The sequence below is a fragment of the Sediminicoccus sp. BL-A-41-H5 genome (assembly GCF_050632405.1).
Classification (GTDB): domain Bacteria; phylum Pseudomonadota; class Alphaproteobacteria; order Acetobacterales; family Acetobacteraceae; genus Roseococcus.
This window is the reverse complement of sequence record NZ_CP192601.1, coordinates 3,056,227-3,278,361: the sequence shown is the minus strand read 5'-3', so window position 1 is coordinate 3,278,361 and position 222,135 is coordinate 3,056,227. Positions and strand designations below refer to the sequence as shown.

General features: G+C 70.3%; 210 protein-coding genes, 1 tRNA gene and 2 riboswitches (2 of these 213 cut by a window edge). Of the genes, 103 read left to right on the top strand and 108 right to left on the bottom strand.

All coding sequences use genetic code 11. From position 1 onward, the window contains the following. The 3 genes from ACQ860_RS16060 to ACQ860_RS16050 all read left to right on the top strand — a co-directional run. On the top strand, positions 1 to 156 hold the 3' end of the coding sequence (locus ACQ860_RS16060) for a hydantoinase/oxoprolinase family protein (RefSeq protein WP_431304342.1). Its footprint begins 1,770 nt before the window's first position; 156 of the gene's 1,926 nt are visible here — the last part of the coding sequence; its start codon lies off the left edge, out of view; it ends in the stop codon at positions 154 to 156. Further along, complete coding sequence (locus ACQ860_RS16055; RefSeq protein WP_431304341.1) at positions 153 to 1,787, top strand: hydantoinase B/oxoprolinase family protein; 1,635 nt, start codon at positions 153 to 155, stop codon at positions 1,785 to 1,787. The genes ACQ860_RS16060 and ACQ860_RS16055 overlap by 4 nt, the downstream gene beginning before the upstream one ends. Before the next feature lie 67 nt (positions 1,788 to 1,854). Then, positions 1,855 to 3,060 (top strand): MFS transporter, encoded by a 1,206-nt coding sequence (locus ACQ860_RS16050; protein ID WP_431304340.1) that lies wholly within the window; start codon positions 1,855 to 1,857, stop codon positions 3,058 to 3,060. Here the strand turns inward: ACQ860_RS16050 and ACQ860_RS16045 are convergent. After that, entirely contained in the window at positions 3,020 to 3,583 is a 564-nt protein-coding gene (locus ACQ860_RS16045) for a TetR family transcriptional regulator (protein ID WP_431304339.1), read from the bottom strand. The genes ACQ860_RS16050 and ACQ860_RS16045 overlap by 41 nt on opposite strands. A gap of 67 nt (positions 3,584 to 3,650) precedes the next feature. Here ACQ860_RS16045 and ACQ860_RS16040 point away from each other — a divergent pair, with 67 nt between their 5' ends. Next, complete coding sequence (locus ACQ860_RS16040) at positions 3,651 to 4,049, top strand: hypothetical protein (RefSeq protein WP_431304338.1); 399 nt, start codon at positions 3,651 to 3,653, stop codon at positions 4,047 to 4,049. On the opposite strand, the gene ACQ860_RS16035 is transcribed toward ACQ860_RS16040, so the two are convergent. Both ACQ860_RS16035 and ACQ860_RS16030 read right to left on the bottom strand, forming a co-directional pair. After that, entirely contained in the window at positions 4,030 to 5,220 is a 1,191-nt protein-coding gene (locus tag ACQ860_RS16035; RefSeq protein WP_431304337.1) for an MFS transporter, read from the bottom strand. The genes ACQ860_RS16040 and ACQ860_RS16035 overlap by 20 nt on opposite strands. Positions 5,221 to 5,322: 102 nt before the next feature. After that, positions 5,323 to 5,955 carry a glutathione S-transferase family protein gene (locus tag ACQ860_RS16030; protein ID WP_431304336.1) on the bottom strand — a complete coding sequence of 211 codons (633 nt, stop codon included), beginning with the start codon at positions 5,953 to 5,955 and terminating at the stop codon, positions 5,323 to 5,325. A 64-nt stretch (positions 5,956 to 6,019) separates the two neighbouring features. On the opposite strand from ACQ860_RS16030, the gene ACQ860_RS16025 reads away from it, so the two are divergent. Both ACQ860_RS16025 and ACQ860_RS16020 read left to right on the top strand, forming a co-directional pair. Beyond that, complete coding sequence (locus ACQ860_RS16025; protein ID WP_431304335.1) at positions 6,020 to 7,249, top strand: Hsp70 family protein; 1,230 nt, start codon at positions 6,020 to 6,022, stop codon at positions 7,247 to 7,249. Between the two features lie 66 nt (positions 7,250 to 7,315). Continuing rightward, positions 7,316 to 8,290 carry a Bug family tripartite tricarboxylate transporter substrate binding protein gene (locus tag ACQ860_RS16020; RefSeq protein ID WP_431304334.1) on the top strand — a complete coding sequence of 325 codons (975 nt, stop codon included), beginning with the start codon at positions 7,316 to 7,318 and terminating at the stop codon, positions 8,288 to 8,290. Positions 8,291 to 8,309: 19 nt separating this feature from the next. Here ACQ860_RS16020 and ACQ860_RS16015 read toward each other — a convergent pair whose 3' ends face one another. Both ACQ860_RS16015 and ACQ860_RS16010 read right to left on the bottom strand, forming a co-directional pair. After that, positions 8,310 to 9,635 carry an ABC1 kinase family protein gene (locus tag ACQ860_RS16015; protein ID WP_431305771.1) on the bottom strand — a complete coding sequence of 442 codons (1,326 nt, stop codon included), beginning with the start codon at positions 9,633 to 9,635 and terminating at the stop codon, positions 8,310 to 8,312. A 38-nt stretch (positions 9,636 to 9,673) separates the two neighbouring features. Next, entirely contained in the window at positions 9,674 to 11,473 is a 1,800-nt protein-coding gene (locus ACQ860_RS16010; RefSeq protein WP_431304333.1) for a M3 family oligoendopeptidase, read from the bottom strand. Positions 11,474 to 11,569: 96 nt separating this feature from the next. On the opposite strand from ACQ860_RS16010, the gene ACQ860_RS16005 reads away from it, so the two are divergent. The 4 genes from ACQ860_RS16005 to ACQ860_RS15990 all read left to right on the top strand — a co-directional run bounded on the left by ACQ860_RS16005 (position 11,570) and on the right by ACQ860_RS15990 (position 15,759). After that, positions 11,570 to 13,285, top strand: a complete 1,716-nt coding sequence (locus tag ACQ860_RS16005) for an AMP-dependent synthetase/ligase (RefSeq protein ID WP_431304332.1) — start codon at positions 11,570 to 11,572, stop codon at positions 13,283 to 13,285. Positions 13,286 to 13,464: 179 nt separating this feature from the next. Further along, on the top strand, positions 13,465 to 13,812 hold the full coding sequence (locus tag ACQ860_RS16000) for a hypothetical protein (protein WP_431304331.1): 348 nt from the start codon (positions 13,465 to 13,467) through the stop codon (positions 13,810 to 13,812). Positions 13,813 to 13,930: 118 nt separating this feature from the next. Further along, positions 13,931 to 14,866 (top strand): MlaD family protein, encoded by a 936-nt coding sequence (locus ACQ860_RS15995; protein WP_431304330.1) that lies wholly within the window; start codon positions 13,931 to 13,933, stop codon positions 14,864 to 14,866. Beyond that, on the top strand, positions 14,863 to 15,759 hold the full coding sequence (locus tag ACQ860_RS15990; protein ID WP_431304329.1) for a hypothetical protein: 897 nt from the start codon (positions 14,863 to 14,865) through the stop codon (positions 15,757 to 15,759). Before ACQ860_RS15995 ends, ACQ860_RS15990 begins: the two co-directional genes overlap by 4 nt. On the opposite strand, the gene ACQ860_RS15985 is transcribed toward ACQ860_RS15990, so the two are convergent. Together ACQ860_RS15985 and ACQ860_RS15980 are read right to left on the bottom strand one after the other, a co-directional pair. Next, complete coding sequence (locus ACQ860_RS15985; protein ID WP_431304328.1) at positions 15,756 to 16,526, bottom strand: sterol desaturase family protein; 771 nt, start codon at positions 16,524 to 16,526, stop codon at positions 15,756 to 15,758. The genes ACQ860_RS15990 and ACQ860_RS15985 overlap by 4 nt on opposite strands. Before the next feature lie 17 nt (positions 16,527 to 16,543). Beyond that, entirely contained in the window at positions 16,544 to 17,545 is a 1,002-nt protein-coding gene (locus ACQ860_RS15980) for an NAD(P)H-dependent flavin oxidoreductase (protein ID WP_431304327.1), read from the bottom strand. Between the two features lie 123 nt (positions 17,546 to 17,668). Here ACQ860_RS15980 and ACQ860_RS15975 point away from each other — a divergent pair, with 123 nt between their 5' ends. Beyond that, entirely contained in the window at positions 17,669 to 18,859 is a 1,191-nt protein-coding gene (locus tag ACQ860_RS15975) for an FAD-dependent oxidoreductase (RefSeq protein ID WP_431304326.1), read from the top strand. Positions 18,860 to 18,862: 3 nt separating this feature from the next. Here ACQ860_RS15975 and ACQ860_RS15970 read toward each other — a convergent pair whose 3' ends face one another. The 13 genes from ACQ860_RS15970 to ACQ860_RS15910 form a co-directional block, all read right to left on the bottom strand. Then, the gene (locus ACQ860_RS15970) at positions 18,863 to 19,945 is read right to left on the bottom strand and encodes a sulfite oxidase (protein ID WP_431304325.1); all 1,083 of its coding nucleotides are present in this window, start codon (positions 19,943 to 19,945) and stop codon (positions 18,863 to 18,865) included. A gap of 83 nt (positions 19,946 to 20,028) precedes the next feature. Further along, the gene (locus ACQ860_RS15965) at positions 20,029 to 20,562 is read right to left on the bottom strand and encodes a cytochrome b (protein WP_431304324.1); all 534 of its coding nucleotides are present in this window, start codon (positions 20,560 to 20,562) and stop codon (positions 20,029 to 20,031) included. Next, positions 20,559 to 21,113, bottom strand: a complete 555-nt coding sequence (locus tag ACQ860_RS15960) for a YceI family protein (protein ID WP_431304323.1) — start codon at positions 21,111 to 21,113, stop codon at positions 20,559 to 20,561. Before ACQ860_RS15960 ends, ACQ860_RS15965 begins: the two co-directional genes overlap by 4 nt. A gap of 65 nt (positions 21,114 to 21,178) precedes the next feature. After that, positions 21,179 to 21,448: a 30S ribosomal protein S15 gene (gene rpsO, locus ACQ860_RS15955; protein WP_213612931.1), complete on the bottom strand. Its 270-nt coding sequence runs from the start codon at positions 21,446 to 21,448 to the stop codon at positions 21,179 to 21,181. A gap of 57 nt (positions 21,449 to 21,505) precedes the next feature. Then, a complete protein-coding gene (gene truB, locus ACQ860_RS15950) occupies positions 21,506 to 22,447 on the bottom strand; it encodes a tRNA pseudouridine(55) synthase TruB (RefSeq protein WP_431304322.1) in 942 nt (313 codons plus the stop codon). Positions 22,448 to 22,532: 85 nt separating this feature from the next. Next, on the bottom strand, positions 22,533 to 22,946 hold the full coding sequence (gene rbfA / locus ACQ860_RS15945) for a 30S ribosome-binding factor RbfA (protein WP_431304321.1): 414 nt from the start codon (positions 22,944 to 22,946) through the stop codon (positions 22,533 to 22,535). Positions 22,947 to 23,155: 209 nt separating this feature from the next. After that, on the bottom strand, positions 23,156 to 25,951 hold the full coding sequence (gene infB / locus ACQ860_RS15940; RefSeq protein ID WP_431304320.1) for a translation initiation factor IF-2: 2,796 nt from the start codon (positions 25,949 to 25,951) through the stop codon (positions 23,156 to 23,158). A gap of 22 nt (positions 25,952 to 25,973) precedes the next feature. Next, entirely contained in the window at positions 25,974 to 26,615 is a 642-nt protein-coding gene (locus tag ACQ860_RS15935; RefSeq protein ID WP_431305770.1) for an RNA-binding protein, read from the bottom strand. Continuing rightward, entirely contained in the window at positions 26,605 to 28,134 is a 1,530-nt protein-coding gene (nusA, locus tag ACQ860_RS15930) for a transcription termination factor NusA (RefSeq protein WP_431305769.1), read from the bottom strand. Before nusA ends, ACQ860_RS15935 begins: the two co-directional genes overlap by 11 nt. 9 nt (positions 28,135 to 28,143) lie before the next feature. Then, positions 28,144 to 28,686, bottom strand: a complete 543-nt coding sequence (gene rimP, locus ACQ860_RS15925; RefSeq protein ID WP_431304319.1) for a ribosome maturation factor RimP — start codon at positions 28,684 to 28,686, stop codon at positions 28,144 to 28,146. Positions 28,687 to 28,782: 96 nt separating this feature from the next. After that, complete coding sequence (locus tag ACQ860_RS15920; protein ID WP_431304318.1) at positions 28,783 to 29,763, bottom strand: Bug family tripartite tricarboxylate transporter substrate binding protein; 981 nt, start codon at positions 29,761 to 29,763, stop codon at positions 28,783 to 28,785. Continuing rightward, positions 29,760 to 30,716 (bottom strand): hypothetical protein, encoded by a 957-nt coding sequence (locus ACQ860_RS15915; RefSeq protein WP_431304317.1) that lies wholly within the window; start codon positions 30,714 to 30,716, stop codon positions 29,760 to 29,762. The genes ACQ860_RS15920 and ACQ860_RS15915 overlap by 4 nt, the downstream gene beginning before the upstream one ends. After that, positions 30,713 to 31,909, bottom strand: coding sequence for a CaiB/BaiF CoA transferase family protein (locus tag ACQ860_RS15910; protein WP_431304316.1), 1,197 nt, complete (start codon positions 31,907 to 31,909; stop codon positions 30,713 to 30,715). Before ACQ860_RS15910 ends, ACQ860_RS15915 begins: the two co-directional genes overlap by 4 nt. A gap of 248 nt (positions 31,910 to 32,157) precedes the next feature. Between ACQ860_RS15910 and ACQ860_RS15905 the strand changes: the two genes are divergently transcribed. Both ACQ860_RS15905 and ACQ860_RS15900 read left to right on the top strand, forming a co-directional pair. Next, a complete protein-coding gene (locus ACQ860_RS15905; protein ID WP_431304315.1) occupies positions 32,158 to 33,852 on the top strand; it encodes a DEAD/DEAH box helicase in 1,695 nt (564 codons plus the stop codon). A 76-nt stretch (positions 33,853 to 33,928) separates the two neighbouring features. Beyond that, positions 33,929 to 35,515, top strand: coding sequence for a mechanosensitive ion channel family protein (locus ACQ860_RS15900; protein WP_431304314.1), 1,587 nt, complete (start codon positions 33,929 to 33,931; stop codon positions 35,513 to 35,515). Positions 35,516 to 35,683: 168 nt separating this feature from the next. Here ACQ860_RS15900 and ACQ860_RS15895 read toward each other — a convergent pair whose 3' ends face one another. Beyond that, positions 35,684 to 36,475, bottom strand: a complete 792-nt coding sequence (locus ACQ860_RS15895) for an aldolase (protein WP_431304313.1) — start codon at positions 36,473 to 36,475, stop codon at positions 35,684 to 35,686. Between the two features lie 82 nt (positions 36,476 to 36,557). Between ACQ860_RS15895 and ACQ860_RS15890 the strand changes: the two genes are divergently transcribed. Beyond that, positions 36,558 to 37,796: a Zn-dependent hydrolase gene (locus ACQ860_RS15890; protein WP_431305768.1), complete on the top strand. Its 1,239-nt coding sequence runs from the start codon at positions 36,558 to 36,560 to the stop codon at positions 37,794 to 37,796. 16 nt (positions 37,797 to 37,812) lie between these two features. Here ACQ860_RS15890 and ACQ860_RS15885 read toward each other — a convergent pair whose 3' ends face one another. From ACQ860_RS15885 to fsa, 5 genes are all read right to left on the bottom strand, one after another. Further along, a complete protein-coding gene (locus tag ACQ860_RS15885) occupies positions 37,813 to 38,262 on the bottom strand; it encodes a hypothetical protein (protein ID WP_431304312.1) in 450 nt (149 codons plus the stop codon). Between the two features lie 62 nt (positions 38,263 to 38,324). After that, positions 38,325 to 38,792 (bottom strand): nuclear transport factor 2 family protein, encoded by a 468-nt coding sequence (locus tag ACQ860_RS15880; RefSeq protein WP_431304311.1) that lies wholly within the window; start codon positions 38,790 to 38,792, stop codon positions 38,325 to 38,327. A 52-nt stretch (positions 38,793 to 38,844) separates the two neighbouring features. Beyond that, the gene (locus tag ACQ860_RS15875; RefSeq protein WP_431304310.1) at positions 38,845 to 39,768 is read right to left on the bottom strand and encodes a tyrosine recombinase XerC; all 924 of its coding nucleotides are present in this window, start codon (positions 39,766 to 39,768) and stop codon (positions 38,845 to 38,847) included. Beyond that, positions 39,765 to 40,274 (bottom strand): hypothetical protein, encoded by a 510-nt coding sequence (locus ACQ860_RS15870; protein WP_431304309.1) that lies wholly within the window; start codon positions 40,272 to 40,274, stop codon positions 39,765 to 39,767. The genes ACQ860_RS15875 and ACQ860_RS15870 overlap by 4 nt, the downstream gene beginning before the upstream one ends. Before the next feature lie 172 nt (positions 40,275 to 40,446). Next, positions 40,447 to 41,100: a fructose-6-phosphate aldolase gene (gene fsa / locus ACQ860_RS15865; RefSeq protein ID WP_431304308.1), complete on the bottom strand. Its 654-nt coding sequence runs from the start codon at positions 41,098 to 41,100 to the stop codon at positions 40,447 to 40,449. Between the two features lie 91 nt (positions 41,101 to 41,191). Between fsa and ACQ860_RS15860 the strand changes: the two genes are divergently transcribed. Next, positions 41,192 to 43,393 carry a primosomal protein N' gene (locus ACQ860_RS15860; RefSeq protein WP_431304307.1) on the top strand — a complete coding sequence of 734 codons (2,202 nt, stop codon included), beginning with the start codon at positions 41,192 to 41,194 and terminating at the stop codon, positions 43,391 to 43,393. A gap of 219 nt (positions 43,394 to 43,612) precedes the next feature. Here the strand turns inward: ACQ860_RS15860 and ACQ860_RS15855 are convergent, their stop codons facing one another. From ACQ860_RS15855 to ACQ860_RS15835, 5 genes are all read right to left on the bottom strand, one after another. Beyond that, the gene (locus ACQ860_RS15855) at positions 43,613 to 45,601 is read right to left on the bottom strand and encodes a TonB-dependent receptor plug domain-containing protein (protein ID WP_431304306.1); all 1,989 of its coding nucleotides are present in this window, start codon (positions 45,599 to 45,601) and stop codon (positions 43,613 to 43,615) included. A 123-nt stretch (positions 45,602 to 45,724) separates the two neighbouring features. After that, positions 45,725 to 45,933: riboswitch (cobalamin riboswitch) on the bottom strand. 8 nt (positions 45,934 to 45,941) lie between these two features. Next, positions 45,942 to 46,580: an exopolysaccharide biosynthesis protein gene (locus tag ACQ860_RS15850; RefSeq protein ID WP_431304305.1), complete on the bottom strand. Its 639-nt coding sequence runs from the start codon at positions 46,578 to 46,580 to the stop codon at positions 45,942 to 45,944. A 136-nt stretch (positions 46,581 to 46,716) separates the two neighbouring features. After that, the gene (locus ACQ860_RS15845; RefSeq protein WP_431305767.1) at positions 46,717 to 47,511 is read right to left on the bottom strand and encodes an enoyl-CoA hydratase; all 795 of its coding nucleotides are present in this window, start codon (positions 47,509 to 47,511) and stop codon (positions 46,717 to 46,719) included. A gap of 5 nt (positions 47,512 to 47,516) precedes the next feature. Next, positions 47,517 to 48,728 carry a CaiB/BaiF CoA transferase family protein gene (locus ACQ860_RS15840; protein ID WP_431304304.1) on the bottom strand — a complete coding sequence of 404 codons (1,212 nt, stop codon included), beginning with the start codon at positions 48,726 to 48,728 and terminating at the stop codon, positions 47,517 to 47,519. Between the two features lie 22 nt (positions 48,729 to 48,750). Beyond that, positions 48,751 to 49,824 (bottom strand): AbrB family transcriptional regulator, encoded by a 1,074-nt coding sequence (locus ACQ860_RS15835; protein WP_431304303.1) that lies wholly within the window; start codon positions 49,822 to 49,824, stop codon positions 48,751 to 48,753. A gap of 119 nt (positions 49,825 to 49,943) precedes the next feature. On the opposite strand from ACQ860_RS15835, the gene ACQ860_RS15830 reads away from it, so the two are divergent. Then, complete coding sequence (locus tag ACQ860_RS15830) at positions 49,944 to 50,192, top strand: hypothetical protein (protein WP_431304302.1); 249 nt, start codon at positions 49,944 to 49,946, stop codon at positions 50,190 to 50,192. A gap of 21 nt (positions 50,193 to 50,213) precedes the next feature. Here the strand turns inward: ACQ860_RS15830 and ACQ860_RS15825 are convergent, their stop codons facing one another. The 5 genes from ACQ860_RS15825 to flgE all read right to left on the bottom strand — a co-directional run bounded on the left by ACQ860_RS15825 (position 50,214) and on the right by flgE (position 55,557). Further along, positions 50,214 to 50,969, bottom strand: coding sequence for a DUF1217 domain-containing protein (locus ACQ860_RS15825; RefSeq protein WP_431304301.1), 756 nt, complete (start codon positions 50,967 to 50,969; stop codon positions 50,214 to 50,216). Continuing rightward, positions 50,962 to 51,402 carry a flagellar biosynthesis repressor FlbT gene (locus tag ACQ860_RS15820; protein ID WP_431304300.1) on the bottom strand — a complete coding sequence of 147 codons (441 nt, stop codon included), beginning with the start codon at positions 51,400 to 51,402 and terminating at the stop codon, positions 50,962 to 50,964. The genes ACQ860_RS15825 and ACQ860_RS15820 overlap by 8 nt, the downstream gene beginning before the upstream one ends. Before the next feature lie 170 nt (positions 51,403 to 51,572). Then, positions 51,573 to 52,640 carry a flagellin gene (locus ACQ860_RS15815; RefSeq protein ID WP_431304299.1) on the bottom strand — a complete coding sequence of 356 codons (1,068 nt, stop codon included), beginning with the start codon at positions 52,638 to 52,640 and terminating at the stop codon, positions 51,573 to 51,575. A 26-nt stretch (positions 52,641 to 52,666) separates the two neighbouring features. After that, positions 52,667 to 54,202, bottom strand: a complete 1,536-nt coding sequence (locus ACQ860_RS15810) for a flagellar hook-associated protein FlgK (RefSeq protein ID WP_431304298.1) — start codon at positions 54,200 to 54,202, stop codon at positions 52,667 to 52,669. 77 nt (positions 54,203 to 54,279) lie between these two features. Beyond that, complete coding sequence (gene flgE, locus ACQ860_RS15805) at positions 54,280 to 55,557, bottom strand: flagellar hook protein FlgE (RefSeq protein ID WP_431304297.1); 1,278 nt, start codon at positions 55,555 to 55,557, stop codon at positions 54,280 to 54,282. A 236-nt stretch (positions 55,558 to 55,793) separates the two neighbouring features. On the opposite strand from flgE, the gene ACQ860_RS15800 reads away from it, so the two are divergent. The 10 genes from ACQ860_RS15800 (at position 55,794) to ACQ860_RS15755 (ending at position 67,197) form a co-directional block, all read left to right on the top strand. Further along, the gene (locus ACQ860_RS15800; protein ID WP_431304296.1) at positions 55,794 to 57,437 is read left to right on the top strand and encodes a flagellar hook-length control protein FliK; all 1,644 of its coding nucleotides are present in this window, start codon (positions 55,794 to 55,796) and stop codon (positions 57,435 to 57,437) included. Positions 57,438 to 57,455: 18 nt separating this feature from the next. After that, positions 57,456 to 58,121, top strand: a complete 666-nt coding sequence (locus tag ACQ860_RS15795; protein WP_431304295.1) for a flagellar hook assembly protein FlgD — start codon at positions 57,456 to 57,458, stop codon at positions 58,119 to 58,121. A 106-nt stretch (positions 58,122 to 58,227) separates the two neighbouring features. Beyond that, positions 58,228 to 59,928: a flagellar basal-body MS-ring/collar protein FliF gene (fliF, locus tag ACQ860_RS15790; protein ID WP_431304294.1), complete on the top strand. Its 1,701-nt coding sequence runs from the start codon at positions 58,228 to 58,230 to the stop codon at positions 59,926 to 59,928. Next, positions 59,925 to 60,929, top strand: coding sequence for a flagellar motor switch protein FliG (fliG, locus tag ACQ860_RS15785; RefSeq protein ID WP_431304293.1), 1,005 nt, complete (start codon positions 59,925 to 59,927; stop codon positions 60,927 to 60,929). Before fliF ends, fliG begins: the two co-directional genes overlap by 4 nt. 24 nt (positions 60,930 to 60,953) lie before the next feature. Then, the gene (fliN, locus tag ACQ860_RS15780) at positions 60,954 to 61,280 is read left to right on the top strand and encodes a flagellar motor switch protein FliN (protein WP_431304292.1); all 327 of its coding nucleotides are present in this window, start codon (positions 60,954 to 60,956) and stop codon (positions 61,278 to 61,280) included. Then, the gene (locus ACQ860_RS15775) at positions 61,277 to 62,644 is read left to right on the top strand and encodes a sigma 54-interacting transcriptional regulator (RefSeq protein WP_431304291.1); all 1,368 of its coding nucleotides are present in this window, start codon (positions 61,277 to 61,279) and stop codon (positions 62,642 to 62,644) included. Before fliN ends, ACQ860_RS15775 begins: the two co-directional genes overlap by 4 nt. Beyond that, positions 62,641 to 64,701 carry a flagellar biosynthesis protein FlhA gene (gene flhA / locus ACQ860_RS15770; RefSeq protein WP_431304290.1) on the top strand — a complete coding sequence of 687 codons (2,061 nt, stop codon included), beginning with the start codon at positions 62,641 to 62,643 and terminating at the stop codon, positions 64,699 to 64,701. The genes ACQ860_RS15775 and flhA overlap by 4 nt, the downstream gene beginning before the upstream one ends. Positions 64,702 to 64,704: 3 nt before the next feature. Continuing rightward, positions 64,705 to 65,586: a GTP-binding protein gene (locus tag ACQ860_RS15765; RefSeq protein WP_431304289.1), complete on the top strand. Its 882-nt coding sequence runs from the start codon at positions 64,705 to 64,707 to the stop codon at positions 65,584 to 65,586. Then, positions 65,583 to 66,323: a P-loop NTPase gene (locus ACQ860_RS15760; RefSeq protein WP_431304288.1), complete on the top strand. Its 741-nt coding sequence runs from the start codon at positions 65,583 to 65,585 to the stop codon at positions 66,321 to 66,323. Before ACQ860_RS15765 ends, ACQ860_RS15760 begins: the two co-directional genes overlap by 4 nt. Before the next feature lie 19 nt (positions 66,324 to 66,342). Further along, positions 66,343 to 67,197 (top strand): SAM-dependent methyltransferase, encoded by an 855-nt coding sequence (locus tag ACQ860_RS15755; RefSeq protein ID WP_431304287.1) that lies wholly within the window; start codon positions 66,343 to 66,345, stop codon positions 67,195 to 67,197. Positions 67,198 to 67,215: 18 nt separating this feature from the next. Here the strand turns inward: ACQ860_RS15755 and ACQ860_RS15750 are convergent, their stop codons facing one another. The 5 genes from ACQ860_RS15750 to ACQ860_RS15730 form a co-directional block, all read right to left on the bottom strand. Then, the gene (locus ACQ860_RS15750) at positions 67,216 to 67,611 is read right to left on the bottom strand and encodes a SufE family protein (RefSeq protein WP_431304286.1); all 396 of its coding nucleotides are present in this window, start codon (positions 67,609 to 67,611) and stop codon (positions 67,216 to 67,218) included. Between the two features lie 29 nt (positions 67,612 to 67,640). After that, on the bottom strand, positions 67,641 to 68,798 hold the full coding sequence (locus ACQ860_RS15745) for a CarD family transcriptional regulator (protein ID WP_431304285.1): 1,158 nt from the start codon (positions 68,796 to 68,798) through the stop codon (positions 67,641 to 67,643). A gap of 159 nt (positions 68,799 to 68,957) precedes the next feature. Continuing rightward, a complete protein-coding gene (fdxA, locus tag ACQ860_RS15740) occupies positions 68,958 to 69,290 on the bottom strand; it encodes a ferredoxin FdxA (RefSeq protein ID WP_213616361.1) in 333 nt (110 codons plus the stop codon). A 75-nt stretch (positions 69,291 to 69,365) separates the two neighbouring features. Next, positions 69,366 to 69,644 (bottom strand): S4 domain-containing protein, encoded by a 279-nt coding sequence (locus tag ACQ860_RS15735; RefSeq protein WP_431304284.1) that lies wholly within the window; start codon positions 69,642 to 69,644, stop codon positions 69,366 to 69,368. A gap of 3 nt (positions 69,645 to 69,647) precedes the next feature. Beyond that, positions 69,648 to 72,581 carry a helicase-related protein gene (locus ACQ860_RS15730; RefSeq protein WP_431304283.1) on the bottom strand — a complete coding sequence of 978 codons (2,934 nt, stop codon included), beginning with the start codon at positions 72,579 to 72,581 and terminating at the stop codon, positions 69,648 to 69,650. Positions 72,582 to 72,677: 96 nt separating this feature from the next. Here ACQ860_RS15730 and ACQ860_RS15725 point away from each other — a divergent pair, with 96 nt between their 5' ends. Next, on the top strand, positions 72,678 to 73,853 hold the full coding sequence (locus ACQ860_RS15725) for an MFS transporter (RefSeq protein WP_431304282.1): 1,176 nt from the start codon (positions 72,678 to 72,680) through the stop codon (positions 73,851 to 73,853). On the opposite strand, the gene lpxK is transcribed toward ACQ860_RS15725, so the two are convergent. The 5 genes from lpxK to ACQ860_RS15700 all read right to left on the bottom strand — a co-directional run bounded on the left by lpxK (position 73,780) and on the right by ACQ860_RS15700 (position 78,561). Then, positions 73,780 to 74,754 (bottom strand): tetraacyldisaccharide 4'-kinase, encoded by a 975-nt coding sequence (gene lpxK / locus ACQ860_RS15720; protein WP_431305766.1) that lies wholly within the window; start codon positions 74,752 to 74,754, stop codon positions 73,780 to 73,782. The two genes, ACQ860_RS15725 and lpxK, sit on opposite strands and share 74 nt — an antisense overlap. Positions 74,755 to 74,775: 21 nt before the next feature. After that, positions 74,776 to 76,032 (bottom strand): 3-deoxy-D-manno-octulosonic acid transferase, encoded by a 1,257-nt coding sequence (locus tag ACQ860_RS15715; protein WP_431304281.1) that lies wholly within the window; start codon positions 76,030 to 76,032, stop codon positions 74,776 to 74,778. Continuing rightward, entirely contained in the window at positions 76,029 to 76,712 is a 684-nt protein-coding gene (locus tag ACQ860_RS15710) for a lysophospholipid acyltransferase family protein (protein ID WP_431304280.1), read from the bottom strand. Before ACQ860_RS15710 ends, ACQ860_RS15715 begins: the two co-directional genes overlap by 4 nt. A gap of 65 nt (positions 76,713 to 76,777) precedes the next feature. Continuing rightward, the gene (locus ACQ860_RS15705; RefSeq protein WP_431304279.1) at positions 76,778 to 77,770 is read right to left on the bottom strand and encodes a glycosyltransferase family 4 protein; all 993 of its coding nucleotides are present in this window, start codon (positions 77,768 to 77,770) and stop codon (positions 76,778 to 76,780) included. Beyond that, complete coding sequence (locus ACQ860_RS15700; RefSeq protein ID WP_431304278.1) at positions 77,770 to 78,561, bottom strand: UDP-2,3-diacylglucosamine diphosphatase; 792 nt, start codon at positions 78,559 to 78,561, stop codon at positions 77,770 to 77,772. The genes ACQ860_RS15705 and ACQ860_RS15700 overlap by 1 nt, the downstream gene beginning before the upstream one ends. Positions 78,562 to 78,764: 203 nt before the next feature. On the opposite strand from ACQ860_RS15700, the gene ACQ860_RS15695 reads away from it, so the two are divergent. Continuing rightward, a complete protein-coding gene (locus tag ACQ860_RS15695; protein ID WP_431304277.1) occupies positions 78,765 to 79,439 on the top strand; it encodes an RraA family protein in 675 nt (224 codons plus the stop codon). Between the two features lie 12 nt (positions 79,440 to 79,451). On the opposite strand, the gene yddG is transcribed toward ACQ860_RS15695, so the two are convergent. The 3 genes from yddG to ACQ860_RS15680 are packed head-to-tail and all read right to left on the bottom strand — an operon-like array spanning position 79,452 to position 81,303. Further along, a complete protein-coding gene (gene yddG, locus ACQ860_RS15690; RefSeq protein ID WP_431304276.1) occupies positions 79,452 to 80,288 on the bottom strand; it encodes an aromatic amino acid exporter YddG in 837 nt (278 codons plus the stop codon). Then, positions 80,285 to 80,671 carry a carboxymuconolactone decarboxylase family protein gene (locus ACQ860_RS15685; protein WP_431304275.1) on the bottom strand — a complete coding sequence of 129 codons (387 nt, stop codon included), beginning with the start codon at positions 80,669 to 80,671 and terminating at the stop codon, positions 80,285 to 80,287. Before ACQ860_RS15685 ends, yddG begins: the two co-directional genes overlap by 4 nt. Further along, positions 80,668 to 81,303 (bottom strand): YciI family protein, encoded by a 636-nt coding sequence (locus ACQ860_RS15680; protein WP_431304274.1) that lies wholly within the window; start codon positions 81,301 to 81,303, stop codon positions 80,668 to 80,670. The genes ACQ860_RS15685 and ACQ860_RS15680 overlap by 4 nt, the downstream gene beginning before the upstream one ends. A 141-nt stretch (positions 81,304 to 81,444) precedes the next feature. On the opposite strand from ACQ860_RS15680, the gene ACQ860_RS15675 reads away from it, so the two are divergent. Next, on the top strand, positions 81,445 to 81,744 hold the full coding sequence (locus tag ACQ860_RS15675) for an AzlD family protein (RefSeq protein WP_431304273.1): 300 nt from the start codon (positions 81,445 to 81,447) through the stop codon (positions 81,742 to 81,744). On the opposite strand, the gene ACQ860_RS15670 is transcribed toward ACQ860_RS15675, so the two are convergent. Continuing rightward, positions 81,719 to 84,031 (bottom strand): mechanosensitive ion channel domain-containing protein, encoded by a 2,313-nt coding sequence (locus ACQ860_RS15670; protein ID WP_431304272.1) that lies wholly within the window; start codon positions 84,029 to 84,031, stop codon positions 81,719 to 81,721. The genes ACQ860_RS15675 and ACQ860_RS15670 overlap by 26 nt on opposite strands. Before the next feature lie 76 nt (positions 84,032 to 84,107). Here ACQ860_RS15670 and ACQ860_RS15665 point away from each other — a divergent pair, with 76 nt between their 5' ends. The 4 genes from ACQ860_RS15665 to ACQ860_RS15650 all read left to right on the top strand — a co-directional run bounded on the left by ACQ860_RS15665 (position 84,108) and on the right by ACQ860_RS15650 (position 88,760). Then, complete coding sequence (locus tag ACQ860_RS15665; protein WP_431304271.1) at positions 84,108 to 85,313, top strand: MFS transporter; 1,206 nt, start codon at positions 84,108 to 84,110, stop codon at positions 85,311 to 85,313. 7 nt (positions 85,314 to 85,320) lie between these two features. Continuing rightward, positions 85,321 to 85,512, top strand: coding sequence for a twin transmembrane helix small protein (locus ACQ860_RS15660; RefSeq protein ID WP_431304270.1), 192 nt, complete (start codon positions 85,321 to 85,323; stop codon positions 85,510 to 85,512). Between the two features lie 108 nt (positions 85,513 to 85,620). Then, positions 85,621 to 87,186, top strand: a complete 1,566-nt coding sequence (locus ACQ860_RS15655) for an ABC transporter substrate-binding protein (RefSeq protein ID WP_431304269.1) — start codon at positions 85,621 to 85,623, stop codon at positions 87,184 to 87,186. Between the two features lie 5 nt (positions 87,187 to 87,191). Beyond that, entirely contained in the window at positions 87,192 to 88,760 is a 1,569-nt protein-coding gene (locus ACQ860_RS15650) for a GMC family oxidoreductase (RefSeq protein ID WP_431304268.1), read from the top strand. On the opposite strand, the gene ACQ860_RS15645 is transcribed toward ACQ860_RS15650, so the two are convergent. Next, positions 88,757 to 89,140 carry a hypothetical protein gene (locus ACQ860_RS15645; RefSeq protein ID WP_431304267.1) on the bottom strand — a complete coding sequence of 128 codons (384 nt, stop codon included), beginning with the start codon at positions 89,138 to 89,140 and terminating at the stop codon, positions 88,757 to 88,759. The genes ACQ860_RS15650 and ACQ860_RS15645 overlap by 4 nt on opposite strands. A gap of 307 nt (positions 89,141 to 89,447) precedes the next feature. Here ACQ860_RS15645 and ACQ860_RS15640 point away from each other — a divergent pair, with 307 nt between their 5' ends. Next, positions 89,448 to 90,785 carry a transglycosylase SLT domain-containing protein gene (locus ACQ860_RS15640; RefSeq protein ID WP_431304266.1) on the top strand — a complete coding sequence of 446 codons (1,338 nt, stop codon included), beginning with the start codon at positions 89,448 to 89,450 and terminating at the stop codon, positions 90,783 to 90,785. Positions 90,786 to 90,806: 21 nt separating this feature from the next. Here the strand turns inward: ACQ860_RS15640 and ACQ860_RS15635 are convergent, their stop codons facing one another. Next, the gene (locus ACQ860_RS15635; RefSeq protein ID WP_431304265.1) at positions 90,807 to 91,658 is read right to left on the bottom strand and encodes a prephenate dehydratase; all 852 of its coding nucleotides are present in this window, start codon (positions 91,656 to 91,658) and stop codon (positions 90,807 to 90,809) included. Continuing rightward, positions 91,655 to 92,389: a 3-deoxy-manno-octulosonate cytidylyltransferase gene (locus tag ACQ860_RS15630; RefSeq protein WP_431304264.1), complete on the bottom strand. Its 735-nt coding sequence runs from the start codon at positions 92,387 to 92,389 to the stop codon at positions 91,655 to 91,657. The genes ACQ860_RS15635 and ACQ860_RS15630 overlap by 4 nt, the downstream gene beginning before the upstream one ends. Positions 92,390 to 92,532: 143 nt before the next feature. Here ACQ860_RS15630 and ACQ860_RS15625 point away from each other — a divergent pair, with 143 nt between their 5' ends. The 9 genes from ACQ860_RS15625 (at position 92,533) to ACQ860_RS15585 (ending at position 101,912) form a co-directional block, all read left to right on the top strand. Continuing rightward, positions 92,533 to 93,072, top strand: coding sequence for a c-type cytochrome (locus ACQ860_RS15625; protein WP_431304263.1), 540 nt, complete (start codon positions 92,533 to 92,535; stop codon positions 93,070 to 93,072). 14 nt (positions 93,073 to 93,086) lie between these two features. After that, complete coding sequence (hisN, locus tag ACQ860_RS15620) at positions 93,087 to 93,881, top strand: histidinol-phosphatase (protein WP_431304262.1); 795 nt, start codon at positions 93,087 to 93,089, stop codon at positions 93,879 to 93,881. A 44-nt stretch (positions 93,882 to 93,925) separates the two neighbouring features. After that, the gene (locus tag ACQ860_RS15615; RefSeq protein WP_431304261.1) at positions 93,926 to 95,755 is read left to right on the top strand and encodes an extracellular solute-binding protein; all 1,830 of its coding nucleotides are present in this window, start codon (positions 93,926 to 93,928) and stop codon (positions 95,753 to 95,755) included. A 193-nt stretch (positions 95,756 to 95,948) separates the two neighbouring features. Further along, on the top strand, positions 95,949 to 97,046 hold the full coding sequence (locus tag ACQ860_RS15610) for a microcin C ABC transporter permease YejB (RefSeq protein WP_431304260.1): 1,098 nt from the start codon (positions 95,949 to 95,951) through the stop codon (positions 97,044 to 97,046). Continuing rightward, positions 97,043 to 97,771, top strand: a complete 729-nt coding sequence (locus ACQ860_RS15605; protein ID WP_431304259.1) for a DUF3891 family protein — start codon at positions 97,043 to 97,045, stop codon at positions 97,769 to 97,771. Before ACQ860_RS15610 ends, ACQ860_RS15605 begins: the two co-directional genes overlap by 4 nt. 67 nt (positions 97,772 to 97,838) lie before the next feature. Further along, a complete protein-coding gene (locus tag ACQ860_RS15600) occupies positions 97,839 to 98,879 on the top strand; it encodes an ABC transporter permease (RefSeq protein WP_431304258.1) in 1,041 nt (346 codons plus the stop codon). Further along, complete coding sequence (locus tag ACQ860_RS15595) at positions 98,879 to 100,492, top strand: ABC transporter ATP-binding protein (protein WP_431304257.1); 1,614 nt, start codon at positions 98,879 to 98,881, stop codon at positions 100,490 to 100,492. Before ACQ860_RS15600 ends, ACQ860_RS15595 begins: the two co-directional genes overlap by 1 nt. Further along, on the top strand, positions 100,489 to 100,980 hold the full coding sequence (locus ACQ860_RS15590) for a hypothetical protein (protein WP_431304256.1): 492 nt from the start codon (positions 100,489 to 100,491) through the stop codon (positions 100,978 to 100,980). Before ACQ860_RS15595 ends, ACQ860_RS15590 begins: the two co-directional genes overlap by 4 nt. Further along, a complete protein-coding gene (locus ACQ860_RS15585; protein ID WP_431304255.1) occupies positions 100,980 to 101,912 on the top strand; it encodes a 2-hydroxyacid dehydrogenase in 933 nt (310 codons plus the stop codon). Before ACQ860_RS15590 ends, ACQ860_RS15585 begins: the two co-directional genes overlap by 1 nt. Positions 101,913 to 101,925: 13 nt before the next feature. Here ACQ860_RS15585 and ACQ860_RS15580 read toward each other — a convergent pair whose 3' ends face one another. Together ACQ860_RS15580 and ACQ860_RS15575 are read right to left on the bottom strand one after the other, a co-directional pair. After that, positions 101,926 to 102,303 (bottom strand): MarR family transcriptional regulator, encoded by a 378-nt coding sequence (locus tag ACQ860_RS15580; protein WP_431304254.1) that lies wholly within the window; start codon positions 102,301 to 102,303, stop codon positions 101,926 to 101,928. A gap of 183 nt (positions 102,304 to 102,486) precedes the next feature. Beyond that, on the bottom strand, positions 102,487 to 103,827 hold the full coding sequence (locus ACQ860_RS15575; RefSeq protein ID WP_431304253.1) for a leucyl aminopeptidase family protein: 1,341 nt from the start codon (positions 103,825 to 103,827) through the stop codon (positions 102,487 to 102,489). Between the two features lie 91 nt (positions 103,828 to 103,918). On the opposite strand from ACQ860_RS15575, the gene hslV reads away from it, so the two are divergent. The 7 genes from hslV (at position 103,919) to ACQ860_RS15540 (ending at position 108,926) form a co-directional block, all read left to right on the top strand. Further along, the gene (gene hslV, locus ACQ860_RS15570) at positions 103,919 to 104,479 is read left to right on the top strand and encodes an ATP-dependent protease subunit HslV (protein ID WP_431304252.1); all 561 of its coding nucleotides are present in this window, start codon (positions 103,919 to 103,921) and stop codon (positions 104,477 to 104,479) included. Next, entirely contained in the window at positions 104,476 to 105,810 is a 1,335-nt protein-coding gene (gene hslU, locus ACQ860_RS15565; RefSeq protein WP_431304251.1) for an ATP-dependent protease ATPase subunit HslU, read from the top strand. Before hslV ends, hslU begins: the two co-directional genes overlap by 4 nt. A 96-nt stretch (positions 105,811 to 105,906) precedes the next feature. Beyond that, entirely contained in the window at positions 105,907 to 106,989 is a 1,083-nt protein-coding gene (locus ACQ860_RS15560; RefSeq protein WP_431304250.1) for a TRAP transporter substrate-binding protein, read from the top strand. 21 nt (positions 106,990 to 107,010) lie between these two features. Then, positions 107,011 to 107,529, top strand: coding sequence for an NUDIX domain-containing protein (locus tag ACQ860_RS15555; RefSeq protein WP_431304249.1), 519 nt, complete (start codon positions 107,011 to 107,013; stop codon positions 107,527 to 107,529). Beyond that, positions 107,526 to 107,960: a hypothetical protein gene (locus tag ACQ860_RS15550; RefSeq protein WP_431304248.1), complete on the top strand. Its 435-nt coding sequence runs from the start codon at positions 107,526 to 107,528 to the stop codon at positions 107,958 to 107,960. Before ACQ860_RS15555 ends, ACQ860_RS15550 begins: the two co-directional genes overlap by 4 nt. 47 nt (positions 107,961 to 108,007) lie before the next feature. Then, positions 108,008 to 108,295 (top strand): hypothetical protein, encoded by a 288-nt coding sequence (locus ACQ860_RS15545; protein WP_431304247.1) that lies wholly within the window; start codon positions 108,008 to 108,010, stop codon positions 108,293 to 108,295. Position 108,296: 1 nt separating this feature from the next. Beyond that, the gene (locus ACQ860_RS15540) at positions 108,297 to 108,926 is read left to right on the top strand and encodes a hypothetical protein (RefSeq protein ID WP_431304246.1); all 630 of its coding nucleotides are present in this window, start codon (positions 108,297 to 108,299) and stop codon (positions 108,924 to 108,926) included. 8 nt (positions 108,927 to 108,934) lie between these two features. Here ACQ860_RS15540 and ACQ860_RS15535 read toward each other — a convergent pair whose 3' ends face one another. The 5 genes from ACQ860_RS15535 to ACQ860_RS15515 all read right to left on the bottom strand — a co-directional run bounded on the left by ACQ860_RS15535 (position 108,935) and on the right by ACQ860_RS15515 (position 111,975). After that, positions 108,935 to 109,561: a glutathione S-transferase family protein gene (locus tag ACQ860_RS15535; RefSeq protein WP_431304245.1), complete on the bottom strand. Its 627-nt coding sequence runs from the start codon at positions 109,559 to 109,561 to the stop codon at positions 108,935 to 108,937. Between the two features lie 25 nt (positions 109,562 to 109,586). After that, positions 109,587 to 110,555 carry a Bug family tripartite tricarboxylate transporter substrate binding protein gene (locus ACQ860_RS15530; protein WP_431304244.1) on the bottom strand — a complete coding sequence of 323 codons (969 nt, stop codon included), beginning with the start codon at positions 110,553 to 110,555 and terminating at the stop codon, positions 109,587 to 109,589. Positions 110,556 to 110,639: 84 nt separating this feature from the next. Beyond that, on the bottom strand, positions 110,640 to 110,996 hold the full coding sequence (locus ACQ860_RS15525) for a Rieske (2Fe-2S) protein (protein ID WP_431304243.1): 357 nt from the start codon (positions 110,994 to 110,996) through the stop codon (positions 110,640 to 110,642). After that, positions 110,993 to 111,550: an HXXEE domain-containing protein gene (locus ACQ860_RS15520; protein WP_431304242.1), complete on the bottom strand. Its 558-nt coding sequence runs from the start codon at positions 111,548 to 111,550 to the stop codon at positions 110,993 to 110,995. Before ACQ860_RS15520 ends, ACQ860_RS15525 begins: the two co-directional genes overlap by 4 nt. Continuing rightward, positions 111,547 to 111,975: an EVE domain-containing protein gene (locus ACQ860_RS15515; protein ID WP_431304241.1), complete on the bottom strand. Its 429-nt coding sequence runs from the start codon at positions 111,973 to 111,975 to the stop codon at positions 111,547 to 111,549. The genes ACQ860_RS15520 and ACQ860_RS15515 overlap by 4 nt, the downstream gene beginning before the upstream one ends. 161 nt (positions 111,976 to 112,136) lie before the next feature. Between ACQ860_RS15515 and ACQ860_RS15510 the strand changes: the two genes are divergently transcribed. The 7 genes from ACQ860_RS15510 to ccmI all read left to right on the top strand — a co-directional run bounded on the left by ACQ860_RS15510 (position 112,137) and on the right by ccmI (position 117,622). Further along, positions 112,137 to 112,931, top strand: coding sequence for a heme ABC transporter permease (locus tag ACQ860_RS15510; protein ID WP_431304240.1), 795 nt, complete (start codon positions 112,137 to 112,139; stop codon positions 112,929 to 112,931). Between the two features lie 160 nt (positions 112,932 to 113,091). Continuing rightward, entirely contained in the window at positions 113,092 to 113,226 is a 135-nt protein-coding gene (gene ccmD / locus ACQ860_RS15505; RefSeq protein ID WP_431304239.1) for a heme exporter protein CcmD, read from the top strand. Then, positions 113,223 to 113,753 (top strand): cytochrome c maturation protein CcmE, encoded by a 531-nt coding sequence (ccmE, locus tag ACQ860_RS15500; RefSeq protein WP_431304238.1) that lies wholly within the window; start codon positions 113,223 to 113,225, stop codon positions 113,751 to 113,753. The genes ccmD and ccmE overlap by 4 nt, the downstream gene beginning before the upstream one ends. Further along, positions 113,750 to 115,720: a heme lyase CcmF/NrfE family subunit gene (locus ACQ860_RS15495; RefSeq protein WP_431304237.1), complete on the top strand. Its 1,971-nt coding sequence runs from the start codon at positions 113,750 to 113,752 to the stop codon at positions 115,718 to 115,720. The genes ccmE and ACQ860_RS15495 overlap by 4 nt, the downstream gene beginning before the upstream one ends. Then, the gene (locus ACQ860_RS15490) at positions 115,717 to 116,307 is read left to right on the top strand and encodes a DsbE family thiol:disulfide interchange protein (protein ID WP_431304236.1); all 591 of its coding nucleotides are present in this window, start codon (positions 115,717 to 115,719) and stop codon (positions 116,305 to 116,307) included. Before ACQ860_RS15495 ends, ACQ860_RS15490 begins: the two co-directional genes overlap by 4 nt. Before the next feature lie 74 nt (positions 116,308 to 116,381). Beyond that, positions 116,382 to 116,831, top strand: a complete 450-nt coding sequence (locus ACQ860_RS15485) for a cytochrome c-type biogenesis protein (RefSeq protein WP_431304235.1) — start codon at positions 116,382 to 116,384, stop codon at positions 116,829 to 116,831. Further along, positions 116,831 to 117,622 (top strand): c-type cytochrome biogenesis protein CcmI, encoded by a 792-nt coding sequence (gene ccmI / locus ACQ860_RS15480; protein ID WP_431304234.1) that lies wholly within the window; start codon positions 116,831 to 116,833, stop codon positions 117,620 to 117,622. Before ACQ860_RS15485 ends, ccmI begins: the two co-directional genes overlap by 1 nt. Before the next feature lie 8 nt (positions 117,623 to 117,630). Here ccmI and ACQ860_RS15475 read toward each other — a convergent pair whose 3' ends face one another. The 4 genes from ACQ860_RS15475 to ACQ860_RS15460 form a co-directional block, all read right to left on the bottom strand. Further along, positions 117,631 to 119,820 carry a hypothetical protein gene (locus tag ACQ860_RS15475; RefSeq protein WP_431304233.1) on the bottom strand — a complete coding sequence of 730 codons (2,190 nt, stop codon included), beginning with the start codon at positions 119,818 to 119,820 and terminating at the stop codon, positions 117,631 to 117,633. A gap of 25 nt (positions 119,821 to 119,845) precedes the next feature. Further along, positions 119,846 to 120,910 carry a GDP-mannose 4,6-dehydratase gene (locus ACQ860_RS15470; protein WP_431304232.1) on the bottom strand — a complete coding sequence of 355 codons (1,065 nt, stop codon included), beginning with the start codon at positions 120,908 to 120,910 and terminating at the stop codon, positions 119,846 to 119,848. A gap of 128 nt (positions 120,911 to 121,038) precedes the next feature. Further along, positions 121,039 to 121,872, bottom strand: a complete 834-nt coding sequence (locus tag ACQ860_RS15465; protein WP_431304231.1) for a cytochrome c oxidase subunit 3 — start codon at positions 121,870 to 121,872, stop codon at positions 121,039 to 121,041. Positions 121,873 to 121,999: 127 nt separating this feature from the next. Then, entirely contained in the window at positions 122,000 to 122,599 is a 600-nt protein-coding gene (locus ACQ860_RS15460) for a cytochrome c oxidase assembly protein (RefSeq protein WP_431304230.1), read from the bottom strand. Positions 122,600 to 122,669: 70 nt separating this feature from the next. After that, positions 122,670 to 122,779, top strand: a riboswitch (SAM-I-IV-variant riboswitch). A gap of 38 nt (positions 122,780 to 122,817) precedes the next feature. Here ACQ860_RS15460 and ACQ860_RS15455 point away from each other — a divergent pair. Further along, entirely contained in the window at positions 122,818 to 123,105 is a 288-nt protein-coding gene (locus ACQ860_RS15455; RefSeq protein ID WP_431304229.1) for a hypothetical protein, read from the top strand. Here ACQ860_RS15455 and ACQ860_RS15450 read toward each other — a convergent pair. The 5 genes from ACQ860_RS15450 to ACQ860_RS15430 form a co-directional block, all read right to left on the bottom strand. Continuing rightward, positions 123,069 to 123,197, bottom strand: coding sequence for a hypothetical protein (locus ACQ860_RS15450; RefSeq protein WP_256437659.1), 129 nt, complete (start codon positions 123,195 to 123,197; stop codon positions 123,069 to 123,071). The two genes, ACQ860_RS15455 and ACQ860_RS15450, sit on opposite strands and share 37 nt — an antisense overlap. Continuing rightward, positions 123,194 to 124,114: a heme o synthase gene (locus ACQ860_RS15445; protein ID WP_431304228.1), complete on the bottom strand. Its 921-nt coding sequence runs from the start codon at positions 124,112 to 124,114 to the stop codon at positions 123,194 to 123,196. The genes ACQ860_RS15450 and ACQ860_RS15445 overlap by 4 nt, the downstream gene beginning before the upstream one ends. Positions 124,115 to 124,244: 130 nt before the next feature. After that, a complete protein-coding gene (gene ctaD / locus ACQ860_RS15440) occupies positions 124,245 to 125,831 on the bottom strand; it encodes a cytochrome c oxidase subunit I (RefSeq protein WP_431304227.1) in 1,587 nt (528 codons plus the stop codon). 36 nt (positions 125,832 to 125,867) lie between these two features. Next, positions 125,868 to 126,719, bottom strand: a complete 852-nt coding sequence (gene coxB, locus ACQ860_RS15435; RefSeq protein WP_431304226.1) for a cytochrome c oxidase subunit II — start codon at positions 126,717 to 126,719, stop codon at positions 125,868 to 125,870. Positions 126,720 to 126,947: 228 nt separating this feature from the next. Continuing rightward, positions 126,948 to 127,277, bottom strand: a complete 330-nt coding sequence (locus tag ACQ860_RS15430) for an ArsR/SmtB family transcription factor (RefSeq protein ID WP_213612337.1) — start codon at positions 127,275 to 127,277, stop codon at positions 126,948 to 126,950. Positions 127,278 to 127,403: 126 nt separating this feature from the next. Here ACQ860_RS15430 and ACQ860_RS15425 point away from each other — a divergent pair, with 126 nt between their 5' ends. The 5 genes from ACQ860_RS15425 (at position 127,404) to ACQ860_RS15405 (ending at position 133,196) form a co-directional block, all read left to right on the top strand. Then, a complete protein-coding gene (locus ACQ860_RS15425) occupies positions 127,404 to 128,351 on the top strand; it encodes a metal ABC transporter solute-binding protein, Zn/Mn family (protein WP_431304225.1) in 948 nt (315 codons plus the stop codon). Further along, positions 128,348 to 129,073 carry a metal ABC transporter ATP-binding protein gene (locus ACQ860_RS15420; RefSeq protein ID WP_431304224.1) on the top strand — a complete coding sequence of 242 codons (726 nt, stop codon included), beginning with the start codon at positions 128,348 to 128,350 and terminating at the stop codon, positions 129,071 to 129,073. Before ACQ860_RS15425 ends, ACQ860_RS15420 begins: the two co-directional genes overlap by 4 nt. After that, positions 129,070 to 129,900 carry a metal ABC transporter permease gene (locus tag ACQ860_RS15415; RefSeq protein ID WP_431304223.1) on the top strand — a complete coding sequence of 277 codons (831 nt, stop codon included), beginning with the start codon at positions 129,070 to 129,072 and terminating at the stop codon, positions 129,898 to 129,900. Before ACQ860_RS15420 ends, ACQ860_RS15415 begins: the two co-directional genes overlap by 4 nt. Then, on the top strand, positions 129,897 to 130,796 hold the full coding sequence (locus ACQ860_RS15410; protein WP_431304222.1) for a metal ABC transporter permease: 900 nt from the start codon (positions 129,897 to 129,899) through the stop codon (positions 130,794 to 130,796). The genes ACQ860_RS15415 and ACQ860_RS15410 overlap by 4 nt, the downstream gene beginning before the upstream one ends. 75 nt (positions 130,797 to 130,871) lie before the next feature. After that, positions 130,872 to 133,196 carry a xanthine dehydrogenase family protein molybdopterin-binding subunit gene (locus ACQ860_RS15405; RefSeq protein ID WP_431304221.1) on the top strand — a complete coding sequence of 775 codons (2,325 nt, stop codon included), beginning with the start codon at positions 130,872 to 130,874 and terminating at the stop codon, positions 133,194 to 133,196. Positions 133,197 to 133,206: 10 nt separating this feature from the next. Here the strand turns inward: ACQ860_RS15405 and ACQ860_RS15400 are convergent, their stop codons facing one another. Both ACQ860_RS15400 and ACQ860_RS15395 read right to left on the bottom strand, forming a co-directional pair. Continuing rightward, positions 133,207 to 135,846: a tetratricopeptide repeat protein gene (locus tag ACQ860_RS15400; protein WP_431304220.1), complete on the bottom strand. Its 2,640-nt coding sequence runs from the start codon at positions 135,844 to 135,846 to the stop codon at positions 133,207 to 133,209. 99 nt (positions 135,847 to 135,945) lie between these two features. Then, positions 135,946 to 136,746, bottom strand: a complete 801-nt coding sequence (locus ACQ860_RS15395) for a Hint domain-containing protein (RefSeq protein ID WP_431304219.1) — start codon at positions 136,744 to 136,746, stop codon at positions 135,946 to 135,948. Positions 136,747 to 137,303: 557 nt separating this feature from the next. Between ACQ860_RS15395 and ACQ860_RS15390 the strand changes: the two genes are divergently transcribed. The 4 genes from ACQ860_RS15390 (at position 137,304) to ACQ860_RS15375 (ending at position 143,462) form a co-directional block, all read left to right on the top strand. Next, entirely contained in the window at positions 137,304 to 138,911 is a 1,608-nt protein-coding gene (locus ACQ860_RS15390) for an ABC transporter substrate-binding protein (RefSeq protein WP_431304218.1), read from the top strand. A 100-nt stretch (positions 138,912 to 139,011) separates the two neighbouring features. Then, complete coding sequence (locus tag ACQ860_RS15385) at positions 139,012 to 141,096, top strand: 3-hydroxyacyl-CoA dehydrogenase NAD-binding domain-containing protein (protein WP_431304217.1); 2,085 nt, start codon at positions 139,012 to 139,014, stop codon at positions 141,094 to 141,096. Between the two features lie 11 nt (positions 141,097 to 141,107). Beyond that, positions 141,108 to 142,310, top strand: coding sequence for an acyl-CoA dehydrogenase family protein (locus tag ACQ860_RS15380; protein WP_431304216.1), 1,203 nt, complete (start codon positions 141,108 to 141,110; stop codon positions 142,308 to 142,310). Positions 142,311 to 142,316: 6 nt separating this feature from the next. Beyond that, positions 142,317 to 143,462, top strand: a complete 1,146-nt coding sequence (locus tag ACQ860_RS15375) for an acyl-CoA dehydrogenase family protein (RefSeq protein ID WP_431304215.1) — start codon at positions 142,317 to 142,319, stop codon at positions 143,460 to 143,462. An 18-nt stretch (positions 143,463 to 143,480) separates the two neighbouring features. Here the strand turns inward: ACQ860_RS15375 and ACQ860_RS15370 are convergent, their stop codons facing one another. From ACQ860_RS15370 to ACQ860_RS15360, 3 genes are all read right to left on the bottom strand, one after another. Continuing rightward, positions 143,481 to 143,816: a hypothetical protein gene (locus ACQ860_RS15370; protein ID WP_431304214.1), complete on the bottom strand. Its 336-nt coding sequence runs from the start codon at positions 143,814 to 143,816 to the stop codon at positions 143,481 to 143,483. Between the two features lie 62 nt (positions 143,817 to 143,878). Further along, positions 143,879 to 145,015 carry an acyl-CoA dehydrogenase family protein gene (locus ACQ860_RS15365; RefSeq protein ID WP_431304213.1) on the bottom strand — a complete coding sequence of 379 codons (1,137 nt, stop codon included), beginning with the start codon at positions 145,013 to 145,015 and terminating at the stop codon, positions 143,879 to 143,881. Next, positions 145,008 to 148,361 (bottom strand): indolepyruvate ferredoxin oxidoreductase family protein, encoded by a 3,354-nt coding sequence (locus ACQ860_RS15360; RefSeq protein WP_431304212.1) that lies wholly within the window; start codon positions 148,359 to 148,361, stop codon positions 145,008 to 145,010. The genes ACQ860_RS15365 and ACQ860_RS15360 overlap by 8 nt, the downstream gene beginning before the upstream one ends. A gap of 112 nt (positions 148,362 to 148,473) precedes the next feature. On the opposite strand from ACQ860_RS15360, the gene ACQ860_RS15355 reads away from it, so the two are divergent. Next, a complete protein-coding gene (locus ACQ860_RS15355; protein WP_318649245.1) occupies positions 148,474 to 148,929 on the top strand; it encodes an Lrp/AsnC family transcriptional regulator in 456 nt (151 codons plus the stop codon). Between the two features lie 3 nt (positions 148,930 to 148,932). Here ACQ860_RS15355 and ACQ860_RS15350 read toward each other — a convergent pair whose 3' ends face one another. From ACQ860_RS15350 to ACQ860_RS15320, 7 genes are all read right to left on the bottom strand, one after another. Beyond that, complete coding sequence (locus ACQ860_RS15350; RefSeq protein ID WP_431304211.1) at positions 148,933 to 149,607, bottom strand: hypothetical protein; 675 nt, start codon at positions 149,605 to 149,607, stop codon at positions 148,933 to 148,935. A gap of 7 nt (positions 149,608 to 149,614) precedes the next feature. Then, entirely contained in the window at positions 149,615 to 150,709 is a 1,095-nt protein-coding gene (locus tag ACQ860_RS15345; RefSeq protein WP_431304210.1) for a malate/lactate/ureidoglycolate dehydrogenase, read from the bottom strand. A 67-nt stretch (positions 150,710 to 150,776) separates the two neighbouring features. Beyond that, the gene (locus ACQ860_RS15340) at positions 150,777 to 151,154 is read right to left on the bottom strand and encodes a hypothetical protein (protein ID WP_431304209.1); all 378 of its coding nucleotides are present in this window, start codon (positions 151,152 to 151,154) and stop codon (positions 150,777 to 150,779) included. 17 nt (positions 151,155 to 151,171) lie between these two features. Continuing rightward, a complete protein-coding gene (locus ACQ860_RS15335; protein ID WP_431304208.1) occupies positions 151,172 to 152,260 on the bottom strand; it encodes an ABC transporter ATP-binding protein in 1,089 nt (362 codons plus the stop codon). Between the two features lie 143 nt (positions 152,261 to 152,403). Beyond that, positions 152,404 to 153,297 carry a carbohydrate ABC transporter permease gene (locus ACQ860_RS15330; RefSeq protein ID WP_431304207.1) on the bottom strand — a complete coding sequence of 298 codons (894 nt, stop codon included), beginning with the start codon at positions 153,295 to 153,297 and terminating at the stop codon, positions 152,404 to 152,406. Beyond that, positions 153,297 to 154,235 (bottom strand): carbohydrate ABC transporter permease, encoded by a 939-nt coding sequence (locus tag ACQ860_RS15325; protein ID WP_431304206.1) that lies wholly within the window; start codon positions 154,233 to 154,235, stop codon positions 153,297 to 153,299. The genes ACQ860_RS15330 and ACQ860_RS15325 overlap by 1 nt, the downstream gene beginning before the upstream one ends. 61 nt (positions 154,236 to 154,296) lie before the next feature. Further along, positions 154,297 to 155,655, bottom strand: coding sequence for an ABC transporter substrate-binding protein (locus ACQ860_RS15320; protein ID WP_431304205.1), 1,359 nt, complete (start codon positions 155,653 to 155,655; stop codon positions 154,297 to 154,299). 119 nt (positions 155,656 to 155,774) lie between these two features. Between ACQ860_RS15320 and ACQ860_RS15315 the strand changes: the two genes are divergently transcribed. From ACQ860_RS15315 to ACQ860_RS15305, 3 genes are read left to right on the top strand one after another with little or no spacing between them, the layout of a single operon-like run. Next, on the top strand, positions 155,775 to 156,881 hold the full coding sequence (locus tag ACQ860_RS15315; protein ID WP_431304204.1) for an NAD(P)/FAD-dependent oxidoreductase: 1,107 nt from the start codon (positions 155,775 to 155,777) through the stop codon (positions 156,879 to 156,881). Next, positions 156,878 to 157,849, top strand: a complete 972-nt coding sequence (locus ACQ860_RS15310) for a threonine ammonia-lyase (RefSeq protein WP_431304203.1) — start codon at positions 156,878 to 156,880, stop codon at positions 157,847 to 157,849. Before ACQ860_RS15315 ends, ACQ860_RS15310 begins: the two co-directional genes overlap by 4 nt. A gap of 5 nt (positions 157,850 to 157,854) precedes the next feature. Then, positions 157,855 to 158,466 carry a DUF1345 domain-containing protein gene (locus ACQ860_RS15305; protein WP_431304202.1) on the top strand — a complete coding sequence of 204 codons (612 nt, stop codon included), beginning with the start codon at positions 157,855 to 157,857 and terminating at the stop codon, positions 158,464 to 158,466. Positions 158,467 to 158,473: 7 nt separating this feature from the next. Here ACQ860_RS15305 and ACQ860_RS15300 read toward each other — a convergent pair whose 3' ends face one another. Then, positions 158,474 to 159,457 carry a Bug family tripartite tricarboxylate transporter substrate binding protein gene (locus ACQ860_RS15300; RefSeq protein ID WP_431304201.1) on the bottom strand — a complete coding sequence of 328 codons (984 nt, stop codon included), beginning with the start codon at positions 159,455 to 159,457 and terminating at the stop codon, positions 158,474 to 158,476. A gap of 225 nt (positions 159,458 to 159,682) precedes the next feature. Between ACQ860_RS15300 and ACQ860_RS15295 the strand changes: the two genes are divergently transcribed. From ACQ860_RS15295 to ACQ860_RS15285, 3 genes are all read left to right on the top strand, one after another. Then, positions 159,683 to 160,228 carry a hypothetical protein gene (locus ACQ860_RS15295; protein WP_431304200.1) on the top strand — a complete coding sequence of 182 codons (546 nt, stop codon included), beginning with the start codon at positions 159,683 to 159,685 and terminating at the stop codon, positions 160,226 to 160,228. Positions 160,229 to 160,242: 14 nt separating this feature from the next. Continuing rightward, a complete protein-coding gene (locus tag ACQ860_RS15290) occupies positions 160,243 to 160,824 on the top strand; it encodes a hypothetical protein (RefSeq protein WP_431304199.1) in 582 nt (193 codons plus the stop codon). A gap of 204 nt (positions 160,825 to 161,028) precedes the next feature. Continuing rightward, a complete protein-coding gene (locus ACQ860_RS15285; RefSeq protein ID WP_431304198.1) occupies positions 161,029 to 161,838 on the top strand; it encodes a hypothetical protein in 810 nt (269 codons plus the stop codon). 495 nt (positions 161,839 to 162,333) lie between these two features. Here the strand turns inward: ACQ860_RS15285 and ACQ860_RS15280 are convergent, their stop codons facing one another. Further along, positions 162,334 to 163,449 carry an alginate O-acetyltransferase AlgX-related protein gene (locus tag ACQ860_RS15280; RefSeq protein ID WP_431304197.1) on the bottom strand — a complete coding sequence of 372 codons (1,116 nt, stop codon included), beginning with the start codon at positions 163,447 to 163,449 and terminating at the stop codon, positions 162,334 to 162,336. Between the two features lie 10 nt (positions 163,450 to 163,459). After that, a complete protein-coding gene (locus ACQ860_RS15275; protein WP_431304196.1) occupies positions 163,460 to 164,881 on the bottom strand; it encodes an MBOAT family O-acyltransferase in 1,422 nt (473 codons plus the stop codon). 247 nt (positions 164,882 to 165,128) lie between these two features. Here ACQ860_RS15275 and bcsD point away from each other — a divergent pair, with 247 nt between their 5' ends. Further along, a complete protein-coding gene (gene bcsD, locus ACQ860_RS15270) occupies positions 165,129 to 165,605 on the top strand; it encodes a cellulose biosynthesis protein BcsD (RefSeq protein WP_431304195.1) in 477 nt (158 codons plus the stop codon). Between the two features lies 1 nt (position 165,606). Here the strand turns inward: bcsD and ACQ860_RS15265 are convergent, their stop codons facing one another. From ACQ860_RS15265 to ACQ860_RS15255, 3 genes are all read right to left on the bottom strand, one after another. Continuing rightward, positions 165,607 to 166,914: an NtaA/DmoA family FMN-dependent monooxygenase gene (locus tag ACQ860_RS15265; RefSeq protein WP_431304194.1), complete on the bottom strand. Its 1,308-nt coding sequence runs from the start codon at positions 166,912 to 166,914 to the stop codon at positions 165,607 to 165,609. A gap of 67 nt (positions 166,915 to 166,981) precedes the next feature. Continuing rightward, positions 166,982 to 167,743, bottom strand: coding sequence for a 2-amino-5-chloromuconate deaminase CnbZ (gene cnbZ / locus ACQ860_RS15260; protein ID WP_431304193.1), 762 nt, complete (start codon positions 167,741 to 167,743; stop codon positions 166,982 to 166,984). 41 nt (positions 167,744 to 167,784) lie between these two features. Beyond that, positions 167,785 to 170,562 carry an ATP-dependent DNA helicase gene (locus tag ACQ860_RS15255; RefSeq protein WP_431304192.1) on the bottom strand — a complete coding sequence of 926 codons (2,778 nt, stop codon included), beginning with the start codon at positions 170,560 to 170,562 and terminating at the stop codon, positions 167,785 to 167,787. Between the two features lie 109 nt (positions 170,563 to 170,671). Between ACQ860_RS15255 and ACQ860_RS15250 the strand changes: the two genes are divergently transcribed. Both ACQ860_RS15250 and ACQ860_RS15245 read left to right on the top strand, forming a co-directional pair. Continuing rightward, a complete protein-coding gene (locus ACQ860_RS15250; RefSeq protein WP_431304191.1) occupies positions 170,672 to 171,181 on the top strand; it encodes a ferritin-like domain-containing protein in 510 nt (169 codons plus the stop codon). 41 nt (positions 171,182 to 171,222) lie between these two features. After that, positions 171,223 to 171,296: transfer RNA gene (locus ACQ860_RS15245), tRNA-Arg, on the top strand. A 63-nt stretch (positions 171,297 to 171,359) separates the two neighbouring features. On the opposite strand, the gene ACQ860_RS15240 is transcribed toward ACQ860_RS15245, so the two are convergent. Further along, positions 171,360 to 172,247 (bottom strand): LysR family transcriptional regulator, encoded by an 888-nt coding sequence (locus ACQ860_RS15240; protein ID WP_431304190.1) that lies wholly within the window; start codon positions 172,245 to 172,247, stop codon positions 171,360 to 171,362. A 124-nt stretch (positions 172,248 to 172,371) separates the two neighbouring features. On the opposite strand from ACQ860_RS15240, the gene ACQ860_RS15235 reads away from it, so the two are divergent. Continuing rightward, on the top strand, positions 172,372 to 173,265 hold the full coding sequence (locus ACQ860_RS15235; RefSeq protein ID WP_431304189.1) for an NmrA family NAD(P)-binding protein: 894 nt from the start codon (positions 172,372 to 172,374) through the stop codon (positions 173,263 to 173,265). 46 nt (positions 173,266 to 173,311) lie between these two features. Here the strand turns inward: ACQ860_RS15235 and ACQ860_RS15230 are convergent, their stop codons facing one another. Further along, on the bottom strand, positions 173,312 to 174,082 hold the full coding sequence (locus ACQ860_RS15230) for a sensor histidine kinase (RefSeq protein ID WP_431304188.1): 771 nt from the start codon (positions 174,080 to 174,082) through the stop codon (positions 173,312 to 173,314). A gap of 215 nt (positions 174,083 to 174,297) precedes the next feature. After that, positions 174,298 to 175,782, bottom strand: a complete 1,485-nt coding sequence (locus tag ACQ860_RS15225; protein ID WP_431304187.1) for an ABC transporter substrate-binding protein — start codon at positions 175,780 to 175,782, stop codon at positions 174,298 to 174,300. Between the two features lie 507 nt (positions 175,783 to 176,289). Here ACQ860_RS15225 and ACQ860_RS15220 point away from each other — a divergent pair. The 3 genes from ACQ860_RS15220 (at position 176,290) to ACQ860_RS15210 (ending at position 179,464) form a co-directional block, all read left to right on the top strand. Next, positions 176,290 to 177,276 carry an MBL fold metallo-hydrolase gene (locus ACQ860_RS15220; protein ID WP_431304186.1) on the top strand — a complete coding sequence of 329 codons (987 nt, stop codon included), beginning with the start codon at positions 176,290 to 176,292 and terminating at the stop codon, positions 177,274 to 177,276. Positions 177,277 to 177,359: 83 nt separating this feature from the next. Beyond that, the gene (locus ACQ860_RS15215; protein WP_431304185.1) at positions 177,360 to 177,911 is read left to right on the top strand and encodes a TRAP transporter small permease; all 552 of its coding nucleotides are present in this window, start codon (positions 177,360 to 177,362) and stop codon (positions 177,909 to 177,911) included. A gap of 272 nt (positions 177,912 to 178,183) precedes the next feature. Beyond that, positions 178,184 to 179,464 carry a TRAP transporter large permease gene (locus ACQ860_RS15210; RefSeq protein ID WP_431304184.1) on the top strand — a complete coding sequence of 427 codons (1,281 nt, stop codon included), beginning with the start codon at positions 178,184 to 178,186 and terminating at the stop codon, positions 179,462 to 179,464. Between the two features lie 10 nt (positions 179,465 to 179,474). Here the strand turns inward: ACQ860_RS15210 and phaR are convergent, their stop codons facing one another. Then, positions 179,475 to 180,014, bottom strand: coding sequence for a polyhydroxyalkanoate synthesis repressor PhaR (phaR, locus tag ACQ860_RS15205; protein WP_431304183.1), 540 nt, complete (start codon positions 180,012 to 180,014; stop codon positions 179,475 to 179,477). Positions 180,015 to 180,147: 133 nt separating this feature from the next. Between phaR and ACQ860_RS15200 the strand changes: the two genes are divergently transcribed. The 5 genes from ACQ860_RS15200 (at position 180,148) to ACQ860_RS15180 (ending at position 186,100) form a co-directional block, all read left to right on the top strand. Continuing rightward, on the top strand, positions 180,148 to 180,564 hold the full coding sequence (locus tag ACQ860_RS15200; RefSeq protein WP_431304182.1) for a hypothetical protein: 417 nt from the start codon (positions 180,148 to 180,150) through the stop codon (positions 180,562 to 180,564). Between the two features lie 16 nt (positions 180,565 to 180,580). Beyond that, positions 180,581 to 181,570: an alpha/beta fold hydrolase gene (locus ACQ860_RS15195; RefSeq protein ID WP_431304181.1), complete on the top strand. Its 990-nt coding sequence runs from the start codon at positions 180,581 to 180,583 to the stop codon at positions 181,568 to 181,570. A gap of 100 nt (positions 181,571 to 181,670) precedes the next feature. Beyond that, complete coding sequence (gene tkt / locus ACQ860_RS15190; protein WP_431305765.1) at positions 181,671 to 183,692, top strand: transketolase; 2,022 nt, start codon at positions 181,671 to 181,673, stop codon at positions 183,690 to 183,692. 11 nt (positions 183,693 to 183,703) lie between these two features. Further along, the gene (gene gap, locus ACQ860_RS15185; protein ID WP_431304180.1) at positions 183,704 to 184,726 is read left to right on the top strand and encodes a type I glyceraldehyde-3-phosphate dehydrogenase; all 1,023 of its coding nucleotides are present in this window, start codon (positions 183,704 to 183,706) and stop codon (positions 184,724 to 184,726) included. 183 nt (positions 184,727 to 184,909) lie between these two features. Further along, the gene (locus ACQ860_RS15180; RefSeq protein WP_431304179.1) at positions 184,910 to 186,100 is read left to right on the top strand and encodes a phosphoglycerate kinase; all 1,191 of its coding nucleotides are present in this window, start codon (positions 184,910 to 184,912) and stop codon (positions 186,098 to 186,100) included. Positions 186,101 to 186,155: 55 nt separating this feature from the next. Here ACQ860_RS15180 and ACQ860_RS15175 read toward each other — a convergent pair whose 3' ends face one another. Then, complete coding sequence (locus tag ACQ860_RS15175; RefSeq protein WP_431304178.1) at positions 186,156 to 187,070, bottom strand: SMP-30/gluconolactonase/LRE family protein; 915 nt, start codon at positions 187,068 to 187,070, stop codon at positions 186,156 to 186,158. 73 nt (positions 187,071 to 187,143) lie between these two features. On the opposite strand from ACQ860_RS15175, the gene ACQ860_RS15170 reads away from it, so the two are divergent. Together ACQ860_RS15170 and ACQ860_RS15165 are read left to right on the top strand one after the other, a co-directional pair. Next, on the top strand, positions 187,144 to 188,778 hold the full coding sequence (locus ACQ860_RS15170) for a hydantoinase B/oxoprolinase family protein (RefSeq protein ID WP_431304177.1): 1,635 nt from the start codon (positions 187,144 to 187,146) through the stop codon (positions 188,776 to 188,778). Next, on the top strand, positions 188,778 to 190,805 hold the full coding sequence (locus tag ACQ860_RS15165; protein WP_431304176.1) for a hydantoinase/oxoprolinase family protein: 2,028 nt from the start codon (positions 188,778 to 188,780) through the stop codon (positions 190,803 to 190,805). The genes ACQ860_RS15170 and ACQ860_RS15165 overlap by 1 nt, the downstream gene beginning before the upstream one ends. Here the strand turns inward: ACQ860_RS15165 and ACQ860_RS15160 are convergent, their stop codons facing one another. The 3 genes from ACQ860_RS15160 to ACQ860_RS15150 all read right to left on the bottom strand — a co-directional run bounded on the left by ACQ860_RS15160 (position 190,806) and on the right by ACQ860_RS15150 (position 192,568). Next, complete coding sequence (locus ACQ860_RS15160; RefSeq protein ID WP_431304175.1) at positions 190,806 to 191,624, bottom strand: GNAT family N-acetyltransferase; 819 nt, start codon at positions 191,622 to 191,624, stop codon at positions 190,806 to 190,808. Continuing rightward, positions 191,621 to 192,067, bottom strand: a complete 447-nt coding sequence (locus ACQ860_RS15155; RefSeq protein ID WP_431304174.1) for a Fur family transcriptional regulator — start codon at positions 192,065 to 192,067, stop codon at positions 191,621 to 191,623. The genes ACQ860_RS15160 and ACQ860_RS15155 overlap by 4 nt, the downstream gene beginning before the upstream one ends. A gap of 81 nt (positions 192,068 to 192,148) precedes the next feature. Continuing rightward, positions 192,149 to 192,568: a MucR family transcriptional regulator gene (locus ACQ860_RS15150; RefSeq protein WP_431304173.1), complete on the bottom strand. Its 420-nt coding sequence runs from the start codon at positions 192,566 to 192,568 to the stop codon at positions 192,149 to 192,151. A gap of 106 nt (positions 192,569 to 192,674) precedes the next feature. Between ACQ860_RS15150 and ACQ860_RS15145 the strand changes: the two genes are divergently transcribed. After that, the gene (locus tag ACQ860_RS15145; RefSeq protein WP_431304172.1) at positions 192,675 to 192,905 is read left to right on the top strand and encodes a sulfurtransferase TusA family protein; all 231 of its coding nucleotides are present in this window, start codon (positions 192,675 to 192,677) and stop codon (positions 192,903 to 192,905) included. 195 nt (positions 192,906 to 193,100) lie between these two features. Here ACQ860_RS15145 and ACQ860_RS15140 read toward each other — a convergent pair whose 3' ends face one another. Further along, positions 193,101 to 194,501: an NAD(P)H-dependent flavin oxidoreductase gene (locus ACQ860_RS15140; protein WP_431304171.1), complete on the bottom strand. Its 1,401-nt coding sequence runs from the start codon at positions 194,499 to 194,501 to the stop codon at positions 193,101 to 193,103. Between the two features lie 111 nt (positions 194,502 to 194,612). Further along, positions 194,613 to 196,817 carry a polyribonucleotide nucleotidyltransferase gene (gene pnp / locus ACQ860_RS15135; protein ID WP_431304170.1) on the bottom strand — a complete coding sequence of 735 codons (2,205 nt, stop codon included), beginning with the start codon at positions 196,815 to 196,817 and terminating at the stop codon, positions 194,613 to 194,615. A gap of 455 nt (positions 196,818 to 197,272) precedes the next feature. Between pnp and ACQ860_RS15130 the strand changes: the two genes are divergently transcribed. Continuing rightward, a complete protein-coding gene (locus ACQ860_RS15130; protein ID WP_431304169.1) occupies positions 197,273 to 198,229 on the top strand; it encodes a Bug family tripartite tricarboxylate transporter substrate binding protein in 957 nt (318 codons plus the stop codon). A gap of 60 nt (positions 198,230 to 198,289) precedes the next feature. Here the strand turns inward: ACQ860_RS15130 and ACQ860_RS15125 are convergent, their stop codons facing one another. The 3 genes from ACQ860_RS15125 to ACQ860_RS15115 are packed head-to-tail and all read right to left on the bottom strand — an operon-like array spanning position 198,290 to position 200,014. After that, the gene (locus ACQ860_RS15125) at positions 198,290 to 198,592 is read right to left on the bottom strand and encodes a DUF2312 domain-containing protein (protein WP_431304168.1); all 303 of its coding nucleotides are present in this window, start codon (positions 198,590 to 198,592) and stop codon (positions 198,290 to 198,292) included. 43 nt (positions 198,593 to 198,635) lie between these two features. Then, on the bottom strand, positions 198,636 to 198,974 hold the full coding sequence (locus ACQ860_RS15120) for a DUF1244 domain-containing protein (protein ID WP_431304167.1): 339 nt from the start codon (positions 198,972 to 198,974) through the stop codon (positions 198,636 to 198,638). A gap of 59 nt (positions 198,975 to 199,033) precedes the next feature. Further along, positions 199,034 to 200,014 carry a Bug family tripartite tricarboxylate transporter substrate binding protein gene (locus tag ACQ860_RS15115; protein ID WP_431304166.1) on the bottom strand — a complete coding sequence of 327 codons (981 nt, stop codon included), beginning with the start codon at positions 200,012 to 200,014 and terminating at the stop codon, positions 199,034 to 199,036. 85 nt (positions 200,015 to 200,099) lie between these two features. Between ACQ860_RS15115 and ACQ860_RS15110 the strand changes: the two genes are divergently transcribed. Together ACQ860_RS15110 and ACQ860_RS15105 are read left to right on the top strand one after the other, a co-directional pair. Next, positions 200,100 to 200,798 carry a cysteine hydrolase family protein gene (locus tag ACQ860_RS15110; RefSeq protein WP_431304165.1) on the top strand — a complete coding sequence of 233 codons (699 nt, stop codon included), beginning with the start codon at positions 200,100 to 200,102 and terminating at the stop codon, positions 200,796 to 200,798. A 14-nt stretch (positions 200,799 to 200,812) separates the two neighbouring features. Next, positions 200,813 to 201,208 carry a hypothetical protein gene (locus ACQ860_RS15105; RefSeq protein WP_431304164.1) on the top strand — a complete coding sequence of 132 codons (396 nt, stop codon included), beginning with the start codon at positions 200,813 to 200,815 and terminating at the stop codon, positions 201,206 to 201,208. Here the strand turns inward: ACQ860_RS15105 and ACQ860_RS15100 are convergent. The 3 genes from ACQ860_RS15100 to ACQ860_RS15090 are packed head-to-tail and all read right to left on the bottom strand — an operon-like array spanning position 201,195 to position 204,098. Beyond that, a complete protein-coding gene (locus ACQ860_RS15100; protein ID WP_431304163.1) occupies positions 201,195 to 201,830 on the bottom strand; it encodes a DNA-3-methyladenine glycosylase family protein in 636 nt (211 codons plus the stop codon). The genes ACQ860_RS15105 and ACQ860_RS15100 overlap by 14 nt on opposite strands. A gap of 4 nt (positions 201,831 to 201,834) precedes the next feature. Beyond that, complete coding sequence (locus ACQ860_RS15095; RefSeq protein ID WP_431304162.1) at positions 201,835 to 203,226, bottom strand: L-lactate permease; 1,392 nt, start codon at positions 203,224 to 203,226, stop codon at positions 201,835 to 201,837. Further along, the gene (locus ACQ860_RS15090) at positions 203,223 to 204,098 is read right to left on the bottom strand and encodes a DMT family transporter (RefSeq protein WP_431304161.1); all 876 of its coding nucleotides are present in this window, start codon (positions 204,096 to 204,098) and stop codon (positions 203,223 to 203,225) included. The genes ACQ860_RS15095 and ACQ860_RS15090 overlap by 4 nt, the downstream gene beginning before the upstream one ends. A 77-nt stretch (positions 204,099 to 204,175) precedes the next feature. Here ACQ860_RS15090 and ACQ860_RS15085 point away from each other — a divergent pair, with 77 nt between their 5' ends. From ACQ860_RS15085 to ACQ860_RS15075, 3 genes are read left to right on the top strand one after another with little or no spacing between them, the layout of a single operon-like run. After that, a complete protein-coding gene (locus ACQ860_RS15085) occupies positions 204,176 to 206,053 on the top strand; it encodes a propionyl-CoA synthetase (protein ID WP_431304160.1) in 1,878 nt (625 codons plus the stop codon). After that, positions 206,050 to 206,820: an enoyl-CoA hydratase gene (locus tag ACQ860_RS15080; protein ID WP_431304159.1), complete on the top strand. Its 771-nt coding sequence runs from the start codon at positions 206,050 to 206,052 to the stop codon at positions 206,818 to 206,820. Before ACQ860_RS15085 ends, ACQ860_RS15080 begins: the two co-directional genes overlap by 4 nt. A 4-nt stretch (positions 206,821 to 206,824) precedes the next feature. Then, complete coding sequence (locus ACQ860_RS15075) at positions 206,825 to 208,444, top strand: acyl-CoA synthetase (RefSeq protein ID WP_431304158.1); 1,620 nt, start codon at positions 206,825 to 206,827, stop codon at positions 208,442 to 208,444. Between the two features lie 211 nt (positions 208,445 to 208,655). Here ACQ860_RS15075 and ACQ860_RS15070 read toward each other — a convergent pair whose 3' ends face one another. Further along, positions 208,656 to 209,411 (bottom strand): hypothetical protein, encoded by a 756-nt coding sequence (locus ACQ860_RS15070; protein ID WP_431304157.1) that lies wholly within the window; start codon positions 209,409 to 209,411, stop codon positions 208,656 to 208,658. Further along, positions 209,408 to 209,818, bottom strand: a complete 411-nt coding sequence (locus ACQ860_RS15065; RefSeq protein ID WP_431304156.1) for an ABA4-like family protein — start codon at positions 209,816 to 209,818, stop codon at positions 209,408 to 209,410. Before ACQ860_RS15065 ends, ACQ860_RS15070 begins: the two co-directional genes overlap by 4 nt. A gap of 84 nt (positions 209,819 to 209,902) precedes the next feature. On the opposite strand from ACQ860_RS15065, the gene ACQ860_RS15060 reads away from it, so the two are divergent. Continuing rightward, complete coding sequence (locus ACQ860_RS15060; protein WP_431304155.1) at positions 209,903 to 210,517, top strand: TetR/AcrR family transcriptional regulator; 615 nt, start codon at positions 209,903 to 209,905, stop codon at positions 210,515 to 210,517. On the opposite strand, the gene ACQ860_RS15055 is transcribed toward ACQ860_RS15060, so the two are convergent. From ACQ860_RS15055 to ACQ860_RS15045, 3 genes are all read right to left on the bottom strand, one after another. Further along, positions 210,507 to 211,247, bottom strand: a complete 741-nt coding sequence (locus ACQ860_RS15055; protein ID WP_431304154.1) for a metallophosphoesterase family protein — start codon at positions 211,245 to 211,247, stop codon at positions 210,507 to 210,509. The two genes, ACQ860_RS15060 and ACQ860_RS15055, sit on opposite strands and share 11 nt — an antisense overlap. Before the next feature lie 42 nt (positions 211,248 to 211,289). Beyond that, positions 211,290 to 212,421, bottom strand: a protein-coding gene (gene prfB / locus ACQ860_RS15050) for a peptide chain release factor 2 (protein WP_431304153.1) whose coding sequence is annotated in 2 segments (ribosomal slippage) — positions 211,290 to 212,351 and positions 212,353 to 212,421 — 1,131 coding nt in all. Because the reading frame shifts where the segments join, the coding sequence is not laid out codon by codon here. A gap of 6 nt (positions 212,422 to 212,427) precedes the next feature. After that, complete coding sequence (locus tag ACQ860_RS15045; RefSeq protein ID WP_431304152.1) at positions 212,428 to 214,989, bottom strand: penicillin-binding protein 1A; 2,562 nt, start codon at positions 214,987 to 214,989, stop codon at positions 212,428 to 212,430. Between the two features lie 164 nt (positions 214,990 to 215,153). Between ACQ860_RS15045 and ACQ860_RS15040 the strand changes: the two genes are divergently transcribed. From ACQ860_RS15040 to ACQ860_RS15010, 7 genes are all read left to right on the top strand, one after another. Further along, positions 215,154 to 216,734, top strand: a complete 1,581-nt coding sequence (locus ACQ860_RS15040) for an ABC transporter substrate-binding protein (protein ID WP_431304151.1) — start codon at positions 215,154 to 215,156, stop codon at positions 216,732 to 216,734. Beyond that, positions 216,731 to 217,705: an ABC transporter permease gene (locus ACQ860_RS15035; protein WP_431304150.1), complete on the top strand. Its 975-nt coding sequence runs from the start codon at positions 216,731 to 216,733 to the stop codon at positions 217,703 to 217,705. The genes ACQ860_RS15040 and ACQ860_RS15035 overlap by 4 nt, the downstream gene beginning before the upstream one ends. Then, positions 217,702 to 218,613 carry an ABC transporter permease gene (locus ACQ860_RS15030; RefSeq protein ID WP_431304149.1) on the top strand — a complete coding sequence of 304 codons (912 nt, stop codon included), beginning with the start codon at positions 217,702 to 217,704 and terminating at the stop codon, positions 218,611 to 218,613. Before ACQ860_RS15035 ends, ACQ860_RS15030 begins: the two co-directional genes overlap by 4 nt. Before the next feature lie 139 nt (positions 218,614 to 218,752). After that, positions 218,753 to 219,733: an ABC transporter ATP-binding protein gene (locus ACQ860_RS15025; protein WP_431304148.1), complete on the top strand. Its 981-nt coding sequence runs from the start codon at positions 218,753 to 218,755 to the stop codon at positions 219,731 to 219,733. Beyond that, on the top strand, positions 219,733 to 220,725 hold the full coding sequence (locus ACQ860_RS15020; protein ID WP_431304147.1) for an ABC transporter ATP-binding protein: 993 nt from the start codon (positions 219,733 to 219,735) through the stop codon (positions 220,723 to 220,725). The genes ACQ860_RS15025 and ACQ860_RS15020 overlap by 1 nt, the downstream gene beginning before the upstream one ends. A gap of 1 nt (position 220,726) precedes the next feature. After that, the gene (locus ACQ860_RS15015) at positions 220,727 to 221,386 is read left to right on the top strand and encodes a hypothetical protein (RefSeq protein WP_431304146.1); all 660 of its coding nucleotides are present in this window, start codon (positions 220,727 to 220,729) and stop codon (positions 221,384 to 221,386) included. Next, positions 221,383 to 222,135, top strand: the 5' portion of a protein-coding gene (locus tag ACQ860_RS15010) for an MFS transporter (protein WP_431304145.1). It continues 417 nt past the right edge of the window; 753 of the gene's 1,170 nt are visible here — the first part of the coding sequence; it begins with the start codon at positions 221,383 to 221,385; its stop codon lies off the right edge, out of view. Before ACQ860_RS15015 ends, ACQ860_RS15010 begins: the two co-directional genes overlap by 4 nt.

The following is a 222,135-nucleotide window of genomic DNA, read 5'->3' as shown; positions in this document are numbered from 1 at the left end:
GAGGAACTCCCGGGCCTCGCCGGCCCGCCGCGCCTCGCCGCACCCGTGCAGGGGCCGCTCCTGATCGAGGACAGCACGGCCAGCCTCTGGGTGCCGCCCGGCTGGCGCGCGGAGGAAGACGCGGCCGGCAACCTGCTGCTGACGAGGACGGCATGATCAGCCCCGCAGACCAGGCCGTCATCGGCCAGGCGCTGATGTCCACGGCGCGCGAGATGGGGGCGAAGCTCTATCGCTCCGCCTTCTCGCCCATCGTGCGCGACGGCAAGGACGCCTCCACCGGCATCATGGATGCGAGCGGCGCCGCCGTGGCGCAGAGTGACGAGCTGATTCCCGTCCTCGTCGGCTCGCTCTCCATCACGCTGCGCCACTGCATGGCCGCCTGCCCGCCCGAGCGGCTGGAGGAAGGCGACTTCTACATCACCAACCACCCCTATCGCGGCGCGCACCACCTGCAGGACATCCTGATCTTCATGCCTATCTTCGTGGAGGGAAGGATCATCGGCTATGCGGCGGCGGTCGCACACCACCTCGACATCGGCGGCGGCGCGCCGGGCCTCAACTCCTCCGCGACCGATCTCTATGGCGAGGGCCTGATCATCCCACCCGCGCGCTGGCACCACCGGCGCGACTGGCTGGAGGGCAACCTCCGCGGGATGATCGCGGCCAATATCCGCGTGCCCGAGCAGACGATCGGCGACATCGAAAGCCAGTTCGCCGCCTGCTTCACCGGCATCGCCCGCGTCCGCGAGCTCTGCGCGCGGCACGGCACGGCCACGGTCGAGGGTGCCATGGCCGGCCAGATCGCCTATGTGGAGCGCCGCCTCCGCGCCGCCATCCGCGACCTGCCGGACGGCACCTACACCGGCGAGGATTACGTGGATGATGACGGAATCGGCGCCGAGCCGCTGCTTGTCCGCGCCACCGTCACCATTGCGGGTGATTCGCTGGCCGTGGATTTCGCCGGCACGGCGCCGCAGGTGCGCACGCATCTGAACGCGCCCTATGCCTCCGTCGTCTCCGGCACCCTGGCCGCGCTGAAATCCTTCCTGAGCGGCGATGACGTCCCTTTCAACGAGGGCGCGGCCCGCGCCGTCACCATCACCGTGCCCGAGGGCACGCTGCTCAACCCGCGTTTCCCCGCCCCCGTCCGCGCGCGCATGGAAGCGACCTATCGCGCCTATGACGCGGTGCTGAAGGCGCTGGGCCATGCCGTCCCCGAACGCGCGGTGGCGACGGGCTTCGACAGCACCACCAGCTTCTGCCTGACCCAGCTGAAGGAAGGCCGCTACCGCGTCTTCATCGAGCTCCGTGATGGCGGCTATGGCGCATCCTCGGAGAATGACGGCTGCGATGCGGTGGCGGGCCCGCTGTCCAACTGCACCAATGTGCCGGTGGAAGCCGCCGATGCCGACTATCCCTTCTTCCGCATCGAGGAATATCGCCTGCTGCCCGGCACGGGTGGGGCGGGGCGGCATCGCGGCGGCAACGGCTCCATGCGACGCTACCGCATCCTGGAGGAGGGCGTGCGGCTCGCGATCTACTGCGACCGCTTCCGCGTGCCGGCGGCGGGCCTCGCCGGCGGCGAGGATGGCGCGTGCGCCGGCTGCCGCGTGCTGCGCGGGGACGCGGTGATCGAGGTCCGCTCCAAGGATGACCTGGTGCTGCGCGCGGGCGATGTGATCGAGATGTGGACCGGCGGCGGCGGCGGCCATGGGCCGAAGTCCGACCGCGCCGCCGCGCTGCGCGAGGCGGATGCGCGCCTCGCGGGCCTTCCCACCACGGCCTGAAGGCCGCAACATCATCATCGAGACTCAGGGCGGAAACGCGAACCAATGACGATCATGACCGAGGCCCATGGCCCGGCCTGATACCGCGACCCTGCTGCGCCTGGTGCGCACGCCGGATTACCGGCGGCTCTGGATGCTGGGCGGCATCGCCAACGCCATGCGCTGGCTGGAACTGCTCGCCGCCACGCTCTGGACCTTCGAGATGACTGGCTCGGCGCTGGCCGTCTCCATCGTCGCCATGGTGCGCGCCCTGCCCATGATGCTGCTCGGCGCCGTCGCCGGCGCATTGGCCGAACGCTTGGACCGCCGCCGCCTGCTCATCGCGCTGCAGACCAGCTCCGCGCTCGGGGCGGGCGGCGTCGCGCTGCTGGCCTTCTTCGGCGAGCTGGCACCCTGGCACCTCATGGTGCAGGGGCTGCTCGCCGGCCTCGCCTGGGCGGGCGAGATGGCGACGCGCCGCCGCATGGCGGCCGATGCCGCACCGCAAGGCGACCTGGTGCAGGCCGTGGCGCTCGACACGCTGACCGGCAGCACCACGCGCGCCGTGGGCCCGCTGCTGGGCGGCGTGATCTACCAGTTCGCCGGCATCGCGGTGGCGGCGGTCATCGCCTGCGCGCTGCATCTGGTGGCGCTGCGCCTCGCCACGCGCGTCACCGCGCCGCCGCGCCGCGTGGCCACCGGCAACCCCTTCGCCGGCATCGGCGAGGCGGTGCGCCTCGTGCTCAGCCTCTCCGCGCTCCGCATCGTGCTCGGCGTGACCTTCGTGATGAACGTCTTCGCCTTCAGCTACAACTCGATCCTTCCGGCGTTCGGCACGCTCGCCTTCGGCGCCTCTTCCGCCGCCATCGGCCTGCTGGCCGCGGCCGAGCCCTTCGGCGCGCTGCTGGGCGGGCTCTGGCTGGCACTGGGCCGGCGCAACCCGCCCGGGACCGCGCCGCTCGTCGTGGGCTCCTTCCTCTTCATGGTGCTGCTGGTCGTGGTCGCCTTCACCGGCAGCTATGCGCTGGCCTGGCTGCTGCTCGCGATCGGCGGCCTTGGCACCGCGCGCTTCGCCGCCATGCAGACCTCGGTGGTGATGACGGCGGCCCCCCCCGAGATCCGTTCCCGCGTGCTGGGCCTCGTCACCACCTGCATCGGCATGGGGCCGCTCGGCGTGCTGGCGATGGGCGCGCTGGGCGATTCCGTGGGGCCGCGGCTCGCCATCGCCACCATGTCCGGCATCGGCCTCGCCCTCATGGCGCTGCTTCTGCTGAACGAGGCACGGCGGCGGTGAGCGCCCGCCCGGCCGCCGCGCCGCGCCCCACCGCCTGCAGCAGCGCCAGCCCATCCACCGTCGCCAGCAGCAGCGCCGCCTGCGCCTCCCGCTCGCCCGGATCGGCCGTGTCCAATCGCGCGGCGGCCCAGGCGAGGAAGCCATCGGCGATGCGCCCGGCCATCGCGCGGTGCGGCTCCTGCCCCCGCGCAGCCGCGGCGGCGAGTTCGAGCCAGAGCCACATGAAGGGCTGGAAATCGGCCTGGCGGAACGCGGCGGCGCATTCGTCCAGAAGCACGGGATAAGGGCGCGGGCCGGCGCCAGAGCCCGCGGCATCCAGCAAGGCGGCCAGGTGCGCGGCGACATGTTCCAGCGTCGCCGTCACGATCTCATCCTTGTCGGCGAAATAGTAGAGCAGCATCCGGTCGCTGGTGCCCGCCGCCTTTGCCAGGGCGCGCAGGCTGGCGCCGGCCAGGCCCTCGCGCAGCAGGTGCTCGCCCATCCGGGCCAGGGCGGCGGCGCGGCGTTCCTCACGGATGCTCATCGGATTTGCGTAGCATCGCGCCGCATGGGGTGCTATGAATGTAGCGACCGCTACATGATATTTCACCATGTCCCACGGCAGCCAGATGCTCAGCCCCGCGCAGGTGCTGCGCGTCTCCGTCTTGGCCCTGCTGCTCTGGATTTCGGGCGCGATCCTGATCCGCCTGCTCACCCCTCTCGGCGTCTTCTCGGGCGGCGCGCTGACGGTGCTGGCCTTCGCCGGCGGCGTCGCCTTCAACTGGCCCACCCTTTGGCTGGTCGAGCGGCTGGGCGGGCTGCGGCGGCAACAGATCGTCGCCGGCATGGCGTTGGGCTCGGGCGTGGCGGTGATGTGCGACGGGTTGGCCATCACATGGGCGCCCTGGCTCTACGGCGGCATCTCGGAGGATTTGAGCCGTGCCGCGGCCTGGCTGCTCTGGACGGTGGGCTTCGGGCTGGTGCTGGCCTTCATCTTCGAGCGGCGCTGACCCGCCGCAGCAGCAAGAGGCCGGCCAGCGTGATCAGCGCGAGATGCCCGAAGGCCAGCGCCCAGGCCGCCGGATTGTCCGGGCCGAGCAGGTCCAGCGCCAACCCCACGCCCACCGGGCCGACGAAGCCGCCCGCATAGCCGCACATGCTGTGCAGCCCCATGGTGGCGCCACGCAATTCCGGCCCGGCCGCCTGGACGGTGCCCGCGGTGAGCGCCGAGGAATCCAGGTAGATCGCCGCATTCCACAAGACGACGCTCAGCGCCGCGAGCGGCGCCGAGACCCAGGCGGAAAGCCCCGTCGCCACCGACATCAGCGCCCCACCCGCCATCGCCCAGGCCACCACGCGCGCACGCCCGAAGCGCTGCGCCGTCTCATTGCCCGTCACCGAGATCGCGATGCCGGCCAGCCCCGCCGCCGTGAAGAGCGCGGTCGGCCCGGGCAGCCAGTCCGGCGCGCCGGCGCGTGCGATGGTGAGCGTCAGGAACGTCACCGCCCAGGCGCGCAGCGCCGCCAATTCCCAGGTATGCACCGTGTATCCGATGATCCAGCCCGTCGCCGCGCGGTTGCGCAGCACGGGACGGAAATCCAGCAGCCGGCGCGGCACGGCGGGCGAGCGCGGCGCCGTGCGCGGCATCACCACGGCGCCGATGATGAAAGCCACCAGCGCCGCGCCACCGCTGAACAGGAAGGCCGCCTCCGCGCCGCCCAGCGACGCCCAGAACCCCGCCACCGCGAAGGAGATCGCGCCCGCGATCCCCACCCCGGCCGCATGCCAGGAGACGGCGCGCGATTGCGCGTTGCCCTCCAGCCGCTCGGCGATGACCTTCAGCCCCGGCATGTAGCAGCCCGCCCAGCCCATGCCGGCCATGGCGCGCAGGATCAGCCCGCTCCAGAACCCATCCGCGACAAGCGCGAAGCCCAGATGCGAGGCCGCGGTCAGCCCCGTGCCGAGCAGGTAGATCCGCCGCGCCGGCAGCCGATCGGTCAGCGAGACCAGCACCGGGACCACCACCACATAGGCGGCGAAGAACGCACCGATCAGCCAGCCCGCCTCGGTGGCGGAGAGGTTCCAGCGGCGCAGATATTCCGGCAGCAGCGCGGGCAGGGTGAAGGCGCCTATCTGCGTCAGCACCTGCGCGGTGATGACGGCGATGGCGAAGCCGCGCATGCGGCTAGATTTCTCCATCACGGGCTTGAGCCCTCATGCCCGCTGCAAGGCCGGCTGCTTGCTCGCGGGTGGGTGCGCTGTCGGGCATGAAGCCACAAGCCCTCAGGGCAGCCCGTTGCGGATATGCGCGCGATAGGCCGGACGCTCCGAGAGCCGCTCGTAATAGGCCGCCAGCGCCGGCAGCGGCGTGCGCTCCACGCTCTTCATCGAGAACCAGCGATGCACCACGAAGCCGGCCGGAATGTCGGCCAGCGTGAAGGCCTCGCCCGCGAGATAGGGCGCATCCCGCAGCGCCTCATCCAGCTGCCCCATGCGCCGCGCATATTCCGCGCGCCCCATCTGCACGAAGGAGGCGCGGTTCCACGGCGATAGCCCCAACTCGCCCCCCAGATAGGCGCCGCGCATGGGCATGGACATCTCATAGGCCACCCAGTCCATCCAGGCCTCGACCTTCGCGCGCGCCGCGAGCGGCGTGGGATAGAGCGCCTCCGCCCCCGCCCGCGCCGCGAGGTAGCGCAGGATGACGTGCGACTCACGGATCACCGCCTCGCCATCCACCAGCACCGGCACGGTGCCGAGCGGGTTGAGCGCCAGGAATTCCGGATCATCCGTCGAGCGGAAGCCGCGCCCCCAATCCTCCTGTGCGAAGGGCAGCCCCAGCTCATCCAGGAGCCAGAGCACCTTGCGGACATTGAAGGCGTTGTGGCGGCCAAGCAGCCGAAGCATGGGTTCCATGCGGATCAGCGTCACGGCAAAGCCGCGCCTTGCCAAGAGGGCGCCAGGGCGGTTCAAGCGCGCGATGCAACGCGTCATCGGCATCGACTTCGGCACCACGAACTCCGTGGTGACCGCCCTCTCCCCCGAGGGCGAGGTGCGCGTGCTGCGCCGCGCCACGGAGGAGGTGTTCCGCTCCATCCTCTGCTTCTGGCGCGACGGCGCCGGGCGGCTGCTGCACGCCGCCGGCCCGGCCGGCATCAGCGCCTATCTGGAGGACCCGCTGGAGGCGCGGCTCATCCTCTCCATGAAGAGCTACCTGGCGCAAAGGAGCTTCCAGGAAACCCGTATCCTCGGCCGCCCCTATGGGCTGGAAGCGCTGGTCGGCCTTTTCCTGCGCGAACTCCTCGCCCCCTTCGCCGCCGAGCTGGAGGGGGCCCGCATCATCGCAGGACGCCCGGTGCGCTTCGTGGGCGAGACGGCGGATGACGCGTTGGGCGAGGCGCGGCTGCGCGCCGGCTTCGCCGCCGCCGGGCTGCCGGCCGTGCAGGTGGAGCTGGAGCCCGCCGCCGCCGGCCATCGCTTCGCCACCACGCTCGACCACCCCGCAACCGTGCTCGTCGCGGATTTCGGCGGCGGCACGAGCGATTTTTCGCTGCTGCGCTTCGAGCCCGGGCGCGTGACACCCCTCGGCCATGCGGGCGTGGGCGTGGCGGGCGATGCCTTCGACTTCCGCATCATTGATCACGTCGTCTCGCCCTTGCTCGGCAAGGGCGGCAGCTACAACGTCATGGGCACCGACCTGCCCATCCCGCCCGGCTGGTACACCAGCTTCGCGCGCTGGCACCTGCTCTCGCTGATGCGCGCGCCGCGCATGCTGCGCGACATCGCCGATGTGGCCCGCAACGCGGCCGAGCCCGAGCGCCTGCACCAGCTCATCCAGCTCATCGAGGAGGAGGTCGGCTACGAGCTGTATCGCGCCATCTCCGGCGTGAAGGCCGCGCTGTCCGCCAAGCCGCACGCGCGCCTGCAATTCCGCCACGCGGATTTCACGGTCGACGAAGAGATCACGCGCCGCGATTTCGAATCCTGGATCGCGCCGGAACTGAAGCAGATCGGCGCCGCGGTTGAGGCGGCACTCGCCGACGCATCGCTGAGCGCGCCAGAGGTGGACCGCGTCTTCCTGACCGGCGGCACATCCCTGGTGCCCGCCGTGCGCCGCCTCTTCGAGAAGCGCTTCGGCAAGGAGCGTGTCATGGCCGGCGGCGAATTCGTCTCGGTGGCGGAGGGGCTGGCCCTGATGGGCCGGGCTTGACGCGCAACCCTTGGGAAAGCCGGGTTTCGCGGTATCGTAACCTCCTCTGAACGGGAGGAACCAAGAATGACCATCCGCATCCCGCGCCGCGCGGCGCTCCTGCTGCCGCTCGCCACCCCCGCGCTGGCCCAGGCCAACTGGCCCGACCGGCCGATCAACATGATCGTCCCCTTCCCGCCCGGCGGCACGCCCGATATCGGCGCGCGGCTCATGGCACCGAAGCTGAGCGAGTTCCTGGGTCAGCCCGTCACCGTCGAGAATCGCGGCGGCGCGGGCGCCACCATCGGCACGCGCGCCGTGGTGCAGGCGCGGCCCGATGGGCACACCGTGCTGATGGGCTCCATCTCCTTCCTCACCTCGCCGCTCACCATGCGGCCCATGCCCTATGACCCCGTGGCGGATCTGCGCGTCATCAGCCTCGTTTCCACGTCGCCCTATATCCTGGTCGTCCGCGCCGATGCGCCGCCGCGCGACATCGCGGGCTTCCACGCCTGGACGCGGGCCCAGGGCGGGCGGCTCAACTATGGCTCGGCCGGGATGGGCACACCGCTGCACCTGGGGGCCGAGCTCTACAAGATGATGATGGGCGTGGAGCTGACGCATGTGCCCTATCGCGGCAGCGGCCCGGCGCTGACAGCGCTGCTGGCGGGCGAGGTGAACATGGTCTTCGCCGATGTGCCGGGTGCCGCCGCACATATCCGCGCCGGCACGGTCCGCGCCCTGGCCGCGATGACCGAGACGCGCATCAGCCAATTCCCGGAGGTGCCGACCATGGCGGAAAGCGACCCACGCCTCAGGGGCTATGACGTCTACACCTGGGCCATGCTGGCCGCGCCCAAGGCGACGCCCGACGGCCCGGTCAACCGCATCCATGAGGCCGCAATCCGCGCCGCCCGCGCGGAGGATGTGTCCCGCCGCTTCGCGGAGCTCGGTTTCGACTATGTCGGCAGCACACCCGCCGCCGGTGACGCACGCCTGCTGCGCGAGCGGGACAAGTGGCGCGAGGTGATCGAGCGCGGGAACATCCGCGCGGAAGGGTGATCCGAAGGGGAGGCCGGGCTCAGATCGGGCCCGGCACCCGCGCCTCGGCCAGCGCCGCCGTCTGGCGCTGCGCCAGCTTTTCCTCGCTGTAGTCGGCGATGAGCTCGTTGAACATGCGGTGCCAGTTGCGCTGCGCCTTGAGGCGGAAGAAGACGCTGCCCAGGCCGATCGCCGCGCGATCCATCAGCGGGAATTCGCGCGGGATCTTCACGCCGCCGGTACGCTTCAGCCCCTCATGCACCGCCTGCGCGACCTTGCGGCCATGTGTCGGGTCTTCCGATTGCTGGATGAAGCGGACCTTGTCCTCCAGCAGCGGCTCGTAGAGGAAATCCGCCCAGGATTTCAGGACCAGCATCGTCTCGCGCGAGAGGTTGCGGAAGCCCCAGGATTCGAAGGCGAAATGCGCCTTCTCGTCATCGCCGTCCCGCACCGCCTCATAGAGGGTGATGACGCCGGTGATGAAGCTCGGCGGGAAGATCCGCACCACGCCGAAATCGAGCAGGCTGATCCCGCCCGTCTCGTCATGCAGGCCCGGCTGGCGCACCTGGTAATTGCCCAGATGCGGGTCGCCATGGATCACGCCGTAGCGATAGACCGGCTTGTACCAGGCCTGGAACAGCGCCTCGGCATAGAGGTTGCGCTCCTCCAGCGAGGGCTCCTCGTCCAGCCGCTTGAGGATGGAGCCGCCCTTCAGCCAGGTCATCGTCAGCAGGCGGCGCGTGGTGAGGTGGTCGATCGGCGTCGGCACATGCACGCGCGGCTCATCGGCCAGGATCAGGCCATAGAGGCGCTGATGCGCGGCCTCGCGCGTGTAGTCCAGCTCCTCCCGAAGCCGCTCGGCGATCTCGGCATAGGCGTCCTCGTTGTCGAGCGCGCTGTCCATCTTGCGATAGAGCTGCATGCCGAGCTTGAGCTGCTTGAGATCCGCCTCCACCACGGAGTTCATGTCCGGGTATTGCAGCTTGCAGGCGACTTCGGTGCCGTCCTTCAGCTTCGCGCGATGCACCTGGCCGAGCGAGGCGGCGGCCGCGGCCTCACGCCCGAATTCGGCGAAGTTGGATTGCCAATTGGCGCCCAGCTCCGTGCCCATGCGGCGGTTCACGAAGGCCCAGCCCATGGGGGGCGCGTTGGATTGCAGCGTGGCGAGTTCACGCGCGTATTCCTCGGGCAGCGCGTCGGGGATGGTGGCGAGGAACTGGGCCACCTTCATCATCGGCCCCTTCAGCCCGCCCAGGATCGCCTTGAGGTCCCCCGCATGGGCGTCCTTGTTGGTCTTGATGCCGAGGAATCGCTCGCCCGCCACCCGCGCCGCAATGCCGGTGACCGCGCCCGAGGTGCGCGCCATGCGCTTCACCTCGCCGAAGAAGGAGCTTTCGCGGTCGCTCAAGACGCGGCCTCCAATTCATCAATGAAGCCAGAGATGACGTCGAGCCCGCGCTTCCAGAAATCCGGCCGCGAGGCATCGAGGCCGAAGGGCGCCAGCAATTCCTTGTGCCGCAGCGTGCCGCCCGCGCGCAGCATGTCGAGGTACTTGCGCTCGAAATCCGGGACGCCGCCATCGCGATACACGCCATAGAGCGCGTTCACCAGGCAATCCCCGAAGGCATAGGCATAGACATAGAAGGGCGAGTGCACGAAATGCGGGATATAGGCCCAGTAGCAGCTGTAGTCCGGCGTGAAGTCGAAGATCGGCCCCAGGCTCTCGGTCTGCACCTGCATCCAGATCTCGCCGATGCGCTCGGCCGAGAGCTCGCCCTGGCGGCGCTCGTCATGCACCAGCGTCTCGAAGCGATAGAAGGCGATCTGCCGCACCACCGTGTTGAGCATGTCCTCCACCTTGCCGGCCAGCAGCAGGCGGCGCTTGGCGGGGTCCGCCTCGGCATCCAGCAGCGCGCGGAAGGTCAGCATCTCGCCGAAGACGCTGGCGGTCTCGGCCAGGGTCAGCGGCGTGCTGGACATGAGGTAGCCCTGTTCGGCCGCCAGGCGCTGATGCACGCCGTGGCCGAGTTCATGCGCCAGCGTCATCACGTCCCGCGCCTTGCCGTGGTAGTTCAGCAGCAGATAGGGGTGCGCGCTCGGCACCGTCGGGTGGGCGAAGGCGCCGCCCGACTTGCCGGGGCGGAGTGCCGCATCGATCCAGGGCTTGTCGAAGAAGGGCGCGGCCAGCTTCTCCATCTCGGGCGAGAAGCCGGCATAGGCCGCGCGCACCTGTTGCACGGCCTGCGGCCAGGGGATGGTGCTGTCCGCATCGCGCGGCAGCGGCGCGTTGCGGTCCCAGTGCATGAGCTTCTCCAGGCCCAGCCACTTCGCCTTCATCGTATAGTAGCGGTGCGACAGGCGCGGAAAACTCTCGCGCACCGCGGTCACCAGCGCGTCCACCACCTCGTCTTCCACCATGTTGGCGCGGTTGCGGGAGGAGCCGGGGCGCGGGTGGTTGCGCCACTTGTCCATCACCTCCTTGTCCTTCACCAACGTGTTGGTGATGAGGGAGAAGAGGCGGATGCGCGAACCGAAGGCCTCGGAGACGCCCTTCGCCGCCGCCGCGCGCACGTCACGATCCGCGTCGGAGAGCTTGTTCAGCGCGGCGCTGACCGAGAGTTCCTCGCCACTCACGGTGACGGTCATGTTCGCCATGGTCTCGTCGAAGAGGCGGTTCCAGGCGGCGCGGCCCGTCACCTCCTTCTCGTGCAGCAGGCGTTCCATCTCGTCCGAAAGCTGGTGCGGCAGCCAGACGCGCAGGTCGCGCAGCCAGGGGCGATAGCGGGCCAGTGCGGGGCTCGCCTTCAGCTTCTCCTCCAGCGTGGCTTCCGCGATGTGGTTGAGCTCCAGCGTGAAGAACACGAGATGCGAGGAGATGCCCGTCACCCGCTCCTGCATGGTCTGGTAGAAGCGGCCGTTCTCGGCATTCTGCGCATCGCCCGAGAAGAGCAGCTGGGCATAGCTCATCACCCGGCCCAGCACCTCCTCGATCGCCTCGTACTCGCGCAGCGCCGCGGCCAGGGCATCCCCCGACAGCTTGGCCAGCTTGCCGGAGAGCCGCTCCTGGAAGGCGCGGGCCTGCTCCTCGGCGCGGGCCAGGTCGGCCGTCAGCGCGGCATCGTCGGGCGCCTTGTAGAGGTCCGACAGGTCCCATGAGGGGAGGGCGGCGTCGCCACCGGCGGCGTCGAGGGGGGAGCGCAACATTTCAGGGGCGCGGCCTGGGATCATTCGCATCCTTCTCATATATGCGGGTGAGCGCCGCGTCCAAGCGGCCCCACGTCCAAGTTCCGGAACCATCGCATGCCGCACACCGTCGAACAGGCGACGAGCCTGCCCGGCCTGATCTTCACCCTCGCCGTCCAGGCGCCGGACTGGCCCATGCTGGGCTATTGGCGGGATGGCGCCTGGCGGAGCATGAGCCGCGGTGAATTCTGCCAGCAAGTCGCGAATCTCGCCGCCGGGCTGCGCGCCCAGGGCATCATGCCCGGGGACCGCGTGCTGCTGGTGAGCGAGAATCGCCCAGAATTCATGATCGCCGACAACGCCATCATGGCGATCGGCGCCGTTACCGTCCCCACCTACGTCACGAACACCACGGCGGACCACGCCCATGTGCTGCGCGACAGCGGGGCACGCACGGCCATCGTCTCCACCCGGGCCCTGGCCGAGCGCGTCCTGGCCGCCGCCCCGCTCGAGCTTCTGGTGGCCATGGAGGAGCCGCCCCCCGCCCCGGCCGAGACCCGCGCCATGAGCTGGGCCGAGATCACCGCGATCGAGGGCGACCTCGCCATGCTGATCGCGGAGGTGGAGCACATCCCGGCCGGGCGGCTGGCCTGCCTGATCTACACCTCGGGAACGGGCGGCAACCCCAAGGGCGTCATGCTGCCGCACCGCGCCATGCTGACCAACTGCGCCGGCGCCAAGGGGCTGATCGACCAGATCGGCGTGCGGAACGGGCGCTACCTCTCCTTCCTGCCGCTCTCGCACAGCTACGAGCACACGGTGGGCGGATTCCTCATGCCGGCCTGCGGCTACCAGGTGATCTTCTCGCGCGGCGCGGACAAGCTGCTGGCCGATTTCGCCGAGCACCGCCCGCATCTCGTCACCACCGTCCCGCGCCTCTTCGAGGTGATCCGCGAGCGCATCATGGGCGCGCTGGAGAAGGAGGGCGGGCTGCGCCTCAAGCTCTTCCAGCGCGCCATCGCGCTCGGGCTGCGCAAGCTGGACGGCCCTCCGCTCGGCCTGCTGGAGCGCGTGCAGGACGCGGTGCTGGACCGGCTGGTGCGCCAGAAGGTCCGCGCCCGCTTCGGCGGCGCGCTGGAGGCCCTGGTCTCGGGCGGCGCGCGGCTCGACCCGGAACTCTCCGGCTTCTTCCTGGCGCTCGGCGTCACCATCATCCAGGGCTATGGCCAGAGCGAGGCCGGCCCCGTCATCAGCGTGAACCTCCCCTGGGACAATGACCGCCTCAGCGTCGGGAAGCCGTTGCCTGGTGTGCAGGTGCGCCTCGCCGAGGATGGCGAATTGCTGGTCAAGGGCGGCCTGGTCATGGATGGCTACTGGAACAACCCCGAGGCCACCGCCCAGGCCCTGCGCATCCCCGCGGGCGAAAGGGAACCATGGCTGCACACGGGCGACGTGGCCGAGCTGCGCGATGGCCGGATCCACATCACCGACCGCAAGCGGGACTTCATCAAGCTGAAGGGCGGCGACATGGTCGCCCCCTCCAAGATCGAGGCCATGCTGGCGGGTGAGCCGGAAGTGGCCCAGGCGGTGGTTGGTGGCGAGGGCATGGCCGGCGTGGTGGCGCTGATCGTCCCCGCGGACGGCCAGGCGGAGCGCGTGGGCGAGGCGGTGAAGCGCGTGAATGCCCGCCTTTCCAACATCGAGCGCATCCGCCGCTTCCACCCCCTGCCCGAGCCCTTCACGGTGGAGAACGGGCTGCTGACACCCACCATGAAGATCAAGCGCCGCCCGGTGCTGGAGCGGTACCGCGCCGAGGTGGACGCGCTGGGCTAAGGCGCTGTCCCGATGTCGTCGGATTGAGGTCGCATAAGCCGCCGCTTGGACCCGGCTCGGACGACGCGACGTGTCCAAGTCTCTGCTCCAGGCAAATAAAAATATGTCTGGGATTATTTTTCATGCGCGTGTAACATCGCTCTGTTGAGTGCAGTGGAAACGCCCAAAAAATGAAAAATATGTCCCTGGTCATCGCTTGCGTGGTCGGCTTGAGCGCTTGTGCAGGAAGAGCCCCCGCACCTGTCGCGGTGGTTCAGCCCATCGACAACACGATGGATTGCCAAGCCATCCAGGCGGAAATTGCAGCAAATACCGCACGCATCTCTGACCTTGGCTCGGAGAGTGGCGCAAAAGTAGCCCAAAACGTCGCGGCTGGGGTGGCCGGCGCCTTCTTCATCCTGCCTCTGTTCCTGATGGATTTCCAAGGCGCAGCAGGGATCGACCAACGAGCCCTCGAATCGCGGAATCAATACCTCGGCACGCTGGCCGCAACGCGTTGCGCACCGCCGCCGCAGGTTCGGTCCTGATCGCTGCGAGCGCAGGCCATCCGTGTTCGGATCTTCTTGCGCGCACATAGTTGCCTTGCCGCACCGTGAATCCCGCCGCTAGCCTAACCAGGGCCAAGCGGCCGGGAGAGAGGCAGGGATGATGCATTTGCGAAGCTGGCTGCCCAGTGCCATGGCGGCCCTGCTGCTGTGGCCGCTCTTCGCTCTCGCCCAGGGCGAGACGCGGCTGCGCGTCCTCCTCCCACCCGAGGGCACCGCCGGGCTGGAAGCGGGCGCCGATGTGCAGGTTCTGGGGCTGAAGGCCGGCACCGTCCAGCGCATCGCCTTCGCGCCCGGACGCCGCCTCGTCGCGGAAATCGTCCTGACCGAGCCCGCCGCGCGCGACTTCATCCGGCGCGATTCCCCCATCACCATCCGCAGCCGCATGGGCGGCGTGGGCCCCGGCTTCCTCTTCATCGGCCGCGGCGATGGCGCGGCACTGGACTGGAGCGCCGCCACGCTGGAGGCCAGCGCCGAGCCCTCGCAGCTCCAAGTGCTGGAACAGTTGCGCGACCGTGCCCTGCCCGTGCTGGAGGATCTGGGCCGCGTCTCCCGCTTCGCCGTGCGCTTCGTGGATGGCGTCGAGCGCGGCGAGGGCTCGCTCGGCCGACTCATGGCCGATGACCAGTTCGCCCGCAATGCCGAGGCGGCGGCGCAGGAGCTCACAACCCTGCTGCGCGGCGGCGCCCAACTGGTGCAACGCTTCGATGGCCTGGCCGCCCAGGCTGAGCGGCTGATGGCGGAAAGCGGTCCCAACGCCACGCTGCCCGCCCTCATGCGTCGCCTGGACCAGGCGCTGGCCAATCTCCAGCAGGCGACGCGCGACGTCTCCCGCGCCACGCAGCGCCTGCCGCAGACGGTGCGCAACGTGGAAGAAAGCACGGGCAATGTCCCGGGGCTCCTGCTCCAGACGCAGCAGACCACGCGCGAGCTGGAGCTGCTGCTGACGCAGCTGCGCGGCATGTGGCTGCTGGGCGGCAGCGGTCCGCCCGCGCCCGAGCCCCGCCGACCGGCGGCCGAAAGGCTGCGCCCATGAAGCGCGCCCTTTGGCTTGCCCTGCCCCTGCTCGCCGCCTGCGGCAGCACACCGCCGCCCGCGCCCCCGCCACCCGATGAGACGCTGGGCCGCGCCGCCCGCGCCGGGCGCCTGGCGCTGGAACTCGACCGCCCGGCCGAGGCCGCGCGGCTCTATGCCACGGCGCTCAACCGCGCGCGGGAGCGCGACGATACCGCCGCGATTGGCGATGCCGGTATCGGCCTCGCCGCCGCCCAGCTCGTCCGCCCGAGCCCTGCCGCCGCGCTGACGACCTCGCGCGAGGTGCAGGCCGAGCTGCTGCGCCGCAACGCGGCCATCCCCGACGCGCTCCGCCTGGTGGAGGCGCTGGCCCTCTATCGCGGCGGCGACCTCGCCGGGGCGCAGCAGGTCGCGGCCGGGATCGGCACCGAGGACCCGGATGTGGCGCTGCGGGCCTGGTTCCTGCGCGGGTTGATCGCGGCGGCACGCACCGACCAGGCCGCGCTGGCCGAGGCCCGGGCCGCGCTCGGCACACCCGAACGCCGCGCCTTCCGCGCCGATGCCGAGGAACTCGCCGCCGCGGCAGCCCTGGCGCAAGGCGATCTGCCCGAGGCCCGCCGCCTTGCCACCGCCGCCGCCACGCTGCGGCGCGAAGGGCTCGACTACCGCGGCCTGGCCCGCGCCCTCGCGTTGGAAGCGGAGGCCGCGCGCCGCCAGGGCGAGATCCATACCGCCGCAGACCTGCTTCTGCGCGCCGGCCGCAGTGCTGCCTCCCGCAACGAATTCCCCGAGGCACGGCGCTGGCTGCAGCAGGCCGAGACGCTGGCGCGCGAGGCGCGCGCGCCCGAGATCGCGAACGCTGCGCGGCGCGCCCTGCGCGACATGGCGGAACGCGAGCGCGACGCGCGCGCTTAACGGAAGGGCTGCGTCAGCAAGGGCAGCACGCGCTGCTCAGTCGCCGCGCGATAGCCCCGCACACCCAGCACCAACTCGCCCGCCCAGCGCCCGCGCCAGGAGCCGAAGATCCGGTCCCAGACGGAGAGGCAGAAGCCGTAATGGCTGTTCGTCTCCTCCTCGCGCTCCGAGTGATGGATGCGATGCAGGCCGGGCGTGACGATCACCCAGCCCAGCACGGCCTCCAGCCGCGGCGGAATGCGGATCGCCGCATGCTCGAAGAGGCTCGCGGCATTCAGGATGATCTCGAAGGCCACCACGCCCTCGGGCGGCGCGCCAAGGGCGATGGCGGCCGCGATCTTCACCCACATGGAGAGCCAGATCTCGATGGGATGGAAGCGCAGCCCGGTGCTGGCATCCATCTCGGGGTCGGCGTGGTGCACGCGATGCAGCCGCCAGAGCACCGGCACCACATGGAAGATCCGGTGCTGCCAGTAGATCAGCAGGTCGAAGAGCACGACCGTGAGCGGGATGGCGAGCCAGCCCGGCGCCTCCAGCCAGTTGAACAGGCCGATGCCGTTGGTCTGCGCCCAGAGCGCCGCCCCCACCGCCGCCAGCGGCATCAGGAAGCGCACGGCGACGGCACCCAGCGCCACCAGCCCGAAATTGGGCACCCAGCGCCGCCACCCCAGCGGGCGCGGCACCTGCCAGGGGATCAGCCGCTCGGCGGCCAGCAGCAGGGCCAGCACGCCGAGGAAGGCCGCGAGGCGGATCGTGGCTTCGCTCATGCCCCGGATATGGGGCGTCAGGCGGCCTCCGCCAGTCGCGCCCAGTTCGGGTTCACCAGCGGCGAGGCGCCGCCCAGCTTGCGCCGCGCCTCCAGGTATTCCCGGTGCAGCCGCGCCACCAGATCCGCCGCCGGCACCACCTCATGAATGCCCGAGACGCTCTGCCCCGCGCCCCAGATGTCCTTCCACTTCTTGTTGCGCCCCTGCGCGAAGCTCATCGCCGACTTGTCGGAGGTCTCGAGGTTGTCCGGGTCGAGCCCCGCATTGCGCACGGAGGGCTTCAGATAATTGCCATGCACGCCGGTGATGAGGTTGGTGTAGACGATGTCGTCGGCGCCGGATTCCACCAGCATGCGCTTGTAGTCGTCCACCGCGCGCGCCTCCTCCGTCGCGATGAAGGCGGAGCCCATATAGGCGAAATCCGCGCCCATCGCCTCGGCCGCCAGGATGCTGCGGCCATGTGCGATGCTGCCCGAGAGCGCGATGGGCCCGTCGAACCAGGCGCGCGTCTCCTGCATCAGCGCGAAGGGGCTCTGCGCGCCGGCATGCCCGCCCGCGCCGGCGGCCACCAGCACGAGTCCATCCGCGCCCTTCTCGATCGCCTTGTGGGCGAAGGTCTGGTTGATCACGTCATGGATCACATGGCCGCCATAGGAATGGATGGCCTCATTCACCTCCGGCCGCGCGCCGAGCGAGGTGATGATGAGCGGCACCTTGTGCTTGACGACGAGCTTGAGATCCTCCTCCAGCCGGTCGTTCGAGCGGTGCACGATGAGGTTCATCGCAAATGGCGCCGAAGGCCGGTCGGGGTTCGCGCGGTCATGTTCGGCGAGCCGCCCGGTGATCTCGAACAGCCAGTCATCCAGCTGCTCTAGCGGCCGCGCGTTCAGCGTGGGCATGGAGCCGATGACGCCCGAGGTGCATTGCGCGACGACGAGGTCCGGCACGGAGATGATGAAAAGCGGCGAGCCGATGAGCGGCAGGCGCAGCCGGCCCTGAAGCTTCTGGCGCAGATCCATGAGGGGACGTTCCTTTCCTGTCCCGCGACGCTAGAGCAGGAAACGCCGGCATGGAATTCCACCCCTTCACAGCCCGGGATTTCGCGCCAATTGTAACGAGATCAGTGGGGGATTTCGCACCGCATGGCACCGTCCAAGCCTGTCCTGATCGCCGGCGCCGGCCCGGTCGGCCTCGTCGCCGCGGCCTCGCTGGTCCGTGCCGGAATCCCGGTGCAGGTGCTGGAGGCCGGCCCCGGCATCTCGGAGGAGATGCGCGCCTCCACCTTCCACGCCCCCACGCTCGACATGCTGGATGAGCTGGGCGCCGCGAAGGACATGATCCGCCAGGGCATCATCGGCCCGCGCGTGCAGTACCGGCGGCGCGACCACAGCCTGATCGCGGAATTCGATTTCGGCCTGCTGGCCGACGTCACGCGCCACCCCTACCGGCTGCAATGCGAGCAGTTCAAGCTGACGCGCATCCTGCACGGGCTGCTGGAGGGCAACCCGCTCTACCAGGTGCGCTTCAACAGCGCGGTGGCCGAGGTGCATGATGAGGGCAGCCATGTCACGGCGACGCTCGAGGATGGCACGTGCCTCACCGGCAGCTGGATCATCGGCGCCGATGGCGCGCGCAGCGCGGTGCGCAAATCTGCCGGCATCGCCTTCAACGGCTTCACCTGGCCCGAGCGCTTCCTCGTCCTCTCCACCGAATTCGACTTCGCGAGCGCCATCCCCGGCCTGGCGGACGTTTCCTACTATGCGGACCCCGAGGAGTGGTTCTTCCTGCTGCGCGTCCCCAGCGTCTGGCGCGCCATGTTCCCGGTGAAGCCCGAGGTCTCGGATGAGGAGGTGATGACGCCCGCATTCGCCCGCGCCCGCTTCGCCCGGGTGCTCGAAGGCGGTGGCGACTACCCGATCAGGCACACCACGCTCTACCGCGTGCACCAGCGCGTGGCCGAGACCTTCCGCAAGGGGCGCGTCCTGCTGGCGGGTGATGCCGCGCACATCAACAACCCGCTGGGCGGCATGGGCCTGAATGGCGGCGTGCATGACGCGGTGAACCTCGTGGAGAAGCTCGTCCAGGTCATGCGCGGCGAGGCCGAGGAGAGCTTGCTCGACCGCTATGACCGGCAGCGGCGCGGCATCACGGAGGAGGTGGTCCAGCGCACCACCATCCAGAACAAGAAGAACCTGGAGGCCGCCACACCCGAGGACCAGGCGGATTTCCAGAACCGGATGGCGGAGGCCGCGAGCGACCCGGCCAAGGCGCATGCCCATCTGCTGGGGATGTCCATGATCAACAGCCTGCGCCGCGCGGCCGAGATCGCCTGAGGTTCAGCCGATGCGGCCGCGGATGCGGTGGACGGCGTTGTTGCAATAGCCGCGCGGGTTCCAGGGGGGCTCCATCGGCTGCGTGTTGCCCGCCGCATCCGTGGCCCGCGCGATCAGCTCCACCTCCCCCGGCGGCAGGGCGAGCCGCGCCTCGAAGCCGCGCCAGGCCCAGCGGCCCTCGCCCGGCTCCAGCGGCGCCTCCTGCCAGGTGGCGCCACCATCGGCCGAGAGTGCCACGCGCGTGACGGGAATGGCGCCGCTCCAGGCGAAGCCGCTGATCGTCAGCGGGCCCGTGGCGGAAAAGCCCTCGGCTGGCGCGGTGATCAGGCTCTTCACCGGCATGTCGGTGATGACGTCGAAAATCGCCGGATCGGGCGCTTCCCCCGGCGCCACGGGCCGGCGCGGCAGGCGGTAGTCGAGGCCGGTCATCTTGGCGCCGTCATGCTCGCAATCCCGCACCACGATGCGGCTCAGCCATTTCTGCCAGGCCGAACCCGGATAGCCGGGTGCGACCACACGCAGCGGGAAGCCATGCAGCGGGTCGAGCGGCGCGCCATTCATGGCGAAGGCCAGCAGCGTCTCCTGCGCCATCGCCTTGGCGAGCGGAAGTCCACGCGAGAGCGCCAGCCGGCCCGGCGCGCCGATCACATGGTCCGGGCTTTCATGCGCGACATAGACGGCATCCTCGACGACGCCGGCCGCCGCGAGCACATCGGCGAGCCGCACGCCCGTCCAGCGCGCGCATCCCACCGCGCCGGGGCCCCAGGCCAGGCCCGGCACGGGCGGGGCGAAGCCGCTCCGCCCATTGCCCGCGCATTCCAGCACGGCGGTGAGCTCGACCACGGGGAAGCGGGCACGGAGTTCCTCCAGCCGCAGCACCAACGGGCGATGCACGCGGCCCGTGACCTCCAGCCGCCAGTCCTCGGGCGCGACCTCCGGCAGGGTGCCGTTGTTGCGGACGAAGAAGAGCGCGGTAGGGGTGATGGGGTGGCCCAGCGCATGGGGCGGCGATTCCTGGTTCAGCGCCGGGTCAGCGAGGCTGATCAGGCCGGGCTTCGGGGTTCCGAGGGACGCCTGTCGCGCCATGATCGCCTCCTTGATCGGTTCAGGATGGGCCTCGCCGCTTTGGCTTGCCGCGCCGGCCGCTGCGTTTCAAGGGAATTCGGGACCTACCCCCACATCCGCCTCAGCACCGGAATGCCCTGCCGGTGATGCCACAGCGCCATCGCCGCATGCGCCGCGGCGAGCGCGATCAGGCTCCAGGCGGCGATCTGGTGGGTGGGCCGCAGCCAGGCATAGAGCACCGGGTCGGGGTCCAGCAGGTGCGGGACCGGAATGACAAGGAAGAGCGTGGTGGGCACCGGCCCGGCCGCGGCCTGGGCCGTCAGGTAGCCGAGCAGCGGCACCACCAGCAGCAGCGCATAGAGCACGGCCTGCCCCCAACGCGCCGCGCGCTGCCGGGCGGGCGTGAGCCCGTCCAGCGCCGGCGCCGGGCGGGCCAGCCGGAAGCCGAGCCGCGTGAGGGTGAGGATCAGCACCAGCAGGCCGAAGGTCTTGTGCAGCTGATAAGCCAGGAATTTCGCCAGCAGCTGCGACATGGGCAACGCCACCATGAGGAGCGACAGCGCCAGCGTCAGCACCACCAGCACCGCCCCCCAGGCATGCAGGCGCCGCTGCGGGCGGGACCAGCCTTCGGCGCTCACACCGCGATCCGCACATCCACGCTGAGCCGGATCACGTCCGAGATCAGCGTGCGGTCCGCCACCATGCCGAATTCGCCCCGGCGCATCTCGCCCTCCGCCTGGAAGCGCGCGACGCCGGCCTGGCGCTCGACCAGCCGGGCGGTCATGCGAAAGGGGCGGGTGACGCCGCGCACGGCCAGCTCCCCGGCGATGGGGAAGCCGGCCGCCTCGGTCAGGCCATTGGCCTCGCCGGCGAAGCGCGCCGTGGGGTGGCGGGTGACGTCGAAATAGGCCTCGGAGCGCAGCAGGTCGGTGGCGCCGGGAAAGGGGATGCTGACCTCGGCCGTCTCGACCACACATTCCACCGAGGCGTTCTGCGGGTTGTTCGGGTCGATCAGCAGCGTCGCCTGGAAGCGGTCGAACTGGCCCTGCGAGGTGAAGAGGCCGAGATGCCGGGCGGAAAAGCCGATGCGGCCGACGCTCTGGTCGAAGACGTAGCGCGTGCGCGCGTCGCCGCGCGCGGGCAGCGCTGGCAGGGCGGCCAAGGCCAGGAGGGCGCGGCGGTCGAGCACGCCATTCATGTGGGGCGATGGCCCGGAACGAAAAGGGCCGCCCCGAGGGGCGGCCCAGCTTCAGCTCAGCGACGCAGGCCGAGCTTGGCGATCAGCGCGTCATAACGCGCCTTGTCCTTGCGCTTCAGGTAGTCCAGCAGGCCACGGCGCTGGCCGACCATCACCAGCAGGCCGCGGCGCGAGTGGAAATCCTTCGCGTGGGTCTTCAGGTGCTCGGTCAGGTTGGAGATGCGCTCGGAGAGGATGGCCACCTGCACTTCGGGGCTGCCCGTGTCACCGGGCTTGGTCGCATGTTCCTGGATGAGCGCGGCGCGGCGCTCGGCGGTGATCGACATCGGCGAATTCCTTCAAGGTTGGAGAGAGAAACCGGCTCTGGGCGTCCGGCCCCGGGCTCAGCCGGGCGCCATCAGCCGTTCGGGCCGCATCATCCCCTCTTCGAGACGACACAGGCCCACGAACCGCTCCGCCGCCATCGCGCGCACCAGGCCCCCATCGGGGCTGGCCTCGGACGGAACCCGGCCCATCAAATCAACGAGGCTGAGGGCCTGGCCGAAATTGAGGCGGGCGGCCTCCGCCTCCGAGACGGCCAGTGCCGGGATGTCGGCCAGCGCGGTCGTCAGGGGGAGCAGAAGGTCCAGCGAAGGAGGCGGGGTATCGCCCGTCACGACGATCTTGTCCAGGGCCACGGCATGCGCCTCGGTGAAAGGGCCCACGCGCAAACGCCGCAGCGCGGCGATATGGCCGACGGTGCCGACGGCGCGCGCGAGGTCCCGCGCCAGCGAGCGCATGTAGACGCCCTTGCCCGACTGCACCTCGAAGATGGCGGTGTCGGCATCCGGGCGGGCGATCAGCTCGAAGCGATCGACGCGCGCGGGGCGTGCTTCCAGCTGCACCGCCTGGCCGTCCCGCGCCAGGTCATAGGCGCGCTCGCCATTCACCTTGATGGCGGAATAGACAGGCGGGATCTGCATGATGTCGCCGATGAAGGCCGGCAACGCGGCGCGGATCGCCTCGTCGGTGGGGCGGGCGTCGCTCGTTTCGATCACCGCGCCGTCGGAATCATCGCTGTCCCGCGCTTCGCCAAAGGCCAGCGTGAAGTGATAGACCTTGGTGCCGTCCATCACATAGGGGACGGTCTTGGTGGCATGGCCGAAGGCGATGGGCAGCAGGCCGGTCGCCAGCGGATCGAGCGTGCCGCCATGGCCAGCCTTCTGCGCGTCATAGGCGCGCTTCACCTTGTTCACGACATCGGTGCTGCCGAGGCCCGTGGGCTTGTCGATGATGAGCCAGCCATCAATGGGGCGGCCCTTGGGTTTTCTGTGGTGACGGGGCATCAGGTCCTGCGGTCGGGAAAACGAGGGCGCGTTCTACGCGGTCTGGCGGCGCGGGGTAGCGCGCCGGGCGCAAGGCTGATGCGCCTCAGTCCTGCGTGTCGTCCTTGGCCAGATCGCGCGCCACCTGGGGCTGGCGCATGAGCTGGTCGATCTTCATGGCGTAGTCCAGCGCGCTGTCCGGCTGGAAATGAAGCTCCGGCGCGAATTTCAGCCGCACGCCCTTCGCCACCTGGCCGCGCAGGAAGGCATGGGCGCGCTTGAGCGCCAGGAACTGCTCAGGGGGCACGTCCTTGCCGAGGCCGCTGATGAAGGCCGTCATGTGGCGAAGGTCGGGGCTGGCGCGCACCTCGGTCACGGTGATGCGGGCATTGGCCAGCTCGGGGTCGCGGAAATCGCCGCGTTCGAAGATGGCGGCGAGCGCATGCCGCACCTCCTCCGCCACGCGGAGCTGGCGCTGGCTGGGCGCGCCGGGGGGGGTGTCAGTGTGGCGCTTGGCCATGGGAACCTCGGAAGAAGGGGGGTTGGAACCCCGGAAGAAGAGGCGGCCCCACAGGAAGAGGCACCGCTACGGAGAATCCGCGCGCAACGCGCGCGGCGCCGCCCAACCGACGTCGCCGCCGGGCGCACCCGCCGCGCGGCGAAGCCAAGGCGGCGGAGCCGCCGCCCGGCGTCTGAGGGCAAGAAAAAATCAGGAAACCGTTCCCGCCGCTACGCGGCGGCTACGGTTTCCGTCTCGAAGCACTCGATCTGGTCGCCGACGCGGATGTCGTCGTAGTTCTTGAAGCCCATGCCGCATTCGTAGCCGTTGGTGACTTCCTTCACGTCGTCCTTGAAGCGGCGCAGCGTGCTGAGTTCGCCCTCGTGGATGACGATGCCGTCGCGCAGCAGGCGCACGCCGCAGCCGCGCTTCACCACGCCCTCGGTCACGCGGCAGCCGGCCACATTGCCCAGCCGCTTGACCTCGAAGACCTGCAAGATCTGCGCGTAGCCGATGAAGCTCTCGCGCTGGACGGGGGCGAGGCGCGACTTGAAGATCGCCTCGATGTCGTCCGACACCTGGTAGATGATCGAGTAGTAGCGGATATCCACGCCATCCCGCTGCGCCATCTCGCGCGCCTGGGTCGTGGCGCGGACGTTGAAGGCGACGACCACGGCGTTGGACGCCTTGGCCAACTGGATGTCGCTCTCCGTGATCTGGCCGACGGCCGAGTGCAGCACGCGCACGCGCACCTCCTCGTTGCCGAGCTTGCCGAGGGTGACATTGATCGCCTCGGCCGAGCCCTGCACATCCGCCTTCACGACGACGGCCACTTCCTTCTGCTCGCCCGCCTGGATGCGCGCCAGCATGTCGTTCAGCGTGCCACGGCCGGCGCCCAGGGCGGCGGCGGCCTTTTCGCGGGCACGGCGCTGGCGGAACTCGCTCACTTCGCGCGCCTGGCTTTCGTTCTCGACGGCCACGAAGTTCTCGCCCGCCGACGGCACGCCCGAAAGGCCCAGCACCTCGACCGGCACGGAGGGCCCGGCCGCCTTCAGCGGCTTGCCCAGGCTGTCCACCAGGGCGCGCACACGGCCCCATTCGGCGCCGGCGACGACGATGTCGCCCTGCTTCAGCGTGCCCTTCTGGACCAGCACCGTCGCCACGGGGCCACGGCCGCGGTCGAGCTTGCTCTCGATCACGGTGCCCTCGCCCGGGCGGTCCGGGTTGGCGCGCAGATCGAGAATCTCGGCCTGCAGCAGGATGGCTTCCAGCAGCTTGTCGAGGTTAGTGCCCTTGGTGGCCGAGACCTGGATCTCCTGCGTCTCGCCGCCCAGGCTTTCCACCACGATCTCGTGCTGCAGCAGCTCATTGCGCACGCGGTCGAGGTTGATGCCCGGCTTGTCGATCTTGTTCACGGCCACGATGATCGGCACATCCGCCGCGCGGGCATGCTTGATGGCCTCGATCGTCTGCGGCATCACGCCGTCATCCGCCGCGACGACCAGCACCACCATGTCGGTGACGCCGGCGCCGCGCGCGCGCATCGCCGTGAAGGCCTCATGGCCCGGCGTATCGATGAAGGTGACGATACCGCTCGGCGTGGCCACCTGGTAGGCGCCGATATGCTGGGTGATGCCACCCGCCTCGCGCGCCGCCACGTCGGTCTTGCGCAGCGCATCGAGCAGCGACGTCTTGCCGTGGTCCACATGGCCCATGATGGTGACGACGGGCGGGCGCGGGAGCAGCGCGTCATCCTCGTCCACCGTGCCTTCCAACGCCAGCTCCACGTCATCCTCGGCGACGCGCTTCACGCGGTGGCCGAATTCCTGCGCGACCAGCTCGGCCGTGTCGGCGTCGATGCTCTGGGTCAGCGTCGCCATCACGCCCATGCGGAACAGGGCCTTCACCACCTCTCCGCCGCGGGCGGCCATGCGGTTGGCCAGTTCCTGCACCGTGATCGTCTCGGGGATCACGACGTCGCGCACCACGCGCTCCTGGCCGGCGCGCAGGCGCTGCAGCTCGGCCTGGCGGCGCTCGCGCTCGCGGGCGCGGCGGACCGAGGCCATCGAGCGGCTGCGCTCATCCTCGCCATCCATGGCGGCGGCGACGTCAATGCGGCCTTCGCGGCGGCCGGCGGCGAGCGGGGCCTTCTTCACCGGCGCGGGGGCCGGGCGCTTCACGCCGCCGGGGGCGGCGCCACCGGGGCGGCGGGCGGGGCCGCGGCGGTCATCATCCTCATCTGCGCGGGCGCGCGGGTTGAGCGACAGCTTGGCCGAGGGGCCGGAGGGCGGCGTGGTCGGCCGCAGCGCCGGGCCCTGCGTGGCGCGGGCGGCGAGCGGAGTGACGCGTGGCGCGGCCGGGCGCGGCGGTTCCGGCGGCGCCTCCTGGCGGGCGGCGGGGGCCGGAGCAGCCGGGGCGGCCGGCGCCGGGGCGGGCGCACGGGCGGCGGCCTCGGCGGCGCGGGCGGCCTCGCGCTCGGCGGCCTCGGCGGCCTCCCGCTGGCGGGCCTCTTCCTCGGCGCGGCGCGCGGCTTCCTCGGCCGCGCTGCGGACCATCAGGGCCTGCTGCTCGCGCTGCTCACGCTCACGCGCGGCCTCAATGCGGCGCTGCTCTTCCAGCACGCGCTGGCGGATGGCCAGTTCGGCGGCGGTCAGCGGGCGGCCAGAGGGGCCGGTGGCCGGGCGCGGCGCGGCGGGCCGGGCATTGCCGGAGCCGGAGGGCGCGCTCGGCGCGGGGCTCGCGGCCGGGGGGGCAGCGGCCGGCGGGGGCGCGGCATTGCCGGGTGCCTGGGGTGCGCGTGGCGCGCCAGGGCGCACCGGCGCGGTCGGCGCGCGCAGCGTCGTGCCCGAGCCGCCAGGGCCCGGGGTGCGCTTCTTCACGACCTCGACCTGGACGACCTTGCTGCGGCCATGGCTGAAGCTCTGGCGGACGCTCCCCGCATCCACCGTCTTGCCCATCTCGAGCCGGCCTGCCGGGCGGAGGCTCAGTCGGCTCTTGGCCGCATCCTGTTCGTTCTGGTCGCTCATTCGTCGTTCCGAACTCAATCCTTCAGCCTCGATCCACCGCGAAGCCGGCCAAGCGTGCCGCCTCCGCCTGCAGCGAGGAAACCATCCGACCCGGGGAGATCGCCACGTGCACCGCGCGATCCCGCCCAAACACTCCACCCAACTCCGCGGCCGTGAGCGGTGTCAGGACCGGGAAATCCAGCCCATCGGTGCGCCCACCGACCAACCGGCTCCTCTCCGCGGGGCTGCCATCCGAGGCCTGGATGAGCAACGCCACCTTGTCATGGCGGAGCCAGTCCAGGACCGCTTCCCGCCCCGCCACCGCCTCCCCGCTGCGCCGCGCAAACCCCAGGAAGTCCAGGATCCGCTGGCGCAGGCCAGAAACGATCAGGGCGTGAAGATCGCCAGCAACCCCGACGGACCCCCGGGCGGCCTTGGCAAAGGCGCCCTGCTTGAGCGCTTTGCGCAACACATCATCCTGCGCCACCAACCATAGGCCCCTGCCCGGCAAACGTCCACCCGGATCAGGCACCACCTCACGCATGGGGCCGATGACGAAACGCAGCATCTGCTCCTTCGGCAAGGTCTGCCGGGTGACGATGCAGCGGCGCAATGGACCGCGCTCGCGGGCGATGGAATCGTCCGGGAGGGTGTCGTCCGGGGCGAGGGCGGGGTCAGCCGGCAGCTTCGCCGTTCCCTTCCTCGTCGAACCAATGGGCGCGGGCGGCCATGATCACGGCATTCGCCGTCTCCTCGTCCATGGTCTCGGCGCCAAACATCTCGACCAGCTCGTCGCCCGCCAGGTCCGCCAGGTCATCCAGCGTCTTCACGCCGGCCTCGCCCAGCTGCACCAGCATGGCCGGGGTGAAGGTGCCGATCTCGGCGATCGCATCCTCCACGCCCAGCTCGACGCGGCGGGTCTCGAACTCGGCGTCCTTGGCTTCGAGGAAAGCGAGGCCACGGCGCTTCAGCTCGGCCGCGATGGCCTCGTCGAAGCCCTCGATGCTCGCCAGCTCCTCGTCATCCACCTCGATGATCTCCTCGATGGTGGAATAACCCTCGGTCACCAGCAGGCCGGCGATCACGTCGTCCACGTCCAACGCCTCGACGAAGAGGCCGCTGCGCTTGCGGAAGTCCTCCTGGCGGCGCTCGCTCTCGCCCGCCTCGGTCATGATGTCGATGTCGTAGCGCGTGAGCTGCGAGGCGAGGCGGACATTCTGGCCGCGCCGGCCGATGGCGAGCGAAAGCTGCTCATCCGGCACCACGACCTCGACCCGCTTGCTCTCATCGTCCAGCAGCACCTTGGCCACCTCGGCGGGCGCCATGGCGTTCACGATGAAGGTCGCGATGTCCGGGCTCCAGGGGATGATGTCGATCTTCTCGCCCTGGAGTTCCGCCACCACGGCCTGCACGCGCGAGCCGCGCATGCCGACGCAGGCGCCGACGGGGTCGATGCTGGAATCGCGGCTGATCACCGCCATCTTGGCGCGGCTGCCGGGGTCGCGCGCCACGGCCTTGATCTCGATGATGCCGTCATAGATCTCGGGCACTTCCTGCGCGAAGAGCTTGGCCAGGAAGCCCGGATGGGTGCGGCTGAGGAAGATTTGCGGGCCGCGCGGCTCCTCGCGCACGTCATAGATATAGGCGCGCACGCGGTCGCCATTCTTGAAGGCCTCGCGCGGGATGGTCTCGTCGCGGCGCAGCAGCGCCTCGGCCTTGCCCAGCTCGACCATGAGGTTGCCGTATTCGGTGCGCTTGACCGTGCCGTTGATGATCTCGCCCACGCGGTCCTTGTATTCGTCGAACTGCTTCTTGCGCTCCACCTCGCGCACGCGCTGCACGATCACCTGCTTGGCGGTCTGCGCGGCGATGCGGCCGAAATCGATGGGCGGCAGCGGGTCCACGATGAATTCGCCCACCGTGATGCCGGGCTTCACCTTGACGGCGATGCGCAGCGGGATCTGCGTGTCCTCGTTCTCGACCGGCTCCTGCTCCACCACCTCGGTCCAGCGCGAGAGGCGGACCTCGCCGGTCTTGCGATCGATGGTGGCGCGGATATCCTTCTCCAGGCCGTATTTCTGCTTGCCCGCCTTGCCCATGGCGAGCTCCATGGCCTCGAGAACCTCTTCCTTTTCGATCATCTTCTCGCGGGCGACGGCTTCGGCCACCTGCAGGAATTCAGGGCGGGGGATCGCAACATCCATGGCCATGGTTCAGTTCCCTTGGTTCGCCGCGGACGCGGCCTTGGTCTGCGCTGCGGTGGCAGCGATGAGTTCATCGGTCAGCACGAGCTTGGCGCGGCGCATCTGATCGCGCGGCAAGGCCACTTCCGGCCCCTCGTCCAGGCGGAGCCTGCCCACTTCCGCATCGGCGCCCAGCACGATGCCACGGAAGCGCTTGCGGCCCTCGATGGGGATCAGCATCTCCACCGTCGCCACATGGCCGGCATAGAGGTTCCAGTCCTTGGCACGCGTCAGCGGACGATCAATGCCGGGGGATGAGATTTCCAGCATCCACTCGGCCTTGATCGGGTCCGCCACGTCCAGGACGGCGCCGACGGCGTGGCTGATCTCGGTGCAGTCCTCCACGGTGAAGGGCGCGCCATCGGCGCGGTCCGCCATGATCTGCACGGTCGGCTTTTCCTTGCCGCTCACCTGCACGCGGACCAACTCATAGCCCATATGCTCGATGGTCGGCGCCACCAGGTCGGCGATGCGGGCGTCGAGCCCTTCGTGGCGTGGTCTCTCGATGGTCAAATGCCGAAAGGGCGGCCTCGGAAGGCCACCCACCTCTTGATGAAGTTGGTTTGGAAGACCCCTGTTATGGCGCGGCGGGGCCTGTGATGCAAGTCTTCAGAATTCGATGCGGATGCCGCTCGCCTGCAGGAAGCCCCGCCAGAAGACGCCGCTCTCCCGCACGAATTGCGCGAAACCGGCCGGGCCCAGGGCCAGAAGGTCCACGCCCAGCGCCTCGAAGCGGGGCTTCGCCTCCTCGCTGGTGATGGCGGCCAGGATCACCTCGCTGAGCTGCGCCACGATGGGTGCCGGGGTCGCGATGGGCGCGCCGATGCCGAACCAGGCATCAATGACGGTCCCCGGCATGCCGCTCTCGATCAGCGTCGGCACATCGGGCAGGCCCGCGAAGCGCGTGGGCGAGGTCATGGCCAGCGCGCGCAGCTGCCCGCCGCGGATCAGCGGCAGCGTGGCCGCCAGCGAGTCGGAGCCGAAGAGCACCTGGCCGCCGATGATGTCCGCCATGGCCGCCCCGCTGCCGCGATAGGGCACATGCGTGCCGGTCACCCCCGCCTTGTGCAGCACGATTTCGGAGGCGAGATGCGTGATGGTGCCCGCACCGGAGGAGGCGAAGGTGCCATGCGCGCCGGGCTGGCGCAGCCGCTCGATCAATTCGCCGAGCGTCTTCGGCGCGGCGGCGGTATTGGCGGTGACCACCACATAGAAGCTGCGGCCCACGCCGACCACCGGCGCGAAATCGCGCTCGAAGGTGTAGCCCGCGCGCGGGTTGAGCGCCGGGTTCACCAGGAAGGTACTGGTGGTGCCGAGGGTGAGCGTATGGCCGTCCGGCGCCGCGCGGGCGCCCTGCTCCGTGCCGGTGATGCCGCCCCCACCCGGCCGGTTCTCCACGACGATCGGGTGCGGCAGGCGGTTGCGCGTCTCATGCGCCACGATGCGCGCGATGGCGTCGCTGCCCGTGCCCGGCGCGAAGGGGAGGATCAGGCGGACCTGCTGCCGCGGGAACTCCTGGGCGCGGGCCAGTGCGGGCAGCGTCAACAGGGCGGTGGCGACGCGCAGGCGTTGGCGGATGGCGGTTCTCATGCGGTCTTTCCCTGTTTCGCGACCAGCTTGGCCTGGCCCTTGGCCAGCGCCTCCGCCCGGTTGCCATGCTGGCCCGCGCGGCTCGGCAGGGCCAGGGCCAGACGGGCCGCGATCTCCCGCGCCGCCGCGATCACAGCGCCCGATTCCAGCCCCGTCGCCACGCCGCAGAGCTCCAGCATCTGCGTGAGGTCCTCCGTCGGCATGTTGCCGATGGCCTCGGGGGTCGCCACGCCGCCACCGAGCCCGCAGATCGAGACCTCGAAGCGCGTCACCCCCGCATCCAGCGCCGCCAGCACATTGGCCGCCGCGATGCCGGCCTGGTCATGGACATGGTAGCACAGCGTCATGCCCGGATGCCGGTCCAGGATGCGGGCGAAGCGGGCGCGCACGGTCGGCGGATCCTCGAAGCCCAGGCTGCCGGCCAGCATGAGGTCGCGCAGGCCGGCGTCGTACAGGCGGGCCACGATGGCCATCACCCGCTCCTCCGGGATCAGCCCGTCCAGCGGGCACCAGAAGGCCATGCCGAGGCCGAGCGAAAAGCGCTTTCCCGCGCGCTCGGCGATGCGCAGCGCCAGGATGGCCTGCTCCAGCGCACCCTCGATGGTGGTGTTCTGGTTCAGCGCGGAATAGGCGACGGAGGCGGTGATGAGGCCCACCATCTCATCCACCCGCGTCGTCGCCGCCCGCTCCGCCCCGCGTGCGTTCGGCACCAGGCCGCGCAAATTCACGCCCGGCAGGGGCGGCAGGCGCTCCAGCACCTCCTCCGCATCGCGCAAATCGGGGATGAAGCGGGGATGGGCGAAGGAGACGGCCTCGATCTCCGTGATCCCGGCGGCCGCCAGGCGCTGGATCAGCCAAATTTTTTCGTCTGTTGGCACCCAGCGGCCCAGGGATTGCAGCCCGTCGCGGGGTCCGACTTCGGTGACGATGGCGCGGGCGGGAAGCTGGATCACGGCGTGATCCCCCCCGTGCGGAGTTCATCTTCCGTAAAGCCCAGCCGCCCGAGCAGGATTTCGCGGTTATGCGCCCCGGCGGGCGGGCCGGCATGCTGGATCTCGAGCGGCGTGCGGGAGAAGCGGCCGGAGGGCGCCTGCATCCGCATGGGCCCACCCAGTTCCGCATCCTCAACCGAGATGATCGAGCCTCGCGCCGCGATATGCGGGTCAACCATGATGTCCGCCACGCTGTTCACCGGCGCCACCACGGCATCAGACGCCTCCAGCAGCGCGATGAGCTCCGCCCGATCGAAGCGACCGATCAGGCGGGAGAGCTCCGCATCCAGCGCCTCGACATTCGCGACGCGTCCGGCGTTTTCCGCGAAGCGCGGGTCACGCGCGAGCGCGGGTTCCCCCAGCGCGGTGCAAAGTCGGAGAAAAGTGCCGTTGGAGGAGGCGCTGAGGCTCACCCAGGCGCCGTCGCGGCATTGGTAGGTATTGCGCGGTGCCACCCAGGGCAGGCGCGAGCCCATGCGCTCCTGCACCACGCCCAACTGGTCGTTTTCGACGACGAAGGGGCCCAGCATGGCGAACATCGCCTCATAGAGCGCCAGGTCCACCACCTGCCCGCGCCCCGAAGCGTCACGCTCGCGCAGCGCGGCCAGCGCCAGGAAGGCGCCGCAGAGGCCGGAGCTCGCATCCGAAAGCCCGAAGGGCGGCAGCAGCGGCGGTCGCCCCGGCTCGCCATTGATGTAGACGAAGCCCCCATAGCCCTCGAGCGCGGTGCCGAAGCCCGGCTTGTGCGCGTTCGGCCCCTCCTGCCCGTAGCCCGTCACCCGCAGCATCACCAGACGCGGGTTGATGGCGCTGAGCACGTCATAACCGAGGCCCCATTTCTCCATGGTGCCGGGGCGGTAATTCTCCACGATCAGGTCGGCGTCGCGCACCAGGCGCTTCACCGTCTCCACGCCCAGGGGCGTGCGGAAATCCGCCGTGACCGAGAGCTTGTTGCGGTTCACCACCTTGTAATAGAGTGCGATGTCATCCCGCCGGCGCCCCCAGTTGCGGAACTCGTCCCCGCCATTCGGCCGCTCCAGCTTGATCACCTCGGCGCCCATATCGGCCAGGTGCATGGAGACGGTGGGGGCGGCCAGGAAATTCGAGGCATCGATCACGCGCAGGCCGGCCAGCGGCCCTTTGTTCTGGCTCATGCGCCCTCCTTGTACGGACAAGTCTTGTCCGGCGCGGCATCATCGTCAACGTGACCGCCATGTCCCAGGCGGACCCCTCCCCCCCAGACTTCGCGCTTTCCCCCGCTGCCTCATGGGCCTATGCGAGGGGCCTGGCGCCAGGATCCACCCGCTGCGCCCAAGCCCGTGCCGCGGGTCCACCCTCGTTTTCTTTGCGCCTTCGCGTCGCTGGCCCGGCCGGCACGCCTTCGACTGACCAGGATTATTGAATGCCCTTCCCTGACCTCGCCGGCCCGCTGGCAGCCACCCTGGCCGAACGCGGCTATGCCGAGCCCACCGCCGTCCAGGCCGCCGTGCTGGAGCCCGAGACCGCCGGCCGCGACCTGCTGGTCTCGGCGCAGACCGGCTCCGGCAAGACGGTCGCCTATGGCCTCGCCATCGCGCATGACGTGCTGGCCGGCGCCGAGCGCCTCGGCCATTCGCCCACACCACTGGCGCTGATCGTCGCCCCCACGCGCGAACTCGCCCTCCAGGTGCAGGTCGAACTTACTTGGCTCTATGCCAAGGCCGGCGGGCGCATCGTCGCCTGCGTCGGCGGCATGGATCCCATGGCCGAGCGCCGGCAGCTCGCCCATGGCGCACATATCGTGGTCGGCACGCCCGGCCGCCTGCGCGACCATCTGGAGCGGGGCAACCTCAAGCCCCAGGCCATTCGCGCCGTGGTGCTGGACGAGGCGGACGAGATGCTCGACCTCGGCTTCCGCGAGGACCTCGAAGCCATCCTCGAGACCATGCCGGCCGAGCGCCGCACGCTGCTCTTCTCGGCCACCGTGCCGCGCGGCATCGCGCAGCTCGCCAAGGGTTTCCAGAAGGACGCGCTGCGCATCGCGGCGACCAGCGAGGGCAAGCAGCACAGCGACATCGAATACCGCGCGCTCTCCGTGGCGCCGGGCGAGATGGAGCGCGCGGTGGTGAACACGCTGCGCTTCCTCGATCCGCGCACCGCCATCGTCTTCTGCACCACCCGCGCCGCCGTGGCCCGGCTGCATGGCAACCTGGTGGAGCGCGGCTTCTCCGCCGTCGCCCTCTCGGGCGAGCTCTCCCAGGCCGAGCGCACCCGCGCCATGCAGGGCCTCCGCGACGGCCGTGCCCGCGTCTGCGTGGCCACCGACGTCGCCGCGCGTGGGCTCGACCTGCCGGACCTGGCGCTGGTCATCCACGCCGATCTGCCGAATGACCCTGAGACGCTGCTGCACCGCTCGGGCCGCACCGGACGCGCGGGCAAGAAGGGCATCTCCGCCCTCATCGTCCCGCACAACCGCCGGCGGATCGCCGAGCGGCTGCTCCAGGCCGCCAAGCTCCAGGCCGCGTGGTCCGGCGCACCGACAGCGGATGAGATACATGCCAAGGACGGCGAGCGCATTCTCGCCGCCGGCATCGAGATGCTGGAAGCCGAAGCGGATGAGAGGGACATGGAACTCGGCCGCCGCTTGCTGGAAGGCCGCTCGGCCGAGGCGATCGCGGCCGCGCTGGTGAAGCAGCTCCGCGCGCCCCTGCCCGCGCCTGAGGAACTCGCCGCCGCCCAGGCCCGCCCCGCGCCGCAGCCCCGCACCATGCCGGCGCCGACCGAGGTGGGCGAGGGCGTGTGGTTCCGCATGAATGTGGGCCGCAGCAACGACGCCGATCCGCGCTGGATCCTGCCCTTCCTCTGCCATCGCGGCCATGTGACGCGCGAGGAGATCGGGCGCATCCGCATCCTGGACCGCGAGACACGCTTTGAGGTGGCGCCCTATGCCGCCAGCCGCTTCGCCCATGCCGCCTCCAAGCCTGGGCGCGATGACGCGCATATCCGCGTGGAGCCGGCCGATGCGCCGTTGGAGGGGCCAGCCCGCCGCGGCCCGCCCCATCCCGGCCCGAACCGACCCTACCAGGGCAACAAGCGCCCGGCGCCCCGCCGCGGCTGAGGCGGCTCGACAGGCGCCCATCCCTGGCGAGAGAATGGGGCCAAGCCGCCGGACGCGGCGCTGGGAGGCGACATCCGTGCACCGCTGGGTCTTCCTGCTGCTCGTCTGGCTGATGCCTGGCCTGCCGGCCTCGGCCGCGCTGCTGGCCGAGCTCGACACCTCGACCCCACAGGCCACGGTCGCCTCCTTCCGGGCCGAGGCGCTGCGGATGGAATCGCTGTTGCTGGCCTATCGCGCCACGCCCAGCAGGACGACGGAAACCGCGCTGACCACGGCGCTGACCCGCGCCGGGCGTGAGCTGTTCGACCTGCGGGACGCGCCGCCGGTCACGCGCATCAAGCATGGCGCCATGGCCTTCGGCCTGCTGGCCGATATCCTGCACCGCCTGCCGGAGTTGGACCCGAACAGCCAGCCCGTGGAACCGCAGGCGACGCGCTGGACGATCCCGGGCACGGAAATCCGCCTCATCCGCCTGCCCGATGCGGGCGGGCGGAACTGGGTCTTCTCGGCCGAGACGCTGGCCCGGCTGCCGGAATTCCGCGCCGCCCTGGGCGATGCGCCGGTGCTGGCGCCGGTCGGCATCCCCGATTGGGGGGATTTCCGCCGCAATTTCACGGGCCCGCTGCTGGCCGGGCTGCCGCTGCACCGCCTGCCCGCGCCGCTGCAATGGGACCTGCTGGGCTCACCCGCCTGGAAGGTGCTGCTGACGCTGCTGGTGCTGCTGACGGTGGCGCTGATCGGCCTGCTTTGCCTGCGCTTCGTTCTGCGGCGCAGCCGGGGCATGGTGCCCTGGCGGCGGCACCTGGCCATGCTGCTGGTGGCCGGCCTCTTCGTCCTGCTGCTCGATGCCGCCTATACCTTCATCACCTGGCAGATCGTCCTGGTGGGCGGCATTTCCGACATCGGCCTGCTCTTCACGAACTTCACCATCTACCTCGCCGCCGCCTGGGCGGCCTGGTCCGCCTGCTGGCTGGTGGCGGAGGCCATCATCGCCGCGCCCAACTTCCCGGCGCGGGTCTATGACGCGAACCTGCTGCGGCTGCTCGCGCGCGTCTGCTCCCTGCTCGCGGCGGCGACGCTGATCGTGCTGGGCGCGAATGAGGCGGGCGTGCCGGCGCTGGGCCTGCTGGCCGGCGTCAGCATCGGCGGCCTGGCCCTGGCGCTCGCCGCGCAGGCGACGGTCGAGAACCTGCTGGGCGGCATCTCCATCTTCGCCGACCGGCCCTTCCGCGTGGGGGATACGATCGCCTTCGGCACGGCGCGCGGCGTTGTCATCGCGATCGGCCCGCGGTCCAGCCAGATCCGCGGGCTCGACGGCGCCATCACCAGCGTGCCCAACGCCGATCTGGCCAAGGTCCATGTCACCAACCTCTCGGCGCGGGACCGCTGGATCTTCCAGCACCGGCTGCGCCTGCCGCGCGAGATGCCGGCCACGCGCATCGCGGCCCTCGTCGAGGCGCTCCGCCGCCGCCTCGCAGCCGAGCCGCTGGTCGAGACCGGGCGGGGCTGGCCGCGCGTGCATGTGGCGGGCATCGGGCGCAGCAATCTCTCGATCCAGATCTCCGCGCTGATCATGACGCAGGACGAGGCGGTCTTCCTCGCCACGCAGCAGGCGCTGATCCTTGATGCGCTGCAGGCGATGGAAACGGCGCAGCGCGACTGAGCCGCCAAGCCGCGCACCGGTTCGAAGCATCCGCGCGCAAGGCCCCCGGCGCCTGAGGGCGCCAGAAACTAGACCACGCTGCGTTCACATGCGTTCACGCCGCGCGGTCCAGCCTTTGCTGAGAGGATGATTCCGCGTTTCGGCGATTCCGCCTCAACGCATCATGCTCTAATCCGCGAAATCCGGCTGCTCTTTCATCAGCTGCCGCTTGATGCTCTCCAGGTGCAGCCGCGCGCTCTCGCGGTCGCCCTCGCGCATCTGCGCGTAGGTCGCCTCGGCCACCGCCTGGGGCACCGGCTTGAGCGCGCGCCCCGTGGTCATGGCCAGGCGCTGCACCTCGGCCGCGCGCTCCAGGTAGTAGAGATCGTCCCAGGCCTCGGCGATGGTCGGGCCCACCACCATCACGCCGTGATTCTTCATGAAGACGATATCGGCATCACCGAGTGCGGCGGCGATGCGGTCGCCCTCGCGCTCATCAAGGGCGAGGCCGTTGTAATCCTCGTCCACCAGGGTGCGGCCGTAGAATTTCAGCGCCGTCTGACCCGCCCAGACCAGCGGCGGCCCCTCCAGCATGGCCAGCGCCGTGGCATTGGGCATATGGGTGTGGAAGGCCGCCTTGGCGCGCGGATGCTTCAGGTGCAGCCGCGCATGGATGTAGAAGGCCGTCGCCTCCGGCACGCCATGGCCGGCCACGACCCGCCCCTCGAAATCGCAGATGACAAGGTTGGAGGCCGTGACCTCCGCGAAGGCGTGGCCATACGGGTTCACCAGCATCAGGTCGTCGCGCCCGGGGACGACGAAGGAGAAGTGGTTGCAGATCCCCTCCTGCAAGCCGAGCTTGGCCGCCATGCGGAAGCAGGCGGCGAGGTCCACGCGCGCCTGGCGCACCTCGGGCCGGTCGAGGTCGGAGTTGCGCAGCAGCGCGGGGGAGGCGGGGGCGGTGTCGAGAGCGTGTGCCATGCGCGCATTCGTTGCAGGAGAGGACACGGCGGGCAAGGCCCACCACCCATGGGCAGTCCGGGCCGGCGCGTCTATCCTGCGGATCATGAGCACGAATCAAAAAATCAACGGTCCCCGCCTGTGGGACACCCTCATGGCCATGGCCGAAATCGGCGCGACGCCCAAGGGCGGCGTGAAGCGCCTCACCCTCACCGAGGTGGACAAGGCCGGCCGCCAGCGCTTCACGCAATGGTGCGAGGAGCTGGGCCTGACGATGCGCGTGGACGCCATGGGCAACATGTTCGCCCGCCGCGAGGGGCGCGACCCCAAGCGCCTGCCCGTGCTGATGGGCAGCCACCTCGACAGCCAGCCCACCGGCGGCAAGTTCGACGGTGCGCTGGGCGTGATCGCGGGTCTCGAGGTCATGCGCTCGCTCAACGATCTCAACATCACCACCGAGGCGCCGATCGAGTTGGTGAACTGGACGGATGAGGAAGGCAGCCGCTTCGGCCATTCGCTGATGGGCAGCGGCGTCTGGGCCGGCGTCTATGACCAGGCCAAGACCTACGCGCTGAAGGATCTGGACGGTGTCACGGTCAGCGAGGCGCTGGATTCCATCGGCTACAAGGGCGCGCATCCGGCCCAGCCCTTCCCGGCCGATTCCTATTTCGAGCTGCATATCGAGCAGGGCCCCTTCCTGGAGCGCGAGGGGAAGCTCATCGGCATCGTCACCGGCGCGCAGGCGCAGGTCTGGTACGATGCGGTGATCACCGGCCAGGACGCGCATGCGGGCACCACGCCGCCCTCCACCCGCAAGGACGCGCTGGTGGCCGCCGCCCGCGTGATCGCCCGCGTGGATGAGATGATGCGCGCGCGCGGCGAGGATGGCCGCGGCACGGTGGGCCGCCTTCAGGTCTTCCCCAACAGCTGCAACGTCGTCCCGGGCGAGGTGCGCTTCAGCATTGAGTTCCGCCATCCGGACAGCGCCGAGATCCAGGGCATCGCGCAAGCCTTCCCCGCCGAAGCCAAGGCGCTGGTGGCCGAGAATGGCTGCGCGCTGGAGCTGAAGGAGCTCTTCGTGATCGAGGCCCAGCCCTTCGACCCCGGCTGCGTGGACCTCGTGCGCCAGGCCGCCGCGCGCCTGGGCTACCCGGCGCGGGAGATCATCTCGGGCGCCGGGCATGACGCGGTCTATGTCGCGCGCCGCATGCCGACGGCGATGATCTTCACCCCCTGCAAGGACGGCCTCAGCCACAACGAGGCGGAGAGCATCCTGCCGGAGGAGGCGGAGGCGGGCTGCCAGGTGCTGTTCGAGGCGGTGGTGGCGCGCGCCAACCGCTGAGGCGCCTGCGCCGCAGTCAGGCGGCGCGGCTGAGGAAAATGCGCTTCAGCTCGCCCTTGCCCAGCACCTCGCCCAGCACCCGCAGGCCGAAATAGGGCAGCAGGATCACCCAGAGCAGCAGCGCATAGGCGAATTTCTCGCGCAGCGATCCGTCGGCCATGGCGCGGATCGCCTCCGCCGTGGGATGTCCGTGCAGCAGCGCGACCACCGCCTCCTCGATCATGCTGAAGGCCATCAGCAGCAGCATGAAGAGCGCGGCGCGGTAGAACACGTTCACGAAGAGGCGGCGCCCGCGCAGCCGCTCGCCCAGCCGCGCCGCGTGCCCCAGCATCATGAACTTGGCCAGCACCAGCGCCTTGATGAAGGCGAAGCCATAGGCGCCGAAGGCGATGCCCTCGGCCTGGAGCACAGCGCTCCGGTAGAAGATGACCACGGCGAAGGAGATGTAGAGGTACAGGAAGATCATCCCGTACTCCTCCAGCTCGTGCCGGAGACGCGCCTTCAGTCCCTGGGGATGGGCGGCGGCGCTCACACGCCCTCTGGCATGCGGGTCGCCTGGCTGGCGGCCAGCACCCATTCGCCATCCACGCGGGCCATCATCTGCACCCAGCGCACCTGGATCACGCGGTTCTCGCTGATGCTGCGGATCGGGCTGCGGCCGGTGATGACGGCGGCATCGCCGTTCAGCACGCGGATAGAGAGTTCCTCGACATTCGCGAGCTCGATCACCGGCTCACCCGCCAGGATGGAGACGAGGCGCGCATCGCGGCCATCCACCTTCCCGGTGGTGTGGGTGTGGGTGAAGGAGGGGGCGAACATGGCGCGCAGCTTCACCACATCCCGCTCGCGCGCCGCGGCCTGCAGGCCGACGCGGAAGGCCATCACCTGCTGCTCGATATGGCCCGCGCGCTCGGCGGTCAGGTCGTGATGCGGATGCGCCATCGCGACGGAGGCGGGCAAGGCGAGGACGAGGGCGAGAAGCGCGCGGCGATGCATGAGGGGGCCTCCGTTGTGCGGCGCAAAGTTTGAGCGCGGCCCGGGGCCGTGGTCAATCGCTGCGTGGATGCGCCAAGCGCCAGGTAGCGAGCAGCCCCTCCGCATCCACGGCAACATAGCGCTGCGTGGTGGAGAGGCTGGCATGGCCCAGCAGTTCCTGGATGGAACGCAGATCGGCGCCGCCGGCCAGCAGGTGCGTCGCGAAGGAATGGCGCAGCGCGTGGGGCGTCGCGTGCTCGGGCAAGCCGGCGAGGCGGCGGTATTCGCGCAGCGTCCGCTGCGCCACGGCCGGGTCCAGCCGCTTGCCGCGCGCGCCGAGAAACAGCGGCTCGTCCGGCGATGCGCCGCCGCGATGCGCCATCCAGCCGGCCATGGCCTGGCGCACCACCGGCAGCACGGGGACGAGGCGCGTCTTGCCGCCCTTGCCCAGGATGCGCAGCGCAGCATCGCTGCCCGGCAACGGCGCATCGGCAATGTTGAGGCCGAGCGCCTCGCTGATGCGCAGCCCGCAGCCATAGAGCAGCGTGAAGAGCGCCACATCCCGCGCCGCCTGAAACTCCGGGCGTTCGCCGTGGTGCACATCGCCGATCTCGGTGCCGGCGGCGCGCGCATCGGCGCGGTTCAGCGCGCGGGGCACGGGCTGCACACGCTTCGGCCCGCGCATGGCGGCGATGGCGAGCGGCGCGATGCCGTGACGCCGCGCGAGAAAGCGCAGGAAGCTGCGGATCGCGGCGAGTTGGCGCGCGCGCGTGGCATTGCCCGCCCCATCCTTGGCGCGGGCGGCGAGGAAGGCGCGCAGATCGGCCGGGGTGAGGGAGCCGAGGGCGGCGAGATCGGGCTCGGCACCCTGATGCTGGGTGAGGAAACCCAGGAACTCGGCGACATCCCGGCCGTAGGCTTCCAGTGTATGCGGGCTGGCGCGGCGCTCGGTGGCGAGCCAGGTGAGGAATTCGATACGGGCGGAATCCCCGGTCATCGGCCCAGCGCAGTGGCCAGAGCCCGGGCCAGGAAGGCCAGCGATTCCGGCTCATTCGGCAGGTCGGCCACGTCGCGTGCGCCCAGCGCCAGCGTGGCCTCGCCCAGGCGCAGCAGTGCCTCGCGCCGGATGAGCGGGGCGGCCTCGCCATGCAGCGCGGCGCTGGCCACCGTCACGTCCCGCAGCACCAGGGGCGGGCCGGCCATGACGGGGACGAGGCGGCAGGACTCGAGGCCAAGACGCGCCGGCCATTCATGGCGCAGGCAATCCTCCGCGTCGGGGTTCGCGATCAGCGCCAGCACCGCCTCCGCCACCTTGGCCGCGAAGGCGCCACGGGTGCGGCCCGCTTCCAGCAAGCCCCGCCATTCCTGCCGCCCGGCCTGGATCATCGCCGCCATATGGTCCGCCACCGCCTCGCCATGCACCCGTCGCGGCGGCGTCAGGATGGCATAGAGCTGCGGCCGCTCGGCGAGGAAATCCGGATGAGCGAGGAGGAAAGCCTCCACGGCAGAGGGATCAGGCGACGCGTTCACGGCAAGACCGCCCCACAACTCCAGCCGTCGAAGCCACCCCAACTGCCCATGCGCCGCCCTCCGAGAATGCGAGGCGAATAGCCGAGCCGCAAAGCTTCAGCTTTGCGAAGCCAAGCGGCCGGAGGCCGCGCCCGGCGTCTGAGGGTCACAGAATAGATTGCCCCGTCTTCGCCCAATCAGCCAAAAACGCCTCCAGGCCGCGATCGGTCAGCGGGTGCTTCATCAGGCCACGGATCACCGCCGGCGGCATGGTGCCGACGTGAGCGCCCAATTTGGCCGATTGCAGCACATGCACCGGGTGGCGGATGGAGGCGACCAGCACCTCGGTCTTGAAGCCGTAGTTGCGGTAGATCTGCACCACGTCCGCGATCAGCCCCATGCCGTCCTGGCCGATATCGTCCAGCCGGCCGACGAAGGGCGAGATGAAGGTGGCGCCCGCCTTGGCCGCCAGCAGCGCCTGGTTGGCCGAGAAGCAGAGCGTGACGTTGACCGGCGTGCCCTCCTCGGAGAGCACCTTGCAGGTCCGCAGGCCCGCTTCCGTCAGTGGCACCTTCACGCAGACATTGCCCGCGATGGAGCGCAGGTAGCGCCCTTCCCTCAGCATGGTCTCGTGATCCGTCGCCGTGACCTCGGCCGAGACGGGGCCATCGGTCAGCGCGCAGATCTCGGCGATCACCTCGCTCATCTTGCGGCCGGACTTGGCGATCAGGCTCGGATTGGTGGTGACGCCGTCCAGGAAGCCCGTGCCCACGAGGGTGCGGATTTCGGCGACATCGGCGGTGTCCACAAAGAACTTCATGCTTGGGGTATCCTGCTGGCGGCGACTCGAGGGCCGTGGAAACGAGAGTGGGGGTTGACCATCGGCCGCCCCGTGGCGGAGGGAATAGCCCATGGCGACACCATCCCGAAAGGCCATTGGAGCCGGCGCGGGCCAGCGCGTCAGCGTCCTGCTGCCCCTGCCGCTGGAGAGCGCCTATGACTATCGCCTCCCGCCCGCGCTGGTGGCGGGGCCGGGCCACTTCGTCGAGGTACCGCTGGGCGGCCGCGTCGTGCTGGGCGTGATCTGGGACGAGGCGCCCGGCGCCGATCATGTGGCCGAGGGCCGGCTGCGCGAGGTGATCGCGGTCAAGCCCGCGCCGCCCATGCGGCCCACGCTGCGGCAACTGGTGGACTGGATCGCCGCCTATACCCTCTCGCCCCCCGGCGCCGTGTTGCGCATGGCGATGAGCGCCCCCGCCGCGCTGGAGGCGCCGACCCAGGCCTCCGGCTGGCAGCGTGTGGCGGGGGCCGCGGCGCGCATCACGCCGGACCGCGCGAAGGCGCTGGCCGCTCTGGGTGACGAAATTCTGCCGGGCACAGAGATCGCGCGGCTCGCCGGCGTTTCGCTCGGCGTGGTGCGTGGCCTGGCTTCGGTCGGGCTGATCGAACCCGCGCTGATGCCCCGCGCCGCCGCCTTCCCACGCCCGCGCCCCGATTTCGCCCCCCCCCTGCTGCGCCCCGAGCAGGAGGAAGCGGCCTCGGCCCTGCGGGAAGCCGTGGCCGCGCGCAGCTTCGGCGTGACCTTGCTGGAAGGCGTCACCGGCTCCGGCAAGACGGAGGTCTATCTCGACGCCATCGCCGAAACGCTCCGCCAGGGCCGCCAGGCGCTGGTCCTGCTGCCGGAGATCGCGCTCTCCACCCAATGGCTCGCGCGGTTCGAGGGGCGCTTCGGCGCGCCGCCGGCGCTCTGGCATTCCGAGCTCTCCTCCCGCACGCGCCGCGTCACCTGGCGCGCGGTGGCGGAGGGCGATGCGCCCGTGCTGGTCGGCGCGCGCTCGGCGCTGTTCCTGCCCTTCCCTGATCTCGGCCTGATCGTGGTGGATGAGGAGCACGAAACCGCCTTCAAGCAGGAGGAGGGCGTGATCTACCACGCGCGCGACATGGCCGTGGTGCGCGCACGCCTCGAACGCGCCACCTGCGTGCTGGTCAGCGCCACGCCGAGCCTCGAGAGCGTCGCGAATGTCGAGGCCGGGCGCTACCGTCGCCTCGGCCTGCCGGTGCGCCATGGCGGCGCGGCGATGCCCGAGATCACGGCGGTGGACCTCCGCCAGAAGCCGCCCGAGCGCGGGCGCTTCCTGGCGCCGCCGCTGATCGCCGCCGTGACCGAGACGCTGGCGCGCGGCGAGCAGGCGATGCTGTTCCTCAACCGGCGCGGCTATGCCCCGCTCACCCTCTGCCGCGCCTGCGGGCACCGCATGCAATGTCCGAACTGCACCGCCTGGCTCGTGGAACATCGCGCCCAGCGCCGCCTGCTCTGCCACCATTGCGGGCACACCGCGCCCACGCCGCCGGCCTGCCCCGAATGCGGCGCCGAGCACTCGCTCGTGCCCATCGGCCCCGGCGTGGAGCGCATCCAGGAGGAGGTGGCCGAGCTGTTTCCCGAAGCGCGCCGCCTGGTGATGGCAAGCGACACCATCCCCGGCCCAGCCGCCGCCGCCGCCGCCGCGCAGCAGATCGAGGATCGGGAGGTGGACCTCATCATCGGCACGCAGATCGTCGCCAAGGGCTGGCACTTCCCGCATCTGACGCTGGTGGGCGTGGTGGATGCCGATCTGGGCCTGGGCGGTGGCGATCTGCGCGCGGGCGAGCGCACCATGCAGCTGCTGCACCAGGTGGCCGGCCGCGCGGGGCGCGAGGACAAGCCCGGCCGCGTCATGCTGCAAAGCTTTTCCCCCGAGCATCCGGTGATGCAGGCGCTGATCCGGGATGACTTCCCGGGCTTCCTGAAGGCGGAGGCGGCGCAACGCGAGCCGGGCCATTGGCCGCCCTACGGCAGGCTGGCGGCGCTGATCATCAGCTCGGAGGATGCGCGCGCGGCCGAGCGCGGCGCGCGCGAGCTGGGACTCGCAGCCCCGGTCGGCGAAGGATTGCAGGTGCTGGGCCCGGCGCCGGCGCCGCTCGCGTTGCTGCGCGGGCGGTATCGCCATCGCCTGCTGCTCAAGGCCGCGCGTGGCGTGAAGGTGCAGCCGGTGCTGGTGGATTGGCTCGCGCGGGTTCAGCTCCCGCGCGAGGTCCGGGTCCAGGTAGATGTGGACCCGGTGGGGTTCCTATAATCAGGAACCCTGAGGCCGGAAGCGGGCCGCGGTGTATGGGAGCAGCCAAACCGCCGCCTGGCGTCTCAGGGCGAAACAACGACGTATCCGCGCCGCATAGGCACGGCAGGATGCTTCAGCATCCCGAAGCCAAGGCGGCGGAGCCGCCGCGTCGTGCCGAGGGCGCGCCTCCGGCGCGACGTGCCGAAAGCGCGCCTCCGGCGCGACGCGTCTGACGGCTTAGAACACAAACCGCGATCCGATGATCACGCTGCGCCCCGGCGTCTGGAAGCCGTTCACCGGCTCCCACTTGCTGTCCGTCAGGTTGCGGCCCTCCAGATAGACATTCACCTGCGGCAGCACCGGATAGGTCGCCGTCAGATTGAACAGCGTGCCGGACTTGTTGTAGCGCATCGCATTCACGCTCGCGCCCGAGTTCAGATAGGTGGCAAAGGGCCCCTCGGGCGAGCGCCCGGTGAACAGCACCTGCGGCGTGATGACGAAGCCGGGCGTCGGCTCCACCCGCGCCGAGACGGTGACGATGCTCTCCGGTCGGCGCGGCAGCGGCTGGCCGGTCTGTCCATCCGTCGCATCGGTGATGGTCCAGGAGACGTCGGTGGTGAACCAGGGGGCCGGGCGCAGCGCCCAGTTCAGCTCCACGCCCTTGATGTTGGCGCTCGCGACGTTCACCAGCGTGTTGAAGCCCGCGTTGAAGTTGATCAGGTTCGTCACGCGCTGCTGGAAGAAGGTGAAGCCCACCGTGGAGAAGCGCGCCTGGTTGAAGGCCGCGAAATCCGTCTCGGCGCCGAATTCGTAGCCGATGCTGGTCTCGGGCTGCAGGTTCGGATTGCCGCGGAAGGTGTTGCCGATCACGCCGAAGCGCTGGTTCAGCGAAGGCGCGTTGAAGGCCGTGCCGCCCGAGGCACGGATGCGCACATTGGTCTCCGGCACTGCCAGCACCGCGCCGACGCGCCAGCTCGTATAGCCGGTGTAGTCGGAGACGTTGTCGTAGCGCACGCCGCCCGTGACATCGAGCGCGTTCCAGAAGCGGTACTGCATGGCCACATGCCCGGCCGTCGTGTCCTGCTGGGCGTTGGTGACGGCGCGGAAGGGCGCGTTGCCGGCGAAGCTCGTCACATCCTCATGCGCGTAGTTCACGCCGAAGGTGACGGCGCCATCCGTCGCCGGGCCGAAGCCCGGCAGGCGCACCACATTGCCCCAGTCCACGCTCTGCCGCGTGCCGCGATAATAATCCTGCACCGTGGCGCTGCTGAGGATGTCGGGCAGGTTGGAATAGGTGCGGCGGTCCTGCGTGACGGCGAGGCGCAGGCCGGTGGTCAGCCGCCCGTCAAACAGGTTCGACTCGCCACGGATCTGGCCCACCCAGCGCCGGTCATTGCCGGTGTAGTTCGGGTCGTCGCGCGGCACGCTGTCCAGGCCGATCGTGGCCTCCCGCCAGCGCAACTGGCCCTCGACGCGCGTGCCGGGCGTGAAGGTGTAACCGAGCCGCGCCGTGGCATTGGTGGTGTTGAAGCCGTCGAACTCGCCCAGCGTGCGCCAAAAGCGCGAGGCGGTGGCGTTGGACGCCCTCGTGGAGATGTTGTTCAGGCTCGCCAGGTAGTCGAACTGGCCGATGGTGCCGGCGATGCCGCCGCCGAGGCGCAGCGTGCTGGCGGTGCCGTAACCGACCTCGCCATAGGGCATCACCTGCCGGTCCGGCGGCGCGCGGCGGGTGACGAGGTTGATCACGCCGCCCACCGCGGCACTGCCATAGAGCGAGGAAGCCGGGCCACGCAGCACCTCGATGCGCTCGATGTCGAACAGCGTCTCATTGCCGAAGTTGAAGGCGCCATTCGCGTCCGACGGGTCGTTCACCGGCACGCCGTCCATGAGGACGAGGGTGGAGCGGCTGGAATTGCCGCGGATGAAGACGCTGGCCTGTTGCCCTGGCCCGCCCGACTGCGCGACGCGCAGGCCCGGCACGGTGGCCAGCGCCTCGGCCAGATTGGCGAAGCCGTTCTCCTCGATCGTCTTGCGGTCAATGACGGTGATGGAGGCCGGCACGCGTGCCAGCGGCGTGGGCACGCCGGTGGCGGTGACGATGGTGTCCGGCACCGCGATCAGATCCTGCTCCGGCGAGGAGCGGGGCGTGGCAGGCGCGGAATTCTGGGCAAAGACAGGCGTTGCCGACGCCAGCATGGCGGCGGTGGTGAGCAGGATACGGCGCATGGGAAACCTCCCGTGTTGCGCATGACGACATGCCGGACGGGAAAATCGCCCCGCCCGACGGCTGGCGCCGAGCCCGCAAACGGAACAGGTCCGTGGCACCGGTGCACCCCGCCCGGCACGCGCGAGAACAACTCTGCGAAGGCCGGTCTCCTGGCTCGCGGGTCAATGCCCTGGTCCGCCTTCTCACCCCCCGGCAGGGAAGCAATGGCGTATGGACCGAGGCTCTCCGCCTACAGTTGCGGGGGCAGCCGCGGATTGACCGGGCCATGGCCCGGCGCGTCGCGCGTTCCCGTTTCAACCCTCATCGGGTCACCTTCACATACTTTGAGTCTAGACCGGGTCAGACGATCCAGCCAAGGGCCTGGATGCCGACCCAGACCAGCGCGCCGATCACGAAGGTGGCGAAGAGGCAGCCCAGCAGCGTGACCAGCGCGCCGATGCCGATGACGCGGTTATCCGCCTCGACCACGCCGAGCGCCATGATGATGGTGCCGAAGGCCGGCGGACCATTGGTGCCAGGACCAGGCAGGATGAGCATGACGGCCGAATAGACGGTGAGCCAGCCCACGATCTTGTCGCCGAACGGGCTGGTGAAGAAGCCGGGGCGCGGCTTCACATATTGCTCGACGCGCTTGATCCAGGAGGAGCCGGAAGCGCCGGAAAGGCGCAGCAGATCCTCGCGCTTGATGGATTGGCGCGCGATGAAGCGCGGCAGCTTCGGCACGCGGCGGCCCATGCCCATCTGCACGCCCAGGATCAGCATGGGAATGCCGAAGACGGAGGCCATGCCGGGCAGCAGCGAGGGCAGGCAAAGCAGCAGGATCAGCAGGCCGAAGGCGCGGTCTCCGAAGGCTTCCGCCATCTCGCCCAGCGTGATCCGCGCCCCGGGAAACTGGGCCGCAACCTCGGTGACGATCCGCGAAATCGGCGCGAGATGCTCATGATGCTGATCGGGTGCGGGTTGCGCCGTGCCGTCCAAAAGCCTGTCCTTGTGAGTTTCCCCTCCGCGGGGCCCCGCAGATGAACGGGAACTTAACGAGATATTGCGCGGTGACCAGTGAAAATTTCGTGGGCGGCCTCATCCCCGTGGACAAGGCCGCCGTTTTTCTGGGTGATCAGGCGCCGGTGAAGACCGGCTTGCGCTTCTCCATGAAGGCGCGGCGGCCTTCGCGATAATCGGCACTGTCGAAGCAGGCATCCTGATCCGCCGCGATGGCCGCCATGTCGCGATCCGCCGCATCGGCCAGCACGGCGCGCACCGTGCGCTTGTTGGCCTTGAGCGAGAGCGGCGCGTTCACCGCGATGGTGGAGGTGATCTTCGCCACCTCGGCATCGAGCGATTCCGCCGGGTGAAGTTTGTTGATGAGCCCCATGCGCTCGGCCTCGGCCGCATCCAGCCGGCCGCCGGTCATCAGGATGAAATGCGCATGCGCGGGGCCGACGAGCGCCACCAGGTTGCTCACCATGTCGAAGCCATAGGCGATTCCGAGCTTCGCCGCCGGGATGCCGAACTCGCTGCCCGTGCCCGCGATCCGCATGTCGCAGGACATGGCGATGCCAAGCCCGCCGCCCATGCAGAAGCCCTGGATCTTGGCAATGACGGGCTTGCCGAAATTCGCGAGCCGCTGCCGGCCATGGCTGGTCTTGGCGTTGTACTGGCGCTGCGCATCGGCGTCCGAGCGGTTTTTCTCGAACTGGCTGATGTCCGCGCCCGAGACGAAGGCCTTGCCGCCCGCGCCTTCAAGGACGACGCAGCGCACGGCGGCATCGGCCTCGAAGATGTCGAGCGCCTCGGCCATGCCGTCCCACATCGCGATGCTCATCGCATTGCGCTTCTCGGGCTGGTTGAAGACGATCGTCCCCACGCCGGCATCAATGCGGGCCAGGATCTTTCCATCGGCGAACTGCATCTCACTCACTCTCCCAAAACCTTCTTCGCCCGCAATGCGGCGATTTCCTCGGTGGTCAAACCGGCTTCCGCCAGGATCTCGTCGGCATGCTCGCCAAGCGCGGGCACACCGCGGCGAATGCCGGGGCTGTGGCCCTCGATGTTGATCGGCGTGCGCACCACGCCGGCCTTGCCGAGCTTCGCATGCGGCACGTCCCACACCATGCCCAGATGCTGCACCTGCGGGTCCTCGAAGACCTCGCGGATATTGTTGATCGGCCCGCAGGGGATGCCGACCTCCTCCAGCAGCTCGATCCAGTAGGCGCTGGGCTTCTGGCGCGTCACCTCGCTGACGGCCGCGTTCAACGCGGCGCGGTCGGCGGTGCGGCCCTCGGCCGTCTGCCATTCGGGCTTGGCGAGCCAATCCTCGCGCCCCGCCGCCTTGCAGAAGACGGCCCAGAGCTTGGGCGAGGAGGCGGCGATGTTGATCGGCTTGTCGGCCGACGGAAACACGCCCATCGGCGTGTTCACCGGATGGTCATTGCCCGCCTGGTCCGCGATCTCGCCCTTCTGCAGCCAGCGCGTGGCCTGGAAGTCGAGCATGAAGACCTGCGCCTCCAGGAGCGAGGTATGGACCCAGCGGCCCTTCCCCGTCTTCTCGCGTTCGTAGAGCGCCATCATCACGCCCATCGCCAGCAGATTGCCCGCCGTGAGGTCGTCAATGGGGATGCCCACGCGCATCGGCCCGCGCCCCGGCTCGCCGGTGATGGACATGAGGCCACCCAAACCCTGCGCGATCTGGTCCACGCCGCCGCGCGTGGAGTAGGGCCCGGTCTGGCCGAAGCCCGAGATGCTCGCATAGACGAGGCGCGGGTTGATCCTGGACAGCGTCTCGTAGTCGATCTTGAGCCGGTGCTTCACCTGCATGCGCATGTTCTCGACCAGCACATCGGCAGTCGCGGCGAGGCGCAGGAAGGCCGCATGCCCCTCCGGACTCTTGAGATCAATGGCGAGGCAGCGCTTGTTGCGGTGCAGGTTCACGGAATCGAAGCCGTCCCGCGCGCCGCCGAAGCCGTCATTGTTGCCCGGCGGCTCGATGCGGATGATGTCCGCCCCCCAATCGGCCAGATGCCGCACGCAGGTGGGCCCCGCGCGGGCGAGGGTGAGGTCGAGCACGCGCAGCCCGTTCAGGGGCAGGGTGGTCGCGGCTTTCGCGGCGGCGGCGCTGTCGTCTGGCATGGATGTATCTCCCGCGGGCAAACTACGCGCTGCCGTGTGGCCTGAACAGGCCAAGACCGACAAGCCCGCGATAGATCGGCCCCAGCAGGAAATTGCACATGAGCGTGCGCGTCAGGTGGAAGGCGAGCACCAGCGGCACGGCCACCCCCAGCGCCTTGGCCGTGACCCCCATCTCCGGCATGCCCCCCGGCGCCATGCCGAGCATCACGGCCGAGGGAGGCAGCCCCATGATCCAGGCCAGCGCCGCGCCGAAGACCGTGCAGAACAGGCAGAGCAGCAGCGAGGAGACCAGCGCGGCCCGCATCAGCCGGCGCGAACTCAACAGGAATTCCTTGGTCAGCTTCTGCCCCAGCCCCGCCCCCATGCCGACCTGCGCCGCGTCGATCAGCAGGGACGGCACGGCGGAGGGCAGATGCCCGAAGGCGGCGGCGGTGATGGCGAGGAAGCAGGGCCCGATCATCCAGGGATTGGCGATGCCCGTGCGCCGCAGCAGCAACGCTCCGAACGAGCCTACGACCAGCATCGCCAAGAAGCCCCAGGCGTCGAAGGCGAGGCGAGGCGCCACGAAGGCGCTGTAGTCGCCATGCGGTGCGATGGCGGAGAGCGTCGGCGGCATCACCAGCACCACCACCAGCACGCGCAGCGTCTGCGCGAGTGTGACAGGCGCCAGCGGCGCGCCCTCGCGGTCGGCCAGCACCGCCATGACGATGACGCCGCCCGGGATCGTAGCGAAATAGGCGGTGCGCGCATCCGTCCCGGCCATGCGCGTAAAGACCGGCATGGTGGCGATGCCTGCCAGGATGGAGAGCGCGCCCGCGATCAGGATCGCCGGCACCGCGCCGAGCAGCGCGGCCAGGACGGGGCCGGAAAAGGTCTGCCCGAAGGCGAGGCCGATCACGATCAGCGCCGCCGGCCGCGCGGCGGGATGCACGGCCGGGGCGACGTCGAAAGGCCGGAACCAGGCCACCGCTGCCGTGCCGAACATGGCGCCGATCATCCAGGCCAGCGGCACGTGCAGCAGCGAAAAGACGAAGCCGCCGGCCACGGCGGCGGCCAAGGTCAAGAGATGCGCCGGCAGGGAGGGAGGAAGGGTCACGCGCCACGCAGAATCGGCGCTCAGTGCACGCGCGTCAAATCTAGGGGGGCAGCTTCATCCTTGGTTAACCGACGGCGTGATTTCTGGAACGATCCTTTCCACCTTCTGAGCCTCCGCCCATGAAGCCCATCGGCACCTACCTCCCCAGCGGCCTGCCCGCTGCCACCGCCACCGCCACCGCTCCCGCGGCCCCAGCCGCGGCGCCGCCCCCACCACCGCCGATCGGCCCCAATCCGCGCATGCGGCTGGACCCGGCGCTCGGGATCGTCGTGACGGAGTTCCTGGATGCCAGCGGCAAGCCGGCGCGCAGCGTGCCCAGCGCCTCGCAGATTGAGGCCTATCGCAACGCCCAGCGCGGCCTGACCTGAGCGCGGGGGGCCGAGGTGGCCTCAGACGGTGAAGCCACGTGGCGGAAAGCCGAAGCGCGCGAGGATGTCGGCCCCGCCATTGCCGCCCGCCGCGTTGGCCCGGTTCATCAGGTAGCGCTCGGCCAGGCGCTGCACCTCCTTCGGGTCCTCCAGCTTGCCGATGTCGAGCCGCGCCCGCACCGCGCGCGCCTGGGTTTCGACCGACTGGATGGCGATCTCCTGCGGCAGGCCCAGCGCGCCGGTCACGACGCGGCGGATGATGGGGTCGCCCAGCACGGCGTAGATGTTGCCATCGACCGCCGTCGCGCGTTCCCTGAACAGCACGGCGTCACCCAGGCCGGGCTGTTCCTTCTCCAGGTTCTGGTTCCATTGGGCGCGGCGCAGCCCATCGGCCAGGCTCGCCTGCAGCTGCGGGTCGCGCAGCGCGGCGATGCCGCCCTTGGCGAGGTTGAGCGTCTCGGCGGCCGACTTCCAGCGCTTGTCGCCCAAGGTGTTGGCGAGGCTCTTCTCGTCCTTGAGGTCGGAGAGGAGGACGCGGGTGGCGAGGCCCGGCTGGGTGCCACCCTCGGGGATGCCCAGCGCGGTGGTTATCACCTGCAGCACGCGCGGGTCGCGCAGGGCGGCGCGCACATCCGGCGCGCGGTCCACGGCGCGCTTGAACTGCTCCATGGCCCGCTTCTGCTGCGGCTCGGTGGCGATGCGGCCGAGCGCGCGATCCTCCTCGCCGGGCTTCAGCACCCGGCGGAAAGCGGCGACGGCGGCGGCCGCGTCAGCCATGCGCGCCCTCGGGCGCCTCGCGCCGGGGGGCGGAGAGCGGGGCCAGGCCCAGCACCTCCTCCTCATGGCGCATCACCCGGCGGGCGATCTTCAGCGCCAGGTAGCAGTCATCCTCCTCGGCGGCCTCCAGAGCGCGGGCCAGCATCTCGCGCACGAGGACGGAGGTGGTGGCCTCCTTGAACTCCTCGATCAGGGTGCGGGCGGCGGCGAGGCCGGGCTCGCGCTCCTCCTCCGTGCCGATATAGGCCGTCTGCAACGCGAAATAGATGCGGCGCGCGGGGGTGTTCGCCCCCTCGGGCGCCATGATCTGCTTGCCGAAGAGGAAGCGCGCCTTGGCCGCCAGCTCGATCCGCGTGCGGTTGCGGAACCGGATCGGAGCACCGTTCACCACCATCAGGTCACCCTGGCGGAGTTCCAAAACGAGCGTGGACATGTTTTTTCCCTTCAAGTCGCTCCGGCCGGAAATCCAAGCCCTTCCAGGGGAAGCGCCTGGCCGGCACGGGCCCTCATGGCTCCTTGCCGTTCCGTCGGTGCCGGGGGCCACCCGGCACGGGATCACCTTGCGCCGGGCGCGGTTAATGCCGCTTGAAGACGGGCCCCCGATCAGCGCAGGAAATTCGCGAGCGTGAGTTCGCGCAGCGAGCCGAGCGCGCGGTAGCTCGCCTCCAGCGCGTTGCGCGTGGCCTGCAGGCGCACCAGCACATCGGCTACGTCCACCTCCTCGATGTCCGCGAGCTGCTGTGACAGCGCCGTCGAAAGGTCGTCATGCCGCCGCTGCGTCGCCTCCATCCGCGCCTCGACCGTGCCCAGCGCGCCGGCCTCCTCGCCCAGCGCCAGTTCGGCGGAGGAGAGGCCGTCGCGCAGGCTGCCCAGGAAGGCGTCGAAGGTCGGGCGGTCGCTCATCTGCTCGGGCGAGAGGGCGGCCAGGCTCATCAGGTTGCGCATCAGGTCGCGTGCCCAGCTGCCGGTCGTCTCGCCCTGGCTGACCGCATCCGCGTTGCGCCCGGCGATGATGCCGTAGCCGATCAGCTGCCCGTCCGAGGCCGGCACGGCCCGCCGCGCCTCCTGCTCCCCGGGCGGGAGGGCCGCATCGGCGGCGAGGCGGTCGGAGAAGGGGGTGATGCCCGCGGCATTGCTCTGCGCGATGCCGCGCGTGGCGGCCAAGGTGGCGGCGAGGCCCTGGTTGGGCAGGGCCGCGACCTCGGCCGCGATCTGCTGCGCCATCGGCCCGGTGGCGAGCCCCTCCGGATCGGGGATGGGCGGGCGCGTGACGTCGCTGCCGCCGAAGAGGTATTCGCCGCCATGGCGGGTGTTCAGCAGATGCGCCACCTCGACCAGCGCGGCGCGCGCATCGCCCTGCACCGTCATGAGCGAGCCGGGATCGCCCGCGGTGATGCGCGTCGCCGCCTTGGTGCGGAATTCGCGGGCGATCTCGGTCAGGCGGTCCAGGCTGTCCTGCATCACCAGCGTGCGGCCGAGCGCCTGCTCCATGGCCTGGCCCGACAGCTCCCGCCGGCCCAGCTCGGCGCGCAGGGAGACGGTGCGGGAGACGCCGGGGCCGAGGTCGCCCAGTCTCTCCGCCTTCAGGCCCGTGATGGATTGCCGCGTCAGGGTCTCGATCCGGCCGCGCAGCTGCATCGTGTCGTTCGTCAGCCGGTTGAACAATTCCATGCTGGACATGGTGATTCAGCCCTTCCCTATCGGCCGATGGATTGCAACTGTTCCCACATCTGCTGCGCCGTGTTCAGCACGCGGGCATTGGCCGCATAGGCGTTCTGCAGGCGGATCAGCGCCGCCATCTCGGCATCCGGGTCCACGCCGGATTCGCGCTGGAAGCGGGCCTCCATCCCGGCCTTCAGCCCCTCGGCGCGCTCCAGCGCCGCCGTCGCCGCCGCGCGGTCAGCCGCCTGCACGCCGGTGAGGGTCGCGGCGTAGTCGGTGATCGCGCGCGGGGGAATGAAGGGGGAGCTGAGGCTGCCATCGGGCCCGATCCCGCCCGAGGCGATGGGCGGCCAGGTGACGCCGGGCCGCACCGTCTCGCCCAGGCTGTGGGTGATCACGCGATCGAGCAGGGTGGCGAAGCCGGCGGGGCCGTCGGGCGGGTTGGGCGTGAAGCCGGTGGCGCCACCCGGCGTATCCGCCACCGCATGCGTGCCATCGCGCAGCAATGCCAGGTTGCCGGCCACCGCGTCGGCGAGGCGGATCTGCCTGGCGAAGCCCATCTGCCGGCTCGCCGGGTCGTTGTAGGGCAGGCTGGTGTCGGGCATCTGGCCGGCGGTGCCGGTGAAGAGCCGCAGCCCCTGCTGTTCGAAGCGCGTGGCGAGCGTGGCGGCGGCGAGGTCGAGCTCGGCCTGGTAGCGCGGCAGGGTGGCATCGCGCAGCGCCACATACTCGCCGAGTCGCCCGCCGCCGAGCTGCCGCGTGATGTCGGCGCCGCCGAGCATGATGGGCGGAATGTCGCCGCCCGTGCCGTGGAAGGAACTTTCGCCGAGATCGGCGGAGGCGGCGGTGATGGCGTCGCCCTCGGGCTCCAGCGGCAGGGCGAAGCCACCGCGCGCCAGCAGGACGAGGCCGCCATCGGGCTGGTGCAGCGGCTGCACCGGCAGGCTCTGGGAGAGCTTCGACAGCGCCAGGTCCCGCCGGTCCTCGAGGTCGGCGGTGCTGAGCCCGCGCGAGCGATCGCCCCGGATGGCGATGGTGAGTTGCGCCACCTCCCGCAGGCCGGAATTGACCTCCGCCACCTCGCGCAGCATGCCGTCATGCGCCTGCTGCCGCGCATCCGCCACCCCGGCCGCGAGATCCTGGAAGCGCGTGGCGACCTCGCGCGCCGCGTTCAACGCGACGCGCTGCAGCCCCCCTTCCTGCGGGGCGCCGCGCAGCGAGGTCAGGCTGGCCTGCAGGGCCGCGATGGCATCGCCCAGCGTCTGGCCCGCGCCCGCGGGGCCTTGCAGCGCCTCGATGCCGGAAAGCAGGCCCTCGCGCACCTTGGCCGCCGCAGCCTCGCCCCCGCGGGAATCGCGCTCGTTCAGCAGCGCCTGATCCACCTCGCGCCGGGCGTCGCCGAGCCGCACGCCGAGCGGCATGCCGGCCGCGGTGCGGGATTCGGCCGCGCCGGTCTTGCGCGTATAGCCCGGCGTCTCGGCATTGGTGATGTTCTGCGAGGCATTGGCCAGCGCGCGCTGCGTCGCCTGCAGGCCGCTGCGCGCGATGCTGATGGCGAGGTCTATGCTCATGGGTGTTTCCGCTCAGCGTGGCGCGTCGGCGCTTCGTGTTGCCCAGGCCCGTTAGCGTTTCATGTTGCCCAAGCGCGTCAGCGCTTCATGTTGATCGTGTCCTGCAGCATCTCATCCGCAGCGGTGACCAGCTTGGTGTTCGCCGTATAGGCGCGCTGCGCCACGATCAGCTTGGTGAACTCCGTGCCGATGTCCACGTTGGACTTCTCCAGCGCGCCGACGACGAGCTTGCCGACGCCGTTGCTCGCGACATCCGTCACCTGCGCCTCGCCGCTCTCGACGGTGCGCATGAAGCCCTGGCCGTCGAGGCGCTGCAGCTTGTCGGCGTCGCTGAAGGAGACGAGCGGCACGCGGGCCACGATGCGCGACTGGCCATTGTCGTAATTCACCACGATGTCGCCATTCTCACGCACCGCGAGGCCGGAATAGCCACCCGGCGGCACGCCGTTCTGCGAGAGGTTGCGCAGCGAGAAATCCTTGCCCGCATATTGCGTGATGCCCTGCGCCACGCCGAAGCGGCCGAGGTTCAGCGTCACCGGCTGGTTGCCGAGGCCGAAATCCATCTCGAAGGGAAACTCCACCGCCGTGTTGGTCAGCCCGGTGTTGCCGTTGAAGCTCTCGATGGTCCCGTTGGTGCCGAAGACGATGGGCACATCAACGCCGCCTGTGACGGGATTGGGTGTGATGGTCATGTTCCAGCCGCGCGGCGTGCCGTCCGTCATCTGCGCGAAGGTGACCGTCACCGGGTTGCGGTTGCCCACCTGGTCATAGATCTGCACCTGCGTGCTGTAGCTCTTGGCATCGGCTGGCGTCGCCGGCGGATCGATCGCGGGCAGGTTGGCCGACATCTCGATGATCGAGGTCGCGATGGGGTTGAACACCTCCTGGCTCACGCGCACGGGGGCCAGCGTCGTGCGGTCCACCACACCCTCGCCGCTCACCGGCCAGCCCTGCAGGAAGTAGTTGGCGCCGTTCACCAGATAGCCATCGCGATCCATCCGGAAATCGCCGGCGCGGGTGTAGAATTGGCGCTCGTCGAAGATCGGCAGCCCGCCTGCGCTGCCGCGCGACTGCGCCACACTGAAGAAGCCCTGCCCGCCGATGGCAAGCCCGAGCGGATTCTCGCTCTGCTCCACCGTGCCCTGCACCGTGTTGGTGAAATCAGGCCGGGCGATGACCGAACCCGACGAATGCGAGCTGATGCTGGATTGCGTGACCAGGTCGTTGAAGTTGGTGTCGATCCGCTTGAAGCCGGCGGTCTGGCTGTTCGCGAGATTGTCGGAGATATGGCCGAGCGACCTGGCTTGCGCGTTGATGCCGGAGATGGCCGTGGTCATCGCACCGAAGATCGACATGCTGGGGCTCCATTGCCGAAGAGGGTTGGGCTGGCGCGTCGCTCGCAGGATGCGTGCCAGCGCCAGGCAGCCTTGGCGCGGCAGAAACTGCCCGGCAGCGGCAGGAAGCGCCCCCGCCCCGGCGGATCATGCCGGAGGCACGCGGCCGCGGCTTGGCCCGCGCCTTGCTGCCTCCCGGCGGGTGCGGGAGATGCGGGCATGGGGCCCGCCCGGCATGACAGGAAAGAGTGATCGGCATGGAGGGCGTGTTTCCCGTCGGCCCGGTGCCCGTGCTTGCGATGGGCGCGTCGCCCGTGCTTGCGGAAGCGGCTGCGGAAACGGGCTTCCAGGACGCGCTGAGCCGCAGCGCCGCGCTGCTGGCCGCGCCGGTGGCTGGCATCGCCATCACCGCCCCGCTGGCCGGCGCGGCATCGCCCCTCGCGCCTGGATCGCAGGCTCCCGAATCCGGCGCGCCCGCATCCCTGGGGACCGTGCCCCCGGGAGCCCTGCCGCCAACCTCCGTCCCGCCGACGCCCTTATCGCAGCCCATCGGATCGCAGGCACGCGCGTCGCAGCCTCCTTCGGGCCTGGCGCCCGTCCCCCTCGGCGCCACGGTGCTCCCGGCTGGGCCGTCCGCACCAAGTTCGACCGAGGCAGAGCCGGTCACCACTACCGCGCTGCCGCCACGGCCCAGCCTCGTGCCGGCGGTCGCGGAGGGCGCTCCAGCGGCACCCGTGCAGGCCGAGGCCATGCCGCCGGCGATGGCGCGCGACGCAGCCTTGCCCATGCCCGCCACGGTACCCGGCCCTCCCGCGCCCCCGCCGGAGGACACCTCCATGGGCGTGCCGCCGGAGACCGAGGAAGAGGGGACGCCGAAGGCCGCCGACGAAGCGACCGAGGCCCCGGTCACCGCCGATGAGGATGCCGCTGGCTCGCCCATGGGGCCGCCCCCGCTGCCCCTGGCCGTGACCTTGCCGCCCCCGCCCCAGGCACAGCCAAACCCACAGCCACAGCCACAGCCGGAGCCCGAGGCCATGCCGGCGCAGGCGGCGCTCGCCCTCGCGACGCCCCCGCAGCTCCGCCAGGCCGCGGCCATGGCCCCGCCTGCCGCAACGCCGCAGGCGGCGGAGGATGCGACCCTCCCCGCCCAGGCGAGCCAGATGGCACCGCCCCTGCGGCATGCCGCCACGGCCCGCCCGCCCCGGCTGGAAGCGGAAGGCCGCGGCCACGCACCCGACGCCACGGAAGCCGCGCCCGCCCAGCAGACAGAGGCCGCAGCGGCCGAGCCCACGCCAGCAGCCGCGCCGGCCAGTGCTCATGCCGGGGGCGGCGCAAGGCCCGTTCCCCCCGCACTGCCCCCACCACCCACCGCCGCGCCACCGGCCGCATCGCCCAACGCGGCGGATGCCGCGGCCTTGGCCACCGATCTGGCAGCGCCCGCCTTGCGTGTGGCCGAGGCGCCGCCGCCGGCGCCGCCCCAGCCGCCGCCGCCCATGCGCCAGGTCGCGCCCATCGCGGTCGCGCTCGCCTTCGCGCCGGCCGGCGCGGGCGGCTTCCAGCTGAGCCTGGAGCCCGGCGAACTGGGCCGCGTCGAGATCCGCGTGCAGCGTGAGGGCGAGGCGCATGCGGTGCGCATCACGGCCGAGCGCCCCGAGACACTCGCCCTCCTCCTGCGTGACCGGCAGGAACTGGATCGTGGCCTCGCGGATGCGGGGCTGCGGGTGGAAGCGAAGGGCATCGAGTTCTCGCTCTCCTCCTCCACCGGCGGGCGCGAGCAGCGGGGGCGGGAGGAATCGCGCAGCGACGCGACGCCACGCGGACGGGGTCCCGCAGGCAGCGCGATCGCGGCCGAGCCCACCCCCACCCGCGCGGTGCGCGGCCTTCTCGACCTCAACATCTGACGCGATGGAGAACCCCGCATGAGCGGCAGCATCGGCACCACCCAGACCGCGACGAATGCCAACACGGCGCGCGCCACCACCACCACGGGCATCGGCTCGGACTTCAACACCTTCCTGACGCTGCTGACGACGCAGCTGCAGAACCAGGATCCGACCAACGCGATGGACGCGAACCAGATGACGCAGCAGCTGGTGCAATTCGCCACCGTCGAGCAGCAGATCAAGGTGAACACCAACCTCGAGCGGCTGCTGAGTGTGGAGCAAGGCAACCAGCTCGTCTCCGCCGCGCCGCTGATGGGCCGCGTGGTGGAGGTGGAAAGCGATCGCCTCTCGCTACAGGGGGGCCAGGCGCAGCTGCGGCTGCCGGCGGCGGGCGATGCGCGACGCGCGATGATCACGGTCATGGATTCCAGCGGCCGCGCGCTGCGCAGCGCGGAAGTCGCGCTCGGCAACGCCCCCGCGAGCTGGAGCTGGGACGGCCGGGACGCCGGCGGCACGCAGCAGAATGACGGCGCCTATCGCTTCAGCGTGAGCGGCATTCGCGCCGATGGCACGACCACCACCCTCAATGCGGGCGTGCTGGCGCGCGCGACGGCGGTGGACCGCAGCGGCGGCGAGGTGCGGCTCAGCCTCGGTGCGCTGTCCGTGAACTTCGACAAGCTGCGTGGCCTCGCGGCGAATTGAGCGTGATTTCGCCGTGAGCGCCGGGCGTTAAGCCTTTCGCAACAGGGCATGCGGCAAGTTCTGCCCAGGGCACAGGATGAGCCTCCGGGAGAATTTGCATGTTGGTGTGCAGCGCGCCGCGTCGGATGGTGCCGTGCAGAACCTGATCGGTCAGCTTCGGGCTCTGGGCCGGATCCAGCTGATCGCGCTGGCGGGTGTCGGCCTCGGCGTTCTCGGCCTGATCGGCTTCCTGGTGCTGCGCGCCGGCACGCCGCCCATGAGCCTGCTCTACGGCGATCTGGAAACGCGGGATGCGGGTGCGGTGGTCGCTGCCCTCGAACGCCAGCGCGTGCCCTATCGCCTCGCCGCCGGCGGAACGCAGGTGCTCGTGCCCGCCGAGGATGTGCCCCGGCTGCGCCTCGCCCTGGCGCGTGAGGGACTCCCGGCTGGCGGCTCCATCGGCAATGAGCTGTTCGATCGCAATGAGAGCCTGACCACCACGCCCTTCCAGCAGGAGATGAACCGCCTGCGCGCGATGGAGGGCGAGCTCGCCCGCAGCATCCGCGCGCTGAGCGGCGTGCGTGCGGCGCGCGTGCATCTCGTGCTGCCCCGGCGCGAGGCGTTCTCGCGCGAGCGGGCGGAAGCCCAGGCCAGCGTGCTGCTCACCATGCAGGGCGCGCAGCGGCTGGACCGCGAGGGCGTGCAGGCGGTGCTGCATCTCGTCGTCGCTGCCGTGCCCGGGCTGCGCCCGCAGAATGTCTCCATCGTGGACAGCCGCGGCGAATTGCTGGCGCGCGGCGGGCAGGCGCTGAGCGGCCCTGCCGGCGCACAGACGCAGGAGGAGCTGCGTCGTGGCCAGGAGGCGCGCCTCTCCCGCGCCGTGGAGGAAATGCTGGAGCGCGTGCTGGGCCCCGGCCGCGTCCGCGCCGAGGTCGCGCTCGAGATGGATTTCGACCGCGTGGAGACGCGCGAGGAGCGGTTCGACCCCGAAAACCAGGTGGCGCGCAGCACGCAATCCAGCAACGAGAGCAGCCGCAGCACCGAAGGCGGGCCGGTTGGCGTCGGCAACAACCTGCCAGGCGCGGAGCCGGGCGGCGGCGGCAACGGCAACCAGGAAAGCCGCCAGGAAGAGACCACGAATTTCGAGATCGGCCGCACGCTCCGCAACGTGCTGCGCGAGCATCCCACCACCCGCCGCCTCACGGTCGCCGTGCTGGTGGATGGCGTGACCGAGGCGCGGCCGGACGGCACCGCCACGAAGCGCGAGCGCACGCCGGAGGAGCTGGGCCGCATCGCGGGCCTCGTGCGCAACGCCGTGGGCTTCAACGAACAGCGCGGCGACCGCGTCGAGGTCGTCTCCATGCCCTTCGCCGAGCCGGAGGAGAGCCCGCGCGAGGCGGGCATGTTCGGCCTCGACATCCCGCAGGCCGTCGTCGCGCGGCTGCTGGAAACGGCGGTGATCGGCGTGCTGATCCTGCTGACGCTGCTGCTGGTGGCGCGGCCCGTGGCGCGCAAGCTCTCGCTGACGCTGAACCCCACGCCGGCGCTGGCCGGGGCGGGCGGCGTGGCGGCGGGCGCGATCGCTGGCGAGGGCGGCGCCGCGCTGCCGGGCCAGCCGGGCGATCCGGCCCTGCCGCCGGGCGAACGGCCCGCCGGGCTGCTTGGCGCCGAGGGCGGCGCGGGCGAGGAGCAGATGATGAGCATGGCCCATGTGCAGGGCCAGCTCCGCAGCTCCTCCATCGCGCGCATCACCAGCCTGGTCGAGACCTATCCCGACGAAGCGCTGCTGGCGGTCCGCCGCTGGCTCACCCCGGAGGATGACGCATGAGCGGACGCAGGCGCATGGCGGGCACGCAGAAGGCCGCCATCCTGATGCTGGCCCTGGGCGAGGAACAGGCGACGCGCTTCTTCGAGCGGCTGCACGAGGACGAGATCCGCGATCTCTCCCACGCCATGTCGCAGCTCGGCACCATCCCGGCCGAGACGGTGGAGGCGATCTGCGAGGAGTTCGCGGGCCAGATCGGCCAGGCGGGCAGTCTCGTCGGCTCCTACGAGAGCACCGAGCGGATGCTGCTGCGCACCCTGCCGCCCGAGCGCGTGAACCAGATCATGGAGGAGATCCGCGGCCCCGCCGGCCGCACCATCTTCGACAAGCTCGGCAACGTGAACGAGACGGTCCTCGCGAACTACCTGAAGAACGAATACCCGCAGACCGTCGCCGTGGTGCTGAGCAAGGTGAAGCCCGACCACGCCGCCCGCGTCCTCTCCATCCTGCCCGAGGGCTTCGCCATGGAGGTCGTGATGCGGATGCTGCGCATGGAGAACGTGCAGAAGGAAGCGCTGGACGGCGTGGAGCGCACACTGAAGATGGAGTTCATGTCCAACCTCGCGCGGACGCAGCGCCGCGACGCGCACGAGATGATGGCGAACATCTTCAACGGCCTCGACCGCCAGGCCGAGGCGCGCCTCATGGCCGCGCTGGAGGAGCGCAACTTCGAGGCGGCCGAGCGCATCCGCTCGCTCATGTTCACCTTCGACGACCTGAAGCGCCTGGACGCGGCGGGCCTCCAGCTCCTGCTCCGCTCGGTCGAGAAGGAACGCCTGACGCTGGCGCTCAAGGGCGCGGCGGAGGAGATGCGCGACCTGTTCTTCCGCAACATGACCGAGCGCGCGGCCAAGCTGCTGCGCGACGACATCGCCGCCCTCGGCCCCGTGCGCCTCAAGGATGTGGACGAGGCGCAGGCCGCCGTCGTCAACGCCGCCAAGGACCTCGCGGCGCAGGGGCAGATCCAGCTCTCCGAGGGCAAGGATGACCAGCTTGTTGAATGAGACTGAGAGCCGGCAGGAGGCCGCATGAGCGACGCGACGGAAGATTTTGTCCCGACCACGCCGGGCGCCCCCGCCGATGGCGAGCGCGCGCCACCCCCGCCGCGCGACCTGGAGGCGGTCTATGACATCCCCGTCCAGGTCAGCGCCGTGCTCGGCCGCGCGACCATGCAGGTCAGCCAGCTGCTCAAGCTGGGCCGTGGCGCCGTGGTGGAGCTGGACCGCAAGCTGGGCGAGGCGGTGGACATCTACGTGAACAACCGACTCGTCGCGCGCGGCGAGGTGGTGATGGTGGAGGACAACCGCCTGGGCATCACCATGACCGAAATCGTCAAGGCGGACCGCGCCACATGACGCGGTTGCTGATCATCGGTTCGCTCGCCGGCGAGCTCGGCCACGCCGCGCGCATCGCGAGCGCGCGCGGCGCGCAGCTCACGCAGGTGGAGGGCGTGACCCCGGCGCTGGAGCGGCTGCGCGGCACGGGGGCCGACCTCATCCTCGCCGATGCCGCGCATGACCTGCCCTGGCTGCTGGAGCGCCTGGCGGAGGAGCGCATCGCCACCCCGCTCATCGCCTGCGGGCGCAACGCGGATGCGGATTCCGTGCTGCGCGCCATCCGCGCCGGCGCGCGGGAATTCCTGCCGCTGCCACCGGAGGCCGAGCTGATCGCCGCCATGCTGCAGGCGGTGACGGCGGATCACGAGGCGCCCATCGGGCGCGACCCGGTGATGCAGGCGCTGCTGGCCCGCGCGGGTCAGCTCGCCCGCGCCGAAGCTTCTGTGCTCATCACGGGCGAGAGCGGCACGGGGAAGGAGGTGCTGGCGCGCCACATCCACGCGGCGTCGAAGCGCGCACGCGGCCCCTTCGTGGCGCTGAACTGCGCGGCCCTGCCCGAGGCGCTGCTGGAGAGCGAGCTCTTCGGCCATGAGCGCGGGGCCTTCAGCGGCGCCATCGCCGCCCGCAAGGGCAAGTTCGAGCAGGCCGATCGCGGCACGCTGCTGCTGGACGAGATCGGCGAGATGGATGTGCGCCTGCAATCAAAGCTGCTGCGGGCCATCCAGGAGCGCGAGGTGGACAAGCTGGGCGGCACGCAGCCGGTGAAGGTTGATGTCCGCATCCTCGCGGCCACCAACCGCGACCTCCAGGCCGAGGTGCGCGCCGGCCGTTTCAGGGAGGACTTGTACTTCCGATTGAACGTCGTGCAGCTGCGCATCCCGCCGCTGCGCGAGCGCGCGGGCGATATCCTTCCGCTGGCCGAGCATTTCGCCGCGCGCTACGCCGCCGCCAACGGCCTGCCGTCGCGCCCGCTCGCTCCGGCCGCCACGGCGCGCCTCATGGGGCATCCCTGGCCCGGCAATGTGCGCGAGCTGGAGAATGCGCTGCACCGCGCCGTGCTGCTGGCCACCGGCACCGAGATCGGCGCCGACGCCATCGAACTGGGCAGCGCGCCGGCCGAGACCACGGCGGATACGCCCGCACCTGCGGCGACCGCGCCCGCGCATCCCATCGCCGCGCTCGTCGGCCGCCGCATGGAGGAGGTTGAGCGCGAGCTCATCCTCGAAACGCTGGGCCGCTGCCTTGGCAACCGCACGCGCGCGGCCGAGATCCTCGGCATCTCCATCCGCACGCTGCGCAACAAGCTGGCCGAGTATCGCGGCCAGGGTGTGGCCGTGCCGCTCGCCCCCGGGCAGCTGCCCGAGAGCTGGCGCGTCGCGTGAACGCCGCCGCCCTCCCCGCCTGGCTGCGCAACCTCCGCCTCTCCTCCGAGGCGCTGCTGGTGGCCGGCGTCATGCTCGTCATGGTCATCCTGATCGTGCCGCTGCCGGCCGTGCTGCTTGATGCGGCGCTGGCGCTGAACATCGTCGTCTCGGTGCTCATGCTGATGGTCGCGCTGCTGCTGACGCGGCCGCTCGATTTCCAGTCCTTTCCGCAGCTACTGCTCATCACCACGCTGTTCCGACTCGGCCTCAACGTCGCCACCACGCGCGCCATCCTCGCCAATGGGCATGAGGGGCCGGAGGCGGCGGGCGGCGTCATCGCCGCCTTCGGAAACTTCCTGATGAGCGGCGACATCCTGGTGGGCATGATCGTCTTCGCCATCCTGCTCATCGTGAACCACGTCGTCGTCTCGAAGGGCGCGGGCCGCATCGCCGAGGTGGCGGCACGCTTCCACCTCGACGCCATGCCAGGCAAACAGATGGCGATCGACGCCGATCTCTCCGCCGGCACGATCGACGAGGCGCAGGCCAAGCTGCGCCGCCGCGAACTCCAGGAGGAGAGCGGCTTCCACGGCGCGATGGATGGCGCGTCCAAATTCGTGAAGGGCGATGCGATCGCGGGCCTGATCTCCACCTTCATCAACCTGCTGGGCGGGCTGGCCATCGGCCTCGGCCGGCACGGCATGAGCTTCGGCGACGCGGTGGAGACCTACTCCATCCTCACCGTGGGCGATGGCCTGGTCGGTCAGATTCCCGCGCTGCTGGTCAGCGTGGCGGCGGCCATCGTCGTCACCAAGGCCGCGAAGGAGGAGCAGGCGGACCAGCTCATGGCGCGCGAGCTGACGGGCTGGAAGCCGCTCGCCATCGCCTCGGCCTCGGCGCTCGTGCTGGGCGCCATGCCGGGCATGCCGCTGCTGCCCTTCCTCGTCATCGCGGGCGCGACCGGCGCGGCCGCCTGGTTCCAGCGCAAGGCCAGCCTGGACGCGCCACCGGTGGCCGAGGAACCGCCCCCCATCCCGACCGAGCCCGCCGTGGCCGAGGCGCTGCGGATGGACCTGCTGCGGCTGGAGCTGGGCTATGGCCTGCTCTCCCTCGCTTCCGGCGAGGCGCCGCGCCTGACCGAGCAGATCCGCGGCCTGCGCCGTTCCATCGCGCAGGAGATGGGCTTTGTCCTGCCCTCCGTCCGCATCCAGGACAATCTGGACCTGCCGCCCGACACCTACATCCTCCGCGTGAAGGAGATCGAGGCGGTGCGGGGTTCGCTGCGCCCGCCGCTGCACCTCGCCATCAACCCGGAGGGCGGCATCCCCGACCTGCCCGGCGAGAAGACGACCGAGCCCGCCTTCGGCCTGCCCGCCCTCTGGATCGAGGAGACCCTGCGCGAGGAGGCGCTGGCGCGCGGCTGCACCGTGGTGGATTGCGCCGGCGTGCTGGCCACGCACCTGACCGAAGTGGTGCGCGAGAACATGAGCGAGCTGCTTTCCTACAGCGAGACGGTGAAGCTGCTCGACGAGCTCCCGCGCGACCAGCAGAAGCTGGTGCAGGATCTCATTCCCTCCCAGGTCAGCATCGGCCTGCTGCAACGCCTGCTCCAGGCGCTGCTGGCCGAGCGCGTCTCCATCCGTGACCTACCAACCATCCTGGAAGGGTTGCAGGAGGCGGCGGCGGCCGGCATGCGCTCCCTGCCGCAGATGCTTGGCATCGTCCGCATGCGCCTCTCCCGCCAGCTCTCCGAGGCGGCGCGCGGGCCGCAGGGCTATGTGCCGATCGTCATGCTCTCGCCGGAATGGGAGGCGGCCTTCACGGAATCCCTCGCCGGCCCGCCGGAGGATCGCCAATTGGCGATGGAGCCGGCGCGCCTGCAGGCCTTCATGCAGCGCCTGCGCGATGTGCTGGACGCACAGGCCGCGCAGGGCGAGCACCCGGCGCTGCTCTGCTCCGGCGCGCTGCGCCCGCATCTGCGCGCCATCATCGAACGCTTCAGGCCCAGCACGCCCGTGCTCTCCCAGGCGGAAATCCATCCGCGCGTGCGCATCCGCAGCCTGGCCAGCGTCTGAGCCATGCGTCTGCGGGTCTTTCACGCGCGCAACGCGACATTGGCGCTCACCGCCGTGCGCGAGGCGCTTGGCGAGGAGGCGGTGGTGCTCGGCACGCGCCGCGTCGCCGGCGGCGTCGAGGTCACGGCGGCGCTCGACCTCGCCGAGCCCGAGCTGATCGAGCCCGAGCCCGAGCCGCCGCCCTCCGAGCTCGCGCGGCACAATCTGGGCGCAGCGCTCGCCGGCGCCTTTCCCGGGCCTGATCTCGCGGCGGCGCTGGCGGCGCGGATCGCGTTCGAGCCGCTGCCGCAGGACAGACCGCTGCTGCTGGTGGGCCCGCCCGGCGCCGGCAAGACGCTGACCTGCGCCAAGCTCGCGGCGCGCGCCAAGATGACGGGGCACACGCCCATCGTCGTCACCGCCGATGGCGCGCGGGCGGGCGCGGTGGAGCAGCTTGCCGCCTTCACACGGCTGCTGCGCGTCACCCTTGCCGTCGCCGCCGTGCCGGAGGCGCTCGCCAAGGCGCTCCAGGCGCGCGAGCCGGGGCAGCTCGCCCTGGTGGATGGCTTCGGTTGCGACCCCTTCGATGAGGCCCAGGCCGAGCGCCTCTACCGTCTGATCCGCGCGGCCGACGCGGCGCCCATCCTGGTGCTGCCCGCAGGTCTCGATGCGGAGGAGAGCGCCGAGATCGCGCGCGCCTTCCACCAGTTGGGCGCGCGGCACCTGCTGCCGACGCGGCTCGACATGGCGCGGCGTCTGGGCGGCGTGCTCTCCGCCGCCTGTGTGGGCCTCACGCTGACCGAGGCGGGCATCGGCCCGCAGGTGGCGCATGGGCTGCAACCGCTTTCCCCCGCCTGGCTGGCCGCGCGCCTGTCGGGCGGCCCCGACCGGGAGAATCCCGCATGAGCATGCCCCGTCTGATCGCGCTCGCCTCCGGCAAGGGTGGCGTCGGCAAGACTTGCCTCGCCATCGGCCTGGCCCAGGCGCTGGCCGAGGCTGGCGGCCGCGTGGCGCTGGTGGATGGCGATCTCGGCCTCGCCAATGTGGATGTGCAGCTCGGCCTCGACCCGCGGCATGACCTGGGCGACGTGCTGACCGGCCGCTGCGCGGCGGAGGCCGCGATCCTGCATCACCCCGCCGGCTTCGCCGTGCTGCCGGGGCGCTCGGGCTCCACCGCGCTGGCCACGCTGGACCGCGCTGGCGCCGCCGAGGTCATCACGCTGCTGCGCGGCCTGCCGATGGATTGGGTGGTGCTGGATCTGGGCGCCGGCATCGGCGCGGCGCAGCGCGGCCTGGCGGCGCTGGCCGATGAGCTGGTCGTCGTCGCGACGGAGGAGCCGACCTCGATCACGGACGCCTATGCCGTGCTGAAGCTGCACCGGCGCGACGCGCCCAGCGGCCGGGCCGGGCTGCTGGTGAACATGGCCGCGCAGCCCGCCCGCGTGCATGCGGCGCTGGACGCGGCCTGCCGCGGCTTCCTGGGCCAGGGGCTCACGCTGCTCGGCGCCGTGCGGCGCGACCCGCGCGTGCCCGCCGCGATCCGCGCCCAGGCCCCGCTGCTCACGCGCCACCCGAACACGCCGGCGGCAGAGGATTTACGCCGCATTGCCGCGCAATTGCACCTGGCGCGACAAGCCGCGTGACTTCGCGTAAAGCGCGCGCATGTCCTCCGCATCCGAGCGCCAGGCGCGGCGCGTGCAGCGCTATTACCGTTGGCTCGACGGCATTTCCTTCTACCGGGAGAGGCGTGCGGCCGGCGAGGCGGTGCATCCGGTGCACCGCGCCCTGGCCGACCCCGAGGGCGGGCCGCCCTCGCCGCTGGTCATCCATCGCCTGATGCTGGAGGGAGTCACGCTGCCCGAAGCCCCGCGTGTGCTGGATGCCGGCTGCGGCTATGGCGCGACCATGCTCGACCTCGCCCCGCGTCTCGGCGGCGACTGGACCGGCCTCACCCTCTCGCCCGAGCAGGCGGCGCGCGGCAATGCGGCGCTGGCCAGGGCAGGGCTCGCGGAGCGCGTGCGGGTGCAGGTGCAATCCTATGACGCACCGCCGGCCGGGCCCTTCGATCTGATCTATGGCATCGAAAGCCTGATCCACAGCGCCGATCCGGCTGCCACGCTCACCGGCCTCGCGCGCCAACTCTCCCCCGGCGGCCATCTGCTGGTGGTGGACGACATGCCCGAACCGGGCCTGCCGCCAGAGCCCGCTGAACGCCTCGCGCAGTTCAAGCGCTACTGGCGCTGCCCGGTGGCGCCGGACCGCGCCGGCTGGATCACGGCGCTGCGGGCATCCGGGTTGGATCTGGTGGGCGAGCGCGACCTGAACCCGCTGCTCCAGGTGCGGGGCATGGCGCAGGTCGCGCCGCGCCTTGCCGAGGTGCGGAACCGGTCCTGGCTGGCGCGCCTGCTCGGCCTCGGCGTCCGGGCCGAGGCGGAGATCGGCGGACTGCTGCTGGAAAGCCTGCAGACCGAGGGCTGGGTGCATTACCGCCTGCTGGTGGCGCGGAAACCCGCCTGAACCGCCGCCTTCGCCGCTTTACAGCGCCGCCTTCGCGGCGCCCTGGATGCGCGCCAGCACCGCCATCACGCCGTTGCGACGCGACAGGCTGAGATGCTCGCCGAGGCCGAGGCGCGTCAGGAAGCCCGCATCCGTGGCGAGAATCTCCTCCGCGCGGCGGCCATCCAGCACGCGCAGCAGCAGCGCGAGCAGCCCCTGCACGAAGGCGGCGTCACTCGCCGCGCGCAGATGCACGCGGCCATCCTCGTTGCGCGCCACCAGCCAGACGCGCGACTGGCAGCCCGAGACGCGATTGGCCTCCACCATCTCCTCCGGGGCGAGGGGTGCGAGTTCGCGCCCCATGTCCATGAGGTAGCGGTAGCGGTCCTCCCAATCGTCGAAGAGGGCGAAACCCTCCTCGAGATCGGTGATCACGGCCTCAATGCTGCTCTCGTCCGGCCCGCTCACGTGGACTTGGCGAAGGCGACCAGCGCCTCGCTGGCGGCGAACTTGTCGATCTTCTCGATGGCCGCGTATTCGGCGGCCAGGCGCTCCAGCGCCTGCTCGTAGATCTGCCGCTCGCTGAAGGACTGGTCGGGCTGGCCGGCATTGCGCTGCAGGTCGCGCACGACCTCGGCGATCTGGATCGGGTCGCCGCTATTGATCTTCGCCTCGTATTCCTGCGCGCGGCGGGACCACATGGTGCGCTTGATGCGCGCGCGGCCCTTCAGCGTATCAATGGCCGCCTCGAACTCCTTCTGGGTGAAGAGCTTGCGCAGGCCGGCGGTGGGCACCTTGTTGACCGGGACGCGCAGCGTCATCCGGTTCTCCTCGAAGGTGACGACGATCATGTGGTGGTCCATGCCGGCCACCTCGATCACCTCGATGCCCTGCACCGTGCCGACGCCATGCGTCGGATAGACGACGTGGTCGCCAGCCTTGAACTCGACCTTGGGGCCGGGTGGACGGGGCGGCGTGGCCTGGCCCTCGGCGAAACCCGGGCGCCCCGGGCTGCGCACGGCGAAGGATGGCGGCATGTTCGGCCGGCCCATGGGCGGGCGGGGCGACATGGGGTTGGTGGTGGCGCGCACCGGCATGTTGGGCGGCGCGGCGACGACGATGGAAGGGCGCGGACTGGGCGCGGGCTCAGCGGCGGGCGCGGGCGCCTCGACGGGGACCGGCTTCTCGGCCTTCGGGGCAGCCGCCTTCTCAGGCGCGGGTTTCGGCGTGGACTTGGCCTCGGAGGCCTTGCTCTTGGTCACTGGAGTTGATGTTGCCTTGCTGCTGGAGACGGCGGGGGGGGCCGCCGGTGGAGTTGTGGGCTTCGGGGCCGGAACGGCCTTGGCCTTGGGGGGTGTGGCGGGGGCCGGCTTGGCCTTCGCCTTGACAGGGGCTGGCGCCGGCTTCGCGACCGGCTTGGCCTTGGCCGCCGGCTTGACGGCAGGCTTCGGGGCCGGCTTGGCCTTGACGGCGGGCTTGGGCGCGGGCTTCGCCGCCACCTGCTTCACTGGCTTCACGGCCGCCTTGGCAGTGGGCTTCGGCGCGGCGGGCTGCGCGGCGGGCTTGCGGGCGGGGTTGGCGGCCTTGGCTTTCGCCTTGGCCGGTTTGGATGACGAGGCCATGGGGCGCTTTGCTCCTGCATGCCGAGGGAAGGTTCGGAACGCGCGCCCCGCCCGGATCGGAGGAGGTGAAGCAAGGGCAAGCGACGTCTCCGGCGCTGAAGCCTAACACAAAAAACGCGACAGGTCACGCCCGCTGCGGAGTCCCGCCGGGGCGGCGGCTCAGGGCTTGCCGGGCTCGGGGCTCAGCAGCTCGCGCTTGCCGGGCTTGTCCTTCCATTCATCGGCATCGGCCGGGGGCTCGCCCTTGCGGGTGATGTTCGGCCAGGACTGCGCGTAGTTGCGGTTCAGCTCGACCCAGGCGGTGGCCTTGTCGTCGCTGTCCGGCAGGATCGCCTCGGCCGGGCATTCCGGCTCGCAGACGCCGCAGTCGATGCACTCGTCGGGATGGATCACGAGCATGTTCTCGCCGACGTAGAAGCAGTCCACCGGACAGACTTCCACGCAGTCCATGTACTTGCACTTGATGCAGTTTTCAGTGACGACGTAGGTCACAAACACAGCTCCCGATGGCGACGCGGAGACCTAGGAATGGCCCTGCCGCGCCCGAATGTCCAGCCATCCGGCGCGTCATTCCGTGATTGAAATCTTCTCGTAAAGGCTGCGCGCCTCCTCGGGCGGGCCGCGGCGAACCCCCAAGGCGAGGACAAGCCAGACCTCCACCTCCCCATGGCGCGGGAAGGTCAGCACATCGCCCACCCGAATGCGCGCATGGGCCTTGGTGACGGGCTGGCGGTTGAGGCGGAAGCCGCCCGCCTCGATCAGCGCGCCGCAATCCGCCTTGGACCGGGCCAGGCGCGCATGCCAGAGCCAGGCATCGAGACGCAGGAAGGGCGCGTGCCCCTCCATGTGTCACTTCAGCTTGAGCTTCATCAGCGCGGCGAAGGGGCTGTCCTCCACCTTGCTGGCCGGGCGGTCCTCATGGAAGGTCCGCGTCTCCGGACCGCCGGGGCCGCGGTCGCGCTCCCGATCACGCGGCGGGCGGGGACCGTCGCGGCGGTTGTCGTCGCGCTTGCGTTCGTCGCGGCCGCCCTGTCCCCCCTGCGGCGGGGGGCCATCGCGGCGCGGGCCGTCCTTGCGGAAGCCCTCCTTCCGGGGACCGTCGCGGCGGCCTTCCGGGCGGCCTCCCTCGGGACGGGGCGCGCCCTCGGGCTGGCCCTCGGCGGGGCGCGGCCCCCGGTTGCGATCGCGGCGCGGTCCATCGCGGCGAGGCGCACGGGCCTCGGCCCCTTCCGCCGCGGCGCCTTCCGCGGGCGCCTCGCCCTCGGCGCGGGGCGCCGGCGGGCGCTGGCCTTCGCGGCGCGGGCCCTCATTGCGCCCGTGCGGCCGCCCCTGGCGCTGGTTGTGGCGCGGCCCCTGCGCAGGCCGCGCCCAGGCCACCATGGTGGGCAGCACGGGGCCTTCCATGCCCTCGGGCAGCGGCTCGGAGGGGATCAGGCGGAAGCCGAGTTCGGCCAGCACCGGCCCCAGCGCCTCACCCTTGATGCCGAAGCGGCCCAGGATCTCGGGTGGCAGCGGCGCCGGCGCGCGGCGCGTGAGGTAGCCGAGTTCCGCCGCCACGCGCTCCGCCACATCCAGGCGGAGCAGCACGGGGCCGGCCGGCACCCAGCCCATCATGGCCGCGAAGCCCGGCGGCCAGGAGAGCGCCATGACGCCATCGCTCGGGATGGAAACGAGGCCGGGCGCGGGCAGCGTGGGCGTCGGCACGTCATAGCTCAGCGCCCAGATCTGCGCGCGCAGCGCCATGGGGCGCGGCTTCAGCGCCTCGGGCACATAGAGCGCGAAGCGCCCGGCGCGGATGCCGATGCCCTTCAGCTTGGTCCGCAGATCCTGACCGATCTGGTTGCGCGTGTCGCCCGGCTTCAGGCCCAGCGTCTCGCGCAGCTGGAAGGCGGGGCCACGGAGCGTGTTGTCCTCGGCGGCCTTGGCCTCGATGGCCGCGATGGCGGCGAGGTCCTTGGCGATCACGCCCTCGATCCAGCCAGCGAGGCGCGTGCGGATGCGCTCGCGCTGCGGGCCGTCGAGGAATTCCGTGTCCTTCACCTCGATCAGCGGCTTGCCCGGCTCGCTGCCCATCTTGAGGCGGGCGATCTCCGCCCCCTCCCAGGTGATGCGGTGCTCCGCCGTCAGGCCGAAGCTTTCCGTCTTGGCGATGTCGAGCGCGGCCACCCGGCGCGGGATCTCCTGCACCAGGGCCCGGCGCGCGGCGCGCAGGATGAGCTTCTTCTCCTCCTCGCCGCCCTCGCCCAGCTCGGGCTGGAATTCGAAGCCGACGACGCGGCCGACCTTGTGCCCCTCCACCACCACCTCGCCCTGGCGAGTGACGGCGCTGAGCAATTCCTCCTCGGTGTTGTCGAGGCTGCGGATCAGATGGGCGGCGCGGCGGTCCACGAAGCGCGCCGTCAGGCGCTCATGCAGCGCGTCGCTCACCGCATCCTCGGCGGCGCGGGCGGCTTCCTGCTGGGTGCTGGCATCGCGCACCCAATCGGCGCGGGCGGCGATATATGCCCAGACGCGGATGGAAGCGAGGCGCGCCATCAGCGTGTCGAGATCGCCCTCGATGCTGGTGCAGCTCGCGATCTGCGAGGCGATCCAGTCCGACGGCAGGTGCCCATCCTCGCACAGATGCGTGAAGAGCTTCGCGCAGAGCCGGGTGTGCGTGTCATCCGCCAGCTTGCGGAAATCCGGCACCTGGCAGGTCTCCCATAGGAGCTGCAGCCGCGTGCGGGAGGAGGCCATGCGGCGGATGCCCTCCTCACGCGCGAGCAGGCTAAGCGTGATGTGGTCCGTCGCGTCATGGCCCTTGGTGAGGCCGGGCTGCGGCGGAGGCGCGCCGAGGCTGTCGAGCAGCGCCTCGATGCCCCCGAAGTCGAGATCGCTGTTGCGCCAGGCCAGCGCCTGGATGGGCTCGAAATGATGCCCCTCGATCTTCTCGACCATCTCCTCCGGCAAAGGCGGGCATTCGCCGGTCACGCCGAAGGTGCCGTCGCGCATGCCGCGGCCCGCGCGGCCGGCGATCTGCGCCGCCTCCTGCGGGGTCAGCTGGCGCGGCGTGTGGCCGTCGAACTTGTTGAGGCTGGCGAAGGCCACATGGTCCACATCCATGTTCAGGCCCATGCCGATGGCATCCGTCGCGACGAGGAAATCCACCTCGCGGTCCTGGTACATCTTCACCTGCGCGTTGCGCGTGCGGGGGCTGAGGCGGCCCATCACCACCGCGCAACCGCCACGGCGGCGGCGGATGGCCTCGGCGATGGCATAGACCTCACCCGCGCTGAAGGCGACGACGGCGCTGCGGGCCGGCAGGCGCGTGAGCTTGGCGGGGCCGGCATGTTCCAGCTTGGAGAGGCGTGGCCGCGTCTCGATCTCGACCTGCGGCACCAGGCGCTGCAGCAGCGGGCGGATGGTCTCCGCCCCCATGAACATGGTCTCGACCAGACCGCGCGCATGCAGCAGCCGGTCGGTGAAGATATGGCCGCGATCGGGGTCGGCGCAGAGCTGGATCTCGTCCACCGCCAGGAATTCCACCTTGCGGTCGAGCGGCATGGCCTCGACCGTGCAGGCGAACCACTTGGCCTCGGGCGGGACGATCTTCTCCTCGCCGGTGATGAGGGCGACGTTCTTCTCGCCCTTCTGCGCCACCATGCGGTCATAGTTCTCGCGCGCGAGCAGGCGCAGCGGGAAGCCGATGATTCCCGAGGAATGCGCCAGCATGCGCTCCATCGCGAGATGGGTCTTGCCGGTGTTGGTGGGGCCGAGGATGGCCTTGACGCGCGCTTCGAACATGCTGGCTTCCAAGAATGGCCCGACAAAGGGGCCGCAGGGTTATGAACCATGCGGCGGTGATTGCAACTTGCCCCTCTCCGGCGGAGATTGCCGGGCGTGACCCCCGCGCAAAGCTTCGCCCTGGTTTTCGGCGCGCAATTCGCCGCCTTCGGCGCCATGATGCCCTTCCTGCCCGCCATCCTGGCCGAGGGCGGGCTCACCGCGGGCGAGGTGGGCGCCGTGCTGGCCGCGGGCTCGCTGGTGCGGCTGGTGGCGGCGCCGCTGAGCGGGCGGCTGGCGGATGCGGTGCCCGACATGCGCCGCCTGCTGGCGGTGGCTGCGCTGCTGGCCGCCGCCGCCGCGCTCGGTTTCGGCCTCGCCGCGGGCCTGGCGCTGCTGCTCGCGGTGCAGGTGCTGCACAGCATCGCCGCCGCGCCCATCGTGCCGCTCTCGGACGCGCTGGCGGTCGGCGCCGTGCGGCGCGGCGGGTTCGACTATGCGCGGGTGCGCTCGGTGGGCTCCATCACCTTCATGATCGGCGCGCTGGCTGCGGGCCTGGCCGCCGAATGGGCGGGGCCGCGCATCGCCACCTGGATGCTGGCAGCCGGACTGCTGGTGACGGCCTGGGCCGCACTCCGCCTGCCCGCCCCGCCGGGGCGCGAGGGGGAAAAGGCGCCCTCCCCCTCCCTCTGGGCGCCGCTGACCGAGACTGGCTTCCGCTGGGTGCTGCCTCTGGCGGCCCTCATCCAGGGCAGCCACGCCGTCTATTACGGCTTCTCCACGCTGCATTGGCAGGAGGCGGGGCTCAGCACCGGCTTCATCGGCCTGCTCTGGGCGCTGGGTGTGCTGGCCGAGATCGTGCTCTTCCTCACCGGGCGGCCGGTGGTGGAGCGCCTGGGCGTGCGGGGCCTGGCCCTGCTGGCGGCGGGTGCGGGGGTTCTGCGCTGGACGGTCACGGGCTTCACCGTAGAGCCGGCGGCGCTGTTGGGGGTGAACCTGCTGCACGGCCTCACCTTCGGCGCCATGCATCTCGCGGCCATGCGGGCGCTGATGGCGCTGCCGGCGGGGCTCTCGGGCCGGGCGCAGACGCTGCTGGCCTCGGCCGTCTCGGCCAGCACGGGCGGGCTCATGTGGGGCAGCGGCTGGCTTTATGGCGCGGCGGGTGGCCTTGCCTTTCTCGCCATGGCGGGGCTTTGCGCCCTGGCCTTCGCCCTCGCGCTCAGGCCGCCGCCAGCGCCTGGTCCAGCAGCGCCTCGATCTGCGACGGATCATCCCAGCGCAGCGTCACGCTGACCACGCGCACGCGGCCCTGGAATTCGGGCGGAATCCGCACCCAATCCTTGCGGGTGGTGACGGGAATGGCGCCCAGCCGCTCGGCCTGGTCCAGCAGGGATTTCAGGTCGCCCGCATCGAAGGGGTAGTGGTCGGCGAAGCTCTCGGTGCCCGCCACCACGGCGCCGCCCTGGCGCAGCGTGTTGAAGAACTTCCTCGGGCTCGCGATGCCGCAGAAGGCAAAGACGTTCTCCCCCGCCAACTCCGCCATCTCGGCGCCGGAAACGAGGTCGCCGCGCAGCACGGGCAGGGTATCGGGCAGCAGTTCCAGCGCGCCGGTCTCGTCCGGGCCGATCAGCACGGCGGCGTCGCAGCGCGCGGCGGCGGCGGCGACGCTTTCGCGCAGCGGGCCGGCCGGGATCACGTGGCCATTGCCGAAGCCGTAGCCGCCATCGATCGTCAGCAGGGAGAGCGTCTTGGCCAGCGTCGGGTTCTGCAGCCCGTCATCCATGACGATGGCGCCCGCGCCGCCTTCCACGGCGAGCTTCGCCCCCGCCGCACGGTCGGCGCTGACCCAGGTGGGGGCGAGGGCGGCCAGCAGCAGCGCCTCATCGCCCACCGCCTCGCTCCCGTGGCGCCCGGGCTCGACCTGCACCGGCCCCTTCACCGAGCCGCCATAGCCGCGCAGCAGGAAATGCGCCGGCGTGCCGCGCGCCTGGATGCGGCTGCCGATATCCATGGCAAGCGTGGTCTTGCCCGCACCGCCCGCCGTCGCACCGCCGCAGCAGATGACGGGAACCGGCGCCTGCCAGCCGGGGCGGCTCATGCGGCGCGCCGTCGCGGCCGCGTAGATGGCGGCCACGGGCGAAAGCAGCAAGGGCGCGATTCCCCCGCGGCGACCCCAGAAATCGGGCGCTCGAATGCTGATCTTCCCAACCCTTCCTTAAACCCGGCCCGCCTTGCCCAGCAGGCCCAGCAGCGCCTCCGCCATCCGGCCCGGCAGCGCGGCATTGGCGGCAACCCATTCCCCGGCGGCGCGCGCCATGGCGGCCGTCGCTTCCCCTTGGGTTAGCATATCCGCAACGGTCGCCGCCAGCGCGGCGGAATCCGGCACCTGGCGGGCGCCCCCCGCCGCCAGCAGCCCCCCAACCGCCTCGGTGAAGTTCTGCATGTGCGGGCCAAACACCATGGGGCAGCCCAGACGCGCGGCCTCCAGGGGATTCTGCCCGCCATGCGGCACCAGACTGCCGCCGATGAAGGCCACATGCGCCACGCGGTACAGCAGCCCGAGCTCGCCCATCGTATCCGCCACATAGACCGGCCCGGCCCCGGGCAGCGCGCCCTCGGCGCGGCGCGGCCAGGGCCCGAGTTCCTTGCCGCGATGCGGGTGGCGGGGGGCAAGGATGGTCAGCAGGTCGGGCCGCGCAGCCCGCAGCGCCTCGGCGGCTTGCAGCACCTGCGCCTCCTCGCCCGGATGGGTGCTGGCGGCGAGCAGGACGGGCCGGCCGCCAATGGCGCCGCGCAGCGCGGCCAGCGCGGCGTCATCCGCCGGGAGCGGGGGCGCGGCGAGCTTGAGGTCGCCCGCCGGGGCGAGATCGCGCACGCCCAGCGCCAGCAGGCGCGCGGCATCCTCGGCCGAGCGCGGCATGATGAGCTGGAAGCGGCCAAGCAATTCCCGCGCGAAGCCCGGCGCCCAGCGCCCCCAGCGCGCGGCGGTGCGGGCCGAGATGCGGGCGTTCAGCAGGGCCAGGGGAATGCCCCGCGCATGGGTCGCCGCCAGCGTGTTGGGCCAGAGCTCACTCTCCACGAAACCCGCCGCATCGGGCCGCCAGCCCTCGAGGAAGCGCGCCACCCATTCCGGCACGTCGAGCGGCGCGTAGCGATGCGTGACACGCCCGGCCAGCGCCGGATGAAGCCGCTGCGGCAGCAGCCGGGCCGAGGTGACGGTGCCGGTGGTGACAAGGATGTTGAGCGCAGGATCGCGCTGCGCCAGCGCCTCGATCAGCGGCAGGATGGAGAGGCTCTCGCCCACGCTCGCCGCATGCAGCCAGATCAGGCACCCCTCCGGCCGCGCGGCGCCATGGCCCTCGCGCTCCGGCAGGCGCGCCGCCTCCTCCTTGCCCTGGCCGATCCGGCGGCGGAGGTTCCAGCGCAAGGCTGGGGCGGCGAGGCTGGCCGCGATGTGCCAGGCGCCGCTCACCGCCGCGGCTTGCCCAGCGCCGCATCGGCGGCGTCGCAGGCGGCGTCCAGCGCGGCCGCGATGGCGGGCAGCGCCGTCTCCGGCGCCTCGCGCGGGACGGGGATGGCGGGGCCCGCCACGATCACGCCGCGGCCGAAGGGGAGCGGGAACTCCATCCGGTCCCAGGTCTTGAGGCCCACGGCCCAGGCGAAGCGGCCCGCACAAGGCAGCACTGGCTTGCCGCTGAACCCCGCGATCTGCGCCACGCCCGGCGCGGGCTGGCGGCGCGGGCCGCGCGGGCCATCGGGCGTGATCACCATCATCGCCCCGGTGCGGATCAGCCGCGCCATGGCCAGCATGCCCACTGCGCCGCCCTTGGATGTGGAAGCATGAATCATGTTCAGCTCGAAGCGCTTCACCACATCGCCGATCAGCCGCCCGTCGCGATGGCGGGAGACCAGCACATGCGCCGAGGGAATGCCCGCCCGCGCCTTCCCGGTGCGCCAGAGATGCGGCATGGAGGGCAGGTTCTCATGCCAGAAGGCCGCGACGACATTGCCGTGCCGGGCAAAGGCGGCGTCGATCGCCTCGCCGCCGATGAGCTGCCAGCGCGTGGTCCGGTAGACCAGCGCGAGGTAGAGGCCCAGCAGATTCGCGGCGAAGGCCTGGAAGGCCGGATGGCGCGTCAGCCGGCGCAGCATGCGTCATTCTCGAACATATCTTGCGCGCCTCGCATGCCGGCGCGCGGGAGGCAAGTCCGGGCCGGTCAGAGCGTGGCCAGGCTCTCCCGGAAGGCCTGGGCGCTGGCGGGCCAGGAAAAGCGCTCGGCCTCCGCCCGCGCGTGGTCGCGCGGCACCTCCAGCGCGGCGAGACAGGCGCGGCGCAGATCCTCGTCCAGCACGCCGCCCGCGCCCACGACGTCACGCGGCCCCATCACCGGGAAAGCGGCGACGGGCGTGCCGCTGGCCATCGCCTCCAGCAGCACGAGGCCGAAGGTGTCGGTGCGGGAGGGGAAGACCATGACATCGGCGCCGCGATAGGCGCGGGCCAGGGCCGCGCCCTCGCGCCAGCCGGCAAAATGCACGGAAGGGTGGCGGGATTGCAGGGCGGCGCGCTGCGGGCCGTCGCCCACCACCACCTTGCTGCCGGGCAGTTCGAGATCGAGGAAGGCGGCGATGTTCTTCTCCACCGCGACGCGCCCGGCATAGAGAAACACGGGGCGCGGCAGCCCCTCCCAGGCATCCTGCGCGCCCGGCCGGAACAGCTCGAGGTCCACGCCGCGCGTCCAGGGCAGGATGCGGCGGAAACCGCGGCGGGCGAGTTCGTCCCGCAGGGTGGGCGTCGCCGCCAGCGTGCCAGCGCCGGCATTGTGGAAGCGGCGCAGCAGCGCCCAGGTGGCACGCTCCGGGATCGGGGTGCGCGCGCTCAGATACTCGGCGAAGCGCGTGTGGAAGCTCGTCGTGAAGCGCCAGCCGCGCTGGATTGAGATCGCGCGCGCGGCGAGCCCCAGCGGGCCCTCCGTCGCCACATGCAGGGCATCGGGACGGAGTTCGTCCAGCAGGCGGGCCAACCGCGCGCGTGGCATGACGGCGAGGCGGATCTCGGCATAGCCGGGCATCGCGACATTGCGGAAACGGTCAGGGCCGATCACCTCCACCGTGTCGCCTTGCGCCGCCAGTTCCGCGGAAATCCGCTCCAGCGTGCGCACCACGCCGTTGATCTGCGGCCGCCAGGCATCGGTGACGATGACGAGACGCATCAGGCGGTCTGCGCCACGGGCAGGCGCTTCGGCGCGCGTTGCATCGCGGCCCAGTCCAGCAGTTCGAAGCGGCCATCGGCATGCTCGACCAGCGCGGTGCAGCTTTCCACCCAGTCGCCGTCATTCATGTACATGACGCCGTTCACCAGGCGCATCTCGGCGTGATGGATATGGCCGCAGATCACGCCATCCAGCCCGCGCCGCCGCGCCTCGCCGGCGAGTGCCACCTCGAAGCGGTCGATCGCCTTCACCGCCTCCTTCACCTGGCGTTTCAGCCATTGCGACAGCGACCAGTAGGGGTAGCCGAGCTTGCGGCGGGCGAGGTTGAACCAGCGGTTCAGCACCAGCGCGGTGTCATAGGCCCAGTCCCCCAGATAGGCGAGGAACTTGGCGTAGCGGATCACGCCGTCGAACTCGTCGCCATGGATGACCAGGAATTGGCGGCCATCCGCGCCCTCATGCACCGCTTCGCGCCGGAGCTTGACCCCCGCGATCTCGAGGCCAAGCCATTCGCGGAACATCTCGTCATGATTGCCGGGAATGTAGGTGACGGCGGTGCCGCGCTGGGCCAGGTCGAGCACGGCGCGCATCACCGCATCGAATTCGGCATGCCAATACCAGGTCTTGCGCAGGCGCCAGCCGTCGATCACGTCGCCCACGAGGTAGAGGTGCTCGCATTCGACGCGGTCGAGGAAGTCCAGCAGCATGTCGGACCGCGCGCCCCGCGTGCCGAGATGGATGTCCGAGACGAAGACGCTGCGGACCCGGATCTTCTGGTCGCGTGGCGGCATCAGGGGTGTCCCGTTCTGTGCATGCGGGCGGAATGGGTGGGAAAGCCGTGGGTTGCACGTGAATCTTCCATGACCCCCGCGCCGCGCGCATGTCTCGCGGCTGACGCGCAAACATCCGCGAATCGTCTTCAAACGGATGTTAAGCAGCGGGCTTCCCCGATCGCGCCTCACGTGGTGGCATGGCGCGAATCGAGGAGGATTCCATGACCATCGGCTTTCGTGTCCGCCCCATCACCGCGCGCGTGGCGCCCGCCATCATCGAGCGCGCGGCCAAGGTGCCCGCCGCCAATATCGGCGATGTGATGAACCGCCTGCAGTCGTTGAGCGGCACCTTCCATTCCTATGGCGGGCGCAAGCGCCTGGTGGGCCCGGCCTTCACCGTGAAGGCGCGCTCGGGCGACAACCTGATGCTGCATCGCGCGGTGGACATGGCGAACCCGGGCGACATCATCGTCTGCGACGGCAATGGCGACCTCTCGGTGGCGCTGATGGGCGACCTCATGCTGGGCCATGCGACGAAGCGCGGCGTGGCCGGCGTGGTGCTGGACGGTGCGGTGCGCGACGTGGCGTCGCTGGCGAAGATGGACCTCGGCGTCTGGGCGCGCGGCCACACGCCGGCCGGCCCCTGGAAGGAAGGCCCGGGCGAGATCGGCACTCCCATCTCCTGCGGCGGCCAGGTGGTGATGCCGGGCGACCTGATCTGCTGCGACGAGGATGGCGTGGTGGTGGTGCCGATGGCAGAGGCCGAGGCGGTGATCGCTGCGGCCGAGGCGCATCAGGCCAAGGAGATCAAGGCCGAGCAGGACATCCAGGCGTGCAAGTGGCCGCGCGACTGGGTGGTGCAGAGCCTGCGCGAGAAGGGCTGCGAGGGGGCGTAACGCCCTCTCGAGCTAGCGGGCGGTGGCGGCCAGCCAGCCGCCGCCCGCGACCAGCGCCAGGGCGAGGCCCACATTCCACGTGAACGCCCCCGCCCCCGCCGTGATCAGCAGCAGCGTGGAAGCCACCGGCACGCCATAGGCCAGCGTGCCGAGCAGGCGCGGGTCGCCGCGCTTCATGCCGAGATCCCAGAGGAAGAAGGCCGCCCCCACCGGGCCGAGGCCCAGCAGCAGCACCGCCAGCGCCTGCCGCGCATCGGGCATCACGCTCGGCTCGAAGACAAGGTGCGCGACCAGCGCCAGCACCGCCGAACCGCCGCAGAAGCCCGCCACCGCGCCCGTCGGCACGCGATCCAGCCGCCGCGCCGTGACGGAGTAGAGCGCCCAGACGAAGGCGCATCCGATGGCGCAGAGGAAGCCGAACCAGGCCTCGGCCGGGAAGCGCGCGCCGCCGCCCAGCAGAAGGGCGCAACCCAGGAAGCCGAGCCCGACGCCCAGCAGCCGGCGCGGCCCAAGCCGCAGCCCGAGGATGGGGGCCGAAAGCAGCACGATCAGCAGCGGCCAGAGATAGTTCAGCAGATTGGCCTCCACCGCCGGCGCATAGGCCAGGGCCGCGAAATACAGCGCGTGATAGCCGAAGAGGCCGCCCACACCATGGGCCCAGGCGAGCGGCCCCTGCCGCAGCGCACCCAGTTCGCCCCGCGCGGCGACGACAGCGAGGCCCAGCGCCGCCGCGACGGCGAAGCTCATTGCGGTCAGCTGCAGCGGCGGCACCCCGGCCGCGAGGCGTGAGAGCAGGGCCAGGAAGGCCCAGAGCAGCAGCGCGCCGATTCCGGCGAGCGTGGCATTCACTGGAATTGCGGATCCACCGGCACCCGCAGGGCCTCCGCCAGGCGGTTGGTCTCGGCCGCCATGGCGATCACGGCCAGCAATTCGCCATGCATGGCGTCATCCATGCCCTTGGCCCGCGCTGCCGCGGTGTGGGACGCCACGCAGTAGTTGCAGCCGGCCGTGGCGCTCACCGCGAGGTAGAGCATCTCCTTGGTGAGAGGATCGAGCGCGCCCGGCGCCATCACCTGCTTCAGATTGGCCCAGACCCGCGCCAGCGTCGGCGGATGCACGGCCAGCGCCTTCCAGAAATTGTTGACGTCCGGCACGCCGCGCGTGGCCTTGATGTCGTCGAAGACGGCGCGCGCCTCGGGTGCGGCGTCCGCGTATTCGATCAGCCGGCTCATTCCGGGCGCGGCAGCGGCTTGTAGGGCAGCGGCGCGAAGCGCGTCGGGAAGAAGCGCATGCGCTGCCAGACGCCGGCCGTCACATAGGGGTCCTCGGCCCACCAGGCCCGCGCCGCTTCCTCGGTCGGGTGGCGCGTGATGGCGATGGAGCCCACCATCTCGCCCTTGGGCCCCAACAGCGCACCGCCGCAGGCCAGCGTGCCATCCTCGGCGAAGCGCATCACGCGCTCCATATGCGGCTGCCGCACGGCGAGGCGCTTTTCCACACTGTCCTCCGCATCCTCGGCGATGACGACGCAATGCGTCATCGCACTCGGCATGGGGCCGGACGGCAGCGGCTGGTAGTGCATCGGCGCGATGCGATAGGGCCGCATCTGGTAGCTGAGCCAGACGCCGTCGCGCGCGAAGGGCTCCTCCATCAGGTATTCGCGCGCCCCCACCTCATCCTCGTCGTTCAGGATCATGATGGAGCCCGCGGCCGTGCCATCCGCGCGGAAGAGCGGCACGGCCAGGTGCAGCCGCCCGGCCGCGACCCAGCGGGTGATCACCTCCAGGTGGCGGTCGCGCACGGCGGCGCGGCGGGCCGGCGCCTCCGCATCCTCGCCATCCCAGCCCAGGATCACATAGCCCATCGGCTTCCCCCTTCATCTTGCCGGGCCGATGGTCGCGGGTCACGCGCGATCCGGCAATGGGGGTGCGCGAAGGCGTGACGGGTTCACAACCGCGCCGAAGCCGGGCAGAAGCGGGGGCCGAGTTTCAGGAGCCCCCGGTCCATGTCGCTCCGTTGGGACGTGCTGCTGGCCATCCTCGGCATGGCGCTCGCCACCTACCTGCTGCGCGCGGGCGGCTATGCGCTGCTGCGCGCCTCCCGCCCGCCGCCCTTCGTCATGTCCATGCTGGGGCACATGCCCGGCTGCATCTTCGTGGCCTTCGTCACACCCGCGCTCGTCACGGGCGGCTGGCCGAGCCTGCTGGCGGCGGCCTGCGTCACCGGCGTCATGATCGGCACGCGCAGCTACCTGCTGGCCATCCTGGGCGGGGTCGCCGTCATCTGGCTGTCGCGGCTGGCGTGACGGGCTGGGCCGCCGCCTTCATTGCGGCGTAGAGCGGAATGCCCGCGGCGTCGCAATGCTGCTTCACGCGGCGGTTGAGCTCGCGCCCCACCGCCCAGCGGCGGGCCGGCGGCGTCATCACCCGCGCGCGCAGGATCACGCCGGCATCGGTCATCTTGTCCACGCCCAGCACTTCGAGCGGCGCGAGCAATTGCGGCGCCCAGGCCTCGTCCTCGCGCATGCTCTCGCCCACCTGACGCAGCATCATCACGGCGGCATCCGTGTCGGCCGTGTAGTCCAGCGCGAGGTCGAGCACGGCATAGCCGAAGTCGCGCGTCTGGTTCGTCACCGTCGTCACCGCGCTGAAGGGAACGATGTGGACCGAGCCATCCACCGCGCGCAGCCGGATGGAGCGGATGGAGAGTTCCTCCACCGTGCCCGAGAGACCTCCCACCGTGATGGTATCGCCCACCGCCACCGCATCCTCCAGCAGCAGGAAGATGCCGGTGATGACGTCGCGCACCAGCGTCTGGCTGCCGAAGCCGACGGCGAGGCCGAGCACGCCGGCGCCAGCCAGCAGGGGGGCGACGTTGATGCCGATCTCGGTCAGCAGCGTCAGGCCCACGATGACCAGCAGCAGGGCGCCGAGCGCCGTGCGCAGCATGGGCAGCAGCGTCCGCACCCGGGCCGAGCGCGCGGCCGAGCCATCCTTGGGCAGCCGCGCGAGGTAGCGCTGGATCCAGGCATTCGCCCCCTCCCAGATCACCAGCGCGACGATGAGCGTGATGCCGATGCCGGTGATGCCCGAAATGAGCCGCCCCCCCCAGCGCCCGCTGCCGAACCAGGAGAGGGAGTTCAGGCCCCAGACCTCCAGCAGCAGCACGAGGCCGACGGCGGTGATCACCGCCGAAATCAGCGTGCGCAGGGCGGGGAGATAGCGGTTGGCCCGCTCCTCCAGCCCCGGATAGCGGGTGGAGAGGTCCGCGCTGATGCGGAAGAGCCGGTCCAGCAAACGGCGCATGCCCTCGTCCAGCAGCTTGGCGCCGATGATGATGGCGATGGTGGCGACCGAGGCCTCGGCCAGGCGCTCGAAGCCACGCTCGATCTCGAGCGCCCAGACGGTCCAGGCCGCCAGCAGCCAGAGGATGACAACGATATGCCAGGCCTCTGCCAGGCGGGAGCGGGCGGCGCGCATGAAGGCGCGGCTGCGCGTCGGCACATCGCCCGCGGCGAGGTCGGGCGCGTCCAGCAGGGCCGCGACGGCGGCGCGGTTCTGCAGCACGATCTGCGCGACCAGCAGCGAGAGGACCAGCAGGCCGAGGCGCCAGATGCTCTCATAGGCGCCCTGCGGCAGGCCGAAGAGCATCGCCACCTCGGCCGTCGCGTAGAAGGTAACGCCGGTGAGCGCGAGGCGACGGATCCAGAGCGTGGCATAGGCCGCCGTCTCGTCGTCGCAGCGGATCAGCCTCAGCCGCGTCAGGCCCGGCGCGAAGACCAGCCGGCCGGCCGCCATGACCGCGCGCGCCGCCATGTAGGCGAAGGTGACGGCCTCCATCACCAGGCGGTTCGAGGGCCAGATGGCGAAGGTGCCGATGATGGCCAGCGCGGCCGCGCCGAAGCCCAGGATGGGCACGAGGTCGAGCCCCAGATGGCCGAGCATGTAGGGCAGGCGGCGCAGGCCCTGCATCCGCCCCTGCACCGCCATCCCGCGGCTTTCCAGCCAGGCATTGGGCCGGCGCATCAGCCAGCGCAGCCCCCGCTCCGTCGCCATGCCGGCGAGCAGGACAAGGGCGAGCTTCCAGGTCAGCGCCCAGACCTGGCCCTGCAGCCGCTCATCCGTCGCCAGCCGCTCGAACCAGTCGCGGATCAGGCCCAGCTCGGCGGCGGCGGAGAGCGTGGCCCAGGCGTGGATCAGGAACTGGCCGATGCGGCTGGCGATGCCGACGACGATGTCTGCCGGGGCGGAGATCACCTCCTCCGGCGTGGGCGCGGCGGCCTCGGGCGCGGCGGGGGCGCCGGTCGTGGCCTCCAGTGCGCGGATCAGCGCGCCGCGGCGGGCCTCATCCCGCAGGATGTCGAGCAGGGCGGCGAGTTCGGGCGGTGGCGCGGCCGGGGGTGTGGGGGCCGCGGCAGCAGGCGCGGCGGCGGCGGGCGGGGTGGCCGGCGTGGCGGCGGCCGGGGGCGTGGCCGCCGGTGCTGGGGCCGGAGTCTGCGCGGCGGCGGGGCGTGGGGCAGCGGGCGCGGCCGTCTGGGCCTGCGCCAGGGGCGCGAGCAGAAGCAGCAGGAGAGGAAGGGCGCGAAGCAGCATGGCGCCTGCTTTCCCCGCACATTCCCCCGGGGTCAAGTTGCGTTGCCGCAACGCAGCATGCAGCATGCTGGAATTCATGCGCACTTCGCCCTCCATCTGGCTCATCATGCTGGCCCTTCTGGGCACCCATATGGCGGGGATGGGCGCCTTCCTGACGGTGCCCGTGCTGGCGCCGGCCATCGCGGCGGAAACGGGGCTTTCGGCCAGCCTCGCCGGCATCCATACCGCGCTGGTCTATGCGGGGGCGCTGTTTTCCGGGCCGATCACCCAGGGGCTTCTGCAGCGGCATGGCGGCATCCGGGTCTGCCAGGGGGCGCTGGTGGTGGTGGGGGCGGGCATCGCGCTGGCCGCCATCGGGCATCCCATCGCGCTGCTCTTCTCGGCCCTGCTGGCGGGTCTGGGCCATGGGCCGATCACGCCGGCGGGCAGCCATCTGCTGGCGCCGCGCACGCCGGCGCGCATCCGCAGCCTGGTCTTCGGCCTCAAGCAATGCGGCGTGCCGGCGGGGGCCATGATGGTGGCGGCCGTGGCGCCCATCCTCGCCATCAGCCATGGCTGGCGGGCTGCGGTGCTGGCCATGGCCGGCTTCTCACTTCTGCTGGCCCTCGCGCTGCAACCCCTGCGCGCCGTGCTGGACGCCGACCGGGCGGGGCCCGGGGGGGCGCCGCTGCGCCCCTGGCAGGATGCGAAATCCAGCCTCTCCATCCTGCGCGACGACACCCGCATCCGGGCGCTCACCTTCGCCGCCTCCAGCTTCGGCATCGCGCAATTCTGCTTCGGCTCCTTCTTCGTGGTCTGGCAGGTGCAGGTGATGGGCGCGGGGCTGGAGCAGGCGGGGCTGATGCTGGCGCTTGCGCAGGGCAGCGGCGTGGCGGGCCGCATCGCCTGGGCGCTGATCGCGGACCGCATCGGCGCGCTGCCCGTGCTGCTGGCGCTGGGCGTGGCCATCGGCGGCGCCTGTGGGCTGCTGGCACTGGCCGGGCCCGGCTGGCCCTCCCTCATCATCGCCGTGGTCGCGGTGGCCATGGGCGCCTCGGCCGTCGGCTGGAACGGCGTGATGCTGAGCGAGGTGGCGCGCGTGGCCCCGCCGGGCCGGGTGGGGGCCGCGACGGCGGCGCTGGGCTTCGTCTTCGCCGGCGTGATGATCGTGGCCCCCACGCTGTTCTCGGCCCTGGTGCTGGGCACCGGCGGCTTCTCCCTGGGCTTCGCGCTCTGCGGCCTGGCGGGGCTCGCAGGGGCGGTGGCGCTGGCCCGGTTGCGCTTCGCGCGGCCCGCCCCATGATGGGGTGATGCAAACCATCCTCACCATCCTGGTCGCCATCGCCATGCTGGCAACGCTGGGCGTCCTCTTCGCCGGGCTGATCGGCATGGCGCGCGGCGCGAGCGGCGCCACCTCACAGAAGCTCATGCGCTACCGCGTCCTGCTCCAGGGCGCGGCCCTCGTGCTCTTCGCGCTGCTGATGCTCAGCCTGAAAGGCTGACGCCACCCCGGCGTGCCACGCCGGATGACAGGTTCTTCATCCTTCCGGCCTTGGCATGCATTGCCAGGGACACCTAGGCTTCCCGCTGCATCGCAGCAGGAGATCCGAATGGCGCGTCCTTCCCTCGGCCGGTGGCTGGCCTTCCTCCTGCTCTGCGGGGCGGTGCTCCCCGCGACATCACCGCGCGCCCAGACGCTGACCGCAGTGCTGGAAGCCGAGGTCGTCACGCTCGATCCGCATTTCACCACCGCCTATATCAGCCGCACCTTCGGCTACATGGTCTTCGACACGCTCTTCGGCATGGACCGCTCGGGTACGCCGCGGCCGCAGATGGTGGAGAGCTGGACCACCTCGCCCGACGGGCTCACCTGGCGCTTCACCCTGCGCGAGGGCCTGCTCTGGCATGACGGCACACCGGTGACGGCCGCCGATTGCGTCGCCTCGATCCGCCGCTGGGGCCCGCGCAGCGCGCTCGGCACGCGGCTGCTCGCCGCCACCGCCAGCATCGAGGCGAATGACGCGCGCAGCTTCACGCTGACGCTGAAGGAACCCTACGGCCTCGTGCTGGAGACGCTCGGCACCGCCGCCTCGCCCGGCCCCTTCATGCTGCCCGAGCGCCTGGCCCGCACGCCCGGCACCGAACGCATCACCGAGATCATCGGCTCCGGCCCCTTCATGTATCGCCGCGAGGACCACCGCCCCGGCGACCGCATGCTGCTGCGCCGCAACCCGCGCTACAATTCGCGGCCCGAGCCCAATGACCTCTTCGCCGGCGGCAAGCCCGTTCGGATCGATGCGCTGGAGCTGCGCGTGGTGCCCGATGGCCTGACCGCGGCCAACGCCATCCAGGCGGGCGAGGTGGACTACATGCAGTACGCCCCCTTCGACCTGCTGCCCCGCCTGGAGCGGGATCGCCGCGTGCGCGTGCTGGGCTTCACCGGCCTCGACACCTTCACCGGCCATTACCGCACCAATGCGGCCAGCGGCCCCTTCGCCGACCCCGCCATCCGCCGCGTGCTGCTGCGCCTGGTGGACCAGGCGGAGGTGATGGCGGCCTTCGGCCTCTCCTCCCAATACCAGCGCACCTGCGCGGCCATCTTCGTCTGCGGCGGCCCCTATGAGACCGCCGCCGGCAGCGAGGTGACGCGCGATCCCTCGATCGAGGCCGCGCGCGCGGCACTCCGCGCCACCAGCTACAATGGCGAGCCGGTGATCGTGATGGTCGCGAATGACCTGGAGGCGGCGCGCATCTCGTCCGAGGTGCTGGCCAACCGCATGCGTCAGGCCGGCTTCAACGTGGACATGCAGGTGATGGACTGGGCCTCGCTGCTGGCCCGCCGCACGCGGCGCGAGGGCTGGCACGTGTTCGGCGTGCATGCCATCGGCATTGACCTCCAATCGCCCATCACCAACCCCTTCGTGGCCTTCACCTGCTCAGGGATTCCCGCCAGCGGCTATCACTGCAACGAGCGACTGACGGCGCTGTTCGACGCCTTCACCAAGGCGCCCGACCACGCGGCCCGCATGCGCCTGATCGAGGAGATGCAGCGGCTGATCTACAGCGAGGTCATCACCCTGCCCTGGGGGCAATTCGCCCAGCCCGCGCTGCACCGGGCGAACCTGCGCAACCTGGTGCCCTCGGCCATCCCGGTCTTCTGGAACGTGGAGAAGTAGCAACCGTGTATGACGTCATCGTGGTGGGCGCCGGCTCGGCCGGCGCGCCCCTGGCCGCGCGGCTCTCGGAAGACGGCCATCGCCGCGTGCTGCTGCTGGAAGCCGGGCGTGACTGGCGCCCGGCCGAGGCGCCGCACGCGCTGCGCAGCGCCAATATCCTCCCCTTCATGCATGACCCCGCGCATCAGGCCCAATGGCAATGGCCGGGGCTGATGACGCGCCGCACCGCCGCGCAGGAACCGAAATTCTACTGGCGCGGGAAGGCCATGGGCGGCTCCTCGGCCGTCAATGCACAGATCGCCATCCGCGGCGTCCCCGCCGCCTTCGACGCCTGGGCCGAGGCCGGCTGCGAGGGCTGGTCGGCGCGGGACGTGCTGGCGCTCTATGACGCGATCGAGGATGACGCCGATACGGGCGTGGCGCCGGGCATCCGCCAGGGCGGCCCGCTGCCGGTCTTCCGCATGCCGGTCGCGCAATGGGGTGCGGTGGATCTCGGCCTGCGCGATGCCGCCCTGGCCGAGGGCTATCCCTGGAAGCCCGACCTGAACGCGCCGGACGGCGAGGGCATTTCCTGCAACCCGATCAACCTGAGAGGCGGTCTGCGCGTCACCACCAATGACGGCTATCTGGAACCCGCCCGTGGCCGCCCCAACCTCACCATCCGCGGCGGCGCGCTGGTGGACCGCGTGCTCTTCGAGGGAAACCGCGCGCGGGCGGTCCGCGTGCGCTTCGGCGATGCGTGGGAGGAGATCGCAGGGCGCGAGATCGTACTGTGCGCCGGCGCCATCCACAGCCCGGCCATCCTGATGCGCTCGGGCCTCGGCCCGGCCGATGCGCTGGGCGCGCTCGGCATCGCCGTCCGGCACGACCTGCCGCATGTCGGCCGCAACCTGATGGACCACCCGATCCTGCGCGCCACCCTGGCGCTCAGGCCCGAATTCCGCGCCCAGGGCGCCGATGCGCGCCACACCAATTGCTGCCTGACCTATTCCAGCCGCCTCGCCGGCGGCGGCGAGCGCGACATGATCATGATCGCCTACAACCACCGCGGCCTGGGCGAGGGCACGGAGCCCGCGCCGGGCGGGGCGGTGGGCGTCGCGCTCTACGACGCCTTCTCGCGCGGCGAACTGCGCCTCACCTCCGCCGACCCCGAGGCGCAGCCCGCGGTGGATGAGAACATGCTGGCCGATGCGCGGGACCGGCTGCGCCTGCGCGACGGTGTGCGGCGCCTCGCGCGCCTCACCGCGCGCGACCAGCTCGCGCGCCTGGCGGCGCGCATCACCTTCGGCGAGACCGGCCTTTCCATGCCCGAGGCCGCCGCCCTGCCCGATGACGAGTTGGACGCGATCATGCTGGCCGAGGCGGGCGACATCCAGCACGCCGCCGGCACCTGCCGCATGACCGCCCATGAGGACCCGCGCGGCGTGGTGGACCCGGATCTCTGCGTGCGCGGCGTCACGGGCCTGCGCGTGGCCGATGCCTCGATCATGCCGAGCGACTGCCGGGCCAACCTGCACTTCACCTGCGTGATGATCGGGGAGAACCTGGCGCGGCGGATGCGGGCGGAAGGCTAGGCCCCTGAGAGGTCTCGTGCCAGGACGGGGCGCGGGCCCGGCGTCAGTCGCACGCGCGCCCCGGCGCGCAGCCAGGGCTCGGCGGGCTGGATCAGCGTGACATCGCGGTTGCCGCGTTCAAGGCGCACGACGACTTCCACCGCATTGGCCTCCGGGCTGCCGGCCCCACGCGCGGCGCCCACCACCTGCGAGACCAGGCGCAGGCGGGGCTCACCCGGCGCGCTGGCCGGGATGGGGCGCAGGCCCAGGATGGTGCCGCGCTCGAAGGCGGGCTCCGCCACCCCCTCGACGGTGGGTGCGGCGGCCTCCGGCGTCGCGCCGCCACAGCCGGCCAGCAGGAGGCCAAGGGGGAGGAGCAGGAGCCGTGGCAGGTGTCGCATGCCTCCCCTTGTAGAGCATGCAGGGCGGGGGCGAAATCACCGGGGCGGTCCGAATCAAGGGCTGAATCACGGCCAGAATCATTCCCGCAATATCCATACGATCTTGGTGCCTGCCACAGGAATGTCGTCTTTGCTTGATTTGAGGAAGGGCCTGGCGTTATGAGTCCCCCGTCCCCGGTCGTCTTGCCGCAGGGACATTCGCTGCTGCGTTCCGCGCCATGGGGGTGGTTCGGGACATCTGACCAGCGGTGAAGCAAGGGGGAGTTTCCACAGGATGGCCCACTCGTTTTTGGGGCGCAGCAAGGCGTTGAGCCGGCCCCTGGCCGCGATCTCGGTCCTCTGCCTTCTGGCGGCCTGCGCGCAGACGCCCAGCGCGCCCACGCGCTCGGCCAGCGTCACGCGCGGCAGCTATGACCCGCCCGGCCCGCCCAGCGACCCCTGGGGCCCCTGGATCCGCGAGGCCTCCCGCCGCTTCGACGTGCCCGAGCGCTGGATCCGCGAGGTGATGCGCCAGGAATCCGGCGGCCGCGCCGGCGCCACCTCGCCGGTCGGCGCGATGGGCCTGATGCAGGTGATGCCCGGCACCTACCGCGAATTGCAGCGCCGCCACGACCTGGGCGACGACCCCTACCACCCCTACGACAACCTGATGGCCGGCACCGCCTATATCCGGCAGATGTACGAGCTCTACGGCTCGCCCGCCTTCCTGGCCGCCTATAATGCCGGCCCGCGCCGCCTGGAGAACTATCTCTACGCCAACCAGGGCCTGCCGGCCGAGACGCGCAACTATGTCGCCCGCGTCGGACCGCGCGTGATCACCAGCAGCCCGGTCCGCCGCGCCCCGGCCGAGGTCTACGCCGCCGGCGACATCCCGCTGAACGTGCCGCCAGGGCCCCGCCGGATGGATTCCGCGACCCGCACGGCGCTGGCCGAGCAGCGCGCCATCCGCGAGCAGAACGCGCAATTCGCGAGCCTGCCGCCGGCCGAGCCCAGCGCCGCGCCGGTGCGCATGGCCGCCGCCGCTCCGGCGCCCGTAGCCACCTCCTCGCTCGGCCGCGGCGGGGTGGTGGCGATGGAGCCCATCCCCGATGGCTCGACCCCCGAGGGCGCCGCCCGCCTCGCGGAGAGTGCCGCCCGCGCGAGCCAGCCCGAGGGCGAAGTCATCGCGGATGGCCGCATCATCGTGGCCCGCATGGACCCAATCCCGGATGGCTCGACGCCGGAGGGCGCGGCCCGCATGGCGGAGATCGGCACGCGGCGCGAGCCCGCGCCCATGCAGCTCACCAGCCGCCCGCCCGTGGCCGCGCAGCCCCTGGCCCAGCCCCAGCGCGCCTTCGGCCTGATCAGTACGGCCCAGGCCGGGACGCTCCCGGCGGGCTTCCGGCCCGCCGCACCCGCGCCCGCCTCGCCGGGCGGCTGGGGCGTTCAGGTCGGCGCCTTCAGCTCGCCCGAGCTGGCGCGCCAGGCGGCGCAGGCGGCCCAGGCCAGCGTCGGCGGCCGCGTGCAGGTGACGCCGGTCCAGGTCGGCCGTGGCACGCTGTTCCGTGCCCGCGTCACCGGCCTCACCCAGGCCAGCGCCCAGCAGGCCTGCGACCGCCTGCGCGGCCGCAGCGGCTGCAACACGCTCTCGCCAGGCCAGATCTGAGCGGGTGAGCCGAAGGGCGGATTACCGCCCTTCGTGCGCCAGCCGGAAGGGGCTGGCCGGATAGGTGCCCAGCACCCTGAGCTCGCGCGAGAAATAGCGCAGCTCCTCCAGCGCCCGGAACAGGCCGGGCTCGTCCGGATGGCCGTCCACGTCGCAGAGGAACTGCGTGGCCGTGAAGGCGCCGTCGAGCATATAGCTCTCCAGCTTCGTCATGTTCACGCCATTGGTCGCGAAGCCGCCCAGCGCCTTGTAGAGCGCGGCCGGCATGTTGCGGACGCGGAAGACGAAGGTCGTCACCGGATGCGGCACCTCGGAGGCCGGCGGCAGCTTGCGCTCGCGCGTCATCACATAGAAGCGCGTGGTGTTGTGCGAGGCGTCCTCGACATTGCGGCGCAGGATCTCGAGGCCATAGACCTCGGCGGCAAGTTCGCTCGCCACCGCCGCGTCCTCCAGCGTGCCCTCGCGCGCGATCAGCTCGGCCGCGCCCGCCGTGTCCGCCTGGATGACGGGGGTGAGGGAGAGTTCCTTGATCACCTTCAGCACCTGGCCCAGCGCCATGGGGTGGCTGTGCGCGCGGCGGATGCCGGAGAGCGTCGCCCCCGGCCGGGCCAGCAGGCAGTGCTCCACCCGCTCGAAATGCTCGCCGATGACGGAAAGGCCGGATTCGGGCAGCAGGCGATGGATGTCCGGCACGCGCCCGGCGAGGCTGTTCTCGCAGGGCAGCATGGCCAGTTCCGCCCGGCCATCGCGCACGGCCGCCATGGCGGCCTCGAAGCTTGGGCAGGGCAGCGTGGTCCAGCCCGGATAGGCGTGCCGGCAGGCGAGGTCGGAATAGGCGCCAGGAACCCCCTGGAAGGCGATGATCTGGTTCATGTGTTTCCCAAGAGGTGACGGGCCCGTTCGAGGTCCTCGGGCGTGTCCACGCCGAAGGGACCGTGTTCGACGCGCGCGGCGCCGATCCGCATGCCGGCCTCCAGCGCGCGCAATTGCTCCAGCTTCTCCCGCCGTTCGAGCGGCGATTCGGGCAGGCGCACGAAGCGGTCAAGCGCCGAGCGCCGATAGGCATAGACGCCGATATGGTGCCAGCGCGGCCCCTCCCCCCAGGGGATGGGGTTGCGGCTGAAATAGAGGGCGGGCGCCACGTCCGCGCCGTCCGGGAAGGCGCAGGCGGCCTTCACGAAGGAGGCGGTGTTGGCCTCCTTCTCATCGGCGATGGGGCAGACCAGCGTGCCGATATCCACGGATTTGTCAGCCAACGGCTTGAGCACGGACCAGAGCAGGTTGGGCTCCAGCGTCGGGAAATCACCCTGCAGGTTGACCACCACGTCATGCGCGCCGAAGGGGTCGAGCTGGGCGAGCGCGCGGTGGATGCGGTCCGTCCCGCTCGGCACATCCTCCGCCACCAGCACGGCGCGGCCGCCCGCGGCCTCGACGGCTTGGACGATGCCGGGTTCGCCCGCAGCGACGGCCACGGGACCAATTCCGGCCTCCTTGGCGCGCTCGAGCACATGCAGGATCATCGGCCGGCCGGCGATGTCCGCGAGCGGCTTGCCCGGCAGGCGGGTGGCCGCCATGCGGGCGGGGATGATGATGATGGGGTTCACGCTGAATTCCGTGGGTGAAACAAGGGCCGGGGGCGGTTGATGCGACGCAGCGCCGCCTGTATGGAAGTCTACGAATAAGTCAGGGGACGGCATCGCGCAAACAGCGCCCAAGCCGCCCAGTCGTTGAGAAGGGTCTGCTCGGCATGAGCCTGGAAGCCAATAAGATTTTCGCGGCCGTCCTCACCGCCGGCGTCACCTTCATGAGCGCCGGCGTGATCGGTGGCCTGGTGGTGCACCCGCACAAGCTGGAGCGCTCGGCCATCAGCATCGGCGCCACGCCGCAGACCGCCGCCGCGCCCACCGCCCCCGCCGCCCCGGCCGTGGAGCCGATCGGGCCGCTGCTGGCTGCCGCGAATGTGGAAAATGGCCGCGCGCTGGCCGGCCGCCTCTGCGCCTCCTGCCACACGCTGAATGAGGGTGGCCGCGCGGGCGTGGGGCCGAACCTCTGGAACATCGTGAACAACAAGCACGCGCACCAGGCGGGCTTCAACTACAGCGCCGCCAACCGCGCGCTGGCCGACAAGCCCTGGGATTACGAGGCGCTGAACGCCTTCATCGCGGCGCCCAACCGCGCCATGCCGGGCACGCGCATGGGCTTCGCGGGCCTCGCCAATACGGCGCAGCGCGCGGATGTGATCGCCTTCCTGCGGACGCTCTCCGCCAATCCGGCCCCGCTTCCATAAACGGCTTCCGCGAAGTGGCGGAAGCCTCGGGCCTGATTTCTCCGGAACTCATCGCGGCCGCCGAAGCGGCGGCCGATCTGGCGGGCGGCATCATCCGCCCGCTTTTTCGTTCGGCGCTCCTCGTCGAAGCGAAGGGCGACGCCTCCCCCGTCACCGAGGCCGACCGCGCCGCCGAGCGCGCGCTGCGCGCCTATCTCTCCGAGCGCTTCCCGAGCCACGGCATCATGGGCGAGGAGTACGGCACCGAGCGCGGCGACGCCGACTACCTCTGGGTGCTCGACCCCATTGATGGCACGCGCGCCTTCCTGACCGGCCGGCCGCTCTTCGGCACGCTGATCGGCCTGCTGCACAAGGGCCAGCCCGTCCTCGGCCTCATCGACCAGCCCGTGACTCGCGAACGCTGGATCGGGCTGGCGGGCCAGCCCACGCGCTTCGTGAGCCCCATGGGCGGGACAGCCGCGTGCCGGCCCTGCGCCAGCCTTGCCACCGCCGAACTCTCCTGCACCTCGCCCGACATCTTCGACGCCGCCGGCACCGCCCGCTTCGAGCGCGTGCGCCAGGCCGCGCGCCGCGTCACCTGGGGCGGCGATTGCTACGCCTATGGCCTCATCGCACTCGGCCTCGTGGATGCCGTGGTCGAGGGCACGCTGAAGCCCTGGGACTGGGCCGCGCTGGTGCCGGTGATCGAGGGCGCGGGCGGGCGCATGACCGACTGGCAGGGGCGAACCCTCACGCTGGAGAGCAAGGGCGAGGTCATCGCGGTCGGTGACGCGGCCCTGCTGCCGGAGATCGTTTCACTGCTCGGCTGACTTGCCGGTTGCCCTGGACGCACCGCGCCCCCAATCTCTGCAATATGATGCAACGCCGAGACCTCTTCGCCGCCGGCTTCGGGCTGGTCGCCGCCACCGCCGCGAGCGCGCAGTCAGCGCCCATCCGCACCCATGCGCTCTCGCTGCTGGGCGAACCGGCGCTGCCCGCCAATTTTCCGCATTTCCCCTGGGTGAACCCGGATGCGCCAAAGGGCGGCGAGGTCACGCTCACCGCGCTCGGCAGCTATGACAGCTTCAACCAGTTCATCCTGCGCGGCACGGCCGCCGTTGGCCTCAACAACCTCTATGACAGCCTGCTGATCGAGAGCGCGGACGAGGCCAGCACCGAATACGCGCACATCGCCGAGACCGTCGAAATCCCGGCCGACCGCATGGGCGTGAGCTTCGAGCTGCGCGAAACGGCCCGCTGGCATGATGGCCGCCCCATCACCGCCGAGGATGTGGCCTGGACCTTCAACACGCTGCGCACCCAGGGCCGGCCCTTCTACCGCGCCTATTGGGGCGATGTGAGCGAAGTGGTGGTGGACGGCCCGCGCCGCGTCACCTTCCGCTTCCGCACCAATGAGAACCGCGAGCTGGCGCTGATCCTCGGCCAGATGTGGATCCTGCCGAAGCACTACTGGGAAGGCCGCGACTTCGCGCGCCCCTCGCTCGACGTGCCACTGGGCTCCGGCCCCTACCGCATCGAGCGCTTCGAATCGGGCCGCAGCGTCGCCTATCGGCGCGTGCCCGACTATTGGGCGGTGAACCTCAACACGCGGCGCGGCACGCAGAATTTCGACGTGATGCGCTACGAATACTTCCGCGACGTCACCGTGGCCTTCGAGGCCTTCAAGGCGGGCCAGATCGACTTCCGCACCGAGAACATCGCCCGCAACTGGGCCACCGGCTACGACTTCCCGGCCGTGCGCCGCGGCCTCGTGAAGCGCGACGAGATCCGGCACCAGCTGCCCACCGGCATGCAGGCCTTCGTGATGAATCTGCGCCGGCCGCTCTTCCAGGATGCCCGCGTGCGCGAGGCGCTGACGCAGGTCTTCGACTATGAGTGGCTGAACGCCAACATCTTCAACGGCGCCTATGCGCGCACCACCAGCTTCTTCTCGAACAGCGAGCTCGCCTCCTCCGGCCTGCCCACGGGGCGGGAGCTGGAAATCCTGACGCCCTTCCGCGCGCAGCTGCCCGAATCCGTCTTCACCACGGAGCACCGCCTGCCCGTGACGGATGGCAGCGGCAACAACCGGGACGGGCTGCGCCGCGCGCTCGACCTGATGCGCCAGGCGGGCTGGACCATCCGCGACCGGCGCCTGGTCAACGCGCAGGGGCAGCGCTTCGAATTCGAGATCCTGCTGAACGGGGCTTCCTTCGAGCGCGTGGCACTCCCCTATGTGCAATGGCTGCAGCGCCTGGGCGTCGAAGCCCGCGTCCGCACGGTGGACCCGGCGCAATACCAGGTCCGCACCGACGCCTTCGACTTCGACATGACCGTGGACGTCATGGGCCAGTCCCTCTCGCCCGGGAACGAGCAGCGCGACTACTTCACCTGCGCCAAGGCCCAGGAAAACGGCTCGCAGAACGTGGCCGGCATCTGCCACCCGGTGATTGATGCGCTGGTCGAACTCGTCATCACGGCACCCGACCGCGAGGAACTCATCCAGCGCACCCGCGCGCTCGACCGCGTGCTGCTGCACGGGCAGTTCGTCATCCCGCAATGGCACAACCGCGCCTTCTGGATCGCCTTCTGGGACCGCTTCGGCCGCCCGGAACGCAACCCGAAATACGCGCTGGGCTTCGACAGCTGGTGGATCGACCCCACCCGCGACCGCGCCCTGCAAGAGGCGAAGCGGAGCCTGTGATGGGTGGGGTGCACCTCGGGAGGGCGTTGCCCTCCCGGACCCCCCTTGAGTGTTGTCGCATGACGGGAGGGGAGGACGGCGCACGCGCCGTGCCCCCCTCCCGCCATGCGACCAAGTTCCAGGGTCCAGGGATCCAGATCCCTGGCGGGGGAGCGCAAGGGGGCAGCGCCCCCTCGCAGGCGCACACCCACCGATGACCGGCTATCTCCTGCGCCGCTTGCTGCTGGTGGTGCCGACGCTGTTCGGCATCATCCTGATCAATTTCGCGGTGATCCAGTTCGCGCCCGGCGGTCCGGTGGAGCAGATGATCGCGGAGATTCGCGGCCAGGGCGACACGATGGGCCGCCTGACGGGCGAGGGCTCCAACGAGACACGGCCGCAGCCCACTTCGACGGCGGAAGGCGGCGGTTCGCAGTATCGCGGGGCGCGTGGGCTCGATCCGGAGGTGGTGAAGGAGATCGAGCGCGCCTTCGGCTTCGACAAGCCGGCGCATGTGCGCTTCGGCGAAATGCTCTGGGGCTATATGCGCTTCGACCTCGGGCGGTCGTTGTTTCGCGATCGGCCGGTCTGGGACCTTGTGGTGGAGAAGCTGCCGGTCTCCATCTCGCTCGGGCTCTGGTCCACGCTGATCATCTATCTGATCTCGATTCCGCTGGGCATCCGCAAGGCGGTGCGGGATGGCACGCGCTTCGACCTGACGACGAGTGCCGTGGTGCTGGTGGGCTATGCGATCCCGGGGTTCCTGTTTGCGATCCTGCTCGTGGTGCTGTTTGCAGGCGGCAGCTTCTTCCAGTGGTTCCCACTGCGCGGCCTGGTGAGTTCGGGCAGCGAGGCCTGGCCCTTCTGGGACCGCGTCTGGGATTATGCCTGGCACATGGCGCTGCCCACGCTGACGCTGGTGATCGGCGGCTTCGCGGGGCTGACGATGCTGACAAAGAACTCCTTCCTGGAGGAGATCAACAAGCAATATGTGGTGACGGCGCGCGCCAAGGGCGCCGGCGAGCAGCGCGTGCTCTACGGCCATGTGTTCCGCAACGCGATGCTGATCATCATCGCGGGGTTTCCGGCGGCCTTCATCGGCATCCTCTTCACCGGCGCGCTGCTGGTGGAGATCATCTTCTCGCTGGACGGGCTCGGCCTGCTCGGCTTCGAGGCGGCGATCCGGCGAGACTACACGGTGATGTTCGGCACGCTCTACATCTTCACCCTGCTCGGGCTCATCATGCAGATCGTCAGCGACTTCACCTATACGCTGGTGGACCCGCGCATTGATTTCGAGAGCAGGCGATGATCCTTTGGCCCCAGACCGACGGCAGCGTGCTGGCCACGCCGCAACCCGCCCATGCCGTGCTGGCCGGTCAGCTCATGCGCGCCCTGGCGCAGCCGCCCGTGCCGCTGGAGCCGGTGGTGAATGCCGCCGCCCAGCATGACTGCGCCTGGATGGAATGGGAGCGCGACCCGGAATTCGACGCCGCGACGGGCCTGCCGCGCCACTTCAACGCGCTCTCCGGCGGTGAGCATGTGCCGATGTGGGAGCAGGGCGTGCGCGATGCGCTGGCCAATTGGGGCTTGTGGGCGGGGCTGCTGATCCTGCGCCATGGGAGCCACATCTATCGGCTGGGCATCCTCGGCAACCGCATGGCGCCGAGCGCGGAGAGCCTGGCCGCCATGGAAGGCTACATGGCGCGCGAGACGGCCTGGAGCGCGGAGCTGATGGGCAAGCTGGGCGTGAATGAGGCGCAGGTCACGGCCAATCAGCGCAAGCTGGCGATGGTGGATTCCATCGCGCTCGGCCTCTGCTGGGGGCAGGAGCGGTTCGACTGCAACGGCACCACGCTGATCCGCCGCAGCGCGCGCGTGGCGACGCTGGCCCCCTGGCCGCTGGCCGTGCCGCGCATCACGCTGGAGACGGAGACGCTGCATCTGCCCGGCCGTTTCGCCGATGCCGCGGCGATGCGCGCCGGCCTCGCGGCCGCCCCGCGCGAGCGGTTGGTGTTCGAGTTGGAGGCCGCGTGAGCGCCAGTGACCGGAGTTGCAAGAACCTGAGGTTCTTGCCGGGGTGCTCGAGGGGCGGCGCCCCTCGATGACGCTCTCCCCGCTCACCCGTCGCCGCATCGCCAATTTCCGCGCCAATCGCCGCGGCATGATCTCGCTGTATATCTTCGGTGCGCTGTTCGTGCTGACGCTCTTCGCCGAGCTTCTGGCCAATGACCGCCCTCTTGTGGCGAAGGTGGACGGCCACTGGTTCTTCCCCGTCGCGGTGGAGTATGCCGAGAGCGACATCGTGCCCGAGGGCCTGCCGACGCAGGCCGATTGGCATGATCCGGAATTCATGCGGGACGTGCATGCGCGCGGCTGGGTGATCTGGCCGCCCATCCGCTACAGCCACGCGACGGTGGTGCGGGATCTGGGCCAGCCCGCCCCCTCCCCGCCCAGCACACGCAACTGGCTCGGCACGGATGACCAGGCGCGGGATGTCATGGCGCGGGTGATCTATGGCTTCCGGATTTCGGTGCTGTTCGGCTTCACGCTGACCATCTTCGCCTCGATCATCGGCATCGCGGCGGGCGCGGTGCAGGGTTATTATGGCGGCTGGACGGACCTGCTCTTCCAGCGCTTCATCGAGATCTGGTCCGGCATGCCGCAGCTCTTCCTGCTGATCATCCTCGGCTCGGTGATCGAGCCGAGCTTCTGGACGCTGCTGGTCTTCCTGCTGCTGTTTTCCTGGATGGGGCTGGTGGGCGTGGTGCGCGCCGAGTTCCTGCGTGGCCGCAACCTGGATTATGTGCGGGCGGCGCGGGCGCTGGGCGTTTCCGACTCGCGGCTGATGTTCCGCCACATCCTGCCCAATGCGATGGTGGCGACGCTGACCTTCCTGCCCTTCATCCTCTCCGGCTCCGTCACCGTGCTCTCCACGCTGGACTTCCTGGGCTTCGGCCTGCCGCCCGGCTCGGCCTCGCTGGGCGAGTTGCTGAGCCAGGGGAAGAACAACCTTCAGGCGCCCTGGCTCGCCTTCACCGGCTTCGTGGTGCTGGGCGGCGTGCTGACGCTGCTGATCTTCATCGGGGAAGCGGTGCGGGACGCCTTCGATCCGAGAAAACTGCCGGGCGGGAGCATGGGCTGATGGAGAACACGCCCCTCCTCACCGTCGAGAACCTCGCCGTCGCCTTCCGCGGCAAGCGCGTCGTCAGCGGCGTCTCCTTCACCGTGAACACCGGCGAGACGGTGGCGCTGGTGGGCGAGAGCGGCTCCGGCAAGTCGGTCACCGCGCTCTCCATCCTGCGGCTGCTGGCGAATACGGGCAGCAACCCGGAAGGCCGCATCACGCTGGATGGCACGGAGGTGCTGGCAGCCAATGAGGGCACGCTGCAACGCCTGCGCGGCGGCGTGGCCGGCATGGTCTTCCAGGAGCCGATGACCTCGCTGAACCCGCTGCACACGATCGGGCGCCAGGTGGGCGAGGCGATCACGCTGCACCGCCCGCTGCGGGGCGAGGCGCTGCGCCAGGCCGTCATCACCACGCTCCAGCGCGCCGGCCTGCCCAATGCGGAGGAACGGCTCGGCGCCTATCCGCACCAGATGTCGGGCGGGCAGCGCCAGCGCGTGATGATCGGCGCGGCCTTGGCCAATGAGCCCAAGCTGCTCATCGCGGATGAGCCGACCACCGCGCTGGATGTGACGATCCAGGCGCAGATCCTGGAATTGCTGGCCGAGCTGAAGGGCCGCCTCGGCATGGCCATGCTGCTCATCACCCATGATCTGCAGATCGTCCGCCGCCATGCCGATCGCGTGGTGGTGATGAAGGATGGCGCGGTGGTGGAGCAGGGCCCGGTGGCCGAGGTCTTCGCCAATCCGCAGCACGCCTATACCCGCATGCTGCTCGCGACCGAGCCGCGCGGCCGCCCGGCGCCCGTCGCGGCGGATGCGCCGGAGATCCTGCAGGGCCAGGATGTCCGCGTGCACTTCCCCATCCGGCGCGGGCTGCTGCGCCGCGTCGTCTCCCATGTGAAGGCGGTGGACGGCGTGGATGTCTCGCTCCGCGAGGGTGAGACGCTGGGCCTCGTCGGCGAGAGTGGCAGCGGCAAGACCACGCTGGGCCTGGCTCTCATCCGCATGGAGAACAGCACGGGGCAGATCCGCTTCGAGGGGCGCGACATCCAGCCGCTCTCGCGCGCCGAACTGCGGCCCCTGCGCGCGCGCATGCAGATCGTCTTCCAGGACCCCTATGGCTCGCTCTCGCCGCGCATGAATGCGGGCGAGATCATCGGCGAAGGGCTGGCCGTGCACGAACCCGGCCTGCGCGAAAGCGAGCGCATGAGCCGCGTCGCCCAGGCGCTGGAGGAGGTGGGGCTCGACCCAGCGATGGCCGAGCGCTACCCGCATGAATTCTCCGGCGGCCAGCGCCAGCGCATTGCCATCGCGCGCGCGCTGGTGCTGAAGCCGCGCCTCGTGGTGTTGGACGAGCCGACCTCCGCGCTCGACGTCTCGGTCCAGGCGCAGGTGGTGGAGCTGCTGCGCGGGCTGCAGCAGAAGCACCGCCTCGCCTATCTGTTCATCAGCCACGACCTGCGCGTGGTGCGCGCCATGGCGCATCGCATCATCGTCATGAAGAATGGCCGCATCGTGGAAGCGGGCGAGGCCGAGGCCCTTACGCAAAACCCGCGCGAGCCCTATACGCGCGCCCTGATGGCCGCCGCCTTCGAGCTGCGGGCGGCCGAGGGGAACGGACACTCTTGAGCGCGACGACCGAGGACACCGCCGCCCACCCCTGGGCCGGCCAGGAGCGCCAAAAACTCCAGGCGCTGATGGATATCGAGCTGGTGAAGCTCGGCATCCATATCCGCAAGATGAATTCGCCGGGCAGCCCGGTCTATCGCTATGCCGAGAACATCATCCCGGCGGGCCTGATCCTCACCTCCTCCTTCCTCGCCACCGCGCTGATCCATTTCTATGTGGGCGCGGTCGTGCTCGCCATCGGCTGCTGGTGGTGGCTCGCCAAGGTGCAGCCGAAGATCAAGGAGGACGTGTTCATGCGCACGGCCGCCTATGTCCTCCAGGCGGATCTCAACTTCGACGTGATGTGGGCGCGCGGCGTGCTGAGCCTCTACGCCAAGCTGCCCGACGGCACCGAGCGCGTGGCGACGCGCCGCGACGATTGGCGCGCCTATGTGCGCAGCTTTCATGGGCTGGAGGGCGTGAACCTCCCCGAACAAGGACCCGGCTGATGGCCATTCTTCTCTCCACCAAGGCCAATGCCATGCAGGATTGGCGCGACGCGCTGCTGGCCGAGGACCCGACGCTCGACATCCGCCTTTTCCCCGATGCGGGCGACCCGGCCTACATCGAGGCCGCGGTGTGCTGGACCCAGCACGACATGGCGGAGCTGCGGCGCTATCCCAACCTCAAGCTGGTCGTCTCCATGGGCGCGGGCGTGGACCATCTGCTGCGCCCGCCCGGCCCGCCGCCGGGGATTCCCGTGGCGCGCCTCAAGGATGAGCGGCTGACCAGCGGGATGACCGAATGGGTGCTGCTGAACGTGCTGCGCTTCCACCGGCAGGACCTGGAATACCGCGCGCAGCAGGCCGCCCGCATCTGGGACGAGCTGCCCGCGCCGGACACGGCCAGGCGCCGCATCGGCATGTTGGGGCTGGGGCAGCTCGGCAATGCCTCCGCGCAGGCGCTGCGGGGCCTCGGCTTCCCCGTGATGGGCTGGACGCGCAACCCGCGCCAGGTCGAGGGCGTGACCTGCTTCTCCGGCCCGGATGGGCTGGAGGCGATGTTGCGCCAGACGGACATCCTGGTCTGTCTGCTGCCGCTGACGCCGGAGACGCGCGGCGTGATCAACGCGAAGACGCTGGGTTTCCTGCCGCGCGGCGCCTTCGTCATCAATGCCGCGCGCGGCGGCCACCTGGTGGCGGAGGATCTGCTGGCGGCGCTGGATTCCGGCCATGTGGCGGCGGCCGCGCTCGATGTCTTCGAGCCCGAGCCCCTGCCGGCGGATCATCGCTTCTGGACGCACCCCAAGGTGCTGGTCTGGCCGCATGCCTCGGCCATCACCATCCCCTCCAGCGCGGCGCCGCAGGTCGTTGAGAACCTTCGCCGCGCGCGCGAGGGATGGCCGCTCATCAATCTGGTGGATTTCAGCGCCGGCTACTGAGCCGGCCGAAGCGTCAGGCTTCGACCGTCTCCGCCGCCGGAATTTCGGCCACCACGCCCTCGGCCTCGGCCATGGTCTGGCGCAGCTCGCGCAGGAAGACGGTGCCCTTCAGCGTGCGCTGCACGAGCACGCTGCGGCGGTCCATCGGATCCACCTTGCGGCGCGCCAGGTCCAACTCGCCCAGGCGGTCGAGCGCGCGGGTGATGGCGGGCTTCGAGACGTTGAGGTTCTGCGCCAGACCGCGCACCGTGTGCGGGCCTGGGCTGAGATAGACCGAGAGGAAGACGCCCAACTGGCGCGCCGAAAGGTCCGGCCCATCGCGGCGAACCAGCGCGACCGTCGTATCCCGCAGGATACCGATCAGCTGGTCAGGATTGATCTGGACAGACATTGCGACTTTCCTTCAGGCGCCGATGGTCTGGGCGCCACCTTGGCTCACCCCGCGCCCGGCGCGCGAGGTGTAACAACTCTCTGACAAGTCATATTGGGTGCTTCAGGATTATCAGTAGGCCCCATTTCTCATGGGATTGCAAGAAATTCATTTGATCTTTGATTTTTTAAATTTTCCTGTCGCTTAGCTGGACGAAAACTCCAGGAAGCGCTCGAGGCCAGCCAGGGCGGCGCGCATCCCCGTGGCCTCGCCCCCCTCCGGCCGCCCAGGGCGTGTCGCGTCATTCCAGGCATAGAGGTCGAGATGCGCCCAGGCCGTGCCTTCGGGCACGAAGCGGCGCAGGAAGAGGGCCGCGATGATGGCGCCGCCCATCGGCTTGGTGGCCACGTTGTTGAGGTCCGCGATCGGGCTGTCGAGCCAGTTCGCGTACCCGTCATGCAGCGGCAGGCGCCAGAGCGGATCGCCCGCCGCCTGCCCACCGGCCAGCAGTGCATCGGCCAGCGCATCGTCATTGCTGAAGAGCGCGGGCAGGTCGGGGCCGAGTGCCACGCGCGCCGCCCCGGTCAGCGTGGCGCCGTCCAGGATCACGCGCGGCGCCTGCTCGGCCGCGAAGGTCAGCAGGTCGGCCAGCACCAGGCGGCCCTCGGCGTCGGTATTGCCGATCTCCACCGTCAGCCCCTGACGCGTGCGGATCACGTCGAGCGGGCGGAAGGCGTCGCCGCCCACGCTGTTCTCGACCGCGCCGATGAGCAGCAGGAGGCGGATGGGGGCCTTCTGCGCCATCAGCGCCTCGGCCAGCGCCAGCATCACGGCGGCGCCGCCCATGTCCTTCTTCATCCGCAGCATGGCACTCGACGGCTTGAGGTCGAGCCCGCCGGTGTCGAAGCACACGCCCTTGCCGCAGAGCGCGACCAGCGGCGCGTCGGCCGCCCCCCATTCCAGCACCGCCACGCGCGGCGCGCGGGGGCTTCCCTGGCCGACGGCCTGCACCGCGGGAAAACCCTGGCGCAATTCCTCGCCCTCGATCACGCGGAAGCGCGCGCCATGCTGCGCCGCCACCTCGCCCACGGCGGCGGCGAGCTCGGCCGGGCCCAGATGGTTGGCGGGCGTGTTGATGAGGTCACGCGCGCGGCAGATGGCGCCCGCCACCGCCTGCGCGGCTTCGCTGCCAGCGGGCGCCACCAGCCGCGCCGGCGCGCGCTTGCCCGGCTTGAAGCGCGTGTACCGATACGCCCCGAGCGCCCAGCCCAGGGCCGCCGCCGCGCCATCCCCGCCGATGAGGCGCCAGATGGTGCCCTCGGGCAGGCCATGGGGCAGCGCGCCATAGCCCTCGGCCGTGCGCGGCGCGCCGAACAGCGCACCCGCCAAACCGCTTTCGCCCGGCAGCAGCGCGAGCTCGCCGGGCTTCGCCGTGAAGCCCGCGGCCCGCGCGAAGGCGGCGCCCGGCAGCGCCTCCCAGCCCTCGGGCGTCACCACATGCAGCGGTAGCGCGTGGGCGGCTTCGTTCAAGAGGCTGGGCAGCATGCGAATCTCCTTGGATGCAACAGGTTGGGATCAGACATGCGCCCCGGCAAGCCGCATTGCCGAAGCCGTCCGGACGGGCCACATGCGCCCCATGACAAACCAAACGCATGATCCGCTGGGGTGGCACGGCACGACCATCCTCTGCGTCCGCCGCAACGGGAAGGTGGCCATGGCCGGGGATGGCCAGGTCTCGCTCGGCCAGACGGTGGTGAAGGGCAATGCCCGCAAGGTGCGCCGCATCGCGCAGGGCCGCGTGCTCGCGGGCTTCGCCGGCGCGACCGCCGATGCCTTCACCCTGCTGGAGCGCCTGGAGGCGAAGCTTGAGCGCTTCCCCGACCAGCTCGAGCGCGCCTGCGTCGAGCTGGCGAAGGATTGGCGCACGGACCGCTACCTGCGCCGGCTGGAGGCGCTGCTGGCCGTGGCCGACAAGGACCGTTCCCTGCTGCTGACCGGCCAGGGCGACGTGCTGGAGCCGGAGGACGCGATCATCGGCATCGGCTCGGGCGGCAATTACGCGCTGGCCGCGGCCCGCGCGCTGCTGACGGTGGAGGGCGTCGAGGCGGAGGAGATCGCCCGGCGTTCCATGACCATCGCCGCCGGCATCTGCGTCTACACCAATGGCAACTTCATCCTGGAGACGCTCGGCGAATGAGCGACGTGACAGCCCCCGAGATGGTGAACCTCTCGCCGCGCGAGATTGTCAGCGAGCTCGACCGCTTCATCATCGGCCAGAATGACGCGAAGCGCGCCGTCGCCATCGCGCTGCGCAACCGCTGGCGGCGCCAGCAGCTGCCCGAGAGCTGGCAGGAAGAGGTGGTGCCGAAGAACATCCTGATGATCGGCCCCACCGGCTGCGGCAAGACGGAGATCGCCCGCCGCCTCGCGCGCCTCGCCAATGCGCCCTTCCTCAAGGTGGAGGCGACGAAGTTCACCGAGGTCGGCTATGTCGGCCGCGACGTGGAGCAGATCGTGCGCGACCTGGTCGAGGCCGCGATCGTCCAGGCGCGCGATGCCGCGCGGAAGGGCGTGCGCGCCAAGGCGGAACTGGCGGCGGAAGAGGCGCTGGTGACGGCGCTGGTGGGCGAGGGTGCCGCCGGCGAGACCCGCCAGAAATTCCGCAAGATGCTGCGCGAGGGACAGCTCGAGACGCGCGAGATCGAGGTGCAGGTGAGCGAGCCGCAGGGCCAGCCCATCGGCATGATGGACATGCCCGGCATGCCGCCCGGCCAGATGCAGAACATGCAGGAGATGCTGGGCAAGATGTTCGGCGGCCGCCCCAAGCCCCGCCGCATGACCGTGGCGGCCGCGCGCGAGGCGCTGACGCGCGAGGAGGCGGACAAGCTCCTGGACAATGAGGCGGTGACGCGCACGGCCGTGCTGAACGCCGAGAACAACGGCATCGTCTTCCTCGATGAGATCGACAAGATCGCCCGCAGCAGCGAGGGCGGCGTGCGCGGCGGCGATGTCTCCCGCGAGGGCGTGCAGCGCGACCTGCTGCCGCTGATCGAGGGCACGACGGTGAACACGCGCCACGGCCCGGTCAGGACGGACTTCATCCTCTTCATCGCGTCGGGCGCCTTCCACCTCTCCAAGCCCAGCGACCTGCTGCCCGAACTCCAGGGCCGCCTGCCGATCCGCGTGGAGCTGAAGGCGCTGACGCGCGAGGATTTCCGCCGCATCCTGACCGAGCCCGAGCATTCTCTGCTCAAGCAGGCCAGCGCGCTGATCAAGACCGAGGGCGTGGAGCTGGAATTCGACGCGGGCGCCGTGGATGCGCTGGCCGACCTCGCCGCCGAGATCAACGCGACGGTGGAGAATATCGGTGCGCGGCGCCTGGCCACCGTGATCGAGCGCCTGCTCGAGGAGATCAGCTTCTCCGCGAGCGACCGCCGGGGGGAGACCATCACGGTCACCGCGCCGATGGTGCGCGAGCGGGTGGCGACGCTGGCGGCGAGCGCCGATCTCTCGCGCTACATCCTGTAGGGAGACCCAGGCGGGGGTGGCGTCTTGCCGCTTCCCCCGCGCCCGGCTCTGGGTTATGCGCGTCTCACCAGTTCTTCATATTCGGAGGCAAACGTCATGAATCGTCGTCTCGTCCTCGGCACGGCCGCGATGGCCGCGCCGGCCGCGCTCGCCACCCCCGCTCTGGCCCAGGCCAATCCCGAAATCCGCTGGCGCTGCCAGTCGAGCTTCCCGCGCAACCTCGACGTGCTGTTCGGCACGGCCGAGCGCGTCGCCAACCGCGTCGCCGCCCTGACCGAGAACCGCTTCCGCATCCAGGTCTTCCCGGCGGGCGAGATCGTCCCGGGCCTGCAGGTGCTGGACGCGGTGCAGGCCGGCACCATCGATTGCGGCCACACCGCCGCCTACTGGTACATCGGCAAGGAGCCGGGCTTCGCGTTCTTCACCGCCATCCCCTTCGGCCTGAACACCCGCCAGATGACGGCCTGGCTGCGCCATGGCGGCGGCAACGCGCTGGGTGACGCCCTCTTCGCCGAATACAACATCGTGGGCCTCCCGGCCGGTGACACGGGCGCGCAGATGGGCGGCTGGTTCCGCCAGGAAATCCGCACCCAGCAGGATGTGCAGGGCCTGAAGTTCCGCATCTCCGGCCTCGCCGGCCAGGTGTTCCAGCGCATGGGCGCGAGCCCGACGCTGGTGGCGCCGGCCGACATCTACCCCGCGCTGGAGCGCGGCACGATCGACGCCACCGAGTTCGTCGGCCCGCATGACGATGAGCGCCTGGGCTTCTTCCGCGTGGCGCGCTTCTACTACGCGCCGGGCTTCTTCGAGCCCTCCGCCCGTCTGCACTTCATGAGCAACAAGCGCCAGTTCGACGCGCTGCCGCAGCAGTACAAGGACGCTCTCGCCATCGCCTGCGCCGAGGCGGACAGCGAGATGGTCAGCCGCTACGATCACCTGAACCCGATCGCGCTGCGGCGCCTCGTGGCGCAGGGCACGCAGCTGCGCTTCTACTCGCGCGAGATCCTCCAGCTCGCCTGGCGCTCGAACGAGGCGCTGATGGCCGACCTCGCCGGCCAGAACGCCCGCTTCAAGACGATCTGGGACAGCTACCGCCCGTATCGCTCGGAGCTGTTCCAGTGGTTCCGCGTGGCCGAGAACAGCTACGACAACTTCGCCTTCGCGGCCGCCGCGGGCTAAGTCCGGAGGCGGCGGGCGAACATGACCAACTTCGTCCGCCGCATCCCCGAAGGCGAGGACCGCGAACGCCTCGTCTGCGGCGATTGCGGTTTCGTCGCCTACGAGAACCCGAAGATCGTGCTCGGCAGCGTCGTGGCGGAGGAGGGGCGCATCCTGCTCTGCCGTCGCGCCATCGAGCCGCGCCGCGGCTTCTGGACCCTGCCCGCCGGCTACATGGAACTGGGCGAGACCACCGAGGAAGGGGCGAAGCGCGAGGCCTGGGAAGAGGCACGCGCGCGGCTTGAACTGGATGGCGTGCTGGCCATCTATTCGATTGCGCGAATCGGGCAGGTCCAGATCATCTACAGGGCCCATCTGGCCGAACCGGGTTTCGCCCCCGGCCCTGAGAGCCTCGATGTGCGGTTTTTCGCCTGGGAGGAGATCCCGTGGGACGATTTGGCTTTCCCCTCCGTCCATTGGGCGCTGAAGGCCTGGAAGAGCGGCGCGCCGGGCATCGCGGGCAATCCGCCACAGGATCCGCGCGGCGTGGCCGGGCTGTGAGCCCCGTCCTGGGGCTCGTGCTGGCCGGCCTGTTCGCCTTGCCTGCGCCGGCCCAGACCTCGCCCGCCGCGCCAGCCACCCAGGCCGCGCCCGCGCCGCGCGCCGAGGCGCCCCCACGCCCGCGCCCCCGCGACCCGCGGGACCGCGCCTACATGGATGGCGGCATCGCGCTCACCCCGGGCTTCTCCGGCAGCCTGTTGGGCCAGGGGATGCCGCCCGCACCGCAGGCGCAGCTGGCGCCCCGCCCCAATCTCGACATCGAGGCGCGGCCGGCGGCCCCTTCGCAGTCGCCGACGCTGACCCCCACCATGATCCATCCGCGCGTGCCCAGCCGCAGCGCGGCGACCGACCCGTCACCGACCCATCCGGACCAGCGGCTGTTGCAGACGCCCGCCCCCGGCGCGCGGCTGAACGTGCCGCTGACCTGGTAGGGCGGAACCTCTCGCCTCCGGCCTCTGGCTCGGCTATGGCTTCCGTGATGGACAACCAGACCCCTCCCGCCTCCGCGCCGTTGGGCGCCACCATTTTCGCCGATGGGCTGCTGGACGCCTCGGTGCAGCATGGCGTGGTGCGGCTGACCCTCGGGCGCCTCGGAGCCGACAACAAGCCCGTGCCGGCGGGGCTGCTGGTCATTCCGCTGGTGCAGTTGGCCGGGCTGACCCAGGGCCTGGGCCGGCTGATGCAGCAGATCGAGGCGAAGATCAAAGAGGCGGCCCCCGCCGCCCCCGAGACCCCGCCGGACAGCTTCACCTTCGGAGGGCGCTGAGATGACCCGCACCCCTGGCCTGCTCCTCGCGGGCGCCCTGCTGCTGCCGGCCCTGCCGGCCGCGGCCCAGGGCATGCTCGGATCCAGCCGCACCACGGCGCCGCCCGCGACGGCCGCCCCGCGCGAGCAGCCGCCCGCCCTGCCCGGCGTGGCCGCCCGGCGCGGCCTCGCGCCCATCCCGGCCGAGACGCCGCCCTCGGCCATGAACCCCAATGACGCGCTGTTCGACGGCATCAACCGTGGCGACATCGCGACGGTGCGGGACGCGGTGGCGCGCGGCGCGGATGTGAACGCGCGCAACGCCCTGGGCCTGACGGCGGTGGACTCCGCGATTGACCAGGGCCGGCCGGAGATCATGTTCTACGTGCTCTCGGTGCGCGGCACGGCCGGTTATGCGCCGCCCCCGCCCGACACCATCCCCCTGCGCGGCCCGCCGCTGCGCACCCGCACGCCGCCGCCGACGCGCGAAGCGCGCGAGCCGGCGGTGCAGCCGGCCAATGCCACACCCCGCCTGCCGCAGCTCTGGCAGGCCAATGGCGGCGCGCCGCAGCCTTCGATCGGCTTCCTGGGCTTCGATGCCGGCACGCCGGCCGGCGCGCGGCCGCCGCATGCGGAGCGGCGTGGGCGGTAGATCCGCCTCTACACCACCTTTTCGGTGATGCTCTGCGGCACCGGCACGGTCGCCGCGAAGGAGGGGCGCGCCTCCAGCCGCGCGCTCATCGCGGCGAGGTTCGGGTATTGCGCCGCCCAGTCGAATTCCGGGAAGCGCACGGCGAGGTACCGCAGCGCCGTGCCCGCCGCGATATCCGCCAGGCCGAAGCGGTCGCCCACCAGGAAGCCATCGCCCGCGCGCCCGGCCAAGGCGCGCACGCCGCCCTCCACCTTGCGCCGCTGGCGGGCGATCCATTCGGCGCTGGGCTCCGCACGCATCCGCTCGAAAAACAGCAGCACCACCGCATCGCAGATGCCGTCCGCGATGACCTCGACCTGCCGCGCGGCCAGGATCTCCTCCGGGTCGTCGGGCAGGAGGCGCGGGGTGGGGTGCCGCACCTCCAGCCATTCCAGGATGAAGCGGCTCTCATAGATGCCGGTGCCGTCGGGCTGCACCAGCACGGGCAGCTTTTCCAGCGGGTTGTAGGCCGGCGTCGCCGTCGTGCCGTGCCAGGGCACCTCGGTCTGCAGCGTGAAGGGGATGCCCTTCTCGATCAGCGCGATCCGCACCTTGCGCGCATAGGGCGAGGGGGTCGCGCTGATCAGCGTGTACATGTTTCGCTCCGGACCGGGACGGGCGTCAGTTCAGATAGGCGCCGGTGGCCTGCACCACCTCGCCCCAGGCCTGGCGCTCGCGGCGCTGCAATTCGGCCAGGGCCTCGGGCGTGGAGGGCTCGGGCACCGCACCTTGCAGGCGCAGCACCTCGATGAATTGCGGCTGGGCCATCGCCTCGCGCACCGCCTGGTTCAGGCGGGTGATGACGGGGGCCGGCGTGCGGGCCGGCGCGTAGATCGCCTTCCAGAGGCCGGCATCCAGCGTGCCGCCGAGCTCGAGGATGGTCGGCGCATCGGGGTAGAGCGGCACGCGCTGCTTGGCGGCGACCGCCAGCACGCGCAGCTGCCCGGCGCGCCAGGCGCCCTCGGCGCCGCCGGCGGGCAGCGCCATGCAATCCACCTGGCTCGCGATGATGGCCTGCATCGCCGGCGCCTGGCCGGTGAAGGGCACATGCAGCATCTCCACCTGCTGCTGGCGCAGCACGCGCTCCATGGCGAGGTGCGAGGTGGAGGCCACGCCCCAGCTGGCGAAGCTGATCACGCCCGGGCGCGCCTTGCCGGCCGCCATCAGGGCGCCGAAGTCGCGGATATTGGGCTGGGAGGGGCCGCTGATGAAGGCGAAGGGCACGTTGGCGACGAAGCTGATCGGCGCGAAATCGCGGTCCGGATCATATTGCAGCGCGCGCATCGCGGTGGGGAGGATGGCCTGGGTGTCCACGATGCCCATCCAGAGCGTGTGGCCATCGGGCGCCGAGCGCGCCGCGGCCGTGCCGCCCACGCTGCCGCCCGCGCCCACGCGGTTCTCGACGACGACGGAGACGCCGAGGATGGGCGTCAGCGCCTGCGCCATGGCGCGGCTCACCACGTCGTTCAGCCCGCCGGGCGGAAAGCCCGAGATGATGCGGATGGTGCGGTCGGGGAAGGCGAGCGCGGGGGTGGCGAGCGCCACGGCGGCGCCGGTGCCGAGCAGGGCGCGGCGGGTGATCATGGACATGCAGGGGTTTCCCTCTCTAGGGGACTGGAATTTCCTCGGGGCGCAAACTAACGCGCCCATTCGTCCGGTCAAACCCCCGCCAGGCTAGATTCCCGCATCCGGCGGCACGCGCACCTCGCCCTCCACGATCCGCACCTCCACCGTCTCCAGCACATCGCCCATGCAGGGGCCGGAGACGCATTCGCCGTCCTCGATGCGGAAGCGCGCGCCATGCGCGGCGCAGACGATCATCTCCTTCTTGCGGTCGAGGAAGCGGTCGGGCACCGGCTCCAGCGGCAGGCCGATATGCGGGCAGGAATTGACGTAGACCAGCACGCGCTGGCCGCGCCGGATGGCAAACACGCCCGTGAAGCCCCCAGGCGGCGCGGGAAAGCCACGCGCCTCGCCATCCGGGATGTCCTCCAGGCGGCAGAGGACCCGCCAATCGGCCGTCTCGCTCATTTGAACCGCCGCGTCACATGCAGGACGATGATGGCGTGCAGGGCCAGGATGAGGAGCAGCGCGCCCAGATGCTCGACGAAGCCCACGCCGGGCTGGAAGGAGACGAGGATGAGCGTCGTGAGACCGGCCGGCAGGAAGAGCAGCAGCGCGCTGACCAGCCCGGGGTTGTAGGCCTTCAGCCTCACCGCCGCCGCCAGATGCGTGCCCGCGTTCACCAGCATGAGCCAGGCCGCAAGCAGCCCCCAGCCCGGGTGATGCGTCGCCGCCAGCAGCAGCGAAGCCGCATTCACCATCCAGACGCCGCCGATGTTGATCACCGCCACGGCGGCGGGCGTCAGGGCCTCGGCGCCGCCGGCCAGGCGCTCATTCACGAAGCGGCGGAAGCGGTCGCCTACATGCTCTTCCAGCTGATGCATCATGTAGAGCGGCTGGGCGAGGAACACCCAGAGCAGCCAGGGCGGCATCACCGCCTGCTGCACGGGAGCCATGGCCAGCAGCAAGGGCGCGCCGACCAGGGCGCCGATCAGCCAATGATCGCGCAGCGCCCGCATCATGCGCCGGCCATCTCCAGGATCACCGCCGCATGCTCGGGCGTGATCGGCATGACCGAGAGGCGCGACTGGCGGATCAGGCCGATGCCCTCGAGGCGCGGCTCGGCCTTGATGGCGGCCAGCGGCACAGGCTGCGGCAGCTTCGAGACGGTCTTCACATCCACGCAGACCCAGCGGCCGGTCTCATCCGTCGGGTCCGGATAGGCGGTCCGGACGACTTCGACGATGCCCACCACCTCCTTGCCGATGTTGGAGTGGTAGAAGAAGACGCGGTCCCCCACCTGCATGGCGCGCAGGAAGTTGGCGGCCTGGGCGTTGCGCACGCCGGTCCAGGGCTCAACGCCATTGGCCACCTGCTGGTCCCATCCGAAGACATCGGGCTCGGACTTCACCAGGAAAGCGGGCGGGCGGGACTTGGATCTGGCCATGGGATTCTTCGCGACGAGATGTGGCGTTCCGGCCAAGGCTTCGCATATCTGGCTCGGACGCGCCAATGGGGCGCAAATCATTGCGCTGGGATAACTTTCGGGTAGCGGATGCATCGCGCGGGGCGCTTCAATCCCGGGGCGCATCTGCCTATGGTGGGGATGTGGAAAACGCTGGTTCAAATCCGCGGTCGTCAGGCTCGCTGCATCGCTTCGCCAATCCGGGCCGCTTCCTGCGGCTGACGGACAACTGGCTGCCCTGGCTCTCCTGGGCGGCGCTGATCGTGCTCGGCATCGGCATCGTCTGGGGGCTCTGGCTCGCGCCGCGCGACTGGCAGCAGGGAGAGACGGTCCGCATCATGTTCGTCCATGTGCCGATGGCGTGGCTCGCCATGGGCGGCTACATGGGCCTCGCCATCCTCTCCATCATGTCGCTGATCTGGCGGCACCCGCTGGCCGATCTCACGGCGCGGGAGCTTTCGCCCATCGGCGCTGCCGTCACCGCGCTTTGCCTGCTGACGGGCAGCCTCTGGGGCAAGCCCATGTGGGGCACCTGGTGGGTCTGGGATGCGCGGCTGACCTCGGTGCTGGTGCTGTTCTTCCTCTGGCTCGGCCATGCCGCGCTGGTGCGCGCCTTCGACGACCCGGAGCGCGGGGCCCGCATGGGCGCGATCCTCGCGCTGGTGGGCGTGGTGAACGTGCCCATCGTGAAGTTCAGCGTGGATTGGTGGAACACGCTGCACCAGCCGGCTTCAGTCACGCGGCTGGATGCGCCGGGGATGCATGTGGACATCCTCTACCCGCTGCTGTGGTGCACGCTGGGCTTCACGCTTGCCTTCATGGCGGTGACGCTGGCGGCCACGCGCGCGGCCGTCATGGAGCGCCGCGTGCGCGCGCTGCAGATGGCCGCCGCGCGGCGCGCGGATGCGGCCCCCAGCCTGCGGGAGGCGGAAGCCTGATGGCCCTGGTCACCCTCCGAGAATCCGGCCGCATGGCGGCCGGCGCCGCCCAAGTGATCGCATGCCCCGGCGCAGCCGTGGCGCGGCGAAGCCAAGGCGGCGGAGCCGCCGCGTCGTGCCGCAGGCACGCCTCCGGCGTGACGCGTCGGAGGGCGGCACAATGAGCACCCACTGGCTGCATGTCCTTGCGAGCTGGGCCGCGGTGCTCGCCGTCTTCGCCGCGCTCGCCATTTCCGCGCTGTCCCGCCACCGCGCGGCCAGGCGGCAACTCGCCCAGCTGGAACGCCCGAAATGACGCGCAAGAAGCGCCGGCTCTACATCCTCCTGCTTTGCGCCATCGGCCTCGGCAGCGCCACCGCGCTGACGCTGACGGCCTTCCAGGACAATCTCGTCTTCTTCCGCTCCCCCTCCGACATCGTGCGCGAGACGCCGCCCCCTGGCCGCGCCTTCCGCCTGGGTGGCCTGGTCGAGGAAGGCAGCGTGCAGCGTCAGGGCGAATACCAGGGCCGGCCCGCCATCCATTTCCGCGTGACGGATGGCGCTCACGCCATCCCCGTCGTCTTCACCGGCGTCCTGCCCGACCTGTTCCGCGAGGGGCAGGGCGTGGTGACGCAGGGCGTGATGGGCGAGGACGGCACCTTCCGCGCGCGCGAGGTGCTGGCCCGCCATGACGAGACCTACATGCCGCCCGAGGTGGCCGATGCGCTGAAGCGCTCGGGCCATTGGAACCCGGCGCAGGGCGCGGCCCCGCCGGCCGCGAACTGGAACACGCTTGATCCGCAGCGGCCGGGCGCAAACCCTTCCCCGAGGAGTGGTTCATGATCCCCGAACTCGGCCATTTCGCGCTGATCCTGGCGGCGATGCTCGCCATCGCGCAGTCCATCCTCCCGCTCTGGGGGGCGCAGCGCGGCGATGTGCGGCTGATGGCCTCGGGCGCGCCGCTCGCCGTGGCCGGCTTCATCGCCATCGGCATCAGCTTCGCGGCGCTGATCTGGGCCTATGCGACGAATGACACGACGGTGGTGAACGTCGTCGCCAACAGCCATTCGGCCAAGCCCATGCTGTTCAAGATCACCGGCACCTGGGGCAACCATGAGGGCTCGATGATCCTCTGGGTGCTGGTCCTGGCAGGCTGCTCGGCGGCCGTGGCCGGCTTCGGCGGCGCGCTGCCCTCGGCCCTGCAGGCCCGGGTGCAGGCGGTGATGGGGATGATCTCGCTGGGCTTCCTCGCCTTCATCCTCTTCACCTCGAATCCCTTCGAGCGCATCTGGCCGCCGCCGCCCGATGGCCAGGGGCTGAACCCGCTGCTGCAGGATATCGGCCTCGCCATCCATCCGCCGCTGCTCTACCTCGGCTATGTCGGCTACGCGGTGACCTTCGCCTTCGCGGTCGCCGCGCTGATCGAGGGCCGAGTGGACGCAGCCTGGGGGCGCTGGGTGCGGCCCTGGAGCCTCGCCGCCTGGTCCTTCCTGACCATGGGCATCTCCATCGGCTCCTGGTGGGCCTATTACGAGCTGGGCTGGGGCGGCTACTGGTTCTGGGACCCGGTGGAGAACGCCTCGCTGCTGCCCTGGCTCGCCGGCACCGCGCTGCTGCATTCGGCCATCGTGGTCGAGAAGCGCGAGGCGCTGAAGGTCTGGACGGTGCTGCTGGCGCTGCTGGCCTTCGCGCTCTCGCTGCTCGGCACCTTCCTGGTGCGCTCGGGCGTGCTGAACTCGGTGCATTCCTTCGCCTCCGACCCCGCGCGCGGCATCTTCATCCTCTGCCTGCTCGGCATCTATGTCGCGGGCGCCTTTGCGCTCTTCGCCTGGCGCGCGCCGGCCATGGCGCCGGCCGGCTTCTTCGCGCCGATCTCGCGCGAGGGCGGGATCGTGCTGAACAACCTGCTGCTCTGCTCGATCACGGCGGTGGTCTTCGTCGGCACGCTCTATCCGCTCTTCCTCGACCTGATCACGGGGCAGATGATCTCGGTCGGCCCGCCCTTCTTCAACGCGGCGACGGCGCCGCTGGCGCTGCCGCTGGTCATGGCGATGGCGGTGGGGCCGATGCTGGCCTGGAAGCGCGCCGCCCTCTGGCCCGTGCTGCAACGGCTGTGGTGGGCGGCCTGCGTGGCGCTGCTGGCCTTCATCCTGACGCTCACGCTCGCCGGCTGGCATGTGCTGAGCGCGCTCGGCTTCGCCTGTGCCTTCTGGCTGCTGGCGGGCGCGGTGGCCGACATCGCGGACCGCGCCGGGGTGGGGCGCACCAGCCTTGGCAATGCCTGGAACCGCGCGCGCCACCTGCCGCGCGCGGCCTGGGGCGCCGCCATCGCGCATGCGGGGGTGGGTGTGACCATCCTCGGCATCTCCGGCATGGGCCTCGCCACCGAGAAGCTGGTGGCGGTGCCGCCCGGCGGCTCGACCACATTCGCCGGCTATGAATGGCGGCTGGAGGGCGTGCGCGACTTCGTCGGCCCCAACTTCACCGCGCGCAAGGCCACCATCACCGTGTTGCGCGACGGCCGCGTGGTGCATGTGATGGAGCCCTCCAAGCGCTATTTCCCCATCGGCCGCACCAACACGACCGAGGCCTCGATCCGCACCTCGCCGGCGGGCGACCTCTACGCCGTGCTGGGCGAGGAGCGGGATGGCGAGGCCGTGCTGCGCCTGCACAAGAACCCCCTGGCGCCCTGGATCTGGATCGGCGCGGGCATCATGGCCCTCGGCGCGGCCTTTTCGCTGAGTGATCGCCGCATCCGCATCGCCGCCCCCGCGCGGCGCCGCAAGGATGAGGCAGAGGCGCCGGCATGAGCGAGGTGGTGACGCCGGCGCCGAAATCCTCGCGCCGCAAGCTGCTGCTCTTCGCGCCGCTGGGGATCGCGGCCGCGGCCGGCGTGGGCTTCTGGGCCATGCTGCGCGGCCTGCAGGATGGCAGCTTCAACCCGCGCGGCGTGCCTTCCGCGCTGCTGGGCAAGCCGCCGCCGGACTTCACCCTGCCGGCGCTGGAGAGCGCCGGCCTGCCAGCCTTGGCGTCGGCCGATTTCCGCGGCCTGCCCGGCCCCGTGATCGTGAATTTCTGGGCCAGCTGGTGCGCGCCCTGCATCATCGAGCATCCGCATCTCATGGCGCTGCATCGCCAGGGCGTGCCGGTCTGGGGCGTGAACTACAAGGACCGCCCGCGTGAGGCGCAGGCTTTTCTCACGCGCCACGGCAATCCCTATACCCGCCTGGGCGTGGATGAGCCCGGCCGCGTCTCTATCGACTGGGGCGTCTATGGCGTGCCGGAGACCTACATCCTGGACCGTGGCGGCATCATCCGGTGGCGCTTCGCCGGCCCGCTGACACCGGAGCTGATGGCGCAAGACGTGCTTCCCCTGCTGGCCCGTCTGCGAGGGTGAAGATGTTGTCCCTGTTCCAGAGGTCCAGGAGGCCAGCCTCCTGGTGGGGGATTTTGAGAGGGCAGAGCCCTCTCATGCTTTTCCTGTTGTTGGCAGTGACGGCCCAGGCCCAGATCGGCGACACCACCTACCGCCTCAGCGACCCCATGCAGGAGCAGCGCGCGCGAGAGATCGGCAAGGAGCTGCGCTGCCTCGTCTGCCAGAACCAGTCCATCGAGGACAGCGACGCCTCGCTGGCGCGGGACCTGCGCCGCATCGTGCGCGAGCAGGTCGAGCAGGGGGCGAGCGACGAGCAGGTGATGCGCTTCGTGCATGAGCGCTACGGCGATTTCGTGCTGCTGCGCCCGCCCTTCAAATGGAGCACGCTGCTGCTCTGGGCCACGCCGGCCCTGGCCCTGCTGGGCGGGCTCATCGCCATCTGGCGGGCGCGCCGGATGGCGGCCCCGGCCGGCATCGGCCCTACCGAATTGACCGAGGCCGAGCGCCAGCGACTCGCCGCTTTGCAAGGTGATCCAAAGGCGTGATGTGGTTGGCTTTGGGCCTGGTGGCCGCGCTCATTCTCTCGCCGCTCGCCTATACGGTGCTGCGGCCGCCCCGCCCGCGCGGCCGGGGCGAGGCCGATGTGGCGCTGTTCCACGCGCAGCTGGCCGAGCTGGAAGCCCAGCGCGCCGAAGGCCGCCTGGATGAAGCCGCCTACAAGGCGGCGACGGTGGAGGTGCAGCGCCGGCTGCTCGCCGCCCCCCCACCCGAGGCGCTGAAGGCGCCCAGCCGCCCCTCCATCCTGCTGCTGGTGGCCCTGGTGCTGGTGCCGGTGGCGGGCGTGACCCTCTATGTCGAGCGCGGTTTCCCCGACATGCCCTCGGCCACCCTCGCCCTCCGCCAGGAGGCGGACGCGCAGGACGAGGCGATGCTGACGCAGCTCCGTTCGCGCCTCGCCACCGCCGACCCCAATACGCAGGTGGGCCGCCAGGGCTTCATCCTTCTCGGCAATGCCGAGCGCAACCGCGGCCGCCTCGCCGAAGCCGCGGCCGCCTGGGAAAAGGCGCTGAGCGGCGGCTTCGATGTGGGCCTGGCCGGCGACGTGGCCGAGATCGAGATCGAGCTGAACCGGCCGGAAAATGCGCTGCGCTGGATCACCCGCGCGCTCGCCATGCAGCCGCAGGACCCGCGGCTGCGCTTCCTGGCCGGCCTGGCCGAGGCGCGGGCGGGGCGGAACCCGACGGCGCGCGCCATCTGGACACAGCTCCTGGCCGATGCACCGGCCGATGCACCCTGGCGCAACATCGTCGAGGAGCGGCTGCGCGGCCTCAACTGAGGCCGGGTTCAGCCCCCGCGGGAGAGCAGCACGCCCGGCGCTTCCGCGATTCCATCCCGCGCCGCCGCGCGGTGCAATTCGCTCAACCACGCCGCACCGCCCTCCGGCGGCGCCTGGACCACCGCAACCCAGCCGGTCGGTGCCGCGGCGCCTGGCGGAAGGAGCCGGAGCCGGGGGTCCCGCACCGCCAGGGCGCGCAGCGCTTCCCGCAGGGTGGCGGGCCAGTCGGGCTGGGGGGTCACGAGGCATTCGAACGGCACGGCGCTGCCGCCGAGGACGCGCGCGATGGTCTCCGCCAGAGCCTCGGGCGGCGCCGTGATGACGAGGGAGGTGAAGGGTGCGTCCAACGCCATCAGGGCATCGGTACCATGGCCGGCATCGCGCCGGGCGGCGGGCAGCGCCGCCGCGAGCTCGGGACATTCGAAGCCATGCGGCGCGGGCGCTTCCTGGCGCAGGCGCGCGAGGGGCCGGGGCGGGCGCAGCAGGATGGCGCCCTCGCCCTCCAGCCGCAGGACCAGCTCCAGCGCGGCGGCCTCCCGTTCGGCGTCGTCGGGGAGGAGGTCGAAACGGTGCAGACGCGGGCGCGAAGCGGGCGCAAGGCGGGCCAGCTCGCGCTCCCCGGCCAAGGCGCCGCCGGCATCGGTGCGGCGCAGCGCCAGCACCAGCTCGGGCCCCGGCGCCCAGGCGCGCCATTCCAGGGCCATGCGCAAGGCGCCCCGCGTGGCGAGGCCGAAGCCGATTTCCGCCCCGCCCCCGGCGCCGCGCAGCAAGACCCCATAGCCCGGCAGGTCGCCGGGGCGGAGCTGCCGGGGCTCGGCCGGCGTGGCCATGGCCCGCCCGCCCAGGGCGCGCAGGCGAAAGCCGGGCGCCGGCCAGGCGGAGACCGGGCCGGCCCAGGCCTCCAGCGGGCCCAGCCAGTCGCGCAGCTCCGGATTGACGAGGGGCGAGGCCAGGGCCTGTTCCGCCGCCGGGATGACCGCCTGCTCCAGCGCGCGCAGTTGCTCGCGGGCCGCGGCATCCGCGGGCAGGAAGCCGAGCAGCCGGCGCCAATGAGCCAGCGCGGCGCGCGACGCGCCCGCCGCCTCCGCCGTGAGGGCGAGATGGCGGAGCAGTTCCATATCGCCGGGAAGGTGGCGGACCGCCTCCGCCGCCTCCTGCAGCGCCTCGGCCCGGCGGCGCAGCGCGATCAGGCTCCGCGTGCGCCGCGTCACGCGCTCGCGGAAGGAGGCGTGGCCCGGCGGGATGGCCAGCCAGGCCTCGATCGCCTCCTCATGCCGGCCCAGCGCCGTGACGGCCCGCGCCAGGATCAGCGCCGCGCGGTCATGCCCAGGATGGTCGCGCAGCACGGCCCGCGCCAGGCGCTCGGCGGGCTCCAGCTCCTGCCGGGCGAGATGGATGCGGGCGCGGATCGAGAGCAGGTCCGGGTCATCCGGGTGGTCCAGCAGGGCGGCTTCCAGCAGCCGCACCGCGGCCGCGTGGTCCTGCTCGGCCTCCGCCTTGCGGATGGCTGCGAGATAATCGCGGCGCCTCATACCCGCCGCCGGGGCGGCCGGGGGCGGCGGCGTGGTCGGGCGGATCTGGCCGGCCTGGACGGTCACGCCACCCAGCGCCCATTCGCCGTGGGCGCCCACCGCGCGCAGCTCCAGCCGCGCGCCCTCGGCGGGGGGCGGCTGCAGGCGCGTCAGGTCGAAGGCGAAGCCATGCACGCCATCGCCGATGCTAGCGCGCGCCAGCTCGGCGCGGCGCAGCGCGGCGGGTTGGCGGGCGAGGACGCGCCCCTCCTCCACCAGCTCCACCGTCACGCGATCGAGCGGGCGCGCCGCATCCCAGGCCCAGCCGGTGCAATGCCCGCCCGCGATGCCATGCACGCGGCCGCGCAGCATGTGCAGCCGGGGCGGCAGAGGGAGGGAGAGGCGGTCCACCTCGATCGGAATCCAGAGCTGCTCCGCGAGGAGGCGCAGCTCATGCACGGCGCCGTCCTGCACCGCGATGGGCAGGGGATGCTCGAAGCCGCCACCGCCCTCGCCGAAGCCGATGGCCTCGAGATCGGGCCGGGGCAGATCGCCCCGCACTTCGGCCAGCGGCTGGCCGTCGAGGAGGATGCGCCCGGAGAAGCGCCGCAGCGGATCATCGGGGTCCCAAAGCCAGCCGCGGAGCTTGCCGTCGAAGACCCCGTCAATGCGTCCGCGCAAGGCCATTCAGCCGCCCCTCATGGCCGCGCCGTCAGGCCGTTCGCCGCGCCAGGGCCGCCCGCTCATCCGCCAGGATCTCGGCCAGCAGGGCATCGAGGTCGGTCCCGGGCTCCCAGCCCAGTCGGCGACGCGCCAGGGCGTCATCGCCCAGCGGGCCACGACAGGCCGGCGCGGCCGGGTCCAGCCGCACCAGCACACGCCCGCTGGCGGAACAGAGGCCGGTCTCCGCCCAGCCCTCGCCCTGCCAGAGGAGCGGCATCCCGGCCAGAGCAAAGGCGCGCTCCACCACATGCCGCAGCGGGTGCACGGGCCCGCCGGCCAGCACGAGATCACCCGGCTCAGGCTGCTGGAGTATGCGCCAGGCGGCCTCGGCATGGTCCCGCGCGTGGCCCCAGTGCTGGGCACGGCCGAGCGCGCCGAGGGTGACCGGCGGGGCGGCGCCGAAAGCATGGGTCGGGGCGGCGCCGAAAGAATGGGTCGGGGCGGCGCAGGACACCACGCCGCGCGCGATGTGGCGCAGCAGCGCATCCGGCGCGGCGCGGGCGCTGGCATGCGGGAAGGCGATGCCGGTGGAGGCATGCATCCCGTGCCGCTCGCGCGCCGCCGCGATCATCCAGAAGGCCTGGAGGCGCGCGACGCCGGCCGGGGAATCCGGGGCGAAGCCCGCCGCCTCGTCCACCGGGGCGCTGCCGCCGGGTCCGAAGATCTCGAAGCTCGAACCCTGGAAGAGGCGGATGCGGCGGCCGGGATCATGCAGCCGGAGTGCATCCAGCAGGCGCTGCGTGCCAAGGGCGTGCAGGGCGGCGGCGCTCTGCGGCGCGCGCCCGGCGGGAAGGCTCATGCCCGCGAGGTTGTAGACCTCATCCGGCCGCACCCGCTGCAGGACGCGCAGCAGGCTGGCCCCCTCCGTCAGGTCCCCGTGGTGAAGGTGAAGATCGGCCCCGCCGGAGACCAGGGCCGCGAGATTTCCGAGATTGGGGACGGAGGTGCGGCGGCGCAGCCCGTGCACCGCATAGCCCCTGGCCAGAAGGAGCTCGGCGAGGAAGGAACCATCCTGACCGGTGATGCCGATGATCAGCGCGACAGGGCGGGACATCTCAACTCCGAAAGGAGGGCCCGCCGGAAATGCGGCAGGCCGGACATTTCACTTCCGATACCTGAGGTTGCAGGCCCACGCCAGCGCGGCGGGAGGGGCGGGGCCGGACGCGGCCCGGCCCGCCCGGTTCAGTGGTGGGCGATTTCGCCCGCACCGAAAATGTAGATGGACACGAAGAGGAAGAGCCACACCACGTCCACGAAATGCCAGTACCAGGCGGCCGCCTCGAAACCGAAATGCTTCTCCGGAGTGAAATGCCCGGCCATGGCCCGGAACAGGCAGACCGCCAGGAAAATGGTGCCCACGATCACGTGGAAGCCGTGGAAGCCCGTCGCCAGGAAGAAGACGGAGGGGTAGACGCCGCCGGTGAAGGGGAAGGGCGCGATGCTGTATTCCCAGGCCTGCAGGCCGGTGAAGGCGACGCCCAGGAACACGGTGAGCGCCAGGCCGACGATCAGGCCCTTGCGGTCATTCTCCATCAGCGAGTGGTGCGCCCAGGTCACCGTGCAGCCCGAGAGCAGCAGGATCATGGTGTTCAGGAAGGGCAGGCTCCAGGGATCGAAGGTCTTGATCCCGGCCGGCGGCCAGATCGCCGACGCAGCGCCGGAGACATGCTCCGGATAGAGGGCGAAGTGGAAATAGGCCCAGAAGAAGGCCACGAAGAACATCACCTCGGAGGCGATGAACAGGATCATGCCGTAGCGCAGGCCGAGGCGGACGACGGAGGAGTGCAGGCCGGGCGTGCGGCTCTCCTTCAGGACGTCGCGCCACCAGCCGAACATGCAGGCCAGCACGGCCACGGCGCCGACACCCAGCACCCATTGCCCGCCGCCATGCGCCAGCACGATGATGCCGAAGAGCATGATGCCGGCGGAAAAGGCCGAGAGGATCGGCCAGTAGGAGGGCTCCACCAGGTGGTAGGGGTGCTTGTAGGGGCTCGCGCCCTCGGCGTTGCTGGCCATCGCTCGTCCTGCGTCTTTTCCCCCGGAATGCGAAGGGCCCCGGGCATTGCGGCGCAACATCCCGGAAAACGGCCCGCGGATCAAGGGTGGGCGGGCGGGAAAGCGACGGAATCGCGCCCGGAAATGCCTACCGCCGCGCCCCCACATGCGGCCCGGCATTGGCCAGGGCGCCGCTGCGCTCCGCATCGTTCAGGCTGCGGAAGAAGGTGTAGTTGATGCTGATGGTGCGGATGCCGCGCGTGGCCGGGTCTTCGGCGATTCGCGGGTCCACCCAGAAGGCGAGCGGCATGTCCACCGACTGGCCGGGCTCCAGCGTCTGCTCCTCGAAGCAGAAGCAGGCGGTCTTGTGGAAATACTTGGCCGCGATGTCGGGCGTCACATTGTAGGTCGAGATGCCGGTGACCGGCGCCGTGCCGGTGTTGCGCGCGACATAGAAGGCCAGCGCCTCCTCGCCCACGCGCATCTGCATGACGGATTGCTGCGCCTCGAAGCGCCAGGGCAGGTTGGGGTGGGTCTGCGCGTTGAAGCGCACCGTCACCGATGCCGTGCCCGGCGTGGCCGGCGCCGCCTGGCCGATCATCGGCGTGCCGCCGAAGCCGGTGACGCGGCAGAAGAGGTCATAGAGCGGCACGGCGGCGAAACTCACGCCCACCATGAAGCCGACGAAACCGAAGGCGGCGAAGCCAAGGCGGCGATTTTTCCGGGCGAGGGCCTCTTGCGGGGTCATGGCGGTGAATTGGCCCCTTCCCGCGGGGCGCGCAAGCCTCTTGCCGCGTCGTTCCGCGCCCGCTATCCGGAAGATGCATCAAGAGTTGGGCCGGCGCCCAACGCCAACCTGCCTTCCCGGGCAAGGTGGCGCCCTCCGCGAGGAGGGGATGTGGCCGTCCCGGCAACCAAGCGGGCCTTCCACGACAAGCGCCGTCCGCCTCGCACAGGAGACCGCGCATGTTGACCGCCCCGCACGACCTCACCCCTTGCCTCGCCCCCGGCGACTTCGCCATCCACCTGGGCGGGCGCGTCTGGACCGACCGCACGGGCCGCACCGCCTGGGCGGAGTTCTACCTGGTGCTGCACCATGGTGGTGGCGTCTGGACGCATCTCTGCCGCCTCGTCCCGGGCGCGCGGCTGGAACTGGTCCTGGTGGAGGCGGTGCCGGGCGACGCGCGCGAGGCGCTGCGCGAGCGCTTCTTCGGGGATCAGTCCCTGAGCAGCCGCGCGATCGAGATGAAGTAGAACAGCACCGAAAGCCCCGCCAGCGCGGCGAGGATGGCCCAGTTCCGCGCCCGGCGCCGGCGCTCGAAGATCGCCTTCTCCTCGGGCGTCATGCGAGCAGCAGCCGGTCCAGCGCCAGCGCGCCGAAGAGCAGGAACAGGTAGGAGATGCTGTATTTGAAGCAGCGCTTGGCCGGCATGTCCTTGGTCAGCGAGACGCCCGTCTCATCCTGCGCGTCGCGCCAGGTGAGCCAGGCGTGGCGCAGGAAATTGGCCCCGAGCAGCGCCGCGGCCGCGCCATAGACCCAGGTGTTGAAGCCCATCAGCCAGGGGGCGAGGGTCAGCGGCACCAGCAGCAGGGTGTAGATCACCACCTGCCGGCGCGTCTCCCGCGCGCCATGGGTCACGGGCAGCATGGGCACGCCCGCGCGCTCGTAATCCTGGTGCGCCCAGAGCGAGAGCGCCCAGAAATGCGGCGGCGTCCACATGAAGATGATGGCGAAGAGCACGAGCGGCAGCGCCTCGATGCTGCCCGTCACCGCGACCCAGCCGATGAGCGGCGGGAAGGCGCCGGCCGCGCCGCCGATCACGATGTTCTGCGGCGTGCGGCGCTTCAGCCACATGGTGTAGATCACCACGTAGAAGAAGATCGAGAAGGCCAGCACGCCCGCCGCCAGCCAGTTGGTGGCCAGCGCCATGAGCACGACCGAACCCACCGCCAGCAGCACGCCATAGGTCAGCGCGCCATCGGCGCTGATGCGGCCCGTCGGGATGGGGCGCTTGATGGTGCGGCGCATGACGCTGTCGATGTCGCGGTCGTACCACATGTTCATCGCACCCGCCGCGCCGGCGGCGACCGTGATGCAGAGGATGGCGGTGACCGCGAGCACGGGATGCATCGGCCCCGGCGCGACCAGCAGGCCGATGATGCCGGTGTAGACCACGAGGGTGAGCACGCGCGGCTTGAGCAGCGTGATCCAGTCGCGCACCTCTGAGGCACCGGCGATATCTGTCGTGGTTGCGTCGCTCATTTGGGTTCCTCGGTTGAGGGGCTCCGCCCCTCAAACACCCCGGCAGGAACCTCAGGTTCCTGCACCTCCGATGAATATGGGTGCAGGGAACCGGTCCCTTGCTGGGGAAGCTTGAGGGGGCAACGCCCCCTCAACGGATCTTCGGCAGCTCGTCGAAGCTGTGGAAGGGCGGCGGGCTGCTGATCTGCCACTCCAGCGTGGTCGCGCCCTCGCCCCAGTAGTTGGCCGGCACGGTCGCACCGCGCTTGAAGGTGACGTACATCACGTAGAAGAAGAAGATGAAGCCCGCGACCGAGATGTAGGCGCCCAGCGAGGCCACCAGGTTCCAGCCCCAGAAGGCATCGGGGTAGTCCGGATAGCGGCGCGGCATGCCCTGGTTGCCGAGGAAGTGCATCGGGAAGAAGGTCAGGTTCACGCCGACGAAGGTGAGCCAGAAGTGGATCTTGCCCAGCTTCTCGGGGTACTGGCGGCCCGACATCTTGCCGATCCAGTAGTAGATGCCGGCATAGATGCCGAACACCGCGCCCAGGCTCAGCACGTAGTGGAAATGCGCCACCACGTAGTAGGTGTTGTGCAGGATCTGCGTGATGCCGGCATTAGCCAGCACGACGCCCGTCACGCCGCCCATCGTGAACAGGAAGATGAAGCCGATGGCGAAGAGCATCGGCGTGTCGAACTTCATCGAGCCGCCCCACATGGTGGCGATCCAGGAGAAGATCTTCACGCCCGTCGGGACAGCGATGACCATGGTCGCGGCCATGAAGTAGGCGCGCGTGTCGACGTCCATGCCCGAGGTGTACATGTGGTGCGCCCAGACCACGAAGCCCACCACGCCGATGGCGACCATCGCGTAGGCCATGCCCAGGTAGCCGAAGACCGGCTTCTTGGAGAAGGTCGAGATCACGTGGCTGATGATGCCGAAGGCCGGCAGGATCATGATGTACACTTCGGGGTGGCCGAAGAACCAGAACAGGTGCTGGAACAGCACCGGGTCACCACCGCCGGCCGGGTCGAAGAAGGCCGTGCCGAAGTTGCGGTCCGTGATCAGCATGGTGATCGCGCCACCCAGCACCGGCACCGCGAGCAGCAGCAGGAAGGCGGTGACGAGCATGGACCAGACGAAGAGCGGCATCTTGTGCAGCGTCATGCCCGGGGCGCGCATGTTGAAGATGGTGGTGATGAAGTTGGCCGCACCCAGGATCGAGGAGGCGCCGGCCAGGTGGAGCGCGAAGAGCGCCATGTCCATGGCGGGGCCGGACTGATAGGTGTCGTCCGAGAGCGGCGGATAGATCGTCCAGCCCGCGCCGGCGCCGCCACCCACGAAGAGCGAGCCGCCCAGCAGCAGGAAGGCCGGCACCAGCAGCCAGAAGGAGATGTTGTTCAGCCGCGGGAAGGCCATGTCCGGCGCGCCGATCATGATCGGCACGAACCAGTTGCCGAAGCCGCCGATCAGCGCCGGCATGATCACGAAGAACACCATGATCAGGCCATGGGCCGAAACATAGGCGTTCCACATCTGGCCATCGGCGAAGATCTGCAGGCCAGGCTGCTGCAGCTCCATGCGCATCAGCACGGAGAGGCCGATGCCGATGATCGCCGCGAACAGCGAGAAGATGATGTAGAGGGTGCCGATATCCTTGTGGTTCGTGCTGAACAGCCAGCGGCTCACGAAGCCTGGCTTGTGGTCGTCATGCCCATGCGCATCCGCGTGTGCCATGTCCCGGTGCCTTTCCTTAACCCTGCGCGGCCGGCGTCACTGACGCGCCGCAGCGATTCGAATGGTGTCGCCCGCGGCTTCCGCAAGGGCGGGGGCCTGCTCGTCCTGGCGGGCGAAGCGCGTGCGGGCGCTCGCCACCCAGGCGTCGAACTCGGCCTGCGGCACGGCCTTCACCACGATCGGCATGAACCAGTGGTTCACCCCGCAGATCTGGTTGCACTGGCCGTAGAAGGTGCCCACGCGGTCGGCGCGCATCCAGGTCTCCAGCGTACGGCCGGGGATGGTGTAGCGCTGCACGCCGAGGCTCGGCACGAAGAAGCTGTGGATCACGTCCACGCCCTGGGTCATCACGCGGATGGTGCGGCCCACGGGGACCACCAGCGGCTCATCCACCTCGAGGCTGCGCATCTGGCCGGCCTTGATCTCTTCATCCGGGATGGGGCGGCTGTCGAAGGCGAAGTTGCCATGGTCGGGGAAGCGGTAGTTCCAGTACCACTGGTGGCCGGTCACGTTGATCGTGAGGTCGGCGTCGCGGGCGCGGTCCTGATAGTAGATCAGGCGGAAGGACGGCACCGCGATCACCAGCAGGATCAGCACCGGGATCACCGTCCAGGCGATCTCGAGCGGGGTGTTGTGGCTGCTCTGCGAGGGGACGGGATTCGCCTTCTCGTTGTAGCGCCACATCACCCAGGCCAGCAGGATCGCCACGAAGATCGTGATGACCACGATGATCCAGAAGACCAGCTCATTGAAGCTGGAGATGGCGTCCTTGATGGGACCGCCCAATTCCTGCAGCCCCATGCCCCAGGGGATGGGCGCGCCCACCATCGGCGCCTGGTCTTGCGCGAGGGCCATGCCACCCGCCGCCACCAGGCCCAGGAATGCCATTCCGAGAATTCGTCCGATACGCCCGATCACGCGCCGCACCTTGCCTCAAAACCTGAAGCGACGGCCCGGGGCCGTCGCCCGGTGGCCCCATCGGCCACCTGCGGGCGCAGCATGGCATGCCCTCGTCGAGGGGCCGGCCCGGCGCCGCGCGCGGACCATAGGCGGCGGGCGGCGGCGCGACAAGCCTAGCGGCACTGCAACAACGGGGTTTTTTGGCGTTCGGAGCGGTCAGCCGCCCTCGATGATCTCGCTCTCGCCGCCCTCGGCCACATGGTCCACCATGTCGGTCAGCATCGAGCGGATATGCGGGTCCCCCACCACATAGAAGACCTGCCGCCCCCGCCGGTCCGCCATCAGCAGGCGCGCGGCGCGCAGCAGGCGCAGGTGGTGGGAGACCAGGCTGGGCGAGATCGCCAGCATCTCCGCCGTGGCCCCCACGGAAACCGGCTGGTCCAGGCAGGCCAGGATGATCTTGAGGCGCGTGGGGTCGCTCATCAGGCGGAACATCTCCGCCAGCTCGAACACCTCGTCCTCGTTGATCCGCACACCGGTTGCCATCATGGCAGCTTCGGCCGGGCGGCGGCGCAACACAAGGGTTGTTCCGCGACCGTGAAGCCTTGACGTGGCCGCATGCCGGGACAAGGTTGGCAGACAAGTCCCTGATTTAACTGGATGAATGAACAGGTGAACAGCTATTCAGCCATCCCCCGCCGGGCGCTTCTGGCGCTGCCGGCCCTGATCGGCACCGCAAAGGCGCAGGCGGCGCGCCCCGTGGCACTCGCCACCACCGGCATGGTCGGCGACCTCGTGCGCGGCGTCGGCGGCAACGCGCTCACCACCGAGACGCTGATCGGCGAGGGGGTGGACCCGCATCTCTTCCGCCCCACGCGCAACGACATCGCCCGCATCCTTCGCGCCGATGCCCTGTTCTACAACGGCCATCGCCTGGAGGGCCGGATGCATGAGGTGCTGGACCGCGCGGCCGCGCAGGGAAAGCCATCCCTCGCCGTCGCCGAGGCCATCCCGCGCTCCCGCCTGCGCCAGCATGACGACTATCCCGACGCGGCGGACCCGCATGTCTGGATGGACCCCATGCTCTGGGCCGAGGCGTTGCCGGCCATCGCCGCCACGCTGGGCCGCCTGCCGCGCCTGCCGAACCTCGAGGCGGGCGTGGCCAGCACCCGCGCCCAGTTGCAGCGGCTCGACGCCTATGCGCGCGACGTGCTGGCGCCCATCCCGGCCGGGCAGCGCGTGCTGGTCACGGCGCATGACGCCTTCGCCTATTTCGGGCTGCGCTACCAGTTCGGGGTGGAATCCATCCAGGGCCTCTCCACCGAGGCCGAGGCCAGCCTGGCGAAGATCGAGGCCATGGTGCGCCTCATCGTCGACCGGCGGATCCCCGCGATCTTCACCGAAAGCTCCGTGCCCGACCGTGCGGTGCGGGCCCTGATCCAGGGTGTCGCGGCGCGGGGCCACCAGGTGCGGCTGGGCGGCACGCTGTTTTCCGACTCCATGGGTCGGCCCGGCACCTACCGGGGCACCTATGAGGGCATGATGGACCACAACATTACCACCATCTCCCGCGCGCTGGGCGGTTCGGCGCCCGAGCGCGGGCTGAACGGACGCCTGTGACCGCACCCTTCTCCGTCACCGGGCTGAATGTCAGCTATGCCGGACGGCCCGCGCTCCGCGACGTCAGCTGGCAGGCGGCGCCAGGGCTGACCGCCATCCTCGGCCCCAATGGCGCGGGGAAATCCACCCTGCTCAAGGCCGCGTTGGGCCTAATCCCGGCCGATTCAGGGGAGGCGCGCTTCTTCGGCCTGCCGCTGGAGCAGGCGCGCTCGCGCGTCGCCTACCTGCCGCAGCGGGCCAGCGTGGACTGGGATTTCCCGGCCAGCGCGCTCGACATCGTCGCCATGGCGCGGCTGCCGCGCATGCGCTGGTGGGGCAGCGTGCCGCGCGCCGAGCGCGAGGCGGCGCGCGCGGCACTGGCCGCCGTGGGTCTCGCCGATGTCGCGGAACGGCAGATCGGCCGGCTCTCGGGCGGGCAGCAGCAGCGCGTCTTCCTGGCGCGCGCGCTGGCCCAGGGCGCCGACCTCTTCCTGATGGACGAACCCATGGCCGCGGTGGATGCGGTGACGGAGCAGACCATCCTCGCCGTGCTGCACGGGCTGGCGCGGGAGGGAAAGTCGGTGCTGATGGTGCATCACGACCTCTCGCTCATCACCGCGCATTTCGACCAGGTGCTGATCCTGGCGGGCGAAGTGGTGGCCGCGGGGCCAGTGAGCCAGGCCTTCACCGATGCCACCATCGCCCGCGCCTTTGGCGGGCTGCCGGGGCGGCCGGCGGCATGATCGGCCACAACACGCTCATCGTGCTGCTGGGCTGCGCCGCGCTGGGCGCGGCCTCCGGCGTGGTGGGGAGCTTCGCGCTGCTGCGCGGGCGGGCCTTGCTGGCGGACGCGATCGGCCATGCGGCGCTGCCGGGCGTGGTCGCGGCCTCGCTGCTCATGGCGGCCCTGGGCGGGCCGGCACGCAGCCTGGCGCCGCTGCTGCTCGGCGCTGCCCTCTCGGCCTGGCTCGGGCTGCTGGCGCTGCGCGCGCTGACGGCGAGCCGGCGCATCCGGCAGGATGCCGCGATCGGCGTGGTGCTCTCGGCCTTTTACGCGCTCGGCACGGTGGGGCTTTCCATCGCCCAGGCCATGCCGGCGGCGGCGCAGGCGGGCCTCTCCCATTTCATCCTGGGCCAGGCGGCGACGATGACGGAGGGCGATGCGCTGCTGGCCGGGGGGCTCGCGCTGGGCTGCATCGCCGTGATCGCGGCGCTGTTCCAGCCGCTGCGCGCGCTCTGCTTCGACGAGGCCTTCGCCCGCAGCCAGGGCCTGCCGGTGCGCGTGCTGGACCTGGGTTTGCTCGGGCTGCTGCTGGCGGTCTGCGTGGCGGGGCTGCCGGCGGTGGGGCTGCTGCTGGTGGTCGCGCTGCTCATCGTGCCCGCCGCCGCCGCGCGCCTCGTCACGCGCGGGCTGCCGGCCATGGTGGCGCTGGCGGGCGCGCTGGGGGCCGCCGCGGGGGCCAGCGGCGCGCTGATCTCGACGCGTTTCGACCACATCCCCACCGGGGCGGCGGTGGTGCTGGCGGGCCTGGTGGGCTTCGGCGCCGCCGTGGCGTTGCAGCGCCGATGACCGAGTTCCTCCGCCTCGACCTGCCGCCCCTGCTCGCCGCCATCCTGGCCGGCGGCACCTGCGGGCTGCTCGGCAGCTTCCTGGTGCTGCGGCGCGAGAGCCTGCTGGGCGACGCGCTTTCCCACGCCGTGCTGCCCGGCATCGTGGTGGGATTCGCGCTGACCGGGCTGCGCAGTGCCGGGCCCATGCTGCTGGGGGCCCTGGCGGCCGCGCTGCTGGCGACACTCGCCATCGGCTGGGTGCGGCGCACCGCGCGGCTGGAGGGCGGGGCGGCGACGGGCCTCGTCTTCACCGGATTTTTCGCCCTGGGCCTGGTGCTGCTGGAAGTCACGGGCGCGCGCAACGCCGATCTCGACGTGGATTGCGTGCTCTTCGGCCAGCTGGAGACGCTGGTCTGGCTGGAGGCGCAGGGCTGGGCCTCGCTGCTCGACCCCGTGGCCCTGGGCGGGCTGCCGCGCCAATTGGGGCTGCTGGCGGGCGTGGCCCTGGCAGCGGGGCTGGCGGTCGCGGTCTTCTGGCGGCCCTTGCAGCTCATCGCCTTCGACCCCGCCTTCGCGGCCTCGCTCGGGCTGCGCGTGGGGCGGTGGGAGATGGGGCTGAACCTGCTGATCGCGGCCGCCGCCGTCGCCGCCTTCGAATCGGTGGGGTCCATCCTGGTGGTGGCCATGCTGGTTTGCCCCGCCGTGGCGCTGCGGCTGATGACGGACCGCTACAAGGTTCAGGTGCTCGGGGGGGCCGCGGTCGGTGCTGCGCTGGGCGCGGCGGGCGTGCTGCTGGCCGGCCCGCTGCCAGCGGCGCTGGGCCTCGCCTTCTCGCTCAACGCGGCGGGGCTGATCGGCACGCTGGCCGGGCTGGTGGTCGCGGGCTGCCTGATCCTGCGCAGCCGCGCGGCCTGATTCGCCACATCCCCCTTCCCCTTTGGCCCTTCATCGTCAGATGATGCCGCGAACACATTCTGAGGGAGACGACCCATGGCGAAGTTCGGCCTGAGCCAATCGGTGCGGCGCGTGGAAGACCCCCGGCTGCTGCTGGGCCATGGGCGCTACACGGATGACATCGCGCTCCCCGGCCAGGTGCATGGCCATGTGCTGCGCAGCCCGCACGCCCATGCGAAGATCGCCTCGGTGGATGCCACCGCCGCCCGCGGCATGCCGGGCGTGCTGGCCGTGCTGACGGGGGCGGATCTGCTCGCAATGGGTGTGGGTGAGCTGCCCTGCGCCATCCCCATGAAGAACGCTGACGGCTCGGACCGCGCGAACACGCTGCACATGCCGCTCGCCACCGACGCGGTGCGCCATGTGGGCGACCCGGTAGCCTTCATCATCGCCGAGACCCAGGGCCAGGCCCGCGACGCTGCCGAGGCGGTGGAGGTGGATTACGAGGTCTTGCCCTCCGTCACGGACCTCGCTGTGGCGCATGAGGTCGGCGAGCCGCAGATCTGGCCCGGGGCGACCAACAACACCCTCTTCGACTGGGAGGTGGGCGACAAGGCGAAGACCGAGGCCCTTTTCGCCCAGGCCGCGCATGTGACGCGGCTGACGGTGGTGAACAACCGCGTCGTCGTCGCCTCCATGGAAGGCCGCGCCTGCGCCGCGCAATATGACGCGGCCAGCGGCCATTTCACGCTGCATGCCGGCACCCAGGGCTCCTGGCTGGTGAAGAACCTGCTGGCCTCCTCCGTGCTGAAGGTCAGCCCCGACCTGGTGCGCGTGGTGACGCCCGATGTGGGCGGCGGCTTCGGCATGAAGCTGTTTCTCTATGCCGAATATGCGCTCTGCGCGATCGGCGCGCGCACCGTGGGCCGGCCGGTGAAGTGGGCCGCCGAGCGCACGGAGGCCTTCCTCTCGGACACGCATGGGCGCGACAACATCACGCTCGGCGAACTGGCGCTGGATGCGAATGGCAAGTTCCTCGCGCTGCGCACGCGCAACGTGGCGAATATGGGCGCCTATCTCTCCACCTTCGCGCCCTTCATCCCGACCGGCGCGGGCACCAAGGTGCTGGCGAGCGTCTATGGCTTCGAGGCGATTCATGCCCGCGTGCTGGGCATGGCGACCAACACGGTCCCGGTGGACGCCTATCGCGGCGCCGGGCGGCCCGAGAGCAATTATCTGGTGGAGCGCCTGATCGATCAGGCCGCGCGCGACCTGAAGCTCGACCGCATCGAGCTGCGCCGCCGCAACATGGTGAGCCAATCCGCCATGCCCTACGTCACCGCCATGGCGCAGCGCTATGACAGCGGCGATTTCGCCCGCGTGATGGATGCCGCGCTCGCCAAGATCGACTGGGCCGGCTTCCCGGCCCGCCGGGCCGAGGCGGCCAAGCGCGGCAAGAAGCGCGGCATCGGGCTCGCCTACTATCTGGAAGCGACCGGCGGCGGGCCGACCGAGAATGCCTCGGTGAAGTTCGCCGAGGATGGCTTCGTGGATGTCTATGTCGGCACGCAGAGCACCGGCCAGGGCCATGAGACGGCCTATGCCATGCTGACGAGCCATGAGCTCGGCATCCCCATCGACAAGATCCGCATCCGCCAGGGCGATTCCGACAGCCTGCCCTCGGGCGGCGGCACGGGCGGCGCACGCAGCCTCTACTCCGAAGGCCAGGCCATCCTCGTCACCGCGGCCAGCGTCATCGAGAAGGGCAAGCAGGCGGCCTCCGAGATGCTGGAAGCGGCTGTGGTGGACATCGAGTTCAACCCGAAGGCCGGGCAGTTCGGAGTGGTCGGCACCGATCGTGGCGTGGACATCCTGAGCCTTGCGGCGCGGCAGCGGCAGCGGGTCGCGGCGGGCGAGGACACCATCCTGCTGGACGCGCTGGAGACGGCGAAGATCGAGTTCCACACCTTCCCCAATGGCTGCCACGTGGCCGAGGTGGAGGTGGACCCCGAGACGGGCATGATCGCCATCCCGCGCTACATCGTGGTGGATGATGTGGGCCACGCGCTCAACCCGCTGATCGTGCGCGGCCAGGTGCATGGCGGCGTGGCGCAGGGCATCGGCCAGGCCTTCCACGAGCGCACCGCCTATGACCCGGAAAGCGGCCAGCTTCTGTCTGCCTCCTTCATGGACTACGCCCTGCCCCGCGCCGGCGACCTGCCGGAGATCGAGGTGGATCTGATCGAGGTGGTCTGCGAGACCAACCCGCTCGGCGTGAAGGGCGCGGGCGAGGCCGGCGCCGTGGGCTCGCCGCCCGCGGTGGTGAATGCGCTGGTGGATGCGCTGGCGGATTCGGGCGTGCAGACGATTGATATGCCGGCGACGCCGGAGGTGGTCTGGAAGGCGCTGCACGCGGCGTAGGCGGCGGGCGTCACTCCTCCATGGGCAGGGCCAGCGCGAGCCGTGAGAGATGCCGGCCGTGGGTGGCGGCGTTCCAGTAGCGGGCTGTCTTCTTATAATCCAGCGGGATGTGGCTGCGCACGTGACGCCCGGCCCGGTGGAAGGGATGGATGGTCACAGCCGGGCGCGCATGTCTTGCCGCCGCCTCGGCGCAGGCCGCGGCGACGACGCGCGTCAGGAGGCCGGGGCCGGTCTTCGACCACACGCTGTCATTGTCCCGCCGCAGCAGCGCCTGCTTGGCCGAGACGGCCGCATGGACGAGTACGGGATGCGCGGGCTCGGCCAGGAGGAGGTTGTTCGCGATGGTGCCGCGCGACTCGCGAAACACCACAAGCCCCCGCTCGCCCGCGATGAGGCCTGCGGGCGAGCCGACCAGAAGATCGTCGCAATCCGCGTAGATTCCGCCCCGCACGACCAGCCAGCACAGCCGGAAGAAGTCGCTCTCCTCCGCCGGGTGCTGCGCCAGGCGCAGCGCCGCGGCCCATTCCCGCCCCAGCTCCTCGTTCAGGAAGCGCAAGGCGCCAAGCCGGTCGAGGCGGGCATAGGAAAAACCCTCCGCCTCGGCCCAGCCGCGCATGATCTGGGCCAGCTCCGGCGGGGGCTCGCCCTGGCTCCAGTATTGCATGACCCGCCGCGGGATGGCGCCCTGCCCGGCGGCGGCAGGCGGCGCATCATCGGCGAGCCAGGCATCCAGCGCACGGATGCTCGGCCCGACAAGGCGGAACGCGTCCTCCGCCGGCGCAGCGGGGTCCTGCGCGACCTCGGTAAGTGCCAGCTCCGCCATCGCCACGCCGCCCTGCGTCGCGCCGGCATGCATGGCCCGCCGCGCATGGCGGAGGGTGGCGGCCTGCCGCGCCACGGCCCTTGCCTCCTCGTAACGGCCGAAGCGCGGCAGCAGGTGCGCATGCCGCCTGAGGAGCTCCTGCCGCGTCGCACGGTCCTCGGTCGCGTCAATCAGGGCGAGCGCCTGCCGCGCCTCGCCCAGGGCGAGCAGGAGCGAGATGGCCGTCCGCCGGTTTTCGGCATCGCCGGCTTGCGGGCCGCGGAGCAGCCGCTCCACCTCCCCGCGCACGGCCTCCTCCTCGCCGCGTGCGATGAGCTCGGCCAGATGACGGGCCTGCAGCTTGCGGTTCGCCGGATGGAAGCGGCGCGCCATCCCGAGGTAGCGCATCGCCCGGTCCAGCTTCGAGGCCTGCATCAGAAGACTGAACAGCAGAAGGATCTCATCCACCCCGCGCCCCGGGCGGCGCTGGCGGCGGCGCAGCGCCTCACGGGCGCCGCGCGCCAAGGCATCGCCGTACAGGTCGAGCAACGGGAGCTGACTTTCCGGAACGCGGCGGCGCAGACGGGGCATCAGATCCTGCCCATGCGCGTCGGAGATGCCCTGGGACCAGCGCAGCAGCCGGGTGGCCAGGGAGAGCGGGAGGCTTGGCTTGTCGAGGAGGGCCGCCAGCAACAGCTCGCACGGCTGGGTCAGGCCGCGCAGCTCCGCCAGCTCATACAGCGTCCAGAGCGCCTTGGGCGGGACTGCGGCGGCATTCGCCGCGATCACCTCGATCCAGGCCCAGGTCTCGTTGTTCCAATGCGCGAGGTCGAGCCGGGGCAGGAGCTCGGCCAGCCGGCCAGCGGCCATCGGGTCGCGCCGGGTGAGGATGCGGGCATGCAGCCGGCGGCAAAGCCCGGACAGGGCGGCGGGATCAGGGTGCGCGTCAGCGGCGTCAAGCCGGGCGCCCCATGCGGCGCGGTGGGCCGGGTCGGCGGCCAGGACGGCGTCGAGCAGGGCCATGCCGCCGGCGCCGTCACCGAGGGCGAGCCTGGCCCGCCCCAGCTCCGTCATCACATCGAGGTCATCCGGCGCCGCCTCATGCAGCGGCGCGAGCAGGGCCGCCGCCTCCCCCGCCCGGCCGCCTTCGCGCAGACGCGCGGCATGGCGCAGGGTCAGCCAGGCATCATCCGGCCATAGCGCGCGGGCGGCCTCGATCGCCGGGAGAAGTTCATCGTGGCGCCGGGCGGCCGAAAGCGCCCTGATCCTGGCCATCCAGGCGCGGCGATGATGGGGCTGCACGGCCAGCACTGCATCGAACTGCGCGAGGGCCGCCTCAGGTTCGCCTGTCGCCTGCAACACGCGGCCGAGTTCGAACGCAATGCCGGGCAGGGCCGGAAACTCGTGCCGCAGCGCACGGAGAAGGGCCACGGCCGGCGCGTCCTGGCCGAGCGCGCGCAGGCGTGCGGCCTCGGCCAGCCGCGGGCGGTGATCCGGGGCGGGCGGCGCGGCCAGCCCGGCCGGCGCAGCCGCCCGCGCCTGGCGAAGCGTGTCCAGCTTGAGGCGCCGCGCCACGGCGTGCTGCGGCTTCGCCTGCAGCACCATGTCACAAATGGCGAGGCAGGCGGAGCGCTCGCTCGCCGCGCCGAGCGTCCTCGCCAAGGCAAGGATGACGCGCAGGTCGGCCGGGTGGGCCCGCGCGAGGGCCGAGAGCGCGGCAAGTGCCGCCGGATGCCCGGCCCGCGCGCGCCCCGTGGCGTCAGGCGGGACGGCGCCCTCGTCGGGCAGGCGGGCCAGGGCGGCCTCCACCTCCAGCAGCGCGCCGGCCGGCCAACCGGCATCGCGCATCCCTTGCACGCAGGCGAGGGCGAGGTCTCGCCAAGGCGCGGTCCCGCGTCTCCCCGCGCAGCCGGTTTCGTTGCCCAGTGGCAGGCCAGCCCCCCGGCCTCAGGCGGCCTTGAGGCGCCGCATCAGGGCGCCGGCCTCCGCCGCGACCGCCGCGCCGTGGTCCGGCAGGCCGAGGCGCGCGCGCAGATGCGCCGGCAGCATCCGCTGCGCCGAGACGCGCGGGCGCCTCATCTCCGGGATGATCCGCTCGGCGCCGTAGAGGTCCAGGTATTCCTGGTGGTTGTCGAAGCGGCTGCGGCCCACATAGTCCACAAAGGTTTCCGTCGGCGCCCCATGCGCCAGGATCTCCTCATGGCCTTCCGTCTCGATGTGATACCAGGTGAAGGTCTCGGGCATCTCCGAGAGCGGCACGAAGCGAATGGTGGTCCCGTTCACCAGGGCGCCGGCATTCACCACCAGGCCCTCCAAGATCATGCCATGCGCGGCGGTGACATAGAGGTCGCGGTGCGGCAGGCCATCGCCCAGCGCGCCGGCCGAGATGCGGACCGGCTCCAGCTTGGGCGAGGCGAAGATCGGGTGGTTGCGGATGCGCTGGCGCCCGATCCACTTCACCGGGACCGCGCGACCATCCGCCGTCAGCACCAGGTCGCCGATGGCCAGGCTTTCCACCACGCGCTCGCCCTCCGGCGTCGCGATCCGCGTGCCTTCGAGAAAGCAGACGGTGAAGGTGGAGGTATCCAGAGGGGGAAGGGTGGCCGGGGCCACGAAGGCATCCGGGTCAGCCACGATGCCATAGACATCAACCTGCGGCCCATCCCCCAAGACGACGAAGGTGCCGCCACCCGACGAGAAGCTGCCGGCAAAAGGCCCGCCAAAAAACTCATTGATCTGGTCGCCCACCTGGAATGTACCGCTATCAGGAGACGTAATATTTTGAAGCGTTCCTACGTTCCATGGAAAATTACCAACCAACTCTCCATTAGTATATTGGAGAATGATATTGTAATCAAAGCTGGTCATTATTTCTTTTCTCCGGAAAAGTTCTGAAAAATACGATAGGGTGAGGCGCGCCTATTTTGGCGCCACGCGTGCAAATCGGCCGACGGCGCGGCGGAGGGCGCCCCCTCCGGATGCCACATCGCGCCCCACACGCTTCTGTGATCCGTCGAATTATTGCCGTTTTGATAGAAGGCGAAGGCGGTTTTGCACAAGATTAAAATGCTACGGCAATCAAAAGTGGTGGTCGCACGAGCCGCTCCAGGCGCGAAGCGCCGGCTACCCGCCCCCTATCCCAGCCGGGACAACCCCTCCTCATACGCACAATGTATGATCATTCGCCCGTTTTGTGTCCGCTTCACTGGAGAATTCCGCCGCATACACCCGTATTGCCGTCCATTTGCGCTTTCATGGGTGGCCACGCGCCTTCCAAGCTGGCCGCTCCCAACCGGAGCCCGCCGATGAACGCCACCCGCCGCGCCCTCCTTGCCGCACCGCTCGCCGCAGCCCTGCCCTGGGACGTGACTCAGGCGCAGACCCAAACCGGCACCTTGCGCGTCGGCATGACCGCCTCCGCCGTGCCGCTCTCCAATGGCGTGCCCGACCAGGGGGCGGAGGGGCATCGCTTCATGGGCATCACCCTCTACGACCAGCTCGCCATGTGGGACCTCAGCAAGTCCGACGTGCCGGTCACCATCCGTCCCGGCCTCGCCACCGCCTGGACGGTGGACCCCGCCGACCCCAAGCGCTGGATCATCACGCTGCGCGAAGGCGTGCGCTTCCACGACGGCAAGGTGATGACGGCCGAGGACGTCGTCTTCTCCTATGACCGCGCCTTCAAGGCCGACGCCCCCTGGTTCGACCCCCGCGCCGCCGCCCAGGCGCGCATCCGCATGCCGACCATCGCGAGCTGGCGCGCGGAAGGGCCGCTCACCTTCATCATCGAGACCCGCACGCCGGACAGCTTGGTTCCCTTCGGCCTCACCTGGGTCGGCATCACGCATCAGGGCGCCTGGGAGGCCGCGGGCCGCGACTGGGACCGCTACCTGGACCGCGCCGTCGGCACCGGCCCCTATCGCCTGGAGACCTTCGCCGTCCGCGAACGCTGCGTCATGCTGCGCAACGCGAATTACTGGGACGCCGCGCGCACCCCCCGCCACGAGCGCCTGATCCTGCTGCCCCTGCCCGAGGCGAACACCCGCGTGGCGGCACTCCGCTCCAACCAGGTGGATTTCATCGAGGCGCCGCCGCCCGATGCCATCCCGGCCCTGCGCGCGGCGGGGATGAACATCGTCTCCAACACCTATCCGCACAACTGGACCTGGCACCTCAACATGTCCGAGGGCTCGCCCTGGCGGGACATCCGGGTGCGCAAGGCGGCCAACCTCGCCATTGATCGCGCCGGCATGCGCTCCATGCTGGGCGACATGATGGTGCCCGGCGCCGGCCTGCTGCCGCCCGGCCACCCCTGGCACGGCACGCCCCGCGAGCCGATCCGCACCGATGTCGCCGCCGCGCGCCGGCTGATGACGGAGGCCGGCTTCTCCCGCCAGAACCCGATCCGCACGCGCGTCGGCATCTCGCCCTCCGGCTCGGGTCAGATGCAGCCGCTGCCGATGAACGAGGCGGTGCAGCAGAACCTGCGCGACATCGGCATCGAGGTGACCTTCGAGGTGCTGGAATGGAACGCCCTGCTCGGCATCTGGCGCGACGGCGCGCGGGCGCCGTCAAATCGCGGCATCAGCGCCATCAACATCAGCTATGCGGCGCTCGATCCCTTCACCGCGCTGGTCCGCTTCCTGAAGAGCGACATGGTGCCGCCCGCCGCCAACAACTGGGGCTATTTCAGCGATCCCTGGTATGACGACATCATGACGCGCGTCTATGCCGAGTTCGACCCGGCCCGCCAGGCCGCGCTGCTCTCCGAGCTGCACGCCCGGGTCGTGGATGACGCGCTCTTCCTCTTCGTGGCGCATGACCTGAACCCGCGCGCCATGAGCCGCCGCGTGCAGGGCTTCGTGCAGGCGCAGAGCTGGTTCCAGGACCTGACACCGATCCGGATCACGTAACGCCTGGCCGGGGCCTGCCCCGCGCCCTCACCCCGTTGACATCCATGCTTCCCGCGCCGGACACTCGCGGGCAACGAGGATCAACGGGGAAGACCAGTCCATGGCAGAAGAGCGCTTCGTCGAGCACGATCGTGACGGCGACATCCATATCCTGCGCATTGCCAACCCGCCGGTGAACACGCTGCGCACCGGCGTGCGCGCCGGGCTGCACGAAGGCATCGCCGCGGCTGTGAAGGAAGGGGCGCGCGCCATCGTGCTCATGGGCACGGGCCGCATGTTCTGCGCCGGCGCCGAAATGACCGAGTTCAACAAGCCCCGCCAGCCGCCGAGCCTGCCTGAGGTCTTCGACGCGATCGAGAACTGCAAGGTGCCGGTCATCGCCGCCATCCATGGCTCGGCGCTGGGCGGCGGCCTGGAACTGGCGCTGGCCTGCCATGCGCGCGTCGCCGTCGCCACCGCGCAGGTGGGCCTCCCCGAGGTGAAGCGCGGCTTCGTCCCCGGCGCCGGCGGCACGCAGCGCCTGCCCCGCCTGATCGGCCCCGAGGCGGCGCTCAAGATCATCGTGACGGGCGAGCCGATTTCCGCCACCGAGGCCGCGAAGCTCGGCGTCATCAACGCCGTGGTGGATGCGCCGCTGGAGGCCTCCGCCGTCGCCTGGGCCCGCGCCCATGCGGGGGACAGCTTCACCCTCGCCCGCAAGCGCGAGGACAAGATCAAGGGCGCCGACCTCGCCGCCTTCGACGCCGCGGCCGCGGCCCTGCTGAAGCGCACGCGCGGGCAGGAAAGCCCGAAGGGTTGCGTGACCGCCGTCCGCGCCTCCATCACCCATTCCTTTGAGGATGGGCTGAACATCGAGCGCGAGCAGTTCCAGAAGCTCGTCGCCGGTGAGCAGAGCTTCGCGCTGCGCCACATCTTCTTCGGCGAGCGCGAGGCGGTGCGCGTCCCCGGCCTGCCCGAGGATGTGCAGGGCACGCCTGTGAAGAACGCCGTCGTCATCGGCGGCGGCACCATGGGTGGTGGCATCGCGATGAACTTCGCCAATGTCGGCATCCCCGTCACCATCGTGGAGACGAGCCAGGAGGCCCTCGACAAGGGTCTCGCGCGTTGCGAGGCGAATTGGCAGCGCTCTGTGACCTCGGGCCGCATGAGCCAGGCCGAGTATGAGAAGCGCCGGTCCTTCCTGCATGGCAGCACCAGCCTCGATGTGGTGAAGGAGGCCGACATCGTGATCGAGGCCATCTTCGAGAACATGGAGGCGAAGAAGGAGCTCTTCGCCAAGCTCGACAAGCTGGCGCGGCCGGGCGTGGTGCTCGCCTCCAACACCTCGACGCTTTCGATTGATGAGATCGCGTCGGCCACCTCCCGCCCCGAATGGGTGATCGGGATGCACTTCTTCTCGCCGGCGAATGTGATGCGCCTGCTGGAGAATGTGCGGGGTGCCAAGACCAACAACATCGCCATCGCGACGGCGACGGAAGTCGGCAAGCGCATCGCCAAGCTGCCCGTGCTGGTCGGCAATTGCGACGGCTTCGTCGGCAACCGCATGACCGGCAAGCGCACGCCGCAGGTGGAAAAGCTGCTGCTGGAAGGCTGCCTGCCGCAGGATATCGACCGCGTGATGGAAACCTACGGCATGGCCATGGGGCCCTGCGCCACGGGCGACCTCGCCGGGCTCGACATCGGCGCCGCGGTCCGCAAGGCGCGCGGCACGGTGGCGCCCATCGCGGATGCCGTCGTCGCGCGCGGCCGCTTTGGGCAGAAGACCGGCAAGGGCTGGTACATGTATGACGAGAAGCGCAACCGCCTGGTGGACCCCGAGGTGGAGGCGATCATCCTCGACGTGGCCGAGAAGATGCAGGTCCGCCGCCGCAAGATCGAGGATGCCGAGATCCTGGAGCGCCTGCTGCTGCCCATGGTGAATGAGGGCGCGCGCATCCTGGAAGAGGGTGTGGCCTCGCGCGCCATCGATATCGACGTGATCTTCTGCAACGGCTTCGGCTGGCCCGCCTGGCGCGGAGGCCCGATGTTCTGGGCCGACCGCATGGGGCTGAAGAATGTCCGCGACAAGCTGGCGCATTACGCCGCCGCGACCAATGATCCCAACCTCAAGCCCGCTGCGCTGATCGAGCAGCTGGCCGCCTCCGGGGGCAGCTTCGCCGCCGGTGGCGCCAAGAGCGCCGCGTAAGGAACACCGCCATGGAACTCCGCTTCACCGAGGCTGAACTGAACTTCCGGCAGGAGGTGCGCGACTTCCTCGCCGCCGAATGCCCGCCAGAGACGCGCGCGCACATGATCGCCGGCAAGTCGCCCACCAAGGCGATGGTCGTCGAGTGGCAGCGCAAGCTGAACGCCCGCGGCTGGGCCGCGCCGGAATGGCCGGTAGAACATGGCGGCCCGGGCTGGTCGCCCGCGCAGAAGTACATCTTCCGCGAGGAGCTGCAGATGTGGCCGGCACCCTCGCCGCTCGGCTTCAACATCAACATGTGCGGCCCCGTGATCATCGAATTCGGCACGGATGAGCAGAAGAAGCGCTTCCTGCCGCGCATGCGCAATCTGGACGACTGGTGGTGCCAGGGCTTCTCCGAGCCCGGTGCCGGCTCGGACCTCGCCGGCCTCAAGACCCGAGCTGTGCTCGAGAACGGCGAATGGGTGATCAACGGCCAGAAGACCTGGACCACGCTCGCCCAGCATGCCGACTGGATCTTCGTCCTCGCCCGCACCGATCCGGCGGCGAAGAAGCAGGAGGGCATCTCCTTCTTCCTGGTGGACATGAAGTCCCCCGGCATCACCGTACGCCCGATCATCACGATCGAGGGCGGGCATGAGGTGAACGAGGTCTTCTTCGACGATGTCCGCGTGCCGGCCGACCAGCTGGTGGGCGAGGTGAACAAGGGCTGGGATTGCGCCAAGTTCCTGCTGGGCAATGAGCGCTTCGGCCAGGCCCGCGTCGGCGCCAGCCGCGAGCGCATCCGCCGCCTGAAGATGATCGCGAAGGAGACGCTCGATGGCGGCCGTCCACTGATCGAGGATCCCGAGTTCCGTCGCCAGATGACGGAGATGGAGATCGAGCTGAAGGCGCTCGAGATGACCGTCATGCGCGTCATCGCCAACGAGACGAAGCGCGCCGGCACCGGCAAGCCCGATCCCGCGACCTCCGTGCTCAAGATCAAGGGCACCGAGATCCAGCAGGGCGTCTCCGAGCTGCTGATGAAGGCCGCCGGCCCCTATGCCTGGGTGGATGGCGACCCGGATGCCGAGGGCAGCAACGACTGGGACGTGGCGCCCGACTGGGCCTTCGGCCTCGCCGGGATCTACTTCAACTGGCGCAAGCAGAGCATCTACGGCGGGTCCAACGAGATCCAGCGCAACATCATGGCAAAAGCCTTTCTGGGACTGTGACGCACCATGGATTTTGATCTGAACGAGTCCCAGTCGCTCCTGCAGGACAGCATCCGCAAGACGCTGACGGCGAAATACGGCTTCGAGGCTCGCCGCGCCTACATGGCCAGCGAGACCGGCTGGAGCCGCGAGATGTGGGCGCAATATGCCGAGCTCGGTCTGCTCGGCCTGCCCTTCGCGGAGGAGGATGGCGGCTTCGGCGGCGGGCCGGAGGAGACCATGCTCGTCGCCGAGCAGATGGGCCGCCACATCACGCTGGAACCCTGGTTCAGCACCGTCGTGCTGGGCGGCGGCTTCCTCCGCCATGGCGCGGAAACCGCGCTGCGCCAGGAAATGGTCGAGGGCGTCGCCGCGGGCGAAACCCTCCTCGCCTTCGCGCAGACCGAGCGCCAGTCGCGCTATGACCTCTTCGACGTGCAGACCACGGCGAAGAAGGACGGCTCCGGCTGGGTCATCACCGGCCGCAAGGGCATGGTGCTGCATGGCGACACGGCGGATCACTTCTTCGTGACCGCGCGCGTCTCCGGCGCCTCGCGCGATCATGGCGGCATCGGCGTCTTCGTCGTGCCGGCCACGGCGGATGGCGTCTCGGTGCGCGGCTTCCGCACGGTGGATGGGCAGCGCGCGGCCGAGGTGGACTTCACCGGGGCGCGTGCGGCGCATGTGCTGGGCGACCCGGAGGGCGGCCTCGCCCTGGTGGATCGCGTGGTGGATGAGGCCATCGCGGTCCTCGCCGCCGAGGCGATCGGCGCGATGGACGTGGTCCATGCCATGACGCTCGACTACATGAAGACGCGCCAGCAATTCGGCCGCGCCATCGGCAGCTTCCAGGCGTTGCAGCACAAGGCCGCCGACATGCTGGTGGCGATCGAGCAGTCGCGCTCCATGGCCTATTTCGCCACCATGGCGGGCCAGGGCACGGATGCGGCCGAGCGGCGCCGCAACATGCATGCGGTGAAGGCGCAGATCGGCCGCTCGCAGCGTCTGGTGGGGCAGCAGAGCATCCAGCTGCATGGCGGCATCGCCATGACGATGGAGTATGCGGCGGGCCATTACTTCAAGCGGCTGACGGTGAACGAGGCGATGTTCGGCGACACCGACCATCACCTGCGTGCGCTGGCGGATGCGGGCGGCCTGGTTCAGGCCGCCTGAGACGGCACGGCCCGCGCCTTACCGGGTGCGGGCCGGTGCCGAAGTGGCGCTGGAGCTGGAATTGCCCGGCACGGAAGCCGCCAGGGCCGCGGCAGCGATCAAGGGCAACGCGATCAGGCCGGGCGCGGCGAGGCCAAGCCCGGCCGAACTGCCCCCACCGGCTTCCAGCATGGGGCGCGTCATTGCCTGACCGGATGCGGGCTGGCCGGGCGGCGGAATGCGCGGGCGCGGCGCCCGCACCAGGGCCGGCCCATCGGCCCCGCGCGGCGGGATCACCACATCCACACCGGCCGGCACGACCACCACACGCTGCTGCGCCACAGCCGGCGCGGCCAGCGCGACGAGAGCGGCCAAGGTGGAAAGCATGCAACGCATGGTTGTTCGTAATCCCGCGCGCCCCGCCGGGGCAAGCGGAATCAGCGCGCCAGCACCTGGCGGGCGATGATCACCCGCATGATCTCGTTGGTGCCTTCCAGGATGCGATGCACCCGAAGGTCGCGGACAATCTTCTCGATCCCGTAATCGGCGAGATACCCGTAGCCGCCCAGCAATTGCAGCGCCTCATCCGCCACACGGTGGCCGACATCGGTGACGTGCCGCTTGGCCATGGCGCAGAAGAGCGTGGCGTCGGGCGCCTTCTGATCGAGCTTGGTGCAGGCGCGCCAGAGGAAGGTGCGCGCCACCTCCAGCTCCGTCGCCATGTCGGCCAGGCGGAACTGCGTGGCCTGGAAGTCAGAAACGGCCTTGCCGAAGGCGCGGCGCGTCTTCACATAGTCCAGCGCGATGTCGAGCGCGGCCTGCGCGCCGCCCAGCGAACAGGCGGCGATGTTCAGCCGCCCGCCATCCAGCCCCGCCATGGCGTAGCGGAAGCCCTGGCCTTCCTCGCCCAGCAGGGCCTCGGCGGGGACGCGGGTGTTGTCGAAGATCACCTGGCGGGTGGGCTGCGCGTTCCAGCCCATCTTTTTCTCATTCGCGCCGAAGCTCACACCCGGCGCCTCCTTCGGCACCAGAAGGGCCGAGACGCCATCCGCGCCCGGCCCGCCGGTGCGCGCCATGGTGAGATAGAGGTCCGAGGCGCCCGCGCCGCTGATGAACTGCTTCACGCCATCCATCACATAGCCTTCATTATCGCGCTTCGCGCGCGTGGCCAGCGCCACCGCATCGCTGCCCGAGCCGGGCTCGGTGAGGCAATAGGAGGCGATCTTCTCCATGGTCAGCAGCTGCGGCAGCCAGGCTGCCCGCTGCGCCTCGCCACCCCAGCGATCGATCATCCAGGCGACCATGTTGTGGATGGAGAGGAAGGCGCTGGTGGTCGGGCAGCCCGTCGCCAGCGCCTCGAACACCACCGCGGCATCGAGGCGCGTGAGGCCGGAGCCGCCGCTCTCCTCGCGCACATAGAGCCCGGCCATGCCGAGGCCCGCCGCCTCGCGGAAGACATCCACCGGGAAATGGCGCTCCTCATCCCAGCGCAGCGCGTGGGGGGCGATGCGCTCGCGCGCGAAATCCAGCGCGGTGTCACGCAGCGCCTTCGTGTCTTCGGGCAGGTCAAACATGGGTGGCGTCCAGGGCGGCCCAGCGGGCGCGGGTGGCTTCGACATTGCGCCGCTTCACCGGGCCGAAGCCCTTGATGCCGGCGGCCGCCTCGGCCCATTCGCAGGCGCGGGCGTAGGTGGTGGGGTGCAGGCCGGCGAGCAGCTTTTCGATGCCGGCGCGGTATTCGCCGATCAGCGCGCGTTCCATCCGCCGCTCCTCAGTGTGGCCGAAGGGGTCGAGCAGGGTGCCGCGCAGCGCCTTGCCGTGGCGCAGCATCCCCATCGCGCTCAGCATCCAGGGCCCGAAGGTGATCTTGCGGATGCGGCCATCGGAGCCCGGCTTGGCCAGCAGCGGCGGGGCGAGGTGCAGGTTGATGCGCGTGGTGCCGGTGAAGCCCTCCGCCAGCTTCGCCTGCCAGCCAGAATCGCTGTGCAGCCGCGCCACCTCATACTCATCCTTGTAGGCCATCAGGCGGTAGAGCTGCGTCGCCACCGCGCGCGTCAGCCGCGTCTCGCCCGGGAGTTCCGCCGCCTGCACGCGCGCCACGAAATCGGCGTAGCGCCGCGCGTAGCGCGCGGATTGATAGGCGGTGAGGTCGTCCACACGCCGGGCGATCAGCGCCTCCAGCGTCTCGGGCGCCTTGGGCTCGGCTTCGGCGGCCAGCCGCCCCGCCTCGAAGGCGGCGAGGTTCTTGGGCACGGCCGCGCCGTTCAGCTCGATGGCCCGGCGCAGGGCGTCGCGCGACATCGGGATCAGGCCGCGCTGGAAGGCCGCACCCAGCAGATAGATGTTCAGGTAGATCAGCTCACCGAAATCCTGCTCCACGCGGCGGGCGGCGGGCAGGGCCACCACCTCGCGCGTCACGGCGCGCACGCTTTCCAGCATGGCGGCCGGGTCGTCACGCGCCTCGGGGTTCAGCACGAAGCGGCCGGTGGGCGAGACATCGGCGCTCAGCACCACGCGCGAGCGGCCGGGGCCCAGCAGCGGCCGCGCCATGCGGCCATGCGCGCCGACGAGATCCGCCGCGATCATCGCATCCGTCTGGCCCTGGCCGATGCGCGGGCTGGTCACCACCTCGCCCACGCGGCCGATGCGCAGCTGCGCATAGACGCCGCCCCCCTTCTGCGCGAGGCCAAGATTGTCGAGCGAGCGCACCGGCCGCCCTTCCAGATGCGCCGCCATGGCAAGGATGGCGGAGAGCGCCGTGACACCTTGCCCACCCACGCCGGCCAGCAGGATGTTCCAGGCATCGCCGGGGGCGGCCTCGGGCAGCGCGGGCAGCGGCGCCTCGGTGACGATGACGGGCATCGGCGGCTTCGCCGGTTCGGCGCCTTCCAGGGTCAGGAAGGAGGGGCAGAACCCCTCGACGCACGAAAAATCCTGGTTGCAGCCGGACTGGTCGATGCGGCGCTTGCGGCCCCATTCCGTCTCGATCGGCTCGATCGCGATGCAGTTCGAGGCAACCGAGCAATCGCCGCAATCCTCGCAGACGCGCGGGTTGATCACCGCGCGCTTGGTGGCCTTGGGCGCGAGGTCGCGCTTGCGCTGGCGGCGCTTCTCGGTCGCGCATTGCTGGTCGTAGATCAGCACGGAGCAGCCCGGCACCTCGCGCATCATGCGCTGCACGGCGTCCAGTTCGCTGCGCGGATGGAAGGTGACGCTGCGCGGAATCAGCGGGTCGCCGCGATGGCGATCCGGGTCATCGCCGACGATGACGACCTTGGTGGCCCCTTCCGCCACCATCTGGGCGGCGATGCGCGGCACGGTCATGTCGCCCTCGGCGGGTTGGCCGCCGGTCATGGCCACGGCGGAATTCACCAGGATCTTGTAGGTGATGTTGGCCTTGCTCGCGATCGCGGCGCGAATGGCCAGCACGCCGGAATGGCCATAGGTGCCGTCGCCCATGTTGGTGAAGACATGCGGCGTCTCGGTGAAATGGTGCTGGCCGATCCAGGCCGCGCCCTCGCCGCCCATATGGCTGAACAGGTCGCTCTCGCGATTCATGTCCTTCGCCAGGTAGTGGCAGCCGATGCCGGCCAGCGCGTGACTGCCCTCGGGCACGCGGGTCGAGGTGTTGTGCGGGCAGCCCGGGCAGAAATAGGGCTGGCGGACATCCAGCGGCTCGGCGGCGGCGGCCGCCAGCGCGCCCAGCTCCGCGATGCGCGCGGCGAGGCGCTCGGTGCGCAGCGGCTCGGGCAGGGTCTTGGCCAGGCCGCGCAGGATCATGGCGGAGTCGAGTTCGGCGAGGTCGCTCAGCACATCCTTGCCGTGGATTCGCGGGCGGTCGGACTCGGCATAAAGCGCCTCGCGCAGCTGCGATTCGAGAAAGCTGCGGCGGTCCTCCACCACCAGCACGCTTTCCAGGCCCCGGCAGAAATCGCGCGCGGCGTCGGCATCCAGCGGCCAGGCGAGGCCCACCTTCCAGATGCGCAACCCGCCCATCCGCGCGAGTTCCGGCGTGATGCCGGCATCGGCCAGCGCCTGCTTCAGCGTGGACCAGGCCTTGCCGCGCACCGCGATGCCGAAGCGCGCATTCGGCGCCTCCTGCACCACGCGGTTGAAACCGTTCAGCCGCGCGAAGGCGAGCGCAGCCGGCAGCTTGAAATGCCGCACCCGCTCCTCGATCGGCAGGGCCGCATCCTTCAGGCGGATGTGCAGCCCGCCCGGCGGCATCGCCACGCCATTGGGCGTCAGCGTCATCAGCGCGGCCGGGTCCACCGTCAGGCTCATGGTGGCGTCCATCGTCTCCGCGATGCACTTCATGCCAACCCAGAGGCCGGAGAAGCGCGAGAGCGCGATGGCCTTCACGCCATATTCCAGCACCTCGCCCACATCCGCCGGGTCCAGCATCGGAATCTCAAGGTCCGCGAAGGCGTATTCCGAACCGCTGGTGACGGTGGAGGATTTGGATGCCGGGTCATCGCCGGCCAGCGCCAGCACGCCGCCCAAGGGCGCGGTGCCCGCCCCGTTCGCATGGCGCAGCACATCCCCGCTGCGGTCCACGCCCGGACCCTTGCCGTACCAGATGGCGAAGACGCCCTGGTGCTTCGCCTTCGGATAGAGGTTGAGCTGCTGCGTGCCCCAGCAGGCGGTCGCCGCGATATCCTCGTTCAGCCCCGGCTCGAAGACGATGCGGTGCTCGGCAAGCCGCTTCTTCTGCTTCCACAGCTCGCGGTCGTACCCGCCGAGCGGCGAGCCGCGGTAGCCGCTGATATAGGCCGCCGTATCCAGCCCCTCGGCATCGTCCAGCTCGCGCCGCATCAGGGGGATGCGCACCAGCGCCTGCGTGCCGGTCAGCAGGGTTTCGCGCCCCGCGGCGTCCCAACGCTCCTCCAGGGAGATGTCGGCGCGGATGATGCTGTTCATGACGGTCTCCGGTCCCGGGCGGATTATGACCATGGGAGACTGCGCTGGAAAGCGTGGGAGGTTTTGCCGCATTCTGTTGTGCGCCGCCAAAATGACAGAAGGATCTTCCGCGATGGATGCGATTGACCGCCGGATCCTCCGCGCCCTGCATGGCGAGGCGCGGTTGACCAATGCGGAGCTGGCCGAGCGCGCCGGCCTTTCCCCCTCGCCCTGCTGGGCGCGGGTGCGGCGGCTGGAGCAGGCGGGCGTGATCCGCGGCTACCGGGCCGAACTCGATCAGGCCAAGCTGGGTTTGCCCGATACCGTCATCATCGAGGTGATGACCGAGAAGCATGACGGCGAGCAGCTCGCGCGCTTCGAGGAGGCAATCGCCAATATGCCCGAGGTGATCGAGGCCTGGCTCGTCACCGGCGAGTACGACTACATCCTCAAGGCGGCGGTGGGCGGCACGGCGGGCTATGAGCGCCTGCTGCGCGAGAAGATCTACCGTCTGCCCGGCGTGCGCCACACGCGCACCGCCTTCGGCATCCGCTGCCTGAAGCAGGTCTTCACGCCGCTGCCTGCCTAGCGATTACTGCGGAAGCGGGCCGAGCAGCCCATGCTCCAGCGAGGTGCGATAGACCCGCGCCACGAAATCCTCGGCCAGCGCGGCTGCGCGCAGTGCCACCACATCCTCCTCCATCAGCGGCGTGAGCGAAGGCAGGAATTGCGGGATGGGCTTGATCGGCGCCGGGCGGCCAAGCAGGGATTCGATCACCTCGTCGCTCAGCGGCGCCAGCGCCCCGCAGGTCATGTCGAAACTGCCCAGGTGCATCAGGCGGCCGGCGAAGGCGCAGCCTTGCGCCTCTTCCCGCGCCAGCATCTGGTCCTGGATGTGCAGGGCCGTGCCGCGCAGCAGGTCCTCCGCCATCACGCCGCCCTCCGGATGCGTGGCACCGACGCGGAAGAAGGTGAAATGCGCGCGGGACAGGGCCGCCAGCACGCGCGCCTCCTCGCTGCCATCCGGGTAGTCGCCCGCCTTTGCCTCACGGTCCAGCGCGCGCCCATGGCCACCCACCGGGCCGAAGACGCCGAGGTCGAGCACCAGCTGGAACTGCGCCTCGTTCGTCACGCGCACCTCCTTGTGGTGCCAGACACCCAAGGCGCGTGCCTGCGAGGCCGCGCTGGCCTGGGGGATGCGGCGCGCGGCCGCACTCAGGATGCGCTCGCGAATCGCGCGAAAGGCCTCGTAGGCGGTGGTGCTCATGCCAGGTCTAGATCCCTTGCGGCCCGTTGATCCCCAGCGAGGCGGCCGTGTCGAGAATGCCCTGCCATGCCTCGCGCGGCAGCGGAAGGCCCGTCACGCGGCGCTGGGCGCGGCGCTCATTCTCCGGGTCGCCCGGGGCCATGATCGGCGCCTCCGGGTCGGCCGGGCGGCAGGACTTCACCCAGGCCACGTAATCCTGCGCGGCCTGGTGGAAGGCCGCCTCATCGGCGAAATGCGCCGGCGAGAGATAGATGGAGAGCATGCCGTTCGCGATGCGCCCGCGCTCCGTGATGGGGCCTGAGCAGCCGCCGCCGGTCAGCGCACCCGCCAGCAATTCGCAGATGAAGGCGAGACCCGAGCCCTTGTGGTCGCCAAAGGCGCGAATCGCGCCCGTGCCATTCGCCGGATTGCGGGGCCCCACCGGCGGGTAGTCGCCATAGAGCGTGTGCGGATCGCCCGACATCTGGCCATCGGCCGTGATCAGCGCGTTCTCCGGCAGCGCCTTGCCGCCATTGGAAGCGACCAGCACCTTGCCCTCCGCCACGAAGGAGGTGGCGAAGTCGAGGATCACCGGCCCCTCGGGCAGCGGCACGCCGACGCAGAAGGGCGCGGTCGAGAAGCGCCGCTCGGCGCCGCCGAAGGGGGCCACCAGCACCGAACCCGCGACGTTGACGAAATGGATGGAAATCAGCCCCTCGGCCGTCGCCGTCTCGGCGTAGTCGCCGGTGCGGCCGATATGGCCGGCATTGCGCAGGCCCACGATGCAGGCGCCCTGGGCGAGCGCGCGCTCGATTCCGAGGCGCGTGGCCTGCTCCGCCACCGTCTGGCCGAAGCCGAACTTGCCGTCGAGCAGCACGAAGCTGCCGCCATCGGTGACGATTTCGACATTCTGGCCCGCCAGGACATGGCCGGCGCGCTGCCACTCGACATAGCGCGGCACGCGCACCACGCCGTGGCTGTCATGGCCGGCGAGGTTCGCACCCACCAGGTGGTTTGCGATCCGCGCCGCTTCGTGCGGCGCGCAGCCCGACGCGGTGAAGATGCGGGTGACGAAGCCTTCCAGCTCGGCTTCGGGGATATAGACGTAGTCAGGCTCGGCCATGGCGCTTCCCTCCGGTTGGGAAGGAAACTGCCCCTCGGCGCGCGGCGCGTCCAGACCCGCGCCGGGCTCAGCCGGGCAGGAGGGTACAGGCCGCAGCGCGCAGCCTGAGTAGGCTCTCAGCCCCCGCAGCCGCCGGCATGCGCAACAGCGCGGCGTGCACGTCCTGGCCACGCGGCAGACGCAGGGTGATGCTGCCAAGGCCGGTTTGGTCACCGCCCGATAATTCCCCGCTCCGTGTGAATTGCACGGAGGAGGTGCCGGCATTGCGCAGCATCGCGGTGACCTGGCCGTCCCGCGCATAGGCCTGCGGGGAGGTCACGTCGCAGTCATCCGCGCGCGAGGGCGTGCAGATCAGCGCACTTCCGATGAAGCGGCGATTCTGCGTGCCCTGCCCCATCGCCGGGGCCGCGAGGAAGCGGGCCGCGACGAGGGGGCGCCTGTGCAACGCGGCGGCATCAGGCGCTACAGCACCTTCCCCGTCGCCTCGTCCAGCAAATGCATGTTGTTCATGTCCACCGTCAGCGTGGTGGGCACATTGGGCTCCACATGCACGGTGGGCTCGAAGCGGGCGCAGCAGTCGCGCGCATCGCCGAGGTGGAAATGCACCATGGTCTCCATGCCCATCGGCTCGATCACCTCGGGGGTGATGATCAGGTCGGCACGGCCCGGCAGGTGGGGACGGTGGTCGGTCAGGTGCTCGGGGCGGATGCCGAACAGCAGCTTGCGGCCGGCCGCACCGGCATAGCGTGCGCGGCGCGCTTCCGGGATGGGCAGCACCGTGCCGCCCGCCAGGTGCACGGCGCCGTTCTCGACATGGGCGGGGAGGAAGTTCATCGCCGGGCTGCCGATGAAGCCCGCCACGAAGCGCGTGGCGGGGTTGTGGTACAGCTCCTGCGGCGGGCCCACCTGCTCGATCACGCCGTGGTTCATCACCACCACGCGGTCGGCCAGCGTCATCGCCTCCACCTGGTCATGCGTGACATAGACGGTCGTCGTCCGCACCGTCTGGTGGACCTTCTTGATCTCGGTGCGCATCTGCACGCGCAGCTTGGCGTCGAGGTTCGAAAGGGGTTCGTCAAACAGGAAGACCTTGGGGTCGCGCACGATGGCGCGGCCCATGGCCACGCGCTGGCGCTGCCCGCCCGAGAGCGCCTTGGGCTTGCGGTCCAGCAGGGGCACGATGTCGAGGATGCGGGCCGCATTGTCCACGCGGCGCTTGATCTCCTCGCGCGGGAATTTCCGCAGCAGCAGGCCGAAGGCCATGTTGTCGAAGACCGACATGTGCGGATAGAGCGCGTAGTTCTGGAAGACCATCGCGATGTCGCGGTCGCGCGGCGGGATGTCGTTCACCACCGTGCCGCCGATCGAGATGTCGCCGCCGCTGATCTCCTCCAGCCCCGCGATCATGCGCAGCGTTGTGGACTTTCCGCAGCCGGACGGGCCGACGAGGACCACGAACTCATGGTCCGCGATCTCGAGGTCGATGCCCTTCACGGCCTGCACGCCGCCCTCGTATTCCTTGACGACCTTGCGCAGCGAGAGTTCAGCCATGTCTCGTCCTTTTGCGTTCAGGGCCTTGAGGGGCTTGGTCCCTCAAACTCCCCAGCAAGAACCTCAGGTTCTTGCATCTCCGATCAAATATGGGTGCAGGGAACTGGTTCCCTGCTGGGGGAGTGCGAGGGGGCAAAGCCCCCTCACCCCTTCGTCGCACCGGCGGTCAGGCCGGCGATGTAGTAGTCCATGAGGAAGGCGTAGACGATCACCGGCGGCAGCGCCGCGAGCAGCGCGCCGGCCATGAGCTGCCCCCAGGCGAAGGTGTCGCCGCGGATGAGCTGGCTCACCACGCCGATGGTCAGCGGCATCTCGTCCGGCCGGGTGATGAAGGCCGTCGGGTAGACGAAGGCCGCCCAGCTCACGGTGAAGGCGAAGATGGTGGCGGCGATGATGCCGGGCAGCGCCACGGGGATGAAGATCTTCAGCAGCATCTGCGGCCAGGAGGCGCCGTCGATCAGCGCCGCCTCGTCCAGCTCCTTCGGAATGGAGGCGAAGTAGCCGATCATGATCCAGGTGCAGAAGGGCACGGTCAGCGTCGGATAGACCAGGACCAGCCCCCAGGTGGAGTTGAGCAGGCCAAGCGAGCCCACGATCTGGTAGAGCGGGATGAAGAGCAGCGTGTCCGGCACCAGGTAGGTGAGGAAGACGCCGGTCGCCAGCATCTGGCTGCCCCAGAAGCGCATGCGCGCCAGCGCGAAGGCCGCCAGCACCGAGATCACCATGGTGATGATCACCACCAGCACCGTGATCTTCACGCTGTTGTACATGAAGCCGCGGAACATCGGGTTGCCGATGATGGCGGCGTAGTTCTCCAGAGTCGGGTTGCGCACGATCCAGGGATTGGCGGCAAGATCGGCGATTTCCGCACTCGTCTTCAGGCTGGTCAGCAGCATGTAGAAGGGCGGCGCCAGCATCACGATGGCGGCGAAGATGAGCGAGGCATAGGCGGTCCAGAGCGCCCAGCGCCGCTCGGCGCGCAGGCTGCCGGCCTTGTGGTAGATGCCGGGGACATCCCGGCTCGTGGCGGCGGACATCACGCCTCCTCCTTGTTGCGCTGGTTGATGCCGCGCAGCACGAAGAAGGCGATCACGGCGAGCAGCGGGAACATGAACAGGCTGACGGCGGCACCGCGCGGGATGTTCCCCGAGAGCACGCCCACCTGGAAGGCATAGCTGGCGAAGACATGCGTCAGGTCGCGGGGGCCGCCATTGGTCAGCACGCGGACGATGTCGTAATTCGCGAAGGTGACGATCAGGCTGAACAGCACGGTGATGGAGATGATGTTGCGCATCATCGGCAGCGTCACGTAGCGCAGCCGCTGCCAGGATGTGGCACCGTCGATCGCCGCCGCCTCATAGAGCTGCTCGGGCACGGATTTCAGCGCGGCCAGGTACATGATCATGAAGAAGGGCGCGCCGTACCAGACATTCACGATGATGATGGAGATGCGCGCCCACCAGGGCTCGCCCAGCCAGGGCACGCCCGGCAGGCCGAAGACGTTGATCAGCCAGTTGATCGAGGAATAGGAGGGCTCGAACATCCACCACCAGCCGAGCGTGGAGAGCGCCGGCGGAATCACCCAGGGCACCAGCAGCATGCCGCGCCACTTGCGCTGACCCTTGGTCGGGATGTGGTGCAGCATATGGGCCAGCCAGAAGCCGATCAGCGCCTTGAGCAGCACGGCGGTGATGGCAAAGAAGCAGCTCTGCCAGATCACCATCCGGAATGTTTCGGAATCCAACAGGATGGCGAAGTTCTCCAGCCCGATGAAGGTCGTCATCCGCCGGTTCAGCGTGGCCAGGTACATCGCGTAGAAGGCGGGCCAGGCGACCAGCCCGCCGATCACCGCGATGAGCGGCAAGGTCATGATGAAGGCGATGGTCGAACGCCGCCGCGCGAAACGCTGCAACGTATTTCCGCCGCTACGCGCATGTGCGGCCGCAAGCCGACCCTCGGTGGCGTCCAGTGCCATCTCGCCCCCTTCCCCCTCGGAATGAAAAATGCGGGCGGGGGATCACCCCGCCCGCATGAGCTCAGCCGCCGCGGCGCATGTTGTTGATCTCGCGCTCGAGCCAGGTGAGCGCCTGCTCGATCGTCTCGCCGCCCTGGGCGACGCGCGCGATGACCTTGGTGTTCAGCGCCTGGATGTACATCTGGCTGGCGAGTTCGGCCGGCGCGGGCGCGAAGGCGATATGCGCCTTGGCCTGATGGTGCGGCTTGTTCGGATAATTGTAGACCGTGCCGGTCGGCGGGCCTTCCGTCTCCCAGATCTTGAAGTCGCTCATCGAGTCGAAGGGCGGGATATCGTAGCCGTTCGACGTGTTGGTCGTGAGCTCCGCCGCCTCGCGCGTGCTGAGGAATTCGAGGAACTGCTTCGCCACGTTCTTGTTGCGGCCGAAGCTCCAGATGCCCGAGCTCCAGGGGAGATAGGCCAAGAAGCGGCCGCGCGGGCCAGCCGGCATCGGGATGGTCCAGCAGCGCTCGGAGACCTGCGGCGCATCGCGCTTGGCGACCGCCCAGGCGGAGGGCGGGTTGAAGATGAGCGCCGAGCGGCCGGAGATCAGCGCGCGGTTGTTCGCCGCGTCATCCCAGGCCCAGACGTCGTTCGGCAGGAAGCGCGAGAGACGGACGGCGTAGTCCATCACCTGGCGCAGCGCCTGGTTGCCGCGGATGGTCGGGTTGCCGCGCTCATCGGTCACGCGGGCGCCGTAGCTCTCGAACAGCGCGCCGACCCAGTCCACGGAATCGGTGAACTGGCCCATGGGCAGGCCGAAGGGGAAGCCGGCGCGATGGCAGGCCTCGGCAGCGCGGAGGAAGGTGTCCCAGTTCCAGGTCTCGGCCCCGGGGCCGGCGCGGTTCTCGGCGGGCCACATGGCGCGGACGTCGATGCCGGCATGCTCCTGCATCAGGTCGAAGCGCACGCAGGCGGGCTTGTTCTGCGTGCCGGAGGTTGCGGGCACCGCGCGCCAGGCGCCCCGGTGCTTGCCGAGGAACTCGGCCGCCGGGTTCACCGCGCCGTAGCGGGAGATGAGGCGCGTCATCACGTCATCCACCGGCTCCAGCTGGTCGGCATAGGCGCCGATATCCCAGGGCGAGAGCGAGAGGATGTCATGCCCGCTGCGCGACTGCGCCTGGGCGGCGGCGGTCAGCTGCAGCTGGTTGCCCACCGTCGTGATGAAGTCGAGGTTCACATTGACGCGGTTGCGCTCACCGAACTGCTGGGCCAGCTGGCGCAGCGCGCCATTGCCGGTGGGGACCCAATGGTCCCAGAAGGCGCAGCGCAGCGTGGTGGTGGGCTGGCCGAAGACGGCCGGCGCGCTCAGCGTGCCGGCGGCGATGACGCCCGCGCCCGCGCCGAGGGCGGCGCGACGGGACAGATCCTTGTTGGACATTCCTGAACTCCCTTGGATGTTTCCGCGCGGTCTCCGCCGCTGGTGGGAAGGTTAGGCATGCTCCGGCAGGCAGTGCAACCGATCTTGCCGCGCCGGGCGGGCGGGATGAGGATGCGCGAATGAACACCCATTCATTCGACGCCCTTGTCATCGGGGCGGGCATCGCCGGCGCGACCGCCGGCGCGCATCTCTCCACCACCCATCGCGTGGCGCTGCTGGAGGCCGAGGATTCCGCCGGCTACCACACCACCGGGCGCTCGGCGGCGATCTGGATCCTCAGCTATGGCAGCGCCGATGCGCGGCGGCTGACCGGCGCCTCGCGCAGCTTCTTCGAATCGCCGCCGGAAGGTTTCACCGAGGCGAAGCTCGCACATCACCGCCCGGTGCTGACGCTGGCCGATGCGGCCCAGGCCGCGGACCTCGCCGCTTCGCTCGATGCCGGGCGCGTCGCCATCCCGCTGGAGGAGGCACGCGCCATCGTCCCCGCCATCCGCCCCGACTGGGCGGTGAGCGCCGCGATCGAGCAGGACGCCTTCGACATCGATGTGGCGGCGCTGCACCAGGGCTTCCTGGCGCAGTTGAAGCGCGCGGGCGGGGTGCTGGCGCTGCGGAACAAGGCCGGGCGCATCTGGCACGCGAAGGGCCTCTGGCACGCCGAGACCAGCACGGGCGACGTCTTCACGGCGCCCGCTTTGGTAAATGCCTCCGGCGCCTGGGGCGATGTGGTGGCGGAGATCGCGGGCGTGGCCAGGATCGGCCTGCAACCGAAGCGCCGCACCGCGCTGATCGTGGATCCCGGGCGCTACCAGAGCGCCGACTGGCCGCTGGTCGGCGACATGCACCACAGCTGGTATGTTCGGCCCGAGGCGCGCGGCAAGCTCATGGTCAGCCCGGCCGACGAAACCGACAGCGATCCCTGCGACGCCCAGCCCGATGAGCTCGACGTCGCCATCGCGGTGGACCGCATGCAGCAGGCGCTCGACATCCCGGTGCATCGCGTCGAGCATCGCTGGGCCGGGCTGCGCAGCTTCACGCCGGATCGCGGCCTTGCCATCGGGCCTTGCGCCGCGCCCGGTTTCTTCTGGTTCTGCGGCCAGGGCGGCTATGGCATCCAGACCGCGCCCGCCGCCGGCCGCCTGCTGGCGCAACTCCTGCGCGGCGATACGCCCGATCCGGATGTCGCGGCCGTCATTCCCCTCACCGATCCCCGGAGGTTTGCGGCATGACGCCGAGTTTCGATGACGTCCAGGCCGCCGCACAGCGCCTGAGGGGCCGCATCCGCCGCACGCCCATGCTGCGCCATCGCGCGCTGGATGAAGCGGCGGGCGGCGTGGTGCTGGTGAAGCCCGAGCCGCTGCAGATCACCGGCAGCTTCAAGCTGCGCGGCGCCACCAATGCCGCGATGCTGCTGCCGCCCGCCGCGCGGGCGCGAGGGATCGTCACCCATTCCTCCGGCAATCACGGCCAGGCCGTCGCCGCGGCCTGCGCGGCGCTCGGCATGCCCGCGCTGATCGCCATGCCGCAGGACGCGCCCTCGGTGAAGGTGGAAGCCACGCGCGCCTGGGGCGCGGAGATCCACTTCTTCGATCGCCACGGCGTGGACCGCGACGCGCTGGCGCTGGAACTGGCGCAGAAGCGCGGCGCCACCGTCATCCCGCCCTTCGACCATGCCGACGTGATCGCGGGCCAGGGCACCGCCATCCTCGAATTGTTGGAGGATGCGCGGGCCGAAGGCTTCAAGCCGGACCAGATCGCCATCTGCACCGGCGGCGGCGGGCTGCTCGCGGGTTCCGCCCTCTCCGCCAAGGCGCTGGCGCCGCAGGCGCGCATCTACGCGGTGGAGCCCGAGGGCTGGGATGATTACGGCCGCTCGCTGCGGGCGGGCCAGCGCATCGCCAATGACGGCACGGGCGCAGGGCTGTGCGACGCGCTGCTCTCCAGGCAGCCGGGCCAGATCACCTTCGCGGTGAATGCGCCGCGCGTGGCGGATGGCCTCGTGGTGACACCGGCCGAGGTCTTCGCCGCCATGCGCTTCGCCTTCACCCACCTCAAGCTGGTGGTGGAGCCGGGCGGCGCCGTGGCACTCGCCGCCGTGCTGGCCGGCAAGCTCGCCACGCGCGACGCGGTGACCGGCATCATCCTCAGTGGCGGCAATGTGGACCCCGGCGTCTTCGCGCAGGCCATGGCGGCCTGAGACGGATGCCCCTGCCAGCGATCCTGCGGCGCGGCTTCACCCTGCCGGCGCTGGCCGTGGGCCTGGCGGTCTTTGCCACGCTCCTGCTCACCGGCCGGACCATCGAGACGGCGGCGATGCTGGGCTGGTCGGCGCATGTGATCACCCATGCGGGCCTGCTGCTGCAACGCCTGGGCAATGCCACGCCCGAGACGATGCGCAACCGCGCGCGGGAGGTGGTGGAGGGCCGGCGCGTGGTCTCCATCCTCTCCGTGGTGGCGGCGGCCGCCTCGCTGCTCTTCCTGGTGTTCCGCTGGGACGGGCTGGGCGGCGGCGTCGCCATCCCCGCCATCATCCTCTCCTGGTTCTATGTCCACCTGCTCTTCGCGCAGGATTATGCGCATGAATACTGGACGCATGAATGCGGGATCGAATTTCCGGGCGGCGACGGCACGCCGGAATTCAGCGAGTTCCTCTACATCGCCTTTACCGTCGGCATGACTTTCCAGGTGAGCGACGTGACCACCAGCAGCGCCGCCATGCGCCGGCTGGTGCTGATCCATGGCCTCGTCGCCTTCGGCTTCAACGCCGTCATCCTCGCCGCCGCGGTGAATATCGTGGCGGGCGGGTCGAACTGACGCCGCGTCAATCCACCCGCGCGCCCGAAGCCCGGATCAGCGGCGCGAAGGCGGCCTCGTTCATCGCGCGGAAGGTCGCGAAATCCTCCGGCGTGGTGTACCAGGTGGAGGCGCCGTTCTCCTCGAAGCGCCGCTTCAGGTCGGCGCTTTCCAGCGACTCCTTCGTCAACTGGTTCAGCCGGTGGATGATGGCGGGCGGCATCCCCGCCGGTCCCATGACGCCCCCCCAGGAGGTGATCTCGAAGCCCGGCAGGAATTCGGCCATGGCCGGGATCTCGGGCGCCTGCGGGCTGCGCGTGGCCCCCGTCACCGCCAGCGCGCGCAGCCGCCCCTCGCGCGCCAGCGCGAGGCCCTGCGGGATGTTGTCGAAGATCATGTGCACACGCCCCGCCTGCAGATCCACATGCGCCGGCGCCGCCCCGCGATAGGGCACATGCAGCATGTCCACGCCCGCAATGGACTTGAACATCTCGCCCGAGAGATGGACCGTCGTGCCCGAGCCGGAGGAGGCATAGGCGTAGCGCCCCGGATTGGCCTTCAGCAGCGCGATCAGTTCGGGCACCGAGCGCGCCGGCACGTCATTGTTCACCACCAGCAGGTTCGGCAATTGCCAGAGGCCCGAGACGAGCGAGAAATCCTGCGCCGGATTGAAGGGCAGCCGCCCATAGAGCGTGGGGCCGATGGAAAGCGGCGCCACGCTCGCCAGCCCGATCGTCATGCCGTCCGGCGCCGCGCGCGCGATGGCCTCCGTTCCGACATTGCCGCCCGAGCCCGAACGGTTCTCGACGACGAATTGATGCCCCGTCATCTCGCTCATCTTCAGGCACCAGATCCGCGAGAGGATGTCCGTGCCGCCGCCGGGCGGAAACAGGCCGATGAAGCGGATGGAACCGGTGGGCCAGGCTTGCGGCTGCGCCTGGGCCAGCGCGGGCGCGGCCAGCAGGCCAAGGGCAGCGCGCCGGCTCACGCCGGCTGCATTCACGTTTTTCATGCTTCCTCCCCGGGGCTTTCCGCCCCTGCCCGCCATCGGCGCGCGGATGGCCGCCGCAGGTCAAGAAAATTCGACCGCAGGGCGGATCCGCTTGCCGCCGTCCGGCTTTGCCAGGATGCTGCGTCCGTGTTTCCGCGCCGCTTCCTGCCCCTTCTGCTGCTGCCCGCCTGCACGCTGCCGCTGAACAGCGCGCTGCGCGACTGAGCGCGTCAGGCGAGCTTCGCCGTGGCCCGCGCCGCCCCCGGCGAAGCCGCCGCGCAGCGCGAGGCCCGCGGCGCGCTCGCCGCCTATTTCTATGCGCTCGGCGTACTGTGGGACGGCGCGCCACTGAACTTCCAACCTGCCGCCTTCGCCCCCGGCGCGACGGAGCCCGCGATCCTCACCATTTCGACCGCACTCTCCGCCGCCAGCGCCGACACGCCGCCGCGCTGGGCGACGAATGAGGTCACCTCCTCCCGCCCGACCTATGAAGACCGCCGCCTCGCGCGCCTGATCCGCGCGGCCGATGGGCCGGTGCAGCTTCTCCTGCTCCAGCTCAAGACCGGGGTCTCGCCGGGCGAGGCGGTGGTGCTGACGCGAATCGGCGAGGGGCATGTGGTGCTGCTGGCCGCGAGCGGCCGTCTCTCGCAACGCGCGACCGAGCGCGAGATTCTCGCCGCGCGGGACGCGCTGTCACGCGACATGCGGCGCGTGCCGCCGCCCGCGCCGCAACTCACCACGGCGGGTGACGGCACCACCCCTGCCAGCCTCGCCGCGATCTTCCCGCCATGACCCGGACCTCTCCCATGCGCCTTCCCCTGGTGGCCCTGCTGGCGCTGACCGGCTGCGGCGCGCCCGACTACACGCCGGTGCGGGACTGGGCCTCCACCGCGAGCCTGGCACTGGACGAGCCGGAGCTGGGGCAGACCGGCAGCCTCGCCATGCAGCAGGCCCTCGTCACCTACCTCCAGGCCGTGGCCGTGCTCGCCTCGGATGGTGTGCTGCCCTATCGGGAGAGCCCCTTCTCCAGCATGGCCATCACCGCCGGCCAGGCGTCCGAGCGCGGCGGCAAGGCCGTGGCGGCGCTCGGCCTGCTGCTGCGCCACGCCAACCGGACGAATGCCCAGGCGCCGCAGCTGCGCGACAACATCGTGGCCGCAGACCCGCATGTGCAGGCGCTGGTGGAATCGCTCGCCACGACGATGGAGCGCGAGGGCACGGACAGCCCGGCGCGCCGGCAATACCTCTTCGTCCTGACGCAGGTCGGCCAGGGCCATGCGCTGCTCAAGGCGCAGGCCCCGAGCATCACGCAGGAGGAGGCGGTGCAGCGCATTCGCGCCGCCGAGGACCAGCTGCGCCGCAGCGCCGCGCGGAGCTGGCCGGGATGAGGCGCCTCGCCGTCATCGCCGCTTCGCTGGCCGCGCTGCTCTCCGCCGCACCCCTGCGCGCGCAGACGGTGGACAACGTCCTGCGCGACGCCCTGACGTCGCAGATCAACGAGCGCATCTCGGCCCAGCGCGCGCTGCAGCAATCGCGCCGCGGCGGCGTGCTCGGCCTCTTCGGCTACAACGCGATTCCGGACGGCTCGACCAATGCGGTTGGAAGTCACGCGCAGCTCCACCTCCTCGACCATCTCGCCCACGCTGCAACTCGGGCAACTCGGCTTCGGCTTCACCGTCTCCGAGGCGTTTCCGCTCTTCCTGGAGAGCTATATCGGCTATGCGCGCTACGACCCGCGCGCCTATATCGCCGGCGGGGATGAGACGCGAAGCCTGCCGACGCGCTGGAACAACGTCATCGGCACGGTGGGCATCGGCTACGACATCCGTCTCGCCGAATATCTCTGGCTGAGGCCGATCATCAACGGCTCGCTCGGCTATGCGGCGTCCGATGCGTCGCTGCTCGGCGCCTTCGTCAACTGGCGGCGCGAGAGGGACATCTCCTTCCTCACCGACAAGCACATGAACGTCTATGGCCTCGGCGGCGCGCTGATGCTGGCCTATTACGACTACACGCCCGCCCGGAACATCGATGTGGAGCTGCGCTATACGCAGATGCGGCTGCAGACCTTCGGCGACACGCCTGAGGCCGTCCGTGGCAATTCCACCGCGCGCACGCTGGGCCTCTGGGCGCGCTACCGCTGGCCCACCGGGCTTGAGGCCTTTGGCCGGCCGGTGCGCTGGGTGCTGGACGGCTCCGGCTCGCTCTACCTGGGCGACCAGCGGGATTCGATCGGCTTCGGCTGGGCGGTGAAGGTGGGCGGCGGCATCGAGTTCGATGTAGGGCGGCACGAGTTCGGTGCGGCGGGCATCAACCTCAGCCGCATCCGGCTCATCGCGCGATATTTCTACGGCGATGGCGGCGTCACCGGCACCAGCTTCGGCATCGGGATGAGCTTCTGAGTTTTATGCCCTCATACGCCGGGCGCGGCCTCCGGCCGCTTGGCTTCGCCGCGCCGCTGGTGCGCCGGGGCAATCGCTCGGTTGGGCGGCGCCGGCCGCCGTGCGGCCGGATGATTTTGTCTAACCCCTCATACGCCGGGCGCGGCCTCCGGCCGCTTGGCTTCGCCGCGCCGCTGGTGCGCCGGGGCAATCGCTCGGTTGGGCGGCGCCGGCCGCCGTGCGGCCGGATGATTTTGTCTATGCCCTCATACGCCGGGCGCGGCCTCCGGCCGCTTGGCTTCGCCGCGCCGCTGGTGCGCCGGGGCAATCGCTCGGTTGGGCGGCGCCGGCCGCCGTGCGGCCGGATGATTTTGTCTAACCCCTCATACGCCGGGCGCGGCCTCCGGCCGCTTGGCTTCGCGCCGCCACGGTCGTGCGAGAGGTGAGCCCAGTCTGGGCGCGCCGGCCGCTGTGCGGCCGGATGGTCCTGTGTACGCCCTGGGCAATGGGTGGCGCCTACTGCCGCAGGAAGGCGCGTTCCTCCTCCGTCACCGGCTGGGCCATGGCGCGTTCCAGCACTTCCCAGATGACCACGCGCGGCGGCGCCTCGCGGAAGGTGGCGCCGGCGAAATAGGCGCGCGCAGCCCCCGCGAACCCGCCGCCGGCCTGGGCCAGGTTGGTCACCGCCGCACCCAGCGCCTCCTGCAGAAAGCCGTGGAAATTGGCGTTGAGCGAGTAGGAGGAGCCGATCAGCGCGACCTGCGGCTGGCCCTCGTCATCCAGTAGCCCGCCGCCACCGCCCGCGGGCACGGCCGCCGAGGTGGTCGCCAGGTGCTGCCGGTCGGGCGCGGGGCGCCAGCCATCGGGCATGATGTCGAGACCCATGAGGCGCAGCAGGTCGCCCGGGCCGTTCGTCTCCTCAGCGGCGAAACGCGTGGTGAAGCCGCCGGGGCGCTCGATGTCGAGGCCCCGCGCGGCGGCGGCGATCTGCCGCGCGGCCAGCGCCGCACCATCCTGGTTCCAGTGCGTGTCGGTCCGCCAATAGGCCGGCTTCTCCCGCGCCAGGGCGCGCAGCGGCTCCAGCAGCGGGATGGGCGTGATGCCGCGCGCGGAAAAGACGGCCAGCAACTCCCCGTAGCGGCCCTCGGCCTGGGCGGAGAGCGGCGCGCCGCAAAGCTGCTCGCGATGCACCCGCGCCTTGTCCGGCACGATCGTCACCAGCAGTGTGATGTTCTGCGCCGCCAGCCGGTCACGGATGCGGGCCAGGCCTTCCACGCGCTCGCGCATGGCGGGGCCGGGGTCGGGCCAGGGGCGCAGCTCCTCCGTCAGGAAGAGCCAGTCGTCGCAGCCGACGCGCACCTGCGGCCCGCCGGAATCGAAGAAACGCCAACGGAAGAAGCCGCCCGCAGCGCGGATGTAAGGGTCCGCCGGCAGGTTGTGCGCCATCACGTAGTTCACGGCGGCCGCGAAACGCCCGGCGAGGAAGGCCTGCAGGTTCACCGTCGGCTCCAGGCGCCGCTGCGCCAATTCCGAGCGGATGGCCGCCACACCCTGCCAGGCGCCCCAGCCCAGGATGGCGATGACCACCGCCGCCTGGAGGGTCGCCATCCGCTTGATCCAGCTCTCGATCATGGCGTGTTCCTCAGAACTGGAAGTAGAGGAAGGGAACGGCGGCGCGGCTGTAGAGCAGGATCATCCCGAGGATGAAGCCCGCCGTCGGCGCCCAGAACCAGCAGAGGCGCCAAAACCCGCTCATCGCCTCGACTGGTTGCTGCCAGGGCAGGCGGCTGCCCGCCAGCGGGAGGTAGACCAGCACCACGCCGATCAGCATGCACCACCACTGGTCCGGTGTGACCTGCCAGGCCAGCGCGTCGGAGAGGCCGATGCTGGAGGGCATGAACATCGCGCCATACATGGCAAAGGCGCTGGTCAGGTCATGCGCGCGGAAGGCGACCCAGCCCAGGATCACCGCCAGCATCAGCAGCATGTTGCCGAGGATGAAGGGCATTGGCCCATTGCCCGCCGCGCGCCAGTAGCGATGCAGCGCGAGCAGCCCGCCATGCCAGAAGCCCCAGAGGATGAAGGTCCAGTTCGCACCGTGCCAGAAGCCGCCGATCACCATGGTCAACAGCAGGTTCACATAGGTGCGGACCGGGCCTTTCCGGTTGCCGCCGAGCGAGATGTAGAGGTAGTCGCGCAGGAAGCGGCTCAGCGTCATGTGCCAGCGCTGCCAGAATTCCTGGATGTTGCCGGCGAGATAGGGGTTGTTGAAGTTCTCGGGAAAGCGGAAGGCGCACATCTGCGCCAGCCCGATCGCCATGGCCGAATAGCCCGCGAAGTCGAAGAAGAGCTGCAGCGTGTAGCCGATGGCGCCTGCCCAGGCATCCGCCATGGAAGGGTTGGGCAGCGCATAGACCACATCCACCATGGGCGCGATCGTGTCCGCGATCAGCACCTTCATGCAGAAGCCGATCATGAAGCGGCGCGCGCCCAGGCCGAACTTCTCCCAGGTATGGACGCGGTGCTTCAGGTCATGCTCGATCTCGGCATAGCGCACGATGGGCCCGGCGATGAGCTGGCTGAAGATGGCCTTGTAGGCGGCATAGGCGATGAAGTTGCGGCTGACCGGCACGTCCTTGCGCCAGACGTCGATCAGGTAGCTCACCGATTGCAGGACATAGAAGCTGAGGCCGATGGGCAGTATGATCTCATGCCAGGGGGTGGGGGCGAAGCCCATCGCCGTCACCACCTGATTGAAACTCTGCACGCCGAAATTCGCGTATTTGAAATAGGCGAGCACGCCCAGATTGCCGATCAGCCCGGCCATCATCCAGCGGAAGCGCGAATCCGAGCCCTCCTCAGCCGCATTCACCCGCAGCGCGATGAAGAAGGTGTAGAGCGTGACGCCGCCCAGCAGCGCCAGGAAATCCACCCGCCACCAGGCGTAGAAGGCCCAGGAGAGGATCAGGATCGTCCAGTTCCGAAAGCGCGCCGGCGTCAGGAAGTAGAGGACGAAGAAGAGCGGCAGAAAAAGGAACAGGAATTCGAAGGAAGCAAAGATCATGCGCTCACGCCTTTCGGGATGCGCGGATTCCGGGCCTGGGCCGGCCGGGCGAGGCGGCTGGACGGCGCAGAGCCCATTTTGCTTCCCCCGATCTGTCCAAAAATGGTGATTTCGCTTACCATTACGCGAATTGGTTGCGCAATGGTCCACCCTTGTTCGCGTAAATCCCATATTGTGAGAGGCGGATTTCCGTGCCGGGCCAGCTGGGCTATAGGCTGCGCTGTTCTTCCTTTCCCAAGGCGCGCGCGTGCAGGACCAGATCACCGATCCCGATGCCCTGACCTATATCGCCCGGCGCGGCGTGGCACCGCAGTGGCGTCTCTTCCTGCGTGCCATGATGGAAACTTTGGAAACCCACCTGGACCATGGCGCGCGAGAGGGGCTGTTGCGCATGGTCGGCGCCCGCATGGCGGCCCTCATGCCCTTGCCCGCCTGCAACACGCTGGGCGAGCTCGAGGCCCGGATGAACGACACGCTGGCCGCGGCCGATTGGGGCTATGTCCGCCTCAGCTTCGACCCGGGCAGCAACAGCGTCATGCTGCGGCATGTGGCCGCACCCCTGGTCGGCACCCATGCGGATCTGACCGGTGGGTGGCTCGGCTCCGTGCTGGAAGGCCTCTACGGCGCCTGGTTCAGCGGCCAGCCGGGGGCCGAGCCCGGCATCCAGGTGCGCCGCTGGGGCGGGGATGGCGGGGCCATGCTGCTGCGCTACGCGCGGGGATAGCTCAGCCCGGGTTGCGCAGGTTCTCGCGCAGCGTCCGCCCCGCATAGTCGCGGCGGAAAATTCCGCGCCGCTGCAGTTCCGGCACCACCATCCGGCCGAATTCCTCGAAGGTGGTGGGGAAGATGGTGGGCGGCAGGATGAAGCCGTCACACGCCCCTGACGTGAACCAATCCTCCATCATGTCGGCGATCATGGCCGGCGTGCCGGCCACCAGAGCGCGCGGCTGGCGCACCGCCTCGGCGAAGGTGATCCCCTTCTGGCGGGCCACCTGCATCATGCGGTCCCGATGGCCCTGAACGCCCTGGTTGGTGTCCGCCGCCGCCATCGCCTCGGGCGTCTCCACCTTGCTGAGATCCGCCACCACCGACCAGGAGCTGGAGGCGATCACCAGCTCCGGATCCACCAGCGATTCCAGATGCGCCGCCTTCTCGCGCGCGATGCTCTCCGTCTCGCCCACCACCACGGTCATCGAGGGCAGCACGGCGCATTCATCCGGGTTGCGGCCGATGGCTTCCATCCGCGCGCGGATGTCCATGCGGTAGGCCAGCGAGTCCGCCTTTGTCGCGGGTGTGGCGAAGATCATTTCGGCCCAGCGGGCGGCGAAGGCACGGCCGCGCGGCGAGGCGCCGGCCTGCATGATGCCCGGCCGCACCTGCGGGCTGCGCGGAATGGAGAGCGGGCCGCGCGTGCTGATGTATTTCCCCTGGTAATTGGCGTAGCGCACCTTGGAGGGGTCGGCGAAGATGCCGGCCTCGCGGTCCAGCACCAGCGCGTCGTCGTCCCAGCCGTTCCAGAGCGCGTCACAGGCCTCCATCACCTCATCGGCCATGTCGTAGCGCTCCTCCTTCGGAGGCAGGCCCGGCATGCCGCAATTCTGCGCCTCGAAATCGCGCCCGGTGGTGACGACGTTCCATGCCGCGCGCCCCTGGCTGATGAGATCGAGCGAGCCGAGATAACGCGCGATGACATAGGGCGCGATGAAGCTGGTGGAGAGGGTGACGCCGATGCCCAGATGCTCCGTCACGCGGGCCATCATCGGCGCGATCACCATCGGATCAAGCAGGCTCAACTGCCCGCCGCGGCCGAGATAATCGTCATAGCTGCCCTTGTAGAGATCGGGGATGCCCAGGCCGTCGGCGAAGAAGCAGGCGTCGAAGCGCGCGGCTTCCAGCATGCGTGCGCATTGCTCCCAGCGGCGCGGATCGAAGAGGTCATCCAGCGAGGCGGAAGGGTGGCGCCAGGTGCTGGGATAGCTGGCATTGGGGCCGGACTTCAGATAGGCCACGAGATGCATCTTGCGCGCGCTCACGCCGTTTCCCCCCGCGTCGTCACGCCCTTTCCCTCGCGCGTCGTCACGCCCTTCCCCTCGCGCGTCGTCACGCGACGCACTCCTGCGAGACGCTGCGCAAATCCACCTCGAAGGCGAGGCCCGTGACGGGCGGATGCGCGGGCACCAGCGTCAGCCCGCCCCAGGCCAGCGGCAGGCGGCCGGTGACGATCTCCAGCACCGGCTCCAGCGGGTGGATGGTGTAGGCCTGGGCGCCGGTCACGCGCGCCTCCTCCACGCCGAGCTCCGCCATGCGGGCGCGCAGCTCGCGCATCACATATTCCGCCTTCATGCGCAGCCCGGCGGGCGAGACATCGGCGCCACCGACGATCCCTTCCTCGAAGCTCGGCGCCGCGCTGGTCTCGGGCTTGCCGGAGATGAAGAAATCCGTGCCACCCGCGCCCTCGGCCGGCCCCTCTGCGGGCACGGTGAAGGTGACGGCGAAGAGCACCACCTCGGCCGGCGGCGCCAGGATGGGGGCGAGGTTGCTGCGCCCGATCGGATAGGGCGGTGCCGCGGTGAAGCCCTGCGAGCGCAGCGCGGCGAGATAGGTCTCGTTGAAGGCCAGGAAATCCGCGATGGGCAGCGGCAGGGGCGAACGCAATTCGCAGGCGGCCAGCGCCTCCGGCGGGCGGCCCGCCGCGTCCAGGATGGCGCGCGCGGTGGCGAGGCCCTGCGCCAGCGGCAGGGGCTCCCGGAAACGCACGCGCCGCAGCGCGAAGCCGCGCTCGGCGGCGACGCCACCGGAGAATTGCCGGCCAGGCACGAAGCGATAGCCGCCAGGGGCGAAGGAGGTGGATTTGGGCTGCATGCGCCAAGTCTGGCCCATCGGCCCCGCGATGCAAGCCTGGATCAAGGGGCCAGAAGCTCGCGCGTCCGGGCCACGGCCTCGGCCAGCGTCACCCGACGCGGTGTGACACCCTCCGGCAGGCCGGCCAGGATGCGCGAGGGGCAGCCGCGGTCCAGCAGCACGAAGACGCCCTTGTCATCGGCGCGGCGCACCAGGCGTCCGAAGGCCTGGCGCAGCTTGTGCCGCGCATGCGTGTCGTCATGGCCCTGCGGCGCGCCCTCGCTCAGATGCAGGCGGCGCTCGCGGTGCAGGATGGTGCGGCGCGGCCAGGGCACGCGGTCGAAGACCAGCAGGCGCAGCGCGCGGCCGGGCACGTCCACGCCGTCGCGCATCGCATCCGTGCCGAGCAGGCAGGAGTTCTCCTCGGCGCGGAAGATGTCCACCAGCGTGGCATTGTCCATCGCATCCACATGCTGCGCGTAGAGCGGGATGCCGCGCGCCTCCAGCGCGGGCGCGATGCGCTGCGCGACCTCCCGCAGGCGGCGGATGGCGGTGAAGAGGCCGAGCGCGCCGCCGCCGGACGCGAGAAACAGCTGCTGCATGGCGCTGGCCACCGGGCCCGATTGCCGCGCATCCACATCGGTCACGATGAAGGTGCGTGTGTTGGCCGCATAATCGAAGGGCGAGGGCAGCGCGGCGCGGATCGCGGGCAGCGGCAGGTGCGCGGCGCCCGTGCGCGCCTCGGCCTCGCGCCAGGCCACCTCGGGGTCGTCGCGCTTGGCCGCATCGGTCAGCGTGGCGGAGGTGATCAGCAGCCCATGCGCGGGCGCGGCCACCACCTGCGCGAAGGGGATGGTCGGGTCCAGCCAGTGGCGGTGCAGGCCGGCATCCACGTCCCGCCCCTCACGACGGTCGAGCTGCAGCCAATCCACCATCACGGGACGCGTGCCGGGCTCGGGCTGCGGCGCGGCGAGCTGCCCCAGCATCCCGCGCCAGGCGCCGAGCGGCATGAGGGCACGGCGCTCGATCCCGCGCATCGCCGTCTCCAGGCGGATGCGCTCCCCCACCTCCGGCTCCTCCTCGCCTTCCGGCGTCTCGAGCTTGGCGGCGAGTGCGTCGCGCAGGCGGGTCAGCGGCTGCTCCAGCGCATGCAGCGCGGCGGCCAGGGTGGCACCGGCTTCGGCCACGGCCTCGCTCACCGGATGGAGGTCCACCTCCAGCGTGTAGATGCCGTCATCCTGCACCGCGCGGGCCAGGATCTGCTGGCGCGCGGCATGCAGGAAGGCTTCGGTGGCGTTGCCGTCGGGCGGGGGTGCGCCATCGCCCATGCGGGCATACCAGCCGCCGCCAGGGAGGCAGCGCGCGGCGTGCAGCGCCTCCTCCATGGGTGCGAGCACTTGTGGGATGTCGCCGGCCAGTTCCTGGATGCGGGCGCGCAGGCCCTTGGCGCGGGAGCGGCCACCCTCCGCGCCCAGAAGCCAGCGCCGCAGCTCCGCCGCCTCCACGCCGGTCAGTGCCGCGGAGAAGGCACCATCGGCCGCGTCGAAGAGGTGATGCCCCTCGTCGAAGACGTAGCGCGTGGGCTTGCCGTCCTCGCCACCGCCCAGCGCCGCCTGCACCATCACCAGCGCATGATTGGCGACGACGAGGCGCGCCGTGCGGGCGCGGCGGATCGAGTGCTCCACGAAGCATTTCTTGTAATGCGCGCAGGCCGAGCGGATGCACTCGCCGCGGCGGTCGGCGAGGCCACTCAGCGCGCCCGGCTGGAACAGCTCGCCGATCCAGCCCGGGAAGTCGCCGCCCTGGATGTCGCCATCGCGCGTCGCACCCGCCCAGCGCGAAACCAGCGCCAGCGGCAGCGCCATCTGGCGCATGGCGGATTGGCCCAGCGCCTCCTCCAGGTTGAGCAGGCAGAGGTAGTTCTCCCGCCCCTTGCGGACGGCGACGCGGGCGCGCCGCTCCTCCGGATCAGGGAAGAGCTGCATCAGCTCCTGGTCGATCTGCCGCTGGAGATTGCGCGTATAGGTGCTGAGCCAGACCGGCGCGCCGTTGCGCTCGGCCCAGAGGCTGGCGGGCGCGATGTAGCCCAGTGTCTTGCCGGTGCCGGTGCCGGCCTCGGCGAGGATCATGTGCGGTGCGCCCTCGGCCTCCCTGGGGGCGAAGGCGCCGGCGGCGGCGGAGGCGAAATCGGCCTGCTGCGGGCGTTGCTCGGCGCCCCCGCCCAGCATCTCGGCGAGGCGGCGGCGCGAATCGGCGCCGCTCACGTCATGGCTTGCGGGTGGCGGCGGCGGCGAGGTCTCCTCCCATTCGGGCAGGCGGCGCCAGGTCTTGAAGGCGTTGCGGTCCGGCTTGGCGTCGGGCTGGCCCAGTGCCGCCAGCACGCTCGGCACCCATGGCCATTGCGCCGCGCCGGCCAACTGCGCGGCCATGCCCGCGGCCTCCTTGCCCGAGGGGGCACGCGCCTCATCGGCCAGGGCCCGCAGCAGGCGGGAGGCGATCTCCGGCAGCAGCGCGGCCGCCGCCTCGTCATCCTCTGGCGGCGGCAGGTCCAGCACCAGAGCGAGGCCGCGCGGCGTGGGGGGCGCGCTGCGGCCCGGCAGCGCGAAGGCGAAGAGCTCCAGCAGGTCGAAGCAGTCGAGGAAGCGCGGCAGGTCCAGCCGCTTCGCCGCGGAGGGCGCATGGACCAGCATCGGCGGCGGGTATTCGGCCAGGGCTTCCGCGATGCGCCCGCCGGTCAGCGTCAGCACCTCGCCATCGGGCGTGAGCAGCGTGGCGCGGCCATGCGCGGCGACGAGGGCCGGCGCATCGGGCAGCAGGAGGCGGGGGGAAGCGACGGCCATGGGCGCCTGCTTATGCGCCAGGGGGCGCGGCGCGCCAACCTCGCAACCGGGCAACCAGACGCGTGCCTGGCGGTTTCCCCTGCACACCCCCCGAACGGAGAATGCCGCCATGGCTTCCACCATGCTTGAGACCTACATCACCGGCCTGAAGAACGCCCATGCGCTGGAGAGCCAGGCGGTCCAGCTGCTGCGCCGCCAAGTGGAGCGCCTGGAGAATTACCCCGAGATGTCGGCGAAGATCGAGCAGCACATCGCCGAGAGCGAGATGCAGCAGAAGCGGCTCGAGAGCCTGCTGGAACGGCACGGCACCAGCTATTCCTCGATCAAGGATTTCGTGACCGGCATGATGGGCAACATCGCCGCCATGGCGCATGCGCCCGCCTCGGACGAGGTGGTGAAGAACAGCTTCGCCAATTTCGCCTTCGAGCATTACGAGATCGCCGCCTATCGCGCGCTGATCGCCCTCGCGCAGGCGGTGGGCGCCGAGGGGGATGTCGCCACCCTGCGGGAGAGCCTGGCCGAGGAGGAGCGCACGGCCGAATGGATCGGCCAGCGGATCGAGCAGGTGATGCTCGAATACGCGCGGCGCGAGGAGAGCGGCCTGACGGCAGGGGTGTAGCGCTTCCGGTCGGGGCGCGGGCCGTGCTATTCTCAGGGCACGTCTCCGTAGCTCAGCAGGATAGAGCACCAGATTCCTAATCTGGGGGCCGTGGGTTCGAATCCCGCCGGGGACATTTCCCATGTTCCAACCGCGCGCGACGAACCCACGAAGGCTTGGCGCGCGCGGCGCGAGTCGTTCAGGCGGCCTGCAACCCGGCCACGAAGGCGCGCGCGGCCGGGCCGGGCGGGCGTTCGCGGTGATGGATCGCGGCCAGCAGGGCGGGCGGCCGGTCGCGCCACGCGGCCGCGGCGTCCAGCAGGACCATCCGGCCCGCGGCCAGGTCCTCCTCCACCAGGGCGCGCGGCATGCTGCCCCAGCCGAGGCCGGCCCGCAGCAGCGCCAGCTTCGTCGCCACGTCCTGCACGTACCAGCGGTTGATCCCGACGACCCCATGGTCGCGCCCGCGCCGGGCGGCGCGCTCGACGCTGACGGCGACCTGGAGGTGTTCGCCGAGCACCTCGGGCGAAAGCGGCCCATCCAGCCGGGCGAGCGGATGCTCCCGCGCGGCCACGAACACCATGCGCAGATCCGTAATGGGGATGCGCTCCGCCCAGGCCGGCAGGCCCGGAAGGTCGAGCGCCAGCGCCAGGTCGGCCTCGCCCTCCGCCAGGCTCGCGGTGGCCTGCTCGTCGGGCTGGATCAGCAGGCGCAGCTGCACGCCGGGATAGCCGGCATGCAGCCGCCCCAGCGCGGGCGTGACCAGCACGAGCGGCGCGAGGCTCGACAGCGCCACCGTCAGCTCGGGCTCGACGCCCTGGGCGATTCCCGCAGCCTGGCGGCGATAGGCCGCGACATCCTCCACCACCCGCCGCGCCCGCGGCAGGAGCGCGCGCCCGGCCTCGCTGAGGACGGGGCGATAGGCGGAGCGGTCGAAGAGGGGCAGGCCCGTCTGCTCCTCCAGCTTCTGCACCGCATAGGTCACGGCGGATTGCGCGCGACCCAGGCGGCGGGCCGCGCCGGCGAAGCTCCCGGCCTCCGCGATGGCGACGAAGACAGTGAACTGGTCGAGCGTGAGGGCATCCATAATCTTCGGAATATCCGAATTTGAACTACGAAACTATTCCACTTTTTTGAAGATAAGGACCCGTCCATCTGCTCCTGCAAGCGCGCCATCGCAGGGCCGCGACCCGCATGAGCAGGAGCCATTCATGCACGACACCCTCTTCGTCACCGGCGCCTCCGGCCAGTTGGGCCAGGCGGTGATCCAGCATCTGCTGACCACCGAGGGCGTATCCCCCGCCCGCATCACCGCCGGCACGCGCGACCCCGCGAAGCTGGCCGACCTGGCCGCGCGCGGCGTCCGCGTGGTGGCGCTCGACTTCGACCAGCCCGAGGCCATGGCCCAGGCCTTTGCCGGGACCGGGCGCCTGCTGCTCATCTCGACCGATGCGCTGGACCGGCCCGGCCGGCGGCTGGCGCAGCACCGCGCGGCGGTGGCGGCGGCGCGGGCGGCCGGGGTGGGGCATGTCCTCTACACCTCGATGCCCAATCCGGATGACTCCCTCGTGCCCTTCGCGGTCGATCACCTCGGCACCGAGCGGGCGCTGCGGGAGAGCGGCCTGCCCCACAGCATCCTGCGCAACGCCTGGTACCAGGAGAACCTCCTGATGGAACTCGGCCCCGCGCTGGAGCGCGGGCAATGGACCACGGCGGCAGGCGAGGGCCGCTATGCCCCCATCGCGCGTGACGATGCCGCGCGCGCGGCGGCTGCGGCCCTGGCGGGCACGGCCGAGGCGGGGCGCATCTACAACATCACCGGGCCCGAATTGCTGGGGATGGACGATATCGCGGCCTGGGCCGGCCAGGTCTTCGGGCGGCCGGTGGCGGCGGTGAAGCTGGACGAGGCCACGCGGACGGGCATCCTCGTCCAGGCCGGGCTGCCGCCCTTCATCGCGCCGGTGCTGGTGGCGAGCGAGGTGAACATCCGGGCGGGCAAGTTCGCGCTGCTGAGCGACGATGTGCGGGCATTGACCGGCCGCGCCCCGGCGCCGCTGGCGGCCACCTTCGCGGCGATCCGGGATGCCGGCCCGCCGGCGGCCTGACCACCAGGCCCGCGCCGGCGCGGATCACGCTCCGGGCCGCGGAGCTTCAGGCCAGCCCGTCCGCCGGCGCCTGGGGCAGGGTGATGGTGAAGACCGCCCCCGCGCCGGCATTCACCACGGCGATGCGGCCCCCCATGGCCGTGACCAGCCCGTAGGAGATGGAGAGGCCAAGGCCCGTGCCCGTATCCGGGCCCTTGGTGGTCACGAAGGGTTCGAAGACACGCGCCGCCACCTCCGGCGCGATGCCGCCGCCCGTATCGGCGACGCCCAGCCGCACGAGGCCATCGCCGGCCTCGCTGGTGAGGGTGATGGTCCGCGCCACGCCCTGCGGCGCAAGGGCCAGGGCGTCGCGCGCATTGACGAGCAGGTTCGTCAGCACCTGCTCCAGCGCGACGGGATGGCCGAGCACGGCCCGCGCCTCGGGCGCGAGGCCGGTCGCCATCTCGCCGAGCGAGGCGAGGCGCCCGGCGGCGGCTGCGCGGGCCTGGGCCTCCCGCTCATTCGTGATGTTGATGCTGTAGCCCACGACGGTGATGCTCCCGTCCGGCCGCCGCGCACCGGCCCAGAGCAGCGTGACGGCGAGCAGCTGCGCCGCGTTGACCAGGGTGAAGACCAGCTCGACAGGAAGCTTGCCGCGCAGCGCGTGGCCGAAGGAGGAGAGAGCCTGCACCACCGCAGCGCCCCACCAGGCGGCCGGCACGGCCACGGCCCCGCGCTGCGCGCTGGTGCGGCTGCTGCGCACCAGAAGCACGCTGCCAACGAGTCCGACGAACCCCGCGGAAAAGAGGATGGGGGGAGCGTCGAGAAGCCCGGCCACGAATTTGGATCCTGCGGAGGAGGAGGTTTAGCGGCGCCGGCCGCGGCGCGCCTCCGCCCGCTTCGTCTCGCTTCCGAAACCAAGAGTAGCAGCCGGTCGCGCGGCGCCGCAAGTTGACGCCGCGCCGATGGGACGGGCGCGGAATCACGCTACCGCCGCACAAAGAGGACGCGCCGGCGCTCCGCTCCGGTGGCTCTGTCCTCGCGGGTCGGTCTCTACGCCCGCCGCAAATTCCACAGCATCGGGTTGGGCGCCTGCAGCACGCCGGTCAGATCACTGCGGAAGGCCGTCCTCAGGCGGAACAGGCCGGTGGGGGCGATCGGCACCGCCTCCCAGAGCAGGCGTTGCAGGCGCTGGAAGGCGGCGGCCTGGGCCTCGGCATCGGCGGCGAGCGTCCAGGCCTCCACCTCAGCCTCCACCGCCGCATCCGTCGGCCAGCCAGCCCAGGCCTGGGCGCCGTTCATGCGGATGGCCCAGCTCACCGCCGGGTTGGCGATGGTGGCGGCCGGTCCGTTGGTGTTGTGCAGGTTCCAGCCGCCCTGCGCGGGCGGGGCGCGGTTGGCGCGGCGGGCGATGATGCTGGCCCAGTCGCTCTCCACCGCCTGGATGTTCACGCCGAGGCGGCGCATCAGATCCACCGTCACGCGGCCCTGCTGCGTCACCGCCGGGAAGTCGCTCGGGTTGATGTGGATGATGGGCTCGCCATTGTAGCCGGCCTCGCGCAGGGCATCGCGCGCGCGCTGCATCGCGGCCTCGCCGCGAGGCGCCGCGGGGAATTCCGTGGCGCCAGGCAGGCCGCAGGGGAACATCGCGTGGCATTGCTGCCAGTCCTGCGGCAGGGCGACCGCCTGCATGTAGTCGGGCTGCACCACCACATCGCGGATGGCGCGGCGCACGCGCACATCATTGAAGGGCGGGTGCAGGTGGTTGAAGCGGATGAAGCCGAGGAAGCCGTTGGGGTCGTAGATCTGCGTGCGGGTTCCGCGGTCACGGTCCAGCACGGGCACGAGGTCCGGGAGGGGGTATTCGATCCAGTCGATCTCACCGGTGCGCAGAGCGGCGGCGGCGGTGCCGCCATCGGGGATCCAGATGATCTCCAGCCGGTCGAAATGCACCCGCTTGCCGCCGGCTGCCGCCTCGGCCGGTTCCTCGCGCGGCACATAGGCCTCGTTGCGAGCATAGGCGGCGCGGGAGCCGGGCGTGTATTCGCTCGCCAGGAAGCGCCAGGGGCCGGAGCCGATCATCGCCTCGGGGCCGAGGGCACGGTCGGGCGGCGTGGCGGCGAAGCGCTCGGGCATCATGAAGCAGGGGCTGGCGCCCGGCTTGGCCAGCGCGTCCAGCAGCGCGGGGAAGGGGCGGCTCAGGCGGAACTGGATGGTCTTGTCATCCGGGGCCGAGAGCTCGGCCACGGCGCGCATCAGCACCTGGCCGAAGCCATCCCGCACCGCCCAACGGCGGATGCTGGCCACGCAATCCCGCGCGCGCACCGGTTCGCCATCGTGGAAGCGCAGCCCATCGCGCAGGGTGATGGTCCAGGTCAGCCCATCGGCCGAGACCTGGTGCCCGGCGGCCATCTGCGGATGCGGGCGCAGCGCGCGATCTGCGCCGTAGAGCGTGTCGAAGACGCAATAGGCGTGGGTGGTGACGATCGTCGTCGGGTTGAAGATCGGGTCCAGCACGGCCAGCGCGGCCTGCGGCATGAAGCGCAGGGTGCGGGCCCGGGCGGACTGCGCGAAAGCAGGGGCTGAAAGGCTGGCGCCGGTTAGGGCCAGGAAGCTGCGGCGTTCAAAACTGAGATAGGCCATCCATTTCCTCCATGCGGCCCGAACGTGACGCATGGAGGGAATGGCCCCGTGGGCGCAGGACGCGCCGGGGGCCAAGGCACCACTCCCTTCGCCGGTCCGAACCGGATCAGGTTCCAGGGATCGCGGGATGCATCCCGCCTCTCAGCCCGGCGACCCGATCAGCCGGCATTCCGCAGGAATGACGAAATCTGACCGGGCAAAGGTTTCAGGGCTCACCCAGGTGACGGCGCTGTGATGGGCCCGCGCGGCAGCCCTGGCAAGCCCCGGCGGGGCAAAAAGCCGCCCGGCGGCTTTGCGCGACACTCCTTCACAATATTTATCATGCATGCAACTTGAAGTTGAAACCAGCCAAAGCGCGCTGTTAGCCTCGCCCCGCCGCAAAAGGCCAAAGGGAGAGAAACGATGTCACTGTCACGCCGCGCGGGCCTTGGGCTCGCGGCCATGGGACTTGCCGCGCCCTTCATGCCGGCTTTCGCCGCGGCGCCCCCGCGCAACCAGCCCGCCCCCGCCTGGTACCGCTTCCGCATCGGCGAGTTCGAGGCGACGGTGATCTCGGATGGCGCGCTCCCGCTCGGCAAGCCGGGCGATGGCTTCCCCGCGGCGCCGGCGGCGGAGATGAACCAGATCCTCACCGACAACTTCCTGCCGACCGATGGCGTGGTGCTGGAGCAGAACATCCTGGTGCTGAACACCGGCCGGCAGCTCATCCTCTTCGACACCGGCATGGGCGAGAGCATGGGCGCCGATAGCCGCATGTTCGGCCCCACCACCGGCCGCATGGTGCAGAACCTCCGCGCCGCCGGGATCGAGCCCGCGCAGATCGACATCGTCGCCGTCACCCACGCGCATTGCGACCATTGCTGGGGCCTGGTGGATGCGGCCGGCGCGCGCGTCTTCCCCAATGCGCAGGTCGCGATCAGCGAGCTGGACCTGCGCTTCTGGACGGATGACGCGAACAAGCGCGGCCCGGCCTTCATGCCGGTCTTCATCGAGGGCGCGAAGCGCAACCTCAACGCCTATCGGGACCGCATCCTGCCCATTCGCGACGAACAGCCGGTGGTGCCGGGCGTGACCGCGCTCGCAACCCCCGGCCACACCATCGGGCACCATGTCTTCGCCATCACCAGCGGCGGGCGGACGGTGATCAATTCCGGCGACCTCGCGCATCACCACGCCATCATGCTGCGCCGCCCCGCCTGGGAATTCGCCTTCGACAGCGACCCCGCGCAATCCGCCCGTTCCCGCGCGCGGATGCTGGACCGGGTGGCGACGGACCGGCACGCGCTGCTGAGCTATCACTTCCCCTGGCCGGGCCTCGGCCATGTGGCGCGGCAGGGGGATGGCTATGCCTGGGTGCCAGCCCCGATGAACGTGACAGGCCTCGGATGAGCCTGGTTTGGATGACAGCGGTTTAAGTCGCCTGCATCCTTCTTTCCGATAGAGTCCCACCCAAGCAAGGTTGGGGAACGCGTTTGGACAAGCCCTTCGAGGGAATCGCGCAGGCGGAGGAGGCGGGCTATGCCGACGACCTCCGCCATTTTTCCTTCCGCAACTACGGCATCGAGGACTGGGTGGGGCTCGGCCTGCTCTGGGTGCTGGGCATCCTCGTCTTCACCCAGTTCTTCACGCGCTACGTGCTCAACGACAGCGTCACCTGGACCGAGGAGGTGGCGCGCTACATGCTGATCGTCCTCACCTTCATCGGCAGCGCGGGGGCCGTCCGGCGCGGCACGCATATCCGTGTCGAGGCGCTGGAGATGGCCCTGCCGATGGGCGGGCGGCGCGTGCTCTGGGCCTTCCAGGACCTGTGCCGCCTCGCCTTCTGGGGCTTCGGCGCCTGGATCAGCGTGGACCTCTCGGAGCGCATGGGCGTGATGCCGATGGACAGCCTGAATGCCTCGCTCGCCTGGGTCTATTGGCCGGTGGCGGCGGGGTTCGTCGGCATGTTCCTGCGCGAGGGATGGTGGGTCTGGCGCCGCTGGCGCCATGGCGACGCGCCAAGCCAGCAAGACGTGCTGGCGTGATTTTTTCGCCCTCAAGCGCCGGGCGCCGCCTCCGGCGGCTTGGCTCGCCGCGCCACAGTCGTACCGGGCCATGCGTCAGGTTGGGCGGCGCCGGCCGCTGTGCGGCCGGATTCGTGCCGGAGGCGCCCGCCATGACCTGGTCCGGCACGCGCTTGGAGGGTCCGGCCGCAACGCGGCCGGCGCGCCGCGACCGCCTCCCCCACCCGCGCCACATGTCTGCGGCGCGAAGGCAAGGCGGCGGAGCCGCCGCCCGCCGCTCGAGGGCATAAACCATGACCGCTGCCATCCTGCTCTTCGGCTTCTTCGGGCTGCTGGCGCTCGGCCTGCCCGTCGCCATCGCGCTGGCCGGCGCATCCATCATATTCGCCCTCGTGGATGGCTCCATCCCGCTCCTGGCCATCGTCCATCGCATGGTGGGCGGCGTGGATTCCTTCCCGCTGCTCTGCGTGCCCTTCTTCATCTTCGCCGGGCTGCTGATGAACTCCTCGGGCATCACCGAGCGCATCTACGCCTTCGCGGTGGCCGCCGTCGGCTGGATGAAGGGCGGCCTCGGCCAGGTGAATGTGGTGGGCTCGGTCGTCTTCGCGGGCATGAGCGGCACGGCGGTGGGCGATGCGGCGGGCCTCGGCACCATCGAGGTGCGGGCCATGCGCGCCCATGGCTATGACCCGAAATTCGCGGTCGGCATCACGGCGGCGAGTTCCATGCTGGGGCCGCTGCTGCCGCCATCGCTGCCGCTCGTGATCTACGGCGTCTCGGCCAATGCGAGCATCGGGCAGCTCTTCGCCGCCGGGATCGTGCCCGGCCTGCTGCTCGCCTCCTGCCTCATGGTCATGGTCTGGTGGTATGCGCGCCGCCATGGCTATGGCGCGGATGCGAAGTTCCGCCTCTACGAACTGGGCCGCTCGCTGGCGCGGGGAATCCTGCCGCTGCTCACGCCCGTGCTCATCATCGGCGGCATGCGCTTCGGCCTTTTCACGCCGACCGAGGGCGCCATATGCGCCGTGGCCTATGCGCTGTTCCTCGGCGTCATCGTCTATCGGACGCTCGGCTTCCGCGCGATCTGCAAGGTGAGCTTCGAGACGGTGGAGGTGACGGCCACCATCCTGCTCATCGTCGCCGCCTCCGAGATCTTCGGCTGGCTGCTGACGACGACGCGGGTTTCCGAGCAGGTGGTGGGCTGGGTCCTCGCCATCACCGAGCAGAAATGGCTGATCCTGCTGATCGCGAACGTCTTCCTGCTGCTGGTGGGCCTGGCCATCGAGCCGCTGCCCGCCATCCTGATCCTGGTGCCCATCATGCTGCCGGTGATGGAGAGCATCGGCGTGGACCCGGTCCATTTCGGGCTCATCATGGTGCTGAACCTCTGCATCGGGCTGCTGACACCGCCCGTGGGCATCGTACTCTTCATCCTGGCCCGGGTCGGCGGCATCTCCTTCGAGGATGCGGCGCGCGGCGTCATGCCCTTCATGGTACCGCTGGTGGGCGTGCTGCTGCTCTGCACCTATGTGCCGGAGGTCGTGATGTACCTGCCGACGCGGTGGTACCGCTGAGGGTTGGCGCTCAGCCCTTCGCCTTCAGCGCGCTCAGTTCCGCCTTCAGCGCCGCATTCTCGCTCTTGAGCGCATCCAGCTCGCTGCGGCCCTGGAAGGGCGAGAAGAGGTTCATGGCGCGCTCCATCATCTGCATGTTGCGCTGGCTGATCTCCTCCAGGCTGAAGGGCCTCAGCGCCTGCTCCATGCCACGGCGCATCTCCTCCTGCTGGCGGGAAAAGCCGGTCATGGTCGCCTCAAGGTAGCGCGGCAGCACGCCCTGCAGACTATCCCCATAGAAACCGATCAATTGCCGCAGGAAGCTCTCGGGCAGAAGGTGGCTGCCCTTCGCCTCCTCCTCCACGATGATCTGGGTGAGGACGGAGCGCGTGATGTCATCGCCCGATTTGGCGTCATAGACCACGAAGTCCCGCCCGGCGCGGACCATCTGGGCCAGGTCCTCCAGGGTGACGTAGCTGCTGCTCTCGGTGTTGTAGAGGCGCCGGTTGGCGTATTTCTTGACGACGACCGGAGGTTTGACGGGCTTGGACTCGGCCGTTTGATCGGGCATTGCATGCATCCCAGTCTGGCTTCGGTTGGAAGTCTGGCGTTTGTTGCACTGCAAGCGTAGCACGCCCGGCATGGGAAGCCGCAAGGCTTCGCGCTATGTTGCGGCTTCCATCAACACATAGTCACGGGCATGGATGAACTCCCCGGAGGATCTCGACCGCCTCGCCGCCGACTGGATCGCCCTCTGGGAGAGCGAACTCGCGGGGCTCGGCCAGGATGCGGAGCTGGCCGAGGCCTGGTCCGCCTCGGTCGCGTTGATGGCGGCCTTCTGGCGCGCGCAGACCGCGCAGATGGCGGCGGCGGCCCATCTGGCGAAAGATTGGCAGGCGCCGCATGAGCCAGCCCGGCCCCCCTCCGCCGCGCCGGGGCCCGCGCCCGCTCAACCTGCACCTGATCCTGGGCGCCAGCCGGGGCTGGGCGGCGATGATGACGCCGCTGCCCTCCGGGCCCGGCTTGCCGAGCTGGAGCGCCGGCTGGCCGCGCTCGAAGGCGGGCCAGGCGGAGGCGGCAAGGATCGCCGCAAGCCTCGCGCCCCTCGGCGCAAGCCCTGAGGCGTTTCGGGGCGCCGTGCTGCGCCGCCTCTGGCGTGAGGATGCGGCCCTGCTGCGTGGCCTCGCCGCCTATCGCCGCCACCCCCATGCCCGCCGCCTGAGCGAGCCGGCCGTGCTCTGGCAGGAGGGTTCCGCCCGGCTGCTGGATTATGGCGGGAAGGGTCGGCCCGTCCTCTTCGTGCCCTCGCTGGTGAACCGCGCCTACGTCCTGGACCTGGACGAGGGCGCTTCGCTGATGCGCTTCCTGGCCGGGCAGGGCGTCCGGCCCCTGCTCCTCGACTGGGGCTGGCCCGGTGCGGTCGAGCGCCGCTTCACCCTCACCGACCACATCGCCGGCCGGCTGGAGCGCGCGCTGATGGCCGCCCCCACCGGGCTGGTGCTGGCTGGCTACTGCATGGGCGGGCTGCTGGCGCTCGCCGCCGCCCAGCGCCGGCCGGACCGTGTCGCGGGCCTCGCCTTGCTCGCCACCCCCTGGGATTTCGGCACCATCCCCCAGGCGCCGACCATGGCGAAGCTGCTGCCGGGGCTGGAGCCCATGATGGCGCCGATGAACGCGCTGAGCGTGGACATGCTGCAAAGCCTCTTTGCCATGCTCGACCCCTATTCCATCGCGGAAAAATTCCGCGCCTTCGGGAAGCTCGACCCTGCCTCCGCCCGCGCTAGGCGCTTCGTGGTGCTGGAGGATTGGCTGAATGACGGCGTGCCGCTCGCCGCCCCCGTCGCGCGCGAGGCGATGGGCGAGTGGTATGGCCGCAACACGCCCGCGCGGGGCGAATGGGCGGTGGCCGGCCTGCCCGTGACGCCCACGGACTGGAAGGGGCCGAGCTTCGTCGCCGTCCCGGCGCGGGACCGCATCGTGCCGCCCGCCGCCGCCCTGCCGCTGGCCGCCGCCCTGCCCGGCGCCCAGGTCCATCTGGCCCGAGCCGGACATATCGGCATGGTGGCGGGCGAAAATGCCGAGGCCGCGCTGTGGCGCCCGCTGCTTGACTGGCTGAAGGAGCTCTAGCCCCGGGCGCAAGCCAGACATACCGGGCGGAAACTTGCCGCACCCCCTGTCTCACATTATAGCCGCGCCTAAAGTGAAGGCGTAGCAGACCTTGGCCAGTATCGACTCCCCCAGCACCTCCCCCAACCTCGCCCTCGCCGCCCAGGCCGCGATCCTCGCGCTGCCGGTGACGGAGGAGCGGCGGATGGCGGATTGCATCCGCGTCCTCGCCATGGATGCGGTGGAAAAGGCCAAATCCGGCCATCCTGGCATGCCGATGGGCATGGCCGATGTCGCCACCGTCCTCTTCACGCGCTTCCTGAAATACGACGCGGCCGACCCGCGCTGGGCCGATCGCGACCGCTTCGTGCTCTCGGCCGGCCATGGCTCCATGCTGCTCTATGGCCTGCTGCACCTCACAGGGCATGCGGGCATGGAGATGGAGGTTCTCAAGAACTTCCGGCAGCTCCATTCCGCCGCCGCCGGCCACCCGGAATTCGGCGAGCACCCGGCCATCGAGATGACCACCGGCCCGCTGGGCCAGGGCATCTCCACCGCCGTCGGCATGGCGATGGCCGAGCGCCTGCTGGCCGCGCGCTTCGGCAAGTCGCTGGTGGATCACCGCACCTGGGTCATCTGCTCCGACGGCGATTTGCAGGAAGGCATCAGCCACGAGGCGGCGGCGCTGGCGGGGCATCTCGGCCTCGACAAGCTCACCGTCCTCTGGGACGACAACCATATCTCCATCGATGGCGACACCGCGCTCTCCTTCAGCGAGGATGTGCTGAAGCGCTACCAGGCCTATGGCTGGGCGGTGAAGCGGGTGGACGGGCATGACCACGCGCAACTGGCCGCCGCCATGGCCGCGGCCACGCGCAGCAAGAAGCCCACCATCATCGCCTGCCGCACCATCATCGGCTTCGCCGCGCCCAAGAAGGCGGGCACCGCGGGCAGCCATGGCGCGCCGCTGGGGGCCGACGAGATCGCTGGCGCCAAGTCGGCGCTCGGCTGGAACGACGAGCCCTTCACCATCCCCGAAGGCCTGAAGGCGAAGTGGGAGGAGGCCGGCCGTCGCAGCGCCGGCACGCGGCGCTCCTGGCTGAAGCGGCTCGCAAAGCACCCGATGCGCGTGGAGTTCGAGCGCGCCATGGCCGGCAAGCTGCCGGAGAACTGGGCCGAGGGCCTGCAGGCGCTGCGCGCGACCTTCGCCACCGAAAAGCCCAAGATCGGCAGCCGCATCGCCAGCCAGCGCAGCCTCGGCGCGCTGGTGCCGGCGGTACCGGAGATGGTGGGCGGCAGCGCCGACCTCACCGGCTCCAACAACACCGATGTGAAGGGCGTGCCCGCCATCGGCCCGGGCAACTTCAACGGCCGCTACGTGCATTGGGGCGTGCGCGAGCATGGCATGGCGGCCGCCATGAACGGGATGGCGCTGCATGGCGGCATCATCCCTTATGGCGGCACCTTCCTGATCTTCGCCGACTATCTGCGCCCGGCGCTGCGCCTGGCCGCGCTGATGCACCAGCGCGTGATCCATGTGCTGACGCATGACAGCATCGGCCTCGGCGAGGATGGGCCGACGCACCAGCCGGTCGAGACCATCGCCTCGCTGCGCGCCATCCCCAACCTCGCCGTCTTCCGCCCCGCGGATGCGATGGAAACCGCCGAGTGCTGGGAATTGGCACTCCGTCGCACGGAAGGCCCCTCGGTGCTGGCCCTCTCGCGCCAGGCGCTGCCGGCGCTGCGCGAGGATGCGACCGAGAACCGCTCGGCCCGCGGCGCCTATGTGCTGGCCGAGGCCGAGGGCGCGCGCGACATCACGCTCATCGCCACCGGCAGCGAGGTGCAGATCGCCATGGCCGCCCGCGCCACGCTGGCCGAGCAGGGAATCCAGGCCGCCGTTGTCTCCATGCCCAGCTGGGAGCTTTTCGCCCAGCAGGATCCCGAATACCGCGCCAGCGTGCTGGGCACGGCACCGCGCCTGGGCATCGAGGCCGGCATCGGCTTCGGCTGGGAGCGCTGGACCCATGCCTTCGTGGGCATGAGCGGCTTCGGCGCCTCGGCGCCGGCCGAGAAACTTTTCGAGCATTTCGGGATCACGGCCCCCGCCCTCGTCGCGGCCGCGAAGAAGCTTCTGGGATAAGGACCAAGAACATGACGGTGAAGATTGCCATCAACGGCTTCGGGCGTATCGGCCGCCTGGTTCTGCGCGCGGCCTGCGAGAGCGGGCGTGACGATGTGGAGTTCGTGGCCATCAACGACCTCGGCTCGGTCGAGGCCAATGCCCACCTCTTCCGCCATGACAGCGTGCATGGCCGCTTCCCGGGCGAGGTGATCGTCAATGGCGACAGCATCACCATCAAGGCCCATGGCAAGACCTGGGGCCCGATCAAGGTGACGGCCGAGCGCGACCCCTCCAAGCTGCAGTGGAACGGCGTGGACGTGGCGGCCGAGTGCACCGGCATCTTCACCGCGCGCGACAAGGCCTCGATGCTGCTGGGCACGGGTGCGAAGAAGGTTCTGATCTCCGCCCCCGGCGACGGCGCGGACAAGACCATCGTGTACGGCGTGAACCACACGACGCTGACGGCCGAGGACAAGATCGTCTCCAACGCCTCCTGCACCACCAACTGCCTGGCGCCGGTCGCCAAGGTGCTGCACGACCACTTCGGCATCCTGCGCGGCTACATGGTCACCATCCACGCCTATACGGGTGACCAGAACACGGTGGACACGCTGCACAAGGACCTGCATCGCGCCCGCGCCGCCGCCGTCTCCGCCATCCCGACCTCGACCGGCGCGGCCAAGGCCGTGGGCCTGGTCATGCCGGAGCTGAAGGGCAAGCTGGACGGCACCGCCATCCGCATACCGACGCCGAACGTCTCGCTCGTTTCGCTCGACTTCGTGCCGGCCAAGACCGAGGGCCTGACGAAGGAGGCGATCAACGCCGTGATGAAGGCGGCGGCCGAGAGCGGCCCGCTGAAGGGCATCCTGGGCTACAACACGGCGCCGCTGGTCTCGATCGACTTCAACCACGACCCGCACAGCTCGACCTTCGACGCGACACAGACGCAGGTGGTGGATGGCGGCCTGGTGCGTGTGATGTCCTGGTACGACAACGAGTGGGGCTTCAGCAATCGCATGAGCGACACAGCCGCCTACTACGGCAGCCTGTGAGTGCGATTGCTTGATTTTTTGACGCCCTCAGACGCCGGGCGGCCGCATCCGCGGCCTTGGCTTCGCGCCGCGTAAGGGGCGCCCGGCGGCGCTGATGGTCTGGGCGCGCCGGCCGCTTTGCGGCCGGATTCTCCGGGGGCGGCTCATTTTTTCGTTGGTTCTGTCCTTTTGCCGGAGGCCCTGATGCCCGCGTTCCGCACCCTCGATGACCTCGATCCGCGCGGCAAGCGCGTGCTGCTCCGCGCCGACCTCAACCTCCCGGTGAAGGACGGCAAGATCACCGACATGACGCGCATCGAGCGCCTCTGCCCCACCATCGCGGAGCTTTGCGCCAAGGGTGCGCGGGTCATCGTCTGCTCGCATTTCGATCGCCCCAAGGGCAAGCGCGTGCCGGAGATGTCGCTGAAGCCGATGCAGGCGGCCCTCTCCGCCTCGCTCGGCAAGCCCGTCGCCTTCGTGGATGACTGCATCGGCGGGGACGCCGAGGCCGCCGCCGCCGCGCTGAAGGATGGCGAGGTGCTGCTGCTCGAAAACACCCGCTACCATGCGGGCGAGGAGAAGAACGACGCGGCGCTGGCCGCCGGCCTCGCCAAACTTGCGGACGTGTTCGTGAATGACGCCTTCTCGGCGGCGCATCGTGCGCATTCCAGCACCGAGGGCGTGGCGCGGCTGCTGCCGGCCTATGCCGGCCGGCTGATGCAGCAGGAGCTGGAGGCGCTGGATGCGGCGCTGGGCACTCCGCAGCGGCCGGTGGTGGCGATTGTGGGCGGGGCCAAGGTTTCCACCAAGCTCGACCTGCTGGGGAACCTCTCGTCCAAGGTGGATGTGCTGGTGATTGGCGGCGCGATGGCCAACACCTTCCTCGCGGCGCAGGGGCATGCGGTCGGCAAGTCGCTGCAGGAAGCCGACATGCATGAGACGGCGCGCGAGATCCTGGCCGGTGCCAAGGCGCGCGGCTGCGAGATCGTGCTGCCGCTCGACCTGGTCGTGGCCGAGGGCTTCGCCGCGCATTCGCCGAACCGCGTGGTCGGGCTGGACGCGGTTCCGGCCGACATGATGGCGCTGGATGTGGGGCCTGCCACGGTGGCCGATGTGGTGAAGCGTCTGGCGGCGGCGAAGACGCTGGTCTGGAACGGCCCCTTCGGCGCCTTCGAGATCGCGCCCTTCGATGCGGCGACGGTGGCCGTGGCGAAGGAGGTGGCGCGCCTCACTGAGGCCGGGCAGCTGCGCTCGGTGGGCGGCGGTGGCGATACGGTTTCGGCACTGCGCCACGCCGGCGTTTCCGAGCGGATGAGCTATGTGTCGTCCGCCGGCGGCGCCTTCCTGGAGTGGCTGGAAGGCAAGGAACTCCCCGGCGTCGCCGCCCTCTCTTGAGGTTTGCAAAGGCCTGGGCCTTTGCCGGGGTTCAAGGGGCAGAGCCCCTTGAATGCTAGTAGGGAAGCTTCAGCCCCGCTTCCCGCCAAGGCATGCTCACCAGCTTCCCCGTATTCGACAGCGTGATGTAGGCCGTCTTCATGTCGGCCCCGCCGAAGCAGATGTTCGTCGGCATCCGTTCCGGCATCTTCACCACATCGAGGATTTCGCCGGCGGGCGAGACGGTGGTGATTTCCCCTGAGACCAGCGTGGCGACGACGATGTTGCCCGCCGCCGTGATCGCCAGGCTGTCCAGCCGGCGGAAGCCCGGAAACTGGCAGAGCAGCGAGCCGCCGCTGGTGCTGGGCCAGGGGTTCTTGCGCAGGTGCCCCGGGCCCATGATGTCGAAGGCCCAGAGGCGGCCGGTTTCGGTTTCGGCCACGTAGAGCTTCTCGCCATCCGGGCTGATGCCGATGCCGTTGGCGCCGCCGAAGATGGGGAAGGCGGCTTCCACGATCCTGCTGCCGTCGAGCGCCGCCCAATAGACGCCGCCGTGATCGCGGTCGCGCGCGCGGACCTTGCCGAGATCGCTGAACCAGAAGCCGCCCTTGCCATCGAGCTGCAGGTCGTTCGGGCCCTTCAGCATCACGTCGCCGCAGCGGTCATAGAGGGTGCGGACGCTGCCGGTTACGATGTCCACCACCTCGATCCGGCCGTTCGTGTAGTCGGGCGCGGTGCCGGAGGGGCGGAGGATTTCCGGCTCCTCATGCCAGGTGAAGCCGCCATTGTTGCAGAGGATGAGGGTGTTGTTTGGCCCGGCAGCGAGGCCGTTCGGGCCGCCGCCCGGGCGCGCGATGATGCTGCGCGTGCCGTCAGGCGCGATGCGGGAGACGACCTGCGCCTCGATCTCGACCAGCGCGATGGAGCCGTCCGGCAGCACCACGGGGCCTTCGGGGAATCTCAGGCCGGTGGCCAGGGTGGTGAGAGACATATGCGCTCCTCCTCTTTTGGTTCCCGGCAGGATGCGCCACGCTCGGGACCTCGCCAAGATGGAGCCGTGCCGCATGGACCCCGTGACGCTTGCCGTTCTCTCCGCCCGCTTCACCGCGATCGTGGAGGAGATGGGCGAGGGGCTGCTGCGCACCGCCTATAGCCAGATCCTGAATTCCAGCCGCGACTTCTCCATCGCGATGACGGATGGCGCCTGCCGGCTGGTGGCGCAGGCGGACCACATCCCGGTGCATGTCGGCGCCATGCCCTTCGCGGCCAAGGCGGTGCGGGATGCCTTCGACGGGAAGATGAAGCCGGGCGACGTGTTCCTGCTGAACGACCCCTGGCATGGCGGTAGCCATTTGCCGGATTTGACGATCGTCGTGCCGGTGTTTGAAGGCGGACAGGTGCGCTTCTTCTCCGTGGTCCGCGCGCATCAGAGCGACATCGGCGGCGGCACGCATGGCGGCTACAACCCCGGCGCCACGGAGATCTGGCAGGAGGGCCTGCGCATACCGCCCATCCGCCTCGGCGAGAATGGCGAGATGCGCGAGGACCTGGTCGCCATGCTCGCGCTCAACACCCGCATCAACCGCGACTTCCGCGGTGACCTCGCGGCCATGCTGGGCGCGGCCAAGCTGGGCGCGAACCGGCTCGGCGAGCTGCTGGCACAGCATGGCGGCGAAGGGCTGATGGCGGCGGTGGAGGCGATCCTGGACCTCGCGCATGCGCATACGCGGCGCATCCTGGAATCCTGGCCCGATGGCACCTGGACCGGCACGGCGCTGCTGGATGATGACGGACATGGCAATGAGGACATCGCCATCCGCGCCACCTGCACCAAGCAGGGCGGCACGCTGACGGTGGATCTGAGCGCCTCGGACGACCAGGTGCCGGGCTTCGTGAATTCCTCCTACCCCAACATGTTTTCCGCGGTCTGCATGGCCTTCGCCTATCTGCTGGACGCGGATGTGCAGAAGAACGAGGGCGCGTTCCGCGCGCTGAAGGTCGTGGCGCGGGAGGGCTCCGTGGTCTGGGCGCGGGAGGGTGCCGCGGTGACGCTCTGCACCAGCCATTGCAGCAATGAGATCGTGGAGGCGATCATGCGCGCCATGCAGCATGGCTGCCCGGAGCGCGCGATGGGCGGCTGGGGGCGGCGCTTCCGCATCGCCATCACGGGGCGCGACGCGCGCCGGCCCGAGCGGAAATTCGTCTGGCACCTGTTCCATGCGCGGCCGGGTGGCGGCGGGCATGCGAAGGGCGATGGCTGGTCCACCGCGGGCGAATGGCATTCGGCGGGCGGGCTGAAATTCGGCAGCGTGGAAATGGCCGAGGCGCGCTTCCCGCTGCATTTCCGCCGCCATGAATTCCGCGCCGGCACGGCGGGCGCCGGCGAGTTCCGCGGCGGCCATGGCGCGGAGCTGGAGCTGGTGGTGGAAAGCGACGGCCCCGCGCGCGGCAATACGGCCGGCGACGGCGCGCGGCATGGCAGCGCGGGCATGTGCGGTGGGCAGGACAGCGCGCCGCATCGCTACGCGCTCCGCCGGGCCGATGGATCGGAGCGCCTGCTCCGCACGAAGGAAGTGGGCGTCGAAATCCAGCCGGGCGAGGTGCTGCACATCCGCTCGGCCGGTGGTGGCGGCTGGGGCGACCCGGCGCGGCGTGACCCCGCACTGATCGCTCGCGACGCAGAAGAAGGGCTGGCCTGATGCGCTACACCATCGGCGTGGATGTCGGCGGCACCTTCACGGATGTGGTCGGCGTGGATGAGGAAGGGCGCGAGTTCCTCGCCAAGGCGCCCAGCACGCCAGGGGATCAGAGCGAGGGCGTGCTGGACGGCCTGGCCAACCTCGCCGCCGCCATCGGCCTGACGCTGGCCGAGCTGCTGGAGACGACGACGCGCATCGTCCATGGCACCACGGTGGCCACCAACGCGCTGCTGGAGCGGCGTGGCGCGAAGACGGCCATGCTCACCACGGAGGGCCATCGCGACGTGATCGCGATGCGCGAGGGGTTGAAGCCCGCGCGCTACGACCTCCGCCTGCCGCAACCGCCCGCGCTGGTGCCGCGCCAGCTGCGCCTGCCGGTGCGCGAGCGGCTGCGCGCCGATGGCAGCGTCGAAATCCCGCTCGACGCCGCGAGCCTGGAGGCGGCCATCGTACGCCTGCGGGAGGCGGAGGTGGAGTCCGTCGCCATCTGCTTCCTGCATTCCTGGGCGGCGCCGAAGCACGAGCATGCGGCGGCCGAGGCGGTGCGGGCCGCGCTGCCCGGCGTCTTCGTGACCTGCTCGGCCGATGTGCTGCCGCAGATCAAGGAGTTCGAGCGCTTCTCCACCACGGCGGTGAACGCCTATGTCGGCCCCGTCGTCTTCCGCTATCTGACGCGGCTCGAGGCGCGGCTGCGCGCGGCGGGCTACACGCAGCCGGTCTTCGTCATCCTCTCGCATGGCGGCATGGCACCCATCGCCGAGGCCGCGCGGCTCGCCGTCGGCACCGCGCTTTCCGGCCCGGCGGGCGGCGTTGCGGCGGCGGTGGCGCTGGCCAAGCGGGGCATGGGTGATCAACTCGTGACCTTGGATATGGGCGGTACCTCGACGGACATCGCGCTCATCCAGGATGGCGCGGCCACGCTGGGGCGCGGGCGCGAGGTGGGGGGCGAACGCATCGCGCTCGACAGCCTCGACATCATCACGCTGGGCGCGGGCGGCGGCTCCATCGCGCATCTGGGCGCGCGCGGCACGCTGGAGGTCGGGCCGCAATCCGCCGGCGCCAGGCCCGGCCCTGCCTGCTACGGGCATGGCGGCACCGAGCCCACCGTCACCGATGCCAACCTGACGCTCGGCTACCTGGACGCCACGCGCTTCCTGGGCGGCGCGCGCCTGCTCGACGCCGCGGCCTCGGAACGCGCCATCTCCGCGCTGGCCGCGAAGCTGAACCTCTCCACCGAGGCCACGGCGCTCGGCATCCATCGCCTGGTGAATGCGCGCATGGCCGATGGCGTACGCGTGGCGACGGTGCGGCGCGGCGTGGATCCGCGCAGCGCGACCCTGCTGGCCTTCGGCGGCGCGGCCGGGCTGCACGCGAGTGCGGTGGCGCGCGATCTCGGCATGGCGCGCATCGCCGTGCCGCTCTTCGCCGCCGGGCTCTCCGCCTGGGGGATGCTGCAGACGGAGCTGCGGCACGAGATCGCGCGCAGCGTGGTCAGCGCGACGGCCATGCCGGAGGACGCCGCGCTGGCCGCGCTGTTCGAGGGGCTGGAGGCGGAAGCACAGGCGCAGCTCGCGCAGTGGTTCCAGGGCGAGGTGCGAGGCCATCGCGCGGCCGACCTCCGCTATGGCGAACAGGTCTTCGAGATCACGGTGGATCTGGGCGGCGTGCCGATGACGCGCGCCGGCCTGCGCGAAGCCTTCCATGCCCGCCACCGCGCGCTCTTCACCTATGACCTGCCGGAGGAGGAGGTGGTGCTGGTCACCGCCCGCGCCGCCGCCGCCGGTCTGCTGCCGCCGCTGCCGCAACGCCCCGCCGGCGCGGCCACACCCGCCGCACCCCTCGGCACGCGGCGCGCGCTGTTGGAGGGTGGATGGGCCGACTTGCCGGTCTGGGATTTCGCGGCACTGGCGGCGGGACAGGCGGTGACAGGCCCCGCCATCATCGAGAGTGCCACCACCACCATCCTGCTGTTGCCCGGCGATGCGGCGGAGATGGATGCGCGCGGCTGGCTGAACATCCGGCTGTGATCAGCCGGCGCGGTCGTTGCCATCCCAGCCGGATTTGCGCTCGTAGTGCTTGTAGTACTTGTCGGTGATCTGCTGCGTCATCACCACGATGGCGACATCGGTGGTGTTGAACTGGTGGTCCAGCACCGCGCCATCGCCGACATAACCGCCCAGGCGCAGATAGCCCTTGATGAGCGGCGGCAGGGACATCAACGCCCGCTTCGCGTCGAAGCTGCCGGCGGGCAGTCGGTCCATCGGCAGGTAGCGGGATTCGACCGCGCGCGGGCAGAGCTCCGCCGGCGCCTGGTGGTTCTGCGCGAGATAGGAGAGCTGCGCCGCATTGGCCTCGAGATCCGTGCCGGGCAGGCTGGCGCAGCCGAACATCAGGCCGATCTTGTGGTTGAACACATAGGCCGCGATGCCGCGCCAGAGCAGTTGCAGCGTGCCGCGCGTGCGATAGGCGACATCCGTGCAGGAACGTCCCAGCTCCAGGATGCCGTCCTTGTAGGCGAGGATGCGCGCGATGTCGTACTCGTCCTCGGAGTAGAAGCGGCCGATGCGCTGCGCGGCGGACCGGCGGATCAGGCGATAGGTGCCGACCACGCTCTCAGGCCCCTCGCCGCGGTCATGGTCCACCACCAGCAGGTGATCGGCCACGGCATCATAGGCATCGGCGTCCAGGCGGCTCGCATTGGTCGCGGCGTCGGCGCGGGCACCCATCTCCTCGTAGAAGACGCGGTAGCGCAGCGCCTGGGCGGCGACGATCTCCGCCTCGGTCGTCGCGACACGGACGCCGAGGTTGCTGGAGCGGATTTCCTCGAAGGGCGGCGCCTCGCTCATAGGCGGCGGCCGAAGATCTCGAGGCGGACCTGCACGAGGTCGAAGCCCAGCCGGGCCGCGATCTCGCGCGCTAGGGCATCGTGCTCGGCGTCGGAGAATTCGATCACGTTGCCGGTGTCCACATCGATCAGGTGGTGATGGATGCCGCGATCGGCGGGGTCGAAGCGGGCGCGGCCGCCGCCGAAGTCGCGGCGCTCGAGGATGCCCTTCTCCTCCAGCAGGCGGACGGTGCGATAGACGGTGGCGACGGAGACGCGGTTGTCCAGCGCCACGGCGCGCCGGTACAGCTCCTCCACATCCGGGTGGTCTTCGCTTTCGGAGAGCACGCGCGCGATCAGCCGGCGCTGGCCTGTCATCTTCAGGCCGCGCTCCACGCACATCTGCTCGATCCGGGACATGCGGTCGCTGATGGCCCCGCCCTCTCTGCCTTCCTGGCCCGACATCACTGGGCGCGATCCAGCCCATAGAGCATGTTCGCGTCTGAATGAAGCCGCCCCGGCCGATCTGGCCGGGGCGCGCGGGTGTTACGCCCCAGGCTTGCGGGATTGCGTGCCGAGGCCGATCTGCTTGGCCAGGGACGAACGGTGCTTCGCGTAGTTCGGCGCCACCATCGGGTATTCCGGCGGCAGGCCCCACTTGTCGCGGTACTGGTCCGGCGTCATGCCGTAGGAGGTCTGCAAGTGGCGCTTCAGCATCTTGAGCTTCTTGCCGTCCTCCAGACAGATCAGGTAGTCCGGGGTGATGGATTTCTTCACCGGAACCGCGGGCATCTTCTTTTCCGCCTCAACCCGGGCGGGAACCGTGCCGAGCGAGGCCAACGTCCGGTGGACTTCGACGATCAGCGTCGGCAAATCATTCACCGAGACCGGATTGTTCGAAACATGAGCGGATACGATTTCGGCGGTCAGGCCCAGGAGATCGCTGCCATTTGCAAGATCAGACATGGTTTTTCTTTCCAGAATCACTTCACCAAGTGAATAGCGAGTTCATCTGGCCTTTTGCAAGATGCTTCCACCCTGAATTGCTCCGTAGAGCAAAGAATCAACGAGGATGAATCCCTTGGTCATCGACGTTACAGCAGATACCTGCCCCATGACCTTCGTTCGAACTCGGTTACAATTGGACAAGATGGCGGCCGGTGGCGTGCTCGACATTCTCTACAAAGGCGAGGAACCGCGCCGGAACCTCGCGCGCAGCCTGGAGGAACAGGGCCACGAGATCCTGGAGGCGACGCATGGCGAGGATGGGCACGGGCGGCTGCGCGTGCGCAAGGGCGGCTGAGCCGAGCCCGGAGGGCGTGCTGCGCCTCGGGATGCGGCCAAGAGGATGACTCACCGCTTCGGCTTTCGCCTCAGCGGATCATGCTCGCTTGGCCGAGAGGATGATTCACCGCTTCGGCTTTCGCCTCAGCGGATCATGCTCGCTTAGCCGAGAGGATGATTCACCGCTTCGGCTTTCGCCTCAGCGGATCATGCTCTACCGGCCCGTCATGATCCGCTCGACCAGCTGCTTCACCGTCGGCACGAAGCCGTTGGAGTAGAAGGGGTCGGAGCTGAAGCGATAGGCGTTGTGCCCGGCGAACATCAGGTTGTTCTCCAGGCTGCCATCATGCGCGATGTCCTGCAGCGTCTTCTGAATGCAGAAGCTGCGCGGATCGGCCTTCTTGCCCGTGCTGAAATCGGGCTCGTTCTGCGTCCAGTTGCTGAAGCGGCAATGGCTGAGGCAGCCCATGCAGGCCACCTGGTCGGCCAGGATTTCCTGCGCGTTGGGCGGCGTCACGAAGATCAGCGTCGAATCGGGGGTCCGCATGGCTTCCGTAAAGCCCGCCTGCGTCCAGGCCTCAGCCCGGGCGCGATCGCCCGGCGTCAGCCAGACGAGGCGCTTGCGCGGGCCCACGCCGAATTCGGCCGTGTGCTCGCCCACCGGCTCGCTCGTATAAGCGACCTGGCGCTCATTGCGGGCCTCCAGATCGCGGAGGAAGTCGTTCCGGACAGCCGAGGAGTAGAAGCCGGTCGGCGAGAACGGCTGCAGCAGCACATCCCCCGGGTTCAGCTGCGTCAGCCGCTGCTTCCAGGCGTCGCTGATCGGGCTTTCCTTGGTCAGCAGCGGGCGGGTGCCGAACTGGAAGGCGATGGGGCCGAGCTCGGGGTTGTCGATCCAGTCGGACCACTCCTCCAGCCACCAGACACCGCCCGCCATGATGATCGGCGTCTCATCGAGGCCGAAGGCGCGCATCTGCTCGCGCAGCTTGCGCACGCGCTCATAGGGGGCCTCGGGCTTCTTCGGGTCCTCGCTGTTGGAGAGGCCGTTATGGCCGCCGGCCAGCCAGGGGTCCTCATAGACCACGCCGCCCAGCCATTCGCTCACCTTGGAGTAGCTGCGCTTCCAAAGCGCGCTGAAGGCGCGGGCGGAGGAGACGATCGGGTAGTAATGGACGCCGAAATCCTTGGCGATCTCGGCCAGGCGATAGGGCATGCCCGCGCCGCAGGTGACGCCGTTCACCAAGCCCTTGGCGCCTTCCAGCACCCCGCGGATCACGCGCTCCGCGCCGCCCATCTCCCAGAGGATATTGGCATGGATGCGGGCGTTCTTGCCGCCTACGTCCCGCGCCTCGCGCGCCTGGGCGATGCCGCCGGCGATGCCGTAGGCGACCAGCTCCTCATGGCGGTCGCGCCGGGTCTTGCCGGAATAGATCTGCCGGATGGTCCGGCCCTCGCTGTCGTAGCTGTCGGCATTCACGGCGGAGAAGGTTCCGACGCCGCCGGCCGCCGCCCAGGCGCCCGCGGTCAGGCCATTGCTCACGGCCACGCCCTTGCCACCCTCGACCAGGGGGAGGACATCCACGCCGCCCATGCGGATGCTGTTGATCGCCTTCACTGCTGCCGTCCCTGCCGTGCCGAATTCTAGAATTGTGAAGTTATGGCGAAACCGTCCGGCGCAAGAAAGCACCGGACGGTTTCACTGTTCAAGTCGCCTTTGGGCCGGGGATCAGTCGTCCCGGCTGCGGCGCGGGCCGCGGTCCCGGCCCTCGCGGCGCGGACGCTCCTCGCCCTCACCCTCGGCGCGGGGGCGGCGCTCGCCCACCTGCTCGGTGATGTCCGCACCCGTCTCCTGATCCACCACGCGCATGGAGAGCTTCACCTTGCCGCGATCGTCGAAGCCGATGACCTTGACCTTCACGGCGTCGCCTTCCTTCACCACGTCGGTGGTGCGGTTCACGCGCTCATTGGCCAACTCGCTGATGTGAACCAGGCCATCCTTGGCGCCCAGGAAGTTCACGAAGGCGCCGAATTCGGCGGTCTTCACGACCTTGCCGTTGTAGATCACGCCGATCTCCGGCTCGGCCACGATGCCGCGGATCTTGTTGATCGCGGCTTCCGTCGCCTCGGTGCTGGAGGACGCGATCTTGATCGTGCCGTCATCCTCGATGTCGATCTTGGTGCCGGTCTGCTCGACGATCTCCCGGATCACCTTGCCGCCCGTGCCGATCACGTCGCGGATCTTGTCCTTCGGCACATTGATCACGGTGATACGCGGCGCGGTGGCCGCCATCTCGCCGCGGGCACCGGAAATGGCCTTGGCCATCTCGCCCAGGATGTGGAAGCGGCCGTCCTTCGCCTGCTCCAGCGCCGTCTTCATGATGTCGAAGGTGATGGAGGTGATCTTGATGTCCATCTGGAGGGCGGTGATGCCCGCTTCCGTCCCGGCCACCTTGAAGTCCATGTCGCCGAGGTGATCCTCGTCGCCCAGGATGTCCGACAGCACGGCGAAGCCGCGGTCTTCCTTGATCAGGCCCATGGCGATGCCGGCCACCGGGCGCAGCAGCGGGCAGCCCGCATCCATCAGCGAGAGCGAGGTGCCGCAGACCGTCGCCATGGAGGAGGAACCGTTGGACTCCGTGATCTCCGAGACGACGCGCATCGTGTACGGGAACTTCTCCTTCTCCGGCAGGACCGGGTGGATCGCGCGCCAGGCGAGCTTGCCATGGCCGATCTCGCGACGGCCGGGCGAGCCCATGCGGCCCGTCTCGTTCACCGAGTAGGGCGGGAAGTTGTAGTGCAGCATGAAGTTCTCGCGGTACTCGCCCGCGAGTGCGTCGATGATCTGCTCATCCTGGCCGGTGCCGAGCGTGGCCACGCAGAGCGCCTGCGTCTCGCCACGCGTGAAGAGCGCCGAGCCGTGCGCCCGCGGCAGCACGCCCACCTCGGAGAGGATGGGCCGGACGGTCTTGGTGTCGCGGCCGTCAATGCGCAGGCCGGTGTCGAGGATGGCGTTGCGGACCACGTCCGCCTCCAGCTCCTTCATCAGCCCCTTGGCGGCGGCGACATCGCCCCCCTCCGCTTCCAGCGCCGCGATCACGGCCTTCTTCGCCTCGCCCACGGCCTTCTGGCGGGCGAGCTTCTCGGTGATCTTGTAGGCCTCGGCCATCGGCGCGGTGCCGAGCTCGGCGATGCGGGCCTTCAGCGCGTCCTTCGCCGGGTCTTCCAGCGCGACGTCCCACGGCTCCTTCGCGGCCACTTCGGCCAGCGCGATGATGCCCTGGATGACCGGCTGGAAGCCCTCATGGCCGAACTTCACGGCGCCCAGCATGACATCTTCCGACAGCTCGGAGGCCTCGGATTCCACCATCAGCACGCCCTCGGCCGTGCCGGCGACCACGAGGTCGAGCTTGGAGAGCTTGCGCTGCGCGGCGGTCGGGTTCAGCACATAGGCGCCGTCGATGTAGCCGACGCGCGCGCCGCCCACCGGGCCGAAGAAGGGAATGCCCGAGAGCGTCAGCGCGGCCGAGCAGCCGACGAGGGCGACCATGTCGGGATCGTTCTCGAGGTCATGGCTGAGGACGGTGGCGATGACCTGCACCTCGTTGCGGAAGCCCTCGGGGAAGAGGGGGCGCAGCGGGCGGTCAATCAGGCGCGAGATCAGGGTCTCGCTCTCGGAGGGGCGGCCTTCGCGCTTGAAGAAGCCACCCGGGATCTTGCCGGCCGCGAAGGCCTTTTCCTGGTAGTTGACCGTGAGCGGGAAGAAATCCTGGCCCGGCTTCACGCTGCGGGCGCCGACCACGGTGCAGAGCACGATGGTGTCGCCCAGGCGGGCCATCACCGCGCCATCGGCCTGGCGGGCGATCTTGCCCGTCTCGAGGGTGAGGATCTGCCCGCCCCAGGAAATATCCTTGCGGAAGTAGTTGTCGAACATGCGTCGTCCTTCTGGCCCCCCGGATGGAGGGCATGCGTCTGGCCCCGCGCGACGGCGGAGCTGTGAGTTGCGACGCGGCAGGAAGGCAGTCCAACCACCGGGGCACCCTTGGGAAGGGAGGCTTCCGGCGTCTCGGGCGACATGGAGGCCGGGGATCTGCAACCCCGCGGCGGTGCCATGTGGCCGGAAACGCCGCCAGACCCATCATCCGTTCAGGAGGGCTCGGAGGCTCTGACAACCCGCCGCAAACGCAGGCGGTTTGAACCGCCCCGGGCCATGCCCCGGACGGTTACGGGGGGTTATGGACCGGAAATCGCCCAAGCGCCAGCAGGATTTGGGTGCCAGCAGGATTTGGGCGCCAGCGCGATTTGCATGCGGCGCGCGGGCAGGTTTCGCTTGGCCCCTGGTTGCGGCTGGCCAATGATGGCGGGCCACATCGAAGGAGCGCATCCCTGGTGAGACGGTTCATCCCCCTCCTGGCCCTCTGCCTCGCCGCACCGGCGGCCCTCGCGCAGGCTTGGCCCGACCGCCCGCTGCGGCTCATCGTGCCCTTCGCCCCCGGCGGCGTGACCGACAGCGTGGGGCGGCTGAGCGCCGAGGCGCTGGGCGCGAAGCTCGGCCAATCGGTGGTGGTGGAGAACCGCACCGGCGCGGGTGGCGCCATCGCGGTGGAGGCGGTGGCCCGCAGCCGGCCGGATGGCTACACCCTGCTCACGGCCAGCGCGTCGCAGATGGTGATGCTACCGGCGCTCACGCGCGTGCCCTATGATGCCGCGCGGGATTTCGCGCCGATTTCCATCATCGGCGCCAACCCGCAGGTGCTGGCGGTCTCGGCGCGGATCGGGGTGAACACGCTGCCGGAATTCATCGCCTATCTGCGCGCCAATCCGGGGCGCGTCAGCTATTCCAGCGGCGGCAACGGCTCCTCCAACCACCTGGCCATGGCGCTGCTGCTGCACCGTGCGGGCGTGAGCGCCGAGCACGTGCCCTATCGCGGCGGTGCGCCCGCCATGCAGGCGGTGCTGGCGGGCGATGTGGCCGCCTATTTCGGCAACCCTTCGGACATCATCCCCCACCAGGGCACGGGGACGATCCGCGTTCTGGCGGTGGCGGGCGGCGCGCGCATGGCGGCGCTGCCGGGCGTGCCCACGGTGGAGGAACAGGGCTTCCCCGGCTTCCGCGCCGAGACCTGGAACGGCATCGCCGCACCCGCCGGCACGCCGGAGCCCGCGATCGCGCGCATCGCGGAGATCCTGGGCGCCGCCTGCGGCGAGGCGCCCTTCCGCGCGGCGCTGGAGCGAATGGGCACGGTGCCGGTCTGCTCCACGCCCGCCCAGTTCCGCGCCGCGATGGAGCGCGACGGCCCGCAATGGGCGGAGCTGGTCCGGGTGGCCGGGCTGAAGCTGGAGTAGCCGAGCCTGATCGCCCTGGGCGGGACGCCCGGGGCGTGAATCAGCCTCGCAGCGAGGCCCCTACATCCCCAAGGCGCGACGGTAGAGGTCGAGCAGGGTCTCCTGCTCCTCCACCTCGGCCGGCTCCTGCTTGCGCAGGCGGATGATCTGGCGGACGACCTTCACCTCGAAGCCGGCGGATTTCGCCTCGGCGTAGATATCCTTGATGTCGTCGCCCAGCGCCTTGCGTTCCTCCTCCAGGCGCTCGATGCGCTCGACGATGGAGCGCAGCCGGTCGGCGGCGATGCCCCCCGTGTCGGAATCGGCGGCCTGGCGCGCGCGGCTGGCCCCCGCCTTTGATGTATCGTCTTCGGTGTCGGACATGGTGTCTCTCGCAAGCGGAATTCGGGAGAGGGAGGTAGCGCCTCTACCCGTGCTTGGCCATGGCCGCGCCGAAGGCCGCCTTCTGCTCGGCGGTGGCTTCCTTCTGGTTCGCCGCCTGCCAGGCCTTGTAGTCCATGCCGTAGATGATCTCGCGCGCGGCCGGCGTCTCCAGCACCGTGCCGGCATCGGCGGCGGCTTCCTGGTACCAGCGGCTCACGCAGTTCCGGCAGAAGCCGGTCAGGTTCATCATGTCGATGTTCTGCACGTCCGAGCGCTCGCGCAGATGCGCCACCAGCTTGCGGAAGGCGGCGGCCTCGATGCGGTCGCGCGTCGCGGCGTCGGCATCGAGCTTCAGTTCGGCTTCGGGCTGCGGGGTCGGCATGTCGGGTGCTCCTTGGTTGGAGCCTAGATGCGCCCGCGGGCGCATCCCTTCAAGCCGCCTCAATCGGGCCGGATGTTGCCGTCGCGGATCACCCGCGCCCAGCGCGCGCGGTCCTCGGCGATGCGGGCCTGGAAGGCGGCGGGCGTCATGGCCAGCGGGTCGGAGCCCTGGGCGGCCATGCGTTCCTTCAGCATGGGCTTGTCCAGCAGCGCGTTCACCTCGCGGTTCATGCGCGTGATCAGCGCCTCGGGCGTGCCGGCGGGGGCCGCCATGCCGTACCAGCCCACCGCCTCGTAGCCGGGCACCCCCGATTCCGCGACGGTCGGCACATCCGGCAGCGCGGGGTGGCGCTGCGCCGTCGTCACGCCCACCGCGCGCACCCGCCCCTCGCGGATATGGGGCAGGGAAAGCGGCAGCGTGTCGCAGAGGATCTGCACGCGGCCGGCGATGGTATCGGTCAGGGCCGGGCCGCCGCCGCGATAGGGCACATGCTGGATGTCGAGGCCGGCCATCTGCTTCAGCATCTCGCCGAACAGATGCTGCGCCGTGCCATTGCCGCCCGAGGCGTAGGAGAGCTGGCCCGGCCGCGCGCGGGCGAGCGCGATCAGCTCCGCCATGTTGTTCGCCGGCACGGCCGCGTTCACCACGAAGACCGAGGGCACGATGGAGACCATGGCCACCGGCGCCAGGTCCCGCGCAGGGTCGAAGTTCAGGCGCACCAGCTCGGGCGTGATGGCGAAGGGGCCGGTGCTGGCCAGCAGCCATGTGTAGCCATCGGGCGTGGAGCGGGCGACGAATTCGCTGCCCACCGCCCCGCCCACGCCGGTGCGGTTCTCCACCACCACGCTCTGGCGCAGCACGCCGGTCAGTTCCTCGGCCATGATGCGGGCGGTGAGGTCAGCCGCGCCACCGGGCGGGAAGGGCGAGACCAGGCGGATCGGGCGGTTCGGCCAGTCGGCGACCTGGGCCTGCGCGGCCAGATGGGGTGCGGCAAGCGGCAGGCCGGCGGCGGCGAGGGCAAGGTGGCGGCGGCGGATCATGGCGTTGTCTCCCGGCTTCGCGCTGGCGGCGGCGCCACCTATCCTGAAGCGGGCCGCGACGGGCGGTCAATCAGCGAGGCGGCGCATGACCAAACCCTGGGACCATTTCCTCACCGAGCAGGACCGCGCCGTGCTGGCCAAGGGGCGATTCGGCCGCCGCATGGGCTTCGGCCAGCGCCCCGCCGTGCTGGTGATCGATGCCCAGCGCTACATGGTGGGCGCGGAAGGGCAGGATCACCTCTATCCGTCGAGCTGCGGCGCCATCGGCCGCGCGGCGCTGGCGGCGGCGGCGCGGATCGTCCGCGCGGCGCAGGCGGCGGGCGTGCCCTGCGTCTTCACCCGCTTCGCGCTCGACCCCTCGGGCTCCGACATCGGCGTCTATGGCCGCAAGCGCGACCTGTTGGAGAGCCCCAACTGGTGCCTGGAGGGCACGCATGGCGCGGAACTGGCCGAGGGCATGGAGCCCGGGCCGAACGACCTGGTGCTGGTGAAGAAGAAGCCCAGCGCGTTTCACGGCACCCCGGTGCTGGGCCACCTGCTCGATCGCGGCGTGGACAGCGTGATCGTGCTAGGCGGCGCCACCAGCAATTGCGTGCAGGCGACGGTCTTCGACGCCTCCTCCTTCAACCTGCGCGTCTGCGTGCCGCAGGAGGCGGTGTTCGACCGCATCCCCATCAGCCACGCCATCGCCCTCTTCGACATGGACCGCCAATTCGCCGATGTGGTGCCCATGGCCGAGGTGCTGGAGTTCCTGGGCGGATTGCGCGAGGGGGACGCGGCGTGATCGAGGGACACCCCATGCGGCACCTGCTCCTGCTCTCCCTTCTCCTGGCGCCGCCCCTGGTCCTGGCGCCGTTGGGCGCCGCGGCGCAGAACCGCCCGGCCGCCACCCCCGCCCCCGACACCACGGGCGTGCCGAGCTGCAACGAGCAGGTGCGCGACTGGCGCGCCTGCATCGCCGCCTCCAACAAATCCACGCCCGAGAAGAACACGGCCTATGCCGAGGTGAACCGCTTCATCAATGATGTGCGGAACTCCACCGGCCAGGGCCGCGCCGGCCTCGCCCGTGCCTGCGGCCCCGCCAGCGCCGGGTATCGCCGCATGCTGGCCGAGGGCGCCTGCGCGCGGGGCCAGACGGGGCTGTATGACGACCTGCGGCAGAGCAGCACGCCCGCGCCCGCTATACGGCGCTGACCTTCACCTTCTTGCCCTCATCCGCCGCGCGCCAGAGATACCAGGCGGCAATGCTGCGCCAGGGCTTCCAGGCCTCGCCGATGGCGGCGAGTTCCTTCGGCCTCGGCTGCGCCTCCAGCCTGTTGATGAGCTTCCAGCCCTCGCGCACGCCGAAATCATCCACGGGAAGGATGTCGGGGCGGCCCAAGGTGAAGATCAGCAGCATCTCCACCGTCCAGCGGCCGACGCCGCGGATGGCGACCAGGCGCTCGATCAGCGCGGCATCGCTGATGCGGCCCGCCTCCTCCAGCGTCGGCACCAAGCCATCCCGCGCCTTGGCGGCGATGTCCTGGATGGCGAGCACCTTGGAGCCGGAGAAGCCGCAGCCGCGCAGCGCGTCGCCCGGCAGGGCCAGCACGAAGTCGGCGGGCGGGAAGCCTTCGCCCTCATGCAGGGCGCAGAAGCGGTTCAGCATCGCCTCGGCCGCGCGGCCATGCACCTGCTGGTGGGCGATGGCGCGCACCAGCGCCTCATAGGGCTCGCGCTGCAAGGGCACGAGGGTGCAGGGGCCGATCCGCTTGACCAGCGGCTTCAGGGCGGGGTCCTTCGCCAGCAGGCGTTGGGCTTTGGTCCAGTCGGACATGGCGTCACCTCATGACGATCAGGGCCAGCGTGCCGCAGAGCATCACCAGCGCGATGGAGGGCAGCATCAGCCGCCAGACCTGGACCGGGCGCGTGCCATCGGCCAGCAGGGCGCAGAGCATGGCCGTGCCGGCGATGCTCATGCCAGCCCCCGCGGCACCCGCGAAATTGTGCAGCGCGGGCGCCAGCAGCACGGGCAGCCCGAGCACCTGGCCCAAGGCCGCCTGCACCGGCATCAGCGCGGCGTTGGCGCCGACATTGCTGCCGGTGATGAAGCCCGAGACGAAGCCGAGCGGCACGATCGCATAGGCGGCGAGATCGCCCTTGCCGTCGATCAGCGCGGTGGCCAGCGCGAGGGCCACGCCGCTGCCGGCCAGCCAGCGCCCGAGCGTGACATAGAGCAGCATGGCGAGTGCGGGCTTCTGCGCCCGCTTCAGCGCGGCGGTGGCGCGCGCCAGCCCATCGCGCCGCGCCAGGAGCAAACCGCCGGAGACCACCCAGAGCACGACGGCCACATGCGTCATCGGGAAGGCCGGCAATTCGTCGAAGGGCCGCAGCGCCGGCGGATCGGGCACCAGCCGCGCGCCCAGCAGCGCCGCCGTCAGCAGGATGTAGGGCCAGCTCATACCCAGGGCCGCCTTGAGGTCCCGCGGCGGGTCGGCGCGCCAGAGCGCCCAGATGGTGACGAGGCCCGAGGCGACGACGCCGATCACCTCGAAGGGGAGGATGGGGTGCAGCGCCACCAGCAGCACGGCCAGCACGGTCAGCATCAGCGCCTGCATCGCCTTCTCGCGCCCGGTGACGAGGAGGCCGGCACGCGCCTGGAGCCACCACATCACGGGCGTGAGCAGGATGATCCAGGCGGCATTGGGCCAGGCGGTGAGGGCCACGGCCTGCTGTGCGGGCACCCCGGCCAGCACCGCGCCGAGTGAAGTGCCGGGGCCGAGCCCGCCCCAGGGCACCATCACCAGCCCCTGCAGCGAGAGGGCCACGGCGACCGCGCCGCCAATGCCCATGGAGCGCAGCGCAGCCAGCGCGAAGACGGCGCCAACGGCGAAGCCCGTGACCGATTCGAGGAAGCAGCCCATGGGCAGGGTGACCGCGAAGATGCGCGCCGCATTGGCCTCGCGCGGCGCGCCATCGGCCGTCTGCTGGACGGCCGCGTGGAAGAGCAGCCCGCCGGCCACCACCGCCATGGGTTGGAGGGCGAGGAAGGCGGCGCGCAGCGTGGCATCGGTCAGGAAGGAAGGAAGGCCCGCACTCTCGGGCAGGGTCACGGCGATGGCCGGGACGGCCAGCGCCAGCGCCACGCCGCAGGCGGCGAGCGGGCCCATCCGGCCGGTGGCCAGCAGCAGCAACAGCGCCAGCAGCGGCGCGGCCTGAAGCAGGAGCGTCACCTTCTGCGCGCCTCGCTGACGGTGATGATCACGGCGCCGCTGAGGATGATCAGGGCACCCAGCAAGGTCCAGCCATCCGGCACCTCGCCGAAGAGCACCCAGCCGAAGGCGGCGATCACCACGAGGCGCAGATATTGGAAGGGGGCGACGGCGCTGGCCTCGCCCGCGCGCAGCGCCTCCGTCACCAGCCAGATGATGCCGGGCGTGACCAGGCCGAAGACGGCGAGGATCAGCAGGTCCACGAGGCCGATGGGCTGCCAGTGGGCGATGGCGAAGGGCGCCACGCAGGCACTGGTGATGATGCCCACCCAGGCCAGCACGGTCTGCGTGCTCTCGGTGCGCGAGAGGCTGCGCGAGGTGAGCGTGATGCCGCACCAGGACAGCGCGGCCGCCAGCGCCACCAGCGCGCCGATGAGCGGGATGTCGGTGCCCGGGCGCAGCATGACCGCGATGCCGACGAAGCCCAGCAGCGTGCCCGCCCAGCGGGCCGCATCCACCCGTTCGCCCAGCACGGGGCGGGCCAGGATCGTGGTGAACATGACGTTGGTGAAGGAGAGGACGGTGGCAGTGGTGAGGTCGAGGAAGGAGAAGGACAGGAAATAGAAGCCCCAGGTCGCGGCCGAGCAGCCGCCGCGCAGCAGGTGCATGCCCGTGCGCCGGGTGCGGAACACGGCAAGGCCGGCGGCCAGGATCAAGGGCAGGACCCAGATGAGCTGGCCGATGGAGCGCGCGAAGAGCTGCGTGGTGACGGGGATGCCGCGGTCGCTCATCCAGCGGATGAACAACGCCTCCGTGGCGAAGAGCACCCCGCCCAGGGACATGAGGATCGCACCCCTGAGATTGCCGGGCAGGGCCGCGAAACGGGTTCTCATGCCGGGATGGTGCGGCGGTCCCGCTTGCGAGGCAACGCCCATGGGCGCATTTTCGCCTCCAAAGAGGGAGACGACGCATGACGGCCTATGATGCCGCGGTGGCGCAATGGCGCAACGACCCCGAGGGATATTGGCTGAAAGCCGCCGAGGGCCTGGCCTGGAGCCGGCCGCCCAGCCGCGCGCTGGACGCCTCCCAGGGCCTCTTCGGCCGCTGGTTCGCCGATGGCGTGCTGAACACCTGCCACAATGCGCTGGACCGCCATGTGGAGGCCGGGCGCGGCGCGCAGACCGCCCTCATCTATGACAGCCCCATCACCGGCGCGCAGGCGAAGATCTCCTACGCCGAATTGCGGGACCGCACGGCGCGGCTGGCGGGGGCGCTCGCCGCGCGCGGTGTCACGAAGGGCGACCGCGTCATCATCTACATGCCCATGGTGCCGGAAGCCGCCATCGCCATGCTGGCCTGCGCGCGGCTGGGCGCCATCCATTCCGTCGTCTTCGGCGGCTTCGCGGCGGCGGAGCTTGCCGCGCGCATCACGGATGCGACGCCCAAGGCCGTGATCAGCGCCTCCTGCGGGCTCGAGCCCGGGCGCGTCATCGCCTACAAGCCGCTGCTCGATGCCGCCATCGGCATGTCGGCGCATAAGCCGGATTTCTGCGTGATCCTGCAACGCCCACAGGCAGAGGCCAGCATGGTGGCGGGGCGCGACTTCGATTACGCGGCGGAAGAAGCGGCCGGCACGCCGCATCCTTGCGTGGATGTGGCGGCGACCGATCCGCTCTACATCCTCTACACCAGCGGCACCACCGGGAAGCCCAAGGGCATCGTGCGCGACAATGGCGGGCATGCGGTCGCTCTCCACCACTCCATGTCCATGATCTACGGCGTGCAGGCGGGCGACGTGTATTGGGCGGCGAGCGACGTCGGCTGGGTCGTCGGCCATTCCTACATCGTCTATGCGCCGCTGCTGGCCGGCTGCACGACGATCCTGTTCGAGGGCAAGCCGGTGGGCACGCCCGATGCCGGCACCTTCTGGCGCGTCTGCGCGGAGCATGGCGTGCGCCTGCTCTTCACCGCGCCCACCGCCATCCGCGCCATCCGCAAGGAGGACCCGGAAGCCGCGCTGATGCGGAAGTATGACCTCTCGAAGCTGGAGGCGCTGTACCTCGCCGGCGAGCGCTGCGACCCGCCGACCGCGCTCTGGGCCGCGGAACAGCTCGGCATCCCCGTGGTGGATCATTGGTGGCAGACCGAGACGGGCTGGCCGATCACGGCGGGCTTCCGCGGCTTCGGGTTGTTCGAGCCGCGCCCCGGCTCCGGCGGCAAGCCCACGCCGGGCTTCGACGTGCGCGCGCTGGATTCCGAGGGCAAAGAGGTGCCGCGCGGCGAGAATGGCGCGCTGGTGGTGAAGCTGCCGCTGCCGCCCGGCTGCGCGCCCACGCTCTGGAACGCCGAGCAGCGCTACCGCGAGGCCTATCTCTCGACCTTCCCCGGCTATTACGACAGCTCCGACGCCGGGATGGTGGATGCGGAGGGCTTCGTCTGGGTGATGGGCCGTACGGATGACATCATCAATGTGGCCGGCCACCGCCTCTCAACCGGCGCGATGGAGGAGGTGCTGGCGGCCCACCCCGATGTCGCGGAATGCGCCGTGGTGGGCATCGCCGATGCGCTGAAGGGCCAGGCGCCGCTGGGCCTTGTCGTGCTGAAGGCCGGCGCGGCGCGCGACCCGGATGACGTGGCGAAGGAGCTGGTGAAGCTGGTGCGCGATCGCATCGGCCCCGTGGCCGCCTTCAAGGAAGCGCGCGTCGTGCAGCGCCTGCCCAAGACGCGTTCGGGCAAGATCCTGCGCGCCACCATCCGCAAGATCGCCGATGGCGAGAGCTATTCCGTGCCCCCCACGATCGATGATCCGCTGATCCTGGACGAGATCGCGGGGGTGCTGGGCCGATGATCGTCACCGAGCGCCACAACAACGGCGTGGCGGTGATCACGCTGGACCGGCCGGCGGCACGCAATGCGCTCAGCCTCGCGCTGCTGGAGGCGCTGCGCGAGGGGCTGCACGCCGCCGAGGATGCGCGCTGCGTGGTGCTCGCGGCGAACGGCCCGGCCTTCTCGGCCGGGCATGACCTGCGCGAACTCACGGCGGCGCGCGCCGAGGCCGATGGCGGCCGCGCCTTCTTCGCCCGCACCATGGCGCTGTGCAGCCAGGTGATGCAGCAGGTGGTGAACCACCCCGTGCCGGTCATCGCCGCGGTCGAGGGCGTCGCCACCGCCGCCGGCTGCCAGCTGGTGGCGAGCTGTGACCTCGCCGTCGCCACGCCCCAGAGCCGCTTCTGCACGCCGGGCGTGGACATCGCTCTCTTCTGCTCCACGCCCGCCGTCGCCGTCGCGCGCGCCATCCCGCGCAAGGCGGCGATGGAGATGCTGCTGACCGGCCGCTGGGTGCATGCGGAGGAAGCGCGCGCGCTCGGCCTCATCAACCGCATCGCCGAGGATGCGCGGGCGGAGGCGCTGGCGCTGGCATCCAGCATCGCCACGCGCTCGGCGGTGACGGTGCGGATGGGCAAGCGCGGCTTCAATGCCCAATGCGGGCTGCCGCTGGCCGAAGCCTATGATGCGGCGAGCGCGGTGATGGTGGAGAATATGATGGCCGCGGACGCGGAGGAGGGCATCGGCGCCTTCCTCGGCAAGCGCGCGCCGGTTTGGCAGGACAGATAGAGACATGGCCGCTTCCGACTATGACGCGCTTCCGCGCGTCGCCGCCAATCACCAGCCGCTGACGCCGCTGCTCTTCCTTGAAAGAACAGCCGAAGTCTTCCCCGGCCATGTCGCCGTGATCCATGGCGCGCTGCGGCGCTCCTACGCCGAGTTGCGGATGCGCTGCGTGAAGCTGGCGCATGCGCTGCACCAGCGCGGGCTCGGGCGCGGCGATACGGTGGCGGCCCTGCTGCCCAACACGCCCGCCATGCTGGAATGCCATTACGGCGTGCCCATGGCCGGCTGCGTGCTGAACACCATCAACACGCGCCTCGATGCCGCGACCATCGCCTATATCCTCGACCACGGCGAGGCGAAGATCATCATCGTGGATCGCGAATTCGTGCCGGTGCTGCGCGCCGCCCTGGTGCAATGCACGAACAAGCCCACCATCATCGAGGTCAATGACAGCGAGGCGCCCTCGGACGACACGCTGGGCGGCCTCGATTACGAGGCGCTGCTGAGCCAAGGCAGCGAGGAATTCGCCTGGCCCCTGCCGCGCGACGAATGGGACGCCATCGCGCTGAACTACACCTCCGGCACCACGGGCAAGCCGAAGGGCGTGGTCTATCACCATCGCGGCGCGCAGCTGCTCGCCATCGGCAATGTGCTCTCGGCGGGGATGGGGCGGCATCCGGTCTATCTCTGGACGCTGCCCATGTTCCACTGCAATGGCTGGTGCTTCCCCTGGACCATCACGGCCATGGCGGGCACGCATGTCTGCCTGCGCGCGGTGCGCGGCCCGGCCATGTGGTCGCTCATCGCCGAGCATGGTGTCACGCATATGTGCGGCGCGCCCATCGTGATGGGCACGCTGCTGGCGACGCCCGAGGCCGAGAAACGCGCCCTGCCCGGCTCGGTCACCTTCGTCGTCGCCGGCGCGCCGCCGCCGGAGGCCGTTCTGGCGGCGATGCGCGCGGCCGGCTTCGCCGTGCTGCATGTCTACGGCCTGACCGAGGTCTATGGACCCGCCGTCACCAATGAGTGGCACGCGGACTGGGACAATGTGCCGCCGGCCGAGCAGGCCAGGCTCATGGCGCGCCAGGGCGTGCGCTATGTGCCGCTGGAGGGACTCGACGTGATGGACCCCGCCACCATGCAGCCCGTCCCCGCCGATGGCGTGGCGATGGGCGAGGTGATGTTCCGCGGCAATGTCGTGATGAAGGGCTATCTGAAGGACAAGGCGGCGACCGACGCCGCCTTCGCCGGCGGCTGGTTCCATTCGGGCGACCTCGCCGTGAAATACCCCGACGGCTACATCCAGCTGCGCGACCGCTCGAAGGACATCATCATCTCGGGCGGGGAGAATATTTCGTCCATCGAGGTGGAGGACGCACTCTACAAGCATCCGGCGGTGGCGCTCGCCGCCGTGGTGGCGCAGCCCGACGAGAAATGGGGCGAGGTGCCCTGCGCCTTCGTCGAGCTGCGGGCGGGAATGAGTGCCACCGAGGCCGAGATCATCGCCCATTGCCGCAGTATCCTGGCCGGATTCAAGGCGCCCAAGCGCATCCTCTTCCAGGAGCTGCCCAAGACCAGCACGGGCAAGATCCAGAAGCACGTGCTGCGGGGCGGGATCAAAGCCTGACGCGTTTTCACTTGCGCAACGCGGGGCGGCGGCGTCAGGCTGACCGGGTCAACAACCGAAAGGAGGTGATCCAGTGTCTCATTGCAGCTTGGCCGACGCCGTTTCCGTGGCCTGGATGACCGCCCCTGTTGGGGTGCCTGGCTGAAGGCGGCAACGCCACACGCAATGTCTTGAATCGGGGGCCCGGCGGAGCCATCCGCCGGGCCCTTTTTCATGCGGCGCGCGCCAGGAGCAGCGCGCCCCAGGTGAAGCCCGCCCAACCCGCCGCTGCCCCCCAGGCCGCCGCCGCGCGCGGCCAGAGCCAGCTGGCGAGCGGGATGGCCTGCATGGCGTGGATGGCCAGGAAATGCGCGATCCGCAGGTCACCCGCCGCGAAACTCCAATAGAAGGGCGCCCAGCCCGCCGCATTGCTGCCCCCGCCCACCCAGGCCGAGCCCTGCCCACCGATGGCGAAGCCCGTGACGCCGCCCAGCACGCCGGTCACCAGCAGCCCGAGCCCAGCGGCAAGGCGCGCCGCGCGCGGCATCCCGGCGTTGCCGCGCCAGAGGATCATCAGCCCGAGGAGCGCGGCCCCCGCGACCAGCAGCGTGGCGCCCAGGCCCATCAGCGCATAGACCACCGCCCCCAACCCATCCCGCGCGAAATGGGAGGGTGCGCCCCAGGCCGCGCGCCAGGTGATCCAGCCCTGCTCGAAGAGCGCCATGGCCAGCATCACCACAACCACCGCCCGCGCCACGCGCCCCGCCTGCTGCGCGGGGGAGAGCGCCGGCCAGAGCCAGGCCAGCGTCCAAAACCAGGCGACGAAGGAGGCGGCGAATTTGGCTGGCTTCACCCAGACGGAGACGCCGTCGAAAAGGCGCGGGTCCAGCGCCGCGAGCATGAGGCAGAGGAGCAGCCAGGCCAGCGCCACCCAGCCGGCCCGCGCGAAATCCGACTGGCGGCGGTGCAGTTCGGCGAGCACGCTCATCGCACCACCCGCCGCAGCCCGAGGAAAACGAGCAGGCCCAGCGGGCCCAGCAGGAAGGTGGGCGGCAGCGCGAGGAAGAGGGTCCAGCGCGGCAGCCCCTCCGCCGTCGCGCGCCGGGCCATCCAGGCGCCGAGGAAGAGATCGAAGGCCAGGTAATGCAGCCAGCCGGCCAGCAGCACCCAGGGCGAGGCGAAGAGCGCAGCCACGCCCGCCAGGCTGGAGAAGCCGCCCTCCGCCCCCGGCATGGCGAAGGCCAGCACCGCGCCATAGGCCAAGGCGAAGAGCACCGGCAGCGTGAGGCCGCAGAGCGTCCAGTTCACGCCCCGCCGGTGCGGGAAGAGCAGCAACGCCACCCAACCGGCGAGCGCCAGCGTGTTGGCGAGGGTGAAGAGGGTCTCGGGGGTCATCGTACTTCTGTCCAATGGTAAGTTCCCGATATCGCCGCAAACTGACCATTGTCAAGTTCAACCTGTGACGCGATACGTGAGGGTATGGCCGTCACCCCCAAGCCACCCGGGCGCTTCCACCATGGCGATCTGCGCCGCGCCCTGCTCGATGCCCTGGCCGAGGCGCTGCGCGAGCAGCCGCCCGAGGCGCTCTCCCTGCGCGACCTCGCGCGCCGCGCCGGCGTGGCGCATAGCGCGGCCGCACCCCATTTCGGCGACAAGCGCGGGCTGCTGACCGCCTTCGCGACCGAGGGCTACACCCGCCTCGCCGAAGCGCAGCGCGCGGCCATGGCGGCGGCGGCATGCGATCCTGCGGCGCAGCTCGCCGCTTCCGGCCAGGGCTATCTCGGCTTCGCGCGCGACCATCCCGGCCATTTCCGCCTGATGATGCGGGCCGATCTGGTGGATGGCGCGAACCCGGCCCTCCGCGCCGCGCAGGAAGCCGCCTGGCAGCCCCTGGCCGAGGCCATCACGGCCGGCACGCCGCATCTGGATGCGGCGCAGCGCCACGCACGCATGGTGCTGGCCTGGTCGGGCGTGCATGGCTTCGCCGCCCTGACGGCGGAAAAGGCAGGCGCGGTGCTCGCGGGGGAATGCGGCGCGGCGGCGGCGGCGGGGGCGCTGCTGGACGGCCTGGTCGGCGCCTGCCTCAGGCGGTGAGCAACCCGATCCGGTCTTCCTCGAAGACGCCGCAGGTCAGCACGCCGCCAAACACCGCGCCGGTGTCGAGGTTGATGCGGTTCTCGCGCAGATCGGCCACACGCTCGCGCACGGGCGTGTGGCCGTGGACGATGAAGGCGCCGTGATCGGCCTCGCTGTCCAGGAAGGCGCCGCGGATGCGCATCAGGTCATCGGGCGCTTGCGCGTCGAGCGGCACGCCGGGCCGCACGCCGGCATGCACGAAGAAATACGGGCCGACGCGGTGGCTGAGCGTCAGGGCGCGCAGGAATTCCAGGTGCGGCGCTGGGATGCCGGTGGCCCAGCTTTCGCGCGGGGCGTGCTCGGCGAGGCCCCAGCTGACCAGGGCTTCGCGCCCGCCGTAATACATCCAGTCGGTGGCGCTGGGTGCGTCGCCATCCAGCGCGGCGAGCAGCGTCGCTTCATGATTGCCGCGCAGGTTCACGACGGGGCAGGCGTCGAAGCGCATCGCGAGCTCGATGGCGCCCGCGCTGTCCGGCCCGCGATCAATGAAGTCGCCCAGATGGATCAGCAGCGCGCCGGAGGTCGGGTTCTCGGTCAGGTCCGCCCGGATCTGTGCGTGCAGTTCCCGCAGCTTCTCCGCGCAGCCGTGGACGTCGCCAATGGCGTAGACTCGCTTCCCCCGCGGCATGACCACGGGTGACTTCAGCCACTTCATCGAACGGAGGCGCAGGAACCTGGTGGAAGCCACGCAGGCTTCCACCCCGCCGGGGTCCAGGGGCAGAGCCCCTGGCTAGCGCGCATTGGCGCTGGCATCCGACCGCGTATTCCCCACGCGCGCTGCCAGCGCGGCCGCCATGAAGTCATCCAGATCGCCATCCAGTACGGCGGAGGGGTTCCCCTTCTCCAGCCCCGAGCGCAGGTCCTTCACCAGCTGATAGGGCTGCAGCACGTAGTTGCGGATCTGGTGGCCCCAGCCGATGTCGGTCTTGCCGGCCTCGATGCCGTCGGTGATGGCCTCGCGCTTGCGCAACTCCAGCTCGTAGAGCCGCGCCTTCAGCATATCCATCGCGATGACGCGGTTGCGGTGCTGCGAGCGGTCCTGCGTCGAGGCGGCGACGATGCCGGTCGGGATATGCGTGAAGCGCACGCCCGATTCGGTCTTGTTCACGTGCTGCCCGCCGGCGCCGGAGGCGCGGAAGGTGTCGGTCTTCAGGTCGGCCGGGTTGATCTCGATCTCGATCTTGTCGTCGATCACCGGATAGACATAGACGCTGGCGAAGCTGGTCTGGCGCTTGTCATTGCCGCCGAAGGGGCTGATGCGGACCAGGCGGTGCACGCCGGTCTCGGTCTTCAGCCAGCCGAAGGCATTGGGGCCGGTGACCTGGAGCGTGGCGGATTTGATGCCCGCCTCCTCGCCCTCGGACTGCTCGGTGAGCTGGACCTTGTAGCCGCGCCGCTCGGCCCAGCGCATGTACATGCGCATCAGCATCTCGGCCCAGTCCTGCGCCTCGGTGCCGCCGGCGCCGGCATTGACTTCGAGATAGGCGTCGTTGCCGTCGGCCTCGCCCGAGAGCAGGCTTTCGATCTCGCGGCGCTTCGCTTCGGCGGCGTAGCTGACCAGGTCGGCCACGGCGGCATCGGCCGTCGCGGCGTCGTCCTCGGCCTCGGCCAGCTCGATGAGTTCGATCGCATCCGCCACGGCCTGTTCGAGGCGCTGCACGCCCTCGATCTGGTCCGCCAGGCGGGTGCGCTCGCGCATCACCTTGGAGGCTTCGGCAGCGTCATTCCACAGGGAAGGGTCTTCGGCCCGCGCGTTCAGTTCGGCGAGGCGGATGAGGGAGGCATCCCAGTCAAAGATGCCTCCTCAGCAGGGACACCGAGGCGGTGATCTGCTCTTGGAGCTGGAGGGCGTCTGCGCGCATGGCGGTTCAGTAGAGCCCACCCAGCCCGCTGTCCACCCGGGCGGCGGCGCCCGAGCCCATTTCCGTGGGCATGGTCGCGGAATTCTCCGTCCCCGGGCGGAAGGCCTCCAGGATGGTCTCGCCGCGATCGGTCTGGATGCGGACCAGCGCCACGCCGGGCGGCGCGCGGAAGGGCACGGCCGGGCTGCCCTGGAGGGCGGCGGCCAGCACCTCGCGGAAGATCGGCGCGGCATTTGTGCCGCCCGTCTCGCCCTGGCCCAGGCTGCGCGGATCATCATAGCCCACCCAGACGGCGATCACGATGTCCGGCGTGAAGCCGACGAACCAGTTGTCCTTGTAGTCATCCGTCGTGCCGGTCTTGCCGGCCACGGGGCGGTTGAGACCCGCGCCGGCGCGGGCGCCCGTGCCGCGCTGCACCGCGCCCTGCAGGATGCTGGTGATCTGGAAGGCGGCGATGGGGTCCGCGATCTGGCGGCGATTGTCGGTGAAGCGCGGCGGCCCACCCTCGGGGCCATTGGCGCAGCCGGCGCATTCGCGGTTGCTGCTGCGCCAGATGACGCGGCCGCGCTGGTCCTGCACGCTGTCGATCAGCGTGGGCTCCACCCGCTTGCCGCCATTCACGAAGCTGGCATAGGCCGCCGCCTGGCGCAGGACGGTGGTCTCACCCGCCCCGAGGCTCATGGAGAGGAAGCGCGGCATGTTCTCGATCACGCCAAAGCGCGCGGCGGTCTCGCTCACGCGGTCCATCCCCACCTCCTGCGCGAGGCGGACGGTGACGAGGTTGAGGCTGCGCTCCAGCGCGTTGCGCATGGTGACATAGCCGCCGGAGGACCCACCGCCGTAATTGCCCGGCCGCCAGACGCCCTGCGGTGTGGCGATCTCGACGCCGCCATCCAGGAAGCGCTGGTTGGGCGGAATGCCCTGCTCCAGCGCCGAGATATAGACATAGGGCTTGAAGGAGGAGCCGGGCTGACGGAGCGCCTGGCTCGCGCGGTTGAACTGGCTGCGCTCGAAGCTCCAGCCACCGGCCATGGCCAGCACGCGGCCCGTGTTGGGGTCGAGCGCCACGACGGCGCCCTCCACATCCGGGATCTGGCGCAGCAGCACGCGATCGGCACGGGCGGCGGCGGCGTTGCGCGGCGGCGTGGCGCCAGCGGCCGGGGCGGCGGCGGGCGCGGGCTCCACCATCACCACATCGCCCGGCGCCAGCACGTCGGACATGCGGCGCGGCGCATTGCCGAGGCGCACGGGCTGGATGCCCTGGCTCGGCAGCACGGGGCGCGCCCAGGCCAGATCCTCCAGCAGGATGGTGCCGGTGCGCGGCTGGGCGGGCGCGCGGGGATGGGCGCGCTCGAACCAGCCGACGCGGGCGTCGCGCTCGCGCAGCTCGATCACCACGGCCTGGCGCCATTCGGGCAGCATGCCGGGCGGGCGGCCGAAGGCCTCCAGCGCGGGCAGCCATTCCGTCGCGCCATGCGCGCTCTTCGCCAGCGGGCCGCGCCAGCCGCCCCGGCGGCGGTCAAAGGCGAGCAGCCCATTGCGGAGTGCCACCTCGGTCGCGGCCTGGAGCGCGGGGTCGAGGCTGGTGCGGACGACGAGACCGCCGCCCTGCGTCTGTTCCTGCCCGAAGCGGGCGATCAGCTCGCGCCGCACATCCTCGGTGAAGTGGCCGCCCACGGGCACCACCTCGGGCCGGCGGAAGGGGCGGGCCAGGATGGTCTCGGCCCGCGCGGCGGCGGCTTCCTCCGCGGTGATCACGCGGTCCTCGACCATGCGCTCCAGCACCCAGTTGCGGCGGATGCGGGCCTGCTCGGGGAAGCGCAGCGGGTTGTAATTGTTGGGCGCCTTGGGGAGCGCGGCCAGGAAGGCCATCTCGGAGGTGGTGAGCTCCTCGAGCGACTTGTTGAAATAGGCCTGGGCGGCGGCGGCGACGCCATAGGCCTGGGCGCCCAGGAAAATCTCGTTCAGGTAGATCTCGAGGATGCGCGACTTGGGCAGGGCGTTTTCGAGCCTGAGTGCCAGCAGCGCCTCGCGCGCCTTGCGCAGCACCGTGCGGTCGCTGCCCACCAGCATGTTCTTCGCCACCTGCTGGGTGATGGTGGAGGCGCCGACCATGCGGCGGCCCGTGCCGTATTGCTCGATATTCGTGATGACGGCGCGCATCACCGCCACCGGGTCCACGCCGCTGTGGCTCTCGAAATTCTGGTCCTCGGCGGAGATGAAGGCCTGCTGCAGGCGGCGGGGAATCGCCTCGATCGGCACGAAGACGCGGCGCTCGGCCGCGAGCTCGGCCATCAGGCGGCTGTCACCCGCATAGATGCGGCTCATCTGCGGGGGGGAGTAGTCGGCCAGCCAGCGATAGTCGGGCAGGCCCGCCTCCAGGCTGCGATACAGGCCATAGGCCGCGACGGCACCGCCCAGCGCGACCACGGCGGCCAGGATGAGGAGGCTGCGGATGAAGCCGCCGAACAGCCGGAAGGGCGGCCGCTTTTTCGGCGGCGGGGGCGCGAGCTTGTCCGGCCGCGGCGGGACGACCGGGGCCTCGATGGCGGGCGGAGGCGTATTCATGCGGGCCCTCTAGCACAAAATCCGAACGAATCGCGCGCCTTCTGCGCGGGGCGGGAATGCGGAAGCTTGGCCCGAGCGCAAGAAAGGTGAAGCCCACCTAGCTTGCCGCGTAATCTTGCTGCTACATCACACGCTTCATTCGGTGCCCCCTCGGGAGAACAATCATGGCCTGGACCCGGAGAATCTTTGCGCTGCTGGGCGCGCTGTCCTTGGCGACGGGCCCGGCAACCGCCCAGCCGGCCAACCCGACGCTGAACATGGCGGTGGGCGCGCCGGTCACCTCGCTGGATCCGCATTTCCATCAGCTTTCGCCCAACAACGCCGTGGCGGCGATGATCTTCGACCGGCTGATCAACACCGACGGCCAGGCCCGCATGCAGCCCGGCCTCGCCGAGAGCTGGACCGCCATCGCCCCCGATGTCTGGGAGTTCAAGCTGCGGCGCGGCGTGCGCTTCCACAACGGCAATGAGTTCACCGCCGAGGATGTGGTCTTCACCTTCCAGCGCGTGCCCAACGTGCCCAACAGCCCGTCCAGCTTCGCCGCCTTCGTGCGGCCCATCCGCAATGTCGAGGTGGTGGACAGCCACACGCTGCGCATCACGACCAATGGCCCCTACCCCCTGCTGCCGCAGGACATGACGAACCTCTACATCCTCGACCGCGAGACGCATCAGGGCGTGACCACCGAGGATTTCAACGCCGGCCGCGCCGCCATCGGCACAGGTCCCTACCGCATGGTCAGCCACCGCATGGGCGACCGCATCGAGTTCGAGCGCAACGAGCAGTATTTCGGCGAGCGCCCGGCCTTCGCCCGCGTGAACTACCGCATGATCACCAATGACAGCGCCCGCACCGCAGCCCTGCTCGCCGGGGACGTGGAGTTCATCGACCAGGTTCCGACGGCCGACCTCGCCCGCCTGCGCCAGGACCAGCGCATCGCGATGAGCGAGGTCACGGGCCTGCGCCTGATCTACCTCAGCTTCGACCACCACCGGGACGACGCCTCGCCCTTCGTCACCGACGCGGAAGGGCGCCCCATCCCGCGCAACCCGCTGCGCGACATCCGCGTGCGCCGCGCGCTCTCCATGGCGATCGATCGCCAGGCCATCGTGGACCGCGTGATGGAAGGGGCCGGCACGCCGACGGCGCAGTTCTTCCCGCCCGGCATCTTCTCCTTCATCAATGAGTTCCCCGCCCAGCGGCCCGATCCCGAGGGGGCGCGGCGCCTGCTGGCCGAGGCCGGCTTCCCGAACGGCTTCCGCATCACCCTGCACGGGCCGAATGACCGCTACCCGAATGACGGCCGCGTGATCCAGGCGATCGGCCAGATGTGGACGCGCATCGGCGTGCGCACCGCGGTCGAAGCGCAGCCCTGGACCACCTTCGTGGCCCGGGCCGGCCGTGGCGAATTCTCCGCCTTCCTGATCGGCTGGGGCTCCAACCCCGAGGGCTCGCACCCCCTGCGCAACCTGATCGCGACCCCCAATCGTGACCGCGGCTGGGGCGCCAGCAATCGCGGCCGCTACAGCAACGCGGCGATCGACGCGCAGCTCGAGCAGGCCCTGCGCGAGATTGACGACGCGCGGCGCGAACAACTGCTGATCGCCGCCCAGCGCGCCGCCTTCGAGGATGTCGCCATCGTGCCGCTCTATATCCAGACCAATATCTGGGCGATGCGCCGCAACCTCCAGCACGCCGCGCGCGCAGATGAGCTGACGCGGGCGCAGGATGTGCGTCCGCGATGACCGTCTATCTGCTGCGGCGGATCTCCCAGTCGCTCCTCGTGCTCGTCGCGATGAGCATGATCGTCTTCATCGGCGTCTATGCCGTGGGCGATCCGGTGGAGATCCTGATCTCGCCCGATGCGGACCAGATGGAGCGCGAACGCGCGATCCAGGCGCTGGGTCTCGACCTGCCGCTCTGGGAGCAATACGGCGTCTTCGTCTGGCGCGCCCTGCATGGCGATCTCGGCCGCAGCTTCGTCTATAACGAGCCGGCGCTGCAGCTCATCCTGCAGAAGATGCCGGCGACGCTGGAGCTCGCTTTCGGCTCCATGTTCATCTCGGTGCTGATCGGCCTGCCGCTCGGCATGTATGCCGGCCTGAAGCCGGACAGCCCCGGCTCCAAGATGATCATGGCGGGCAGCATCCTCGGTTTCTCGCTGCCCACCTTCTGGGTGGGTCTGATGCTGATCATGGTGTTTGCCGTGCAGCTGGGCTGGCTGCCCTCCACCGGGCGGGGCGAGACGGCGTATTTCCTCGGCCTGCAATGGTCCTTCCTGACGGCGAACGGCCTCTCGCACCTCGTGATGCCGGCGATCAACCTCGCCTTGTTCAAGATCAGCCTGGTCATCCGCCTCACGCGCTCCGGCGTGCGGGAGACGATGCTGATGGATTATGTGAAGTTCGCGCGCGCCAAGGGCCTTTCGCCCGCGCGCGTCACCTTCGTACATGTGTTCAAGAACATCCTGATCCCGGTGGTGACGGTGGTGGGCCTCGAGCTTGGCTCCACCATCGCCTTCTCGGTGGTGACGGAGAGCGTCTTTGCCTGGCCGGGCATGGGCAAGCTGATCATCGACAGCATCAACGTGCTCGATCGCCCGGTGATCGTGGCCTACCTCATGATCATCGTGCTGATGTTCATCACCATCAACCTGATCGTGGACCTGCTCTATTCGGCGCTTGATCCGCGCGTCCGGCTGGAGGGCAAGGCATGAGCGACGTGACGCTGGCCACGCCGGCGGCGGTGAAGGAAGAAACTCCCTTCCGCCGCTTCGTCTCGGAGTTCATGGCGAGCAAGATCGCGGTGGGCGGCCTGCTGGTCTTCACCATCATCGCGCTGCTGGCGATCTTCGCGCCCTGGATCGCGCCGCAGAATCCCTATGACCTCGCGCAGCTCGACATCATGGATGGGCGGCTGGAGCCGGGCGCCGTGGGCGGCTCGGGCATCACCCATTGGCTCGGTACGGATGACCAGGGGCGGGACATGCTCTCGGGCATCATCTACGGGCTGCGGATCTCGCTCACCGTGGGCGTGGGTTCGGCGCTGATCGCCTGCCTGGTCGGCGCCTCGCTCGGGCTGCTTGCGGCCTATGCAGGCGGGCGGACGGACAGCGTGATCATGCGGCTGGTGGACCTCCAGCTCTCCTTCCCCACCATCCTCGCCGCGCTGATGATCCTGGCCTTCCTCGGCAAGGGCATCATGAACGTGGTCATCGCGCTGGTGATCGTGGAATGGGCCTATTACGCGCGGACCGTGCGCGGCTCGGCCCTCGTCGAGCGGCGGCGCGAATACATCGAGGCGGCGCAGTGCCTCGCCTTGCCCACTTCGCGCATCCTGTTCCGACATCTGCTGCCCAATTGCCTGCCGCCGCTGATCGTGGTGGGCACCATCCAGATCGCGCGGGCCATCGCGCTGGAGGCGACGCTCTCCTTCCTCGGCCTCGGCGTGCCGATCACGGAGCCCTCGCTCGGGCTGCTCATCGCCAATGGCTATGAATACATGCTGAGCGGGAAGTACTGGATCAGCTTCTATCCAGGCATCGCGCTGCTGATCACGATCGTGAGCATCAACCTGATGGGCGATCACCTGCGCGATGTGCTGAATCCGAGGCTGAAAAAGTGAGGAGTCTTGATGCCCTCATGCGCCGGGCGCGCGCTCCGCGCGCTTGGCTTCGCCGCGCCCCTGTCGCGCATGGCCACGCGGTCGGTTGGGCGGCGCCGGCCGCCGTGCGGCCGGATTCGGGCAGGGATGGTTTGATCCGATGAGTTCACCGACTCTTGAGGTGCGCAACCTCCGCACGCATTTCTTCACCCGCGCCGGCATCGTGAAGGCGGTGGATGGCGTGAGCTTCACCGTGGGCCGCGGCAAGGTCATGGGGCTCGTCGGCGAATCCGGCTCGGGCAAGACCGTGACCGGTTTCTCCATCATCGGCCTGGTGGACCCGCCGGGTCGCGTGGTGGAGGGCGAGATCCTCTACCAGGGCCGCAACCTCGCCACGATCAGCGAGGAGGAGATGCGCCACCTGCGCGGCAACCGCATCGCCATGATCTTCCAGGACCCGATGATGACGCTGAACCCGGTGCTCCGGGTGGACACGCAGATGATCGAGACGGTCCTGGCGCATGAGAAGGTGAGCAAGGAGGAAGCCCGCCAGCGCGCGCGCGATGCGCTCGGCATGGTCGGCATCCCCTCGCCCGATGAGCGGCTGAAATCCTACCCGCACCAGTTCTCCGGCGGCATGCGGCAGCGCGTGGCGATTGCGATTGCGCTGCTGCACCGGCCGGAACTCATCATCGCGGATGAGCCGACGACCGCGCTGGACGTGACCATCCAGGGGCAGATTTTGGCGGAGGTCCAGAAGCTCGCCGCCAATACGGGCACAAGCCTGATCTGGATCACGCATGACCTCTCGGTCGTCGCCGGCCTCGCCGACGACATCGCGGTCATGTATGCCGGCCGCGTCGTCGAGGACGGGCCGGTCTCCGAGGTACTGGACCGGCCGCTGCATCCCTACACGCATGGGCTGATCGGCTCCGTGCCCAGCCGCAACAAGCGGGGCGAGCCGTTGCGGCAGATCCCGGGCATGACGCCCTCCCTGCTCAAGCTGCCCGCGGGCTGCGCCTTCCGCGCCCGCTGCGAGCGCGCCGATGAGGCCTGCCTCGCCGAGCAGCCGCTGCGCGAGTTGCGGCCGGGGCGCCAGGCGCGCTGCGTGCATCCTCACCTTGACGAGGTGTCCGCCTGATGGACATGCCGATCATCGAATTGCGCGGCATCAGCAAGCGCTTTGAAAAGAAGCTCGACTTCGCGGGCAAGATCGCCAGGCGCCTGGGCGCGCCGGTGCGCGAGGAAATCGTCCATGCGGTGGACGGCGTGAGCCTCTCCATCCGCAAGGGCGAGGTCGTCGGCCTCGTGGGCGAATCCGGCTGCGGCAAGTCCACGCTGGGGCGCGTCGTCGCCGGCATCATGCCGCCTTCCGAGGGCAGCGTGATGTGGCGCGGCACGGATGTGAACGCGCTGACCGGGGCCGCGAAGAAGGAGGCGCAGCTCCGCGCCCAGATGATCTTCCAAGACCCCTACGCCTCGCTCAATCCGCGCATGAAGGTGCAGGACATCGTGGGCGAGGCGCCCTTGGTGCATGGCATCACGACGCGCGCGGGTTTCGACGAGTATGTGGACGAGCAGATCCGCCGTGCCGGCCTCGATCCCGCCTTCAAGAAGCGCTACCCGCACCAGTTCTCGGGCGGGCAGCGGCAGCGCATCGGCATCGCCCGCGCGCTGGCCGTGAAGCCGGAATTCATCGTCTGCGACGAAGCGGTGGCGGCGCTGGACGTCTCGATCCAGGCGCAGATCCTGAACCTCTTCATGAAGCTGCGGTCGGAGCTTGATCTCACCTATCTCTTCATCAGCCATGACCTTGGCGTGGTGGAGCATCTCTCCGACCGCGTGGTGATCATGTATCTCGGCCGCGTGGTGGAGCAGGCGCCGGCGGAGGAGGTCTTCGCCCGGCCGAACCATCCCTATACCAGCTCGCTCCTCTCCTCCGTGCCGCGGATCGAGGCGCGCAAGCGGGCCTTCGCGGTGGTACAGGGCGAAATCCCCTCGCCGCTCAACCCGCCCAGCGGCTGCCATTTCCACCCGCGCTGCCCGCACGCGACGGAGCGCTGCAAGGTCGAGGTGCCGAAGCTCAGGGAGATCGCGCCCGGGCATTTCTCGGCGTGCCATCTGAACGGGTGAGATGCGGCGGCGCCTCGCCCTGCTCGGCCTGCTGGCCGGCTGCACCAGGCCGGCGCCGCCATCCCCGGAGGACTCCGTGATCCCGCCCTATTTCGCGCAGTGGGAATCGCCCGAGCTGGTGGGCGAATTCCTCGAAGGCCGCGACGCCGCGACCGATCCGCGCTGGGCGGAATCGGGTGCGACCGACATCGCGGAGTATGCCCGCTGGGCCGAGCATCTTTGCGGCATGGCCTGCCTGAAAATGGCCATGGCCTCGCGCGGCCAGCGGCACACCATCCATGACCTGCGGCGCGGCGTGCAGCCCCTGGGCGGCTATGTCGAGCAGCCGGATGGCGACATCAGCGGCCTGATCTATGTCGGCGCCGTGCGCTGGCTGAACGAACGGGGCATCGCCGCGCGGATCGTGCTGGACGAGCCCATGCCGAGCCTGGCGCCGGGTGAGTTCTACATCGCCTCCGTCCATGCCGCGATCCGCACGCCGGAGGTGGAGCCGCCCCGCAAGGGCGGCCACCTGGTGCTGGTCTTCGGCACGGATGAGGCGGGGCGCTGGCGCTTCCACAACCCCTCCGGCATTGGTGCGGCGCAGCAGCGCGATGTGCGCCTTTCGCCCGAGACCTTCTCGCGCTTTCACGCGGATCGGGGCATCCTCATCCCGTTGTGAACCGCACCTCAGATCGCGCGCTGGTCCTTGGGACGGCCCTGACCCAGACGATCGGCTGGGGCACGCTGTTCATCCCCTTCGCGCTGATGGTGCAGCCCATGGAGGCGGCCCTCGGCTGGAGCCGGGCGGAGATCAACGGCGCCTTCACCCTCGGCATCCTGCTCTCCGGCATCCTTGCCATTCCGGTCGGCCGCTGGGTGGACCGGCAGGGCGGCCAGGCGCCGCTCGCCTGGGGCAGCGTACTGGGCAGCGCCATGCTGGCGCTCTGGGCGATCACGGACCAGCTCTGGCTCTTCTACCTCGTCTGGATCGGCCTCGGTGTCGCGCATGCGACCGCGCTCTGGGGGCCGGCGATGGCGGTGGTGGTGGCGCTGGCTAGGCAGCCCATGCGGGTCATCACGGCCATCACCTTCATCACCGGCTTCGCGGGCACCATCTTCGTGCCGCTGGTGGCCGCGCTCATCGCGGGCTTCGGCTGGCGGGGCGCGCTCTGGATCCTGGCGGCCGTGCAATTGCTGCCGGCGGCGACGGCCTGGTGGCAGTTCGCGGGTGCGCAGCCGCCCACGCCGCATGAGCGGCAGAACAGCGACGAGGCCTATCGCCGCACGCTGCGCCGCCCGGCCTTCTGGGGCCTGGCGCTGTGCTTCGCCGCGCATGCCTTCATCGGCGTCTCGCTCGGCGCGCATCTCGTGCCCCTGCTGCGTGAGGCGGGGCTGCCGGAGGCGAGCGTGATCCTGCTGGTGGCACTT

Bases quoted from the DNA above. Each gene is read 5' to 3' on its own strand.
- ACQ860_RS16055 (WP_431304341.1), top strand. From the start codon at position 153: ATGATCAGCCCCGCAGACCAGGCCGTCATCGGCCAGGCGCTGATGTCC.
- ACQ860_RS16050 (WP_431304340.1), top strand. From the start codon at position 1,855: ATGGCCCGGCCTGATACCGCGACCCTGCTGCGCCTGGTGCGCACGCCG.
- ACQ860_RS16045 (WP_431304339.1), bottom strand. From the start codon at position 3,583: ATGAGCATCCGTGAGGAACGCCGCGCCGCCGCCCTGGCCCGGATGGGC.
- ACQ860_RS16040 (WP_431304338.1), top strand. From the start codon at position 3,651: ATGTCCCACGGCAGCCAGATGCTCAGCCCCGCGCAGGTGCTGCGCGTC.
- ACQ860_RS16035 (WP_431304337.1), bottom strand. From the start codon at position 5,220: ATGCGCGGCTTCGCCATCGCCGTCATCACCGCGCAGGTGCTGACGCAG.
- ACQ860_RS16030 (WP_431304336.1), bottom strand. From the start codon at position 5,955: ATGGAACCCATGCTTCGGCTGCTTGGCCGCCACAACGCCTTCAATGTC.
- ACQ860_RS16025 (WP_431304335.1), top strand. From the start codon at position 6,020: ATGCAACGCGTCATCGGCATCGACTTCGGCACCACGAACTCCGTGGTG.
- ACQ860_RS16020 (WP_431304334.1), top strand. From the start codon at position 7,316: ATGACCATCCGCATCCCGCGCCGCGCGGCGCTCCTGCTGCCGCTCGCC.
- ACQ860_RS16015 (WP_431305771.1), bottom strand. From the start codon at position 9,635: ATGGCGCGCACCTCGGGCGCGGTCACCGGCATTGCGGCGCGGGTGGCG.
- ACQ860_RS16010 (WP_431304333.1), bottom strand. From the start codon at position 11,473: ATGTTGCGCTCCCCCCTCGACGCCGCCGGTGGCGACGCCGCCCTCCCC.
- ACQ860_RS16005 (WP_431304332.1), top strand. From the start codon at position 11,570: ATGCCGCACACCGTCGAACAGGCGACGAGCCTGCCCGGCCTGATCTTC.
- ACQ860_RS16000 (WP_431304331.1), top strand. From the start codon at position 13,465: ATGTCCCTGGTCATCGCTTGCGTGGTCGGCTTGAGCGCTTGTGCAGGA.
- ACQ860_RS15995 (WP_431304330.1), top strand. From the start codon at position 13,931: ATGATGCATTTGCGAAGCTGGCTGCCCAGTGCCATGGCGGCCCTGCTG.
- ACQ860_RS15990 (WP_431304329.1), top strand. From the start codon at position 14,863: ATGAAGCGCGCCCTTTGGCTTGCCCTGCCCCTGCTCGCCGCCTGCGGC.
- ACQ860_RS15985 (WP_431304328.1), bottom strand. From the start codon at position 16,526: ATGAGCGAAGCCACGATCCGCCTCGCGGCCTTCCTCGGCGTGCTGGCC.
- ACQ860_RS15980 (WP_431304327.1), bottom strand. From the start codon at position 17,545: ATGGATCTGCGCCAGAAGCTTCAGGGCCGGCTGCGCCTGCCGCTCATC.
- ACQ860_RS15975 (WP_431304326.1), top strand. From the start codon at position 17,669: ATGGCACCGTCCAAGCCTGTCCTGATCGCCGGCGCCGGCCCGGTCGGC.
- ACQ860_RS15970 (WP_431304325.1), bottom strand. From the start codon at position 19,945: ATGGCGCGACAGGCGTCCCTCGGAACCCCGAAGCCCGGCCTGATCAGC.
- rpsO (WP_213612931.1), bottom strand. From the start codon at position 21,448: ATGTCGATCACCGCCGAGCGCCGCGCCGCGCTCATCCAGGAACATGCG.
- truB (WP_431304322.1), bottom strand. From the start codon at position 22,447: ATGCCCCGTCACCACAGAAAACCCAAGGGCCGCCCCATTGATGGCTGG.
- rbfA (WP_431304321.1), bottom strand. From the start codon at position 22,946: ATGGCCAAGCGCCACACTGACACCCCCCCCGGCGCGCCCAGCCAGCGC.
- infB (WP_431304320.1), bottom strand. From the start codon at position 25,951: ATGAGCGACCAGAACGAACAGGATGCGGCCAAGAGCCGACTGAGCCTC.
- nusA (WP_431305769.1), bottom strand. From the start codon at position 28,134: ATGGATGTTGCGATCCCCCGCCCTGAATTCCTGCAGGTGGCCGAAGCC.
- ACQ860_RS15920 (WP_431304318.1), bottom strand. From the start codon at position 29,763: ATGAGAACCGCCATCCGCCAACGCCTGCGCGTCGCCACCGCCCTGTTG.
- ACQ860_RS15910 (WP_431304316.1), bottom strand. From the start codon at position 31,909: ATGAGCCAGAACAAAGGGCCGCTGGCCGGCCTGCGCGTGATCGATGCC.
- ACQ860_RS15905 (WP_431304315.1), top strand. From the start codon at position 32,158: ATGCCCTTCCCTGACCTCGCCGGCCCGCTGGCAGCCACCCTGGCCGAA.
- ACQ860_RS15895 (WP_431304313.1), bottom strand. From the start codon at position 36,475: ATGGCACACGCTCTCGACACCGCCCCCGCCTCCCCCGCGCTGCTGCGC.
- ACQ860_RS15885 (WP_431304312.1), bottom strand. From the start codon at position 38,262: ATGATCTTCCTGTACCTCTACATCTCCTTCGCCGTGGTCATCTTCTAC.
- ACQ860_RS15880 (WP_431304311.1), bottom strand. From the start codon at position 38,792: ATGCATCGCCGCGCGCTTCTCGCCCTCGTCCTCGCCTTGCCCGCCTCC.
- ACQ860_RS15875 (WP_431304310.1), bottom strand. From the start codon at position 39,768: ATGACCGGGGATTCCGCCCGTATCGAATTCCTCACCTGGCTCGCCACC.
- fsa (WP_431304308.1), bottom strand. From the start codon at position 41,100: ATGAAGTTCTTTGTGGACACCGCCGATGTCGCCGAAATCCGCACCCTC.
- ACQ860_RS15860 (WP_431304307.1), top strand. From the start codon at position 41,192: ATGGCGACACCATCCCGAAAGGCCATTGGAGCCGGCGCGGGCCAGCGC.
- ACQ860_RS15855 (WP_431304306.1), bottom strand. From the start codon at position 45,601: ATGCGCCGTATCCTGCTCACCACCGCCGCCATGCTGGCGTCGGCAACG.
- ACQ860_RS15845 (WP_431305767.1), bottom strand. From the start codon at position 47,511: ATGCAGTTCGCCGATGGAAAGATCCTGGCCCGCATTGATGCCGGCGTG.
- ACQ860_RS15840 (WP_431304304.1), bottom strand. From the start codon at position 48,728: ATGCCAGACGACAGCGCCGCCGCCGCGAAAGCCGCGACCACCCTGCCC.
- ACQ860_RS15830 (WP_431304302.1), top strand. From the start codon at position 49,944: ATGAAGCCCATCGGCACCTACCTCCCCAGCGGCCTGCCCGCTGCCACC.
- ACQ860_RS15825 (WP_431304301.1), bottom strand. From the start codon at position 50,969: ATGGCTGACGCGGCCGCCGCCGTCGCCGCTTTCCGCCGGGTGCTGAAG.
- ACQ860_RS15820 (WP_431304300.1), bottom strand. From the start codon at position 51,402: ATGTCCACGCTCGTTTTGGAACTCCGCCAGGGTGACCTGATGGTGGTG.
- ACQ860_RS15815 (WP_431304299.1), bottom strand. From the start codon at position 52,640: ATGGAATTGTTCAACCGGCTGACGAACGACACGATGCAGCTGCGCGGC.
- ACQ860_RS15810 (WP_431304298.1), bottom strand. From the start codon at position 54,202: ATGAGCATAGACCTCGCCATCAGCATCGCGCGCAGCGGCCTGCAGGCG.
- flgE (WP_431304297.1), bottom strand. From the start codon at position 55,557: ATGTCGATCTTCGGTGCGATGACCACGGCCATCTCCGGCATCAACGCG.
- ACQ860_RS15800 (WP_431304296.1), top strand. From the start codon at position 55,794: ATGGAGGGCGTGTTTCCCGTCGGCCCGGTGCCCGTGCTTGCGATGGGC.
- ACQ860_RS15795 (WP_431304295.1), top strand. From the start codon at position 57,456: ATGAGCGGCAGCATCGGCACCACCCAGACCGCGACGAATGCCAACACG.
- fliG (WP_431304293.1), top strand. From the start codon at position 59,925: ATGAGCGGACGCAGGCGCATGGCGGGCACGCAGAAGGCCGCCATCCTG.
- fliN (WP_431304292.1), top strand. From the start codon at position 60,954: ATGAGCGACGCGACGGAAGATTTTGTCCCGACCACGCCGGGCGCCCCC.
- ACQ860_RS15775 (WP_431304291.1), top strand. From the start codon at position 61,277: ATGACGCGGTTGCTGATCATCGGTTCGCTCGCCGGCGAGCTCGGCCAC.
- ACQ860_RS15765 (WP_431304289.1), top strand. From the start codon at position 64,705: ATGCGTCTGCGGGTCTTTCACGCGCGCAACGCGACATTGGCGCTCACC.
- ACQ860_RS15760 (WP_431304288.1), top strand. From the start codon at position 65,583: ATGAGCATGCCCCGTCTGATCGCGCTCGCCTCCGGCAAGGGTGGCGTC.
- ACQ860_RS15755 (WP_431304287.1), top strand. From the start codon at position 66,343: ATGTCCTCCGCATCCGAGCGCCAGGCGCGGCGCGTGCAGCGCTATTAC.
- ACQ860_RS15745 (WP_431304285.1), bottom strand. From the start codon at position 68,798: ATGGCCTCGTCATCCAAACCGGCCAAGGCGAAAGCCAAGGCCGCCAAC.
- ACQ860_RS15735 (WP_431304284.1), bottom strand. From the start codon at position 69,644: ATGGAGGGGCACGCGCCCTTCCTGCGTCTCGATGCCTGGCTCTGGCAT.
- ACQ860_RS15730 (WP_431304283.1), bottom strand. From the start codon at position 72,581: ATGTTCGAAGCGCGCGTCAAGGCCATCCTCGGCCCCACCAACACCGGC.
- ACQ860_RS15710 (WP_431304280.1), bottom strand. From the start codon at position 76,712: ATGCTGCGCCGGCTGACGCGCCATCCGGCCTTCCAGGCCTTCGCCGCG.
- ACQ860_RS15705 (WP_431304279.1), bottom strand. From the start codon at position 77,770: ATGCGTCTCGTCATCGTCACCGATGCCTGGCGGCCGCAGATCAACGGC.
- ACQ860_RS15700 (WP_431304278.1), bottom strand. From the start codon at position 78,561: ATGCCGCCACGCGACCAGAAGATCCGGGTCCGCAGCGTCTTCGTCTCG.
- ACQ860_RS15695 (WP_431304277.1), top strand. From the start codon at position 78,765: ATGACCATCGGCTTTCGTGTCCGCCCCATCACCGCGCGCGTGGCGCCC.
- ACQ860_RS15685 (WP_431304275.1), bottom strand. From the start codon at position 80,671: ATGAGCCGGCTGATCGAATACGCGGACGCCGCACCCGAGGCGCGCGCC.
- ACQ860_RS15680 (WP_431304274.1), bottom strand. From the start codon at position 81,303: ATGGGCTATGTGATCCTGGGCTGGGATGGCGAGGATGCGGAGGCGCCG.
- ACQ860_RS15675 (WP_431304273.1), top strand. From the start codon at position 81,445: ATGTCGCTCCGTTGGGACGTGCTGCTGGCCATCCTCGGCATGGCGCTC.
- ACQ860_RS15670 (WP_431304272.1), bottom strand. From the start codon at position 84,031: ATGCTGCTTCGCGCCCTTCCTCTCCTGCTGCTTCTGCTCGCGCCCCTG.
- ACQ860_RS15665 (WP_431304271.1), top strand. From the start codon at position 84,108: ATGCGCACTTCGCCCTCCATCTGGCTCATCATGCTGGCCCTTCTGGGC.
- ACQ860_RS15660 (WP_431304270.1), top strand. From the start codon at position 85,321: ATGCAAACCATCCTCACCATCCTGGTCGCCATCGCCATGCTGGCAACG.
- ACQ860_RS15655 (WP_431304269.1), top strand. From the start codon at position 85,621: ATGGCGCGTCCTTCCCTCGGCCGGTGGCTGGCCTTCCTCCTGCTCTGC.
- ACQ860_RS15645 (WP_431304267.1), bottom strand. From the start codon at position 89,140: ATGCGACACCTGCCACGGCTCCTGCTCCTCCCCCTTGGCCTCCTGCTG.
- ACQ860_RS15635 (WP_431304265.1), bottom strand. From the start codon at position 91,658: ATGAACCAGATCATCGCCTTCCAGGGGGTTCCTGGCGCCTATTCCGAC.
- ACQ860_RS15625 (WP_431304263.1), top strand. From the start codon at position 92,533: ATGAGCCTGGAAGCCAATAAGATTTTCGCGGCCGTCCTCACCGCCGGC.
- ACQ860_RS15615 (WP_431304261.1), top strand. From the start codon at position 93,926: ATGATGCAACGCCGAGACCTCTTCGCCGCCGGCTTCGGGCTGGTCGCC.
- ACQ860_RS15610 (WP_431304260.1), top strand. From the start codon at position 95,949: ATGACCGGCTATCTCCTGCGCCGCTTGCTGCTGGTGGTGCCGACGCTG.
- ACQ860_RS15605 (WP_431304259.1), top strand. From the start codon at position 97,043: ATGATCCTTTGGCCCCAGACCGACGGCAGCGTGCTGGCCACGCCGCAA.
- ACQ860_RS15600 (WP_431304258.1), top strand. From the start codon at position 97,839: ATGACGCTCTCCCCGCTCACCCGTCGCCGCATCGCCAATTTCCGCGCC.
- ACQ860_RS15595 (WP_431304257.1), top strand. From the start codon at position 98,879: ATGGAGAACACGCCCCTCCTCACCGTCGAGAACCTCGCCGTCGCCTTC.
- ACQ860_RS15585 (WP_431304255.1), top strand. From the start codon at position 100,980: ATGGCCATTCTTCTCTCCACCAAGGCCAATGCCATGCAGGATTGGCGC.
- ACQ860_RS15580 (WP_431304254.1), bottom strand. From the start codon at position 102,303: ATGTCTGTCCAGATCAATCCTGACCAGCTGATCGGTATCCTGCGGGAT.
- ACQ860_RS15575 (WP_431304253.1), bottom strand. From the start codon at position 103,827: ATGCTGCCCAGCCTCTTGAACGAAGCCGCCCACGCGCTACCGCTGCAT.
- hslV (WP_431304252.1), top strand. From the start codon at position 103,919: ATGACAAACCAAACGCATGATCCGCTGGGGTGGCACGGCACGACCATC.
- hslU (WP_431304251.1), top strand. From the start codon at position 104,476: ATGAGCGACGTGACAGCCCCCGAGATGGTGAACCTCTCGCCGCGCGAG.
- ACQ860_RS15560 (WP_431304250.1), top strand. From the start codon at position 105,907: ATGAATCGTCGTCTCGTCCTCGGCACGGCCGCGATGGCCGCGCCGGCC.
- ACQ860_RS15555 (WP_431304249.1), top strand. From the start codon at position 107,011: ATGACCAACTTCGTCCGCCGCATCCCCGAAGGCGAGGACCGCGAACGC.
- ACQ860_RS15545 (WP_431304247.1), top strand. From the start codon at position 108,008: ATGGACAACCAGACCCCTCCCGCCTCCGCGCCGTTGGGCGCCACCATT.
- ACQ860_RS15540 (WP_431304246.1), top strand. From the start codon at position 108,297: ATGACCCGCACCCCTGGCCTGCTCCTCGCGGGCGCCCTGCTGCTGCCG.
- ACQ860_RS15535 (WP_431304245.1), bottom strand. From the start codon at position 109,561: ATGTACACGCTGATCAGCGCGACCCCCTCGCCCTATGCGCGCAAGGTG.
- ACQ860_RS15530 (WP_431304244.1), bottom strand. From the start codon at position 110,555: ATGTCCATGATCACCCGCCGCGCCCTGCTCGGCACCGGCGCCGCCGTG.
- ACQ860_RS15525 (WP_431304243.1), bottom strand. From the start codon at position 110,996: ATGAGCGAGACGGCCGATTGGCGGGTCCTCTGCCGCCTGGAGGACATC.
- ACQ860_RS15520 (WP_431304242.1), bottom strand. From the start codon at position 111,550: ATGATGCGGGCGCTGCGCGATCATTGGCTGATCGGCGCCCTGGTCGGC.
- ACQ860_RS15515 (WP_431304241.1), bottom strand. From the start codon at position 111,975: ATGGCCAGATCCAAGTCCCGCCCGCCCGCTTTCCTGGTGAAGTCCGAG.
- ccmD (WP_431304239.1), top strand. From the start codon at position 113,092: ATGAGCACCCACTGGCTGCATGTCCTTGCGAGCTGGGCCGCGGTGCTC.
- ccmE (WP_431304238.1), top strand. From the start codon at position 113,223: ATGACGCGCAAGAAGCGCCGGCTCTACATCCTCCTGCTTTGCGCCATC.
- ACQ860_RS15495 (WP_431304237.1), top strand. From the start codon at position 113,750: ATGATCCCCGAACTCGGCCATTTCGCGCTGATCCTGGCGGCGATGCTC.
- ACQ860_RS15490 (WP_431304236.1), top strand. From the start codon at position 115,717: ATGAGCGAGGTGGTGACGCCGGCGCCGAAATCCTCGCGCCGCAAGCTG.
- ACQ860_RS15485 (WP_431304235.1), top strand. From the start codon at position 116,382: ATGCTTTTCCTGTTGTTGGCAGTGACGGCCCAGGCCCAGATCGGCGAC.
- ccmI (WP_431304234.1), top strand. From the start codon at position 116,831: ATGTGGTTGGCTTTGGGCCTGGTGGCCGCGCTCATTCTCTCGCCGCTC.
- ACQ860_RS15475 (WP_431304233.1), bottom strand. From the start codon at position 119,820: ATGGCCTTGCGCGGACGCATTGACGGGGTCTTCGACGGCAAGCTCCGC.
- ACQ860_RS15470 (WP_431304232.1), bottom strand. From the start codon at position 120,910: ATGTCCCGCCCTGTCGCGCTGATCATCGGCATCACCGGTCAGGATGGT.
- ACQ860_RS15465 (WP_431304231.1), bottom strand. From the start codon at position 121,872: ATGGCCAGCAACGCCGAGGGCGCGAGCCCCTACAAGCACCCCTACCAC.
- ACQ860_RS15460 (WP_431304230.1), bottom strand. From the start codon at position 122,599: ATGACCCCGCAAGAGGCCCTCGCCCGGAAAAATCGCCGCCTTGGCTTC.
- ACQ860_RS15455 (WP_431304229.1), top strand. From the start codon at position 122,818: ATGTTGACCGCCCCGCACGACCTCACCCCTTGCCTCGCCCCCGGCGAC.
- ACQ860_RS15450 (WP_256437659.1), bottom strand. From the start codon at position 123,197: ATGACGCCCGAGGAGAAGGCGATCTTCGAGCGCCGGCGCCGGGCGCGG.
- ACQ860_RS15445 (WP_431304228.1), bottom strand. From the start codon at position 124,114: ATGAGCGACGCAACCACGACAGATATCGCCGGTGCCTCAGAGGTGCGC.
- ctaD (WP_431304227.1), bottom strand. From the start codon at position 125,831: ATGGCACACGCGGATGCGCATGGGCATGACGACCACAAGCCAGGCTTC.
- coxB (WP_431304226.1), bottom strand. From the start codon at position 126,719: ATGGCATTCCTGGGCCTGGTGGCGGCGGGTGGCATGGCCCTCGCGCAA.
- ACQ860_RS15430 (WP_213612337.1), bottom strand. From the start codon at position 127,277: ATGGCAACCGGTGTGCGGATCAACGAGGACGAGGTGTTCGAGCTGGCG.
- ACQ860_RS15415 (WP_431304223.1), top strand. From the start codon at position 129,070: ATGATCGGCCACAACACGCTCATCGTGCTGCTGGGCTGCGCCGCGCTG.
- ACQ860_RS15410 (WP_431304222.1), top strand. From the start codon at position 129,897: ATGACCGAGTTCCTCCGCCTCGACCTGCCGCCCCTGCTCGCCGCCATC.
- ACQ860_RS15405 (WP_431304221.1), top strand. From the start codon at position 130,872: ATGGCGAAGTTCGGCCTGAGCCAATCGGTGCGGCGCGTGGAAGACCCC.
- ACQ860_RS15400 (WP_431304220.1), bottom strand. From the start codon at position 135,846: ATGCGCGATGCCGGTTGGCCGGCCGGCGCGCTGCTGGAGGTGGAGGCC.
- ACQ860_RS15390 (WP_431304218.1), top strand. From the start codon at position 137,304: ATGAACGCCACCCGCCGCGCCCTCCTTGCCGCACCGCTCGCCGCAGCC.
- ACQ860_RS15385 (WP_431304217.1), top strand. From the start codon at position 139,012: ATGGCAGAAGAGCGCTTCGTCGAGCACGATCGTGACGGCGACATCCAT.
- ACQ860_RS15380 (WP_431304216.1), top strand. From the start codon at position 141,108: ATGGAACTCCGCTTCACCGAGGCTGAACTGAACTTCCGGCAGGAGGTG.
- ACQ860_RS15375 (WP_431304215.1), top strand. From the start codon at position 142,317: ATGGATTTTGATCTGAACGAGTCCCAGTCGCTCCTGCAGGACAGCATC.
- ACQ860_RS15365 (WP_431304213.1), bottom strand. From the start codon at position 145,015: ATGTTTGACCTGCCCGAAGACACGAAGGCGCTGCGTGACACCGCGCTG.
- ACQ860_RS15360 (WP_431304212.1), bottom strand. From the start codon at position 148,361: ATGAACAGCATCATCCGCGCCGACATCTCCCTGGAGGAGCGTTGGGAC.
- ACQ860_RS15355 (WP_318649245.1), top strand. From the start codon at position 148,474: ATGGATGCGATTGACCGCCGGATCCTCCGCGCCCTGCATGGCGAGGCG.
- ACQ860_RS15350 (WP_431304211.1), bottom strand. From the start codon at position 149,607: ATGAGCACCACCGCCTACGAGGCCTTTCGCGCGATTCGCGAGCGCATC.
- ACQ860_RS15345 (WP_431304210.1), bottom strand. From the start codon at position 150,709: ATGGCCGAGCCTGACTACGTCTATATCCCCGAAGCCGAGCTGGAAGGC.
- ACQ860_RS15335 (WP_431304208.1), bottom strand. From the start codon at position 152,260: ATGGCTGAACTCTCGCTGCGCAAGGTCGTCAAGGAATACGAGGGCGGC.
- ACQ860_RS15330 (WP_431304207.1), bottom strand. From the start codon at position 153,297: ATGTCCGCCGCCACGAGCCGGGATGTCCCCGGCATCTACCACAAGGCC.
- ACQ860_RS15325 (WP_431304206.1), bottom strand. From the start codon at position 154,235: ATGGCACTGGACGCCACCGAGGGTCGGCTTGCGGCCGCACATGCGCGT.
- ACQ860_RS15320 (WP_431304205.1), bottom strand. From the start codon at position 155,655: ATGTCCAACAAGGATCTGTCCCGTCGCGCCGCCCTCGGCGCGGGCGCG.
- ACQ860_RS15315 (WP_431304204.1), top strand. From the start codon at position 155,775: ATGAACACCCATTCATTCGACGCCCTTGTCATCGGGGCGGGCATCGCC.
- ACQ860_RS15310 (WP_431304203.1), top strand. From the start codon at position 156,878: ATGACGCCGAGTTTCGATGACGTCCAGGCCGCCGCACAGCGCCTGAGG.
- ACQ860_RS15305 (WP_431304202.1), top strand. From the start codon at position 157,855: ATGCCCCTGCCAGCGATCCTGCGGCGCGGCTTCACCCTGCCGGCGCTG.
- ACQ860_RS15300 (WP_431304201.1), bottom strand. From the start codon at position 159,457: ATGAAAAACGTGAATGCAGCCGGCGTGAGCCGGCGCGCTGCCCTTGGC.
- ACQ860_RS15290 (WP_431304199.1), top strand. From the start codon at position 160,243: ATGCGCCTTCCCCTGGTGGCCCTGCTGGCGCTGACCGGCTGCGGCGCG.
- ACQ860_RS15285 (WP_431304198.1), top strand. From the start codon at position 161,029: ATGCGGTTGGAAGTCACGCGCAGCTCCACCTCCTCGACCATCTCGCCC.
- ACQ860_RS15280 (WP_431304197.1), bottom strand. From the start codon at position 163,449: ATGATCGAGAGCTGGATCAAGCGGATGGCGACCCTCCAGGCGGCGGTG.
- ACQ860_RS15275 (WP_431304196.1), bottom strand. From the start codon at position 164,881: ATGATCTTTGCTTCCTTCGAATTCCTGTTCCTTTTTCTGCCGCTCTTC.
- cnbZ (WP_431304193.1), bottom strand. From the start codon at position 167,743: ATGCAGCCCAAATCCACCTCCTTCGCCCCTGGCGGCTATCGCTTCGTG.
- ACQ860_RS15255 (WP_431304192.1), bottom strand. From the start codon at position 170,562: ATGGCCGTCGCTTCCCCCCGCCTCCTGCTGCCCGATGCGCCGGCCCTC.
- ACQ860_RS15250 (WP_431304191.1), top strand. From the start codon at position 170,672: ATGGCTTCCACCATGCTTGAGACCTACATCACCGGCCTGAAGAACGCC.
- ACQ860_RS15240 (WP_431304190.1), bottom strand. From the start codon at position 172,247: ATGGATGCCCTCACGCTCGACCAGTTCACTGTCTTCGTCGCCATCGCG.
- ACQ860_RS15235 (WP_431304189.1), top strand. From the start codon at position 172,372: ATGCACGACACCCTCTTCGTCACCGGCGCCTCCGGCCAGTTGGGCCAG.
- ACQ860_RS15225 (WP_431304187.1), bottom strand. From the start codon at position 175,782: ATGCCGCAGGCCGCGCTGGCCGTGCTGGACCCGATCTTCAACCCGACG.
- ACQ860_RS15220 (WP_431304186.1), top strand. From the start codon at position 176,290: ATGTCACTGTCACGCCGCGCGGGCCTTGGGCTCGCGGCCATGGGACTT.
- ACQ860_RS15210 (WP_431304184.1), top strand. From the start codon at position 178,184: ATGACCGCTGCCATCCTGCTCTTCGGCTTCTTCGGGCTGCTGGCGCTC.
- phaR (WP_431304183.1), bottom strand. From the start codon at position 180,014: ATGCCCGATCAAACGGCCGAGTCCAAGCCCGTCAAACCTCCGGTCGTC.
- ACQ860_RS15200 (WP_431304182.1), top strand. From the start codon at position 180,148: ATGAACTCCCCGGAGGATCTCGACCGCCTCGCCGCCGACTGGATCGCC.
- gap (WP_431304180.1), top strand. From the start codon at position 183,704: ATGACGGTGAAGATTGCCATCAACGGCTTCGGGCGTATCGGCCGCCTG.
- ACQ860_RS15180 (WP_431304179.1), top strand. From the start codon at position 184,910: ATGCCCGCGTTCCGCACCCTCGATGACCTCGATCCGCGCGGCAAGCGC.
- ACQ860_RS15175 (WP_431304178.1), bottom strand. From the start codon at position 187,070: ATGTCTCTCACCACCCTGGCCACCGGCCTGAGATTCCCCGAAGGCCCC.
- ACQ860_RS15170 (WP_431304177.1), top strand. From the start codon at position 187,144: ATGGACCCCGTGACGCTTGCCGTTCTCTCCGCCCGCTTCACCGCGATC.
- ACQ860_RS15165 (WP_431304176.1), top strand. From the start codon at position 188,778: ATGCGCTACACCATCGGCGTGGATGTCGGCGGCACCTTCACGGATGTG.
- ACQ860_RS15160 (WP_431304175.1), bottom strand. From the start codon at position 191,624: ATGAGCGAGGCGCCGCCCTTCGAGGAAATCCGCTCCAGCAACCTCGGC.
- ACQ860_RS15155 (WP_431304174.1), bottom strand. From the start codon at position 192,067: ATGTCGGGCCAGGAAGGCAGAGAGGGCGGGGCCATCAGCGACCGCATG.
- ACQ860_RS15150 (WP_431304173.1), bottom strand. From the start codon at position 192,568: ATGTCTGATCTTGCAAATGGCAGCGATCTCCTGGGCCTGACCGCCGAA.
- ACQ860_RS15145 (WP_431304172.1), top strand. From the start codon at position 192,675: ATGAATCCCTTGGTCATCGACGTTACAGCAGATACCTGCCCCATGACC.
- pnp (WP_431304170.1), bottom strand. From the start codon at position 196,817: ATGTTCGACAACTACTTCCGCAAGGATATTTCCTGGGGCGGGCAGATC.
- ACQ860_RS15125 (WP_431304168.1), bottom strand. From the start codon at position 198,592: ATGTCCGACACCGAAGACGATACATCAAAGGCGGGGGCCAGCCGCGCG.
- ACQ860_RS15120 (WP_431304167.1), bottom strand. From the start codon at position 198,974: ATGCCGACCCCGCAGCCCGAAGCCGAACTGAAGCTCGATGCCGACGCC.
- ACQ860_RS15115 (WP_431304166.1), bottom strand. From the start codon at position 200,014: ATGATCCGCCGCCGCCACCTTGCCCTCGCCGCCGCCGGCCTGCCGCTT.
- ACQ860_RS15110 (WP_431304165.1), top strand. From the start codon at position 200,100: ATGACCAAACCCTGGGACCATTTCCTCACCGAGCAGGACCGCGCCGTG.
- ACQ860_RS15105 (WP_431304164.1), top strand. From the start codon at position 200,813: ATGCGGCACCTGCTCCTGCTCTCCCTTCTCCTGGCGCCGCCCCTGGTC.
- ACQ860_RS15100 (WP_431304163.1), bottom strand. From the start codon at position 201,830: ATGTCCGACTGGACCAAAGCCCAACGCCTGCTGGCGAAGGACCCCGCC.
- ACQ860_RS15090 (WP_431304161.1), bottom strand. From the start codon at position 204,098: ATGAGAACCCGTTTCGCGGCCCTGCCCGGCAATCTCAGGGGTGCGATC.
- ACQ860_RS15085 (WP_431304160.1), top strand. From the start codon at position 204,176: ATGACGGCCTATGATGCCGCGGTGGCGCAATGGCGCAACGACCCCGAG.
- ACQ860_RS15080 (WP_431304159.1), top strand. From the start codon at position 206,050: ATGATCGTCACCGAGCGCCACAACAACGGCGTGGCGGTGATCACGCTG.
- ACQ860_RS15075 (WP_431304158.1), top strand. From the start codon at position 206,825: ATGGCCGCTTCCGACTATGACGCGCTTCCGCGCGTCGCCGCCAATCAC.
- ACQ860_RS15070 (WP_431304157.1), bottom strand. From the start codon at position 209,411: ATGAGCGTGCTCGCCGAACTGCACCGCCGCCAGTCGGATTTCGCGCGG.
- ACQ860_RS15065 (WP_431304156.1), bottom strand. From the start codon at position 209,818: ATGACCCCCGAGACCCTCTTCACCCTCGCCAACACGCTGGCGCTCGCC.
- ACQ860_RS15060 (WP_431304155.1), top strand. From the start codon at position 209,903: ATGGCCGTCACCCCCAAGCCACCCGGGCGCTTCCACCATGGCGATCTG.
- ACQ860_RS15045 (WP_431304152.1), bottom strand. From the start codon at position 214,989: ATGAATACGCCTCCGCCCGCCATCGAGGCCCCGGTCGTCCCGCCGCGG.
- ACQ860_RS15040 (WP_431304151.1), top strand. From the start codon at position 215,154: ATGGCCTGGACCCGGAGAATCTTTGCGCTGCTGGGCGCGCTGTCCTTG.
- ACQ860_RS15035 (WP_431304150.1), top strand. From the start codon at position 216,731: ATGACCGTCTATCTGCTGCGGCGGATCTCCCAGTCGCTCCTCGTGCTC.
- ACQ860_RS15030 (WP_431304149.1), top strand. From the start codon at position 217,702: ATGAGCGACGTGACGCTGGCCACGCCGGCGGCGGTGAAGGAAGAAACT.
- ACQ860_RS15025 (WP_431304148.1), top strand. From the start codon at position 218,753: ATGAGTTCACCGACTCTTGAGGTGCGCAACCTCCGCACGCATTTCTTC.
- ACQ860_RS15020 (WP_431304147.1), top strand. From the start codon at position 219,733: ATGGACATGCCGATCATCGAATTGCGCGGCATCAGCAAGCGCTTTGAA.
- ACQ860_RS15015 (WP_431304146.1), top strand. From the start codon at position 220,727: ATGCGGCGGCGCCTCGCCCTGCTCGGCCTGCTGGCCGGCTGCACCAGG.